We start from the raw sequence: 230,686 nt of genomic DNA, 5'->3' as shown, positions 1-230,686 counted from the left end.
TTCGACCGCTCCCGCGAGCGGCTCTATGTCGGGTTGTCCAGGGCCCGTGACCAATTGGTCGTCTGCGGAGATGCCGACTTCATCCGCGAAGTCGGCGGGCCCGATCTCGCGCGACGCCTGAACCTGGCGGCGAATTAGATGAGTGAGCGCGACCGCGTCCGTTGGGAGGAACGCTACCAAAGCCGCGCGGCACCGCCCGTGGCAGACGTGCGCATCCCTGCCGTGTTCGCTCCGTTCGAGAACATGTTCCCGACCGGCGGACAAGCACTCGACCTGGCGTGCGGGCTGGGCCAGACCAGCGTCTGGCTCGCCCGCCGCGGCATGGAGGTCTGGGGAGTCGACATCTCTACGACCGCCATCAGCCGGGCACGGGATCTGGCTGCGCGCAGGGCTGTCGGCGATCGGTGCCGGTTCGACGTCGTCGATCTCGACTCCGGGCTGCCCGCGGGCCGGCCCGCTGATGTTGTTGTGTGTCAACGGTTCCGGGACCGTCGACTCGACCAGACGATCATCGGACGACTGTCGCCCGGTGGGCTGCTAGCGATCTCGGCGCGAAGCGTAGTCGGCGCCGGCCCGGGGCCCTTCCGGGTGGCGCCAGGGGAGTTGACGACCGCGTTCGATCAGTTGCAGATCATCGCCGCGGGTGAAGGCGACGGCGAAGCGTGGCTGCTGGCCAAGAAACGCTAACCCGATTTCATTCTTTGCCTCGTAGATTTCCGTGCCTGGGTCGGAGCCCCAGCCAAGGACCTTCACGTTGCACCGGGGTAATGGGATCTGAGTGGTACTCTAATCCCATGGAGGCTGTTATCGATTCCGGTGGGCGCGTTGTCCTGCCTAAGCAACTTCGTGATGCATTAGGCCTGGCGCCCGGTACGAAGGTCGATATCTCTGCCTACGGCGGTGGAATACAGATCACTCCCGGCGGGCGAACCGCACGACTTCGGCGGGATGAGGACGGGCGCCTGGTCGCCACAGCCGACACCGTGGTCACCGACGAGATGATCTTCGCGCTCATCGATTCAGGACGGCGTTGACGCCAGCGCCTGTCACAGCGGTCGACACAAGCGTTGCAGTGCCGCTCCTCATGACTTCCCACCCGCAACACGCCATGGTTGCGGAGTGGGCCAAGGGGCGAACTCTTGCGCTTAGCGGTCATGCGCTGGTCGAAACGTACTCTGTGCTAACACGCCTTCCTGGCGACGCTCGTGTCGATCCTAGTGATGCCGCGGCATTGCTTGACGAGAATTTCCCCGCACCCGTACAGCTCGGTGCACGGGCCGCACGAGCCACCCATCGCGAGTTCGCCCGACGCGGGATCGCCGGCGGCGCAACCTATGACGGACTCGTTGCGTTGGCGGCTCGTGAGCACAGCGCAATCCTGGTCACCCGAGATGCGCGTGCCAGGTCGACCTACGAGGCGCTCGGGGTAAGGACCGAAGTGTTGGCAGTCGACATCGCGCCATGACGGCGTCTTAGTCTGGACGTGCCCATCGGGCACTATGGGTGCCGTGCCGCTCTCTGAAACGACGCTGCTCCGTGTGGCCGGGGACCTCGTCTACGGTCGAGGCGAAGACTACGTGCGCTATGTCCGTGGCTTGCGCATCACCGACGTCAAGGCCTACGCGTCGATCCAAGCCAAGAACGCCTACACCGTTGAGCTGGACTGGTCCGGTCCGCTACCCGACGGCGTCTGCACCTGCCCGCACAACGCCGACGGCAACTTTTGCAAGCATCTGGTCGCCGTCGGGCTCGCCGCGATTGACAGCGGGCGCGTCGCCGTCGACGACAAGGCCACCCCTGGGCTGGTGGCGGTTGTCGAGGCCATGAGCGTCGACGAACTGCGCCACCTGGTCCTCACGCTCGCACAACGCGACGACGGGGTGCGGCGCATGCTCGAGATCCGCGGCGCGACGGCCGCGGGCGACGACGCTCACGTGCAGGCCGAGTTGGAAGCGCATGTGCGAAACACGCTGACGTTCCGCGGGATGATCGACTATCGACGCTCCTTCGAGGTCGCGCAAGCGGCCGGTGAAATGCTCGACGAACTCGAAGATCACCTCGACACCGGCGCCGCCGAAGCCGCACGGCCGGCACTGCTGCGCGCGGTCACCCGGCTGCGCAAAATCATGGGGCAGGCCGACGACTCCTCGGGCTCGATCGGTTATGAATGCCAGCGGGCCGCCGACCTTTACGCACGGGCCTGTCGGCTGGGCAACCCCGATCCGGTCAAACTCGCCACCTGGCTGGTGAAATTCCGGGCGGACTCACCGGGATGGCCAAACGTCGTCCTGGCGGACTTCGTCGACGCGTTCGACGACAGTGCCCTGCAGACCTACCGTCGCGCGGTCGCGGCGCTGGACCGCAAGCTCGCAGATCGTAACCAGTGGGGGCGAATTGAGGTCGACGCGATGCTGCTTGAGCTTGCCGATCACGACGGCGACGTCGACCGGGCCGTCCAGTTACTCAATGAGCGGGAACACCCTCAGTACGGGGCCATCGTTGAGCGGTTGCGTGCCGCCGGGCGAACCGCGGATGCGCTGGAATGGATCGACCGCGCTGTTGCCGAGGGACGGATATCCAGCCACGGTGGCGGAAACGCACACTGGTTGAGCCCCGACGACGTCGCCGCGACGTACCAGGCACTGGGGCGCATCGACGACGCCGTCGCCGTTCTTCGTGCCGACTTCGTTAGGCAACCATCTGTCCAGAACTACCGCGTCCTAATGGATTTCGCGGCCGGCCTCGACCGCGCCGAGACCGAACGCGGCTGGGCATTCGAACACGCGCGAGAACTGGCCTCAGACCGCTTCGCCGCCGGCGCGCTTCTGGTTCAGCTCCATCTGAGCGAGGGCGACGTCGACGCCGCCTGGCAGGCCGCCGACCGGTACGGCCCCGGCTGGGCCTGGCGAGAACTGGCCGACCGAGGCGCCGAAGCCCGACCGGTGGCCGCCGCGGATTTGTATCGGCCGGAGCTGGAGAACGATCTGCGGTTCCCCAACTCCAAGCTCTATCCCGATATCGCCGCGAGGCTCGCCACGATGGCGCGGCTTTACGAAAAGGGCGGCTGCAGCGTGGATTTCGCGTCGTTCATCGCACAGATTCGCCAGGACTACGGAAAGCGGCCTTCGCTGATGAAAGCGCTGGACGCCAAGGGGCTCTGAACACTGCGCGGGCCGGAAGTAGCCTCCGCGAAGTCTGCACGAGGGTCGTATCGCGGCCCGGATCACAGCCCTGGCGCAGAATTCGACCGGCCGGCCTACGGGTACGGCCTATTCGTCGAGCCTGACGGCGCCGTCGCGCCACGCCTTCAACACATCCTCCGCCTGCGTATACACGTGTGCGCGCGCCGATTCGCGGTCGTGCCCCGACATGAGCAGGTCGTCGTAGTCGGTGTCGATATGGCGCACCGACGCCGCGACGGCCAGGCGCACCGCATCGGGTTCCAACGAGCGTCCCGCCGCGCTGCGTCCCACCCGACCGCTGCCGCGTGCCGCGGCGTGCAACGCGATCGCCTCGGCGCGCTCGGCCGGACAACCCGGAAACTGCTGGCGGATCGCCTCGGCGAACGCGCCGCGAAACTGTACATCCTCTTCGGCGCGACGGCTTTGATCGCGTTCCCTGCGACGGGCACGCGCGTCCGCGTCGGACAGGCACTCCTGGGCGGCCTGCTCGACGGCAGCCGGCTCCACCAGAACCCCCTGCCGCTCATACCGTTTGCGCCGCCTACTCCACCGCACGACCACCGCTGACAGTCGGCTGGCCTTGCGCGCGCGGCGCGTCAACGCCGCATCACCCGACGGCAGGAACTCCAGGTGGCCCAGATCAGCACAATCCAGGCACCACGCCCCGGCCTTGTTCTTGATAAGTAAGTCGCCGGGCTCGTCGCAGGCATCGCACGTCCACGCGTTGTGCGGCGAGATCACCACGATGTCTTGAGGCCGATGGCGCGGGCGCTCGAAGACGGGGTCAGACCCGTAGGCCGGCTCCCAATGGGTCCGGTAGGCGCGTTCGATGTCGGGGTCGCCGTCATCGGTGAATCGCAGATCTCGGTAGTCGTCCTCAGACGGCCTCAGCTCACGGTCTCGGGCCCACTGCTGCAACGCGGCCACCCCCGCGGCGACCTTGTCCGCATCGACCCCCATGCACCGGCCGAGCACCGGTACCCGCCCGTGCTCCCACTGCTCGACGTTGGACTGCGCGAGCCAACCCAGGCCGACGAGTATGTCGATGGGTCGGACGAATCCCTGCGCGGCCATCGTTGCCTCAGCGATTCGCGCTACCCGGGTTTCCAGCTTCGCCATGATGCCGTCCGCCTATCGCGCCGACCCGCCGCGCCCCTCATCGGTGATGATGCTCTGAAGAAGGTCCACGATCTGCTGTTGCCCAACGGCCATGAGGTCGAACTTGCCGCGTATCTCCACGAAGCCGTTGTCGACGTGGGTGCGGAGGTCGACGAAGTCCCGGCCATGTGCATTGAAGCTTGCCGCGGTGGACCTGCCGAAGTCGCGGATTTCCTCCCGGAACTCGGTGACGTCGCGGTCGGCGGCCCCGGCCAGCACCCGTGCGGCCGTCGCGTCCTGCTCGGTGGCGCGCACCCGCCCGGTCAGGTCCTGCACCTGCTCCTCGAGAGCGCTCACGCGTGATTCGAGGTCCCCGGAGTCCACGAGTCGAGCCTAGCGGCGATTTCCGGTCATCGAAGCACTGCTTTCGTCGCCAGGATCACCCCGCGCTGACCTCCGACCGCGACGTCTGCCGCCGATCCGTGTAGATCTCGGCGAGGAACTGCTCGACGGCGACGCCGAGGGCGGCGTGTGCGGCGCGCGCCGAGCCGAACATGTCGAAAGCGTGCTGGGCCAGCGGAAATTCGGCATACACCACCGGCTGGGTGCTGATATCTTCCAGTTTCGCGACGAATGACCGGGCCTGCTCGACGAGCACCAGCGAGTCGTTGCGGCCGTGCAGCACAAAGAACGGCGGAGCATCAGCGCTCACGTTGTTGACCGGGGAGGCTTGGGTGTAGGCCTCGAAGTTCGTTGCGTGGGGTTGTTTCATGACCACCTTCTCGAGTAACTCCGGCATGGACGTATTCATCGCGTCGTCGAAGCGGGTGAAGTCGTAGACCCCGTAGAACGGGACGGCGGCCTGCACTCGGGTGGTCGACGTCTTCGAAACCCGGCTGGTAGCGCGGATTGTTGGGCGTCAGCGCCGCCAGCGACGACAGATGTCCACCGGCCGAGCCGCCGGTGATCGCGATGAACTCGGGATCGCCGCCGTACTCGGCGATGTGCGTCTTGACCCACGCCAGCGCCCGCTTGACGTCGCCGATGTGGTCGGGCCACGTGTTGCGCGGGCTATGTCGGTAGTTGATCGCCGTGCAGATCCAACCCAGCTCGGAGTTGCTGTTACCTCGGAAGCGCACAATTAAAGGGGCATCGACACTCCGCTCCCACAGGCGTCGCACGACCCGCCGACCCGGGTGGTGGACAACATCGACGGGATGCTCACACGTCCGATATGTCGTGGTTTGCGCCGGACGTCATGCGGACGTTGTGAACATTTCTCTTGGTGGCGCGACTTCTCTTGGTATGCAGTCGCGCCGGCGGTCAGGCCGCCCGGTGTCCTGGGGGTGCTGGTCCGCCGGGCTCGCTGGCTCTTGGGCCTGACCGCGCGGCGCCGGATTTGTCTTCGGCGATGTGGTCGTCGTTGGCTGATTCGGTGTCGGTTTCTGTGCTGCCGGTGTCCTTGCCGTTGAATGGCACTGGGGTGTGCGGCGCGGTATCGCCCGTGTCTGTGTCATCGGCCGGTGCCGTGTCTTGCGGTTTCGTGCCACCGGCTTCGGTGTCGTCGAGCGGCGCTGCGGTATCTGATTTCCCGCCGCCGGTTTCGGTGTCGTTGGCCGGCGCTCCGGTGTCTGGGTCGAGGTTTTCCGTGCAGTCGGCGAGCTCGGCATGCAGCTCCCCGTCGCCAACTACGGCGTCGTCGACCAGAACCGCGGGGCTGGGTTTGACGTTGGTGGATTGGTTTTCGGGTTCGTCGTCGGGCCGCAGGAGGCGTTCGGGTCGGTGGTAGAAGTTGAGTCGGGCTTGGCCGGTGTCCAGGTTGGATGGTGGTAGCCATTCGACTTCGCCGCGGTCGTTCATCCGGGTGGTCCAGCCGCCGTCGGTGTCGACGCTGCGGTTGTGCGGTCCGCAGGCCAGCCCGAGTTCGTCGACGTTGGTGTTGCCGCCGTCGGTCCAATCCGCCACCACATGATGGGCTTGACAACCGTATGCGCCGACCGTGCAGCACGGTTTGGTGCATCCGCCGTCACGCGCGATCAACATGATCCGCTGCGTCGGCGAGGCGGTGCGCTTGGCGCGGTACAGATCCATCGCTGATCCGGTTGCTTTGTCGAACACCGCCAGATAGTGGTTGGCGTGCGCGGCCAGCCGGATCACATCGGCGATCGGCATGACGGTGCCGCCGCCTGTGGTGCCGACCCCGGCGCGAGACTCCAAGTCCTGCAACGTGGTTCGGATGATGACCGACACCGGCAGCCCGTTGAGCCGGCCGAGTTCACCGCTCATCAACGCGATGCGCCCGACGGCGACCAGCGCATCGTGCTGACGTTGGGCCAGGGTGCGGTGGTCGTTGTCGATCTGGGCCTGCGTCGGTGTGCCCGACGTGCACGGTTCGGGATCGTCGGTGTTACACATGCCAGGTGCGGCGTACTTGGCGAAGATCGCCTCCCACACCGCCCACGCCTCCGGGGTCAGCATTGCGCGCAGTTCCACCATTCCGTCGGCGCCCTGTGGGGACTTCCTGACCCCACGCTTGCGGGCCCGGTCGACGTCGGTGGGCTCCGGTCCGTCCTGATCCAGCAGAAACAGCGTCAGGTCAGCGGTGTCGGTGAGTTCTTTGGGCCCGACTTTGACCGCCGTACGCACCAGGTCGACCTCGAACTGGTCGCGGGTGGCCGCATCCACCCATCCCGGTAACTTCGCCACCGATTTGCGGATGACCTCGACGTGTTCGGCGTTGATCAGCCCGTGCGCTTGAGCGGCGGCGGTGGCGGGTAACGCCGGCGGCAGCAACGGACCCGTCACCGACTGGCGCGGCGCCAACAGTTCGGCTTCCGTCAACCGCCGGTTCGCCTCTTTCGTCGAGATCCGATAGCGAACCCGCAGCACTTCTTTCCACGAGCACGCGCCCATCTCTGCCGGCGTCGTCTCGCACCGCAGACGCGCCAGCAAGCGGTGGCTCATCGTCGGCAGCTGACACGACAACGTTTCCACCTCATCGAGAGCGGCTACCAGTTCAGGGCGGGTCAACAGGTCCAGATCGCACGCCGCCACCTCTTCATAGGCGGCGCGCAACCCGGCTATCGCCGCCTGCAGCCCGTTTCCCGCCATAGTTCGAACATACATTCGAGGACCGACAAATCCGGCCCCTCCGCCGCGGATTCAAACCGGAGCCACCGAGGTAGGTGCGCGGGACCGCACCGCACCCAGTGTGTTCGCCCGGCCTGGACCGGATCTTCCACGTTATCGGGGGTGCTCCGAGGTATCTGCTGGCCGACAACGAGAAGACTGTCACGACCGGACACATCGCCGGGGTGCCGGTGCGCAACCGGGCAGCGGTGAGCTTCGGGCGCTATTACGGCATCTCGGTACTGACCTGTGAGCCCGCCGACCCGGCGTCCAAGGGGCGGGGTGGAAAACGCCGTCAAACTCGCCAAAGCCGACATCGTGCCTACCGAGACGAACCTGCTACCGCAATACGACAGCTTCGGCGACGTCGAAGCAGCCTGCGCAGTTCACCGCCGAGATCAACGCTCGGACCCACCGCGCCACCCCGGGCAGCCTGGCCATAGACGACAGTCATTTCCCTGATCACCGCGACAAGGTGCCCGGTGATTACCGCGTGCGGGCCCGCACCGTCAGTGAGCAGACCTTCTTGGCGCTGGGCTCTGGTGCGGGGGTACGGCTCAAAGAAGCTGCCGCCGTCGGCACCGAACGCATCTTGCAGAAGATGGTCCACGGCGTCGAGCCCTCGGCGTTGGCCGGCCGCGCTGATGTGGGCTGGGCGCTCGGGCACGCCGCGGTGCACGGCGGCTTCGCCACCGGCGATCTGGACTCCCAAAGGGCTGAACCACACTCGCCGCGGCGCCGACGAAGACACCTCCCTGGCGCAAGGCATCCGTGGATGGGACCTGTTCGGCCGTACCGTCATCGACGCCGGCACCGGCAAGACGTTCTTCCTCGAAGCGTTGGGACGGAAAGTCATTGAGGCCGGGATGCCGGTCGCGTGGTTCACCCTCGAACAGATCGGGGTGCTGCTGCGCGCGCATCACGCTGATGACTCCCTGGGCAAGGCCGTGGCCAAGATCGTGCGCGCGGAACTCGTCGTCATCGATGACGTCGGGCTGTTGCCGGTCGGCGCCGATGTCGCCGAAGGGCTCTACCGCATCGTCGAAGCAGCCTAGCGGCAGCTCGGTGGCGATCTCGTCGAACCTGCATCCCAGCGGATTCGATGAGCTCATGCCCAAAACACTGGCCACCGCCACCGTCGACCGGCTGCTTGCACCACGCGCACCTCTGCCAAACCAGAATCTGCCCGTGAGGGTGTGTCGGCCACCGGTGAGTTCAGGTCAGGTCAAGGGGTGGACTCGTTTCCCGTGCGGAGCTTGGGCTAGGCGTACGGAGTTCCGACGCGTCGAGCGCACAATGCATCTCCATCGTGTCGAACGCACGCGCGCCCAGCGCTAGAACAGCGTCATCTGCCGCGTGTCGGCGCCGAACTTCTGAGGTATCGGCCGCTGGCGCACCCGCACCGGCCACCAGAACCACCGCCCCAATAGTGCGGCAATCGACGGTGTCATGAACGCCCGCACGATCAACGTGTCGAACATCAGCCCCAACGCGATCGTCGTCCCGACCTGCCCCAGTACCCGCAAATCGCTGAAGATGAACGACGCCATCGTGAACGCGAACACCAGACCCGCCGCCGTCACCACCGAACCGCTGCCCGCCATCGCGCGGATGATCCCGGTGTTGATCCCGGCATGGATCTCTTCCTTGAACCGGGAGACCAGCAGCAGGTTGTAGTCCGATCCCACCGCGAGCAGCAGGATCACCGCCAACGGCAACACCACCCAGTACAACTGGAATCCCAGGATGTGTTCCCACACCAACACCGACATCCCGAACGAGGCACCCAACGACAACGCCACCGTGCCGACAATCACCAACGCCGCCACCAGACTTCGGGTGATGAACATCATGATCAGCAGAATGAGGCTGAGCGCGGCGATCGCTGCGATCAGCAGATCGTAGTGCGCCATCTCGGCGATGTCCTTGTACGTCGACGCCATCCCACCGATGTAGATGCTGGAACCCGCCAACGGCGTGCCCTTGACCGCCTCCTTGGCCGAGTGCCTGATCGCCTCGATGTGCGAAATACCCTCCGCCGTCGCCGGATCCACGTCATGGGTGATGATCATGCGGGCGGCCTTGCCGTCCGGCGACAGGAACAACTTCAGCCCACGCTGGAACTCCGGGTTGTCGAACGCCTCCGGTGGCAGGTAGAACGAATCGTCGGTGTCCGACGCGTCATACGCCGCACCCAACTCGGTCGCGTTCTCCAGCGCCGCCGCGCTCTGATCGTAAAGACCCGACGTGGTGGCGTGGTTGGTCAACGTCAGGTCGCGGTTGGTCTGCTGCGAGGCGATCTGCGGCGGGATCAACGCCAGCAGCTTGGGCTGTAGCTGATCGAGTTTGGCGATGCTGCCCGACACGTCCGCCAACTGGTCGGTCAGATCGTTGATGCCGTCCAGCGCGTCGAACAGCGACCGCAGTGCCCAACAGATCGGGATGTCGTAACAGTGTGGTTCCCAATAGAAATAGTTCCGCAGCGGCCGGAAGAAGTCGTCGAAGTTGGCGATCTTGTCACGCAGATTCTTCGCCGTGGCCACCGTATGCGCGAACGCCTCGCTCTGCTCGTGTGTGATGGCGCTGGACTGCTGCTGCAACGCATACTGCTGGCGCAGGATGTTGATCGAGTCGTTGATGACGCCCACCTGCCGCACCAGATCCGCGGCGCGGTCCTGCTGGAACGGCAGGCTGTTGATCTGCGCCGCGCTCTGCGCGCTGAGCTGGAACGGGATCGACGTGTGGTCCAACGGCGTGCCCAACGGCCGCGTGATCGACTGCACCTGCGCGACACCGTCGGTGTGAAAGACGGCCTTGGCCACCCGTTCCAACAGGATCATGTCGGTGGGATTGCGCAGGTCGTGGTCGGCTTCGACCATCAACAGTTCAGGGTTCAGCCGCGCCTTCGAGAAGTGCCGTTCGGCGGCGGCGTATCCCACGTTCGACGGCGCATCATCGGGCATGTACCGGCTGACGTCGTAGCTCACGTTGTAGCCCGCCAACGCCGCCAGCCCGATGAACGCCAGCACCATCGTGGTGACCATGATCGGTGCCGGCCAGCGGACAATCGCCGTCCCGATCCGCCGCCAGCCCCGTTTGGCGGTATGGCGTTTGGGATCCAGCAGACCGAACCGGCTGCCCACCACCAACACGGCCGGCGCCAGGGTCAACGACGCCGTCAGCGCGACGAGCACCCCGATCGCGGCCGGGATCCCGAGGCTCTGAAAGTACGGCAGCCGGGTGAACGACAGGCAGAACACCGCCCCGGCGATCGTCAACCCGGAGCCGAGGATCACGTGCGACGTGCCGCGGTACATGTCGTAGAAGGCGGCCTCCCGGTCCATGCCTTCGTTGCGCCGCTCGTGATACCGCCCGAGCAGGAAAATGACATAGTCGGTACCCGCGGCGATCACCAACAACGTGAGGATGTTCGTCGAATACGTCGACAGCCCAATGACTCCGGTGTTCGCCAAAAACGACACGATCCCGCGCGCCGCCGACATCTCGACGAGCACTGTGATCAGCGCGATGATCATCGTCACCGGCGAGCGGTAGACGATCAACAGCATCGCCGCGATCACCCCGACGGTCAACATGGTGACCATCGCGGTACTTTCGTTACCCACTTCGAACTGATCGGCGATCTGGGCCGCCCCGCCGGCGACGTAGGCGTGGATACCCGGTGGCGCAGGCGTTTTGGCGATGATGTCGCGTAGCGCGTCGACCGACTCCAACGACAACGCCTCGCCCTGGTTGCCGGCCAGGAACACCTGCACGTAGGCGGCCTTGCCGTCGGGGCTCTGCGATCCGGCCGCGGTCAGCGGGTCGCCCCAGAAGTCCTGCACGTGCTGGACATGTCGGGTGTCCTCGGTGAACCGCTTGACCAGCTCGTCGTAGTAGCGATGCGCGTCGGCGCCCAGCGGCTGGTCTCCTTCGAGCACGACCATCGCCGCACTGTCGGAGTCGAACTCCTGGAACACCTCGCCGATGCGCTCAAAGGCCTGCAGTGACGGGGCATCCGGGGAGCTCAGCGCGACATTCTGTTCTTCGCCGACCTCTTCGAGCTGTGGCACAAGCACGTTCGTCAGGGCAGCGACGGCCAGCCAGAACAACACGATCGGCACACAGAGCCGACGAAGCCACTTGGCGACGTTGTCCGTCTTCGTCGGCGTCTCGGCGAGGTGGGTGCTCATCCGGACTTGTCCAAGCAGAAGGTGAAGGCGTTCAATGCGTTGGCCGTTCTCTCATCCTTGACGACGTCGTCGATCGTGATCCGGCAGCTGATGGAGTCGCTGTCACCTTGCGCGGAGATGTTGACGAAGACGGCCGGTTGCGTGGTGGTCGCGTCGTACGCCCACGGCAGCGTCGCATTGTCGACCCGCTGCGGCTGAGCGTCCACATCGAGGTAGGTGATGGTCGCGGACGCGCCGGGGGCGCCGAACACTTCCAGCACCACGTGCTTGGGGTTGAACGGCACGATTTCGTTGGCGGCCCCGCTGGGCGTGGAGGTGACGTCATGGCTGCCGAAGATGCCGTTCAGCCGGTAGACCGCGAACCCGGATACCGCGACGACGAAGATCGCCACCAGCAGCATCCACCGTCGCATCAACCGGCTTCCAATCGAAAACCGCTGCATCCGTGATCCTTCCGACCCGTGATGACTCGATGACGGACGGTTTGCCAGCCCCTTGGCTCCATATCAACCAGGTTGACAGTACGGTACGGGACCGGACTAGATCAACCCGCGCGAGGGCGGTGATGATTCCCGGGCGTCAGGAGTTGTGACGGGTGAGGCTGGGGATGAGCACGTTGTCGACGAGCTGTTGCACGGTGCGCCGTGATGCCGCTCGACCGGTGAGGACCGAACGGAAGATGAGGTAGCCGGGCAGCACGTCCCACAGATCGTCGGTCACGGCGGACGCGTCGATTTCACCGCGGTCAACGGCGCGGGCGAGCACACGGGCCATGAGGGCTTTTCGCTGGTCCAGGAACTGTTCCTGCAACATCTCGGCGAGCTTGTCGCTTCGCGAGATCTCGACGAGAACCGCCCGGATGGTGCTGGCGTGTGTGCTGACGTGAGCGCGGATGTGTTCGCCGAGGCGCAGCAGGTCGCCGCGTAGCGTCCCGGTATCGGGGTCGACGGTGACCTGTCGGGTGCCCTCGACGAACGCGGCCAACACGAGTTCGGCCTTCGTCGGCCACCGCCGATAGAGTGTGGCCTTGCTGGCGCGCGCCGTGGTCGCCACGACGTCGACGCTCAACCGGTCATAGCCGTGTTCGCGCAGCAGCTCCAGCGTCACCGCCAGCAGTTCGGCTTCGCGCGGCGACCACGGGGAGTCCCCGTCGCCCCCGGAACTGCGAATCACCAGACCAGCGTACGGCCGTTGAAACTCGCGGTGGTGGCGTTGCCGATCCTTGAAGCGAGAACTAGGCCCCCGCGGCCACCAACGACCCCAACTTGATCTCCGGGTTGTCGCGCTGGAAGCCCTCCAGCCGCCACGGCGTGGAGAACAGCACCAGCTTGATCCCGTCGGTGCGGGTGAGGACCTCGGCGGAGACCTGCTTGTTCATGAAGTCCGCGTCCTCGGGCTCGACGACCCGGGCGACCTGATACGGCAGCGACTCCAGCGAGATCGGTGCGCTGAGCTCGGTCGCCATCCGGTGCGACGCCACCTCGAACTGCATCGGGCCGACCGCGGCCAGCACCGGCGCCTGTTCGCCGCGACGGTCCGAGCGCAGCACCTGGACCACGCCTTCCTGTTCCAATTGTTCGATGCCGCGGCGGAACTGCTTGTGCTTGCTCGGGTCGGTGCAGCGGGCCACCGCGAAATGCTCGGGGGAGAAGCTCGGAATCGGCGGATACGCCACGGGGACATCGCGATACAGCGTGTCGCCCGGACGCAGCGCGGCGGCGTTGGCCAACCCGATCACGTCACCGGGCCATGCGGTGTCCAGCGTCGAGCGCTGCTGGCCGAACACCGATTGGGCGTATTTGGTGACGAACGGCTTGCCGGTTCCGGCGTGGGTGAGGACGTCACCGCGCTCGAACGTGCCCGACACCACCCGGGCATACGCGATGCGGTCGCGGTGCGCGGAGTCCATGCCGGCCTGGACCTTGAAAACAAAGGCGCTGAACGCGGATTCGGTACTGCGACGCACCCCGTCGACGTCGAGTGCGCCGGCCGGTGCGGGCGCCAGGCTGACCAGCACATCGAGTAGCTGGTTCACCCCGAAGTTCAACGCCGCCGAGGTGAACAGCACCGGGGACGCTGCGCCGCTGAGGAACTGCTCGCGGTCGTAGTCGGCGCCGTCGGCGGAGAGCAGTTCGGATTCCTCGACGGCGGTATCCCAGTCGTCGCCTGCCGCATCGTGGGCGTCGACGGCCGCGATGTGCTCTTCGGGAGCCGCCGTGGCACCACCGGCGGTGCGGGTGAACCGGATGAAGTGGCCGTCGCGGCGGTCCAGCACCCCCTTGAAGTCCCCGGCGATACCGACAGGCCAGGTCAGGGGAGTGGGACGCAGCCCGATCCGGTCCTGGATCTCGTCCATCAACTCCAGGGCGTGACGGCCGGGCCGGTCCCACTTGTTGATCACCGTGATGATCGGTATCCCTTGATGCCGGCACACCTGAAACAACTTCAACGTCTGCGGCTCAAGACCTTTCGCCGCATCCACCAACATGACCGCGCAGTCGACAGCGGTCAGCACCCGGTAGGTGTCCTCGGAGAAGTCGGCGTGGCCGGGGGTGTCGAGCAGGTTGATGACGCAGTCGCGGTACGGGAACTGCAGCGCCGTCGACGTGATCGAGATGCCCCTGGCCTTCTCCATATCCATCCAGTCCGACACCGTGGCGCGCCGACCCGCCTTGCGGTGCACCGCGCCCGCCTCGGTGATCACCCGCGCATGCAGAGCCAACGCTTCGGTCAGCGTGGACTTACCCGCGTCGGGGTGGCTGATCACCGCAAACGTCCTGCGGCGGGCGGCTTCGGCGGCGATACGACGGGTCACCGCCGTATCGGTGGCCGCCAGGGTATGTTCTGTCATCTCGCCAGCGATGATATTTGCTGTGGGTGCAATTCGAGTAATCGGCCGTTGCGCCGCGGAATAACCGGGTCACCACCTCGGTTGCCACCCGCATGACCGACACACTCACGGGCCAGACGGCCCTCGTCACCGGCGCCACCGCAGGAATCGGCTACGCCATCGCCCTCCAACTCGCCGCAGAAGGCGCCGAGGTCATCGTTCACGGCCGCAACGCAGAACGCGGCGCAAAGACCGTTCAGGACATCGAAAATGCCGGTGGCAAAGCACGTTTCGTCGCCGCAGACGTATCCGACGCCACCGATGTACGCCGGCTCGCCGCCGAGGCCGGTGACGTGGACATCCTGGTCAACAACGCGGGTATCTACCGCTTCGCGGCCACCGTCGACACCACCGATACCGACTTCGACGAGCAGATCAACACCAACCTGCGCGCCCCCTATGTGCTGGTGCAGAACCTGGTGCCGGGCATGGTCGAACGCGGTGCCGGCACCGTCATCAACGTGAGCAGCGTGGCAGCGTCCACGCCCGCCGCGGACGCAGGCATCTACGGCGCGAGCAAGGCGGCGCTGGAGTTGTTGACCAAGCTGTGGGCCGACGAGTTCGGCGCCCAGGGCGTACGGGTCAACGCCGTTTCCCCCGGCCCGACCGAGACCCCAGGTACCGACGAGCTCGGCATCGAGATCATCCGCGGGCTGGGGCGCACAACGGCTTTGGGCCGAACTGCGGTGCCCGAGGAGATCGCGAACGTCGTGACGTTCCTCGCCTCGCCAGCAGCCAGCTACGTCAACGGTGCGATCCTGGCCATCGGCGGAGGTTCACCGGCCGTCCGCCCCGCCGCCTGATCCCGAGATGCGCTGCGCCACCGCACCATAACGTTCGAAGCGTTCGCGATCGGCCAGCGCGTTGTACAGCACGACGCGTGTCGCCACCCCGCCGTACTTCGCGACCAGCGTGTCGGCCAGGTCGTCCCACGTCGACTCCGTCGCGAACGTTGCGATGTGCTCGTCGGTGATCTGTGCCGCCATCCCCTGGATGTCACCGGCCTTCTGCTTCTCCCGGATCCGCGCCGTCGTCCCCTCGAACCCCGCCTCGTCCCAGATGAAGGCGTAGTTCGGCGTGCTTCCGTAGAAGCTCATGCTGGCCCGCACGAGTTCACGTTCTCGGGCGCGTTCCTCGTCCGTGTCGCCGACGATCGTCATCACCGGAACGATCACCGCCACATCCTCCGGTGACCGGCCCGCCTTCTGCGCTCCCGCAGCGATATTCGGCACCACATGGCGCGAGATGTAGCCCGGTTCGCCGAGCGGATGCACATGCACACCGTCGGCCACCTCACCGGCCATCCGCAGCATCCACGGGTTGACCGCCGCCACATCCACTTTGGGGTCAGGAGCGTCGATCGGGCCGGCACTCCACTGCGGCGTGATGAAGTCCAGATCGTAGAACTCGCCGCGATGATCCAGCTTGCCCGTCCGAAACGCCGCAAAGCACGCCTTCACCGCCCGCACGTAGTCGCGCAACCGCGGGCCCGGGCGCTCGAACTCCACGCCGTAGCGCCGGACCACATGGGTGCGGACCTGCGTGCCGAGGCCGAGCCGGAACTTGCCGCCCGTCGCCTCCTGCAGCTCCCACGCCGTCGCCGCCGTCACGAACGGGCTGCGCGGGAACGCCACGGCGACCCCCGTCGACAACTGGAGTGCCGGCGCCGCCTGCGACGCCACCGCGGCGTTGAGATACGCGGTGCGACCGGTCTCGGTGAACAGCAACCCTGAGAACCCCGCCTGCTCGGTGCGCCTGGCCAGCTCGCCGATCTGTCCCAACGGCTGCGGGGTCGTCATCGCATCGACATCCATGGATCGGACGCTACCGCGCTGCTCGCCGAACCCCTCAGCCGTGGAACTACTACGCAACGTAGTTGTACTGCTGCACATCGTCGTCTTCGCCGATCGCGACCCTGGTGCAGAAGCGGCGGCACGGCGGCACAATGGCAAAACATGACCCGCGACCAGATCACCGAACAGATCGTCACCGCCCGCCTGACCAAAGGCCTGACCTGGCAGCAGCTCGCCGACGCCATCGACAAGCCCGTCGTGTGGACCACCGCCGCCCTGCTCGGCCAACATCCGATCCCTCCCGAGCCCGCAGGCAAGCTCATCGAGATGCTTGGGCTCGACGAGTCCATGGTGCCGGTGCTCGGCGCTGTTCCGATGCGCGGCGGGCTGCCCACCGCGGTGCCCACCGACCCCACCATCTACCGCTTCTACGAGGCCCTGCAGGTCTACGGCGGCGCAATCAAGGAGTTGATCCACGAACAGTTCGGCGACGGCATCATGAGCGCGATCACCTTCAGCGTCGACGTCGAAAAGAAGCCGCATCCGGCCGGGGACCGTGTCGTGGTCACGTTTGACGGCAAATTCCTGCCCTACGACTGGACCGCCGCCCCGGGTTCCTGACCCGACCCGAGAAATCGCAAACCTCCCCCTTTTTCATTGCGCATAGGGCTACGTTTGCCTCCAACGACCGTGGATCTCACCCGGGGGTGCGGAAATGACGGACCAGTTCTTGGGACCTCGCCCGACGAAGGCCGAGCTTGCCATTTCGAAGGGCTGGGTCCAGGGCGTCGCCCTCGTCATGGTGTTCGGCTTCCTGATCATGGGTGTGCTGGCGGCGAGGACCTACACCGACTCGATGCCGCTGCCGCAAAAGGTGGTGGGTCCGGACGGCCAGACCCTGTTCACCGAGCAGGAGATCACCGCCGGACAGCAGATCTTCCTGCGCCGGGGCCTGCAGCAGTACGGCTCGGTGATGGGCCACGGCGGCTACCTGGGGCCCGACTACACCGCGGAGTACCTGCGGCTGTCCGCCGACCACGTGGGCGAACAGCTACGCGACCGCGGGGTTCAGGACCCGACGGCCGCCGTCGTGGACATGATGCGCACCAACCGCTACGACGAGGCCACCGGCACACTGCAGTTCACCGCCGAGCAGGTCAGCGCCTTCGGCGCGATTCGCGCGCACTACGCCGACATCTTCGGCACCGACTCCACCAAATACGGTCTGATTCCGCGTGTCATCACCGACCCGCAGGAAATCCAGGACCTGACAGCGTTTTTCGCCTGGACATCCTGGGCTTCGGCCGCTGAACGCGAAGGTCACGACTACTCCTACACCAACAACTGGCCACCCGAACAGCGGGTGAACAACACCCCGACGGCCGACATCCTGGTGTGGTCGGCGATGTCGCTGATCGCGCTGCTGGCCGGGCTCGGCGCGCTGTTCGCGCTCTACGGCCGGTGGAGCCGCAAGATCGGTTGGCACGCAACAGAAGCTCCCTCGCTTGCCTTCCGGCAACCCGGCGAAGTCCAGATCACCCCGTCGCAGAAGGCGACCGCCTGGTTCTTCCTCGTCGTCGCCGTGCTCTTCCTCGGTCAGGCGCTGCTGGGCGGCGCCATCGAGCACTACCGCGCCGACCTGAGCGACTTCTTCGGGTTCGATCTGGCCGCGGTCCTGCCGTTCAACCTGGCGCGCACCTGGCATGTGCAGCTGTCGCTGCTGTGGACGGCGGCGTCGTTCCTGGCCGCCGGAATCTTCTTGGCCCCCATCATCTCCGGGCGCGAACCGCGAAGACAGCACTGGCTGGCGTATGCGTTGCTCGGCGCGCTGTTCATCGTCGTCGCCGGCACCGTGGTGGGCACCGCAATCAGCACCTTCGGTGTGGAATGGGCCAAGGGCTCGATCTTCTTCGACCAGCAGTGGGAGTACCTGGACCTGCCAAGGTTCTGGCAGATCCTGCTCGTCATCGGGCTGTTCGTGTGGATGGCCATCATCTTCCGGGCGATCCGGTCACGGCTGAAGACCGAGAGCAAGTTCAACATGCCGTGGCTGTTCTTCTACGCCGGGCTGGCGATCCCCGCCTTCTATGCGGTCGGTCTGCTTGCCGGCACCGAAACACATCTCACCGTCGCGGAGTTCTGGCGGTTCTGGGTGGTGCACCTGTGGGTCGAGGACTTCCTCGAGCTGTTCACGACGGTGATGGTTGCCTACATCTTCGTGATGCTCGGCGTGGTGCGGCGCAAGATCGCGATCCAGCTGATCTTCCTCGACGTCATCCTCTACTCGATGGGCGGCGTGATCGGCACCATGCACCACCTGTACTTCTCCGGAACTCCGGTGGAGCACATGGCCCTTGGTGCGTTCTTCTCCGCGCTGGAGGTCATCCCGCTGACCTTCCTGACCGTCGAGGCGTGGACGTTCCTGCAGCTGGGCTCGCGGCAGCAGTCGCGCAGCAGCGCACCGTTCCCGCACCGGTGGGCGGTGATGTTCCTGGTCGCCGTCGGCTTCTGGAACTTCGTGGGCGCAGGCATCTTCGGCTTCCTCATCAACCTGCCGATCGTGTCCTACTACCAGATCGGCACCGCGCTGACCGCCAACCATGCGCACGGCGCCATGATGGGTGTCTACGGGATGCTCGCCGTCGGCCTCGCGTTGTTCGCGTTGCGCTACATCATTCCGCCGCAACGATGGCCGGACAAGCTGGCGAAGATCTCGTTCTGGTGCCTGAACATCGGGCTGGCCTGGATGGTGTTCGCCACCCTGCTGCCGCTGGGCGTTCTGCAGCTGTGGCATTCGGTCAACGACGGCTACTACGAGGCTCGCACGCTTGGCTACATCTCCCAGCCCGGCAACGCCGTGCTGGAGTGGTTGCGCATGCCCGGTGACTTCCTGTTCATCATCGGCGGCGTGCTGCCGTTCCTCTGGATCGCCTGGGTCGGGGTACGTCACGGAATCAAGGCGACGACGCACACGCTGCCTCCCGAGACGCTGTTCGTCGAGGAGCACGCCGAGGCCGAGGAGGACCGCACCGGGTTGGCGGCCACCGGCGGTGGCGGCGGCGCGTCGCCCTACGCATCCGATCGGCGCCCGCCTGCGCCCGACGATCGCGAAACCGGCGCCGGCCCATGACCGCGGGCATCGACGTTGCCACCTGGCTGACGATCGGCTATTCCGCGTTGTTGATCGGGATCGGCTACGGCATCGACACATTCGCCCGGCGCGCGGCGGCCAAGGTGGAACAGCACCGCACCGGTCCGTTCGTATATCACGAGGACCACGACGCCTGGCTGTGCCCCGAGGACCAGTGGTTGTGGCCCACGTCGTTCGACCCGGACAACCGGGTCATGCGCTACCGCGGCAGCCCGTCGATCTGCAACGCCTGCCCGGTCAAGGACACCTGCACCACCTCACACGACGGCCGCGAGGTGAGCCGGGCGATCGACAGCTGGCCCGCGTCGGAGGCCGCGCGGTTCCACCGCGGAATCGCCTGCGCCGTCAGCGCCATCGCGGTCATCTGGCCGCTGGCGATGGCCCTGGCCGCAGGCACCGTGCCCGATGCGCTGTTGTTGGTGGGGTGCGCGGTGGTGGCCGGGCTGGTGTCGCTGCCGCTGTGGTCACACCTGCGCCGCACCCCTGCCGTGCCAGAGGGTGTGCTGTTCCAGTCCCTCGACGACAACATCGAAGAACGAAACCGGCTGGCCGAAGCGGAAATCCGTCGCCGCACCTCGTACGCATCGGATCGTCGGGAGGATCCCTGATGGGGGCGTGGGTAGTGGTCGCGGTGTTTGCGGCCGTCGTGGTGCTCGGGTTCGCGGTCGCGTCGCTGCGCATCATCAAGGAGTACGAGCGCGGGGTGGCGTTTCGCCTCGGCCGGCTGCGTGGGCCGCTCGGGCCGGGTGTCGCCGTCGTGCTGCCCGGCGTCGACAAGCTCGTGCGGGTCGACCTGCGCACGGTGACGCTGACCATCCCGCCTCAGGAGGTCATCACCCGCGACAACGTCACCGCCCGCGTCAACGCCGTGGTGCTGTTCCGGGTGACCGACCCGACGAAATCGGTGATGGCCGTGGAGAACTTCGCGGTCGCCACCTCCCAGATCTCGCAGACCACCCTGCGTTCGGTCGTCGGCCGGGCCGACCTGGACACCTTGCTGGCGCACCGCGCCGACCTCAACGAGGACCTGGCGGCGTCGATCGCCAAACAGACCGAGCCATGGGGGATTCGGGTCGAGGTCGTCGAGATCAAGGACGTCGAGATCCCCGAGATGATGCAGCGCGCGATGGCCCGTGAAGCCGAGGCCGAACGGGAGCGGCGCGCGAAGGTGATCAGCGCGCACGGTGAGCTGCAGGCGTCCACCGAGCTGCGTGACGCGGCGATCACGCTCAGCGAGAGCCCCGCGTCGCTGCAACTGCGTTATCTGCAGACCCTGCTCGAGCTGGGCGCTGACCAGAACTCCACGGTCGTGTTCCCCATTCCGATGGACATCGTCCGCCCGTTCCTCGAAGGCGGTTACCGCACGGGTGATTCAGGCGGCTCCGGAGATGCCGTCTCGCACATCAGAAGAGTGAGGTCCGATGACTAGCAACGTGCCCGAACCCATCGACGAATCCGGCCGCCCCGTCGTGCTCGAGCCGACCCCGCCGGGGATGTGGCGGGCGCTTCTGGGGTTGGCTGTCGCGGTGTTGGCCCCGCTGTTCGGTTTCCTCGTCGGCGGCATGTTCGGCGCCGGGACGATCGGCGACACGGTCGACCCGATGTTCCTGTCGCTGTTCACCGGGATCCTGATCGGCGGCATCGGGCTGCTCGTGGCGTTCGCAGGCGGTGCGCGGTGGTGGCGGCACCTGCACGAGCAGGACGGGATTTAACCCCCGGCCACGGGCGCCGGCGACGGGAGTGCCGGCGGCAGCATCGGCGCCGGAGGCACGGGCGGCGGCGGTGGCGGAATCGGTGTGGTGAGGATCCGCACCAAATCCGGTTTCATCGCCTGCAGTTGCGCACCCCAGTACCCCCAGCTGTGGGTGCCGTTGGGCGGGAAGTTGAACACCGCGTTGCGCCCACCGGCGCCCAGGTACTTGTCCCGGAACTCCTTGTTGGTGCTCAGCGTGATGTTCTCCAGGTACTGGGCGCTGAACTGGGTGCCGAAATCCCCTCCGGCGTCGAGGTCGGACGTCGCGCCGTTACCGCAGTAGACCCACAGCGCCGTGCGGTTGGCCACCAGCCGGTTGATGTTGAGCATCGGGTCGTTGCGCTGCCACGCCGGGTTGTTCGGCGGGCCCCACATGTCGACCGCCTCGTAACCGCCGGCGTCTTTCATCGCGAACCCGATCAGCGTCGGCCACAACCCCTTTGACGGGTTGAGATAACCCGACAGCGACCCGGCGAAAATGAACTGCTGCGGGTACCACGCCGCCAACGTCAGCGCCGCCCCGCCCGACATCGACAGCCCGACAACTGCGTTCGCGCGCGGATCCTGACCCCTGTTGGCCGCCAGCCACATCGGCAGCTCCCGGGTCAGAAACGTCTCCCACTTGTACGTGACGGTGCCGTTGGAGCCCTTGGCCGGGGCGTACCAGTCGCTGTAGAAGCTGGACTGGCCGCCGACCGGCATCACCACCGAGATCCCCGACTGGTAGAACCACTCGAACGCGCCGGTGTTGATGTCCCAGCCGTTGAAGTCCTCCTGGGCGCGCAGACCGTCGAGCAGGTACACCGCGTGCGGTCCGCCACCCTGGAACTGCACGAGGATGTCGCGGCCCATCGACGGCGACGGCACGCTCAGCTGCTCCACCGGCAGACCCTCGCGCGAGTACGCCGATGCCTGCGGCGCGACGACGGCACCGGCGGCCGCCAGCGTCACCGCAGCCGCCAGCGCGGCGCACACGCGGCGCGCGACCTGCCTGAACCCGTTCGTCACCGCGCGAAACTAACAGGCCCGCCGCGCCGATCCTACGGGCCGCGCGGGGCAGTAATCACCTTGTTACCTCTTCGCGAATGACCACTTATGTACGTGCAGCGACGGCGTGTCGACATACAGACACGGTCGCTCGCGGCGGATTGGTTAGCGCACCGCGATGAACGGGCTCATCACGTCGTGCACGAACTGCACCACGTTGGTCTGCGGGTTGTCATCGGGAAAGCTCACCGTGGCAAGGACGTTGGCGCCCTCGTTGATGAAGTTGGTGTCGGCCCGGTCCTGATGCGACGACGACGTGACCAGGATGATGCCCGACGTGTCGGCCTCCTTGGCCAGCGGCACCGAGAACCGCGCGTTCTGCACGGTGCTGTTGGCCCTGTCCTCCACGATGATCCGCTGCGGCGGAAAGCCCAGCAGCATGAGCATCTTGCGCATCTGCGCGGCCTCGGTGATGCCGTTGCGCGGGTTGCCGCCGGTGACGATGACCGGCGACTGCGGAAAGAACTGCGCCACGGTCAGACCCATCATCACGCGGCGCCGCAACACCGGGCGCATGGTGCCGTTCGGTTGGAGGCCGTACCCCAGAACGACGATCGCCGGCTTGGAGAAGTCCTTCGCCGCGACCGCCGGCTGAGCCTGCGCCACCGGTGGCGAGAACTCTGCGACGACGACGGAAACGGACAGCGCTACCGCCAGCACAGCGGCACTCCAGCGACGACGCACACGGCCTCCCCGAACAAACGGTGTTACGTCAAGATCATCGCCGGGTGCGGCCGCGGCGTTACGGAACCCGGTGTCGGCGCATCGCCGTCACGCCCGCGGCAGCCACCAGCAGCGCCGCCACCGCCGCCGTCGTCGCCAACACCGAGCTGTCGCGTTGGGCGGCCCCGACAGCGATCGCCACCAGCGCCCACAACACCCCGGCGACGAAACCGGGCGTCCCGCGCAGCATGGTCGCCAACCCGATCGCGAACGCCGTGGCCAGCACCAGCACCACCAGCTGCCACCACACCACCGCCGGTGACACTCCGCTGTCGATCAGCGCCGCGGTGACGTTCGCGAACACCGCGACGGTGCTCCACCCCAGATACAGCCCGAACGTCGCCGTCGCCAACACCGCCAGCCACCGCTGACACGTCAGATCGTGGCGACGACGCACCAACAACCGCATGATGTGGCTCAACGCGGCCACCATCACCACGAACACCACCACGCTGACCCACAGCCAGCCCTGCGCGGCCACCAGCAGCCACAGGCTGAACCCGGCGAACACCACGCTGGCGTCGACCAGCACGCCCGTCTCCCACCACGCTCCGAGGCCGAACCGCAGCACCGCCAGCATCGTCGCCGCGCTCAGCAACGTGATCAAGCTCCACAGGCCGAACGCGTAGCCGGCCGGGGTGATCAGCGCCTCGTTCGTCGCACCCGATGCCAGGAAGTCACCCGCGACCGCGCGCGTGAGAAACGGCGCGGCCAACTGGCTCAGCGCCAACACCGCGGCGATCCACCGCCACGTCGCCACCCGCGGCGAGTTGCGCCTCGGAGTGGCCCTCGTCGCGTTGGTCAACTCGGCAGAATCCCCACCCGGTGCAGCACCCCGCGCACACCGCGCTTGGTCGGCTCCGGTGGTCTGCGCGACGCGTACGGCCACGGGTTGTTGCGCTCCGGTATCGACACCGCCCGTGCCTGTTTGAGCTCCATCCGCAAATGCTGGCGCAGTTCGTGCAGCGCCGGATCCGTCCACCGGTTTTCGGCCTCGTCCGGGTCGGCGGTCAGATCGTAGAGCTCCCACTGGTCGTCGAGCGGCTCGCTGCGGTACGTCTCACCGCCCAGCCCGCTGGCCGAAAGGTGACGCACACCGGGCTCCGTCCACGTGCCCGGATCGTCGAACGTGCGCACCAGCTTCCACAGATGCCCATTGAGATGCCCATTGAGATGCCCGTTGCCACCGGGCACGTCGTCGACGCGCACCACCAGACCCTCGAAGTTCGACCCGACATAGGCGGGCACCCGGATCCGCAGCGGGGCAGGCGGTTTCACCGTCTGTTTGAGCTGACGCGCCAGGCCCGACGCCAGGGTGTCGCCCTCCAGGACGTTGTCGCGGGTCATCAGGTACACCGACCGGGACTCTTCGGCAGGAGCGCCGTCGACCACCGGCATCAGGTTGCGACCCGGCAGCGGATGCACCTCGCTGAACGTCTCGGCCAGCTTCGCCGCGGCCGCGTCCACATCGACCCCCGCCGCCGCGAGCAGCGTCGGCACGATGTCCACGTGCGACGTCGGCGCTGTCACCGTGCGCGGTCCGGTCGCCTGATCGCCGATCCGTGCGACGACGAACGGCACCCGGGTGGCCTCGTCGTAGAGGTTGAACCACTTCTGGTGCAGGCCCCCGTGCGCGCCGAGCAGATCGCCGTGATCCGACGTGCGCACCAACACCGCGTTCCGCGAACCGCCCTGGGTCACCGCCCGGCGCACCCGGTCGATCGGGGTGTCCACCTCGGCGTGCAGCCGGTAGTAAAGATCGCGGTACGTCTGCGCATTCCGGCTGTACACGCGCTCGATCGCGGGCGCGACGCCGTAGCCCGAATAGTAGGACTCCCGGTAAGCGATCTGCGCGGCCGGCTTGGTCGACAGGTCCTCGTCGGCGGTGGGCGCCTTCGGGATCGGCGGCGGATCCAGCGGCGACGGCTGCATCGGGTTGTTGCGCGACCACAGCGGGAACAGCACGATGTCGTGCGGGTTGACGAAGCTGGCCACCAACAGGAACGGCCGCATCGCGTCGGGGTCTCCCGCGCGGCGGCGCGCGTACCGGTCCATCAGCCACGCCACGACCCGGTCAGCGATCAGCGGGTCCCGCCGAATACCCGCGTTGGCCAGCGGGGCGCCGTGCGGTTCCGGGCCGACCCAGCCCGAAAAGCCAAACGGTGCAAGGGGGTCGGCGTCCAGGTACTGCTGCACGGCGGCGTGGTCGATGACGCCGTACTCGTCGTTGGTCGCCAGCGGTTCGCCGGTCTCCTCGTCGTGCAGATCGGCGTGGGAGATGTGCCACTTGCCGTCGTAGTGGGTGTCGTAGCCGGCGGCGCGGAACCAGTTGCCCAGCGTGGGCACCTCGCCTTGGCGCAGCCAGCGCATGCGGGTGTCGTCGGCCACCTTGCCGATGCCGTCGGTCTGGGTGACGCCGTGCAGGTCGGGGTACTGACCGGTGAAGATCGTCGGGCGGCTGGGCACGCAGGCCAGCGAGCCGGTGTAGTGCCGTCCGAAGCTGACACCGTGTTCGTCGAACCATTTGCGGCCCTTGAGCGTTCGGTTGCGCCACGCCAGCACCTCGGGCGCCTCGTACGGCGGGACCGCACGCTCCTCGTCGGTCATGATGATCACGATGTCGGGGCGCAGGTCCATATTGCTCCTTGCGTGCGCGTCAGACACGGGCATTCTCCATTCGTTGCGCCAGCCCGGCCAGCATTGCTTCGGATTGGCGGGCCAGCATCCGGCACATCACGCGCTCGGCCAGCTGTTGGTCGACCCGGGAGCCGATTTCCACGGTACTGGTCAGCGTCACCGTGGTGGACGTGCCGGCCGGCTGCAGGGTCCAGCGGTTGGTGAGCCGGCCCAGCCGCCGGGGCAGACCCTCGATGCGGTAGGCCAGGGTGTGCGGCGGGTCGAACTCGATGATCTGCTCGATGAGCGTGTCTCGGCCGACCTGGAGGCGCCGCGCGGTGCCGACGGGCTGCGGCACGGTCACCAGGATGCAGGAGTGCTCGACGTTGTCCGCCCAGCTGCTGATGGCGCCGAAATCGGCCAGTACATCCCAGATTTCCTCGATGGGCGCGGCGATGGTGCAGGTGCGGTCAATCGTTGCCACGGGTACCAATATCGCATGTGTTCTTCACGATCGTTCCGTCTTTAACGATCAGCGCCAGGTTCTTGCCGGAGTCCCCGAGCACGCTGAGGTCGGCCAGCGGGTCACCGTCGACCAGCAGCAGATCCGCCCACGCGCCGACGGTGACCTCACCCAGGCGCGCCGACTTGTAGGGATCACGCTCGCCGGCCATCCGGAGCAGTTCGGCATTGCCCGACGTCACCATCTTCAGGGCCTCGACGTTGGTGAAGTACTCGCCGAGCCGGACCATCATGTCGCTCTGCCGGGCGTCGTGCTCGGGCTCGAACAGCAGGTCGGTGCCCCAGGCTGTTTTCACGCCATGCTTTTTCGCCCAGTCGTAGACCTGCACCGTGCCGCCGCAGATCTCGCGGTTCTTGGCGGCGCTGTCTTCGTTGATGAAGCCGTGGTCGTGTTCCTCGAACGGCTGCATCGACAGCCACACGCCGCGCTCGGCCAGCAGCGCGACGGTCGCCTCGTCGGCCAGGTGGCCGTGCTCGATGGACTTCACGCCCGCCTCCACCGCACGACGGATGCCCGCGACGTTGTAGACGTGGGTCGCGACGTATGTGCCGTAGTCCTCGGCGGCCATCACCGCCGCCCTCAGCTCGGCCTCGGTGAACTGCAGGGTGTAGAGCGGGTCATACATCGACGCCGCGCCGCCCCCGGCCATCAGCTTGATCTGCGATGCGCCCAGCTTGAGCTGCTCTCGCACCGCGGCCAGCACCCGGTCGGGCCCGTCGGCCACCCGCATGAAGCCGATCTCCTCGGCGCGGGACTCCTTGCCGCCCAACGCCGTCGGCGTCTGATACACCCAGCCGAAGTCACCGTGGCCCGCGGTCTGCGAGATCGCCGCCTGGCTGGGGTAGATGCGCGGGCCCAGCGCGAGGCCGTCGTCGATGACCTTCTTGAGGCCCGCGGTGTCGCCGGCCATGTCGCGCACGGTGGTGAACCCGCGCATCACGATGTCCTTGGCCTTGGCCAGCGACATCGCCGCCAGTTGGGTCTGGGACGCCATCACGAAGTCGATCAGCGTGTTGGCCATCCCGACCAGGTGCACGTGCGCGTCGGACATGCCGGGCATCAGCGTGCGGCCGTTGCCGTCGACGACGACGGTGGCGCCGTCCTCGCTGATCGGTGAGGTCTCGACAGCGGCGATGGTGTGGCCATCGACCAGCACGTGGCCCGACGTGTTGCGATCGGACCGGCCGTCGAAGATCTCGACGTTCTTGATCAGCAGCATGCCTACAAGCTAGCGATTTCGGCGCGCTTATGGACGCTGTCGGGCGTTTAGCGCGCCGAAGTCACGTGGGTGACCAGGGCCTTGGTGACGTCGGCGGTCGAGGCGGTCCCACCGAGGTCGGCGGTGCGGGTCTGCGGATCGGCCAGCGTCGATTCCATCGCGGCCAGCACCTCGGCGGCCGCCTGCAGGTGGCCGAGGTGCTCGAGCATCAGCGCCGCCGACCACACCGCGCCTGCCGGGTTGGCGATTCCCTGGCCCGCGATGTCGGGCGCGGACCCGTGCACCGGTTCGAACATCGACGGGTACTGCTTGGTCGGGTCCAGGTTCGCCGACGGCGCGATGCCGATCGATCCGGCGACTGCCGCCGCGAGGTCAGAGAGGATGTCGCCGAACAGGTTTGACCCGACCACCACGTCGAAGCGCTGCGGCTGCAGCACGAACTTGGCGGCCAGCGCGTCGATGTGCTCGCTGTCGAGGCGCACGTCGGGAAACTGCCGGGCCCGTTCGGCGACCACTTCGTCCCAGAACGGCAGCGTGTGTACGATCCCGTTGGATTTCGTCGCCGACGTGACGTATCCGCGCCGCTTGCGGGCGAGTTCGAACGCGAAGTCCGCGATCCGGCTGACCCCGACGCGGGTGAACACCGACTCCTGTACGGCCATTTCGTCGGGGAACCCGCGGTTCAGGCGGCCGCCGATCTCGCTGTACTCGCCCTCGACGTTCTCCCGGACCACGACGAAGTCCACGTCGCGGGCTTGGCGCAGCGGGCTGTCGACCCCGTCGAACACCTTGATCGGGCGCAGGTTGACGTACTGGCGAAACGCCCGCCGGATCGGGATCAACAGCCCCCACAGCGAGACGTGGTCGGGCACGCCGGGCCAGCCGACCGCCCCGAGCAGGATGGCGTCGAACCCGCTGAGCGTTTCGATGCCGTCGTCGGGCATCATCGCGCCTTCACGCTCGTAGCGTTGGCAGGACCAGTCGAATTCGGTGTAGGAGAGGTCGATTTGGTGTTTGGCGGCGACGGCGTCGAGCACGGCGCGCGCCGATTCGATCACTTCCGAACCGATCCCGTCCCCGGGTATGACGGCGATGGAACTCATCCGCCCAAACCTAGCAGGCTGATCATCATCGGCAGGAAGATGACGATGAGGATCGCGCCGGCGATGTCGAACGTGATGCCGGAGCGGATCATCGTGGTGATCCGCACGACGCCCGAGCCGTAGACGATGGCGTTCTGCGGCGTGGACACCGGCAGCATGAACCCGAACGACGCGGCGAACGTGGCCGCCAGCGCAGGCACGAACGGGTTGACGCCCGCGGCGATCGCCACCGGGATGATGATCGGCACCACCACCGCCGCCGATGCGGTGTTGCTGGTCGTCTCGGAGACGATGATGGCCAGAATCACCGCGAAGATCGTGATCGGTATGACGCTGGACAGGCCGAGCGCGTCGTTGATCGACGTGCCGATGGTCTCAGCCAACCCGGTGTCGGCGATCAGTGAGCCGAAGATGATGCCGGTGCCGAACAAAATGATTGTGCCCCAGTCGATCTTGGCGGCGTCGCTCCAGCGCAGGGTGAACTCGCGGCTCTGCCAGTCGGTCGGCAGCAGGAACAGCAGCGACGCGCCGAACACCGCGACGACACCTTCATCCAGGCGGCCGCTGACGAATTCGTAGACGCTGGAATCGGTTCCGGTGACCACCGCGAAGATGCCGGGCAGGATCCACAACGTCACCGTGATGCCGAACGCGATCAGCGTGTTCTTCTCGGCCCGCGACAGCTTGCCCAGTTTCTCGCGCTCGCCGGCGACGTACTCGGCCACACCGTCGATCCGTTTGATCTCGGGTCGGTTGAGCCGCAACAGGATGAACGCCAACAGCACGAACATCAGCAGGCAGATCGGAATGGCCATGACCATCCACTGCGCGAAGCTGATTCGCTCGCCGGTGGCTTCTTCGATGAGGCCGCGCCCGATCAGGTTGGGCGGGCTGCCGACCGGGGTGAGCAGTCCGCCGACGCTGGCGCCGTAGGCCAGCATCAGCATGATGGCCGCGCCGACCCGCAACCGCCTCGGGTCGAAATCGGGTTCGACGTCGCCGCGTTCCTGCAGCAGCTTGGCGATGACGGCGATGATGCCGATCGCCGTCGGCAGCAGCATTGCGACGGTGGCGGTGTTGGACACGAACGCCGACAGCAGGCAGGTGATCGCGCCGAACGCGATGGTCACCCCGGTGGTCGAGCGCCCAGCGCGCGGCAGCGCGAGAATGCGGTACGCAAACCGCCGCGCCACACCGTGTTTGAGCATCGCCTGCGCCAGGATGAACGCGCCGATGAACGTGAAGATGGTCGACGACCCGAACGGTCCGAGCACGTCGTCGACCGGTGCCACGCCGAGGAACACCGCGACGGCCACGCCCAGCAACCCGCCGATCGGGATCGGCACCGCCTCGCTGATCCACAGCGCGATCACGCCGAGCAGCACCGCCCCGAGCACCTGCTGGTTGGGTGGGATGTCTATCGGCAGCACAAGGAACACCACGGTGAGCAGCGGCGCGAGGAACAGGCCGATGGTCCGGCGGCCCTTCTCGAAGCGCTCCTCTGCCGGGGACAGTTTCTGCTCGCCGAGACTTCGATAGGTGGCGGTGCCCAGCAGGGCCTTGTCGACGTCCGTCGGTGTGACGCGGTTTTGCGTGGTCATGGCGTGCTCCATCCGCCCGCAGGTGTGTGCTGCCTCACACTGAGGATGATTGCGGATTACCTGTGAGATGCGCGGCTAAACGTGCTCGCTTCATGGCGCTACATGACGCCACGTACCCACTTCATGGCGCCGAGTGTGGGGTTGTGTCACGCCAAACCGCGCGAGGACGTGCGGGTAACCCACGTTCGGCCGTTCTTGGAGGTGCCTCACCCCGCCAGCCGTTGCGCCAGGCCCGACGCTCGGACGGCCCGGCGCTCGATCGCCGCCCGCACCGAGGCCTCCGGCCCGATCACCCGCACCCGCGACTTGGCCCGTGTCACCGCCGTGTAGAACAGCTCGCGGGTCAGCAGCCGCGAGTCTTCGGGCGGCAACAGCACCGTGACCTCGTCGGCCTGGCTGCCCTGTGACTTGTGGATCGTCATCGCATGCATGGTGTCGACGTCGGCCAGCCGACTGGTCGCGAACTCGATCCGCGAGGTGCCCGCGATCACCGCGCGCAACACCCCGTCGCGGTGCACCGTGACACCGGTGTCGCCGTTGTAGAGGCCAAGCCCATAGTCGTTGGCCGTCACCAGCACCGGCCGACCGGCATACCAGTCCGACCAGATCGGCTCACCGGTGCGCTCAGCCAGCCACCGCTCGACCTGATGGTTCCAGTACCGCACGCCGTACGGGCCGCGCCGGTGCGCGCACAACAACCGGTGCTCGGTCAACGTCGCCAGCGCGGCGTTGTCGTCGCCGAGTATCGCGGCCTGGCGAAGCGCAACCGCCCACGGCACCATCACTTTTCGCAGATGCTCCGCGGGGTCTGAGGTGTCGGCCCACTCGATATGGTCGTCACCGGCGCGCAGCACGTCGACGGCGGCGTCCGCGTCACCGGTCCGGATCGCCGCCGCCAGCGCCCCGATCGATTCGCCGAACCGGTGTGAGGTCTTCAGTTCTGCGATCCGCGACCCGCCCAGCCCGTCGACCAGGTCGGCCAGCACCGCGCCGGCCTCCACCGACGCCAACTGGTCCGGATCCCCGACCAGGATCAACCGCGCGTCCGGGCGCACCGCCTCCAGCAGCCGCGCCATCATCGTCAATGACACCATCGACGTCTCGTCGACGACGATCACCTCGTGCGGCAACCGATTTGCGCGATTGTGCCGGAACCGGGCCGACGTGTCCGGTCGGCTGCCCAGCAGCCGGTGCAGCGTGGTCGCCTGCAGGCCTGCCAGCGCGGCGCGGTCGACCGCCGACAGCTTGTCGACCTCCATCTGCACGGCTTCCTGCAACCGCGCGGCGGCCTTACCCGTCGGCGCCGCCAACGCGATCCGTAACTTGCTGCCGCCGGCCAGCAGTGCCAACAGCCGCGCCACCGTCGTCGTCTTGCCCGTACCCGGACCGCCGGTCAGCACCGTCAGCCCTTGGGAAAGCGCCACTTCCGCAGCGGCGCGCTGTTCTTCGAACCCGGCCGGAAACAACCGGTCGACGTCGGCGGACGCGCTGGCCGGCTGGGCGGACAGCATCGCGAGGATGTCGTCGCAGACCTGCTGCTCCTCACGCCAGTACCTGTCGAGGTAGAGCAGATCGCCGTCGACGCGCAGCGCCTCTCCGATCAGCGTGCTGGCCCGCACCGCGTCACCGAGGCCCTTCACCTCGACCTGCGCTTCCGCCGACGCCAGGTCCAGGCATACCGATCCGCCCCGCAGCGCGCGCACCAGCAGCGCGATCGCCAACGCCACCTGCTCGTCGGGTTCTTCGGCCAGCGTCGTCAGCCGTTGTGCCACATGCACATCCGCGGACTCGATCAGCTCGGCGTCGGTGAACGTGCTCAGCAGACCGGTCGCGCCGATCGCCCGTCGCCATGTCACGCTCGTCATGCCAGCAGCTCCGACAACTCGACGGTCAACGCCGCGGGTGGACGCCAACTGAACACCCCGGCCGGATGCCCGTCGACCACCGGGGTCTGCGGACCGCACATCCCGCGCAGAAACAGGTACAGCACCCCGCCCAGATGCCGCTCGGGATCGTAGCCGGCCAGCCGCCACCGCAGAAACCGGTGCAGCACAACGCTGTACAGCAGCGCCTGCAGCGGATAGTCCGAATGCAGCATCGCCTCGGCCAGCCGCGGCTGGCCGTAGTCCGCGGCGGTCAACGGCCGCGACGGGTCACCCAGCCAGTTCGTCTTGTAGTCCACCACCAGATACCGGTCGTCGACGCGCAGCACCGCATCCACCGAACCCGACAGGTAGCCGTTCAACGGCTGACCGCCCAGCGCCGCACCGGTCAGCCGGTCGGCGTACGAGGCCAGCGGATCGTCGTCGGGCAGATATCGCCGCAACAGATGACCGACCGCGCGAAGTTGGCCGCCGCCCAACGGGAACTCGAAGTCCATCTCCCGCATCCGGTCGGCCAGCCCGATCTGACGCAGCGTCACCCCCGGCGCCAGCGGACCCAGCGGCGTGTCGTGCAGGGGCACCATCGCCGCCGCCAGCTCGTCGGGCGCTACGTCGACGGGCCACCACAGCGAGTGCTCGACGATGCGCGCCTGCAACTCGGCGGCCAGATCGGGTGCCAGCGGGTCGGCGTCTTCCAGCACGGCGTGCACCAACGTGCCGAACTTCGCCCCGGCGGGCAGATCGGCCATCGGCGACGGCACATCGGTGCCGACCGGCGAAGACATCAAGGGGATCTCGGCCACCTCGTCGTCGAGTTCGACGACTTCGGGCTCGCTGCTGACCGGCGTGGTCTCCGCGGCGCGGATCAACCCCGAGTACGACGTGCGCCGCCAGGATGTGTCGATCGAGCGGTGAAAGTGGCGGGCCTCCAACGTTTCGGGTGTCGTCTCCCGCGGCAGCTGGGGAATCGGGCGCAGCACCGAGTCCTCGATCACCAGGCCGCCCGCGGCTTCCCACTGTTTGAACCGCGCCATCGCGTCGTCGTCGGCCACCTCGGAGGGGACGACGGTGGAGGGCACCTGCGCCTGATCGGGTGTGCGGCCGCGCAGCACCCGCGACAGCCCGCCGTGGGGTTCGTCCCTCGAAGGCGCCCACCACGCCACGACTTGGGATTGAGCACGGGTCAACGCGACGTAGGTCAGCCGGCTGTCGTCGCTGGCGTCCTCGGCGCGGCCCTGCCGGACGACGGCGTGGTAATCAGGGCTGTCGGGCCCGCCGATGTGCAGGCAGCGGGTGTCGCCCTCGTGATACAGCACCAACTCCGGGTCGCGCACGTACCGGTTGAACGCGAACGGCAGGTACACCACCGGGAACTGCAGGCCCTTGGCGACGAACACCGTCATCACCTGCACCGCCGCGGCGTCGTTGTCCAGACGGCGGAAGTGTTCGGTGGCGCCGCTGCGCTCACCGCGCTGCTCGCGCAACCAGTCCCGCAGCGCGGGCAGGCTGAAATGCTCGCGGTGCGCAGCCTCCTGCAACAGCTGGGTGAGGTGTGCCAGGTCGGTCATCCGCCGCTCACCGTCGCGCCACGACAGCACCCGATCCGTCATACCCGCCAGCTGGGCTGCCTCGTAGATCGCGGCGACCCCACGCTCGCGGGCGTGACCGGCCCACTCCCGCAACGTATCCGCGACCGTATCGGTCAGCTCGTCGCCGCCGTGCACCAGATCGTCGGCGGTCTTGCCGAAGAACATCGTCGCCGCGGCCGCGCGCACCATCCCCGGGCGGTGCGGCTGGTCGAACGCCTCCAGCAGGCACAGCCAGTCCTCGGCGGCGTCGGAGCCGAAGATGTCGGAATCACCGGTGTACACCGCGGGGATACCCGCTTGGCACAGCGCGTCGTAGCACGCGCGGGCGTCGACGTGCTTCTCGACGATCACCGCGATGTGCTTCGCCTCGATCGGCGTCCCGTCGAACGTGGCGCCGCTGGTCAGCAGCCCGGCGATGTCGGCGGCCATGTCGAGCGGGATGTGCCTGCGCAGATCGGCGATCAGCGTCGGCCGGGTTCCGCTGCGGCCCATTGTTTCCCGTCGCACCACGCGCAGCCGGAACGGATCGCACGACGGGGCACCGGCCAGCCGCGAACCCTGATGCGCCGCAGAGACTTCGTGTACGACGATGCGCGGGTCGCCGAGTTCGGCGCCCTTGAGCACCACCTGCAGTCGATCGACCAGCGCGCCGTCGCTGCGCCAGTTCGTGCCCAACGTCATCTGCACCCCGGCGCTCGCCGCGGCGTCGAGGTACGTGACGATATCGCCGCCGCGGAACGCGTAGATGGCCTGCTTGGGATCACCGATCAGGATGACCGTCGACCGCCCGGAGAACGCCCGGTCGATCACCTGCCACTGCACCGGGTCGGTGTCTTGAAACTCGTCGACCAACACGATCGGCCAGCGCTGATGCATCCGCAGCTGGGCAGGGGAGTCCTCGGCAGCCAACGCATCGGCCAGCCGGCTCAGCAGATCGTCGTAGCCGAGGATGCGACGGCGCCGCTTGCGGATATCCAGCTCGGCCAGTACGTCTTTGGCGAATTGGACACACACCGCGGCGCGGGAGTCGGGATCGGGATCTGACGGGCGAAGTTCGGTGGCCGGCTTGTTGACGACCTCGCGGGCCAGGCTCAGCGCGTCGGCGTAGGCCAACAGCGGCGCCTCACGCTCGCGGCCGAAGTGGCGCAGGTACAGATCGTCGACGATCTCGGTGGTCAACTCGTCGAGGCTCTCCACCAGCTCGACGCCGGCGTCGGTGTCACCGGCCACGCCCAGCGACCGCAGCACGGTCTGACAGAACTGGTGCGTGGTCGCGATCGTCGCCGCGTCGAAGGCCGCCAACGCATCCCGCAGCCGCTGCCGCCGTTCGGCGTACTCGTCCGCGCCGCAGTCGAGCAGATACTGGACCACCTGGTTGTCCCCGGCGAGCGACGGGTCGTCGAACGCGGCCACCGCGTCGACGATCTGGCGGCGCACCCGATCCCGCAGCTCCTGGGTGGCGGCCCGGCCGAACGTGATCAGCAGCATCTGGTCCAGCGTCGCCACCCCTTCGGCGACATAGCGGGTGACCAGACCGGCCAGCGTGAACGTCTTACCCGTTCCCGCGCTGGCCTCCAGCACGGTGGTCGACCGTTCGGCGGGCAGCGTGCCCAGCAGATCGAAACGCTGCATGCTCATTGCAGCGCCTGCAGCATCGGCAGCCACAACCGGCGCGCATACGTGTCCAGGCCGCGTGACACCAGATCCTTCAACCACGCGTTCTTACCGAACGCGCGCTGGTAGGCCGGCTCGGCGTCCTCGCCGGGGTAGCGGTCCGAGCGCCACCGGTAGCCGGCGTTGCGTTCCGCGTCGCGGTGAGCGTGTACGGCCTCGGCCCACGCGAACGACGTCTTGACGGGCAGCGGCAACGGTGCTCGCCTGCCCTCGTCGTACATCGCCACCAGATCGGCCAGCAGCTCGACCGCCGACGACGCGGGCCTGCCCATCACCTCGACGCGCGGGGTGGTGCCCCGCCTTGGCCTGCCGACCGACACCGCCGCCCAATCGCGCGACGGGGCGTGGGCGAACAACGCCAACAACCGAATCCACGGCTGCAGCAGATGTCGCCCGTCGAGCTTGGAGTACGTCGCCGACACCAGCCGGTCGCCGTAGACGGGCGAGACGGTGCCGGTGAGCCGGCGTCCACCGCCGACGTCGATGTCGACGTCGACCGCGCGGGGTTCGGCGCTTTGGTACGGTCGGGTCGCTTCGGCGATCAGCGCTGACTGCTCACAGATGGCATTGGCTGTGCGCCAACCCAATTGGCCGGGCGGTAGGGTGCCCCGTCGCCATTCGACGTCTTTGGCCTGTCGAGGGTCCATGCCGCGCAGCATGTCCTGCAGCATCCGGTCGCCGACCGTCCACTCCTGCAGCGCGTCGATGTCGACGGGCATGGCGTCCTCGACGCCGTCGACCTCCCACGGCAGCGTGTACTCCAGCGCCCGGAAGAAGCCCTTCACCGGGTCGCGGAAGAAGCCGACCAGGTCGGCCAGCGCGACGTCGCCGGGCGGGACAGCGGGCAGCGGTCCGGAAATGAACGACGGCCGTTCGGCCCGCTCGCCGCCGCGGGTCTGCGCGGCCCGCAGCACCGTGGGGTCGAACGTGAAGGAGCGTTGCGGGATCAGTGCACCGGGGATGACGTTGCGGGTGTCGAACGGCTGCAGCGGATGTTTGACCACGACAGCGTCGCGCACCGGGTTCCGAGCGGTGTGGTCGAGCGTGTCGAGCAGTTCGGCCAGCGGCACCGCGGGCGGGCGTTCCTGCCCGGAGTACTCGTTGGCGCCGGTGTAGGTGATCACCAGCGTCTCGGTGGCCGCGCCGATCGCGTCGAGCAGCAGTTGCCGGTCCTCCGAACGGATGTCGCGCTCACCGGTCATCGGGTCGCGGGCCAGCGCGTCGTCGCCGTCGACGATGCCGCGCCGCGGGAACACCCCGTCGTCCAGGCCGACCAGGCACACCACCCGGTGCGGCACCGAACGCATCGGCACCATGGTGCATACGGTCAGCGTGCCGGTGCGGAAGTTGGCCCGGGTCGGCCGCCCGGCCAGGTGGCGCTGCAGCAGCGCGCGGATGTCGGGTAGCCGCAGCACGGTGTCGGCGCGGGAACCGGCGGTGCTGAGTACGTCGCCGAACTCGCGCTGAAGCTGGCTGATCTGCCAGGCGTCGTCGTCGCCGACGTCGGTGAGCAGTTCGATGCCGTCGGCCAGCGCGCTCAGCCAGTCTTTCAACGGCCGTGCGCCGGTGAGGGATTCGACGACGTGCTGCAGCCGGTGCACGTATTCGGCCAGCTGCCCGGCCAGCTCGACACGGTTGCTGCTCACGTCGTCGAGCGGCAGCGTGGTGGCGATCCAGGTCTGTGAGTCATCGGACATCGCCACCCCGGCCAGCACCCGGTCGATGCCGAAACGCCAGGTGTTCTGGACGAAGTCGACACCGAACGGCTGGCGGTGTTCCTGGTCGAAACCCCAGCGGATGTTCGCCTGGCGCACCCAGCGGGTGATGTCCTCGAGTGCGTCGTCGGTGAACCCGAACCGGGCCCGCACCGGCGCGGCGTGCGCGAGGTTGAGCACCTCGCTGGAGGTGGCGCGCCCCCCGGCGAGCGCCAGCAGCTGTGACGCGACGCCCAGCAGCGGGTTGGTCTGGGTGAGCGCACGGTCGGCGAGTTTGACGCGTAGCCGATGCGCCGGATGCACGCCCTTGATCATGTCGCCGAGGCCGAACCCGGCGACGATCAGCGGCGCATAGGTTTCGATGTCGGGGCACATGACGAGGATGTCGCGCGGTTCCAGCGTCGGATCGTCGGCGAGCAGTCCGAGCAGCACTTCGCGCAGCACGTCGATCTGGCGGGCCGGACCGTGGCAGCTGTGCACCTGCACCGAACGATCAGATGCGTTGTGTACCCGACCGTTCGGGTGCAACGCGTTGGCGGTGATGTCGGCCTGCAGCCAGCCCAGCAGGGTGTCGGGCCGGTCGGGGCCGGGTAGGTACTCGTCGGTGTGGGCGTCGCCGGGCAGGCTGCGCTGCAGCTCGCGCAGGTCCCGGCCGAGGGTGGCCAGCAGCGGGTGGTCGACTTCGCGGTGGCTGGTGTCGAGGCGGCGGGGCAGCTGCCCGTGCACGCCGCGCAGCGACGACCACAGCCGGTCGCTGGGATGCGGCAGCCACAGGTGAAGCTCGTGGTGAGCCGAAAGCGCATGCAGCAGTTCGATCTCGGTGCTGGGCAGCCGGGTGTGTCCGAACAGCGAGATCCGCTGCGGCAGGTCGGTGGGGGACTCCTCAAGCCTGGCAATGGTTTTGGCGTGCCGGACGTGGGGTGGGTCGGCGGCGACGTTGTCGAGCAGGGCCCGCCACAGCGGCGGCTGCCACTGCAGATCAGGGGCGACGTCACCGGCGGCACCGTTTTCCCAGTCGACCAGCAGCTGCGGACGCTGCCGGGCGTAGGAGGCGAACAGCCCGGCCAGCCTGCGCGCCACCGCGTAGCGCCTGCCCTGCCGCAGCTCTTGTTCCTCGCCGGTCTCGAAGTGACCGAGGTGGGTGGCCAGCGGTTTGCACCAGGCCTCGGCGCAGCTGGCGTCGATCACCTCCAGCAGCGGCCACACCATCGCATCCGGCGCCCACGGGTCGTCGGCCCTGTTGTCCAGGCCGAGCAGCTCCGCGATCAACGAACGCGGGTTGCGAAACGCGATCCCCGCACACACGCCGTCGTCGCCGTTTGCGCGGCCCAGCATGTGGGAGAGCCGCTGGCTGAGCCACCGCTCGACACCCTTGGCAGGCACGATGACCAGTTCCTCGGCGAACGGATCGGCCAGCGGTTCTGACAGCAGCGCACCGAGCCCGTCGGCGAGGAGGTCGGTGCGTTCAGCCCGATGGATATGCAGAGCCATTTGACCGCCACCCTAGGACGCCGCCCGCGCGGATAGGCTCGGACAGGTGAAAACCGTCGTCTGCACCAACGCGAACCTGCACGTCGTCGATCAGCCCACCCCGATCCCGGGCAAGGGTCAGCTGCTCATCGACGTGCTGCGGTGCGGCATCTGCGGCTCGGATCTGCACGCGCGCCACCACATGGACGAGCTCGCCGACGTGATGGCCGAAACCGGCTACGACGAGTTCATGCGCTCCGATCAGCAGGTGGTGTTCGGCCACGAGTTCTGCGGCACGGTCGTCGACCACGGTCCACGGACCCGCAAGGCCCCCAAGCCCGGCACGCTCGTCGTCGCAATGCCGCTGTTGCGCCGCGGCGCGGACGTGCACGGCATCGGCCTGACGGCCAAGGCGCCCGGCGCGTACGCCGAACAACTGCTCGTCGAACAGGCCCTCGCGTTCCCGGTGCCCAACGGGCTGCCCGCCGACGTCGCCGCGCTCACCGAACCGATGGCGGTCGGCTGGCACGCCGTGCAGCGCGGCGACGTCGGCAAGGGTCAGGTCGCCATGGTCATCGGCTGCGGGCCGATCGGGCTGGCCGTCATCCTGGCGCTGAAAGCCAAGGGGGTGCGCACGGTGATCGCCAGCGACTTCTCGGCCGGGCGTCGGGCGCTGGCGACCCGGTGCGGCGCCGATATCGTCGTCGATCCCGCACAGGAGTCGCCGTTCTCCGGGGAACACGGATTCCTCGAATCATTCACCGACGCAGGCGATCTTGCGCTGAGCACGATCGAGAAGCTGGACAAGCTGCGGCTGCCGTGGTGGCATGTGTGGCGCGCCGCCGACAAGGTGGGGGCCACCACACCCAAGCATCCGGTCATCTTCGAATGCGTTGGGGTGCCGGGCATCATCGAGAGCGTCATCAGCAGCGCGCCGGTGTTCTCCCGCGTGGTGGTCGTCGGAGTGTGCATGGGCGCCGACCACATTCGCCCGGCGATGGCGATCAACAAGGAGATCGACCTGCGCTTCGTGCTCGGCTACACGCCGCTGGAATTCCGCGACACGCTGTATCTGCTGGCCGACGGCAAGATCGACGCCGCGCCGCTGATCACCGCGACCGTCGGGTTAGCAGGAGTCGAGGCCGCGTTCGACGCGCTGGGCGACCCGGAGGCGCACGCCAAGATCCTGATCGATCCGGCAAGTTCCGCGGACGCGCCGTAGCCGGATCCGACGGCGGCCGCCTCAGCCCTGTGCGACCGAGTTCCGCGAGGAGACGTCGATCTCGGGCTCACCGAAGTGGTAGATCACGCCGTTGTCGAACCCTGAAACGGTGATGGCGTCGGCGCTGTCGAGGCTGACCTGGTTCTCGACGCCGGACACCGTGACCATCGCGCAGTGCCCGGTGATCGTGACGGTGTTGTTGACGCCGCTGACGTTGATCTCGCTGTCGTCGCACTCGACGGTCTTCGTGCCGTCCACGCCTGCGACGCTCAGCTTCCCGCCCGGCGGCGCCGTCACCACCGACTCGTTGCCGGGCAGCATCGGCTCGACCGCGGGAATGTCGATGTCGGGCACCTCGACGGCGGGGCCCGGATCCAGCAGGCCGCCCCCACCGGCCACCCCGGTACCCACCCGGGCCGGTGTCTCGGTGCTCATATTCCACACGATCGCCCCGACAACGCCGAACACCGCAAGCACACCCACCGCGATGATCCCGAAGATCAACCCGACCGGCACCCCGTGGCGCGGGCCCTGCGGGTAGGACACCCCGAACGGCGGCGCGCCATACGGCGACGCGCCGTCGGGGTTCGGGTAGGCCGGCGGCGGCATCTGCGTCGGTTGCGTCGGCTGGGTGGTGCCCAACTCGACCGCCCCGGGCCCCGACCGCATCTGCTCGAGCTGGCGGATGCGCGCCTCGGGGTCGTCGTCCTGCGGGTTCATCTCGCAGATATTGGCACACTCCGGTTTGCCGCGGCGAGATTGCGGTAACTCGGCCCGCTGGATCCGTGCTCGACGGTTGACCTGGCGTGCTCCGCGGCCCAACGGGGTACCCACTCGCTGTGGTGGCACCAGGTTTCATCGCCATCGGCAGCGGCCCTGCCGGGGTGAGCGCGGCGGAGACGTTCCGCGCCAAGCACCCCGACATCCCGGTGCGCATCCTGACCGACGACCCCGCGCTGCCGTATGCCAAGCCCCCGCTGAGCAAGGGCTACCTGTGCGGGCGGGAAGGCAAACACGACCTGCACAGCGCCGCCTGGTTCGCCCGCAACCGCGTCGAGTTGGTCCGCGGTATCACCGTCGCCGCCATCGACGTCGAGCGCCAGCAGGTCGTCACGGTCGGCGGCAGCCGATACCCGTACTGGCACCTCGTCATCGCCTCCGGCGCCACCGCGGTACGACCCGACATCCCCGGGGCCGAGGCGGCGCTGCGCCTGCGCTCGTTCGCCGACGCGGTTGCGTTGAAGATGGCCGCCCGCTACGCCGACTCCGCCGTCGTGATCGGCGCCGGCCTGATCGGCTGTGAGGCCGCCGCCTGCCTGGCCGAGCAGGGCGTGGCGACGACGCTGGTGGCCGCCGAACCCGTACCGCTGCACCGCCGCTTCGGTCTGGAGGCCGGTGAATATGTCGCAAAAATGCTGTCGGACAACGGTGTCCGCTTCGCCGGTGAGACCACCGTGATCGGCATCGACGACACCGGCGTGCTGCTGGGCGGCGGTGAGGCCATCGACGCCGACGTCGTCGTGACGGCCACCGGCGTGCGGCCCGAGGTCACGCTGGCCCGTGCGGCGGGGCTGGTGATCCGCGACGGACGCATCGTCGTCGACGAGCACATGCGCACCTCCGCGCGCAACGTGTACGCCGCCGGTGACGTCGCGCTGGCCCAAAACACCACCGCCGGCAGGCACATCCCCGCCGAGCACTGGCGTGACGCTGCCCAACAGGGCTACGTCGCCGGGCTCACCGCGGCCGGTCTCGACGCGTGCTGGGACAGGGTGCCCGGGTTCTCCTGCACGATCGGCGATTACGTGCTCAAGTACCGTGGCTGGGGCGTCGATTACGACGACAGCAGGCTCGTCGACCACCACAACGGCTTCACCGTCTGGTACGAGGCCGACGGCAACCTCGTCGCTGCGCTCACCCTCAACGCCGACGACGACCTGCGCCGCGCCGAGCAGATGCTCACAGCCAATCGCGGCGTTTGAAGTTGATGTACAAGACGACCACGAGCAGCACGACGATGACGCTGCTCGTCACAAAGCCCCCGACCGTGTCGATGCCGGGATACGTCACGTTCTGGCCGTAGAACCCGGTGATCGCCGTCGGCACCGCGATGATCGCCGCCCACCCGGTGAGCTTCTTCATCACCGTGTTCAGCCGGGCGTCCTGCAGCGAGAGGTGGGTCTCGAACACCGTGGTGATCATGTCGCGCAACGACTCTGTCCACTCCGACACCCGCAGCACGTGGTCATAGAGGTCGGCGTACAGCGGGTCGAGTTCGGGCGCGGTCTTGGCGTCGAGGCGGCGATGCTGGATCGCGTTGACCACCTCACGCATCGGCAGCACCACCCGCCGCAGCTTCACCAGATCCTTGCGCAACTGAAACGTGCGGCGCTGCAGCCCGGCCTGCGGCATGTCGGCGAACAGTTCGTCCTCGATGCCCTCGATGCCGTCGTCGAGTTGCTGAACCGCATCGAAGTGCCCGTCGACCACGACGTCGAGCAGCCCGTGCACCAGCGCCCCCACCCCATACTCCTGGCCGCCGAGCTCGTCGAAACGCTGTGACACCTCGTCGATCTCGAAAAGCGGCGCCAGCCGTACGGTGATCAGCCCGCGCGGCAGCACGAACCCGGAGATGCGATGGGTCTGGATCGTCGACTCGTGGCACGAGACCGCGTAGACGGTGAAGAACGTGTGCGTGTGGTAGGCAACGGCTTTGGTGCGTTCGGCCTCGGCGATCGCGTCCTCGACCGCCCAGGTGTTTAACCCGATCTCCTCGGCCAGCTCCTTGAACGTCTCGTGGTCTGGGTCGTAGATGTCGCACCACACCAGCGCGTCATCCTCGGCCAGATAGTCCGAGATCGATGCGAAGTCGAAGTCGTCCTGCGGCTTGCCGCCGCGCCACACCCGGCCCCGGATCTTTTTCACGTCGGCCTAGCCGAGACTGAATTCGGTTGCTAAACCGTCGATCCCGGCACGGATCGCGGCCAGCGCGGATTCGCGCGCCTTCATCTTGGTGGCCAGGTGCGCGCCCGCGTGGATCCCCGCCGCGGCCCCGGCCGCCACCTCTTGCGCGCGGGCCAGCACCCGATCGGCGTCGACGACCTCGTCGAGCCACCCGCCCGCGAGGGCCTCGTCGCCGGCGAACGTCGCGGCCATCGAGGCGCCGCGCTGAAACACCGCGGGGGTCAACCGCATCCGCATGATCTCCAGCGCAGCGATCGGGATCGTCATGCCGATCGCCACCTCGATCGCCTGGCACTTCGACTTCGGTTGGCCGACCCGGTGATCACCGGACAGCAGCAGAAACGATCCCATCGCGATCGCGGGCCCCGTCGCCGCCATGACGACCGGCTTGGGAAACGTCAGGCACCGCACGGCCAGCTCGAAGCCGCCGGTCAGCATCCCGAGGCCGGCCTTCGCGTCGCCGGACTGAAACACCGAGAGGTCGAAACCGCCGCTGAACACCCGCTCGTTGCCGGCCAGCACGACGGCCTTGGCGGTGTCCTTCTCCGCGCGGTCCAGGGCGTCGTTGATCGCCGCCTGCATCGTCGGGCCGAGCACGTTGACCTTGCCGTCGTCCATGGTGATGGTCGCCACCGATTCGGTGAGGTTATAGCCAACGGCGCTGGTCATCGATTCTCCTTCGGGCGGCGGGGTCTCTCGACACGGATGCTAGCGCCGAACGTGACCGCGGGGTCGTCGCGCACCGGGTTTCGCGACCGTGACCGCTGTCCCGGCGCAAGAAGGCGCAACGGTCAAGACGCGAGCTTGCCGATCCGCAACAGGCGCTCACCGCGGGCCAACCACTCCGGATCCGCCCACGTCACCCGCGCCGGCAGCCGCCGCCAGTACTCCGGATGCGTCCGCAAATAGATGTCCAGGCTGCTGTGCACGGCCGCGTCGTCAGGCAGCCTGCGCATCGCCAGCCGGTGCGGGCCGCCCGCCACCGCGTCGCACTCGGTGGGCGCCGCCAGCACATACCGCAGCGACGGGGACACCCCCAGCCCGGCCCGCAGGGCGCCGTCGAGCATCCAGTCGAACGTGATCGCCGCCAGCGGTGCGCAGGCACCCGGCTCACCGGTGACGTCGCAGTGCGTGCCGCGGAACCAGACCTCCTCGATGCGCTGCGACGCCGACCCGACAAGCCGCTCGCCGGGCAGCCCGTCGATCGCGACGGCGTGACGGCCGAGCCGGACGTTGTGCAGCGGCGCGGGCGTCGTGCGGCGCGTGAAGCCGGGGATCTTCAGGGTGTCCCACACCCCCAGGAACCAGACCGGAACCGCGACCTCATGCCGTTCGGACAGCCCGGCCGCGATGCCCGCCACCCGCTGCCAGTCCTGCGGCGTGCGCTCGGTGCGCGGCGCGGCGTACGCGTCGAGCACGTAATCCATCAGGTCGGGAAGTACCCCGACGGTGCCGAGCAGCCGGGTCAGCGTCTGCGCGCAATATGCCGCGCGCCCGGCGCCGAACATGAAGATGCGGTCCCCGGGTTCCCAATGCTCGACCAAAAAGCGGTATCCCTGCGCGATGGCCGCCCTGGCCTCCCCGGCGGTCGCCGCGCGCCGGTGCAAGCCGTGCGGCGCCGACGAGCCGCTGTGGTGCCAGCAGAGTTGCTCGTCACCCTCGACAAGCAGATGCAGCAAGCGTTGCAGGTTGGTCGCCCCCCGCTGTGCCGGATGGCCACCTAAGCGGTCGAAACACAACACGAGCTTTTTCACGAAGCCCCCCACGGCTCGGATCGGTGCTCTTGGCTCAGTTTGCCCGGCAAAGCGGGCGATGTCCATGCGCGTTTCGCTAGAAGCACGGATTTCTGCGACAGATCTTCGCATTCTGGATAGTCGGTGCTGCGGAATCCGTCGCGGGCACCCCGCATGCGCGGGCGAAATCCTCCGGGGTGAGCCCGTCGGCGGAGTTGATGTCGCAGGGGCCGAACGGCGGCGCGCCCTCGGGCAGCCCGCCGCCGTGGCCCGAGCCGTCGGTGTACTGGTGGGCCACCTTGCCCGGATACGGCGGGTTGTGCCCGTAGCCCGCGACCACCAGCCGGATGCCCGGCGGCTTGTGCGGCCACAGCGTGTTCAGGTCGTCGACGTTGCCGTAGCCGATCACCTTCGCCGTGGTGCCCACGTACGCACCCACCGCCTCGTAAGCGGCGTTGATACCCGCCGAGCGGTCGCCGCGGATCTGGCCGCCCCATGATTCGACGTCGAGCATCACCGCCATCTTCGGATGCGGTGTGCCGACCTGGGCGATGAAGGTGTCGACGGTCTGGCGCCAGTTGGGCCGCCACACGAAATATCCGATGAAAAACGTCAGCCGGCCGCTGTCGACGGCGCGTCGACACCACGCATAGTTGTTGTGCCACTGGTGATCTCGATGCGTGCCGTCGTTGGACCGGATGCACAGCACGCGGTGCGGGTAGCTGTCGTCGACGCCGACCTGCCATTCGGAGACGTCGGCATAGAGGGTGTCGGGCACCGATTACGACAGCGCCAGCTCGACGCCGGAACTGACGGAGTCGGCGTGCAGTTCGACGACGGCAGGCACCGTACCCGCCGGCACGGTGAACGCCAGCGCGACGTCGGCCTTACCGCCCGGCACCAGCTCGGCGACGCCGCCGCCGAGTGCGGAGGTCGCCTCGTCGTCGACGTGGTAGACGGCGCCGTCTGCCTTGAGGGTCTGGTAGCTGCCCAGGAAGGTGGCCGGTTCATCGCCGACGTTGGTGACGGTCAGGTTGACGACGACGTGCTCGCCGACCGCGTCGACCTCGAAGCCGCGCACAGTGAACGTCATGGCGCCGTCGACGCCTGCGTCCACGGGAGCCGACGTCGGCGGGGCGACCCAGCCGCTGGACGCGATTGACCTTGTAGGCGTTTCGGTTTCGGTGCTATCGGAAGCGACGAACGCGGTCGTGTTGATGAACAACCCGTAGATGACGACGAGCGCCAACACCGCCAGAAGGCCCGAACACGCCACCGTGTATCCGATGACGAGCCTTCGGATGCCTGTGTCCGTCGGCGGGGACGTGGTCATCGCAGCGGATCAGCCACCCATCAACATTCGCCACTGGTCGAGGTTGCTCGCCCGGTACACGTAGTTGGTCCGGCGCACCTCCGAGAGCGAAGCGCTGGGCTCCATCGAGTACCAGTGCCCGGGAAACACCGTCGGGTCCCCGGACAGTTTGGCCAGCGCCTGCAGGCTGCGGAACATGTCGTCGACGTTGCCGCCGGGGAAGTCGGTGCGCCCGCAACCCTCGAGGAACAACGTGTCTCCGGCGACCAGGCGCCCGTCGAGCAGGAAGCACTGGCTGCCCGGCGTGTGCCCGGGGGTGTGCAGCAGCTCGATGTCGAGGTCGCCGACCTTGACGACGTCGCCGTGCTGATGCTCGGTGAGCTCGCTGCGCGCGATCCCGGTGACCTTCGAAACCCAGTCCGCCTCAAGGCTGTTGACGTGGACGGGTACGCTGCTGCGCTCCAGCAGCTCGGCGAGGCCCTTGAGCTCGAAGCCCATCATCGAGCCGCCGACGTGGTCGGGGTGGTGGTGGGTGACCAGCACCCCGGACAGGTGCATGCCGTCGGCTTCCAGGGCGTCGACCAGATCGCCGGCGGCGTACGCGGGATCCACGACGACGGTGTCGCCGGTCTGGCGGTCGCCGATCAGGTAGGCGAAGTTGCGCATCTGCTGGGCCATCACGTCGCCGGCCGCGAAGTCGCGACCCGACAACAGCTGACGGAAGTAGAGGCGGTCATCGGTAGCCATGGGGCCAGCGTATCGGCGGCTCACTCGCTGTTGCGCAGGCGGACCATCCGGATGGTGCTGCTCTCGTCGAGTTCGGCGATTTCGCTGCGTGAGCGGAGGAAGTCGCTGAACGAGCGAAAGCCCAGCGACTTCTCCGAAAACGACGGGTCCATGCGCTTCATCTGCGCCTTGACCGCCGAGTTGTGCAGCCAGTCGGCGTCGTCCTTCTCATGGCCGATGCGCAGCGCGCGCTCGAGCAGCGCCGTCGCAGCGACCTGCGGGTCGGGGGCTTCGGGCTCCTGGTCGGCGTCGGCCTTGGTGCGTCGACGCTTGGGCGCCTCGGCGGGCTCCACCGGGGTGACCCCGGGCAGCGCGTCGTAGGAGACGTATTCGTCGCACGCGGCGGTCAGCGAGCGGCTGATGGAGCCGGTGATGCCGATGCCGACCACATAGCGGCCGAGACGTTTGCAGCGCTGGGCGAGCGCGATGTAGTCGGAGTCGCCGGCCACGATCACGACGTGGGTGAGGTCGGGCAGCCGGAACATGTCCTCGACGGCGTCGACGGCCAACCGGATGTCGGCGCCGTTCTTGCCGTACGCGGCAGCCGGAAACAACTGGACGAGGTCGACGGCGCGGCCGACCAGTTGGTCGCGGTAGTCGGCGTTGACGTCGGCCGACCAGTCAGCGTAAGCCCTGGTCAGCACCAGGGTGCCGAAGGACGACGCGAAGTCGATGATGGCGCTGACGTCGACGCGGGCCTGGCCGAGGCGGCCCGGGTTCTTGTGGAAGCCGGCGGCCTTGTCGCGCTGAAACGAGTTCCGCCCGTGGACCTGGTCGTAGCGCGAGATCACGATGTTGTCGAAGTCGAGGTACACCGCCACGCGCGCCACATCGGTATCGGTCACGTGTCCGTCCTATCACCCGGCGGCGGTGTTCGGGTGTGATGCCGCGGGCCCGACCCCGGGGATGGTGCGGGCGGCCCGGGGGGAATGGGCGCGAAGTTGCCAAGCTATGCGCGAATTTTTCGCTCAACTACTACCGGACCCAGTAACTACCGCGAATCTTTCGCTCAGAGCTTGGCACTTGGGGAGGTGTCCCCGGAGAGCGCGGGCCCCGGAGCGGGCGGGCCCCGGAGCGGGCGGGCCCCCGGAATAGTCCGCCTCAACGCGGCCGCACCCAGCGGTTTGGCGCGCCAATCGGGGAGAATGTACCCTCTTTAAGGCCCGCGGTACGGTTGCGGGTCTCGAAGCAGGCAGGCCCCCTTAGCTCAGTCGGCAGAGCGTTTCCATGGTAAGGAAAAGGTCAACGGTTCGATTCCGTTAGGGGGCTCGGTGGACCGCCCCGGGCGGCGGCGCCGGTAAGGCGGTGTAGCTCAGCTGGTTAGAGCGCACGACTCATAATCGTGAGGTCGGGGGATCGAGTCCCCCCACCGCTACAAGAGCACGACAAACGCGTAAAGAAGGACAGAGAAGTGGCCTCCAGTACTGACGTACGGCCCAAGATCACCTTGGCCTGCGAGGTGTGCAAGCACCGCAACTACATCACCAAGAAGAACCGTCGCAACGATCCCGACCGGCTCGAGATCAAGAAGTTCTGCCCGAACTGCGGCAAGCACCAGGCCCACAAAGAGTCGCGGTAGGCGATCGACTTCCGGCCCGGCGCGGCGCGGCAGCTGCAGAAAGCGCCCGGCCTGACTAGGTAGGTTCACCGAAGCGTGTCTCTGTCAGAGCGGATCGTCGGGATGCACTATCGCTATCCCGACCACTATGTCGTGGGCCGCGAGAAGGTGCGTGAGTACGCAACCGCGGTCAAAAACGACGACGCGGCGTTCTTCGACGAAAAGGCCGCTGCCGAGCTGGGGCATATCAACCTGCCCGCGCCGCTGACGTTCACCTCGGTGCTCGGCTACATGGCCCAGGTGGCGTTTTTCGAGCACGCCAACGTCGAAATCAAGGACGCGAAGATCGTCCAGGTCGACCAGGTGCTCAAGTACATGAGGCCGATCTTTGCCGGCGACAAGCTCTACTGCGATGTCTCGGTGGACTCCGTGCGGCAGGCCCACGGCACCGACATCATCGTGCTCAAGACCGTCGTCACCAACGAGAACGGTGACGTGATGCAGGAGACCTACACGACCCTCGCGGGCCGTTCGGGTGAAGAGGGAGAAGAGGGTTTCAGCGATGCCACTGCGTGAGTTCGATTCGGTGAAGGTGGGTGATCAGCTTCCCGAGAAAGTGATCCCGCTGACACGGCAGGACCTGGTGAACTACGCCGGGGTCTCGGGCGACCTGAACCCGATTCACTGGGACGACGAGATCGCCAAGCAGGTGGGCCTGGACACCGCCATCGCGCACGGCATGCTGACCATGGGTCTGGGCGGCGGATACGTCACCTCGTGGGTGGGTGACCCGGCCGCGGTCACCGAGTTCAACGTGCGTTTCACCGCCGTCGTGCCGGTGCCCAACGACGGCGTCGGCGCCGAGATCGTGTTCAATGGCCGCGTGAAATCCGTTGAGCCAGAAACGAAAACCGTCACGATCGCGCTGTCGGCCACCGCAGGCGGGAAGAAGATCTTCGGCCGCGCCATCGCGACCGCGAAGCTGGCGTAGGTATGGCTCTCAAGATCGATATCCGGGGAATGGTCTGGAAGTACCCGGACACGTTCGTGGTGGGCCGCGAGCAGATCCGCCAGTACGCGCACGCGGTCAAGTCCGCCGATCCGGCTAGCATCGACGAACAGGCCGCCGCGGAGCTGGGTCACGACAAGCTGATCGCGCCGCTGACCTTCATGTCGATTTTCGCGGTGATGATCCAGCGGCACTTCTTCCAGAACGTCGACATCGGCATGGAAACCATGCAGATCGTCCAGGTGGATCAGAAGTTCAAGTTCCGTCGGCCGATCCAGGACGGCGACGAGTTGACCGGCGTGATGTATATCGAGACGGTCGACGAACGCTTCGGCGCCGACATCGTGACCACCCGCAACGTGCTCACCGACCCGCAAGGCGAGATCGTGATGGAGTCGTTCACCACGCTGATGGGCCACGAAGGCGACAATTCGATCTCGGTGAAGTGGGATCCGGAGACGGGGCAGGTGGTGCGCACCGCCGTCGCCGAGAACGGCCGCAACGGTCAGGATGCGGATTAGTAACTGACACGGGTGGCGCGCTACACTCGTAACTCGGGGTTTTCCCAGTCCAGCGCGCTGTCCATCGGTTTTCGATCAACCGAACGGGGAGCGCGCGAATTGTGTGAGCCCCGGACTGGATGGTTCTGCCTGCCGTGCCATCCTGAAGGGGCGTAGCTCAACTGGCAGAGCAGCGGTCTCCAAAACCGCAGGTTGCAGGTTCAAGTCCTGTCGCCCCTGCTCAACTGGATACTCGACAAGTGTGGACACTGGATAGTGATCACATGACACAGACGAAAGGCATGCGGTGAGCGATTCCGAGCCGGCACGCCCTGGTTCCACCGGCGCCGGCAGTGATCCTGGCCCCGACGGCGACGGGCGGACCGCCGTGGTGACGCCGCAGCGCCCGACCGGGAAGCGGTCGCGGCGCGGTGCCGCCGCGGAAGATCAGAGCGCCGCCGTCGACCTGGCCACCGGAACCGAGGCCGCGCCGACCAAGAACGGCTCGGGGAAAAAGAAGAAGACCGCCAAGAAGCGCGGCGACGGCCCGTCTCGCAACCCGTTCGTTTTCGTCTGGACCTACCTGCAGCAGGTCGTCGCCGAACTGCGCAAGGTCATCTGGCCGAACCGCAAGCAGATGGTCAGCTACACCACCGTGGTGCTGTTCTTTCTGGCGTTCATGGTCGCGCTGATCTGGGCGGCTGACTTTGGCCTGACCGAGCTCGTCAACCTGGTGTTCGCTTGACGAGCGGAAGAAGTGAGAGGACTGACACGTGACTAGCTTCGAGGGCGACACGCCTTCGGCCGAGGCCGTCGATCTCGTCGACAACGAGACCACGGCAGCCACCACCGACCCGGCGACGGAGGAAGCCGACGTCGCCGGTGACGCCGTGAGCGACGAGGCGGCCACGCCCGCCGACGCGGCCGGTGAGGCCGAGGCCGAGGCTGAGGCGCCCGCGGCTGAGGGCACCGATGCGCCCGCCGAGGAGGAAGAAGAGGACCCGGCGGTCGCGCTGAAGAAGGAGCTGCGCCTCAAGCCCGGCGACTGGTACGTCATCCACAGCTACGCCGGCTACGAGAACAAGGTGAAGGCCAACCTCGAGACCCGCGTGCAGAACCTGGACGTCGGCGACTACATCTTCCAGGTCGAGGTGCCCACCGAAGAGGTCACCGAGATCAAGAACGGCCAGCGCAAGCAGGTCAACCGCAAGGTGTTACCGGGTTACATCCTGGTGCGGATGGAGCTCAACGACGAGTCGTGGGGCGCGGTGCGCAACACGCCCGGTGTGACGGGGTTCGTCGGTGCGACGTCACGGCCGTCGCCGCTGTCGCTGGACGACGTGGTGAAGTTCCTGCTGCCGCCCGCGACGGCGAAGAAGCCCGGCAAGGCCGCGTCGACGTCGGCTGCCGCCGCCGACACCGGCATCGAGCGGACGCCGATCGAGGTGGACTTCGAGGTGGGCGAGTCGGTCACCGTCATGGATGGCCCGTTCGCCACGCTGCCCGCGTCGATCAGCGAGGTCAACGCCGAACAGCAGAAGCTCAAGGTGCTGGTGTCGATCTTCGGCCGCGAGACACCTGTGGAACTGACCTTCAACCAGGTCGCCAAGATTTGATTTGTGTGCGTTTACGCGCGCTGAGCACAACAAAACGTACACAAGTCGCACGGAAAGCGAGAGGAAGAAATGGCCCCGAAGAAGAAAGTCATCGGGCTGATCAAGCTGCAGATTCAGGCCGGGCAGGCCAACCCCGCCCCGCCGGTGGGTCCGGCGCTCGGCCAGCACGGCGTCAACATCATGGAGTTCTGCAAGGCGTACAACGCCGCGACAGAAAACCAGCGCGGCAACGTGGTGCCGGTGGAGATCACCGTCTACGAGGACCGCAGCTTCGACTTCAAGCTGAAGACGCCGCCCGCGGCCAAGCTGCTGTTGAAGGCCGCCGGTGTGCAGAAGGGCTCGGGGGAGCCGCACAAGACCAAGGTCGCGAAGGTGACCTGGGATCAGGTGCGCGAGATCGCCGAAACCAAGAAGGAAGACCTGAACGCCAACGACGTCGAGCAGGGCGCCAAGATCATCGCCGGCACCGCCCGGTCGATGGGCATCACAGTCGAGTAGCTTGCGGATCGACCAGACCGCAGTCGAATAGTTCTTCGACACCGTGGCAGGGCTGGCATCGGCCCGAACGACCACAACTCTGAAAAGCAGGAGAATGCAATGAGCAAGAACAGCAAGGCATATCGCGAAGCCGCCGAGAAGATCGACCGCTCGCAGCTGTACCACCCGCTGGAGGCTGCGAAGCTGGCCAAGGAGACGTCGAGCAAGAAGCAGGACGCGACCGTCGAGGTGGCGATCCGGCTGGGCGTCGACCCGCGTAAGGCCGACCAGATGGTGCGCGGCACCGTCAACCTGCCCCACGGCACCGGTAAGACCGCCCGCGTCATCGTGTTCGCGGTGGGCGACAAGGCCGAGGCCGCCGAGGCGGCGGGCGCCGACGCGGTGGGCAGCGACGACCTGATCGAGCGGATCCAGGGCGGCTGGCTGGACTTCGACGCCGCGATCGCGACGCCGGATCAGATGGCCAAGGTGGGTCGCATCGCCCGGGTGCTGGGTCCGCGCGGGCTGATGCCGAACCCGAAGACCGGCACGGTGACCCCGGATGTCGCCAAGGCCGTGGCCGACATCAAGGGCGGCAAGATCAACTTCCGCGTCGACAAGCAGGCCAACCTGCACTTCGTGATCGGCAAGGCCTCGTTTGACGACAAGGCGCTGGCCGAGAACTACGGCGCCGCGCTCGACGAGATCCTGCGGGCCAAGCCGACGTCGTCGAAGGGCCGCTACCTCAAGAAGATCGTGATGGCGACGACGACGGGCCCGGGCATCCCGGTCGACCCGACCGTGACGCGCAACTTCGCCGAGGCGTAGCCGCCGCGGTTTTGGTGTCCAGGCGGGGTGGCCTGGGCCGGTATTCTGAAACGGATGTCGGGGCAGCTGCGCGCCAATTTGGCGCACTTGGACGCGTCCGCGGTGCAGGCCGACGGCCAGGCCGCGGAGCTGGCCACCGGGCACACCTGCGCGCATGGCCAGATCGAGTCGGCGCAGACCGGCTGGACGGGGCGGTCGGCGATGTCGTTGGCGAAGCGGTTGGTGCAGTGGCAGGCGGCCGACGCGGCGCTGCAGGCCCGGGTGGTCGAACATGGTCAGGCGCTGAAGTGCGCGGCGACCGAGTACGCGACGACGGACCAGCGCAGCGCCGAGCAGGTCGAGCAAGCGAAGGCGGAGGTCGAACGGCTCGCGTCCCGGCAGAACCTGTGAGCCGCCGTGACGGTGCTGACGGTCGCCGACATCGACCGGTGGAACGCCGAGGCGGTGCGCCAGGTGTTTCATGCCGCCCAAGCCAGCGCGCAGGCGTCGTTCAACACCGCTGAGGTGCTGGCGTCGCTGCCGGCGTTCGACAGCTGGGGCGGTGACGCGGCCGACGCGGCCGGGCAATCCAATGCTGAGATCCGACGCGAACTCGAGCTGAACGGCGACGAGAAGTTGGTCGTCGGGCGCGCGGCAGCCAATGCCGCGGACGGCATCGACAAGGTCAAGGCGGATCTGGCGGCGCTGCGCGATGACGCGGAAAGCCTGGGGATGGTGGTCGACCCGGTCGCCAACCGCGTGCTGCCCGGCCCGGGACTGGCGGGCGCGTCGCCGATGGAGGCCGAGCTGAAGATGATGCAGCTGCAGCCGCGGCTGGACGCGATCTTGGTGGAGGCCAACCAGGTCGACGACGAGCTGGCCCGCGCGATCGACATGGCCGACGGTGACGAGCCGATCCCGGATTTTTCGCCCGAGGCGGTGGCCGAGCCGCTGCCGGAGGACCCGCAGGAGTTCCACGAGCGCTGGGAGCAGTTGACCGAAGCCGAAAAAGACTGGCTCTACGAACAGGACCATTTCGTCGGCAATCACCCGGGCATGCCGTTCGTCGACAAGGACAAGTACAACCGGATGAATCTGGGCGAGTTGATGAGCGATACGCAGGCCGAGATCGACCGGCTGGCCCGCGAACATCCAGCGTGGGCGGCCGGTGGCAGGCCGGGCACCCCGAACCCGAATCCGCCGGCGTACCGCGAGTGGAAGCAGCGCTGGGATGCGGCGCACGCGGACATGAATCGCTATCAGGCCGTTCAGGGTGAACTGAGGTCCAACGACGGGGTTCCGCGGCTGCTCGGGTTGATCGACGAGGAGGGCCATGCGGCGGTGTCGATGGGCAATCCCGACACCGCGACGCGCAATGCGACGTTCGTGCCGGGTACCGGGCAGGACCTGACGCGGCTGGAGTTCAGCGCGCAGAAATCCGAGCAGATGTATCTGGCGGCGATGCGCGCGGACCCCAACCTGCAGGCCGGTGATGTTTCGGTCACCACGTGGATGGGATATGACCGGCCGATGAACCTGTTCGAGGCGGCGTCACCGGGGTATGCGCGCGACGGCGGCGACGACCTGGCGGCGTTCCAGGCGGGGATGCGCGCGTCGCACGACGGGGCGCCGTCGATCGATACGGTGATCGGGCACAGCTACGGCTCGACGTTGATGGGCGCGGCCGCGCTGGACGGCAATCACCTGGATGTGAATAACGTTGTGGCGGTGGGCAGTCCGGGGATTCTTGCCGATCATGCCAGTGATCTGAGCCTGGCGTCGGGGGCCAACGTGTTTGCGTCGCGCGCGGAGAACGACATGATCGGCCTCGCCACGTACGCGACGCTGGGTCCGGACCCGATGAACGGTCGGTTCGGCGGCATCCCGTTCGAGGCGGCGCCGGGGGCCGCGGGTCCGTTCGGTACACCCACGGTCGACGCGCACAGCAGTTATTGGAGCGCCGGCAACCCGGCACTGGATAACATGGGCCGCATCATTGCCGGAAGAACTGACGTCACAGCACCGACCTTCACACCATGATGCGCCGAACGCTGGTATCTGTTGCCGCCGCCGCGCTGCTCGTTGTCGTGGGTGCCGGCTGCGAGACATCGTCGTCGGAATCGGGTTCACTCGGGCCGACCACACCGTCGGGTGCCACCGCCATCCCAGGAGGTCCCATGGAGCAGTTACCGGTGCCCGCCGCGCCGAAGATCCCGACCAGCCAGCAGGAGGCGCAGGACACGGTGGTGCGCTATCTGCAGCAGACGCTGGACGCGTTGCCGACGGGCACGAGCCTGGACGGGACGCGCTACATGGTGGGGGATGGCACGGCGTATTGCGAGGACGATCCGGCCGGGCGCGACGCGCCGGTGCATGTCGAGGACTGGCGCGATATGAAGGTGCCGGCGGGGACGGACGTCAAGGCGCTGGTTGCGCAGGTGGGCGAGATCTGGGAGGGCTGGGGCTGGGATGTGCTCGAGCGCGACGGCTTCGACAAGCCGAACCGCTTCGGCTACGCCCCGGACGGCTATGTGCTGCAGGTTCAGGCGCGGCCCGAGCCGACTCAGGCGCCGTCGCTGATCGGGACGTCGCCGTGCTTTCCGGGAAATCTGCGCCAGGACGATGTGCAGCGGCCGGCGGTGTTGAACCAGAGTCGGTAGCGGGGCCGACTAGGTTCCTGTGCGATGCCTGACAGTTTGCTGGGACGTGGTTGTCAAGGGCGGGGAACGGGATGACTCCGGGCCGTAGCGGCGCCTAACCTCGGGCGGAAGCGTTTGATCGCATCATCTTCCGCGGGGGAGGGATCTCTGATGAGAAGTTGGGCTGTGCGCGTAGTGGGCGTCTTAGGTGTCGTGGCGTTTTCGCTGATGATGGTCGGGGCGGGCGTCGCGTCTGCGGACCCGTACATCGGGAAGAAGTACTCCGACGCCGCGGCGCAGATCGCCAAGCGGAAGGGTAAGCCTGTCGTCGCGACGGTTCGCGGTAGTGAGCTTGCGCAGGATGACTGCATCGTGACCAACTGGCACAAGTCGATCTTCCTCGATTCTCGCGGCAAGAACCATCGAAGCAAGGAGTACCGGCTCGATTTGAACTGCACGAATCCGGTTGCGGCTCCGGGGCATCCGGGCAACTCGGCGGTCACACCCGAAGGTGCCAAGGCGAAGAAGGATCAAACGAGGGCGGCCAGCATCACCGAGCATCCCGAGCAGTGTCAGAAGAGCGAGGCGAGCGTGAAGAACTGCGTCAACTTCTGCAAGCGCACTGGGCTGTGTCAGATCGAATCGTGACGAGGAACTTCGCCCTCAATCCTCTCAGGATGGCTGTCCTTTTTGATTCGTTGTTTTTGATTTGGAGATCACGGCTCGGTCGTTCGGTACGGTGGGTGGCGGTCGGGGCCAAACGCGCACACTAGCGTGCGACCTGGGGTATGCAGGGGGAAGAAGTTGAGAACAATTGCTTTTCGCCGTAGTGCAAGCGCTGCGCTAGCGGCGCTGCTGGTGGGGGTAGGCGCTGTGGTAGCCATCGCGCCCGCGCATGCCAGCGACGCCGACGACGAATTCATCGAACTGCTCGACATTGAGGGCGTGCCCTACTCGAACCAAACTGAGGTGATTCGCGCCGGCAAAGAATGGTGCCTCGCGCGTACCAGGCCGAACGCGAAAATGGGCCCCATGAACAACGATTTGTTGAACAAGATGGGGTGGAGCGGAAGCGAGCTGCAAGACTTCGCCCGGGCAGCAACTCGGACTTATTGCTAAAACGTTGCGGGTTCGGCTCGTTGCTGCAGGCGGTCTAATCTCTGCAACTTGTTAAGGTTGCTTGCCATTCGTAGGCAATTCGCCTCGCCGTGCACGTAGAGCCGAAGGCCCGAGTGTGCGACGGCGTGAGCTCGTGTCTCCGTGGTGACGTGTTACGCGGCCTTAGGGTCAAGTGGGACTTTGATAGTCGCCAGCAGTGCGCGGTGGTCGGAGCCAGTGATGTTCACCCTCCGGATCGACGACGCAGCGGCGTTCCGGGTCAACACGTGGTCTATCACGATCACGGGTGGAAACCATTTGTTGGAGGGGAATGTTGGCGCGAAGCCTGCCCCGGTCTGTTCGACGGCATCGCGGTACCCGTTAGTCAACAGATCGCGGAACTGACGCATATCCGGGGTGCTATTGAAGTCTCCAGCCACGATGACCGCTGCGGGTCCAGCAATTTCGGCGAAATGATCCAGGCCGTTCTTGGCGTCGGTAATGCTGTTTCGCCATCTATCGAATGAACCCGCTTCGGCGGTGACTGGGGAGGTGACGTGCACGCTAGCGATAATTGGGTTGAAGCGTACCTGTGGAACACGCACCCGCGCCGCGATGAGCGCGTCGTCGCTCCTCTGCGCTGGCTGCACTGCGGTCAGCGGGAATCGGCTCCAAAGACCGATTCCACCAGCGTTGGGTGCGGGCTTAAGCACCGAATATGGGAACGTGTCTTCGATGCCGGCTTGCGAGAAGCGTCGGGACTCCTCTGGTGTCAACTCCGCCACCGCGATGAGATCCGCCTTGTCCTTGGCGAGTTTAACGAATGACGAAGCGTCCGCACGGCCCTTCCGGAGGTTTGACGAGAGAACGCGGATTTCGGCGTGCGGCCCGACATCAGCCTGCCTTCCGAAGTAGTACCAGGGCACCTGGGTTGCCAGAATCGCCGCCACGACGGCCATGGCGATGATCGACAGGACGAGCCGTCGGCACAGGAACAAGAGCATGACGCCCAACAGTGCCAACCAAGGCACATAGGGTGAACTCACGGCAGCGACGAGTTCGACGACGTTCGAAATGGCACAGGCCCGAAAATGCAACGAGACGATTGAGAACGCGAGAGCTGCGATTGCTAGCACTGTCAGGCGCACACGAAGCCTGCCGGACAAGGAACGGAATGTCCTTTCTGCTCGCAGTCGGGGAAGCCACCAGTCGACCGCACCCAGCTGACTGGGAGCCACCGATCGACCGGACATACGTACTCATGGACGCGCTCATGGACGCGCCCCGCGCGAAGCTCGTCAGGCTATGCGCATCACATCCTTTTGAATCTACCGACGGATCGAATTGCCTCTGAACACACGTCATCTGCGGTTTGGATGGTGCAGTGTATACGGCGAGGTTATAGGTAGTTTGTCGGTTAACTTGACTCAGCTATGCGATATGCGTGGGAAACACCGATTAGCGGTGTGTATTGGGGGAGGTGTCCTCGCTCGTGGGCGGGCTACAGGGGCGGCGAACATGACGTTCGATGCCTGGATCACCCTTGGGGTGGTGATCGCGGCGGTGGCGCTACTGGTGCTGGACCGGTTCAACCCAACTTTGATCATGGGCGGCGCCGTGTTGGTTCTCTTATTGGCCGGTGTACTCGATGAGGGGCAGGTTCTCGATGGGTTCGCGAACGAGTCATTGGCGATAGTTGCGGCGCTCTACGTATTGGCCGGCGCAGCAGACGTTACCGGAGCGTTCGACGGGGTGACATCGCGCTTGTTGGGCAACGGCGCGCGATTGCGACCGTATCGCGAACTCATGCGAGTCTGTGGACCGTCTGCCGCGGTATCGGCGTTCATTGCCAATACACCGTTGGTAGCCATGCTCGCGCCACGCGTCGTCCGCTGGTGTCGGCGCACTGGGCGGTCACCATCGCGCTACCTGATGCCACTGAGTTACGCCATCATTCTGGGTGGGTCTATGACCATGATTGGCACGTCGACCAACCTGTTCGTCAACGACCTCATCGATAAGGCAGGACTCGGCAGACTAAGCGTGTTCTCGATTACCGGGGTCGGCCTACCACTCGCCATCGGCGGGGTGGGCCTCTTGGTGTCCTTGGGGCCCCGCCTCTTGCGGGAGCGTCACACACCGACGGATCGACTGGCGGAGCCGGAACGGGAATTCACGGTGGAGATGACAATTCCCGCGAATAGTCCGCTAGCTGGGGCCACTGTGGGCGAAGCTGGTCTACGGAACCTCGACGGCGTCTTTTTGGTGGAGATTGAGCGGTCAAAGAAGGTACTTGCTGCCATCGGCCCTGACGAGCCACTCGCGGTTGGGGATCGGCTGGTGTTCGTCGGCAACCTGGCTCGGGTTTTGGACCTACACCGCATGGCGGGACTGGTCTCGGCAGAGGCGCGCCACTTCGATGATTTGGCAAAAAATCCACAGCGCCAGTTCGTCGAAGCCGTTATCAGTGCCGGGTCGCCACTGGTGGGATCGAGCTTGAAGGCGTCGAGCTTTCGCCGTCGGTACGCATCGGCGGTCGTTGCGGTTCATCGGTCCGGTGAGCAGTTGAAGGGCAAACTCGGAGACATGCGCCTGCGAGCAGGCGACGTCCTCTTAGTGATGGCCGGACGCGATTTTACCCAACGCTATCGCCAGCATAAAGACTTCGCTGTCGTAGCTCCGCTCAACTGGGACCGACCCCTTCGTAGCGAGCACGCCAAGGTGGTCGAGATCTGCATCGCTGCCCTACTGATTGTGGCCGGAACCGGATTAATGAGTCTGTTGCAGATATCGCTGTTCCTAGCATTCGGACTGATAGTGGCCAGGATTGTGACTCTTGAAGACGCCCGCCGGTCCATCGACGCCAACGTACTTCTACTGATGGCGACGAGTTTCGGTATCGGGCTGGCGGTGCAAAACAGCGGCCTTGCCTCGACGTTGGCGCATCTGGTGATGAGCGCCGCTGGCTCGCTCGGAGCCTATGGGCTGTTGGCCGCTGTTCTCGGAGCCACCATGCTCGTAACGGAGGTAATTTCGAACACTGCGGCGGCGGCACTCATGTTCCCGATCGCGCTCGCGATTGCCGATCAAGCAGGCCTTAACGCTATGCCGTTCGCCGTCGTGATTATTTTTGGGGCGAGCCTGTCATTCTTGACGCCGATCGGTTATCAAACCAATACCATGGTGTGGGCAATGGGTGGCTATCGGTACACAGACTTCGCCCGTTTAGGTGCGCCCCTGACTCTTCTTGTATTACTCGCCACCCCAGCATTGGTCCCAATATTCTTCCCATTTCATTGAGCTATCATTAAGCGTGCTGCGCGACTCTGATGAATTCCCGTTCGACAGTGTCTTGCCGGACTAGTAATGGGGTGGGCAGAAAGATGGCATCCATCAGAGATGGCCGCGACGGAAGAGCTCAAGAATCGGTGGCAGGAGATTAGCGATCTGTGACCCGACGGTCGCATGAAACTCCGCGTTTTCACCGATCGGGTCGGGGATGTCCAGACGTCTGTCGGCGGCAATGTGTGAGCGAAGCCCCGCGAAATCAGCAAGGTGTCGTGCGTTGAACTCCGAAACCATCCGGGCCGCTTCGTTAAGCGTGAAGGTTCTATGGAGTTGGCGGGGGGCGAGCTCTAGGGCGGCGTCGCGGTGTGCTCTCGTCATCGTCAGCAGAAGGTCAGCATCTGAAGCGATTCTTGACGTCAGCTGCCGAGCGGCGAAGTTGGAGGCTGCACCGCCCAGCTGCTCCAGGATGCGTGCCGCATCGTCGTGTATCGGATGCCCGACAACAGCGCGTACCCCAGCACTGGACGCCCTGAAGTTTGGGATGTCTACGCGATTGGCGTACGCAACGGCAAGCCGTTCGGCCAACGGCGACCGACAGATATTTCCAGTGCAGATAAATAGTACGTGCAGGGCTTCTCCTTATCTCAGCGCGTTGTCTCCTCTACGCGGGCATTGAACAATGCAAGGGTCGACATCAACGTTCCTTCGTGCTAAGCGATCGATTGCATCGGCCGTAAAATTGCGTACGCCACGAGTGACCGCAATGTTAACTCGACGGCCGGAGCGGTTGTCCGTCCCGAGGGTCCGATTCCGGTAGGCACGGCCGCTGGTCTTCGTCGAGCAAGCGAATCGGGTCACCGAGCACACACTTACTCTTAATGCGCACATCGCGTGCGTAGGGGTGCCACACTGCGCTGTGACGGCAGCAGAGGTCAGGCTAGCCACAGCATCTGAACGGCATACTTCCATTGGTGCGGCAAACGGCGTCACCGCCACTGGGCAATGTCATCCACGGTGGTTCCGCAGCCCGGTATGGCACAAAACCTTGATATTAACTTTCTGGTAAACCCCGGATGTCTCCCCAGCGGCAGCTAACATCAGTTTTCTCAGGCATCCGCATGGTGGCGGGCGCAGGAACCGATCGACCGCTGGTTCGGTCGTTTTGCTCGAGAATTCGGGCGGCTTGTTAGCTGCTGAATTTTCGGTGACGTCCGCGTCAGTTCGAGGGGGTGGCGGCAAAAGATAGGGAAACCCCTGATACCTAGCGGCGCGTTCAGTTAATATGCTGCTTGTTGGTAGGGGACGACGGTAGGCGCGCGTAACCGCGCTGCGGGGGCACGAGTCGACGTCGGGATAGGGAGTTTTTCAGCGACGACGCCGCTACGGCTCGGCTACCTCGGTACGCGGGACGCTTGTGTATCCCGATTGCGCGGAAGCGGCGAGTGGCCTGAGGGCGGATTTAGGGGGAAGTATGCGGCGACGGGCAGTGTTAACTGGGGGTGCCGGGTTCGTCGGCTCCCACCTTGCGGAACGTCTGTTGGCGTGCGACATCGATGTCGTATGCCTCGACAACTTTGTGACAGGGACAAGCGAAAATGTGGCCCACTTGCAAGGCCACGACGGCTTCCGATTGATGAAAGTCGATGTTAGCGATTTCATTTCGATTCCTGGGCCCGTTGACTATGTGCTCCACTTCGCGTCCCCGGCGTCACCGGCTGACTACGCCGAGTTCCCAGTTGAGACCTTGAAAGCGGGATCGCTCGGGACGCTGCACACACTCGGTCTCGCGAAGGAAAAAGGCGCCAGATACCTGTTGGCGTCAACATCGGAAACGTACGGCGACCCCCTTGTTCACCCGCAGCCCGAGAGCTACTGGGGCAATGTGAATCCGGTCGGGCCCCGCTCCTGCTACGACGAGGCGAAGCGTTTTGCTGAGGCGCTGACAACCTCATACCGCACGAAGCATGGTGTTGATACCGCGATTATGCGGATCTTCAATACCTATGGTCCGCGGATGCGTCCCAATGACGGTCGCGCGATTCCAAACTTCATTAGCCAGGCGCTATCTGAGTTGCCTCTAACTGTCCATGGCGATGGCGGCCAGACGCGATCGGTGTGCCACGTCGATGACCTGGTCGAAGGAGCGTTACGGCTACTGTTCTCCGATCTGGCAGGCCCTGTGAATATCGGTAATCCGCATGAGATGACGATTTTGGAGCTAGCCGAACTCATCCGTGAACTGACCGGATCGAAGGCTCCGTTGGAGTTTGTTGACCGACCGCAGGACGATCCATCGCAGCGCAAACCTGACATCACGCTTGCACGGACAAAGCTGCAATGGGAGCCGAAACGTGACGTGCGCGAGGGTCTGCTGGAGACTATCGAGTGGTTCCGAAATCTTGCCGCGCATCCGGCGCTGGCTGGCTCGTCGTGTTCGCCGCTGAAAGCCCATGTGAGGCAAGACCTTCGAGCCCGCAAGGTCGCAGTGATCGGCACAGGTTACGTTGGCGCTGTCACGTCGACCTGCTTGGCATCTATAGGTCACACTGTTTGCGGTCTTGACACAAACTCAGCCCGTGCTGGCCAACTGAATAATGGCCAAACGCCTTTTCACGAGCCAGGGCTCCCGGAATTACTGATGACAACGTTGTCGACTGGCCGGCTCCGGTTCACCGATAGCCACGCCGAAGCGTTGTCAGGCGCGGAGTTTGTGTTCCTCTGTGTGGGCACCCCACCAGGCTCCGACGGATCGCCGGACTTGACCCAGTTGGAGAGTGCGATCCAATCCTTGGCTCCGTACCTTCGGGCGGATGCGGTCATCGTTAACAAATCGACCGTGCCGGTTGGCTCGGGTAACTGGACTCGTACCATCCTCGAGGACGCACTAGAGGGAAACCGACAGCTGTCCTTCCATGTCGTATCGAACCCTGAATTTCTTCGCGAGGGCTGCGCCATCGACGACTTCCTTTACCCGGATCGTATCGTGTTGGGAGGTGCCGCCCCAGATGTCAGCCGCGTAGCTGATCTGTATCAGCCGGTGCTCGACCAATCATTCGACGGCGGGCGTCGCAGTATCAAACCGTCCTTGATCACAACCGAACTTGCCTCGGCGGAGATGATCAAGTACGCAGCGAACGCGTTTCTGGCCACGAAAATCAGTTTTGCTAACGAGATGGCGCAGCTGTGTGAGCTATTTGGGGCAGACGTCCGCGAAGTTCTTCCCGCTATAGGAGCCGACCACCGTGTTGGTAATGCGTTCCTCAACCCTGGCGTAGGGTGGGGGGGCTCCTGCTTCGGTAAGGATGTCGCAGCCTTGATCTCTACGGGGCAAGAGTATGGATACACCTCTTCGATGCTGCAGTCGACGGTAGAGATCAACAAATTGCAGCGCGCGAGCGCGATACGCAAGCTTCAGCGAGAGTTGCATATTCTCAAGGGCCGCAGAATCGCGCTGCTTGGACTGACATTCAAGCCAGGAACGGACGATCTGCGCGACGCACCAGCCTTAGATATCGCTCGACGGCTATTGACGGTCGGTGCGACGGTCTCAGCCTACGATCCAGTCGTTAAGGCGTTACCTGATGAGTACGCCGGCGTGCGCCTTACACCCGATGTATACGATGCGGCCGACCGGGCCGACGCGGTGGTCGTCGTAACGGAGTGGCCAGAGTTCCGACAGATTGATCCTGCTGGCCTGCGTCGTGTCATGCGCGGTGATCTCGTTCTGGATGGTCGAAACTGTTTGCCCGAAACGGACTTTGTTGGATCAGGGCTACGACTGGTCGGCTTCGGCTGGTAACTGCGTTTATGCACTGGGGGAGAGAATGACTATCGAAGTGACACCTCCGAGGGCGGGTGGGCTGGCGGGGCAGTTCACTGTGCCTGTACCGCAGCGGGTCGAGAAGGACTTCACATCACGTCTTGAGGCGCCTAAATTCGGTCGCCGGCATCGGTATCTTCTGCAAGCTTCCGATTTGGGCACTCTCACGGCCTCCGCCGTGCTCGGTGGTGTTGCGCTCAGTCAGTTGAGCCCTATGCGCGCCGGGGACTTAGGTCTTCGAGAAATCGCTCTCGCCGTGGTCGCAATGGCCATCGCGTTGCATGTACACGGGTTGTACCGGCGGCCGGCTTCTCGGTTGCGCCCCAGTGGATGGTGGCGGCCCATGGTGATCGCACGTTGCGTGCCGACCGCCGCTTTACTCACCCTCGCTGCTGGTGCAGTTTTTCTCGAGAGCGGCCGAATGACGTTGACATCAGCGGTCGCAATGACGTTGCCATCTGTGGCATTGGTTCCACTTGGTCGGCGAGTAGTGGTACGCATGTTCGATCCCACTGTGACTCGGATATTGGTGGTTGGGACCGGCCCGATCAGTGATCGACTGACCTCACGGCTCCGAAGATGTCCCGACACCTTAGTTGTCGGACACGTTGACGATAATGTGGCACGAGGCGCGAATGTTCTCGGAGGACTTGCTGATTTACCGATTGTGTGCGCGACTTACAACATCGATCGAGTCATCATCGCATTTCCAAACACCAGCGATGCCATTGTGTTGGAGGCGCTTAGACAGCTTCAAGGTCAAGTGCCGGTCTCGGAGATACCCCGATACTTTGAGTTGCACAACTGGCGCAGCGAGGCTGAAGAACTTCACGGTCTGACGCTGATGCACTTGCCGATTGTGTCGCTAGCAGCAAGCGAGCGAATCATAAAGCGCTTCATGGATGTAACGCTTGCGTCACTTTCGCTCATGGTTGTATCGCCGATACTGCTCATGGTTGCGATGGCGATCAAGCTGGACAGTCCGGGACCCGTGTTTTTCCGCCAAGAGCGTGGTGGTCAGGCGGGCAAGCCGTTTCGGATCTTTAAGTTTCGTTCGATGACCGCGGATGCATGGCAGCGGCGTGGCACGGTCGCGCAGCAAAACGAAGTGGACGGACCATTGTTCAAGATGGCAGAAGATCCGCGCGTCACCCGCGTCGGGGCTTTCATACGTAAGACGAGCCTCGACGAACTGCCTCAACTTATTAACGTGGTCCGAGGAGAGATGTCTTTAGTGGGACCTCGACCTTTGCCCATGGAAGAAGCAGACCGTATCGACGGTGCCGCGCTTGCGCGCCTCGACGTCAAGCCGGGGATCACGGGACTCTGGCAGGTCTGTGGCCGAAGTGATCTCACGTACGCAGATCTTCAGCACCTCGACTCGGCCTACGTCCGGTCGTGGTCGCTGATGTGGGATCTCCGTATTATCTGGCAGACACCAAGAGTGGTATTTGGACGCAATGGTGCCTACTGAGATCGGCTAATAGACACTTAGACCGCCATGTCCGGCCATAGAAGCAGGTGGAACACGATATTCCGTACCAACTTGGTTTTACCGGGAAATACTTGTCGTTTAGGGCCATCTCGGCATGCTCCTCGTTCAATGACGAGCAGCGCAACGGCCACTCGTGCGCGTTGCCTATACGAACCGCGTTTTATTGCCGATCGATCGTGGGCATAAAGTACACCCAGGATGGGAGAGTTCAGCGGTCCTCCTCGACCCTTTCTAGGCGGGATGTGCTTTGAACGACGAAATGCGGATTTTTTCTTTTTCAGAACGCTGTGAGGCGACCCGTCCGATCACGCGTTGGGTTGCGGAGTCAACTTCTGAGCGCCGATTAATCCAGATAGAAGATGCGTCCCACCTATCAGGATTAGCACCGCGATGACCATTAATGATGAAGCAGTTATGGTCACCGGTAGCGCAGGTTTCATAGGGAGCTCTCTAACAGCATCGCTTAGAGAGATGGGGCGCTCTGTCGTCGGCGTTGATCGTGTTTCGGAGCCTACTGCGGTTGATCAGATGATGTGCTGTGACTTGGCGGCCCTTACAGAGGAAGACCTCCCTATCCGAGAGTGTCCGTCCACAGTCATTCACCTTGCCGCTGTGTGCAGGGAGCCCGGTTATCCCTGGCGGGAGTACTACGCAAACAACGCTGAGGCGACTCGCCGGCTTTGCCAGGCCGCCGACCGGAGGGGAGTGCAGAACATCATCTTTACCAGCACAATGATGACTTTTGCGGCTGGCCCCTGGCGCCGTTCAGAGAGCGATTTCTGCGATCCGGATACAGCGTACGGCTGCAGCAAATTGCAGGCCGAAGAGATACTGCGAGCTTGGCAAACCGCTAAGCCCGGCCGCCGCTTGCGCATTGTTCGTCCTGGCGTAGTCTTCGGGCCGGGGGATCAAGGCAACATGAGGCGATTGATCCATGCTCTACATCGGCGCCGTTTCGCGTTCATTGGCCGCGAGGATACCGTGAAGGGCTGCATCTACATCAGCGATTTGGTAAGGCTGCTGGTCCGGTTGATTGATGACGACGGGCCTCACGACACATATCACGCGGTCTATCCGGAACCGACGACGATCCGCGACATTGTCGATGCCATCAACCATACGTGGGGCTGGAACCGACGACCGCCTACGATTCCTTACCGTGCTGCTATGGCGGCCGCAATGCCGTTTGGACTGATCGATCCGACAGGAAGACGGTTTGGTGCTCATCCGAGGCGCATGCAGAAGTTGCACCTCGATACCAATATCAGCTCTGACCGTCTGGCCGATCTCGGATTTCGGCTGCAGTACTCCCTCTCAGACGCATTTGCTGATTGGCGAAACAAATGCGGCGATGGACTGCCCACTTGACGGCACGCTAATCTCAGCTTCAATGGCGGGACTGGCCACCCGCGACGCAGATTGTGCGATGGTTGACCTGAACCCGCTCGGTGGTTGGCGAAGCGACCGGAGCCGCCTCCGGCAATTATCGAGCCGATTTGCTAGTGACTTGCGAAGCGTCGCGTCGTCGACCGTACTCCAGGTCGTTCGGTAGGCCGGAAAGCATAGGAGAATCCCTGATTCACCGCCGACACTCGGTTAATATATTCTGATCGAGTGAGAACACCGACTGGGCCGCTGTAGCTGCAGCGCGGCCCGCAAACTAGGGCCTAAGGGGTCGGAGTTCTCAGCGACACCGCCGTCGAGAGACGGCTTTTGGGGGTAAGTATGAATTCTGGGCGAGCCGATGCTCGCCGGCGGCTCTGGCAGTCAGGGGCATCGAGAATCATATCCGCCGTTGAACGGATCCTGTTGAAACCACGATCGATGTCGATGGGCGACACCTTGTCAGTCGGCATAGAAGAGTCCCAGATTTTCCAACTCACTGTTCTTGGCGATTTAGATTGCTACATCGCCGCGACAGCGACGAGCATTGCGGGGCACGTCAGCCACAATACGGTTGGTGTGCACCCATTGGGCCACCGTGTCCTATGCTAAGCCATCTATTGCGCTCCGCAGACCTACCCGCATGCGACCTTGATCACCTGGCCGAGCGGCGCTTCTTCAATATAGAAAATGTGCCCCGACGTGTCGTGCAAATCCGAAGAATAGGCTATCGCGGTCTAGCACACCAACCTCAACGCTACGGCGCGCTTTAAAACGGTAGGAAGAACTTTCAAGAGATCGGTAAACGAAGTGAAAATCGTTGTCCACGACTTTGTCGGTCACCCTGGTCAACTCCAGCTCAGTCGCGAGCTGGCCCGGCGGGGCCATACCGTGGAGCATCAATATTGCCAGTCGATTGCGACCGGACGGGGTGCGACGAGTCGCCGTCAGGACGATCCCGTCTCATTTTCAATTAAAGCAATATCTCTAAGGGGCGAGTTCGCTCGGTATTCACCGGTACGCCGAGTCTTCCAAGAATTGAAATATGGGTGGTTGTCGACGCGCGCAGTTCTGACATCACGGCCAGACGTCGCGATATTCGCAAATGTTCCGGTTCTACCTTTATTGATAGTCGTGATTGCTTTGCGAATCCGTCGAATTCGCTACATCTTCTGGTGGCAGGATGTGTACAGCGAGGCCGTGGGAACAGCTGCTCGCCGAAGATTCAAAATGATCGGGGGAACGATTGCTTGGCTGGTAGATCGTGTCGAATATACGATCGCGCGGGGCGCCGCTGCGATCGTGCCTATCACCGATGCATTCGTCGACCGTCTCCGTACCTGGGGTATCGGCTGCGAGAAAGTTCGTGTCATTCCGAATTGGGGTGCCTTAGACGAGGTGCCTAGCAGACCGCGGATAAATGAGTGGTCGACTTTCCATGGGCTGAACGACGTTACCGTGGTGATGTATGCAGGGACTCTTGGGCTTAAGCACGATCCCTCTCTCATCGCCAAACTTGCGCGGAACGCGCCATCCGACTGTCGTTTCGTTGTCGTCTCTGAAGGTAAGGGCAGAGCATGGTTAGAAGAAAACTGTCGCGATATCGACAATCTTATCCTCATGGATTATCAACCCTACGAACAGCTGCCAGACATGCTCGGCAGCGCTGATGTTCTCCTCGTGCTGTTGGAGGCTGATGCGAGTAGGTTTTCGGTCCCGTCGAAGATCCTCAACTATCTCTGTGCCCGGCGGCCAGTCCTCGCGCTTCTACCCTTGGAGAATGCTGCGGCACACATGTTAAGGGACGCCGAGGCGGGAATCGTCGTGGTACCAGAGGAAGCCGCGGGCGCCACCAGTGCGATGTTCCGCCTACTTTCTGATCCCGAACTTCGAGAGCAGATGGCAGCAAGCGGACGCCAATACGCTGAACGCACCTTCGATATCCGCACTATCGGGGACAACTTTGAAAAGGTTATACGCTTTGCGTTCGGCCAGGGTGACTTGCTTGAATGTGATGACGAGCCTGATCTCACCGCTGAAATAACTAGCAAAAGAAATTTAACTGAAAGTATGAGTGGACAGGACAAAAAATGAGCATTAATGGTGAATCGGTACTGGTAGCCGGGGCTGGTGGCTTCATCGGAGGCCATCTGGCAGGGGCGCTGGCCGAGCAGGGCGCAGTAGTGCGCGGAGTGGACATCAAACCGCTCAGCGATTGGTACCAGATTCCGTCGGGTATGGAAGCGCGACGACTCGACCTCTCGAAAATTGAAGATTGCACGCAGGCTGTAGAAGGTATAGAAACTGTCTACATGCTGGCAGCCGACATGGGCGGCATGGGCTTCATTGAAACCCATAAAGCCGACTGCATGCTGTCGGTTCTGACGAGTACTCATATGCTCATGGCGGCCCGGGATGCAGGCGTGAACCGGTATTTCTATTCAAGTTCGGCTTGTGTGTACGCAGCGGACAAACAGGTCGACGCCAATGTGACGGCTTTGAAGGAAAGCGATGCCTACCCCGCCATGGCTGAGGATGGCTATGGATGGGAAAAGTTGTTCACTGAGCGAATGTGTAGGCACTTCCGAGAGGACTTCGGCCTAGAAACGAGGGTGGCCCGTTACCACAATGTGTACGGTCCAATCGGCAGTTTTGAGGGAGGCCGGGAAAAAGCGCCAGCAGCGTTGTGTCGCAAAGTTGCTGAAGCCGTGCTCAATGGACGCCACGAAATAGAAATATGGGGGGATGGCGAGCAGACTCGCAGCTTCATGTATATCGATGACTGCGTTGAGGGTACGATGCGAATTGCAAAGGGTGGCAGTCCAGAACCCGTCAACTTGGGCAGCTCCGAGCTCGTCAGCATTAATCAGTTGGTCGATATAATTGAGAAAATCGCTGGGGTAGCTGTACGACGAAATTATAAACTAGACGCACCGCTTGGGGTTCGTGGCCGCAATAGTGATAATACGATGATTCAACAGATTTATGGCTGGGAGCCATCGACTCGGCTTGTCGACGGTCTAGAGCGTACATACCAGTGGATCTATGATCAATTCGCCGCTCGCCGGGGTAATTGCGCTGCTGGATAGCAATCGTCGACAGGCTGATAACGGACATAGCATTGCGTTTGCTAGCGATGTAGATTGCTCGAGGTGCACTCCACGGCGTTTTCATGACAATCGTTCTGCGCAACAAACGTTGGGGGTTCCGGGCTTCGGGCAGGGGTCGTCCGCTGTCGGGCGATTCCGAATGGAGAAGTGTAGCGATGGCGTACGAAAAGGCTTCACGTGGGCCGACCAGCGTGCTTGCGATTGTGCACCCGACGGAGCGGAGTGGGTTGCACACATTCTGGTCAGCGCGCTGGGCATCGTTACACCGAGTCGGGATCGACGTGAACTTACTCTTGCCGTGCGAGCTGAAAGGATTTGTGCCCAAGGGCATCCCGGATGACCATATCCACTATGCGAACTTAAGTCGTCCGCGTTCGCTTAAGAACATAGGTGCGAATTTCAAGTATCTGGCTAATGCTCGAGCGGATGCGCGATCGCTACTACACGTAGCGCGCGAAATCGATAGTCATCTACTACTTTCACACGGGCCGCATTTCCTGACGGCGGCGATCGCGGCTCGCATGTCGGGGCTTCCGTTAGCGGTCTTCATACACAGTGCCGCAGCGCCTTCCTGGTCCGCTCACGCACTCCGGTTGATCCGTCGTCCCGACGTCGTCGGTTACGAGTTACCGTCGACCAAGAATCGGTTCGCGCCGCTCTTTCGTAGCAGCCCGTCATTTCAGCTTGCCCCAGTGCTCGATCCGGGCTTCGGACCGTATGTCGGTCGAATGGCGCCAGGCTCCAAGATCCGTGTCGGCTTTGTGGCAACGTTCTCACCGCGCAAGCGCGTAGACAAGTTTCTAGCTCTCGTCGACCACCCCGATTCGGTGGCGTTCGACTTTCGCCTGATTGGATCGGTCGCTTCTGACCAAGCCGGTTGGTGGGCAGAACACTTGCAACCTCGGGTCGAATTTCTCTTGAAGAGCGGACGGCTTGAGTGGATTGACGGTTCTATGGGCGTATCGGATGCCATGGGAGATCTAGATTTCCTGATCATTACCTCTGATGATGAGGGAGTTCCAAATGTGGCGATGGAAGCGTTGTCCCAGGGATGCGTTGTCATCAGTCTCGGACTGGAAGGTCTTGGCGTGCTTCGTGATCGGCTACCCACAGAAGCTCGCGACTCGATTCGACAGGTGCGACGCGGGAAGGATGAAACCGACAGAATTATCGAGTGTCTAATAGATGCCGGCGTCGTTCAACGCGCAGCAATCTCACAGGCGACTCGCGCGGCGACATCGCCAGCGAGGGGTGTCGAACCCATTGCGGCAGCACTGGAAAGTTCCGTCGGAATACCAAGGAAATCTTCTAGGTAACTACTGGTTTCGTCCCCCGATCTTTACGGATTGTTCGAAACCAAAGTGGGCTCTATATGGTTGTACTCTGCGAGGTTGCCCATGCGCCTAGTCGAGCAGTGGGCTTTGAGAGCTCCTAATCGTGTGTCGAAATGCGTCGAGGTACTCGTCGGCTACCCGTGTCGGAGTCCGCGCTAATAAGGCGGCACGCGCATCCGCGAGGGTATCAGGAGCGCCAGCATCGTAAGCAGCCGAAATGATGGCGTCGGCTGCAGTTTGTGCGTCAGCGCCAACGTCGACGACATATGGGTAGTCCGCCCCCACGATTTCCAAATGCTGCGATATCCCAGAGACGACCACCGGCACGCCTGTCGTGATCGCTTCGACCAGCACATTGGGCATACCTTCGTAGGTACTGAGGGTAACGAGTAGATCCGCTTCGGCGAGGTGCGGCTGAAGGTCGGGTACGAAGCCGGTGAATTCGATGGTTTCACCCAAGCCGGCGATGCGTGTCCGGCGCTCTAATGACCCCCTTTCGCTCCCCTCTCCGATAATGCGGAATCGCAGATTCGGATCGCGCGCCGACGCGGTTATGAAGGCTTCCAGCGTTACACCGACGTTTTTCTGCGCTTCCAGACGGCCAGCGAAGACAACGAGCCGCGTGCCAGAGAATCGCACATGGCTATTGCGAGATGTTCCTGGAGCGGTCACGACGTTTCCGATTACATACCGATTCCCGTTTGGCTGCAACGCGGCCCAATATGCATCGCCCGCTGATGAATTGCTGATGATGGCGTCTGCTCGACGCCCCACCCAATTTCTGAGCCGAAACCTCCACTCATTGCGATAGAACGAATTCCTCTCCGTCATTATCCACTTAGTATCGCGTGACAGCATGCGGATGAAATAACTCGGAACGTCGCTGGCCTGCAGCCAAGAGATCAAGATTTGCGATTTCGTCTCGCGAAGAAGACGTGCCACCCGCGGGATTACCATTGGATCGAAGTTCGAGCGTAGGCGGATGTTGCGTACTTCGATACCGTCGGTCGAAAGCAGGTGATCGTGCACTCCACTCGCTGTGCGAACTAGCGTCACGTGAACATTTGGCCGCGTCCCCAGCTCGTTTAAAAGCATTATGCATTGTCGTTGAGCACCACCGTCAGCAAAAGATGGTATGAAGAAGCAGACTCGGAGTTCAGTCAATCGGTTCTACTTTCATCGCGTCAAGTACTTTCGGGTGGTATGCCTCTGCGACAACGTGCTTGCCAAGCGCACGGCTGGCGAGAACGACGTGGTAACGGGCTGCGGCGATCGCGGCTGCCTTGTCGATGAAGTGCAGGGCGGCGTCCGTATCCCCGTGATAAACGTGTGTTTGGCCAAGGCGCAGGCCGGCCCTATTGAGGTGTCTGGCTATCGTATTGATCGCATCGATGTCGGACCCACCCTTCTGCTTCCCGGATGCAAGAAAGACGATTCGATGCACGCCTGTTGCTGCCGTCAATTCGGAAAGGTTATCGACCCACCACTGTGTGTCATAGCGAGCGAAGGCGGGAGCCGCGACGACGTACGAATCCGTATCCGGGGATGCAACCACAGGGTGCTCGCTACGCCATTGGCGGAGAAAGGGCAATGCCAAATCTTCAACCAGCGTCGCAGTTCTGCCACAATCTGACACCAAGTCGCGTGTTACCTTGTCCCGCACGGAAATCGAGTTTTGGAGCTGGCATATCCATCGGGCAAGTAGGCGGGACATCCGCGTCTCGAGTGGCCCGATGCCAATGGCTTCCATATCAGATCTGGCACCTGCGGCGCGGGCAAGAACTGCTAGAACGAGAAAGGCGGCAAGGAGTCGGTACTGGCGGCCAGAAGGCGTGTCCGCTAAGAATTGCAGATGCGTACCGCCAGGGATCACTACGCGATCGGCTCGCTGTATCGCGCGCCAATAGCGCATCAACGAGAAGGGCTCTGCGCTCATACCCGACTCTCGCAAAACGTCAGCATTCTGCTGACAAAGAATCTTGAGTTCCCCACGAGGCAACTGTGCAGCTAGACCTCGCAGCATGAGGTCGTCCCCAAAATTTCGGCCCCATAAGTTACCAACGATGACTGTGCGAACAATATCCATGCGTTCAGTCGACTGCTGCATTCCACCCCTGTCCTGACCGCCGCCCGCATGACGGCTCATGCGGCAACGGCCGCGGCTTGGTGTACCCCGAATCCGTAACACAGCCTTGATGACTAACAGCCGACTGCTCGACAGTTGTTTCCTCGGGTAGCACATATGTGCGCACTCGCGAAGCCCTCAAATCAGCCTTTGAACGGTTGCGCATCGGCCAAGACGCGACGTGCCCCAAGGTATCGTCGTCAGGCGGAAGGCCGTTCCGGACAGTTCTGTGGTCGCCGTAGCGGCGCCACGGTATAGAAGTCACCGTTCTCACCACCAGCACCTCGAGTCAAGCGAACCGTCGAGTTGGTAGCCGTACTCTGCGAAGTCGCGTGCGAAATGAGCCTGGATTAGCCGACGGGTGCTACTTTTAAGGCTCTGAGGATCTCCGTTGCGGTCGTTCGATACTTTCTGAGGTTCGGTTGGCAACTCGCCCCGAATGCCGAGGATTTCGTCTAGGCGTGCCCGAATGCTCTCGAGGCCATCTTCCAGCCGGTACACGACCGGGTTCCAGATTGAGAATTCGACCTGTGGTCTTAAATGGTTATCTGAGAAGAACGGATCGCGCGAGTAGCGCAGTAACGCGTACCGGCACCAAAGATCCATGCTCAACCACTGGGTGATAGCACCGTCCCTAAGCTTGGGGCGCCGGCTATTCGGCGATACGGTTGCTCTCATTCTATACATAGTTCGTTGATGGCGGTATTCGCTCAATAACCGTAAAATTGGATGCCGCACGGTCATGAATACGAAATCAAAATTGTGTTCGCGGCTCTCCGCATTGGAGGTCGAGCCCAACACCTGTTTAAGCAATTCACCGTGGAAGTGCTGTGGCGTGCACGGGAGCGTCAATCGCTGCGTGGTATGTAGTGTGACGCTGCCTCCGTACGATCGCAGGAGGTGTTCAACCGACGTTCCCCCCGTTTTGGGCACATGGATATAGAGGATTTGCTTCTTGCCAACGGTGAGTACTGGCATCTCGATCGGCCTCCAAAGTTGCTCCGTAGGGACTCGTCAAGGTTTTAGCTAGCGACGCAAAAGCTTCACCCTGGTCGGAGGCGATAGTGCCGTAAAAAACACGAGGGGGACAAGGACCGCTGAAGAGATTGCCCCGAATACGGCCAACTCGATCAAGCCTTGCGGTTGCACCAAGCTCGTCGCGGTAATAGATGCTCCCAGGATTGCGACAGTCATCGCCGCGCGCCCGACCGGCCAGGATGAGCTGTTAACAGTGTGGTTTGCGAGAACCGGAAAGCCGATGGTGCCGAATACTCGCACTGCGATGATCGTGATAAACATTAATTCGACCGATCCTGTAAGCGCAAAGGCCACACCCGCTCCGGCTATAGCTCCAAGCGTCATAAGCGCCCCCAAAATAACCTTCTTGCCAATTTCTAGGCCGGTGTCTTGAATCTGTGCGTCGGTCCGAATGATCGCGAATTGAACGAACGCAAGCGTCATTAGAACGTTCACCCCGCGACCCATGTACTGCCCGCTGCCTACCCACACATCCACAAAGGCTTCATTGAAAAGAATTACTAAACACCCGATGCCGGTTGCGAGCGCGAGAGTGAGCTCGCGCGCCTCTCGAGCGATCGTGCGCGCATCCTGCCACTCACCGTTGCCGATTGCAGACCCTAGCTTGGGCATAAGAGAACTGGTTGTGAGTTGGCAAACCGATAAGGCAAAGACCACGACGTAACTCGTGAAAGTGTAATTGGCGACGAACGTAACACCCGCAAACGCACTCAGTACGATCAACTCCGTGGCCAGAGACAGACGGATTACGAACGTCCAACCAAGGACCCAACCACTGAACTTCGACAGACGGCCAATGTCGTAACGGCTCGGAGTCGCGAGTCCCCACCATGGAACTCGCTTACGCAGCACAATAAACGTCAGAACTCCATTAATGCTCGTTCCTACCGCAATCGCCGCGGCGACCCCCTGCAACCCCAACCCCAGGACGGCTGCGCAAACCATGCCGGCATTGGTAACGATGAAAACAGCGGTTGTGACGTTCATGGAGCGAAAGCCTTGGTTCGTTCCAACTAGAACCGCGTCGGGAACCGCGGCGAGCGTCACCAAAATTACGTTGAGGCCAAGGATAGCGCCAGCGAAGTAAATCATCCGCATATCGTTTGGGGGCACGCCCTTCACCACGGCGGGTAGGAGAACGACGATGGCAACCAGAACTGCAATTAGAACGGGGGACCAGCAGAGGAGGACGACCAGAGCTGCGCCGATGTCACGCCGCTTATCCGCATCATGTGCACTCTTGGAACGGTGGGCGACAACCCATTTGAGAGACTGCATAGCCCCTCCGTTGGCGGCCGAGCCGACGTCGAGCAACCGCTGGATGGCCTTCCAAGCACCGAAGTTCGTTGCGCCTAGGGCGCCGAGAAGCAATGGGTTGACGATAAGACCGACGACTGCTGTGACACCCGTATTTAGGTAAGACGACAGAGCATTCTTTTTGGCGTTACTTACCATTTCGATGTCTGTCTACTCGTCACGCGATGCTCGCGACGGTTGGAAATCACACAGAATTTTAAACCCGTTCCACTCAGCGGTATCCGGCGGCAATGACTGATTTCATCCATTCGACTTGGGAGCGCAAACCTTCGTCGATTGTCGTGAGCGGTCGCCATCCCGTCGCTTCGCTCAGTGATGAGCTGTCACCACTGGTGCGTCGAACGTCACCCTGAACTTGGGGCAGTCGTCGCACTGTAAGTGGCCTATCTGTGATGGATTCTAGGACGTCCAGAACCTCATTAACAGAGCAGCTGCTGCCGCCGGATACGTTGAAAACGGAACCAAGGTGGGCGTTCTTGTCGGCGACAGCTAGGTTCGCTGCAACGATGTCATCCACAAATGTGAAATCTCGGACCTGCTCCCCATCCCCGTAGACGTGTATATCGCTTCCCTCAAGGGCGGCTCGTATGAAGCGAGTGAAGGCCATGTCAGGGCGTTGCCGGGGGCCATACACGGTGAAGTACCGGAGCGACACCGTTCGCACACCAAAGTTGTGCGCGTACAAAGTTGCAAGGTGCTCGCCGGCCAGTTTGGTGACGCCATATGGGCTTCGCGGCTGGGGCAGAGCTAGCTCCGTAGTCGGATACGACTCGGCGGCTCCGTAAACCGAAGACGAAGAGGCGTAAACAACTAGCGGAGAGCGATGCGAGGCATTCACAGCCTCGAGCAGGCGCTGCGTCGCTCCAATGTTCGACGAAACATAGGTAGCGAATTCGCGACCCCAAGACTGACGGACGCCCGGTTGTCCCGCCTGATGGAATACAACATCGACGTCTAGTAACGATTCCAACGGGATAGTGTTGAGGTCACCTTCGACAAACCGCGCGCCCCTCCGCGTTAGGTTATCGGCTGTGGCTCGCTTTAGCGCTGGTTCGTAGTAGTCAGTGAGGCTGTCGACGATCACCACCTCGTCTCCCCGGGCTAGAAGGGCTCCTGCGAGATGTCCGCCGATGAAACCTGCGCCACCCGTCACCAATGCACGCACAATGAACTCCCCCTCGTTTCTGCTCAGAATAATGGAGCGCGAAGCCGCCCACCCTTGTACCACCGGGTCTCGGGCGATGGCTCGCTAACTCCAGCTCCGGTCCTTGCGTACCGATGACGTCGGCGGTCCAAACGCGGACCACCAGATGAATTCCCCTGCGTAGCCGGAACTAACCTGGATCCGTACTTACTGCACTACGATAATCAGACGACGAGTGCCCAGCGTCGAAAACGGGGAACATTTGCTGGTGGGGGTTGACTTGATCGAACTGGCGGCGGGTTGCTCTCGATCATAGGGGCGCGGCTGTACGGGCATGACGTGGCAGCAAGCTTCGTTTGCCGGGGGCTTGGCTACTGGTCCCGTTAGTGCTTAACGTCCCTAAGCGCCTACTTGATGCTGACCGCCACAAGCGTCACCGTGATCGGTGGTGAGTGATTTACGAGATGGGAAGTACCTTGAGAAGGATAGTAGGCTCGCCGCCAGGCCATAGGTTCAGTCGCTCTCTGCCGCGAACCGATCTATCTATAGAAATCGTGAATAGATGATGGCTGAAAAGAGCGCACTCGCGGGGGTCGGGCGCTCACGGCGTATTAGGATCCCTTGGCTCGAGATCTGGCTAATTCTAGTTTTGATTGTCGCGTATATGGCCGTTCCGAAGGGTGCAAATGCAGCTATCATCTGGAGCTGCCTATTGGTGCAGTATGTGTTGCTCGTAGCGTCAGTTTGGCGGCCTATAACCATTTACCGCGACATACCTACGTATTTTTCCGCTGAGTTCCTGTTTCTCTTTTTCGCATATTTGATTTTCTTCTATCCATACCAGCTTCATGTGCTGGGAATCCTCGACGTCTCCCAAAGCCGCTATTTTCCCGGGAACGCCTTTCCTGAGCAGTCGAACCATGCGATAATCTTATCGCTGGTTGGTACCGTGGCGTTTCGCGCCGGAACAAATTTCGTGCAGTCGGCGTCGCATCAGTCTCGTCCAAAGAAGAGGCGGCTCGATTCATTAACCGTTGAAGACCTCACATTTCCGGTCTTTGCGCTACAGCTTGTATTGATGGTCGCATATGAATTTGTGGGACTTAAAGCTGCCGGCGAAGGTAGGTACTCCGATGCCGCTGTCGGCGGAGCGCTCGCTGACGGAATATACCTATGGATCACGGTCCTAGCGATGGTGACATTTGCTTTAGTGGCTTTCCCCTCCACTAGTATCGAGCCTCGGAGTCCGATTTTCCTGTGGTTGGCGGTGCTCTTGTCAACGGTTTGGGCGGTACGGATTCTACTAGCCGGAGACCGTAATTCCTTTATGCTTATTGCTATTGTGGCGGCGGGAGGAATACTTACTTTCCGCTTCCGTGGAGGCCGTATGGCACTTGCACTCCTGTGCGCCTTCGGACTCACATTGTATACTGCAATTGCGCAGTTGCGATCAGAGCGAGTGGACTCACTCCTTGACTTCGTACTTAGTGGCGGACCATTAAGCACCGCCGCCGGCGATCGTGACACAAGCTTCAATATCACAACGATTACCTTGCGTGCCGCGTTAGCGAACGTACCGGAGAATCTTGACTACGGGTATGGAATCTACAAGCTGATTGGCTTCGCGGGGGTCGTTCCATTTATCCGCGGAGTTTTGATTCCACCAGAAATGTCGTACATACAGTCGTCGGATGTACTGACGGATATCCTCTTAGGTCCATCAGCCTCATGGGGTGTCGGTTCGAATGTAATCGTTGACGTATACCTAGATTTTGGCCTAGTCGGTGTGCCCATTCTGCTGTTCGCACTCGGACTGGCGATGAAATATGTTCAAAATAGTGTAGCCCGGTCTCCCGCTTCGTTATGGCGTGCTGTGTTTTACCTGGTAACAATGGCACTCGTAGCGGAGACTCCGCGATACTCGCTGGCCTTTCCTGTCCGGCCCCTATTATGGGTACTACTCCTTTTTGGGGTGGTCTCATTATTGTCTAGTACCCTAGATTCGCGTAGAAACAGAGCGCAAAGCCGCGTTCGAAGTCCGAGAAAACTTTGAAGGACGTGGAACTCGATCCGTCTCAGGGTTTGCACTTTCACTCCGTCGTAGAGCCGACGGTGTCTATGGCACTTCTTCCTAAGCTTCACGATCGCCGCTGGCGTCTCGATCGGGGCTCGTAGCGGCTGGTTGCCATTCGGGGATTGCGACTCATCTCATCAGGCGGAGTAGTTGCGCAACTCCTGGATTTTGCGTGACTAGTTGCGAGCCGGCCTTTGGGAGACCTCGCAGCAACTATCATGCCGGGATCGCGCCAGACGGTAGCCGTACAGGGGGATCGCGACGTCAGAGTTGATGCATTCACAAACCTATTCAGCGCTTCGGCGGCCGTCTACCTTCGCATGGGTGTCATTCGCCAGGGTGATGGGACCACCGTTTAGCCACGAGGTAGGGACCACCTGTTTGGCTCAACGGGGATGATCTGTGGTTGACGGCGAGCTGTCAACTGAGGGCTTCTGGCGTTGCCGGTAGGACGGCCCCTCGATGATGAGTTCGTGCGCGGTGGAGGTAAGTCGGTCGACGGCGGATTCGGCGAGCATCGCGTCGGTCATGACCGACAACCATTCATCGGGTCCACGATTTGAGGTCACAATGGTCGCGCTGCGTTGATGTCTGGCGACAACCAGTTCGTAGAAGTCGGCGGTGGCTGTAGCGTCGAGCGGTTGCAGTGCGAAGTCATCGATAATCAGCAAGCGCACTTGCGCGAGTCGCCGTATCTCGGCTTCGGTGCTGTTGTCGAGTCGAGAAGCTCTGAGCCGCTTGAACATTGCATCAGCACGCAGCATCAGTGTCGGGACTCGTCGACGCACCGCAATGTGGCCCAGCGCGGTCGCGAGGTGAGTTTTGCCGACGCCGACCGCCCCGAGGACCACCGCACCGTGGGCGGCGTCGAGGAACCGCAGACTGGTCAGGTCGGTCCACAGGGTCCGGTCGTAGCGCACCGCAGCATCTTCGTCCCAGGTGTCTAGACGCATGGTGGGATCGAGGCCGGCGATGCGGGCTCGCCGCGCGGCGGAGCTGGTGTCGCGGCGGGTGGCTTCGTCGGCGAGGACCAGTTCGAGGAACGCGGCGTGGGAGAGGTGCTGTTGGCGGGCCAGGGCGAGTCGGTCGGGCAGGGTGTCGAGTATCGGTGAGAGTTTGAGTTGGCGCATCGCCTTCTTCAAGTCGGGTGAGATCGGATCAGTGACAACCTCTTTGGCAGGCTTGGTCATCACAGCCCCTTCTGATCGTCGGTGGTGCCGCCGTCGATGACCTGCAACCATTCCGGCCGCGGTGTGGGGCGGTAGTCGCGGGGATCGCGGGCGAACCGGGCTGCAGCCAACCCGGAGGCAGCCCGCGGCGGCGGGACGGGGCTGTTCTCGATGGCCTGCTCCAGCATGGCGGTGATCTTGGTCATCGAGACGACATCGAGATCCAGGGCGCGCGCGCAGGCGGTGTCCACCGGGGCGGGGCCGTAGCGTTTGACCAGCCCGAGCAGCCGATACACCTGACGCATCCTGGTCCAGGGCAGATCGTGATCGAGCAGGCGTTCGGCGTAGATGCCGATATTCGGGCCGTGACCGGCTGCGGTGGCGATGAGCCGGTGCAGATCGCGCATCGCGTATCCGGTCTTATCTGCGGGCAGATCAGCGGGGTCAGTAGAGCGGGTCCCGGCGGGTTGACGTGGGTGAGTCTTCACCAGCTGTCCGCGATGGTAGAACTTGGCCAACTCGCCATCGGCCCGCGCCGATAGCGTCTGGCCGCGCAGGTGGTGCGGGATCGAATACAACGCCTTGGCCAGCTGGACGTGATAGTCGCGGGCCACTTTGACCTCGGCATATACCGGCACCACATACCGCAGCGTCGGAGCAGCCAACAGTGCCGGTGCCTCCCGGTCGGCGAACACCACCGCCGGCTGGGCGCAGGTGGTGCCATGGATACGCAGACCCGCTTTCTGGGCGCACCACAGCTGGGCGCGGTGTTGGGCGTCAGCGAGGTCGCTGAACTCTTCGCCGGCGAAGAAGTTGTTGCGCACGTACTGCACCATCCGCTCCACACGCGGTTTGTCTTGTGGGTGGGCCACCCGAGCCGGGTCGGTGGCGAAGCCGCGGGCCTGGGAGTATTCCAGCCACCCCACGGTGAACCTGGGGTTCACTGAATCTGCATGGGCAACAACCGTTCCCATGTTGTCGGGAATGAGGACTTTGAAGACACCGCCGAAGAAATCCCAGGCTGCTTCGCAGCCGTCGATGACCGCGGTCAGGGTTTGGGAAAACGTCAGCCATACGAACATGTGCCGGGAATACACCGCGGTGAAGATCAGCGCATGCACCACCCGACGCCTGCCCGTCGCAGTGTCAAACAGCATGCCCATCCGGGCGAAGTCGATCTGGCATTCCATCCCGGGTTCGCCGTCGACGACCGGCACCGTCCCACCCCGGCGCCGGCCCTGATACTTGGTGTGTTCCTGGCAGTAGCGGTGCAACGTGCGCTGCGGAACGATCACGCCCTGGCGGGCCAGCAGGTCACCGATCTTGACCACCGTCAGGCCCTTGTCGACCCACTGGTTGATCTGACTATGGTTGGTGCACAGCACTTCCCACACCGATCCGTGCCCTTGCGGCCGGTCCGGGCGCACCACGGTGACCACCGCGCCGATCAACGCGTCATCGAGCTGATCGACCCCACCGGCCCGGTCCAAGCCAGCAGCCACCGCGGCCTCGACATAGCGCCGCGCAGTTTTGCGATCCACCCCAGCCTGGCTGGCCACCACCCGCAGTCCGTGGCCAGCCAGCCACGTCCGAAGCACTTCACGAATCTCGACCACAGAAACCTCCCGAAACATCCGCGGACCCCTTCACATGACTTCGATGTGAAGCGATCCGATCCAGCTATCGAGCGGCCCCCGACGCGACACGCCGGTGGTCCCATAACTGGCAATCAGGTGGTCCCATGACCGTGGCTAAACCCAGCTCAAACCGGTCCCATCACCCTGGCGGGCGACAGCATGGGCCGACGCCAAAGGACAGAACTCGTGATCTTGGTTCCTAGCGCCTACCGTCACACACCACAGTAGACAGAAGGGTCAACGAGGTGTGAAATAGCCATCAGATAATTCTGAAAGCATTGGCGCAACCCATAAACAAATCCACATATTGGTCGCAGATCAGCAACCACGACTTTGTCAGCTGCCTATTGCGTGGCTCGACGAACGAAGGGCCGTATGAGCGGTTTCCAACCCGCGCTAATAATATTCCGGTGCATCAATCTAGACGCGATGGTGTGCCGATCGGTTGCGTCCTAACCACCTCAACACTTTGGGCCCTCGTCTATGGTCATCCGACGCGGATGGAGTTCCCATTTCGCCGTAGGTGTAATAGTTGTAGCTATAGGAAGCAGTTCCCCGAGGCGGCGTCATCGTGAAGACAGCTCCGAGCAACGGGGCGCCAACGTCCTGGAGCGTTCCAACTGCATGCGCTACCTGGTCGCGCTTAGTCTCACCGAACCGCACCATCATCAGTACACCGTCCACGTTCGTTGCCAATATCGCGGCATCTGTCACGGCGAGCAAGGGGGGCGAATCGATTACGACGTAGTCGAATTGACTACGGAGTTCATCCAACACCTTCTTAGCTGCTAATGACCCGAGCAGCTCGCTGGGATTTGGTGGCAAGGTCCCTGAGGCGAGAACCGTCAGTCTCGGAAAACTCGTCTTTTGTAGAACCTCATCGAGCGTTGCTTGTCCCGTCAATACGGTGCTGAACCCAACCGAACTGACCAAACCGAGATAAGAAGCTAGTTTGGGACGCCGCAAATCACCTTCGAGAAGGACAACATTGTATTCGGCTTCTGCCAAGGCCAACGCGATGTTGATCGCCGTGGTTGATTTGCCCTCGCTGGGCATAGAGCTTGTGACGGCGATCACGCGTGGGGGATTATCCACGGCTAGAAATTGCAGATTTGTCCGGAGCTTACGAAAAGATTCGGCAATAGCAGAATTATCGTTCTCGAAGGAGATTGCAGCTTCCTTCCGGCGCTCCTTATCGAGAGGAACGCTGCCGACAAGACCAACGCCGGTAACTCCTTCTAGAGTCTCCCGGTCCTTAACAGTGTTGTCGAGCAGATCTCGCAGGAGTGCAAGACCAACTCCTAATAGAATGCCCAGGGCGAGACCAACCAGAAGGTTCCGGGTGACTCGTGGAGACACAGGTTCATTGGGAATCGATGCGCGTTGCTCAACGATAACGCGGGCATCGGGTGCGGTTCCATCCGGTGGCGTTTCCAGTTCGCGCACCATCACGACGAATTCGTCGGATAGTGCATCAGCAATGTCGCGCGCCCTTACCGCGGACTCATCATGTACCGACACATTTATCAAAACTGTATCGGCCTTTGCGCTCGCATCGACATTCTCGCGGAGTTCTCCAGCGGTCATATCCAAGTCGAGTTTGTCGATAGTACGTTGGGCCAGGGTTTCCCCCATGAGCAACTGTGTATATGAGACCACGCGTTCCTGGGAGAATCGGTTACCTTGATAGGTCTCGGCGAGCGTTGAGCCTGATGCGGTCGATACAAAGAGCCTGGTTGAAGCTTCGTAAAGGGGAGTAGTAAGCAAATTGACCGCCACGGCCATCAAAACGGAGATAGCGATCGTAACGCAAATGAGTACCCACCGGGTACGTAGAACTTTTAGGAAGTCTTGAATAGTCAACGACAGCCTCTCAACGATTCCCGTCGGATGGTGTGCATCTCTGTCTCACTCCGAGCATTCGGGCACCGACAGTACGGGAGTCACATCGTCTATCAGCGGTTGAATCGGTACACGAGGAGCGCCTGGAGAAGTCGGTTCACTCAGCAGGAATTTTATTTCCCCGGCCTCGCCACGAGGGATACCGACCTGCATTTCGAACGTGGGATGGCCGCGTTCCATACCTCGTGCAACCGGGACGTTCTGGCCGTTAGCGATGGCACCCGCCAATTGGGCACCCTCCGTCGCGATCAGCGTCACCGAAGTCAACATGGCGCCCCTCGGCGCATTAAGCGGAGCCTGAGCTGCACCAATGATGCCGCTGCTGCTCGCAACGTAGTCCGGCAGCGGACGGTCCGGTGCCGTGTTCGCCAAGCGGACAGTGATGGTCGATTTCCGTGTCTCGCCGTCGCAACCATCGGCGGCGTATTCGATCTGCCGCGTTAGGTAGTAGTCCATCTTGTTGCCGCCGAGGTTGTTGATCACGACCTCCGCATAAGGTGCGGCATCATCGGGGACCACATGTGCCAGCGGCGTCTCTTCGAGCAGCGCTTGCTCGTCTGGCGACGAACTCCACACCGCGATGCGGCGTTCACTGGTCGCCTTACCCAAGGCGTCGAGCAGCTTGCGAGGCGACTCCACTCGGCCAGTGATCTTGTTCACGACCTCGCTCGCAACGTCCTGAAGGTATTGTTTGCGAGCAGTCTGATCGGTCGGAAAGCGTTCATACACAGTAGATTCCGTCAGCTCGACGACATTATCTGCCGTGATCCTCTCCCCATCCGGCATGGTCACGGGCCCAACAGCGCCGAGGATGTAGCTCAGAGCGACGGGGTCGAGTGCGATGACGCCGTCGACATTCATCCCAGACTCCTCGGCCCACATCGACCTCCAGATCTGGGCCGCGTACGGGAAGTGTGAGCTGAGATTGCTGTTGCGGAAATCGGTGAACGCGTTCGCCCATCCCCACTGTTGATCGAACGCGGGGCCCAGATTGATGGATGTGGATGCCGCTCGCAGTTCGGTGTTGGGTGCCAACTTGTCCACCGTCGGCTTGCCGTTGTCGAACCGGAGAATTCCGAATCCGCCGAGTAGGCCACCAGTTCCGCGGGCTTCGGCATTGGTTTGGAAGGCCATGAAGTACGTCCGCGGTCCGTCCGCCCCCATCATCGCCGGCGCAAGCCGGGCGGCAAGATCGGTGTTCTCCAGCAGGCCCGTGACATCCGACGTCTGCGACTGAAGCTGAGTACGGGCATCACGCATGGCCGAGAAGTAAGCGGGCCGCGAAATCGCATTAGCCTGTTCGCCGAGTAGCGATGCAGAGGCCGAGATCTCGCTCAGCCGTGGAGCAGAATCGCGGAGCAACTGGACGTTGACACTGCCGTCATGCAGCAACCGGTCTGGCGACAGCGCTTCTGCCACGTCCGCAGACGGCTGCAGAACATCTGCGGCTAGACCGACCACGACGTCAGATATCTGCTGTCCGGTCTTGAAGGGACTCCCAAGCCACGGGACGGCAGCGGCGATATTCCAGGGAAGGGAGTGCGTTGCGTCCTGGGCATCTCTGGCGTGGGCCGTGGCCTTGTCGACCCAGTGGGTGGTCTCGTCGGCGTTCCCCTTGAGCAGTGCTTCGCGCGCTTCTTGAGCGGCGCTGCGGGCGGCTTCGAGGTTCGACCTCGCCTGGAAGGCTCCATACGCCAACCAGCACCCGAACGCGACGACAACCACGAGCACTATGCCCGCGGCTAACGCGCTCCGCCGCCTCAGAAAACCCAGCCGGTCTTCTTCGAGATCACCTTCATTAACTTGCGCAGAATCGTCGTTTTCACCGTCAGACATGCGTCGAAACGGATTTCGCGGAATTGGCACGCAGAAGTTAACCCCCGTAGTCGGCTGAGGCGGTACGCCTCGATTTCAGGCAACGACGAAGTTACCTCAGACCGACGCGTACCGACAGCCGATTACGAGATAACGACCGATCGAACTTAGCAGCGCCGACCCACGGTGACGCTGAACGAACCGTACGGGCCGATCTTCGCGCTGAGTCCCGCGAAGCACGCCTGGAAGTTCAGCTGCCCCATCCAGCCGAAGAACGGCCGAAGCATGCTGGGAATAAGCGTGAACGGATTAAAGCTGAACCACACCCGCTCGTTGGACGGCGGGTTCGGATTCGACGATCCGAACCACCACAGGGAGTTCTGGAACCAGGTCCGCGGTTCGTCGATCTCGATCGGCTGCGGTTGCAGCGGAGCGAAATCCAGCATCTGAACAACCGGCGCTGCCGGCACCGGCAGCTCGGGAGCCGCCTGCACCGTGGTCGCCGGGATGACCGTGGCGGCTGCTGCGACTGCGCATGCGGCGACACCGGTCTGGAACTTAGTGATAACCCCGTTCATAACTCCCCCATGCCCTTCGTAAGCAGACTGTTTGCTAGGTTGCCAGACACTAACACGAAGTGTCAATAGGAAAGTGCAGAACACCGACGTTTTCTCGCCGAGATCGCCCTCGCTGGCCGACCCGGAACATTCGTCGCCACCCGAAAAGGTTGACGGACCTGCAAATTTGCTTCCGAAAGCAACTTTCTGGCTATCGCTGACCCTGGCCAAAAATCCGTCCGAGCTCGGCCCGGGTGTTGATCCCCAGCTTGCGGTAGATGCGGGCGAGGTTGGCTTCCACGGTCTTCGGGCTGATAAACAACGCCGTGGCGACTTCCCGCGTTGTCATTCCCGACGCCGCCAACTCCGCGACCCGCCGTTCGGACGGCGTCAAGCCCGAACCGCCGCCGGTAAGACCGCTGGCGCGGTCCAATTCGGCGCGGGCGCGATCGGCCCACAGCGGTGTCCCCAACTCCTCGAAGGCCCGCAGCGACTCCGCCACCGTCGCGCGCGCAACGTCCTTCTTTCGTCGGCGACGTTGCAGTTGGCCCAGCAGCAGCAGCGTGCGTGCGCGCTCGAACGGCATCGGCAGCCGTTCATGGTGTGCCAGGGCCTCTTCCGCCTTGTGGACGGCCGCTTCGACGTCGCCTTGTGCCGCCAACGACAAGCTCCGGCACCTCGCGCCGATGGCCAACATCCACGGCCGATCAAGCAACTGCCCGTTGACCTCAAGCGCGTCGATCATCGGTTCTGTTTCGGGGTACCGACCCAGCGCGAGCAGCGCTCTGACCGCGTCGGGAACGTAGGCCACGTTGACGATTTCGGTGCCAGGTACGGACGGGAAGCGGTCGACCAGCGGCCGCAATATCCGCACCGCGTCTTGGAAATTGCCGAGCGAAACCTCGAGGAAGCCCAAGCTGACCGACGCCCAGTCGGCCAGCCCTGGTTCGCCGCACTGCTGTGCTAGATCGATTGCACTACACGCGGTCTCGCGTGTCTCCGCTATTTGACCGGTGTATGCCATGACAAGCGACTGCACGGCCTTCGCGATGACGCACAATTGATCGCCGCCGAGCTGTTGGGCACGCTCCAGCGTCTCCTCGGCCAGCCGCCCCGCTTCTGCGTACCTGCCCCGCCACACGTTGGTCAGCGCGGTTATCACGGCGATGAACGTCAGGTCGGTCTCTGCGCCCCGCTCGACACAGCGTCGGTGTACCGCGGCCAACTGCTCACTGGCCTCATCCAGTTGGCCTGTCCACGCCAGCAATAACGCGTTGTTGGCGCTGGCGCGGAATGCGATCGGCGCCTCGCTATCGGGCCGCTCCAGGGTCAGTGCGCGCCGAAGGCTAGAGACGTCGACACCGCGTCCGCACATGCAGGCGATCGTGGTCCGCAGGGACAGGGCCTGGCTGGTCAGATCGGGATCACCGACGTCGACGGCGTATGTGACGGCGCGTTCGGCATTCTGCAGAGCCGGTGCGAAATCGCCGGCGTTGAGCCGTGCGTGCGACAACAACAGCAGGGTGCGGACACGCACGTCGGGGCTGCACGCAGAAGTGCTGAGCGCCTGCTCGAGAAGGGAGACCGCTTCTTCGAAGCGGCTGTGGTGAATTCGCATGGTGGCCAACAAGTTCAGCGCCATGGCCCGGTCGGTGCCGCGCGGCTTTCGTGCCATCAGCGTGTCAAGTAGGCTTCGCGCCTGCTCCAGATCGCCGGCGTGCAGATGGTTCTCGGCGGCGCGAATTCGGCGCACGGGTGTGTCGCCGCCGAGCCCGATCGCCAGTTCGATCAACTCGGCGGCGGCAGCGGGAGCACCGCGGGCGCGTGCGGCATCAGCAGCTTCGTCGAGCGCCTCCAGCGTCGCGGCGTCCGCACTCGATGCGGCCATTGCCATATGTCTGGCCCTCGCCTCGGGCAGGGTGACCACTTCGGCCAGGCGCCGGTGCATGGCCCGGCGCTCGCTTCGCGTGGCGTCGGCGTACACGGTCCGTGCCAACAACGGATGGGCGAACTGAACGACGTCACTGTCGACCGCGAGAATTCCCTTGGCTTCCGTCTCCTTGAGCACCTGCAAAGTGCGTTGTGGGTCGGTGCCGGTGATCTGGGCAAGTGACTCGACCGTCGGTGTCGCCGAGGACGCGGCGGCGAGCAGCAGAAGCTTGGCCTCACCGTCCAGGTGTCCGATCCGGCGCCGCATCAACTCGGCCAACGTCACCGGAAGGACCGACGCCGAGCTGCCGGACTCGACCGCCCGCGCCAGCTCCAGCGCGTAAAAGGGGTTCCCGCCCGAGATCTCGGCGATCCGCACCAGCGCCGGGCGGGGGAGCGGGCGGCCGATACGCGCGGAGAGCATCGCATGCAACGCGCCCAGGCTCAGCGGGCCCACGCGGTGCCGGACGATGCCGTCGGCAGGGGCTAACTGCAACGAACTTTCGGTGTCGGCGCCATCATGGTCGGTTCGTTCTGTGAGCAACAGCCCGACCGGCCCCGAGAGCTGGCGGGCAGCGGCGGCGAGGACGGTGCGGCTCGAGGGATCGAGCCACTGTATGTCGTCGATGGCGACCAGGACCGGTTCGTCACGTGACGTTTGCTCGATGACCGAAACCAGCGCCGCAGCGATGACGCCTTGGTCTGTTGCCGGTCCGGCACCGCTGGCGCGAAACAGAACGTGATCGACCGCGTTGCGTTGCACCTCCGGAAGCGCGTCGAGAACCGTGCCCTCGACCTCGCTGAGAAGATCGGCGACGGCGGCGTATGTCAGCGTGGTTTCCTGCGGGCCGACCCGGGCCCAGAACACCCGAAAGCCGCTCGCACGGGCGTCATCCACCCCGGCGAGCCACAGCGTCGTCTTGCCGACGCCTGCTTCACCTTCGAGTACGAGGCCTGATGGGTGCGTCGCGGCGGATCGGAGGAAATCCGATACCACCCGATATTCAGCCGGACGTTCGATCACGCCGGAAGCCATTACCACCCCTCGCCCACAGCAAACCGAGCCTATAACGGCTGGTTGCAGCCTGCGCTACGAGGCTGATGCGCAGTGCTCCTGCGTCACTGTGGCAACTTCAGGAACGTTGCTCTCGGATTCGGGTGCCCACCCGCGTGGACAGCCGTTGATGCGGGGCGCCTGCCGCGTTGCAGATCCGCGACACGATCTCTGGCGAGTCACTGCAGAACACGCCGTACAGCACCTCGTCGGCGGGAACGGAGAGCGTGACCAGAAGTCGTGCCGGCGTGCCCTCACTCGTGACGCTCGCGGCGGCGGCGTCGATCCTGGCGACCATGTCGTCGACGGATTCCTCGGTCAGCTCAGGCAGGTACCACTCCGCGAGAAAGCACGCGGTTTCATCTCCCGCCTCCATACTTGTGCACAGTAGCGACCGATTCCCGAGATGGAATCGGGTGTTTCCCTATGAATTGGTCTTGATTGAAATTATTTACGCGAACGAATGAAATGGCTTATTTGGTTGCTAATACGCAAATATTGACGAGGCGCGCGTGATGGCGCAAGCCTCCGATCACCAACGCGCGCAATGACATCCCGTGCAGCATATTGCGTGGGCATGGTCGCGGCGACGTGCGAAAATCGTGTGGATGCCAGGTTGAATGGGTCGACGCGCTGCCGCTGCCGGCAGTGCCCGCCTGCGACCGCGCGATGACGCCGTTCGCGCGTCGTCGCCGATTTAATCGGGCGCCGCACCGCGACCGTGGTTGCGTGTAGCGCGACGGCGAGCACGGCGGTGCGCCGCGGGGAAAAGCGCGTCGACGACGCGTGTGACCCGCGCGCCCGTCGTCGGAATTAATGGCGCGCACTCCCCGGCGCGGTCAGCGGCCGGTCGACCATCGCCACGACACTGCCGCCCACTGGGCGCAGCACAGCCGACAGTCGTCCGCTGTGGTCTCACCGTGTACCTGAGCTCGAAACCGCACGCTCTTGGGCGCCGAACAGCCTCCGGCTAACTTTGCCGGGGCAACTTTTGCGTGTTCTCCTGCCGTGGATCGGTGCGTTGTGTGATATTCGACGCATGCGTAAGGCCGGTCGAGCTATCTTCCTCGTTTTTCTCGGTGCCCTGAGCACGGCAGTCTTCGGTGTCATCACGGCGGTGATGGCGGCGCTGAGCCTGGCCGCCACCACGGTGTTGATCGTGCCCGGCACGGGCACGCCGAACGCCAACGTCGTCGAGAACTACATGCCGAACTTCTACGACCGCTACATCGGCGGCACCGACGCAGAACTGCCTGCGGAGTGCGTCGCGGCCACCGACTGCACGTTGACCGGGATCAATTACCCGGCGTCGTTCTTCCCGCTGTTCTTCTTCTCCGGGTGGTGCGTGCCCGGCCGGTGTGACACGTGGAACGACTCGGTCGGCACCGGTGCCACCAACCTCAACACCACCTTGATCGACCGGCTGGTCAACACCGACGACGACATCATCCTCGCCGGCTACTCCCAGGGCGGGGCCGTCGTCTCCAACGAGCTGCGCAACCTGGCCAGCCTGAGCCCGGAACTCAAACAACGGCTGTCGGTGTTCGTGATCGGCAACGCCTACAACCCCGACGGCGGGCTTTTCACCCGGCTCGGGTTTCTGCCGACGATCCCGTTTCTCGACATCACGTTCGGTCCGTCGATGCCGACCAACCTTGGAATTCCGATCACCAGCGTCGGCTTCGAATACGACCCGGTGATGTATGCGCCGCTGTATTGGCTCAACCCGTTCGCGATGCTCAACGCGCTGGCTGCCTTTGAGCTCGTGCACGGGTATTACCTGTCGCCAACCGGCAGTTCCCCCGACAGTTCGATCGCCTACGGCTACACCGAGGAAGAGTTGGCGCAGATCCTGCAGGGGCCGTGCCCAGGCCCGAACTGCCGCGTCGACGCCGAAGGCAACCGGTACTTCATGATTCCGGCGAAGAGCCTGCCGCTGACGGATCTGGTGATGCAGATCGTGCCCGGCCCGTTGCGGCCGTTCGTGCGACCGGTCGTCGATCTCGTTACGCCGGTGCTGAAGGTGCTGGTGGACCTCGGCTACAACTGGAGCGGTGATCCGGGGCAGACACGGTGGTTGTCGCCGCTGCCGTTCAACCCGTTCCAGAACTGGTTCGCGGTCGGTCAGGACCTTGTCGAGGCGGTCGGTGAAGGTATCCAGAATGCGTTCGGCGGCGGGACGACCACGCTGATCGCGCCGCCCGCCGATACCACCCTGGCGGCGTCCTCGACCCCGAAGGGCGAGTCCGGGAAGTCCGAACCGGCCTGGAAGCAGAAGCTGGCGCTCGTCGTCAACCAACGCGACGACGCGGCCGTCGGCGACGACGTGGCCGACGAGGATGTCGTCAACGAGGACGTCACGAATGGCACCGACGCCACAGACGACGACGGCACCGAAGGCGAGGACGTCGGGCCGATCGACGACGAGACCGAGGGCACCGCGAACGAGGATGCCGGCACCGAGGATCTCGGCCCCATTGACGACGAAACCGCGGGCGTCGAGAACGAGGATGCCGGCACTGAGGGCGAGAACGGCACCGGGACCGTCGGCGCCGACACCGGAGACGACGGCGGCAATGGCGATGCCGGCGCGGGCAACGCAGGTAACGCGGGCAACGCGGGCGCGGGCAACGCGGGCGCGGGCAACGCGGGCGACCCCGGCCAAGCCGCTGCCTGAGCCCGCTGGCGTGGCAGTGCGCCTATGGTGTGCTGTGCCAACCTCTGAGCGAAACTTTCGCTCAAGTACTACATGCCGTCGGAATTGAGCGAAAAATTCGCTCAGAGCTTGGCAGTACAGTCACAGTCCCCGGACGGACGCTGTCCCCGGACGGACGCTTTCCCCGGACGGACGCTGTCCCCGGACGGACGCTGTGCCCGGGCGGACGTTTTCCAGGGACGGACGCTTTCGACGAGCGAGGGGCGCAGCCTGTCGCGCTGTCTTCACGTAACCACCCCGCTCGTCACGCGTAATTTTCGCGCACGTTATGTTTCTTCTGTTGCGGATGATCACTATGGTGAGCCGCGATGCTTTTTTGCAGTCGCGTCACTTTCGACGTGCGATGGCAACGACAGACCGACGCTGTGGCCGATCTAGCCGGCCGACGATGAAGTTAGGTGATGATGCGGGCAATCGGCCGGTTGGGAATCGTGTTCGTAGCGGCGGTCGCGTCGTTGTTCGTCAGCACCGGGACCTCCCACGCGACGCTTGATAACGAGTTGAGCGTGGTTGACGGCCTCGATCGGACGCTGACCATCCAGCAGTGGGACACGTTTCTCAACGGGGTGACCCCGATGGACCGCAACCGGCTGACGCGCGAGTGGTTTCATTCCGGTCGGGCTAAATACACCGTGACAGGGCCGAAAGCCAAGTCGTTCAAGGGCAAAATGGAACTCGGCTATCAGATCGGGTTCCCGTGGGCGCTCGGCGTCGGCATCAGGTTCAGCTACACCACGCCCAACATTCTCCTCGACAACGCGCCGCTGCCCGGCTTTCCCACCGCGATCTTCGGTCCGGGCTTCATCACGACGCCCAACCTGTTTCCCGGGGTGTCGCTGAGCGCCGACCTCGGCAACGGTCCCGGTATCCAGGAGGTCGCGACGTTCTCGGTGAACGTCAGCGGCCCCGAAGGCACCGTGGCGGTATCCAACGCCCATGGCACGGTGACCGGTGCTGCCGGCGGTGTGATGCTGCGCCCGTTCGCCCGGCTCATCTCCTCAGCCGGTGACAGCGTCACCACCTACGGCGAGCACTGGAACATGAACTGACGCCGACGAAACCGTCGTCGTCGCCTATGCGGCGGCGCCCGGCTTCAGGTAGGTGACCAGGCTGACGTCGATGCTCTCGTCGACGAAGTAGAACTGCGCGCCGGTGAGGTACCGCATGTAACGGTGGTAGTTCTCCTCGTCGGTGGCCGCGATCGCTGCGTCCTTGTGCTGCTCGAGCCTGGCGGCCCAGATGCCCAGCGTCTTGATGTAGTGGTTGCGCAGCGACTGCGGCTCGGGCACCACGAAGCCGGCCTTCTCGCCGTGCTCGACCATCATCTGGGTGGTCGGCAGCCGTCCACCCGGGAAGATCTCGGTGATGATGAACTTCACGAACCGGGCCAGGTCGAACGTCAGCTTCTTGCCGCGCTCGGCCAGGTCATAGGGGTGGTAGCCGACGCTGCTCTGGATCGTCATCCGGCCGTCGTCGGGCATGATGTCAAAGCAGGTCTTGAAGTAGTCGTCGTAGCGCTCGAAGCCGAAGTGTTCGAAGGCCTCGATCGACACGATGCGGTCGACGGGGGAATGGAACTGCTCCCAGCCCTCCAGGCGCACGTCATACGTCCGCTCACTGGCGACGTTGCTGAGCAGTTCATTGCAGTAGGCCTGCTGGTTCTTGCTCAGCGTCAGGCCGATGACGTTGACGTCGTACTTCTCCATCGCCCGCTGCAGCGTCAGGCCCCAGCCGCAGCCGACCTCCAGCAGCGTCATCCCCGGCTTGAGGTCCAGCTTGTCGAGATGCTGATCGACGTTGGCGATCTGCGCCTCCGACAGCGTCACGTCCGGCCCGGTGAAGTACGCGCAGCTGTACTTGCGCGTCGGATCCTGGAACACGCCGAAGAAGTCGTCCGACAGGTCGTAGTGCGCCTGGATGTCCTCGAAATGCGGCGTCAAATCCTTGGTGCCGGATGAGTTATCAGACATATTCCCCTGCTTGGCCTTTCTGGTGACGCCGATCACATGGTGTTGTTGACCGTACTCCCCGCACGGCCGCAGAACGGCGGACACGCCTCTCAAGCTGTCGAGCGTAGCCGCTTCTGCCGAGCCGACTCCAATGCGCGGTGCTCAACGGGCCGAAAAGTTGTTCTTGAGCTCGCCGATGATGTCATCCCACAGCGGTTCGGGCAGCTCATGGCCCATCCCGGCGTACAGGACCAGGCGCGCGTCCTTGATCGCCCTGGCCACCACCCGCCCGCCAAACGGGCGCATCAGCTTGTCGGACTTGCCGTGGATGACGACGGTCGGTGCGGTGATCTGCTTGTCGTAGCGCCGCAGGCTGCCGCTACCCAGGATCGCGGAGAACTGACGACCGATGCCGGCGGGATAGTAGGAGCGGTCGTAGCCTTCGATCGCCTCGGCGCGGATCGTGTCGTCGGGGCGCGGATAGCCGGGGCTGCCGATGATCTTGCTGACCCGCACCGCGTTGGCGATGACGGTCTCGCGGCTGGCGTCCTTGGGCCGCTGCAGGATCGCCAGCAGATGCCGCGGGCCCGGCGGCGGAAGCAGCGCCTGGTTGTTGCTGGAGAAGATGACCGCCAGCGTTCTGGTGCGTGTGCTGTGCCGGGCGGCGAAGATCTGGGCGATCATTCCGCCCATCGAGGCGCCGACGACGTGGGCGTTGTCGACCTCGAGATGGTCGAGCACCGCGGCGGCGTCATCGGCCATGTCCTCGAGCGTGTAGGGCGCCGGACTCTTCAGGCCGAGCTGGGAGCGGATCATCCTGACCGGGAGCGGTGTGCTGGCGTGTTGGCCGACCAACTTGCTGGACAGGCCGACGTCGCGGTTGTCGTAGCGGATGACGCGCAGGCCCTGGTTGATCAGCTTTTCGCAGAAGTCCTTGCGCCACAACAGAAGCTGCGCGCCCAGACCCATGATGAGCAGGACCGCCGGGTCGTTCGGGTCGCCCATGTCTTCGAAGTAGATGTCAAGGTCGCCTGATTTGGCGGTGCCGGTGCGGATCTGCATCTAGGTCTGGACCTCGCTGTCGAGTTCTTCGTCGGTTGGATTCTCCTCGCGCAAGCGTTCGTCGGTGTGCTCGCGGCTGACCTCGACCATGAAGTTGGCGAAGTATCCGGTGAGCTGCGGATCGGACATCATCTGCCACTTGGGGGCGAGCAGCTTCATGTAGCGCTCGACGTAGAGGAACTGCTTGCCGATCAGCACCAGTTCGCGGGGCAGCTTGACGTCGTAGGCCTCGGCCAGGGTGGACAGCTGCTTGCCGATCTCGGCGTAGCTCATATCTCCCAGCGTGGACATGGTCAGCGGGGTGGCGAACTTCTCCAGGTCCTTGGCGGCCTGCGCCTCGGGTTTCATGGTGCCGACCGCACCCATCAGCACCACGATCTTGCCCGCCGCGGCGTGGTCCTTCTTCACCAGCAGGGCGTAGACCAGTTCCCTCAAGAGCCAGCGGGTGCGGGGGTCGATGCGGCCCATGATGCCGAAGTCAAAGAACACGATCTTGCCGTCGTCGTCGACGTAGAGGTTGCCCGCGTGCAGGTCGCCGTGGAACAGGCCGTGCCGCAGGCCGCCCTCGAAGACGCTGAACAACAGCGCCTTGACCAGTTCGGTGCCGTCGAAACCCTTCTTGCGGATGTTGGCGACGTCGTCGATGCGGGTGCCGTTGACCCGCTCCATCGTCAGCACCCGCTCGCTGGTCAGATCCCAAAACACCTGGGGCACACGGATGTTCTTGCCCAGCGGCGATGAGTGCATATGTGCCACCCACGCGTCCATCGACTGCGCCTCGAGCCGGAAGTCCAGTTCCTCGGCGAGGTTGTCGGCGAAGTCGGCGACGACGTCCTGTGCGCTCAGGCGCTGACCCAGCTTGGCGAACTCCACCAGCCGCGCGCCGCGCTTGAGGATCTGCAGGTCGGCGGCGACGCGTCGGCGGATGCCGGGACGCTGGATCTTGACGACGACCTCTTCGCCGGTGTGCAGGGTGGCGTAGTGCACCTGCGCGATCGAGGCGCTTGCGAACGGCTGATCGTCGAAGCTCTTGAACAGGTTGGCGGGTTCGTCGCCGAGTTCCTCGCGGAACAGTTTCTGGATCTGCTTGGCGTCGGCGGGCGGCACCCGGTCGAGCAGGCTGCGGAACTCCTTGGAGAGCGGTTCGCCGAACGCGCCGGGGCTCGACGCGATGATCTGGCCGAACTTGACGTACGTCGGCCCCAGATCGGCGAACGTCTGGGGGATCTGCCTGATGACCTTCTGTTGCAGTGAGCCGCGGCCGGCGAGCTTGGTGACGACCCGAGCGCCGGTGCGGGTTACCTGCCAGCCCGTCGCTCCCATGCGCGCAGCCTCGAGCGGCAGCGGAACCCGGTCCAGCTTCGCGACCTCGCGGTTTTTAGTCGTACTCATGGGCCCAGTGTCTCAAAACGTCGTGCATGCCGCGAAACTGCATTTCTGCAGGGGTTTACCCGCGCTTTGTCTGCGAAGCTGCAGTCTCGCGGGGCTAGGCGAAGCTGTGCTCGATCTCCTCGCGGGTGCGCACCGGATCGTCGCCGAGCTGGTAGGTCGGCAGCGTGTGGGGCACGGTGGTGCCTGCCTTGACCCGCTCCTGAGCCTGGCGGAACTCCGGCGGGGTGCCGGCGGCCGTCTGCAGGCCGTTGATGATGCTCCACACCGTGGCCCGCCGCACGGTGCGCTCGATGATGTTGGGGTCCTGGTGGTGGATCATCTGCTTGGCCCACTTCGGCATGGTGTCGCGGATGGCCCAGTCGACCGCGGCCTGCGGCATCGGCAGGTTGGCGCCGGTGGACATCGCGGTGCCGTGGGTGACGGCGAGCTTGGGCAGGTACGACTCGAGGCACTCGGCGGTCTCGGCTTTGGTGCTCGGCAGATCGGTACCGCCCAGCGCGTGGCCGACGCGGACGAACTCGCCGTAGTACTGGTCAAGCCTCTTGCCGCGCAGCGGGTTTGGGTGATAGAGCTCGTGCGCGGTGGCCAGCCCCCAGACCACGGTCGCGTAGTTCCAGCGCAACCAGTCCGGGTCGTCGGCGTCGTAGGGCGCGCCGTCGGGGCGGGTGCCCTTGATGGTGTGGTGCATGGCGCGCACGGTTTGGGCCAGCCGTTCGGCGGTATCGGTGGAGCCGTAGGCGGTGCCGATGAAGAAGGCGACGGAATGGCCGAGGCGCACCAACGCGCCCTTCGGGTCGATCTGGGGAACCGCGATACCCGTTTCCGGATCGCGTTTGACCAGCCGCGAATGGTGCATACCCATCCAGTAGATCGACGGGTCGAGCCGTTCCATGTAGGCCGCGCACTGCAGGCCGAAGATCAGCGCATAGGTGTGCGAGTGCACGTGCCAGACCGCGCTGCCCGGCCCGAACCAGCCCGGGTCGCCGACCGGGGCCGCGAACTCCATGCCCTTGAAGTAGTTGCGGCGGACGGCCTGGTCGAAGCGTGTGTTGAGCATCTGACCGACGATCTGGTGCGGCAGGAACAAGGCTGACCTCTTCTCAGGTTTGGTCACGGCTGTAACCAGAATACAACTTTGGTTACATCCGTGACCAGAGTCGGCTTACGCTGAGGGCATGACCAGTCCCACCCGATGGGCCGGCGTGCCGCTGACCGACCGGCGCGCGGAGCGTCGCGCGCAGTTGGTCGCCGCGGCGTTCGAGCTGTTCGGCGAGGGTGGGGAGGCCGCGGTTTCGGTGCGCTCGGTGTGCCGCGCGTGCGGTTTGAACACCCGCTACTTCTACGAGAGCTTCGCCGATGTCGACGAACTGCTGGGTGCGGTATACGACGAGGTGAGCGCGGCGCTGGCCGACGCGGTGGCGTCGGCGATCGAGGGTGCGGGGGAGTCGCTGCGGGCCAGGACGCGGGCGGGGATCGCGGCCGTGTTGGGTTTCAGCTCGGCGGATCCGCGGCGCGGGCGGGTGTTGTTCACCGATGCACGGTCGAACCCGGTGCTGGCGGCGCGGCGGGCGGCGACGCAGGATCAGTTGCGCGAAGGCGTGTTGACGGAGGGCTGGCGCCTGCACCCGTCGTTTGATCCGGTGGCCGCGCAGGTGGGCGCGGCGATGTACACCGGCGCGATGGCCGAGTTGGCCCAGCAGTGGCTGGCCGGCCGACTGGGTACGGATCTGGACGCGGTGGTCGACTACGCGGTGCGGATGGTGCTGCGGTAGGGCTCCCGGTGCGTCGCCTTCCTCTCTCGGGTCTCGGGCGGAGCACTGTTGTCTCCGAGGGCACTGTTGTCTCCGGGGGCCGTTTTGTCGCCGGGGGAGCACCGTTGTCGCCGGGGTGCACCCTTGGAGTTGCCAACCTCTGAGCGAAAGATTCGCTGATGTTGTGACGGTGGGTAGTAGTTGAGCGAAAGATTCGCTCAGAGCTTGGCATTTCCGCACATGTACCCCGGAGCCGGCGCGCACTTGTCACCCCTCGATGCCACTGTGGCGCCATGAACCGAAGGGTCTTGCGCGGCATCGAACTGCGCTACGCACTGACGCACAATCTCGATGTGCACGGCCGGGCCAGCATCTACGAAATGCTCGAGCTGCTCGGGTGCCAGGGGTTCGCCGTGGTGGGCAACCCCTCGAAGGCCGTATCCGATGCCTTGCGCTGGGAGGTACGTCGCGGCCGGGTTCGTCGGCTGCGGCGCGGCGTCTACGGACCGGGCACCATGCCCCGCTCCACCGAGTACCACATCCACCAGCGCGTGCTGGCCTTGTTCGACGAGGTCGCCCGACTGCGCGGTTTCGACGACGCCGACCACTACGAAGACGCCGACCACTACGAAGATGCGTTCTGGGACTCCCTGCCCGCCTGAGATCGCGGCCGCCAGCGCTTGATGAAGTCGGTCTCCGGCCACTCTTCGTTGGCCGCCATCAGCTCGTACATCGTTGCGCCGTCGATGGATTCGCGGATGATGTCCGCGTGCCCGGCATGCCGGGACAACTCTTCGATCAGGTGCAGCGCCACCCAGCGCACGTCCCAATGGTCGATGTCCTTGGGGAACCACGGCACCTCGTGGGGCACCGGCACCGGTGTGTCGAGCGGAACCGAGCCCAGCACCTGCAGTGTCTGCGCGTTCTGCCGCTTCAGCTGCTCGAGCAGCCCGTCGAGCGTCTCGTCGTCGTGCATCACGTACTGATCGGCATACTCGGCCATGATCTCGTCCATCGGTCGCTCGTCTTTGGGCGGGAACTGGGGAGCGTGCGCCGCGCGGTCCGCCCAGCCCTTCTGCACTCCGGCGGCGTGTTTGATCAACCCGCCGATGGACAGCGTGCTCACCGACGGCGTCGAGCGCGCCTGCTCATCGGTGAGTCCGTAGGCCGCCGCGAAGAATGCATTCTGCTGAAACGCCAGAACTTCCAGCAGTGCCTGGCGCTCATCGGCGCCTGGTGGGGGCAATCCCGGCATCGCTACTTTCCTTTCGTGTGGAGGTAAAGGTCTCGGATACAAGCTATTTCGGCGCCGTGGTGGATCACTTCCCGATTGATGTGCAAAACCAGCGCCGACATCGGATACTCGGCCCACGGACCCTCGGCGGGCCCGATCGGACGGTCCAGCTCGTCGTCGCGCAGCGCCCTGACCCCGGCGATCCATCGGGCGTAGGCGTCGTCGAGCTGACTCAGCGCCGTCGCGGCGTCGGTAGCGTACTGCCACGTGTCATAGCTCGCTTCCGGGCCGCCGAAGTGCGAGTGGTTGCGCATCGCGAGCACTCCGATAATGACGTGGGCCAGCCGCCAGGCGATCGTCGTGAACGGCGCCGGCTCCGGCGGCGGATACGCGTAGTCGATCGATCCGTCCCGACGCACCGTCCAGCAGCCCGGGACCGGCTCCCAGAAGTACTCGTCGTCGGTCAGGCCGGTCAGTCGCGGCCGCAGCTGATGTGTCCAGTGAAAGTCCAACTGGTCGGCCAACAACTCGGGAATGTTCATCCGTCCACCCTGACACTCGTATAGGACAGTTTCAGTCCTAAGAGTGTGACAGGGTCTGACGTATGGCCGAGACGACGAGCCGGGTGCTGCAGCTGCTGGGGTTGCTGCAGTCGCGGCGGGTGTGGACGGGTGAGGAGCTCGCCGAGCGCCTCAACGTGACCACGCGCAGCGTCCGGCGTGACGTCGAACGGCTGCGTGACCTCGGCTATCCCGTGCACGCCAGCAAGGGGCGCGGCGGGGGCTACCGACTCGGCGCGGGCGCGGCACTGCCCCCGCTGCTGCTGGACCCCGACGAGGCCGTCGCGATGGCGGTGTGCCTGCGGCTGGCCGCGGGCGGCACGATCGCCGGCGTCGGAGAATCGGCGCTGCGCGCACTGTCCAAGCTCGACCAGGTGATGCCGGCGCGGCTGCGCTCACAGGTCGCCGCGGTGCACGACGCCACCGTCACGCTGACCTCGCCGTCGTCGGATCCGCCCGTCGAACCCGACGTGCTGATGACTCTGGCCCGCGCCAGCCGCGACCACGAACACGTCAGCGCCGGCTACGTCGACATCCGCGGCAACGCCACCCAGCGCCGGCTCGAGCCCTACCAGCTGGTGACCACCGGGCGGCGTTGGTATCTGCTGGCCTACGACCGTGATCGGCAGGACTGGCGCAGCCTGCGGCTGGACCGGATGTCTGAGGTACGTGCGATGGGTACGACGTTCGTTGCGCGCGATGCGCCGGACGCGGCCACCTATGTGCGCCGGTCGATCAGCAGCTCGCCGTACCGCTACGTCGCCCGGGTGCGCTATCAATCACCGGAAGAGGTTGTGGCTCAACACTTCCCACCGGCATCGGCGTCGATCGAGCCCGACGGGCCCGATGCGTGCATCGTCACCGCGGGCGCCGACGACCCCGAACGGATGGTGCTGTACTTCGCGACGGTCGGCTACGACTTCGAGGTGCTCGAACCGCCCGAGGTGGTGCGTGCGGTCGCCGCCGTCGCGCAGCGCCTGTGCCGCTGACCCTCCTTCGGCTCTTCAGCGTGCGCCGAACGTGGATTACCCGCACACGTTTGGCGCCTGGAACGTGCATCGAGTCCACACTCGGCGCGAACGAGTCACGCGGTGATCTCCAGCCGGTCGACGAGCACCAGAAATGCGGTGGCAAAGGGGTTTTCGGCGGTTTCGGCGCGTAGCCGCTGCCAGTCCAGCTGCTCGCGCACGGCGCGCACGGCCGGCAGCAGGGCCGAGAAGTCGCAGTTGTGCTCGTTGAGCGAGTTGAGCTTTTCCACCAGCACGTACGTCGGCGACAACACCTTCATCTGGATCGCGAGCACGTCGAACTCCTCGGCGCCGGCGATGGTGTCGGCGTCGACGGGCACGCCGTTGAGCCGGTGCAGCACGTCGATGACGAAGTCGTCCTCGACGCACGCCTTGAACAACCAGTCCTCGGGAGTGCGCTCGATGGTGAAGCCGGCCTTCTCCAGCGTCAGCGCGGCGGCCTCGGTGTCGGGTTCGGCCACGACGAAATCCACGTCGTGCACGGGTTCGGGGCCGCCGAACACCCACAGGGCATAGCTGCCGCCCAGGGCGAAAGCGGGCCCGTGGTCGCGCAGCGCTGACGCGGCCCGTCGCAGCGCGTCGCGCAGATCGTCGTTTCGTGCGGGCACGTGTCTCCCTGATCGGGTGATAAGCCTGGAATATCGCCGTGGAGAATGGCTACCCAATTTGGATGGCGATAGTGCAACAACCAAACATGTCGTACCTATACCGGATGATCGGATGCATGACGGCGATGAGGTTGCGGAAGTGGCGGGAAGTCAAGCCGGTAGCCGGTCCAGCAGGCGTGGCGATCACCACTCGGCTGCGGACTAGCTTTAACGACGAGGTCGTGCTGGACTTGGTTGCTGAGCATCTGGGGCAGCTGCGGCGGGCTGACCTGGCTAGAGTCTGTCGTCCGGTGCAATCGGACCCGAGTGTGGTAGAAGCGACTAAGCGGCAGTCGCGACGGGTTCGACTCAACGCGCGAAAGAAGAGGTTGACGGCGCAGTCGAGTGCCCGCTGGGCTAGCGCGATCATCGCTGAAAACAACCACCAATATCGGCTCGCTCGTGACGCCCAACGCCGGCATATCTCCGGACTGAGAGCATCGATCGCCGTCATCGAGAATCGTTTGGAACAACCCACCGGCGACATCCTCACTGAAACCCAACGTTCGATGTGTCGGAAGGCCAAGCTGCCGAGAGGGTATAAGACGCAGGCCGAAAGGTTTGCCAAACAACGCCGGTTGCAGAAGCTTCGGTCCGAACTGGCTCGCGTATGTGCCGACTGGGATCACGGCGCCGTGCACGTCGTCGTAGGTAGTAAGCGACGGGCCAGAATTCGTCACAACTTGTCCGATACGGATCTGAGCGTGGCCGAGTGGCGCGAGGAATGGGACTGTGTCCGCTACCGCATCAAAGCCCTCGGGTCGGTCGGTGAACCGTTCGGCAACCTAACCATCACCGTCAGCCCGGGCGGAGAAGTCAGCCTACGACTGCCGAAACCTCTGGAGTACCTGTCCAACGCCAGGCACGGCAGATATATCCTGTCGGGTGCCACGGTGTTCTCCTACCGCGCCGACGAGTGGCGAGACCGCATCACCGCCGGGAAATCTGTGTGTTACACCATCACTCGCAAGCCGAGCCGAGCCGGCCGCTACCTCACCGCCTCCTGGGAGAGTTCTCCCGCGGCCGCTGAGGTCATTTGTAGGAAGCTCTCAAACGGTGAAGTCCGCGCCGAAGGCCCTGTAGTTGGAGTGGATCTCAATGACGGGCACCTCGCAGTGCGCCGTCTCGACAAGCATGGCAATCCGGTTGGTCGGCCTGAACGCATCGATTTCGACTTGGGCGGACGTTCCACCCGTAGGGATGCCCATATTCGCCACGCGATCAGCCGGCTCGTCCACTACACCCGCCGCCATGGGCTTGAGACAATCGCCGTCGAAGACCTCGACTTCGCCGATGCCCGTACCACAGGCCGGGAAACGATGGGCCGAGGATCGCGCGGCAAACGCTTTCGCAAGACGGTGGCAGGTATCCCGACCGCGGTGTTTCGCAACCGGTTGTCCGCCCACGCCTACCGACACGGGATCGGCTTATACGCGGTCAATCCGGCGTACACGAGTGTGTGGGGAGACCAACACTGGCGCACCCCATATGAAAACGTCACCCGACACGAGGCAGCCGCCACCGTGATCGGCAGACGCGCCCAGGGTTTGACGGCGCGGCGACGGGAAGGTGTGACACGCACGCGACCAGCGGATCGCGTCGTGAGAGCTACCAACCAGGCCACGTCCGACGACCGGCAAGCGAGTACCGGGAACCGCCACCGGCCAGGGATACGGGGACCGAAATCCCGTCCGCCCCGTCGGACAAGAACGCGGACACCTGGGTCGGGCAACCGTTACCCCGGCATCCGGAATCAACACAAGTAACGGTACTTGAGTACCCATGCGCATGGCGACCTTCAACATCCTGCACGGGCGCAGTGTGCACGACGGCGTCGTCGAGCAGGACCGGCTCGTCGAGGCCGTCCGGCAGCTCGACGCCGACATCCTGGCGTTGCAGGAGGTTGACCTCGATCAGCCGCGGTCGGGTAAAGCGGATCTGACCGCGGTCGCCGCGGAGGCGATGGGCGCGCTGAGCCACCGGTTCGTCGCCGCGATCTCGGGCACGCCGGGGGCGACGTGGATGGCCGCGACCGGCGACGAGCAGCCCGGCACCGCCGCCTATGGCATCGCGCTGCTGTCGCGGTTTCCCGCGGAGAACTGGCAGGTGCTGCGGCTGCCGCGGATCCCCACCCGGTTTCCCATGTACCTGCCGGGACCGAACCGGGTGAAGGTGGTCGACGAGGAGCCGCGCGCGGCGATGGTCGGGCGGCTGGACACCCCGCTGGGCCCGTTGACCGTCGCGAACACGCATCTGTCGTTCGTGCCGGGGTGGAACCGGGTGCAGCTGCGCCACCTGGTGCGTGATCTGCGGGGGTTTGCGGGGCCGTCGGTGCTGATGGGGGATCTGAACATGACGCCGGCCCCGGTACGATGCTGGAGCGGGCTACGGCCGCTGGCCCAGGGCACGACGTTTCCCACCGAGGCGCCGACGCGGCAGCTCGACCACATCCTGACCGGCGACTCCGGGTTGCGCGTCGAGCGGTGCTGCGCGCCGGCGTTGCCGGTGTCCGATCACCGCGCGCTGGTGGTCGACGTGTCGCGGGTGTGACGGTTTTCCCGGCGAGCAGACGCAGAATCGTGTGCCCCTCGGCGTGTCGACACGCTTTTGCGTCTGCTCGCCGCACGGGGTGCGGATTAGTGCCGCGGCCCCGCGCGTGAAGACCATACGATGGTGCGGTGGCCAGGATCGACGACCTCGAAGCGCGCGTCACGGCGCTCGAAGCTTCTCGAGCCGACTACCGAGCGGTTCTCGCGGCGGTGAACGCGCTCGGTGAAAATCAGCGGGAACACGCTACTGATCTCGCGGCGGTCAAGACGGACGTGGCTGCAGTCAAGACGGATGTTGCAGTTCTCAAGACAGATATGGTGGCGGTCAAGACGGATATGGCTGCAGTCAAGACGGACGTCGCGGCTCTCAAGACCGACGTCGCCGCTGTCAAGACCGATGTCGCCGCGTTCAAGGCCGAGTCAATCGACTTCCGCACCGAGACGCGGGCCGCCTTCCGCTCGGTCGACGAGCACCTTGCCGAGCTCCGCGATCTGATCATCGACCGCCGCAACGGTCGCTGACGCCCGCGCTTCCCACGGGAAAGCGTTGAGGGCACGTAGGGTTTTGGCGTGCGGGTGATTTCGGCGGCATCGACGGATCTGTTCGTCGGGCCGCCGGACGCGCCGCTGCAACTGGTGCGGGTCGCCTACACCGACGGCGCAGGCACGGTGCGCGTCGACGGCGACGGTCTGAGCGGGCACGCCCCGGTCCCCGCCGGTGACGGCAGCGTCGATATTCCGGTGACAGTGGCCGACCCCGTCGTCGGCCAGCACCGCGACGCCCGCGTCGTCGAGAGCGACAACGTCACCCCGTTCGACTTCACCGTCGCCGAACCCGGCTGGACGATGTACATGATCAGCCACTTCCACTACGACCCGGTGTGGTGGAACACCCAGGCGGCCTACACCAGCGTGTGGACCGAGGATCCGCCTGGCCGCGCCCGCCAGACCAACGGCTTCGACCTGGTGCGCGCACACCTCGAAATGGCCCGCCGCGAACCGGAATACAAGTTCGTGCTCGCCGAAGTCGACTACCTCAAACCATACTGGGACACCCACCCCGAGGACCGCGCCGACCTGCGCCGCTTCCTCACCGAGGGCCGCATCGAAATCATGGGCGGCACCTACAACGAGCCAAACACCAACCTCACCAGCCCAGAGACCACGATCCGGAACTTCGTGGCGGGCATGGGATTTCAACACGGTGTGCTGGGTGCGTCACCGCGGACCGCTTGGCAGCTCGACGCGTTCGGGCACGACCCGCAGTTCCCCGGCATAGCCGCCGACGCCGGTTTGACCTCGAGCTCCTGGGCGCGCGGGCCGCATCACCAGTGGGGGCCGATGGCCGGCGACGGTGATCCCGAGCGGATGCAGTTCTCCAGCGAATTCGAGTGGATCGCCCCGTCCGGGCGCGGCCTGCTGACGCACTACATGCCCGCGCACTACTCGGCGGGATGGTGGATGGACTCCGCCGCCACGCTCGAGGAGGCGTCGACGGCGACCTACGAGCTGTTCGCCTCGCTGAAAAAGGTTGCGCTGACCCGCAACGTGTTGTTGCCGGTGGGCACCGACTACACGCCACCGAACAAGTGGGTCACCGAGATTCACCGCGACTGGAACGCCCGTTACACCTGGCCGAAATTCGTGTGCGCGTTACCGCGCGAGTTCTTCGCCGCCGTGCGCGCCGAGCTGACCCGTTGCGGTATCGACGCGTCGCCGCAAACCCGGGACATGAACCCGATCTACACCGGTTGCCACGTGTCCTACATCGACACCAAACAGGCCAACCGTGCCGCCGAGAACGCGGTGCTGGACGCGGAGAAGTTCGCGGTGTTCGCCGGGCTGCTCGGCGGTGCGACGTATCCGCAGGCCGCGCTGGCGAAGGCGTGGGTGCAGCTGGCCTACGGCGCCCACCATGACGCGATCACCGGCTCGGAGTCCGACCAGGTGTACCTCGACCTGCTGACCGGGTGGCGCGACGCGTGGGAGCTGGGCACCACCGCCCGCGACAACGCGTTGGCCCTGTTGTCCAGCGCGGTCGAGGGGCCCGTCGTGGTGTGGAACACCCTGGCGCACAAGCGGACCGACATCGTCAGCGCGTGGCTCGCCGAGCCGGTGACGGCCGGGGCGCAGGTGGTGGACGCCGACGGCGCAGCGTTGCCGACTCAGGTCGCGGGTTGTCGCGTCAGTTGGCTGGCGCGCGATGTGCCGTCGCTGGGTTGGCAGTCGTATCGGCTGGAACCTGGTGCCGACGCCGACGGCTGGGAGCCGTTGGCCGGCACCACCATCGGCAACGAGCACTACCGGCTCACGGCCGATCCGGCCCGCGGCGGCGGTGTCGCGTCGCTCATCGAGGCGGCATCAGGTCGCGAGCTGATCGCCGGCGGTCGGGTCGGTAACGAACTGGCTGTCTACGACGAGTATTCGGCGCATCCCGAGGCCGGAGAGGGTCCGTGGCATCTGCTGCCGAAGGGGCCGGTGGTCGCGTCCTCGGCCGGCGCCGCCGACGTGCAGGCGTATCGCGGCCCGTTGGGCGAGCGCCTCGTCGTGCACGGCCAGATTTCAGATGTGCTGCGCTACAAGCAGACCCTGACGCTCTGGCACGGCGTGGCGCGGGTGGACTGCCAGACGACCATCGACGAGTTCACCGGCGCCGATCACCTGCTGCGGGTGCGCTGGCCGTGTCCGGTGCCCGGTGCGCTGCCGGTCAGCGAGGTCGGCGATGCGGTGATCGGACGGGGGTTCGGCTTGCTGCACGACGGCGACGCCGCCGTCGACTCGGCGAAACACCCGTGGACACTGGACAACCCGGCATACAGCTGGTTCGGGTTGTCTTCGGCGGCGCGGGTGCGCGTCGGCGACGGTGTGCGTGCGGTGTCGGTCGCCGAGGTGGTGGCGCCGACGGAGGCGGAGTCGGCGGGGCTGGCGCGTGAACTGGTCGTCGCGCTGGTGCGGGCAGGCGTCACCGCGACGTGCAGCAGCGCGGACAAGCCGCGTTACGGTGATCTCAGCGTCGACTCCAACCTGCCCGACGCGCGGATTGCGCTCGGCGGGCCCGACGAGAACGCCTTCACCGCCGCGGTTTTGGCCGAGGCCGATCCGGTGTATACCGAGGAGCTCAACCGGCAGCTGTACGCCGCGGGTTCGGCCAGGGTGTGGGTGCCGCCGACCGCACCGCTGGCCGACACCTGGGTGCCCGGCGCCGACCTGCGTCACGCGCGGGCGCTGCCCGTGCTCGTCGTGGCGGGATCCGCGCTGGACGCGCAGGTCGCGGAGTTGGCGGCGGATCTCCGTGATTTCGAAATCACCGTCGACCAGGCCGTGGCGCCGGAACTCGAGCCGTTCGAAGCGCGCACCGTCGCGGTGCTCAACCGCGGGATGCCCGGATTCGCAGTCGAAGCCGACGGCACCTTGCACATGTCGCTGATGCGGTCGTGCACCGGGTGGCCGTCGGGAACCTGGATCGACCCGCCACGGCGCACCGCGCCCGACGGCTCCAACTTTCAGCTGCAGCACTGGACGCACACCTTCGACTACGCGGTGGTCTCCGGCGACGGTGACTGGCGCGAGGCCGATCTGCCGTCGCGTAGTGCGGAGTTCTCTCATCCGCTGCAGGCGGTCACCGAGAAGGCGTACACGACGAGTGGATTGCCTGCGACGGGTTCGCTGTTGGAGGTCGAGCCCGCAGGCAAGGTTCGGCTCGCTGCGATGAAAGCGGCCGGCAACCCCCTGGAGTCCGGAAGCAGTAAGCGGGTACACCCCTCGGAAAGTGTTGCCCTCCGGCTCGTCGAAACATGCGGTGAGACAGTCGATGTCACGGTGCAGTCCGGGCTGCGGCGGGTGTCGGGCGCGGTGCGTGTCGACCTGCTCGAACAGCCGAAGTCGTCGGAGCCCGACGAGCTGACCCTGCACGGCTACGAGATCGCCACCGTGCAGGCCCAGCTCAACCTGCCGCGGGTACTCGACGCCGAGCACACCGAGCTGGCGCCCGACGCCGAGGCGGCGCAGCCGCTGTACGCCCGGTACTGGCTGCACAACCGCGGACCGGCTGCGCTCGGCGGAATGCCCGTCGTCGCCCACCTGCACCCGCAGGCCGTCGGTGCCGAGCCGAATGCACCTGTTTCGCTACGTCTTACCGCAGCTAGCGACTGCAGCGACGCGGTGCTGCACGGCAAGGTCCGGCTGCGCTGCGCCGCAGGCTGGACCGTCGAGCCCGCCGAGCTGTCGTTCATGCTGCCGTCCGGCGAGTACCTCGACGCCGAGGTGACCGTGACGCCACCGTCTGCCGTCGCAGCGGGGCTGTACCCGGTGCGCGCGGAGTTGGCGCTCACCGGCAGCCATCCCTCGATGCCGTTGTCGTGGCGTCAGGCGGTCGAGGACGTGTGTGTGGTGTCGGTCGCCGCGGCCCCCGACGACAAGGTGCTGCGGTGGGTGAGCGAGCCGGCGCCGGTCGACGTCGCTGCCGGTGAAACGGCCTGGCTCACCGCCACCGTGGGCAGCGACGCGCACGCCGACCTCGCGGTCGAGGCGCATCTGATCAGCCCGTGGGGAACGTGGGAGTGGCTGGGGCCTGCTGCTATTGGGGTCGAGCTGCCGGCGCGCGGCACGGTGGATCTCGACTTCGAAGTCGCGCCGCCGGGATGGCTGGAGCCCGGGGAGTGGTGGGCGCTGATCCGTGTCGGTGGTGCGGGAAGCCTGCTGTATTCGACGGCGGTGAAGGTGGTGGTGCGGTGAACGTGGCGACGGTCGACGGGGTACCTGTCGAGGTCGAGGAGATCGACGCGCGGGAGGCTCAGCTTCGGGCGGCCCTGCTCGCGGCGTCGCTGCCGCGGCCAGGCACCAGCGAGGGGCGACAACTGCGCCGCTGGTTGACCCAGCTGCTGGTGACCGAACGCGTCGTCGCGGCCGAAGCCCGAGTGGCGGGGCTCAGCGCGGACGGGGCGCCGACCGAAGTGGACCTGCTGCCCGACACGGTGACGCGTCTGGAGATCGGCAGCGTCGCGGCGTCGGTGCTCGCCGACCCGTTGGCTCGCGCCGTGTTCGCAAGCGTCACCGCAGACGTCGACGTGACGGCCGAGGACGTCGCGTCGTACCGCGAACGAAACCCCCTGCGGTTCAAGGATGCCGACGCGGTCGCCGACCACCTGCGTGGGGCGGCCCGGCGTCGGGCGTTCCGGCGGTGGCTGGACGCACGCTGCGCGGCCGTCGTCGAACTCGCCCCGGGATACGAGCACCCCGGTGACCCGCGTCAGCCCGACAACACCCACCGGCACTGATGACAACGCTGGCGATCGACATCGGCGGCACGAAGATCGCCGTGGGCCTCGTCGACGACGACGGCACCCTGGTGCACCAGGGCAGGCTGCCGACGCCCGAAGGAGACGCGGAGACGGTCTGGGCGGCCGTCGACGCGCTGATCGACGACGCGCTCACGGCGGCAGGCGGCCGGGTGCGCGGGGCCGGTATCGGATGCGGCGGGCCGATCGACCTGTCGGCTGGCACCGTCAGCCCGATCAACATCGTTGAGTGGCAACGCTTTCCCATTGCCGACCGGGTGGCGGCGGTGGTCGACGCCCCGGTGCGGCTGCACAATGACGGGTTGTGCATGGCGTTGGGGGAGCGGTGGCGCGGCGCGGGCCGGGGCGCGCCGTTCATGCTCGGCATGGTGGTGTCCACCGGTGTCGGCGGTGGGTTGGTGCTCGACGGCGCGCCCTACGGCGGACGCACCGGCAACGCCGGGCACGTCGGCCACGTCGTCGTCGACCCCGGCGGCGCGCCGTGCAGTTGTGGCGGACACGGCTGCGTCGAGACGATCGCGGCGGGCCCGCGGATGGCGCAGTGGGCACGTTCGCAGGGCTGGCAGGCGCCCGTCGACGCCGATGCCAAGGAGCTCGCCGACGCTGCCGAAGCGGGTGACGCGATTGCGCTGCAGGCGTTTCGCCGCGGCGCGACGGCCGTCGCCGCCATGATCGCGTCGGTGGGCGCCGTGTGCGATCTGGACCTTGTCGTCATCGGTGGTGGGGTGGCGAAGTCCGGTGCATTGCTCTTCGACCCGGTGCGCGAGGCGCTCGCCTCCTATGCCGGGTTGGAGTTCCTGCACGGCCTGCGGGTGGTCCCGGCGGAGTTGGGTGGCGAGGCCGGGCTCGTCGGCGCGGCCGCATTGGTGATTTCGGCGCGCTAACGGACGCTGGCGGGCTGTGAGCGCGCCGAAGTGGCAGTGCGCGTTCCATCATCTGGAACGCGTCATGCGTAGATGCGGACGGTCCTGGCCATACTTCACTTGGTTGATTCAGCTGTTTTGCTTCTATTTTGTCGTGCAAGCAGATTCGAAGGACGTCGAATATGGCACTGACCCAGGATGGGATCATGGAAGTCCCGGGATTGTTGAGCCGGTACGTGCGACTGGCCAGTGGTTGCAAGGCGCATTACGTCACCGCTGGCGAGACGGGTCCCTCCGTGCTGCTGTTGCATGGCGGTATTCCCGGGTCCTCAGGCATTGCCGGTTGGCGGTATATGGCCCCATTTCTGGGGGCCAACGGCTTTCGCGTCTACTGCCCCGATTTCCCGGGCTACGGGCTTACCGGGCAGTACGAGGATGCCTATCCACCCGACGAGGCGGGGCATGTCGATTTTCTGCATGACTTTGTCACGACGATGTGTCTGGATAAGTTCCATATCAGCGGCAATTCGATGGGGTGCACGAACTCCGTTAATTACGTGACTGCCCATCCCGAACGGATCCTGAGCTACGCGCTGATCGCCGGAAGCATCGGAGACATCGTTCCCACCGCCGAGTTGATCGGCCGAGATAGCAGGTCTGCTTCAGAACGGCCCAACCTCGCAGCATTCGACGGCAGCGCCGGCTCCATGAGAGCTTTGATGGAAGCCATCATCTTGGATCCGTCGAAAATCACCGACGACCTCGTTTCGATGCGCACCACAATCGCCAATATGCACTCCCCGCACTACTTGGAGAAACGGATGCACGCGGCGATGGGCCAGGTCGCTTTGGACAGCGCTCTTCGGCTCAGCACCAAGGGACGCTTCGACAAGATGACGATTCCCGGAATCTATCTATACGGCACCAAGGACGTGCTCTTCCCGCACACCGTCGCCGGATATGCCCAGGAAGACGCATTGCCAAATGTGCAGTTCTTCTACCCTGAGGAAACCGGCCATCAGGGCCAGACCGATCAGCCGGAGCTGTTCAACAGGGTCTTCTTGGAGTTCTTCCGCGATGGAAAAGTCACCTGGGAAACCGCGCAGGCAGCCGGCATCTCCACCCGCCGTCCCGCGTTACCCGGTCTGGTTTCGCTACCCGACACCGTCACCGCCTGAACGCCCTCGTGCCGCAGTCGCTGGACTGTGCGATCGGTTCCGGCTTCTGGAACGTCAGCGTTGCTTGAGGAGCTCCGATGAGATTTCCTGGGTTGGATTTGGAGAAGCAAGCACGCAGTTACTATCTTGATCCTGTTAGAGGAATTCGCCACGGACGCGACGTCAATGATATCGATATCAACCTGGTCCACCCATAACCAGAACTTGGCTCTCAGCCAGGACCACCGGGTCGACGACGGCCCGTGTCCCACGGCGCTCCGCTCAGCACTTTGAGGCGATGCGCGTGACACGTGGCAGCGAACAAGGCAACGAGGACAATGCTTCCCGCGCGAAGAAAACCTCGGACCAGACCCGCAGGGATCTTCTGATCGCCGCTGGACGGCGATTCGCACGAGCCGGCTATAGCGCCGTGCGACTCAAGGACATCGCCGACGACGTCGGAGTCACCGCGCCTTTGGTGATTCGCTATTTCGGGTCCAAAGAAGCTATCTTCCGCGAAATTATCACCGCCCAAACGGGTCTCGAAATCGAAGCCGCTGACCTCGACGGACCAATCGAGTCCCTCGGCATCCGGTTGGCCCGCACCTTTGTCGCGTACTGGGTAGATCGCGACATCAACTACCCGGCAATCGCGCTAATTCGTTCCCTTGACTTCGAAGACGGTAAAGAGCTGTTCGAGGCCCAATTCACAAAGCGACTCGTCGAGCCGCTTGCCCGTGTCCTGGCCGGTCCAGATCGGAACCTCAAGGCAAGGCTGATTGCGTCACAGGCGATGGGAGTCTTCCTTTTTGGATTGGGAACAATCCTGGAACCGGATGTCAGGACGCTCAGTGACCGCGAGCTAAGCCGCCTCGTGACGCTGCATGGAGCGGCGCTGCAAGCCATCATTGACACCTGACCTCACCCGCCGCCCGTAAGAGCTATCCCAGCAGCGTGCAGGTGAGTCGACCGGCCGAGGACCGAACTGCTCAGCTAAAGGCTCGCCGACGTCAGCCGCGACCCGAGAGCTGCGGACGCCTCATTCAACAGGGAAGCAAAGCGGCGCAATTTCAAGCGAGGCACCGACGATGTGATGGACAAGGCGCCGATCGGGGTGTTGTCGCGACGGTGCATGATTGGAACTGCCACACAGACCAGTCCCGGCCGAAACTCTTCGATCTCGACAGCGACGCCATCGTTGCGTGCCCGTGCCAGATCGCGTCCCAACAGATCCGGGTTGACGATAGTCCGGTGGGTAAACCGTTGCAGTGTCCCCGAAATCACCTGATCCATAGCCTCATCCGGCGAGTGCGCCAACAGTGCTTTGCCCAGGGCGGTGCAGTGAGCCGGCCGGCGTGATCCGACGGCAGTCGGGCACGGCGTGGCGTAATGCTGAAACAACTTCTCGAGATAGAGCACCGAGCCGTTGTGCAACACGGCGAGGTGGACGGTCTCGTGCGTCTGTTGCGCGAGCTCGACCATGAACGGAACCGCGGTCTCCCGGAGCCCACCGGGCCGACACGCTGCCACCAGGTTGCCAATCTCAAAGGCGTGTTCGGACAGGGCGTATCGATCGCCGATCCGCTTGACGTAATTCTGCTTGACCAGAATTGACAGTAGCCGGTGTGCGGTCGACTTGGGCAGATCGGCACCCGCTGCCAGTTCGCTCACGCCTAGCACGGAGCGGGGACCCGCGAACGCGTCCAGCAACGCAAGTGCTCGACTGGACGAGCTGCTCTGCGCTGTCGAAAGACAATCCATCATGATCCTCGTTATCGACTCGAACCCGATGTAAACGGCGGTTCAATTGAAGGTATAGCCGACCCGCGAGGATGTCAATGGCCCGATCAGCAACTACGCAAACATTCGCCGGGCCACGCGTCGGCGCAGCTCAGCGCCGCGATAGCAGGTGTGCGGCGGCTTGCCGGCGAGGTGGCCTCACGGGATGTCGATGAAGACTTGCCCGTTCTCGACCTTCGTCGCGTACGTAGCCAGCGGCTCCGTGGCGGGCGGGTTGAGCGCTTTACCGGTGCGTAGACAGAACCGCGCCATGTGCCACGAGCATTCGACCTCGGCGCCTTCGATGTAACCGTCCTCGGCCAGAGAGGCTTCGGCGTGAGTGCACATCTCGCCGGTCGCGAGAAATTCGCCATCGATGTTGAACACCGCGATAGGAGCGTTCACGTCGACGCTCAACGCTTCCCCCGGGGCGATGTCTTCCGCGGCGCATACCCGAATCCAAGTCATTGCCATGAGGAAATCGCATTGTTCGATCGGATGAAATCACGATGTTCCGGCGAGCGGAACCCCACCAAGGGACTGCAAGCTTAGGCGCGAGTGTGCGACATCTGCGCCCGGCCTTCACCAGCCACACGGGCGCGCAGTTCCGTTCGGTGGAACGCGATGCTTCCGCCCCCGAATGGGAGTCCTTACGCTCTCCCCGCATGCCCTGTTAGACGGGCGATGCGCTGGAACACGAACACGCTCGAGCCGCTCGAGTATCGAAGCGACGCGGCCCGCCAGCAGCCATCGCGCTGGACGGTCGGTCCTGCCGGCGACAGACAGCTTCTGGCATTCACACATGCATTCGCAGTCAGACACCATCACGGAAAGGGCAGACGATGGCCAGATTTCGGGTGGGCGTGATGGACCCAATTGTTGCGGCTCGCCGAACGGCTGGTGGGGCTACGCGGGCGAATTATCTGGCTGCACTCGCTAACGGCGTCGACTCGTTTTGGGTTCCTGACCACTTGAACGCGGTATTCCCACGGTCGTTGTGGAAGCAGAAGTATTGCGGGGCAACGAGGCTAATACCATCGATTGACGCAAGTATGGAGCCGTGGACCATGCTCGGCCACATCGCCGCCCGTAACCGACTCGGTCGGATGCGTCTGGGCGTGGGTGTGACCGACACCGGTCGACGCAACCCGGCCATCACCGCACAGGCTGCCGCGACACTTCACCTACTGACCGGTGGACGGGCGATTCTTGGGATCGGCCCGGGTGAGCGAGAAGGTAGCGAACCCTACGGTGTCGACTGGTCCACGCCGGTCGCACGGTTCGAGGAGGCGATGGCCACCGTTCGCGCACTGTGGGATTCGGGTGGCGAACTCGTCAACCGGGACTCGCCCTACTTCCCGCTGCGCAACGCACTGTTTGATCTCCCGCCCTATCGCGGGAAGTGGCCCGAGATCTGGATCGGAGCCCACGGACCGCGCATGCTGCGCGCGGCAGGACGCTACGGAGACGCGTATTTCCCAGCGTTCCCACACCGTCCAGAAGATTACGCGCAACGCTTGGAAGCCGTCCGGACGGCGGCCTCCGACGCCGGTCGCGACCCGATGTCCATCATCCCGGCCGTGGGTCTGTTCGTCATCACCGGTCGCAGCCGGGACGACGTGGATGAAGCGCTGACGTCCGAAGTTATGAAGGCAAGCGGGCTGAATGCCTCTGACGAGATCTTTGTTCGCCACGGTACCCAGCATCCCTTGGGTGCTGGCTTCTCGGGTTCGCAGGATCTGCTGCCCCATGAGATCGACGAGCAAACGGCGTTGTCCCTCGTGGCTGACATCCCAATGTCGCTGATGCGGGAAATCTACCTCGCCGGAACACCCGACGAGGTCGTCGAGCAAGCAGAGCAGTGGCGCGATTGTGGAGTCCAATACATGGTGCTGTTCAATCTGAGCATCATGCAACCCAGCTTGCGCAAGGGATTAGCATCGCTGATGCCGTTCAATCAGATCGTCCGGCGGCTCAAGAGGAGCTGGTAAGTCTGCGACGAAATGCGCTGGTTCGCAACGGCATATAGGTGACGGAAAGTTTCCACCAGAAAGGTCGAGCCCAGTTCCACCCGGCGGAACACATGGCTCCCGCCGTCACATGCGGGTACCTAAACTTCAGCGGCATGACGTGGTGGACAGGCGAATCGTTGCACGTTGCCGAACGGTTGATCGGGGCCGCGGGAGAACAAAATGATTGATATGGCCAAGCTTATCGATCCCGCGGCCGGGACGGTGGCTGCGGGTATTTTCGCCGATGAACAGATCTATCAGCGGGAGTTGGAACAGGTCTGGCCCCGTGTTTGGGTGTTTCTCGCCCACGACTGCATGCTTCCCAAACCCGGCTCCTATCTTCAGAACTACATCGGCGAGGACCCGATCTTGGTGGTCCGCCAGAAGGACGGCTCTGTCAAGGCGTTCCTGAATCAGTGCCGGCACCGCGGAATGCGGATATGCCGCGCAGATGCAGGGACCGCTAAGGCGTTCATGTGCTCATTTCACGGATGGACCTATGGCACCGATGGTCAGCTGATCAATGTGCCACACGAAGACTCGGCATACGGCCCGGGATTCGACCGGTCACGTTTCGGCGCAGTGATGGTGCCCCGGTTGCGCAACTACAAGGGGTTCTGGTTTGGCTGCTGGGACAAAGACGCCCCCGACCTGGTCGAATATTTGGGTGATGCGGCCTGGTACCTCGATGGCTATGTCGACCGCTGGGAAGGCGGCGTGGAAGCTGTCGCGGTTCACAAATGGGTTCTGTCGGCGAACTGGAAGTTCAATGTGGAACAGCCAACCAGCGACATGCAACACGCCGAAATCACCCACGTGTCCGCGGTCTATGCGATGGCCAACGGTGAAGTCGTGGTGCCAACCGGCCCGGAAGGTGTCCTGGAACTGAAGGGGCGTCAGTACTTCACGCCGTTTGGACATGGCGGCGCGTGGCTGGACACCGACGAGTCCACACCAGGCTTCGAGACTCCAGAACTCATCGCCTGGGAGAAGGCGAACAAGGACGCGATCGTCGAACGTCGCGGCAGCTTCCGGTCCATCCGGCCCGCCGGCCACTCGAACATCTTCCCGAACTTCATGTATCTGGGGAACGGCACCATGCGGGTCACCCATCCCCGGGGACCGGGGGAGATGGAGATTTGGGCCTGGACGTTCGTACCCAAGGCTGCGCCGAGCGAAGTCAAGGAAGCAATGCGCATCGACGTGATGCGCACGTTCTCGCCGGGAGGAATGTTCGAACAGGACGATGCCGAGAACTGGCATGAGATGCAGCACATCCTTCGGGGGTCGAAGGCGCGTGCCCAACGATTCAGCTACCCGATGCGCAACGTCGCCCCGGCTGTCGATCAAGATGGATATCCCGGTGCCACAACCGCACATCCGTTCTCTGACAACGCCGCGCTGAACATGTACGACTTCTACGCCGACCTCATGTCGGGGATGAACTGGGACGACATCAAAGCCAAGCGAGCGGTATCGCCGGACAAGACAAGCTGCGTTCAAGGCAGGCCCGCCGACGAGGTGCGAAATCAGGGCACCGCATGACCTCGACGCACGCGACCATGACGACCGTCGACTACGCCACCAAGGACGCGATCCGCGACTTTCTCTACTATGAAGCCGAACTGCTCGATGACTTGAGATTCGGCGAATGGCTGGGGATCCTCGACGAATCCATCATGTACTGGGCCCCCGTGCGAACGAATCGAACGTTCCGCGACAGGGAGTTCGAGTGGCAAGAGTTCGGGACTTCGGCGTACTTCGAGGAAACCCATGAATTCCTCGAGCAGCGGGTTCGTCGCCTGGAAACGCACATGGCTTGGGCCGAGGAGCCGGCGTCGCGCACGCGGCATCTGATCACTAACGTTCGTGTCGCGGCCGAAGCAAACCCCGGAAGCTACCGGGTGAAGTCCAACTTTCTCGTCTACCGGAGCCGCGGTGAACGTGACCAGGACGTCATCACCGGAGAGCGCCGTGACGTCCTTGTCAAGGCTGACGATTGCCCTGCCGGATTTCGGCTCAAGCATCGCGAAATCCGATTCGACATGTCGACGATCCTGGTCAAGAACCTCAGTAGTTTCTACTGAGCAATCACCGCACTGAAAGTGAAACACGATGAAGCCCACTAAACTTGTGAAGGTCGGGGTTGTTGTCCGAGATCTCGACGCCGCCCTCGACAGCTACGCCAAGGTCTTCGGCATCGACTCGTGGGTCGTCAATGACTACACCGACGACCGGCTGTCGAATATGGTCGCTCATGGCCGTCGCTCTGCTGGTACGTTCCGGTCCGCCGTGGGTGACACCCGGCCACCGGGCGAGGGCTGCACACCCCTCGGGGCGCCGTATCGTCCCGTCACTTTCGAACTGGTGCAGCCTGTCTCAGGTGAATCTGTCTTCAATGAGTTTCTTCGGACCCGAGCCGGGGAGGGAATCTGCTTTCTGACCGTGCAAGCGGATCGGCCCGAGGACAGCGCAACCGACGCGATTGACCAGCACTTCGCCGACCTCCGAATCGCTGACTCCTTCGCATTCACGGTAGATGGGCGAACGAAGCGCCGGTTCTGGGACACCCAGCGACACCTCGGCGGGTTCTTTCTCGAGGTGTTGACCGAGGACCTCGAGATTGACGGTCAGCACCTTCGCCCGGCCGCAGCGTCGTCCGCTGGTGGGCCGACTGTTCCGGTCCAAGGCGTCTCACATTTCGGTGTGGTGGTTCCGGATGTTGTCGCCGTACTTCCGAACTACAGCCGCATCTTCGGAATCGACCAGTGGGCGATGCAGAGTTGGGAGACCGAACCCGGCAGGTTAGACGCACCGCACTACCGTGGCGAGGCCGTGAACCACGCATACTTCACCGGCACCGGCATCGGTGAAGATTTCGGCTTCGAAGTGATTCAGCCGACATCGGGGCCAAGCCACTACGGCCAAGAATTCATGGCTCACCGGGGTCCCGGAATTCATCACATCCTGACCTATATGACCGACTCGGAGCAGGATTGGGCGACCGTCGGGCAATCCTTCGAAAAGGCCGGCGCAGAGGTTTGTATGGGGTCGGAAATGGGCCACGGGGCAGGAGTGTTCGCCTACCACGACACCTTTGAGCAACTACACGGCTTCCTCGTCGAAACGGTGCTGGTGCGCCCCGAACTCGCCGCCGGCGCTCCACCGCCGTTCGACTACGTCGTCAACTTCGCCGAGACCGTTGGAGTGTGAGGCTGACATGCTCAGGGTGCTCCATGAATATCAGGCTGGCGACCATACGCAGTTACTCGAGGAAACGACTCGCATGCGTGGTGAAGTCGGTTGCCGGAGTGCAGAACTCTACCGATCCATCGGCAGCGCAGCGAGCTTCGCGCTCGCTACCGTGTGGGAGGATGAGCCGGCATACTGGCGGTGGTGGGCCGGTGTCGTCGGAGGGTCATATCCCAACCTGTTCTCATTGGTTTCCACGGGCCAGCCCAGTGAGTTCTACCACCAGCAGGGATTCCAGCTGGCTGACTCTGTCTGGGCGCCAGCTGATTTAGACGAAGGAGCTCGCAAGATCTTCTGGCCGGCACGCGGACCGGTGCGGATTATCATCGAAACGGCATTTGAGGCGTCGGAAGCGTTGCGCGGTGGACTGCTCGCCGATGTCGCGGAGACCAGAAGGGAGCCGGGATGTGTGGCATACGACTGGTTGGAAAATGTCGAGCTCCCCGGCCATCTGCTGCTGCTGGAATTATGGTCTGACCAGGTGATCTACGACCGTCATTGGGCGATACGGCTGAGCACTGCGGGTTTCCGTGGCAACCCTCCGCCGATGGTGGCACCGCAGCGCGGTGCCTTGACCGCGGAGTTCTACCGCCACCAGCAATTTCGTCATCAGTACGACCGCTGGATGCCTGATGAGGTGTCGTTGTATGCGACTGCCGTCAGCTGGCCGGCGAGCTAGGCCTGGAGAGCACGTTGCCTATTTCTCGGCCGCGGCGACAACACCGCCGCCCGCAACTCGACATCGACTTGAGCAGCCGTGAGAGTCTGCGTAATCCACAACAAACCTATCGCGCGATCCGGGAGGCTGGTTCGGTCGTCTGGTTGCCCCGTCACCGAGTGTGGGCGATGGGCAGGTTTGCCGATGTCCGCTCGACGCTGAAAGATGACCAGCGCTACAGCTCGAGCAACATCTCGTTGAACCCGATCCTGAATCCGCTTGCGCGGCAAGGCACGTTGGCCAGCGACGGCGAAGCTCATACCCGGCGTCGCAAGGTCTTGATGCATTCACTTGCTGCCAAGGCGTTGGTCGATGCCGAACCGATCATCGACCGGACAGCGGACGCGGTCGTCGAGGATCTTCTCACCAGGCCCTCATTCGACGGTGTGCAGGACTTCGCAGCTCGTCTCCCCGTCAGCGTCGTCGCCGACCTGGTCGGTATTCCGGTGACAAGCGACCAGCTGCTGCGATGGGGCAGGGACATCTTCGACAGCAATGCGGGCATCCGAAATGTGCGGGGATGGAAAACGTCGCTCAGGTCGTTCAGCGTGTTTGTCTATACCGCACGCCTACGAAGGTCGCAGATGCGTTCCAATGGCTGGGCCGCCTCGGTTCTGGACGCTGCCGACCGAGGCGAGATCGGTCCTATTGAAGCCAGAAATCTGATCATGGATTTCGCGATTCCCAGCCTGGACACCACGTTGTTGGCCACCGCCGAGATGCTGTGGAGCCTCGGCCGTCAGCCCGAAGCGTGGCAGGCCCTGCGTCGTCAACCGGAACTGGTGCCTGCCGCGGTGATGGAGTCGGTCCGCCTCGCATCGCCGGTGCGATTCTTCGTCCGCACTGTCACCGAGGACCACGATATCGACGGCGTCGCCCTTCACGCCGGCGACCGCATCGCCACGATTTTCGCCTCGGCCAATATGGATGACACCCAGTTCCCCGAGCCGGAGCGGTTCAGCCTCGAGCGTCGCGGCAGCCACGTCGGGTGGGGGTTCGGGGCCCACGCATGTGTGGGAATGCACTTGTCGAGAATCGAAATGACTGCACTACTGCGCGCGATGCTTCCACGCGTCGAACACATCGAAGTGTCAGGAGCGCACCGGCTCCTGAACAACGGGCTTCAGGGCTACTCGCGATTTCGCGCGGCGTTCAGACCGGTCAGCTGACCTGTCCGATCCCGTCCATAACCGTCAACTGCCCGGCATCCAGCTCAACAGCCATAGCCGCGACGCTGCGCTCCAGCTCTTCGGCTGTCTCGGGACCAACGATCGCGCTGGCGACCGCGGGCCGCGACAACAGCCAGCGGATCGCCAGATGAGCTGGTGCATAGCCCCATTCAGTGGCGAGGAGTTGAAGTTTCGTCGCGGCGTTGCGCTGGTCAGGGGTGTAGTCGAACGGCAAACCCCACCGCTTCAGGCCGCTGTAACGACGGTCCATCACCTCGGTACCAGCCAGCGCCCCACCCGCCAACGGGCTGAAGCACGTTAACGATAGGTTTAAATCTAGTGCCGCAGGAACCACGTCGGCCTCGACCTCACGCTGGAGCAAGTTGTACCACACCTGGTTGAGAACTGGTCGAGCGAGGTGGTCGCGGTCGGCGATCATGACGGCCTTCGTCATTTGCCACCCGGGGTAGGTCGAGAGCGCGACGTAGCCCACCTTGCCTTGGTGGACAAGGTCGTCCATGGCTCGCAATGTCTCATCGAGAGCGGCTTCCTGACACGGATGGTGTAGGTGGTAAATATCGATATGGTCGGTACCGAGTCGACGCAGGCTCTGCTCGGCCTCGCGCATGATGTGGTACCTGCTCAGCCCCGCATCGTTCACGCCGTCACCCACCGGTTCAGAAACCTTGGTGCAGATGACTACGTCATCACGCAGGCCTTTGACCGCGCGGCCGAGCAGCTCCTCTGCATGGCTACGCTGCGCGGCCGCCGGAAGGCCGTCGCGATCGAAGGCCGCCCGATTCCCATAGGTATTTGCGCAGTCGAAGAGGTTGATACCCAGCTCCACCGCGGTCCGGACGACGGTATCACAGGCGTCTTCGGCCGGTGCGAGCCCGAAAAGCGCTGTTCCCAAGGCGATCCTGGACACACGCAGCCCGGTTTGCCCGACCAGCGCATACTGCATCTTCTAACCTTCCCGCTGTGGCTGAGCGTCGAGCGTTGTGCACCGCGTGGCCTGTGGCTACTCCGGAACCTTGCCTGACAGCCTCTTTGGCATCCCGGCGACCTGCGTGGCTGCCGATCTCAGCCGCATCATCCGACCGACGGCTGCGCCGGCATAGAATCGATGATCTGCTGCATCGGATCACTGCCATCGGGCAGCCGGTGGCCCCAGAAGCTGATTTTGTCGTAGTAGCCGATGGTGTGGGTGGTGTCATCGACCTCGCGGCCACCACACGCGTATTCGATAGCCAACCCCGACGGGCTCGAACAGTAGAACGACAGCATGTGGTCATTGGAGTGCCGGCCGAGGCTGAGCTGGAGGGCGCCGGCATCCAGCACTCGGTCTAGCGCTCTGCCCACGCTGTCGATGTCGCTGACCTGAAGCATGATGTGTTGCAGCGCGACCGGCATTCCCATGGATCCGCTGAACGCAAGAGAGTGATGCCGGGAGTTCGGTGAGGTGAAGGTGGTCGTCAGCGGACCGACAGTGATCACATCGCTGACCCGGAAGCCAAGCAGGTTGATGTAGAAGTCGTAAGTATCGTCGGGCTCAGGAACCAGAAGCACCACATGTCCGAGGCCTTGCGTGCCAGTGACGAACTGGACGTTGCGTGGCGAGACAAAGTTCGCCTGCTCTGTTCTCGCGCCGTAAAAGAACTCCAAAGGAACACCATTGGGGTCCTTCGCCTGGAACAACTGTAGAACGCGTCGATGTGCAGCCACCTCGGGCGCGTCCTTGACGACTACACCGGCCGCAGCGAGGCGGGACTTGAGATTTTCGAAATCGTCCCGACTCGCTACCTCGAATCCCAGCGCGCCGATCCCACCGTCGACGCCATGCTCGACAGCGATGCGCCAACTGCGCTCATCCAGACGCAGGTACAACGTCTCGAGTTCTGGGTTGGGCGCGGGTTGGCTACCAACCTGCAAACCCAAGACGGACTCGGCGAACTCACGCCAGGCGGTCAGATCCTTTGCCGTTATGACGACGTACCCCAGGGCAGCGACTTCGCTTTTCACCATCCGCCTCCAGTTGTGGTTGATGGCTAGCACCATAAATCGCAAGCGCGCCCCCGCCTCGCAGCCGGTTCCGATAGGCGGAACGCGGCCGATGACCCGATCTGACGGCAAGCTCAATACTGTGGCGGTGGCACAGCTTGGGCAAACGGGTTCACCACTTGGTGGCCTGCAGCGGCGGACAAGTAATCACCGGTCCAATAGGTCGGCAGCTCGGCGTGTGCCTGCCCCCGCAACGTCGTTGGTTTCCGAAGTGCTTGCCGCGGGCTACGTTTCGCGTCACGGGCGGCACTCTTGACGATTTCGGCGTTTCGGGAACGTGCCCGCGGTCACGTAGACGCACCTGTGACGATGGTCGGTGGGTTCTTCCGGATGTGCGTCCTGGCCGGAAAGGCGCTCTTCCGCAGTCCCTTTCAGTGGCGCGAAACAGTCCAACAGGGTTGGTTCATCATGAGCGTCGCGATCGGACCGACGATCGCGGTTGCGGTGCCGTTGACGGTACTGCTCATCTTCCTTCTCAACATCCTGCTAGCCGAGTTCGGCGCTGCCGATATCTCCGGTGCGGGTGCGGCGCTGGGCGCGGTCACCCAACTAGGCCCGCTGACTACGGTGCTGGTCATCGCCGGAGCCGGCTCGACTGCGATCTGTGCGGACCTGGGCGCCCGCATACTTCGCGAAGAGATCGACGCGATGGAAGTGTTGGGCATCGACCCCATCCACCGGCTGGTAGTGCCACGAGTCATCGCGGCAACGTATGTCGCCACGCTTCTCAACGCCATGGTGATCACCATCGGACTGGTCGGCGGCTTCATTTTCGGGGTGTATCTGCAGAACGTGTCGGGCGGGGCTTACGTCTCCACGCTGACCTTGATTACCGGACTGCCAGAGGTGGTTATTTCTACTGTGAAGGCGGCGGTGTTCGGGCTGATCGCCGGGCTGGTCGGCTGTTACCGGGGCCTGACAGTTCGCGGTGGCTCCAAGGGGCTCGGCACCGCCGTCAACGAAACGGTTGTGCTCTGCGTGATTGCGTTGTTCGCAGTTAACGTGGTGCTCACCAGCATCGGCGTACGGTTCGGGACGGGGCACTGATGTCGGCCTCCGTCGTACTGCGCGCACGATACCCGCGCGCGGTTGCGCACCTGAACCGCTCTGGCGGGGCGGTGGGCCGGTTTCTCGACAACTCCGGGCACATGGCCTGGTTCACCGTGTCCGGCGTCGCGCAGATTGGCTGGGCGCTGCGCCGATACCGCAAGGAAATCGTGCGGCTGATCGCCGAGGTCGGCATGGGAACCGGAGCGTTGGCCGTCGTCGGGGGCACGGCGGCGATCATGGGTGTGGTGACCCTGGCGGGCGGGTCGCTGATCGCGATCCAGGGCTTTGCCTCCCTCGGCAACATCGGTGTGGAGTCTTTCACCGGCTTTTTCGCCGGGTTGGTGAATGTGCGTGCGAGTGCGCCCCTCATCTCTGGCATTGCGCTCGCCGCCACGGTCGGTGCCGGCGTCACCGCCGAGTTGGGTTCCATGCGGATCAGCGAGGAGATCGATGCCCTGGAAGTGATGGGTATCAGGACGATCTCATTTCTGGTGTCCACCCGTGTCATTGCCGGGTTGGTGGTCATCCTGCCGCTGTACGCGATGGCCCTGATCATGGCGTTCGCCGCACCGCAGGTCGTCACCACGCTGTTCTACGGGCAATCGGTGGGAACCTACGAGCACTACTTCTGGACGTTCCTGCGTGCCGAAGATCTCGGCTGGTCGATCGTCGAGACCGTCATCATCGCGGCGATCGTGATGATCACCCATTGCTTCTACGGATACAACGCCAGCGGCGGCCCTGTCGGGGTTGGCGAGGCAGTTGGCAGGTCGATGCGATCATCGCTTGTCTCGGTGCCGGTCGTTGTCCTGTTGGCTGCGTTGGCGCTGTATGGCGTCGACCCGAATTTCAACCTCGCGGTATAGCCGACATGACGTCACCGACGCGAATCAATACCCCCCGGACGCCACGGCATCGGGTGGCGGGCCTCGTATGGCTGCTGGCGGGCGCACTCGTAATCTCCCTGGTGTACCTGCAGTTCCGCGGCGAGTTCACCGCCAAGATCAAACTGACGATGATTGCTTCGCGGGCGGGTCTGTCGATGGGCGCCGGTGGAAAGGTCACCTTCAACGGCGTGCAGATCGGTCGGGTGGCCAGCGTCTCGGAAACGAACTACGCCGGCGAACCAGCGGCGAAGTTCATCTTGGATGTTTCCCCAAAGTACATCGAGATGCTTCCGGCCAATGTCGGAGCGGACATCGTGGCGACCACCGCGTTCGGCAACAAGTATGTGTCGTTCATTCCGCCCGACAACCCGGACGAAAAGCGGATCACGAGCGGTGATGTGATTGATGCGCGTTCTGTGACTACGGAATTCAACACATTATTCGCCACGATGACCTCGATCGCGAAGAAGGTAGATCCGGTCAAGTTGAACCTGACCCTGAGCGCGGCTGCACAAGCGTTGTCCGGGTTGGGCGATGACGTCGGTGAGGCGATCGTCAATGCAAACGCCGTCCTGGATGAAATCAACCCGAAGATGCCCCAGATTCGTTACAACATCCAGCAATTGGCCAGTCTCAGCGACATATACGCCAACGCGTCGCCGGAGTTGTGGGATTCGCTCGAGCATGCGGTGACCACGGCGCGCACGCTCAACGACCAGCAAGACGATCTCGACGCCGCATTGCTCGCGGCAATTGGCATGGGCAACACCGCCGCCGATGTGATGGAGCGTGGCGGACCGAATCTGGTCCGCAGCGTGACCGATCTGGTGCCCACCGCGCAGCTGCTCGACAAATACAGTCCGTCGCTGTTCTGCACCATCCGGAACTTCGCCGGGGTCTCACAGGCGGCGGAAACTGTGGTCGGTGGCAACGGAAGCTCAGTGCAGGTAGTTGTCGAGTTCCTGGGTTCAGAGAACCCGTGGGTGTACCCCGACAACCTGCCGCGGGTGAATGCCAGGGGCGGCCCTGGCGGGCGGCCGGGGTGCTGGCAGCCGATCACCCGCGATCTGTGGCCGGCGCCGACGCTCGTCACCGATACCGGCGCCAGCATCGCGCCGTACAACCACTTCGAGATCGGACAACCGCTGTTGACCGAATACGTGTGGGGACGCCAATTCGGGGAGAACACGATCAACCCATGAACACCACTCGATCCGCAATCAAGCTCGGCGCCTTCTCCGTGGTGCTACTGCTGGTCACGGCCTTCATCGTGGTGGTGTTCGGGCAGGTCCGATTTGGCCGAACCATCACCTACTCAGCGGATTTCAGCAACGCCAGCGGTTTGCGGACCGGTCAGTTCGTCCGTGCCTCCGGAGTGGAAGTGGGCAAAGTCAAGAGCCTGCGGCTGCTCGACGGCGGCAGGGGGGTGCGGGCGGACATCAGCGTCGACGGCGCGCTGCCGGTGTATCAGTCGACGACAGCTCAGATCCGATATGCGGACCTGATCGGAAACCGGTACGTGGAGTTGAAGCGCACCGACGGTGATGGCGCGGACCGGGTGCTGCCACCAGGAGGACTCATCCCGCTGTCGAGTACTCAACCTGCGCTGGACCTCGATGCGCTGATAGGCGGCTTCAAACCGCTTTTCCGGGCCATGGAACCGGAGAAGGTCAACACCATCGCGTCCTCGATCGTCAAGGTGTTCCAGGGTGAAGGCGGCACCATCAACGACATTCTCCGGCAAACCGCGCAATTGACTGCGCGGCTGGCGGACCGGGACCAGGCGATCGGTGAGGTCGTTAAGAACCTCAACATCGTGCTGAACACCGCCGTTCGCCACCAAGACGATTTCGACCACACCGTCGACAAGTTCGAAGAGCTGATTACCGGGCTGGCCGATCGTGCCGACCCGCTGGCTGACGCGACAGCGCGTATCAGCGACGCGGCAGGCACAGTGGCCGACCTCCTGGCCGATAACCGAGCGGCCGTGCAGGACTTCATCGGCGCGTTGCCTCCCGTTCAGCAACGGCTGATCGATGAGCGGGACCAGCTCGGCGACCTGTTGACAAAGTTGCCCCGGGTGACCGAAATGCTGGCCCGGGTCGGGGGTATCTACGGCGACTTCATGAACTTCTACGTGTGCGACATCTCGCTGAAGCTAAACGGTCTGCAACCAGGTGGCCCCGTCCGCACCGTCAAGATCACTCAACAGCCGACGGGGAGGTGCACCCCCCAATGAGAGCCCTCGAACTTGCCAACCGATTCCGGGTCGGGCTGATGGGCATCATCCTGGTGGTTCTGGCCACCGGCGTGGGCCAATCGTTTACCAGCGTGCCGATGTTGTTCGCGATGCCCTGGTACTACGCGGAATTCGCCGACACCGGTGGACTCCGCAATGGCGACGACGTACGTATTTCCGGCATGGACGTCGGCAACGTCGGGGATCTCGCGATTGCAGGTGACCACATCGTGATCAGATTCACGATCGGCACCCACACCATCGGCGACGAGAGCCGGCTGGCGATCAAGACCGACACGATCCTCGGCAAGCGGGTGATCGAGATCGAACCGCGAGGTTCCCGCCCGCTACGCCCCCACGAGGTACTGCCGCTGAGCCAAACTACAACGCCGTATCAGGTGCACGACGCATTCTTCGATGCCACCAAAGTTGCTGCCGGTTGGGATATCGACACGGTCAAGAGATCGCTGGAAACCCTGTCGGACACGATCGATCAGACCCATCCGGAACTGAGCGCCGCCCTCGATGGCGTGGCCGAATTCTCGAAGACCATCGGTAACCGCGACGACGAGATCAAACTGCTGCTTGCACAGGCCAACAAGGTCGCCGACGTACTCGGTGGCCGTGGCGAGCAGATCAACGCATTGCTGGTCAACGCCGAGACGCTGCTGGCCGCCGTCAATGAACGTGGTCGCGCCATCAGGACGCTGCTGGAGAACGTCAGCGTGTTCTCCGAACAGGTGGCGGGTCTGGTGAAAGACAACCCGAACCTTCATCAGGTGCTCGAGCAGTTGCGCACCCTTAGCGGCATACTCAACGAACACCGCACCGACCTGGCCACCTTTTTGATCGCTGGCAAGAACTACTCCACCGCGATGGCCGAGACGACGTCGTCCGGCCCCTACCTCAGGTCGGTGCTTTTCAACCTGCTGCCGTACCAGATCCTGCAGCGTTTTGTCGACGGGGCGTTCAAGAAACGCGGCATCGACCCCCAAAAGTTTTGGGGCGACGCGGGATTGCCCGCGTTCCAATTCCCCGACCCGAATGGCACGCGGTTCTCGAACGCGGCGCCACCGCCGGCGCCGCCAGTGGTGGAGGGCACCGCAGAGCATCCGGGTCCGGCTGTTCCGCCCGGATCACCCTGTTCATACACGCCGCCGCCCGGCGGCCTGCCGAGCCCGGCCAACCCGCTGCCGTGCGCGCTGCTCAACCAAGGTCCGTTCGGTCCGGTCCCCGGCGGTTTTCCCGTGACAGTCGGCGTCGAGGCCTCACCGCCGAATCCCGATGGACTGCCGCCCACACCGGGGATCCTCAGCGCGGCCGAGCCTGGCGGCGTACCCCCGAATGTCCCGGGCACACCGGTTCCCATCGCACCAGGACCTTTGGGCGCACGCGCGGAGCCGCCAGTGCAGCAGCACGGCCCGCCAACCGGGAGCAGCACCCCATGAGCACCGTCGTCGACACCCCCAAGTTGCGGGCGCCCAAGTTGCCCCGGGCCGGGCTGATCATCGTGGTGCTCGTCGTGACGATGGCTGCGGCGGGGGTGTTCCTTGGCCGGGATGCCTACCGCGGGTTCACAACCAATACCGTCGTCGTCTACCTCGCGGAGGCGAATGCCCTCTATCCCGGAGACAGGGTGCAGATCATGGGCATCGACGTCGGTGCGATCGACGCGATCGAGCCCGACGGCGACAAAATGAAGGTCAGTTTTCACTACAGCAACAAACACAAGGTGCCCGCCGACGCCACGGTCGTGGTCGTCAACCCCAGCCTGGTGGCATCGCGGGTGATCCAGCTGGAGCCGCCCTACAGCGGCGGAGCCGTACTTGCCGATGGCGCCGTCATTCCGATCGAGCGGACCCAGGTGCCGGTCGAATGGGACGAACTGCGCAGCCACGTCAGCAACCTTGTCGAAAAACTCGGCCCCACACCGGAACAGCCCAAGGGCCCGTTCGGCGACGTCCTGGAATCGTTCGCCGATGGCCTTGCCGGTAAAGGTAAGCAATTCAATGAGACGCTGACCAACTTGTCGCAGGCGTTGACCGCGCTCAACGAGGGCCGGGGCGACTTCTTCGCGGTCGTTCGCAGCCTTGCCCTTTTTGTCAGCGCGCTACATCGCAACGACCAAACTTTCGTATCGCTCAACCACAACCTGGCACAGTTCACCGATAGCTTCACCAATTCCAACAGCGAGCTGGCCAACGCGCTGCAGCAAACCGACGTATTGCTGACGACAGCGCGCGAGTTCTTCACCGAGAACCGCGACGCTTTAGCCCAGGGCGTCAACAACATTGCCGAGGTGACGACCGAGATCCTGAAACCGGCCGCGCTGGACGGGCTGGAGACGATCGCGCACACACTTCCGCACGCGGCTGCCAACGGCGCCGCCGTCTATGAGCCGTCGCATGGCGCGTTGACCGGCCAGTTTGTGTTCACCAACTTTGCCAATCCGATGCAGCTCCTCTGTAGCGCCATCCAAGCCGGCAGCCGACTGGGGTATCAGGAATCCGCCGAACTGTGCGCGCAGTACCTTGCGCCGATCCTGGACGCAATCAAGCTGAACTACCCGCCGTTCGGTGTGAACCTGATCTCGACCGCAGCGACGCTGCCCAAGTACGTTGACTACTCCGAGGAGCGGTTGCGACCGCCGCCGGGGTACAAGGACACCACCGTGCCCGGCGTCTTCTCGCCAGATACCCCGTTTTCGCACGGCAATCACGAATCCGGGTGGATCGTGGCACCGGGCATGCAAGGTTTGCAGGTGCAGCCGCACACGGCGAGAATGCTGACTCCCGAGTCGTTGGCCGAGCTGATGGGCGGACCCGACATCCCCGCCCCGCCGGCAGGCCGGAACATGGCCGGGCCGCCGAACGCGTACGACCAGAGCAATCCAATGCCGCCACCGTGGTATCCGCAGCCACTTCCGTCGCCGACACCCCCACCGCCGCATGCTTCGGCGCCATTCGCAGCCGAGCAGCCTTCACAGACAGGGGCAGATGAGTGAGACATCGGTGGGTGGCCAGGCGGGGTGTGGCGCTGCTGCTCGCCGCATTGCTGTTGACATCGTGCGGGAACTGGCGCGGGATCGCCAACGTGCCGTTACCCGGCGGGCCCGGCACCCGAGCCGACGCCTACACGATTTACGTACAGGTGCCGGAAACGCTGGCGCTCACGGTCAACAGCCGTGTCCTGGTGGCCGACGTGTTCGTCGGCCGGGTGCGCGCGATCGAGCTGAAGGACTGGATCGCGACACTGACCCTGGATATGAAGAACAACGTTCAACTGCCCGAGAATGCCACCGCCACGATCGGGCAGACCAGTCTTTTAGGTTCTCAGCACGTGGCGCTGGCCGTGCCGCCAAACCCGTCGCCGCAACTGTTGAAGGACGGCGACACCATTCCGCTGAAGAATTCGTCGGCATACCCGACGGTCGAGCGCACCCTGGCCAGTTTCGCCACTGTGCTCAACGGCGGGGGTATACCGAACTTGGAGGTCATTCAAAACGAGGCGTACAACATCCTGTCAGGACGAGCCGACCAGATCCACGATTTCTTCGCAAAACTGGCCACCTTTACCGCAGAACTCAATCGGCAACGGGACGACATCATCCGTGCGATCGATTCGACGAACCAGCTACTGGCCCGTGTCGCAGATCGATCGGACACACTGGATCGTGTACTCACTGAATTCCCGCCGCTGATCGAGCATTTCGCCGACCAGCAGGGCCTGCTCGCCGATGCGGTCGAGGCGGCGGGTCGAGTCAGCACCGTGTCTGACAAGACAGCATCTGACGCGCGCGCAGACCTGGCTCTGGTGCTTCGACTGCTCCTGCGACCCCTTCGGGAACTCGGCCGGGCTGCGCCGTACTTGATTGACACGCTCAAATGGGTCTTTACCCAACCGTTCCCCGTCGATACTGCAGAGAAAGTCCTGCGCGGTGACTACACCAACATCTCGGCGACATTTGATCTGACATTGAGCGCGATCGACAACGCGATGCTGACTGGGACTGGATTCTCCGGCGCGCTGCGCGCACTCGAACAATCCTGGGGCCGGGATCCGAGCACGATGATTCCCGACGTGCGTTACAACCCCAATCCGGCCGATGCCCCGGCGGAAAGGGCTGAGTGACGATGTTGACGCCACTGGTAAAGCGGCAAATAGTCTTCTTCACCGTCCTCTCTGTCATCGCCTTTGTGATCCTTGGCTGGTACTACGCTCGACTGCCGGCGCTGGCAGGAATCGGTCAATACAAGCTGACCGTGCAACTACCCGCGTCGGGCGGTCTGTATCGCACATCCAATGTGACTTACCGCGGTATCACGATCGGCAAGGTTACTGACGTGCAACCGACTTTGGACGGAGCCCGGGCAACGTTGAGTATTGGCGACCGGTACAAGATTCCGATCGATGCATCGGCAAATGTCCATTCGGTGTCTCCGATCGGTGAGCAGTACCTCGACCTCGTCTCGGAAGGTGACCCGGGAGAATACTTCTCGCCTGGACAGACCATCACGAAGGCGACCGTGCCGTCACCGATCGGGCCGACGCTGGACGCCGTTGACCGCGGATTGTCGGCGCTGCCCGCAGACAAGATCGATTCGCTGCTCGAGGAGACAACGCAGGCAATCGGCGGGTTGGGACCTGCCCTGCGGCGGTTGGTCGATTCGACGCAGGCGATCGTCGGGGATTTCCAGACGAACATCTCAGATGTCAACGACATCATTCAATATTCCGCTCCCATTATCGACAGCCAGGTCAACTCCGGTGACTCGATCGAACGTTGGGTCCGCAACCTTGATGTCTTGGCTGCGCAGACCGACCAACAGGACGCGACCGTGAAACGTGTGCTGGCGCAGGCGGCGCCGGCTGCGGATTTGGTCAACGACGTCTTCAGCGATGTCAGCGAGACGCTGCCGATGACGTTGGCCAACTCAGAGGTCGTACTCGATTTGCTCAAGCGCCATCGCGCGGGTCTTGAGCAGGGGTTGACGCTGCTGCCGGTGGCGGCATCAGGCCAACAAAGCGTTCTGGTGCCCTATCCGGGCAAGGTGGCCCTTGCAGGCAACGTGGGATTCAACCAGCCGCCACCATGTATGACGGGGTTTTTGCCTCCCGCACAGTGGCGTTCACCGGCGGACCTCCGGCCAGAGCCGCCGCCCGTCGACGCCATGTATTGCAAGATTCCACAGGATGCATCCACACATGTGCGCGGGGTTCGTAACATTCCGTGTGCTGACGTGCCCGGCAAGCGCGCGGCGACGCCCCGAGAGTGCCGTGATGAGTCGCCGTACGTCCCCTTGGGAACCAACCCGTGGTACGGCGATCCGAACCAGATTCTCAACTGCCCGGCGCCGGCGGCACGTTGCGATCAACCCGTGCTCCCCGGTCAGGTGATCCCGGCGCCGTCCATCAACAACGGCCTCAACCCGCTACCCGCAGATCAGCTGCCACCGCCCACGCCGCCGGTCAGCGATCCACTCTCACCTGCCGGTACGGGCACGGTCCAATGCGTTGGGCAGCAACCGAATCAGTGCACCTATACGCCAACCGTCCCGGCAGCGGCGTACGATCACTCAAACGCCGTTGTCACACTTCCCGACGGTGCCGTCTACTCGGTCAAACACGGGCAGAATCTGGGAAACCACGGCTGGAAGGCGATGTTGGCGCCCGCCGGTTGAGGCCATCGGCGCCACACCCAAGGGCTGAGTCATAAAGCATCGTCGTCGAGTTCCATGACGGTGGTGTCGATGTTTTCGATGACCAGTCGGTCCGCACCCAGGCGTGGCAGAACCGTCGAGGCGAAGAAGGAGGCGCTCGAGACCTTGCCCCGGTGAAATGCCGTGTCAGCACCCGGGGATTCTAAATTCCCTGATGCCCGAGCGATCTCGGCATTCACCAGGAGCCGCCATGCGATGACCAAGTCGCCGAACGCGTGCAGGAACCGCACGGACACCAAGCCGATCTTGTAGACGGCAGTGGGGTTGTCCGCTGCAGCGGTGAGATACTCCAGCAACGTGTTCAACATCGAACGCAGATCGGCCGCGCCGACGCGCAGCCATCGGCGCTCGACCTCGAAACCATCGTTGAGTCGTGCGAACTCCTCGATCCGGCTCAACAGATGGTCGAATGCGACCGCGTCATCACGGACGATCTTGCGAAAGAAAAACTCCAACGCCAGGATGGCGGTGGTTCCCTCATACACTGAGTCGGCTTTGGTATCCCGAATGTATTGCTCGATCGGGTGATCCTGTAGGTAGCCCGAACCGCCCAGTGTTTGCAGGGATTCAGTCAACATCTCGTAGGCCCGGTCGCCGCTGACTGCCTTCACCACGGGTAGTAAGAGGTCATTGACACGTCGGGCGAGTTCGACCGGAACGCCCCGCACCAACTCGGCGCTGCCGTCATATCGATGCGCAGCGGCGTAAAGGTAAAGCGCACGCAGACCTTCTGCGTAGGCCTTCTGGAGCAGCAAACTCCGTCGGACATCGGGGTGTCGAACGATGGCCACGGGAGGGGCGGAGCTGTCAGCCATCGAAGCCAGGTCGGATCCCTGTACGCGTGATCGCGCGTAGCTCAACGCGTTTAGATATCCGCTGGACAAGGTTCCGGTAGCCTTCACAGCAACGTTCATGCGCGAGAACTCGAGCATGCTGAACATCTGCGCGATGCCGTCACGTAGCTCCCCGGCCAGATAGCCGACGGCTGGGAGCGGTGTTCCGCCGAAGGCCACCTCGCAGGTGGGCGAACCGCGTAACCCCATCGTCTGGTCGACCCGGGTGACGAACGCGCCGTTGCGTGGGCCGAGTTCGGTGGTGTCGGCGTCGAAAAGGTATTTCGGCACGACGAACAGGCTGAGCCCCTTGGTACCCGCTGCTGCGCCTACCGGACGGGCGATGACCATATGCAGGATGTTCTCGGCGAGATCTCCGACGTCGCCCACAGAGATGAACCGCTTAACGCCCTCGATGTGCCACGTGCCGTCGGGCTGGGCGACCGCGCGCGTCCGGACCGCACCGACATCGGATCCGGCATCGGGCTCGGTCATGGCCATTGTCGCCGTCCATCCGCGCTCGAAGCCTGTTTTTGCCCAGCGTTTCTGTCGGTCGTCGCCAATCTGGTACAAGAGGTTGAATATCGGCGGACCGAACGTGAACAAGACTGCTGACGGGTTAGCCGCGGTGATCATTTCCTGCAGCGCCCAGGTCACCGCTGTCGGCGCGGGGATACCGCCCAACTCAGGATCGATACCCAGCCGCCACCACTGGGCGTCCCGCACCGCCTTGATGGTCGCTTTCAGTGCTTCGGGCACGCTGACGGCATGCTCTGTCGGGAGGAATTCACCCGGTGCGCGGTCGCTGGCCGTGAACGAATCGGCGATCGGGCCCTCGGCGAGTCTTGCGACCTCGTCTAACATTTTGCGAACCGCGGCGCTGTCGAGATCGCCGTATGCGCCGGCGTCGAGGACGTGGTCTAACCGCAGTACGTCAAACAAGTTGAAGGCGAGATCTCGCGGGTTCGGGATGTAGTGGCCCATCACGAGGCTCCCTGTGGCTCATCGGTGGAAGTAGCGTATGGATCGCGCTAGATCAGGTTGATCGGGACCTTCTCGCTCAAGATGGTGGGCACTCGGTTCGCGATGTCGTCGATGTCCCACGGACCGTCGGTCTTGATGGTTCGGCCGATGTGCCAGTTGACGAGTTCGCTGATCGAGCCGCCTTGCACAAGAAAGACACGGCCGGTGATATCGGTGTGTGGGGCGGCGAGGTAGGCCACCAGTGGGGCGATGTTGTCGGGGGAGTAGATGTCGAATCCGCCAGTGGCTTTTGCCTCTTCAGCCTTCGCGGTCAGCAGGTCGCCGAGTCCGGGCGCGTTGAGCGTCATCCTGGTGCGTGCGGCCGGGGCAATAGCGTTTACCCGCACCCCGTAGTTGGCGAGTTCCTCGGCGGCTACCAGGGTCAGCGCCGAGATCGCGGCCTTGGCGGCGCCGTAACTGGCTTGGCCCGGATTCGACATGACGGTACCCGACACTGAGGTCGTGTTGATCACCGCAGCCGTGGGTTGTCGGCCGGCCTTGGATTCGGACTTCCAGTAGGCCGCAGCGTTCCGCAGCACGGCGAAGTGCCCCTTGAGATGTACGTCGAGCACGATGTCCCATTGATCTTCGTCGAGTGAGGGGATGAGGCCGTCGCGGACGATACCCGCGTTGTTGACGAGGATGTCGAGCCTGCCGAACGCGCCGATCGCATGGTCGACGATCTCCTTCGCCCCAGCCCACGCGGCGACGTCGGAGACGCTGGCGACGGCCTTGCCGCCGGCGGCGACGATTTCGTTGACGACGTCGTGCGCGGGGCCCTTGTCGGGCCCGTTGCCGTCGCCGGCGACGCCGAGGTCGTTGACGACGACACTGGCCCCCTCACGTGCGAGTCGCAGGGCGTGGGATCGGCCGATGCCTCGGCCACCTCCGGTGATGACGGCTACCCGTCCGTCGAGGATACCCATGGTCATCTAACTCCTTGTCTTGCTGGGATTCTGGAGCGGCCCGGCCGCTGAACGGCGTCGACGGTCACAACTGGACGCGCTGGTAGGCGGTGACGACGGCGGCGCCGCCGAGCCCGATGTTGTGCTGCAACGCGGCCGTGGCATGCGCGACCTGGCGTGGGCCGGCCTGGTGCCGCAACTGCCAGGTCAGCTCGGCGCACTGGGCGAGGCCGGTCGCACCCAGAGGATGCCCTTTGGAGATCAGGCCGCCAGAGGGGTTGACGACCCATTTCCCACCGTAGGTGTTGTCACCCGAGTCAATCAGTTCCGGGGCGTCGCCCTCTGCACACATACCCAGAGCCTCGTACAGCAATAGCTCGTTGGCAGAAAAGCAGTCGTGCAATTCGATGACCTGAAAATCCTCCGGTCCCAGTCCTGACTGGTCGTATACCTGGCGTGCTGCCCTGGCGTTCATCTCGTGCCCGACGATGTTGCGCGCGGTTCCGTCGAAGGTATCCACGTTATCGGTGACGATCGCCTGGCCGACGATCTCGATTGCCTGGCTGGCCAATCCATTCCGATCGACAAATGATTCACTGGCGAGTACCGCCGCGGCCGACCCGTCGGACGTCGGCGAGCATTGAAGCTTGGTGAGCGGCTCATAGATCATCGGTGCGGCCATGATGGCGTCGAGGGAGTAAATCTCCTGGAATTGCGCATATGGATTATTCGCTGAATGCCGATGGTTCTTCTCGCCGATCTTCGCGAAGTGCTCCGGCGTGGTGCCGAACCGCTGCATGTGCTCACGGCCGGCGGCGCCGAAGACCGCAGGTGCGACCGGGCCGACAATTTCGTACAGCGCCGACATGGCTGTCATGAACCGCTCAGTCGGCTGCGTCCGGTCGGCGTAGGTCCCGGCGATTGACCCCGGTTGCATCTTTTCAAAGCCCAGGGCCAGTACGCAATCGGCCTGGCCGGCACGAATTACGTTGCCGGCCAGGTACAGTGCCGTTGAGCCAGTCGCGCAATTGTTGTTCACGTTGATTACCGGAATACCGGTCATTCCCAGGTGGTAGACCGCTGCCTGCCCGGAGCACGAGTCGCCGAAGACGTATCCGACATAGGCTTGCTCGATCCGGGAGTAGTCGATGCCGGCATCCGAAAGCGCATTGGTCCCGGCTTCTCGAGCCATGTCGGTGTAGTCCCAGTCGCGTTCGACTCCGTCGTCGCCTACGACCTTGCGCCGGCCGGGCTTCTCGAACTTCGTCATTCCAACGCCCACTACGAATACTTTGTCAGCCATGGATCAGTCTCCTTGAATACCGAATTCGTCTGGTTTGTATTGCCGTAGTCGTACCGTCAGGTGTCGTAGAGGGACTCGATTTGAGCGGCGTACTTGGCAGCAATCGGGTCGCGTTTGAGCTTGAGGGTCGGAGTCACTTCGTCTCCGCCCGGCAACCAGTAGACCGGAAGGATGGTGAACTTCTTGATCTGTTCGATCCGGGACAGTTTGGCGTTGCCCCCGTCGACTGCTTGCTGAATCGTCGCGATAATCCGTGCGTCGGTGGCAAGCACCCGCGGATCAGCGGCCAGGCCAAGCTCGGCTGCATAGGCCGGAGCCGTCTGCGGATCGAGGGTGATGAGGGCGACGTTGTAAGGCCGCTTGTCACCGATCGCCGTGATCGTGCCGATCAGCGGTGACTCGGCTGCGATGGTGTTTTCGATATTGGACGGAGACATGTTCTTGCCGGAGGCGTTGATGATCAATTCCTTCTGCCGCCCGATGATGCGCACGTAGCCGTCGACGTCGATGCGCGCGAGATCACCGGTGTGCAGCCACCCGTCGGGGTCGATGGCCTCGGCTGTCTTGGAAGGATCATTGCGGTAGCCACGCATCAGGAACGGGGCCCGAACCAGCAGCTGACCTTGCTCGTCGAGCCGCAATTCAACTCCGGTCAAAGCTTTACCGGCGGTGTTGAGTCGGGACTTAGGCGCTGGCATCGCGGTGGCTACTCCGCATTCGGACATTCCCCAGGCCTCACTGATCGGAAGTCCTAACCGCTGAAGGAATTCGAACACGTGCTGCGCAATCGGTGCGCCTCCCGACATGCTCCATCGGAGTCGGTCCAGGCCCAGTGCAGACCGAATTTCAGCCGCGGCCTCAGGTCGGCGTTCGGTGAACGCCGCGGCCAGTCGCGGATCCTCACGCATCCGCGCGTCCACGGCCATCTTCAACTTCTCCCAGGTTCGAGGCACCGCGGCGAGCGTGGTGGGACGAAGTTCGACCAGCGCGGCCAGCAGTTGCCGCGGGTCGGCGATATCGGTGACCTGGAAGCCGTAACGCGCGGCCAGATAGTGGTTGAAGGCGCGGTCGACGGCATGCGCCGACGGCAGGAAGGACACGGTGGTGTCGTCACCGTGCATTGGGAACAGGGCCTCGACCGCGGTTGCCTGCGCGAGCATGCTCGCGTGGGTGTGTTCGACCCCCTTCGGCGGACCGGTTGTGCCCGAGGTGTAGATGAGGCAGAGCACATCGGAAGGCTCGACTTCTCGCCATCGGGCGTCGAAGTCGAAGCCGGCTGGGGACTCCAGTCGCTCCAGGTCGCTGTCGTCGACCACCAGCACGTGCTCGACTGAGCTGCCAGCGGTCCGCACCCGATCGGCGAACTGGCGCTCGGTGATGACGATCTTGGCGCCGGAATGATCGACTACATAACGGATCTGCTCGGGCGGGTTGGTGTTGTAGATGGAGAATGTGGCGGCGCCCAGATGTGTAGCCGCGGTTTCGGTGAGGTGAAACTCGGGCCGGTTCGTCAGCATCGCGGCAACGGTGTCGCCGCGTCGCACGCCCAAGGCCGCAAGCCCGCCGGCGATGCGGCGGACCGCATCGGCGTATTGGCCCCACGTATAGGTGACCTCGTCGCCGGGGGTGCGCAACGCCACCAGGTCGGGCTGTTTCGCGACGACCCGTTGAAAGGCCTCTGGCAAGGTGCGGGGTGCGGTCATCACATGCTTACCGAGTAGCCGCCGTTGACCGGATAGGTCTGGGCGGTGATCCACGACGCCGCGTCCGAGGCCAGGAATGTGATGAGGGCCGCGGCGTCCACCGGTTCGCCGAGTCGCCCTAACGGGTAGGGCCTTACAACCTTCTTGCGGACCGCTTCGTTTTCCAGCATGGGTGCTACCGCCGGAGTTCGGGTTGCGCCAAGAGCGATGCAGTTCGCCGTGATGCCGTGTGGCCCAACGGCCTTAGCAACGGCCCGGATGAAGCCCGCCGCACCGGCTTTTGCGCCGGAGTACACGATGAGCCCCGGTTCACCGATGCGGCCGGCATCTGAAATGATGGTGATCACCCGGCCGCGATGACGCTTGACCATGCCGCCCAGCACAGCGTGTGTGGTGTGCATGACGCCGAGGTAGTTGACGGCGATCCAGGGCTGCCATTCAGCCGGTTCCTGATCCCAGAATTCCGGTTGGGGAGCGAGGCCGTCCGTGACCGCGCCGGCATTGCCTGCGTTGTTCACCAGGATGTCGACCGGGCCCAGCTCTCGCTCGACCTCGGCGATCATCGTCGTGACACTGGTGTAGTCGCAGATATCTGCCTGGACCGCGTGTGCGCGACCGCCCGCAGTTGCTATCGACGTGGCAACCGCCGTGGCGCGATCGGCGAAATAGTCGTTGACCGCCACGTCGGCACCCTGCGCCGCAAGGAGATGGGCCGTCGTTGCGCCGATGCCCTGCCCGGCTCCGGTGACCAGGGCTACCCGACCGGATAGGTCCATCAGTTCGGCGACGGTCAGGGTTCCGGTCATGTTGTGCTTCGCTTTCCGGTCGCATCGCGGCCGAAGACTTCTCGGGCCACAATGATCTTCTGTATCTGGGCGGTGCCGTCACCGATCAGGACCGAGGATGCGTCGCGCAGCATGGCTTGCAACGGCATTTCGTCGGAGAAGCCGACATGGCCGTGCAAGACGATGCAGTCCTGGATGGCGCGAACCGCCAACTGGGGTACCCACCACTTGATCATCGCTGCTTCCTTGGTGTGCGGCCGTCCAGCCATCCGAAGGCTCAGCCCCCGATAACACAACCAGCGCGCAGCCTCCAGACGTGTCAGGTGCTCCACAATCGGAAAGGTGACCCCCTGATTTGTCGACAGTGGCTTGCCGAAGGTCATCCGCTCCTTCGTATAGTCGACGGTCAGCTCGATTGCGCGCTCGGCGATCCCGACGCACATCAGGCCCAAGAGCACCCGGGTGAAGTCGAACTCGTTCATCACCAGTTGGAAGCCGCGGCCGTCTTCCCCGAGTAGCCGCTCGCTAGGTACGAAGGTGCCGTCGAGTGAAATAGATCCTCGGCCCAGCGGCCGCGCGCCCGGATCCTGAAAACGCTGCCGGGATACCGTCGCGTCGTTCAGGTCGACAAGAAATGCGGTCGGTCCCTTCTCGGTCTTGGCGAAGACGACGGCATAGTCGGCTTCGGCGACACAGGTGACCGATGTCTTTTCTCCCCGTAGCTGCCAACCGCCGTCGACCGGCTTGGCCGCGGTACGCATCGCCGCCGCATCCGAGCCGCTACCCGGCTCGGTCAGTCCAAGGCAGGTGACGATCTCACCCCTGACATAGCGGGGCAGAAGCTCATGTGCCTGCCTGCAAGACCGCTCGAGCAGTGCGCCGCTGGAAGCCGCCGAGAACACCAGATAGGCGGCCGAAAAGTCCGCGCGAGCAAGCTCTTCCACGGCGATGCCCTGGGCCAGATGATCTGCGCCCTGGCCCCCGTGGGCCTCGCTCACGCCCAGCCCGATCAAACCCGCGGCGGCCAACTGAGCGTACACATCGCGGGGAAACTCGTCCTTCAGTGCCCGTTGTCGATAGCCGTCGGCGATACTCTCGCCGAACGACCGGACGCTGCTGCGGAACATCTCGTACTCGTCGTTGAGAATGCAGGCGAGGCCGCCCGCCGCCGCGATCATCGCGCTCCTCGGTTGAAGTCGGGACGTCGGCCCTCAGCGAAGGCCGCCAACCCTTCGGCAACGTCGGCTGATTTCAGGTGGGCCACAGCCGCTTCCAGTTCCAACGCCATACCTTCATCGATCGACATGTCCTGACCGAGGCGGATTACCCGCTTCATGGCGGCGACCCCGTCGTAGCTGGCCTGGCCGATTCGGTCGGCGATTTTGGTCACAGCGGAGACCAATTCGTCGTCGGGCACGACGTGGTTCACCAGCCCCAGTTCCTGCATGTACCGGGCATCCACGGTGAGCCCGGTGTACATCAGTTCACGGGCCCGGTTAGGCCCGACCACCCGGGGCAAACGGATGGAGCCACCGGCGCCGGGGAACAGCCCGAAATTTGCATGTCCGTCGGAAATAGTGGCGCTTTCCGCGGCTACCACCAGGTCACATGCCAGCACGAGCTCGAGTCCACCTGCGACTGCTGGCCCGTTGACCGCGGCAATGACCGGCACGTGAAACTGCTCGATACGCAAGGTGAGTTGCCCGGCTTTGCGCAGGTTCTCGACTATTCGATTGAGGTCAACGCCGGTGTCGCGCCGCGTATCGTCGAGATCGGCGCCGGCGCAGAAGGCCTTGCCGCTGCCGGTGATCACCACAACGCGCGCGCGGTCCTCCTCGGCGCGGCTGAGGTCGGCGTCGATGCAGCCGAGCATGTCCTCGGTTATGGCATTGAACTTTTCTGGCCGACGAAAGGTGATCCATGCCGTCGTGCCGCGCAGCTGGTAACTGGTCGGCCGCGGTGGTGCGGTCTGGCGGTCCATGACGATGACGGTGGCACTGCGCCGAACGGCCAACAATCTGGCAAACGGCAGATAAGGGTGTGCCTAATGGCCAGCCCTACGCCGAACGGCGGACATATTGGCCACCAACGGCAGATTTGCCTGCTCGCTACGGGGTTCGACACTGGATCACGTTCGTCGGCCGCCACCGGCACGTCGAGGTGTGGAGCCGTTGGAAAGAGCGAGGAGACCACGAATGCAAGAAATCTTCGTCGCCGGAGTTGGTATGACGGCGTTTGGCAGACAACCTGAGTGCACAGTCCGTCACATGGTGGAAGAGGCGGTAGCCGCCGCGCTCGCCGACAGCGGAGCCGATCACGACGCGATCGACGCGGCGTACTTCTCGACTGCGGTCGCCGGCAAGATCACTGGGCAGGCATCGATTCCCGGCCAGGTGGCACTGCGGCACACCGGTCTGCTCGGCATCCCGATCGTCAACGTCGAGAACGCCTGCGCATCCGGGTCAACAGCGTTCGGTCTGGCGCGCATGGCCTTGGCGTCCGGAAGCGCCGACGTGGCCATCGTCGTCGGTGCCGAGAAACTGTCCCATCCGGATCGCGCGACAACCCTCGCGGCGTTCTCTAGCGGCTACGATTTGGAAGAACCACCGGGTGCCGCGCTGGAAGCCACCGGCAAGGGCACTGTGTTCATGGACCTCTACGCGGCGATTGCGCGGGATTACATGCAGCGCAGCGGAGCGACGGAAGCCGACTTCGCCGAGGTATCGGTCAAGGCGCACCGGCATGGCGCACTCAACCCCAAAGCCCAGTACGGGGATCCACTCAGCTTCGAGGATGTGCTCTCCAGCCGCGAGATCGCTCCGCCGTTGCGGCTGCTCATGTGCTCACCGATCAGCGACGGCGCCGCGGCACTGATACTGGCGACCAAACGCGGGTTAGCGCGGATGGATGCTGATCCGGTCCGCGTCCTGGCGGCCGAACTGGTATCGGGCCGTGACCGCGCACCCGGTGAACCGTCCGCTCCGGAGCGGGCTGCGGCACGGGCCTATCGCGACGCCGAGGTGACCCCCGCCGACGTCGACGTGGTCGAATTGCATGACGCCGCTGCCCCGGCCGAACTGATCGTCTCCGAAGAGATCGGCCTTTGTGAGCCGGGTCAGGGTCCGGCGCTGCTGCGGTCAGGTGCAACCACGCTGGGCGGACGGGTACCGATCAATCCCAGTGGCGGTCTGCTGTCGAAGGGACATCCCGTCGGAGCGACCGGTTGCGCGCAGCTCGTGGAACTCACCGACCAGTTGCGTGGGCGGTGTGGTGACCGGCAGGTGTTCGGCGCCCGAATTGCGTTGGCGGAAAACGGTGGCGGTGCGCTGAACAATGATCTCGCGGCCGCGACGGTGACCATTCTCGGCCGATAAACATCGGCACAGTCCGTTCGTCTGACAATGAGAAGCCGAGGCGGCATTGTCGGACCTAATCATCGCGCGGTGGTTGCGTCCATCCGGTGAGACGCATGAATTGTGACGCGGCCTCGGCCCGGTTGGCCACGCGCAGCTTCCTGAGTATTCGACTCACGTGTGTCTTCACCGTGCCTTCAGATATCACCATTCGTTCGGCGATCTCACGATTGGTTTCGCCGTGGGCAATCAGCTCGATGATCTCGAGTTCGCGGCGAGTCAACACCTGGTGGATTCGGGAGTCGGGTGCGGCGAATACCGCGGAGCGAATGGGCTCGGCGGCCGCTGGCGTAAGGCCCGTGGCGGGAGGGGAGATCTGCAGGCCCGCCTCGCGGATCTCGGCGAGTGCGAGCTCAGTCGCGCGGACGAGATCGCGGATCCGTTCGCCCTGCTGATGAAGACGTTCGAGCAGGATCGTGCGCTCCAACGCATAGCCGTAGCCTTCTGCGAACGCCCACAACACATCCCGGTCGGCACCGGTGATGTCCTGTGTGGTGGTCGCGTGCAGAAAGCCGATTACGCGCCCCTGAGGTAAGATCGGCGCTGCCACATAGGAATTGACGCCGGTGACCCGAATCATATCCTGCCGCGTGCGCGGATCGTTCATCGCATCGTGGACGATAATCGGTATCCGACGGCGAAGCATCTCGGTCTCGACGACCAGCTCATCGAGTTCCACCCTTCCGAGCTTGGCGAACTGCCGACGGACCTTCTCCGCGAGGTCGGCATCCGTCGTGGAATAGGCGGCCGCAGGTGTCACGATTCCCTGATCGACCCGAAACAGGATGGCCGAAGCGAACCCGCAGCACTCACATAACAGTCGCGGTGCCTTGACGAGCATTTTGGCGGTTGATCCGACCGCTCGCAGTTGCGCTAACGCTCGCTGCACCTGTAAGGCGCCGTCAGCGCGTTGTTCGTAACGGGACTCAAGCGGATCGTGCTGAGCGTCGGGCCCGACGAGGCTATCCGCGTAACCGGCGGTGAGAAGGTGTCGCAGTTGAGCGACGGCCTCATCTACGAGGGCTTCCAGGACGGTGGATTCGATGTCGGTGTCCCGTTGCTGACCGCCTGCACCGGTGAGCTCACCGAGTTGCCGAAGCAGTTGCAGGAGTCGGTCACGAGAATGCGGCGGCATGCCTGGTGTCAAAGCCGGAGCCGGACGTGGTTCGTGGAAGGATTCGCCATCTTTCAGCATCCTCAGATTCGCCACGGCACGCCACCTCAGCTCACAGATACGCGCCCGCGCAAGACACGGCAGTTGGGCGATCGCAGGCGTCAATCGCGATAATAACGCGTCGTGCCCGCACAGTTTTGCGAATCTTCGACCTGCCGTTGCTGGTTGACCGGCGCTCAGGTGTCGTAGTCGACGGCGATCATGTCGCTCACCGGGTAGGTTTGACAGGTCAGGACGAATCCGGCGGCGATCTCGTCGTCCTCGAGCGCATAGTTTCGCCGCATTCGTCCGTCGCCCGCCGTGATCAACGCCCGGCAGGTGCCACACACCCCGCCCTTGCAGGCAAACGGCACGTCCGATCTGATTCTGCTGGCCGCCTCCAAAACCGTTTCGTCGTGGGCGATCTTCGTCGTCGACGTGCTGCCGCAGAGAGTCAGTGACAGCTCGGCCGCCGGTCCCTGGATGTCGCGATCGTGATGAGCTGCGGGAGTGGGTGCGGCGTCTTCGACGAAGAAGAGTTCGTTGTGAATTCGAGGGCCGCCGATGCTCATTTCGGTGACGACGCGCCGCGCCGTTGTGATCAGGTCGAATGGCCCGCATAGCCACACATCGTCGATTCGATCGAGCGGAACGAGTTCGGCAAGGATCGCGCGGAGGCGGTCAGCGTCGAGACGGCCACTGAACAGTTCGACGTCGCGGGGTTCGCGCGAGAGTACATGTATCACTTCGAATCGGTCCGGATGGATGTTCTTGAGGTCGGCTATCTCTTCGGTGAACATCACCGAGCTGACCCGCCGATTCGCGTAGATGAGGGTCGCTGTCGCGGCGGGATCTCTCAGCACCGTTCCGACGATCGACAGAATCGGTGTAATGCCAGACCCCGCGGCGATCAGCAGGTGACGACCGCCGGCACGCTGGTCTGCCACGAAGCTGCCCCGGGGTGGCTGGACATCGACGCGATCGCCGATCTCGACCTCGTCGATGAGCCAGCCGGAGAACAGTCCGTTTGGAATCCGGCGCACGCCGACTCGAAGCCGGTCACCGGCGGGAGCGCAGATCGAATAGGACCGGCGGTGTTCGACGCCGTCCACCGTTCGGCGCAACGTCACAGATTGGCCTGCGGCAAAGACGAATTCGTCGGCCAGAGGCGGCGGAACGTCGAATGTGATCGCGGCGGCGTCGTCACAGAGCGCTTCTTTTGCGATGACCTCCAACCGGTGAAAGACGCCGTGCGGTGATCGGCGACCCACAGCTGTGCGAGCGACGACCACGCTAGATCTCCTTGATGTGGTCGAACGGCTCCAGGCAGGTCGAACACTGATAGAGCGCTTTGCAGAGGGTAGAGCCGAATTCAGCTAGCAACCGGTTGCATCGGGAACCGCATCGCGGGCAGGTGACAACACGGTCGGGACCTGTCAGGGCCAAGGGCACCGGGCCGACGCGTCGTTGGGGCTGTTGGCCTGGCGCAGAGTAGCCGTTTTGAATCAGCTTTCGCCGCCCCTCGGCAGTGATCCAGTCGCTACTCCAGGCCGGTGAGAAGCTGAGATTCACGGTGACATCGCGGAAGCCGTGACACTGCAGCGCTTTTGCTATGTCACCGCGAATGGTTGCGATGGCCGGGCACCCGGTATATGTCGGCGTGATGGTGACGACGACACAGCCGTCCCCAGACACCTGTACGCCGCGGACCACCCCGAGGTCGGCGAGGGTCACCACCGGCATCTCGGGGTCGCGAACCGACTCGACGAGGTCGCGGGCATCCGACAAACGTTGCGTCACGTCACCACCGGCCTTCCGGATCGGCGCGGGCCACGCTTTGCAACTCGGTGAGTAAACGTCCCAGCGCCTCGGTGTGCACCCCGTCTCGACCTGCGCGACCGGCGAGCGTACCCGTTGAAATACCCTGTGGTGGTGTGAGTTCAGCTGCGCGCATCACGTGTGTGATCGTTTCGTGGAAGTCGGAGGCTATTGTGTGCGCGTCGACGGCAACCCCTTTGTCTGCGAGGGTGAGTTCCTCGGCGGTGGTGGCCCACAGCTCCTCGGTGTAGGGCCACAGGAAGTTCAGCGCGTCCGTTGTGCGACGGCGTGACCCGGGGGACCCCCCGGCCAGGATCACCGTCCAGCGCGCCGCATAATCGCGGTGATAGGCCAGCTCTTGACACCATTTGTGTGACACTGCGGCAAGGAAGGGATCGCGGGACTCCGTGAGCCGCTCGAAAAGGCCGAGCCGCCAAGTGCTGAAGATCAGCATTCGCACGATGGTGTGGGCGAAGTCACCGTTGTCGAGTTCGCATATTCTGACGCATCGAAATTCCTCCTGCGAGCGAAAGAAGGCGAGCCGATCGTCAGGGGGAGCCGGTGATGTGGGTGAAATGTACGGCACGACAGTGGGATCAGCGGCTGAGGCCCGAGTGAACAGCAGGCGGGCTTGGCCCAGCAGATCGAGCGCCATGTTGGCCATGCCCAGTTCTTGCTCGAGTTCAGGTGCCCGGGTGATCCACTCGATGAGCCGTTGCGCCGAGATCAACGCGTCGTCGCCGAGCATGATGCAGTACTGTGCCAGCAAACCGGCGTCGATGTCGTCGGGCACGGATGTGTCGACGCCGGCCAGGGGATCGTCGAAATCTGTGCCGAAGGCCCATTGGGTGTTGCCGTTATCGACGGTCAGGGCGTCATAGACATTGTCATGTTCGATCATGTTGTGTCACATCAAATATGGTCCACACCATCGGGGATGGTGTAGAACGTGGGATGGCGGTACACCTTGTCACCGCTCGGAGCGAAGAAGGCGTCTTTTTCAGAAGGGCTGGAGGCCGTGATCGCTGCGGAGGGTACGACCCAAACACTGACCCCCTCGTTTCGGCGGGTATACACGTCACGTGCATGGCGCAAAGCCAGCTCGCCGTCAGGTGCGTGGATCGACCCGACGTGTACGTGATTCAATCCCCGTTTGCTGCGTACGAACACTTCCCAGAGTGGCCACTCGACGGTCATGAGCGCCGCGCCTTGGTGCCGAACGCGTTTGCCGCCTCGCGCACCCAGGAGCCGTTCTCGTGAGCCGCTCGGCGCACAGCGATCCGTTCGACACTGCAGGGCCCGCTGCCCTTGATGACCGCGGCGAATTCCTCCCAATCGGGTTCGCCGAAGTCGTGGGCCTGGCGGTCCTCGTTCCATGCGAGGTTGGGATCGGGAAGGGTGACCCCCAACGCCTTGGCCTGCGGGACCGTCATATCGACGAATCGCTGGCGAAGTTCGTCGTTGGTGTGTCTTTTGATGCCCCAACGCATTGACTGCTCGGTATTCGGTGACTCTTCGTCGGGCGGACCGAACATCATCAAAGTGGGCCACCACCAACGGTTCACCGCGTCTTGGACCATCTCGCGTTGTGCTTGGGTCCCGTTCATCATGGTGATCAGCAGCTCATAGCCTTGGCGCTGGTGAAACGACTCTTCCTTGCAGACCCGAATCATCGCTCGGGCATACGGTCCAAAGCTGCACCGGCACAGCGGGACTTGGTTACAGATGGCAGCACCGTCGACGAGCCACCCGATCACCCCGACGTCGGCAAAGGTGGTCGCTGGGTAGTGGAAGATCGAAGAAAATTTCTGCTTTCCCTCGAGCAGCTTGGTAGTCAATTCGGCCCGGTCGGCGCCGAGTGTCTCAGCAGCTGAGTACAGGTACAACCCGTGGCCTGCTTCATCCTGCACTTTGGCCAGCAGAATGGACTTGCGGCGCAGCGAAGGTGCACGGGTGAGCCAGTTTCCTTCGGGTTGCATTCCGATGATCTCAGAATGTGCGTGTTGGGCGATCTGGCGGATCAGCGTGTGTCGGTAGGCGTCGGGCATCCAGTCACGTGGCTCGATCCGATGGTCGGCATCAATGATCTGGTCGAAGTACATCGCCTGCGCTGTTTGCGTTTCCGAAGTGGTCATAAACTCAATCGATCGTCGAACGGTCGGGGAGTGCGCTCTGGCTCATTGGCCACGGAACTGGGGTCGATCCTTGGCGAGGAATGCTTCAACGGCCGCGCGGTGATCGTCGGTCGTCCCTAATGTCTCCTGCGCGATGCGCTCGCGCTCCAGCGCGTCGGACAGTCCCGGCAGCCGCAGAAGCTCCTTGATGTGTTTGTACGCCTCGGTGGGACCCTCGGCCACTCGATATGCCAGCTGTTGCACCGCGTCGTTCATCTCTGCGTCGCCGACCACGCGATGAACCAATCCCCAAGCGAGCGCGTCCTGGGCGCTGAACCGATCACCAAGCAGCATCAGTCCAGCCGTGCGGCTGGCGCCCACGGCGTGAAGCAGCGCGCGACTCAGACCGGAGTCACTGGCCAGTCCGACTCCGGTGAAGGCTGTCGCGAAGGTCGCGCCCTCGGCTGCGATGCGGATATCAGCTGCCAGCGCGAGTCCGAGGCCGGCGCCGACGCAGGCGCCGCGTATCGCTGCAATAATCGGTACCGCAACGCTGTTGAGCGCTTCGATCAGGGGGTTGTAGTGCTCTTTGATCGTATTCATCGCGGTTGCGGGGTTGGCGCGTAGTGCGTCGACGTGCTCGCCGAGATCTTGGCCGACGCAGAAGTTTGCGCCGTCGCAGTCAAGCAGGATGGCGCGAAGCGAGGCATCTCCCGCAGCACGCAACACCGCGCTCATCAGCGCTTCCTTGGTGGTGCGGTCGAGTGCGTTCGCGGCGTCTGGTCGTGAAATGGTGATCGTGCCCAACCCGCGGTCGATCGCCAGCTTGACGGTGTCGATGTGTGTGACTGTCATGGTGCTCCTGTGTCGACGGTGTCCCAGGTGAAAAACCCGTGACCACTCTTGCGGCCCAGCTCACCGCGAGAAACTTTTTCTCGCAGCAGCTTTGGCGGCTCGTAGCGTGATCCCAGGGTGCTGTACAGGTGTTCGGCTATGGCCAGACGCACGTCGAGGCCGACGAGATCGGTGGATCGTAGGGGACCCATGGTGTGGCGGTAGCCGAGTTCCATCGCCCGGTCGATATCGGCCGCATCGGCTACCCCTTCCTCGAGCATGCGGATTGCCTCCAATCCCAGGCAGACACCGAGCCGGCTAGTGGCGAAGCCCGGCGAGTCGTTGACCACCACGTCGGACTTGCCGATCGCACGCACCCAGGCTCGCGCCCTGGTCAACGTCGTGTCGGATGTCGACGGCGACCTGACAATCTCGACTAGCGCAGATCGGGGGACTGGATTGAAAAAGTGCAACCCGAGGAACCGGGTCGAGTCACGCAGCGCGGCAACAAGTTCAGTGATGGACAGCGAACTGGTATTGCTCGCGATGACGGCGAACGGCGGTACGGCGTTCTCGATCGCAGTGATGACGTCGGCTTTGAGCGCGCGTTGCTCCGGTACAGCTTCGATGGCGAGGTCGAATTCGCCCGCTAATTGACTCGGTGCAGAAACCGCCGTCACGCGGCCGGCTACGTCGGCCGCCGACACCTGGCCGAGCGACCCGCGCCTTTCGGCGTTATGGAGCCCTGCGGACACCCGCTCGAGCGCGGCACGCTGGTCGTCCGGCTCGACGATGACGACTTGCGAACCTGCCGCCGCGAACGCTTGCGCGATACCGCCGCCCATCCGACCGCCGCCCACCACGGCGATCCGCGCCGGACAGCTCTCGCCGTTCATGTCGCCGTCTCCACGGACGCCGACATCTGCACCTGTTTCAGACAGCACGGCCACCACCGAGCGGGTAACCGCTGATGCCGGCGAGCGCAGCTACAAGGCGCCGCTCGCGGATATCGACCCCGGCCGAGCAATGCTCACCTCCACCGGTCAGCAGCAACATCCTCGGCGCAGCCTCGAATTGTGCGCGGATGGCGTCTGGTTCGGTGATCAACTCCGCGCTTATCGCATTGCGATGGGTGGGCAGGTTCAGCTTCACCACGACGTGGTCGGCATGCTGCTCGACCCGCAATGCCGTTGACGAATCCACCGCGCCGCCTCGCTCCCAGATGTCCATGCCAACCTGGATTATTAACCGAACATTCGGTCAGTTGCAAGAGCTATCGCCGTTCGTGTGCGAAGAACTGCCGTGGATAGGCGAAGATGGAGCCATGACGACGGCACGCGCGGCCAATCGGTCTGGGCGGCCGGGCCGGCCAGGCTACGACCTCGACTCGCTGCTGGCCGTCGCGGTGAAGATCTTCAATGAAAAGGGCTACGACGGCACCAGCATGGAGGTGCTCGCCGACCGCCTTGGCATTACCAAGTCGGCCATCTACTACCACGTTTCCAGCAAGGCGGAACTGCTCGATCTGGCGCTGTCGCGGGCGCTCAATGCGTTGTTCGCCGTCACCACAGAGGAACGGGCGACAACGGGGCCCCACATCGATCGGCTTGAACACCTCGTGCGGCGTAGCGTCGAGATCCTGTCTGCGGAATTGCCATATGTCACCTTGCTCGTTCGGATACGCGGCAACAACGAGGTCGAACGCCGGGCGCTGGCGCGCAGGCGTGAGTTCGATGCCTTCGTCGGCGGGTTGGCCCAGGCGGCCGCGGAGGAGGGTGACCTCAAGCCCGGAATCGATCCGGCGCTGACCGCCAAGCTGCTCTTCGGCATGGTCAACTCGATTGTCGAGTGGTACCGACCCCGCAGCAGGGACTCGATCGACGATCTGGCCGAGGCCGTCGTCAGCCTCGTCTTCACCGGCCTGCGCCCGTCCTGACGGTCCGCCGCGTCGACGGCGGGGAAGTCACCCTTGACATGGCAGAGGGCTCAGGCGACAGTAATTACTGACCGAACGTACGGTAAAGGAGAACATGTGAGCAGGCTGCTGGAAAGCTACGTGTGCGGCGGTTGGCACACGGCCCCGGATTCGGGCAAACCGCTTCTGAGCGCGGTCGACAGCCACGAAGTCGCCCGGATTTCGTCGAATGGTCTCGACTTGAGCGCGGTGACCGACTATGCGCGGGCAGTCGGCGCACCAGCGTTGGCGCAGATGACGTTTCACGACAGAGCGGCAGCTTTGAAGGCCCTCGGGGTGGCGTTGACGGCCGGCAAAGACGAGTTCTATGAGTTGTCCGCGGCCACCGGCGCAACGCGTCGTGACTCCGCGATCGACATCGACGGGGGAGTCGCAACGCTTTTCAGCTATGCCAGCAAGACCCGCCGCGAGCTGCCCAACGACACCCTCTACCTCGACGGAGACGTCGAGCCGCTTGGCAAGAAGGGCACGTTCTGCGGCCAGCACATCTACACGTCCCGGCGTGGTATCGCCTTGCAGATCAACGCATTCAACTTCCCGGTGTGGGGCTTCCTGGAGAAGCTGGCCCCGGCGTTCATCGCGGGTGTGCCGTCGATCGTCAAGCCCGCTACCGTGACCGCCTATCTCACGGAGCTGGTTTTTCGTCGCATCATCGAAGCCGGCGTGCTGCCGGAGGGCTCGGTGCAGCTGCTGTGTGGCAGCGCCCGCGGTGTGCTGGATCACCTGTCGGGACTGGACTCCGTGGCGTTCACAGGTTCGGCCGACACCGCAGCCGAACTTCGGTCGCACCCTCGCGTGGTGGCAGAAGCGCTGCGCTTCAACGCCGAGGCCGATTCGCTCAACGCCTCGATCCTCGGGCCGGACGTTTCGCCAGACGACGTCGAATTCGACCTGTTCGTCGACCAGCTCGTTACTGAGATGACGGTGAAAGCCGGTCAGAAGTGCACAGCTATCCGACGCGCCTTCGTGCCGCAAGGACTCGCCGATGCGGTGACCGAGGCGACCGCTGAGCGGCTTGCCGGTGTTGTCGTCGGGGCGCCGACCACTGCTGGGGTGACCATGGGGCCGCTTGCCGGCCTCGAGCAACGCGACGAAGTGCTGAAATCGCTGCGCGCGCTGACGAAGAACGCGCGGATCGTGTACGGGCAGGCCGAAGCCGTGGATGTGGTGGGAGCCGACGCTTCGCGCGGGGCATTTATGTCGCCGATGCTATTGCGCTGTGACGACCACGGAGCGACAGAGCCCCACGAGGTCGAGGCGTTCGGTCCCGTCAGCACCGTGATGACGTATCGGGACAGCGCGGACGTCGTGGAACTGGTGGCGCGGGGGAAAGGCAGCCTCGTCGCATCTGTCGTCACCGCCGATAGGGCAGTTGCTCGGGAACTGGTGCTGGGTCTGGCGCCCTACCACGGCCGGGTCCTGGTCCTTGACCGAGACGATGCGCGTGAGTCCACCGGGCACGGATCTCCGTTGCCGGTTTTGGTTCACGGGGGTCCGGGACGTGCGGGTGGGGGTGAAGAACTTGGCGGAGTTCGCGCAGTGCTGCACCACATGCAACGCACCGCAGTCCAAGCGACACCGGACGTGCTCACCGCCGTCGGGCGGCGGTGGGTGACCGGTTCGGGCCGGGTGACAGACGATGTGCATCCCTTCCGAAAGAACTTGGCCGAGCTAGCGCTTGGCGACACGATCGTCGGTGGGCCACGGCGCGTCACCGAGGCAGACATCAGCCAGTTCGCCGACTTCACCGGCGACACCTTCTATGCGCACACCGACGCAAAAGCCGCAGCCGCAAACCCGCTGTTCGGGGGGATCGTCGCGCATGGTTACCTTGTGGTTTCGCTGGCTGCGGGACTTTTCGTAGACCCAGCGCCAGGGCCTGTCCTGGCCAACTTCGGTGTCGACAGCCTGCGATTTCTCACGCCTGTCAAGGGCGGCGACGAGCTGACTGTGACGCTGACGGCCAAACAGATCACCCCGCGAGCGAACGCCGACTATGGCGAAGTGCGGTGGGATGCGACGGTGACCAACCAGGCGGACCAGCCCGTGGCCACCTATGACGTCCTCACGCTGGTGGCCAAGCCCGGGGGGACAGAAGAGTGACGTCGCAGATCGTCGTGTGCTATGGAACACCCACTGCGCCACAGGTATTCGACGAGCATTACCGTACTAAGCACATACCGCTGGTCGGCCGGATCCCGGGACTCTCGGGCTTCACGTGGGGCAAGTGTCAGTCGCTCGCGAGCGGCGAGCCGCCCTATTATGCCGTCGCTCATCTGAATTTCGACACCAACGAGGCGTTACAGCAGGCCTTGGTATCGCCCCAGATGCAAGACGCCGCACGCGATGTCCGTGAGTTCGCCGATGGCGCGGTCACGATGTATATCTGCCATACCGAATCGGTGGATCCCGGCGGCGCGCTGCAACCGAGTCGATGACCGTCGTCGATTTCTCACAGTTCCGGTTGTCGCGAAGGCTTGCCGCCGATTGGCGGTCGCCTGCAGCAGCGATAACGAACCGATGTTGACGACCCGCCGATATTCGCTATGGACGCCCCACACGCAACGGCGAGATTCGCACTGCGACCGCCGTTGAATGCGTCCGGGCGCAGCGCAATCTACGACGTGACTGTCACCGATGAAGCGGGAAATGTCGTGGCCGAGTTCCAGGGGACAGCTACGTCAGCGAACATCCATCACCGCTTTGACCGGCCGGGTCATGTGCTTGCGACCCCAGTCGCACAAACTCTGCAGCACCGGCGCCAGCGTCTGCCCGTACTCCGAGATCGAGTAGTGCACACACGGCGGCACCGTCTGGGCGTCGTGGCGGTCGAGGATGCCGTCGTCGACGAGCTCACGAAGGTGGCGGATGAGCATGCGCTCGGTGATGCCCGGGATGCTGCGCCGCAACTGCGCGGTGCGCATCGGCCCGTCCTGCAGTCGCCACAGGATGGTGCCTTTCCAGCGGCCGTCGATCACCGACAACGCAGTGTCGATCGGGCATTCGTTGAGTCCCTTCTTCGACACCGCCATCACGCCTCCGCATGCTGCCAAATTTGTCAGTACCTTGTTTTATGACAGCATAAGCTGCGATGGTCGAGGGCATGGACGCAATCGTGGGATCTCTTGCCCTGGTGATCACCGGCCCGCTGGTCGGTGTCGAGTTCGCGGTCGCGGCGTTCACCAACCCGGTGTTCGCGCGGTTGCCCGACGACGGGTTTGCGCTGGCCCGGAGCGACGGCAGCCGGGTGCTGGGCAAGGTGATGCCGTTCTGGTACATCGCCAGCCTGGTGCTGCTGATCGCGGCCGCCATCGTCACCTGGGAGAACTGGTTCGTCATCGCCGCGGCGGTGGTGATGGTCGCCGTCGTGCTGATGACAGTGACGCTAATGGTGCCTATCAACAACCGGATCGGCACCTGGTCGGCGGCGGGCGATGTGTCGCGCGACGACGCCCTGCGGTGGGACCGGATGCACTGGTCGCGGGTGTTGCTGCTGGTCGTGCTCTACGTGCTGCTGGTCCTCGGTGCGGTGGCTTCGGCGCGCTGACGGACGCTGGCGGGCTGTGAGCGCGCCGAAATCGCAATTTTGGCTGATCGGCGGGGGCAGGCTATTCTGAACCGGTTCCACCGAAGACCGTCGGTCACCGATGAGCTTGCGCGAAGAGCAGGTAGCAAGCTGAATCGGTTGAAGGTCCGGGATTACCCGGCGGCCCACGCAGGAGGACGAGGCTAACGCTGTATTTGTGCGCCCCGACCTGTCTGCGTCGGGGCGTTCGTCATTCTCGGGGCGGTTGAGGCGGGACGTCGAAATACCAACCACGAGGAGGCATGCATGGCCACGGAGGACAAGGCCGCCGCGATTGCCGACATCGTCGAGCGTTTCAACTCGTCGACGGCCACGGTCGTCACCGAGTTCCGCGGGCTTTCGGTCGCCAACCTGGCCGAGCTGCGGCGGTCGCTCGGTGATTCCGCCAGCTATCGGATCGCCAAGAACACGCTGGTCAAGCGTGCCGCGGCGGAGGCTGGCATCGAGGGTCTCGACGAGCTGTTCGTCGGTCCCACCGCGATTGCGTTCGTCAAGGGCGAGGCAGTCGACGCTGCCAAGGCGATCAAGAAGTTCGCCAAGGATCACAAGGCCCTCGTCATCAAGGGCGGCTACATGGACGGCCGCCCGCTCAGCGTCGCCGAGGTCGAGCAGATCGCCGACCTGGAGTCGCGCGAGGTGCTGCTGGCCAAGATGGCCGGGGCGATGAAGGCCAACCTGTCCAAGGCTGCGGGTCTGTTCAACGCTCCGGCGTCGCAGGTCGCTCGACTGGCCGCAGCCCTGCAGGAGAAGAAGGCCGGCGAAGAAGCCGCTTAACCACCCAACTTGGGGAGCCGCAACCGCGCTGACCGCGGCCAGGACTCCACAAATCGCAACAAAATTAGGAAGGACCCATCATGGCCAAGCTGTCCACCGACGAGCTGCTCGACGCGTTCAAGGAACTGACGCTGCTGGAGCTCTCTGAGTTCGTCAAGAAGTTCGAGGAGACCTTCGAGGTCACCGCCGCCGCTCCGGTCGCCGTCGCGGCCGCCGGCCCCGCCGCCGGTGGTGCGCCCGCCGAGGCCGCCGAGGAGCAGTCGGAGTTCGACGTCATCCTCGAGGGTGCCGGCGAGAAGAAGATCGGCGTCATCAAGGTCGTCCGCGAGATCGTCTCCGGCCTGGGCCTCAAGGAGGCCAAGGACCTCGTCGACAGCGCTCCCAAGCCGCTGCTCGAGAAGGTCGACAAGGCGGCCGCCGACGAAGCCAAGGCCAAGCTCGAGGCCGCGGGCGCATCGGTCACCGTCAAGTAGTTTCAGCGTCACGAACCGCCCGGGATCATCACGATCCCGGGCGGTCGGCGTTTTCGCCGGGAACCGCCATCGGTAGCGGTGGCCCGCCGTACGGGGTCGGTATCGTCCACCTCCCGCGGGGGGTGGGATCGGTGGTCGCGTTCAGATCCGCGCCCGGCGGCGGGCCGGCCGTATCGTCGCCGGCCGGCCGCGGCGCGTTGCGGGCACCGCGGATGAGCACCGACGGGTCGGGGTCGTTGCAGTAGGTATACCGCCGCGGCTCGGGGTAATCCGCGGCCGACGGTGGCTGGCGCGGCACCTGGTAATCGCACGCGTAGCGCGGGTACATATCGCCGATTCCCCAGACCGCGCCGTCGTGAAAGACCGTCAGCAGGTTCTCCAGCACCGAACCGCGCACGGCGGGGTCGGGGAACAACGCGTTCAACGCAGGCACCCGCACATACGACAGTTCGGCGACGGTGGCCAGGTTGCCCAGCAGCCGCACCATGGTCTCGGAGTTGTCGGCGAAAAGGTTGTCGATGCCCTCAAGGTTGTCGGGGGCGCGCGCGACCAGGGTGCGAAATCCGCTGTCCATCCGGGCCATCCCGGCGAACAGCGAGCCCAGGCTCTGCCCGGTCGCGGCCAGCCCCGGGTCGACGTCGACCATCGTGTCGAAAACCACCCGGCTGGTGGACAGCAGGCTCACCGTCTCCGGGAGCACCCCGTCCAACGCGGAAATGAGAAACGTTCCACCGTCGAGGATGTCGGCCAGCTTCTCGGGGCCCTTCACGCTGACGCCGAGTTCGCGGCGGATGACCGCCAGCTTCTCCGGATCCACCTGTGCCAGTGCGCCGTTCGCGTTGGCCAGCGCCTGGGCCAACGTCACCGGCACTGACGTGCGGTCCGGGTCGACCACGCTGCCGTCGGTCAGATACGGGCCGCGGTCGGTGGCCGGCCGAAAGTCGAGGTACTGCTCACCGGCCGCGGACAACCCCGACACTCGCACCGTGCTGTCGACCGGGATGTTCGTCCGCGCGTCGATCGAGGCGACTGCGGTCACCCCGCCGTCGGCCAGCACAACCGATTTGACCCGTCCGACCGGCACACCGCGCACGGTGACGTCCTGCTGCGGCAGCAGCCCACCCGATTCGGTCAGCGGAACCCGCACCTCGATGGTGGAGCGGGCCGGGTTGATCCGCAGCGCACCGAACGTCAGGTAGGCGACGCTGACGACGAAGATCACGGCAAGCGACCACCCCGACAGCGCAAACCGGTTGCGGCGCACCGTCTCCAACGTCGACAACCATGCCTCGAGTGCCCGGTCCATCACGGTCCCTGCCCGACGACGCGTTCCTGCAACCGGAACAGGGTGTACTTCAGGCTGCCGACCATGAAGTGCCAGTCCGCCCGTTTGGGACCGTGGAACTGCGGGTCCCCCAGATAGCCGATGTCCGGCCAGTTGCCGAGGGCCAGCTTCGCCAGCGTGCCTCTGCCGGCGATCGCGGTACCCGACGTCGCCTTGACCATGGGCGGCAGCATGCGGCTCATCGCGAGCATGCTGGTGTCCGGGCTGACCACCACATCGTTGGCAGCCCGTGAGAGCGCGTTGATATCGGCCACCATGCTGCGGGTGTCAGTGCCCTGAAGCGACGGGAACCTCGACAGCTGTCGCGACATGGCGCCGGTCGTATCGAGGAGGTCGATCAGCTCGCGGGTGTCGACCGCACCGATGGCCGGTGACGACGCGGCGAGCAGATCGTTGATGCTGTCCTGTCGGCTGTTGACCGTGTCGACCAGCGTCGCGGTGTTGTCGAGCGCGGTCCGGATCTGCTCAGTGCGGCCGCTGAGCGTCTCGGCGAGCTGGTTGGATTGGCGCATAAGGTCGCGGAAGGCGTCGCCGTTGTCGCCTGCGGCACTTCCCACACCGTTGGCCAACTTGGTCAGGTTGCGCACGACGCCACCGTTGACCAGCACGGCCGCCGAGCTCAGCACGGCTTCGACCGTCGCCGCGGACCCAGTGGACCCCAGCCCGAGGTTGTCGCCGTCGGCGAGCAGTGCCTGCCCCGGTGTCGCTGGCGGCTTCACCGCCACGTAGACGTCGCCGAGCGGGGTGGCGGTGCGCAGTTCGGCCGTCGAACCGAAGGGCAGCTGCACCCCATTTCGGATCTGCATGGTGACCACGGCGGTGTAGTCCTCGGACTTCATCGACACGACCTGACCGATGTCGGCACCGCCGAGGCGGACCTTGGCCTTCAACGGCAGGTTGAGCGCGTTGGCGAACGTCGCGGTCAACGTGTAGGACTCCGAGCCCACCGAGGGCGCCGGCAGCGGAATGCTGTCCAGACTCGGCGCGGCGCAACCGCTGAGCACCAGAACGGCACTGACGCCCAGGACAACCCAACGACGCAAGCGCAGGCTCATCGCTGACCCATCCGTGCCATGGAATCGAGCATGTAGGTCAACCCGAAGTCCGGTCCATAGTCCTGCAATGTGCCGGTGCTGCAACCGAGTTGGCGCAGACCCATGAGATTGCAGACCTCTTTGGTCATCTGGCTGTCGAACATCATCTTGTCGACCAGGGCATGGGCGCGTAAAGACCCGTTGTTCACATCGATCGCGTTGTAGACGTTTTCCAGCAACAACGGCAGCAGGTCGAACGTCTCGGCGAGTTCACGGTTGTGGTCGTTGGTCGCCGTCAGCAGGACATCGCCGTTGGTGACGGCCTGGTTGATCGTGTCTCTGTTCTCCTCCAGCAGATCGGCGGCGGCCTCGAGCACCTCGTTGGTGCGTCGGCCGGTGGTGCCCGAACCGAAGTTCTCGGCGGCCAGCACCGCGCTGGTGGCACGCACCAGCGAACCGAACTCGCGGATCGTCGCGTCGTTGTCCGACGCCGCCTTGGCCAACGCGCTCAGGCTGGTGACGATCGTGGTGAGGTCGTCTTTGGTCTGGGCTCCGTCGGAGGTCATCCGCAATGCCTTCGACAGCTGATCGAGCGCGCCCTTGATGTCGTTCCCTTTACCCGCAACGGTTTCGGCACCGACGTTCACCAGATCCGCCAGCGGCCCGCCGCCGTGACCGTCGCCGTTCATGGCCGCCATGAGCCTGTCGATGGTGGCCAGCACGCGGTCGAAGCCGACCGGTGTACGGGTCCGGTCGAGTGGAATCACGTCGTGGTCCTCGAGCACTGGCCCGCCGGTGTAGGCCGGGGACAGCGCGACCCGGCGGTCGGTGAGGATCGAACTCGAGATCGTCGCGGCCATCACATCGGCGGGTACCTGGATGTCCTCGTCGATGCTCAGCACCACCTCGACGTAGGAGCCCTTGGCCGTGACACTTTGCACCGTGCCGACCTGCATGCCGAGCACCTCGACGGCGTTGCCCGGGTACAGGCCGGAGGCCTCGTCGAACTGAGCCGAGACGGTGATGGGGCGCGACGCGATGCCCGATTTGGCCGCGGTGAGGTAGCCGATGGCTGTCACCGCGAGCACCCCTACCACGCATGCGAGGACGAGCTTTTTCATGCGCAGTCCTTGAAGTACTCGACCAGGTTGAACTGGGTGGCGCGGCCGCTGATCGCGCACATCCAGTCGTCGATGAGGATTCCGTTCGCCGGAAAGATATCGAGGGCCGGTGCCGTGCCGCTGGCGTTGGTGAGATTGCGGATCGGAATCGGCAAGGTCTGCAGGGTGTTTCGGAACAGGTCATCGTGCTCGGCGGCCATCGCGCTGAGCTCCAGCAGGTCGTCCACCAGCTTCTGGGCCGCGGGCCGGTCGGCGACCACGGCCTTGCTCAGCAGGTTGACCAGCTGGGTCAGCGACGACATCAGCTGCCGAAAGGACTGTTGCCGGGATATGATCTCCGCCAACAGGTCCCTGCCCTGAAAGACCAGCTGGCCCAGGTTGGCCTGCTGGCGGCGCAGGGTGTCGGTCAGCGTCGCGCTCGCCTGCAGCAGCGTGCCGATCTGGTCGCGGCGTGCCGCAATGATCCCCGACAGGCGCTGCAGGTTCGTCATGGCCTGTGGCAACGCCTCGGGCAGCCCGTCGAGTTGCTCGGAGAGCACGGTCAGCGCGGACGCGAGCCGGCCGGTGTCCACCTGTTCGAACGTCGACGTCGAGTCCGCCAGCAACGACTGCAGGTCGTAGGGCACCTCGGTGTATGTCAGTCGGATCAGCTTGTCCTGCAGCGGTTCTTCGCCGCGGGGTCGCAGCTCGACGTAACGCGATCCCAGCAGCGTGGTCAGCTTGATCGCGGCCCGGGTCTGCGCGCCCAACCTGACGTCGTCACGCACCCGCAGCGCGACGACAACGCGGTCACCGGCCAACGCGACCGACTTGACCTCGCCAACGCTGATGCCCGCGACGCTGACGTTGTCTCCGACGCGCAGCTGTGCGGCTTGGGCGAATTCCGCGTGGTAGCTGGTGTATCCGAAGCCTGCGGTGCGCGCGATCAGCAGGGCGGCGACCACAACGGCGGCCATCACGAGCGCGACCAGCCCGATCCAGAACGGGGGGTAGGACTCCAGCCGCGGGATGCGTGTCGACTTCGGTGTCATGGGGTGGGCCTGCATTTCTGCGAGTTCTTCACAACGTTGCCCGGGGAGGCCAGTTCAACGATCTTGGGCACCAGTTCGGTGAGGCCGGGGAAGAAGCCCATCAGGTTCACGCTGCAGCCGTAGGCGTTTCCGTACGCGCCGTCGCCTGATACCCGCGCCAACCCCTTGAGCACCAGCGGTGTGTTCGAGCCGAGGAAGGCCAACTGGTCGGGCATTCCGGCGAGGTGCTGGACGAATCCGGGTTCGCGGTGCAGCAGTTCGGACATCTGCGGGTAGACCGCATCCCCGATCGCGGCGATCCGGGCGGCGGTGCGATTCAACGATCCGGCCGACGCGGTGAGGTGCTCGCGTCGGCTATTGAGTTCGGACACCATCGCGTGTGCCGTGGTGATCACACCGCCGAGGTTGGCGTCCTGGGCGGCGAGGTCGCCCACAATGGTGTCGAGGTTGTCGATCACGTCACCGAGGATCTCGTCGGGGCCCGCGAAAGTGGCGGTGAGCTCGGCGGTTTGGGCGACGAACTGGGCGACGTCGACCGAATCACCTTGGAACGCGTCGATCATGGCGTTGGTCAACCGGTCCACCTGCGTCGGATCGAGCAACGTGAACAGCGGCTCGAAGCCGTTGAGCAGCGCACCGACGTCGAAGGAGGGTTCGGTGCGCTCCAACGGGATCTGGCTGCCCGCAGGCAGCGGCTGGGCCGGGGCGCTACTGCGGTCGCGGGACAGTCCGAGATACCGCTGGCCGACGATGTTCTGGTACATCACCGACGCGACGGTGTCGGGGTAGATCGACTGCTCGCTGTCGATCTGGAAGGTGACCTGCGCGACGTCCGCGACCAGGGTGACCGCATCGACGCGGCCCACGCGCACGCCGGCGACACGGACGTCGTCGCCGCCGCCCAACCCGGTCACGTCGGTGAACAACGCCGAATAGCTGTCGGTCGGACCGTCCGGGTCGCGGCGCAGGGTGCCGTAGACGAGCACGGTCAGCACCATTGCCACCACCATGAAGGTGGAAAAGCCGATCAACGCGCTGCGGAACTTCATCGGCCACCCGCGTCGCTGGGGGCAGGGCTGACCGTGACGGCCGTGCCGCGGGCAACCGGGCCGAGCAGGACCTGCTGGGCGCTGTTCACGTCCTCGCCGAGGATCGTTGAAAGTTGTTCGCGTTCACCGTCGCTGCCGACGGGTCCGACGTTTCCGCCGTAGGACGCCGGTGCGGTGAACTCTGCGGGCAGCGGCGTGCCGGGCGGTGGGGCTAGGTCGGGCGGTGGCTCGTAGCTCTCGGGCAACAGCACCTGCGGGATGTCGAACTTCTGCGGCGTCTCGGGTGCGGTGTGGCAACTGGGTCCCTCGAGGGGGCCGTAGCGCGGGCAGTCAGCGCGGACATAGGTCCGCAGCGGGGTGAACGACAGGATGAAGTTGCCGCTGAACATCTGGTGTTCGTCGTCCCAGGCATCCGTCATGGCCTTCTCCGAAAGGCGGGTGAGCCGGGTGGCCATGGGCAAGAACTTGTCGTGGTTCATGGCCAGTACGCCGACGACCGGTTCCAGGTGGGTGGTGATTCCGATGAGCTGGTCGGCGTGGTTGTCGAACGCGGTGGCCGCGGTGGCCGAAGTGTTCAGCCCGGCAGACAGCAGGCTCTGCAGCTCCGCTTGCTTTTCGGCGATCGTGCGCATCGGCACCACTGCGTTGTCCATGGAGTCGACGAGCCCCGGGACAGTGGCGGACAACGTTTCAGCCATCTCGCTGAGCGCTGAAACCGTCGACGGCTCATCGGAGTTCGTGGCGATCAACCGGTTCAGCTCGGTGAGGATGCGCTGTATCCGGGCGCCCGAAATCAACAGCGTGTCGCCGCGGTGATCGGTGGCTTCGGCGAGCAGGTTGATCATTCCGACCGGCGGATCGGTGCCGTCGCGCTGGGTCGCGGCCAGGATCTGGCGCACCCGGTCGATGGTGGTCTGGAAGAGCACGGTGGGCAGCTGGGTGTCTTCGGTGATGACGGCGCCGTTGTGCAGCGGGGGCGCGTCGCCGTTGTCGACCAGCTGGACTGAGGAGACGGCGAAGACGTTGCTGGGCACCACACGTGCGGTGACGGTTTCCGGAATACCCTGGGCCGCCTCAGGGGTGAGGTTGATCGTGACGATGTTGGGCCGGCCGTAGAGCGCGGGCTGCACGCTTTTGACCGCACCGACCAGCACGCCGCGGAATTTGACGTCGGCGCGCTCGGGTAAGCCGTCGCCCACGTTGACCAGTTCGGCGGTCACCCGGATATGGCGATCCAGATGGCCCTGCGACTTGGCCAACAGCACACCGGTGATCAACGTCGCAGCGACCAGCACGACGACACCGCCGATCAGCAGTTGGCGGTCAGACCAGCCGCGGCCGTTGGGTTCGATCGAGTTGCCCATGCTCAACCACCGAACCTCGCGCCGGAGGCGGCGCCCCACAGCGCCATGGTGAGCAGCATGTTCACGATGACCACGGTGGTGATGGCTGCGCGCATGGCGTGCCCGGCGGCGACGCCGACGCCCTCAGGGCCGCCGGCGGCGAAGTAGCCGAAGTAGCACTGGATCGTCGAGGCCAGCCAGACGAACACCACCGCCTTGAGCACCGAGTAGATGATGTCGGTACCGCTGAGCATCAGCGAAAAGTAGTGCAGGTAGGCCCCCGTCGAGCCGCCGCCCGACAGGCTCACCACCACCTGGGCGGTCAGGTATCCCAGGCACAGGCACATGACGTACAGCGGCACCACCGCCACCGCCGACGCCAGCATCCGGGTGGAGACCAGGAAGGGGATGGGCCGAATGGCAAGCGCCTCGAGGGCGTCGATTTCCTCGTTGATGCGCATCGCGCCGAGCTGGGCGGTGAACCGACATCCCGACTGCATGGCGAACGCCAGCGCGGCCATCATCGGGATGAGCTCGCGCGTGGAGACCAGCGAGGACACAAAACCGGTTGCCGGCCCCATTCCCAACATGCCGAGCATGTTGTAGGCCTCGATGCCGATCATCGCTCCCGCGCTGATGCCGAGCACCGCCGCGACGCCCGCCGTCCCGCCGCCCGCGACGATCGCACCGTTACCCCAGGTGACATCGGAGAGCAGCCGAAGAAATTCGGCTCGGTAGTGCCGCAACACCATGGGGATCGACGCGAGCGCCTCGATGAAGAACGACAGGATGTGGCCGAGCCGTCGCACCGTCCGCGCGACGGCGCTGCCGGTGGCCACCAGCGGGCGGGTGCCGGGAATCCGATAGGTCGAGGGCGTCATGAGATCGGATCACAGCCCATGCTGCGGCACCATCAGCACGTAAACCTGGCTGATCACCACGTTCAGCAGCATCAGCACCAGAATCGACTCCACTACCGCGGCGTTGACCGAATTCGCCACCCCGGCAGGCCCGCCCTTGGTGCGAAGACCCTTGTCGCAGGCGACCACCGCGACGATCAAGCCGAACAGGACCGCCTTGAACAAGGCGAGCACCAGGTCACCGACGGTCGCGAACGCCGAGAACGTGCTCACGAAACTTCCGGGTGCCCCGTGCTGGAAGTAGACGTTGAACAGGTAGCTGGCGAAAAAGCCCACGAAGCACGTGGTGCCGGTGAGCCCGACGGCGACCAACATCGCCGCGGCAGCACGCGGGACGACCAGGCGCCGGATCACCGACACGCCCATGACCTTCAACGCGTCGACCTCCTCGCGCATGGTGCGCGACCCGAGATCGGCGGTGATCGCCGAGCCGACGGCGGAGGCCATCATGACCGCGGCCACCAGCGAGGCGCCCTGCCGCACAATCGCCAGCCCGCTGGCGGCGCCGGCCAGCGAGGTCGCCCCCACCTGGCCCGCCATCAGCGCGAACTGCACGGACAACGTCACCCCGATCGGGACCGCGACCAGCAATGTCGGCACGACAGCGCTGCCCGCCATGAACGCGCCCTGCCGGACGAACTCCTTCCAGGCAAAGCGGCCGGTGACGATATCGAGTACGAGAAACTGCAGGCAGCGCACCCCGAGGATGACCTGGTTGCCGGTGGTCTCGATGGCGGCGACCGGATGAGCGCGCGCGTAGCCGCGCAATGTTCTGGCCACGAGGGCGCGCGACGTTCCGTCCGGCCGGCCCTGGCGGTCGGACACGCGCTCGCGGGGCGGCTCACATACGGACTGATGCGACAACGATGCGTCTCCCCCTGTCGGCTCCGACCTGCCGCGGCACCGACCGGACCACCTTGTGCGGTGTCCAGCCCGTCAATATGTGATCTGGTTCACTCTCCGGGGCGACTGTGGTCCACCGCACCGCGGATAGTAGTCGAGCTTTGCAATCCGTACCGAGCATTCAAGTGCTCCAGCCTTCGGGCCGGCCCAGCAAGATCAACCGGGTTATGGGATCGGCGGTCCGAACGTCGAATCCACTCGAGCACCCGGCCCGCCGGGCAGGGGATCCGCACCGGCTTGGCAATTTGCCACCCGCCGTGGCGCGCCAGTAAATCGACATCGTCACGCAGGTACAGCAAATGAGTGCGTGATGTTTCCAGGGCGGTGCAATCCCACATCTGCATTGGGTCGCGATCCGGCTGACATGCGAAGAGTCCCGATTTTGGGAGTTGATGACATCGGACCCGGCGCAACCGCAGTGTCCGGAACTGGCGTACGCTACAGTGACTCAAACCACAGGTGGGACACGTGTGGTGCGATAATTTGGCGGAAGGATCTCGCGTGGGCATTGGCATTCAGGTCGAAGGGCTGACCAAGTCCTTCGGGCCCCAGCGAATTTGGGAAGACGTCACGCTGGAAATTCCGCCGGGTGAGGTCAGCGTGCTACTGGGCCCCTCGGGTACCGGTAAATCGGTCTTTCTCAAGTCGCTGATCGGGCTGTTGCGCCCCGAGCGCGGCAAGATCATCGTCGACGGCACCGACGTCATTCAGTGCACCGCCAAGGAGCTCTACGAGATCCGCACCCTGTTCGGCGTGATGTTCCAGGACGGCGCGCTGTTCGGCTCGATGAGCATCTACGACAACACCGCTTTCCCCTTGCGTGAGCACACCAAGAAAAAGGAAAGCGAGATCCGCAACATCGTCATGGAGAAGCTCGAGTTGGTCGGTCTGGCCGGCGACGAGAACAAGTTCCCTGGCGAGATCTCCGGCGGTATGCGCAAGCGTGCCGGGCTGGCCCGCTCGCTGGTGCTCGACCCGCAGATCATCCTCTGCGACGAGCCCGACTCCGGTCTGGACCCCGTCCGTACGGCCTACCTGTCACAGCTGCTGATCGACATCAACGCCCAGATCGACTGCACGATCCTCATCGTCACGCACAACATCAACATCGCCCGCACCGTGCCCGACAACATGGGCATGCTCTTCCGCAAGCACCTGGTGATGTTCGGACCCCGCGAAGTCCTGCTGACCAGCGACGAGCCCGTGGTCAAGCAGTTCCTCAACGGCCGCCGGATCGGTCCGATCGGGATGTCGGAGGAGAAGGACGAGTCGACGATGGCCGAGGAGCAGGCCATGTTCGACGCCGGCCACCACGACGGCGGTGTCGAGGAGATCGAAGGCGTTCCGCCGCAGATCCAGGCCACACCGGGCATGCCCGAGCGCCAGGCCGTGGCACGCCGGCAGGCCCGGGTGCGCGAGATCCTGCACACCCTGCCGCCGGCCGCGCAGGCCGCGATCCGCGACGACCTCGAGGGCACCCACCACCACGTGGGCAGCGAGTTCGCCGACGTCGAGACCTCCCGGCACCGAACTGTCGACGATGACGCCCCGACGGGCGCCATCCCCACCGCCGAACGGTAACCACGCCACGCTCGAGGCGGGCGCGGAATTCGCCGCAGTTGCCTTAGAACGCTTCTTCGCGAAGGTTCATCACGGCGAGGTCGATGCCCTCGCTGATCCGTCGTTCGGCGGCGAGTCGGGGTAGCACGTTCTTGGCGAACGCAATTGCTGCGGAGACCTTTCCGCGATAGAAGGCGCGGTCACCGTCTGCCGGATCACCGTCGAGAGCGATCAACGCAATCTCGGCCTGCCGCAACAGCAGCCAGCCGACCAGCAGGTCTCCGAAGGCCAACAGGAACGGCACCGAGCGTAACCCGACGCGATAAAGTTCCTGTGGTTCATCGGGTGACTTCGCGTAATAGGCCGTCATCGTGGTGACCATGGCCCGCACGTCGGCGAGCGCGTTGGTGAGCATCTGCCGTCCCTGGGCGAGTTCGGGCCGGGCGTGTGGATCGTCGAGGAATTCGTCGATCTGTTTGGTGAGGTGACCGAGGGCCCTGCCCTCGTCGCGGACGATCTTGCGGTAGAACAGATCCTGCGCCTGAATCGCGGTGGTGCCCTCGTACAGGGAGTCGATCTTGGCGTCACGGATGTACTGTTCGATCGGATGATCCTGCAGATACCCTGCGACGCCGAGGATCTGGAGCGACTCAGACAGACACTCGAAAGAACGCTCTGACCCCATTCCCTTCACGACTGGCAGCAACAGATCGTTGATCCGTCGTGCCATGCTGGCGTCTGCGTCGGACACCCCCGGGCCCGCCGCCGCGTCCTGGTGCGCGGCGGTGTAGAGGTACAGCGCGCGCATGCCCTCTGTATAGGCCTTCTGCATGATCAGTGACCGCCGGGTCTCGGCGTCACCGAGACCCGGCGAGTTGGCCTTTGCGTAGTCCAAGGCATTCAAGTAACCCGTCGACAATGTTGCGATTGCCTTGGCGCCCACTGCCATTCGGGCGAATTCTATGACCTTGAACATCTGCGCGATGCCGTTGTGCACGTCGCCGACCAGCCAACCCACCGCCGGCGTGCCGTGCTGGCCAAACGTCAGCTCGCAGGTGGCCGACGCAGTCAGACCCATCTTGTGCTCGACCCCGGTGACGAACACCCCGTTCCTCGCACCGGGCGCCGCGGACTCGAGATCGGGTAGGTACTTAGGCACGAGGAAAAGGCTGAGGCCCTTGGTGCCGGGCACGGCCCCGACCGGACGCGCCAGCACCAGATGGGCGATGTTTTCGAACATGTCGTCACAGTCACCGGAGGTGATGAACCGCTTGACGCCGTCGATATGCCAGGTGCCGTCGGGCTGCGGGATGGCTTTGGTGCGGCCGGAGCCGACGTCTGAGCCGGCATCGGGTTCGGTGAGCACCATCGTCGCGGCCCAATTGCGCTCCATCCCCAGCTTCGCCCAATGACGTTGCTGCTCATTGCCTTCGCCGTAGAGGACCGCCAATAGCGGCGGGCCGTTCAAGTAGAAGAATGCGGTGGGCTGAGCACCCATGAGCAGCTCGTTGACGGCCCACCGCACGGTCGCGGGCGCGCGGATGCCGCCGATGGCCTCCGGCAGCCCCAAGCGCAACCAAGGCCCCCGTTGCCACACCCGTACCGCCTCCTTGAACGACGTCGGAAGCGAGACGGAATGGGTCGCGGGGTCGAACGTCGGAGGGTTCCGGTCACCGTAGGCGAATGCCTCAGCCAGCGGCCCCTCCGCCTCGCGGGCGGCGTCGCGCAGCGCGGCGCGGACGTCGGCGGCCGTCAAATCACCGAACCCGCCGCGGTCCAAGGTGTTCTCGATATCGAGCGCCTCGAAGAGGTTGAACTCCAAGTCCCGCACGTTGCTCTTGTAGTGGCCCACGAACAGCTCCTTTCACGTGCGGCCGCGCCCGGGCGCGGACCCCTGATCTGCGAGGGCTTTGCACGAGGTGCTCTTGTGCCGGTTGGTCGATGGAGCCTCGGATAGTTGGCGGTCGAACAGCAGTCAGTCGCACTCAGTGTGACGTGAACTCGTCGATTGCGTTCTGGTGCCGCGTAGTTCTATGTCCTTCGTCGTACGGTTTTACGCTTTTGGTCATATGGAACCCAACGCGCCACCTCACGTCCGGTCGAGCAGTTCGTCGAGGAAGCCGGCGGCTTCGCGGCCGGCACGGTCGACGTCCCGGGCGGCGATCGCCTCCACCAACCCGCCGTGGTCGATCTCCTGGAAGTGCCGACGTTCCTCGCTCGTGGTGGCGACGCTGGCCATGATCACCTCGGTGATTCCCCGGTACAGCTCGGTCAGCACGGTGTTGTGTGAGCTGCGGACCACCGCGAAATGCAGTTCGGTGTCCGCGCGGACGAACTCTTCGTACTTGTTCTGCTGCTGAAAGGCGTTGCGGCGCTGAAGCAGCGACCACAACTCGGTGAGGTCCTCGTCGGTGCGGGCGGCAGCGGCCAGGCGCGCACCCTCGACCTCGAGGCAGCGCCGCACCTGCAGCACCTCGCGCAGCTGCGAACCGCACAGCCGCCGCAGCGCACCGGACACCTCGGTCGTCGCCCGGACATAGGTGCCGTCGCCCTGCCGGACCTCCAGGATTCCGCTGTGCGCCAGCGCCCGGATTGCCTCACGCAGCGTGTTGCGGCCGACGCCGAGGGCATCCACCAGTTCGGGCTCGGTGGGAATCTTGCTGCCGACCGGCCATTCCCCGGATGCGACAGAGCCGTGAAGCTGCTCGATCACCTGATCGACCAGTCCGGTGCGGCGGGCGGTGACCAACGGCACACGAATCTCCATTCATCCAATCATGGGATGTATGGGATCGTAGCTTGGGTGGCCTGTGAAACCCGACCCGACACCGTCGACGAGTTCGAGAACGATCTCGCGCTGACCGTCGACGACGCGGTAGAGGTGCGGCCCGGGGTGTTGGCGGCCGGCGGGGCGTTGCTCACCGTCGCGGTCGTCCTCACGGCGCTCAACCTGCGCCCGGCCATCACCAGCGTGGGGCCGCTGCTCGGCGAGATGCGCGGTTCCCTCGGCGCGTCGGCCGTCTGGGCCGGGGTACTGACCACCCTGCCCGGGCTGTGTTTCGCCGGCGCCGGGCTGGCCGCACCGTGGCTGGCGCGGCGCCTCGGGCTGGGCCGGGCGATCTCGGTGGGCCTCGTCGTGCTCACGATCGGTCTCATGGCGCGGGTGTTGGACGGTCCGTCGGTGATGATCGGCGGCACCTTGGTGGCCGCGGCGGGTATCGCGCTGATCAACGTGCTGATCCCCGTCGTCATCAAGGGTTCGTTCCCGCTGCACGTCGGGCTGATGACCGGCATCTACACCGCCGCGTTGCAGGGCGGCGGCGCGCTGGGCTCAGCGCTCACCCCACCGCTCGACGACGTCTTCGGCGGCTGGCGGTCGGCGTTGGGTGGCTGGGCGCTGCTGGCCGTGCTGGCGTTGGCGGCGTGGCTGGTGGCCTCGCGCGGCATCGCGCACGTCCCGGCTCAGCACGCGACGACGTCGACCCGGGGCCGTTCGCTGTTGCGCAATCGGCTGGCGTGGACGGTGACTGCGTTCTTCGGCTCCCAGGCGTTCCTGGCCTACATCGTGATGGGTTGGCTGCCTGAGGTTTTCATCGACAACGGGGTCAGCCAGGGCAACGCCGGGCTGCTGCTCGGGCTGATCTCGCTGATCGCGGTCCCGATCAGCGTGTTCGTCTCCCCCTTGGCCGCCCGCAGCGCCAACCAGAGCGGATGGATCGTCGGCCTTGGCGTGGTGGGCATCGCCGGGGTGATCGGCCTGTTGATCGACCCAGGCTTCGCGCCGCTGCTGTGGAGCGTGCTGATCGGTCTGGGCATGAGCGTGTTCTCGTTGGCGCTCACGGTGATAGCGCTGCGGGCCCGCGGCCCCGAAGACACCGCGCAGCTGTCCGGCATGGCGCAGGGATTCGGCTACCTGTTGGCGGGTCTGGGGCCGTTCCTGTTCGGGGTTCTGCACGACGCGACCGGCGGCTGGACGGTGCCGTGGGCCATGGTGCTTGGTGTCTACGTGGTGCAGATGGTGATGGGGGCATTCGCCGGCCGCAACCGCTACGTGTAACTGCGCGGCACCCGAGTTTGCAGGCAATCGGTCAAAAGTCGTCAATAAGGCCGCTTACGCCCAATAGATTCGATCTCCATGGGCGACGCGATCATGAAATGGTTCGGCGCGGGCGTGGTCACCACCGGTCTGGTGGCGGCCATGCTCGCTGGCACGGGCGTGGCGATGGCCGACGACGACTCGAGCGCCAACTCGAGCCCGGCGAGCACCTCGGAGGCGTCGAATTCCCCTGCTGATACCGCAGATTCGGCGGCCGACGCGAAGGACGACGCGTCCGCTGAGCAGGAACCCGCCGTCGACCAAGACGAGCTTTCCGAAGAGGAACCCGCCGTCGACGACGACGAGCCCGCCGTCGACGAGGAGGAACCCGCCGAGCCCGTCGTCGACGACGAGCAGCCCGCCGTCGACGGTGAGCAGCCCGCCGTCGAGACCGAAGAGGACGCCGCCACCGACGTTGCCGAGGACCGCTCCGACAGCGACCGCGAGGTCGACACCACGTCGCGCGCGCACGTGAAGCAGCCCGCGGCCCAGCCCGTCGAACCCGTGGTCGTCGGGACCGAACCCGAGGACACCGCGGCCGTCGAACAAAACGACGATGAGGGTTTCGAACCGGCCGCCACGCCCGCGTCCCAGCAGCGCACCACCGTCGTCGTCGAGGACATCGCCGCGCAACTCAAGGACGTTCCGAAGGTTGAGGCGATCACGTTCGCGGCGGCGGCCCCGGCCGTCGGCGCGGCGGCGTTCAGGAACCCGCTGACCACCGTGCTCGACTTCATCGGCACGGTCGTGTTCGGCATCTACGGCGCGGTGACCCGGCTGTTCGGCGGGCCCGCGGTGCTTCCGCTGGGCAGCACCGTGACCGTGCGCAGCACCACGCTGCGGCTTGATTGCGGTTGTGCGCCGGGGGAGGGCTCCAGCGTTCCGGTGGATTGGTATTTCCCTGAAGGCGCGCTGGAGAACCCGCCGGACCGGATGATCTACCTGCAGCACGGCTTTTTGGCCGCCGGCCCGTGGTACAGCTACACCGCCGCGGCGCTGGCCTCGCAGACCGGCAGCATCGTCGTCGCACCGTCGATCACCTCGAATTTCCTGGCCGCCGACGCCTGCTGGCTCGGTGCCCCGACGATGCACCAGGCCATCGCGGGCCTGTTCGACGAGGACAACACCGCGCTGGCCGAAAGCGCGACGCGGGTCGGGTACTCCGGGCCGATTCCGGACCGGGTGGTGCTGATGGGGCACTCGCTGGGCGGCGGCGCGGTGTCGGGAGCGGCCGGCTACATGGTCGACAACGGCAGCATCGGCCGGTTGGCCGGTGTGGTGCTGCTCGACGGTGTCGGCCTGGACGGCTCGATGACCGACGCCCTGCGCAAGGTGCCGCTGGACATCCCGATCTACCAGATCGCCGCGCCGCGCTATTTCTGGAACCAGTTCGGCGTCGGCAGCGCCGCGCTGATGGAGGCGCGGCCCGACCAGTTCGTCGGCGTGACGCTGGAGGGCGGCTCGCACGTCGACTCGATGCGCGGGGGCAACCCGCTCATCCAGTTCGCCCAGCAGGTGGTGTCGGGGTTCTCCCAGCCCCGCAACGTGGCGGCGGCGCGCCACCTCATGGTGACGTGGGCCAACGACATGTTCGCCGGCAACCAGGCCACCGGGGTCTACGACCTGGGCCCGGGGGAGCGGCTGGAGATGCGCAATCCCGGCGGGCTGGCCGTCCTGGTCGGGCTGCCCAACCCGTTGACGAAACTGTTTCCGTTCGACGTGCTGCAACCGTTGGTGCCGCTGCTCGACGGCATCTTCCGGTTCACCCCGGCGTGCGCGGCCGCGAGCGTCGGGGCGGCCGCGGGGAACTCGTGCTCGGACACGATCGCCGCGTGATCTTCTAAGCACTTCGGTTAATCACTTCCGGCGCCCCGTCGATCCCGGTAACGTTTGCTGAGGCTGACGGGAGACGGCATGGGCGACCGGGGTTCGGCGTGGTAAGTACAGGTATGTGCGCTGCTGAAACCTGCGGCACGTCATTGCGGGCTCTGGGACTTCCGTCGCTGGCGGTCCCACGGGATGTCGGGCAGGCAAACGAGCCCGGTCGGCTTCGGTAGCGAACCCCGGCGAAGGATGCATCGATGAATGACCGGCTGCAGCGCTGGGTGAGCGCAGGTGTCCTCACCGCGGGGTTGTCGTGCGTTGTGCTCGTCGGCGCGGGAATCGCGGTCGCCGAACCGGATTCGGGTACCGGCGCCGGTCAGCCGAGTTCGTCGCAGTCGGAGTCCGAGCCGGACGGTGACGCCGGCGCGAAGGTCGACGACGCCGAAGAAGCGGTCACCGACGACGAGAAGGACGACGCCGAGGACGTCACCGAGGACGTCACCGAGGACCAAGGGGCGGCCCCCGAGAATGAAGTCGTCGACGAAGAGGACGCCACTGAGGAAGAACTCGTCGAGGAAGAGCCCACCGAGGAACAGGCCACCGACGAAGAGGCCGTCGTCGCCGACGAGACGACCGGCGACCAGACCCCGTCAGGCTCCGGTCACGACGCGACCACCGACACAGGCACCGATACCGAGCCGGCGAGCGACCTGGCGGCGGCCGTCAAGGAGGTCGAACCGCCCGAGCCGTCTGAAGACCCGACGCAGCCGACCGAGCCGACGCGGCCGGCCGAACCGACCGTGACCGCCGACCGCGAGCCGGCCGCCAGGACGGCCGTCGTCGACCAAGCCACCGCGACGTTCGCGTCGAAACTGAAACCGGCGATCACGCAGGTCGCGATGTCCGCCCCCGCGGCGCAGCTGGCGGCCCCGCGCGGACCGAACCTGATCAACATCATCGGCACGCTGGCCTGGAACGTCATCGACTTCATGGTGAAGCTGGTCGTGGGCCCGCCCGCCGTGCCGCCGGGCAGCACGGTGACCGCGCGCCGCTCCACGCTGCAGATCGATTGCGGCGACGGCTATACCGCCGACGCCGACTGGTACTACCCGAAGGAAGGCCAGCCCGACAAGTTCATCTACTTCCAGCACGGGTTCATGGCGCACGCGGGTATCTACAACCTCACGCTGGCCGCGCTCGCGGAGCGCAACAACGCGATCGTGGTGGCGCCGACGATCACGTCGAACTACTTCGCATGCGACGGCTGCAGCCTCACCGCCGACCCGATGCACGCCGCGGTGGCCCGCCTGTTCCAGGACGACCGCGACGCGCTGCTGGCCAGCGCCAGGGCCGCCGGCTTTAAGGGGACCCTCCCCGAGAAATTCGTCTTCGCCGGCCAGTCCGCGGGCAGCATGCTGGCCGCGGGCGCCGCCGGCTACTACTACGACTCGGCGCCGGCGGACCGGAAGGACGATCTGGTCGGTGTCCTGCTCTACGACGGCTCGGCGGCCAACGGTGCGCTGGGTCGTGCCCTGGACAAGCTGCCGTCGTCGGTGCCGGTCCTGCAGGTCGCCGCGACCCCGTCGGTGATCAACTACGGCGGTGGCGCGAACAACGTGCTCGCCGAGAAGCGCCCCGGCCAGTTCAACGGGGTACAGCTGATCGGCGGCGCGCATTCGGACGCCTTCCAGAGCGACGCCTACTTCGGCCTGGTCCAGGGGTTCGTCGGGCTGGTGTTCGGCTGGTCGGCGCCGCAGAACGTCGCGGCCGTCCAGGTCCTCTCGCAGGGCTGGCTGACCGACATGTACGCCGGTCGGGTGTATGACCCGGCGACGCGCACGGGTATCTACGGCGAACCCGGCGAACCCGGCCAGACCGTCATCGACATCCCCACCGACGCCGGTCTGGCCCGCGGTTATGTGCTGCCCGGCCCGCCGGCGTCACTGTCGCCGATCGAGTGGTTCTTCGCCAGGATGCTGCATTCGATCAACTCCAACGACTTCGTCAATTGCTCGACCGAACCCACCGCGGCCGGGTCGTGCTCGGGCGCGACCGCGGTGTGATTCGCCGAGATTCGGAAACAAAACTCCACACCAAACACCGCGTTATCTCTTGACGGAAAGGCATCGACGCGCCAGTCTGTTGGACAGCATGTGTGCAAGGGTTAACGACGCCAAGCCAGCGCCTCTGTGACTCCGCACACGGTGGTTGAGGAATGCGCCGTCCTGCGCTATCGTTGGACGTTGCGCTGGCTGCGTCCTGCCCACCTAAACCCGCACCTGACATCGCTGTCCTAGCCTGAGCCTCGCTCAGCGATCTAGTTGCGTGCCGCTTGTTCGGGAGGCTGTGGTCTTGGAATGGCCAGCCGAACCGATGCAGATATCGCGGCCGATCGGAAAACCGGCTCACCGGTATTCCAGATAGTCGCATGAGGTGCTGGAAGGATGCATCTTGGCAGGGTCCCGCCCAAACAAGACAGCTGTAGCTAACCCCAATAACTCCGTCCCAGGAGCACCGAACCGAATTTCTTTTGCAAAGCTCCGTGAACCGCTCGAAGTTCCGGGGCTCCTTGACGTGCAGACCGAGTCTTTCCAATGGCTGATCGGCTCGGACGAGTGGAAAGAAAAGGCCAAGGCCCGTGGCGACGTGAACCCGGTCGGTGGCCTCGAGGAGGTGCTCACCGAGCTCTCCCCGATCGAGGACTTCGCGGGCAACCTGTCGCTGACGTTCACCGATCCGCGCTTTGACGAGGTCAAGGCCTCGGTTGACGAGTGCAAAGACAAGGACATGACGTACGCGGCGCCGCTGTTCGTCACAGCCGAGTTCATGAACGCCGAGAGCGGCGAGATCAAGAGCCAGACGGTCTTCATGGGTGACTTCCCGATGATGACCGAGAAGGGCACCTTCATCATCAACGGCACCGAACGTGTCGTGGTGTCCCAGCTGGTCCGTTCGCCCGGTGTGTACTTCGACGAGACGATCGACAAGTCCACCGAGAAGACGCTGCACAGCGTCAAGGTGATCCCCGGCCGCGGGGCGTGGCTGGAGTTCGACGTCGACAAGCGCGACACCGTCGGTGTGCGCATCGACCGCAAACGTCGCCAGCCCGTCACCGTGCTGCTCAAGGCGCTGGGCTGGACCAACGAGCAGATCACCGAGCGGTTCGGCTTCAGCGAGATCATGATGAGCACGCTGGAGAAGGACAACACCGCAGGCACCGACGAGGCGCTGCTGGACATCTACCGCAAGCTGCGTCCGGGCGAGCCGCCGACCAAGGAGTCCGCGCAGACCCTGCTGGAGAACCTGTTCTTCAAGGAGAAGCGCTACGACCTGGCCCGGGTGGGTCGCTACAAGGTCAACAAGAAGCTGGGCCTGCATCCCGGTGAGCCGATCACCACGACCACGCTCACCGAAGAGGACATCGTCGCCACGATCGAGTACCTGGTGCGGCTGCATCAGAACGATCACGCGATGACGGTGCCCGGAGGCGCCGAGGTGCCCGTGGAGGTCGACGACATCGACCACTTCGGCAACCGTCGCCTGCGCACGGTCGGCGAGCTGATCCAGAACCAAATCCGGGTGGGCCTGTCCCGCATGGAGCGCGTCGTGCGCGAGCGGATGACGACCCAGGACGTCGAGGCGATCACGCCGCAGACCCTGATCAACATCCGTCCCGTCGTGGCCGCGATCAAGGAGTTCTTCGGCACCAGCCAGCTCTCCCAGTTCATGGACCAGAACAACCCGCTGTCGGGGCTCACCCACAAGCGCCGCCTTTCGGCGCTGGGCCCGGGCGGGCTGTCCCGTGAGCGCGCCGGCCTCGAGGTGCGCGACGTGCACCCCAGCCACTACGGCCGGATGTGCCCGATCGAGACCCCGGAAGGCCCCAACATCGGCCTGATCGGGTCGCTGTCGGTGTACGCGCGGGTCAACCCGTTCGGCTTCATCGAGACGCCGTACCGCAAGGTGCGCGACGGCATCGTCACCGACGAGATCGAGTACCTGACCGCCGACGAGGAGGACCGCCACGTCGTGGCGCAGGCCAACTCGCCGATCGACGAGAAGGGCCGCTTCCTCGAGGAGCGCGTGCTGGTCCGTCGTAAGGGCGGCGAGGTCGAGCAGATCTCGTCGACCGGGGTGGACTACATGGACGTCTCGCCGCGCCAGATGGTGTCGGTCGCGACAGCGATGATCCCGTTCCTCGAGCACGACGACGCCAACCGCGCCCTGATGGGTGCCAACATGCAGCGCCAGGCGGTTCCGCTGGTGCGCAGCGAGGCCCCGCTGGTCGGTACCGGCATGGAGTTGCGTGCCGCGATCGACGCCGGCGACGTCGTCGTCGCCGACAAGGCGGGCGTGATCGAGGAGGTCTCCGCCGACTACATCACCGTGATGGCTGACGACGGCACCCGGCACACCTACCGGATGCGCAAGTTCGCCCGCTCCAACCACGGCACCTGCGCCAACCAGCGCCCGATCGTCGACGCCGGCGACCGGGTGGAGGCCGGCCAGGTGATCGCGGACGGGCCGTGCACCGAGAACGGTGAGATGGCGCTGGGCAAGAACCTGCTCGTCGCCGTCATGCCGTGGGAGGGCCACAACTACGAGGACGCGATCATCCTCTCCAACCGCCTGGTCGAAGAGGACGTGCTGACCTCGATCCACATCGAGGAGCACGAGATCGACGCCCGCGACACCAAGCTGGGCGCAGAGGAGATCACCCGGGACATCCCGAACGTCTCCGATGAGGTGCTGGCCGACCTCGACGAGCGCGGCATCGTCCGCATCGGCGCCGAGGTCCGCGACGGCGACATCCTGGTCGGCAAGGTCACCCCGAAGGGTGAGACCGAGCTGACCCCGGAGGAGCGGTTGCTCCGCGCGATCTTCGGTGAGAAGGCGCGCGAGGTCCGCGACACGTCGCTGAAGGTGCCCCACGGTGAGTCCGGCAAGGTGATCGGCATCCGCGTGTTCTCCCGCGAGGACGACGACGAGTTGCCGGCCGGTGTCAACGAGTTGGTCCGCGTCTACGTCGCGCAGAAGCGCAAGATCTCCGACGGTGACAAGCTGGCCGGACGCCACGGCAACAAGGGCGTCATCGGCAAGATCCTGCCCGTTGAGGACATGCCGTTCCTGCCTGACGGCACTCCGGTCGACATCATCCTGAACACCCACGGTGTGCCGCGACGGATGAACATCGGCCAGATCCTGGAGACGCACCTCGGCTGGGCCGCGCACAGCGGCTGGAAGGTCGAGGGCAAGCCGGAGTGGGCCGAGCAACTGCCCGACGACCTGCTGGAAGCCGAGCCGAACACCATCGTGTCCACGCCGGTGTTCGACGGTGCCCAGGGCGAGGAGCTGCTGGGTCTGCTGGCGTCGACGTTGCCCAACCGCGACGGCGAGAAGCTGGTCGACAGTGACGGCAAGGCCAGGCTGTTCGACGGCCGCAGCGGCGAACCGTTCCCGTATCCGGTGACGGTGGGCTACATGTACATCCTCAAGCTGCACCACCTGGTGGACGACAAGATTCACGCGCGCTCCACCGGCCCGTACTCGATGATCACCCAGCAGCCGCTGGGCGGTAAGGCGCAGTTCGGTGGCCAGCGGTTCGGCGAGATGGAATGTTGGGCCATGCAGGCCTACGGCGCGGCGTACACGCTGCAGGAGTTGTTGACCATCAAGTCCGACGACACCGTCGGGCGGGTCAAGGTGTACGAGGCGATCGTCAAGGGCGAGAACATCCCCGAGCCGGGCATTCCGGAGTCGTTCAAGGTGTTGCTCAAGGAACTGCAGTCGCTGTGCCTCAACGTCGAGGTGCTGTCGAGCGACGGCGCTGCGATCGAGATGCGTGACGGCGACGACGAGGACCTGGAGCGCGCTGCGGCGAACCTGGGAATCAACTTGTCCCGCAACGAATCTGCCTCTGTGGAAGATCTGGCGTAGTGGATTTGTCCTCAAATATTTCTAGTCCCGCAAGGGGAAAGGGAGTTACGTGTTAGACGTCAACTTCTTCGATGAACTTCGGATTGGTCTTGCGACCGCGGAGGACATCCGTAATTGGTCCTTCGGCGAGGTCAAGAAGCCCGAGACCATCAACTACCGCACGCTCAAGCCAGAGAAGGACGGCCTGTTCTGCGAGAAGATCTTCGGACCGACTCGCGACTGGGAGTGCTACTGCGGCAAGTACAAGCGTGTCCGCTTCAAGGGCATCATTTGTGAGCGCTGCGGCGTCGAGGTGACCCGCGCCAAGGTGCGTCGTGAGCGGATGGGCCACATCGAGCTGGCCGCACCCGTCACACACATCTGGTACTTCAAGGGTGTGCCGTCGCGGCTGGGCTATCTGCTGGACCTGGCGCCCAAGGATCTCGAGAAGATCATCTACTTCGCGGCCTACGTCATCACCGAGGTCGACAACGAGATGCGCCACAACGAGCTGTCGACGCTGGAAGCCGAGATGGCGGTCGAGCGCAAAGCCGTTGAGGATCAGCGGGATGCCGACCTGGAGGCGCGCGCGCAGAAGCTCGAGGCCGACCTGGCCGAGCTGGAGGCCGAAGGCGCCAAGTCCGATGTGCGCCGCAAGGTGCGCGACGGCGGCGAGCGTGAGATGCGCCAGCTCCGCGACCGCGCCCAGCGTGAGCTGGACCGGCTCGAGGAGATCTGGAACACCTTCACCAAGCTGGCTCCCAAGCAGCTGATCGTGGACGAGGTGCTCTACCGCGAGCTGCAGGACCGCTACGGCGAGTACTTCGTCGGCGCCATGGGCGCGGAGGCCATCAAGCGGCTGATCGAGAACTTCGACATCGAAGCCGAGGCCGATTCGCTGCGCGACACCATCCGTAACGGCAAGGGGCAGAAGAAGCTTCGTGCGCTCAAGCGGCTCAAGGTGGTGGCTGCATTCCAGCAGTCGTCGAACTCACCGATGGGCATGGTGCTCGACGCCGTTCCGGTGATCCCGCCGGAGCTGCGCCCGATGGTTCAGCTCGACGGTGGCCGCTTTGCGACCTCCGACCTGAACGACCTGTACCGGCGCGTGATCAACCGCAACAACCGGCTCAAGAGGTTAATTGACCTCGGAGCTCCTGAAATCATTGTCAACAACGAGAAGCGGATGCTTCAGGAGTCGGTGGACGCGCTGTTCGACAACGGTCGTCGCGGCCGTCCGGTGACCGGACCGGGCAACCGCCCGCTGAAGTCGCTGTCGGATCTGTTGAAGGGCAAGCAGGGTCGGTTCCGTCAGAACCTGCTCGGCAAGCGCGTCGACTACTCCGGCCGTTCGGTCATCGTGGTCGGCCCGCAGCTCAAGCTGCACCAGTGCGGTCTGCCCAAGCTGATGGCACTCGAGCTGTTCAAGCCGTTCGTGATGAAGCGTCTGGTCGACCTGAACCACGCGCAGAACATCAAGAGCGCCAAGCGGATGGTCGAGCGTCAGCGTCCCCAGGTGTGGGACGTCCTCGAAGAGGTCATCGCCGAGCACCCGGTGCTGCTGAACCGTGCACCGACGCTGCACCGCCTCGGTATCCAGGCCTTCGAGCCGCAGCTGGTGGAGGGCAAGGCCATTCAGCTGCACCCGCTGGTGTGTGAGGCGTTCAACGCCGACTTCGACGGTGACCAGATGGCCGTGCACCTTCCGCTGTCCGCGGAGGCGCAGGCCGAGGCGCGCATCCTGATGCTGTCGTCGAACAACATCTTGTCGCCTGCGTCGGGTCGTCCGCTGGCCATGCCGCGTCTGGACATGGTGACCGGGTTGTACTACCTGACCACCCTGATCGACGGCGAGGCAGGCGAATACACGCCGGCCGCCAAGGATCAGCCGGAGTCGGGTGTGTACAGCTCGCCCGCCGAGGCCATCATGGCGATGGACCGCGGTGCGCTTTCGGTGCGCGCCAAGATTCGGGTGCGGCTGACGCAGCTGCGTCCGCCCGCCGATATCGAGGCGGAGCTGTTCGAGAACGGCTGGAAGCCCGGCGATGCCTGGACGGCCGAGACGACGCTGGGCCGGGTGATATTCAACGAGCTTCTGCCGGTTCAGTATCCGTTCGTCAACGAGCAGATGCACAAGAAGGTGCAGGCGCGCATCGTCAACGATCTGGCCGAGCGGTACCCGATGATCGTGGTGGCGCAGACCGTCGACAAGCTCAAGGACGCCGGCTTCTACTGGGCCACCCGTTCGGGTGTCACCGTGTCGATGGCCGACGTGCTGGTGCCGCCGGAGAAGCAGGAAATCCTGGAGCGCTACGAGAAGGAAGCCGACTCGATCGAAAAGCAGTACCAGCGCGGCAAGCTCAACCACGAGGAGCGCAACGGCGAGCTGGTCAAGATCTGGCAGACGGCCACCGAAGAGGTGGGCGAGGCGCTGCGCAGCCACTACCCGTCGGACAACCCGATCATCCTGATCGTCGACTCCGGCGCCACGGGTAACTTCACGCAGACCCGCACGCTGGCCGGCATGAAGGGTCTGGTGACCAACCCGAAGGGTGAGTTCATCCCGCGTCCGATCAAGTCCTCGTTCCGCGAGGGTCTGACGGTGCTGGAGTACTTCATCAACACCCACGGCGCCCGAAAGGGTCTGGCGGACACCGCTCTTCGTACCGCGGACTCGGGTTACCTGACTCGTCGTCTGGTCGACGTCAGCCAGGACGTCATCGTGCGTGAGACCGACTGCGAAACCGAGCGGGGCATCACCGTCACGCTCGCCGAGCCACAGGGAAGTGGCAAGGACGCGGCGTTGGTGCGCGATCAGCACATCGAGACGTCGGCCTACGCACGCACGTTGGCGACCGACGCCGTCGACGCCAAGGGCAACGTGGTCGTCGAGCGCGGTCACGACCTGGGCGACCCGGCGATCGAGGCTCTGCTGGCCGCGGGGATCACCGAGGTGAAGGTCCGCTCCGTGCTGACCTGCGCCACCGGCACCGGCGTGTGCGCCAAGTGCTACGGCCGTTCGATGGCGACGGGCAAGCTCGTCGACATCGGCGAGGCGGTCGGCATCGTCGCCGCGCAGTCCATCGGCGAGCCCGGCACGCAGTTGACCATGCGTACGTTCCACCAGGGCGGCGTCACCGGCGGTAGCGATATCACCGGTGGTCTGCCTCGCGTGCAGGAGCTGTTCGAGGCGCGCATCCCGCGGGACAAGGCGCCGATCGCCGACGTCTCCGGTCGTGTGCAGCTCGAGGAGGGCGAGCGCTTCTACAAGATCACCATCATCCCCGACGATGGTGGCGAAGAAGTGGTGTACGACAAGCTCTCTCGTCGTCAGCGCCTGAAGGTGTTCAAGCACGAGGACGGCACCGAGCGGTTGCTCGCCGACGGCGACCACGTCGAGGTGGGTCAGCAGCTGATGGAAGGCTCCGCCGACCCGCACGAGGTGTTGCGTGTCCAGGGCCCGCGCGAGGTGCAGATCCACCTCGTCAAGGAGGTCCAGGAGGTCTACCGCGCTCAGGGTGTGTCGATCCACGACAAGCACATCGAGGTGATCGTCCGGCAGATGCTGCGGCGCGTCACGATCATCGATTCGGGTGCGACGGAGTTCCTGCCCGGTTCGCTCACCGAGCGGTCCGAGTTCGAGTCCGAGAACCGTCGGGTGGTCGCCGAGGGCGGCGAGCCCGCGGCCGGGCGTCCGGTGCTGATGGGTATCACCAAGGCGTCGCTGGCCACCGATTCGTGGCTGAGCGCGGCGTCGTTCCAGGAGACCACTCGCGTGCTGACCGATGCGGCGATCAACTGCCGCAGCGACAAGCTGATGGGTCTGAAGGAGAACGTGATCATCGGCAAGCTGATCCCGGCCGGTACGGGTATCAACCGCTACCGCAACATCCAGGTGGAGCCCACCGAAGAGGCCCGTGCCGCTGCGTACACGATCCCGTCCTACGAGGATCAGTACTACAGCCCGGACTTCGGCCAGGCCACCGGTGCGGCGGTGCCGTTGGACGACTACGGCTACAGCGACTACCGCTAGTCACTGACGAAGAGGCCCCCGGGTACGCCCCGGGGGCCTTTTCGTTGGCTGGTCTGTGGCGCGAACGTGGGTTACCCGCACGCCTGACGCGGTTTTCGCGTGACACAAGCCCACACTCGGCGCGCCGGGGAGGTCAGCGCGCCTTTCGCAGCCGGCGCAGCCGCCACGGATACTTCTCGTGCGGCCACATCTTTTCGATCTCGGCGTTGAACTCCGCGCCGAGCAGCACCGCGAACGCCGTGATGTAGAGCCACAGGACCACGGCGATCGGCACCGCGAGTTGGCTGTACACCGCGTCGTCGCGCGCACTGACCGCCAGGTAGGCGCGCAGCCCGGCCGATGCCGCCAGCCACAGGACCATCGCCAGCACCGCCCCCGGAATGTCGCGGCGCCACGGCGTCCGCCACGGCACACCAAAGTGATACAGCGTGACCAGCCCGACCAGGATCAACAGCGCCACCCCCGGCCAGAACAGCAGATCCAGCCCGCGCAACGTGCTGTCCGTCAACGGGTCGGGCGTCAGCCACGCCACGAGGTCGGGGCCGAGGACCAGCGGCGGCAGAACCGCCACGGCCCCGAGCAGCCCGCCGACCGTCAGCCCCAGCGCCAGCAGTCGCCGGCGCCACGCGGGACGGGGTTCGACGCCGTAGGCGATCGTGATCGTCTCCAGGTACCGGTTCACCGCCCGCGATCCCGTCCACAAGCTGAGCACGATGCCGATGGAGATCACGCTTCCGCGCGATTGGGCAAGCCCCGCCTCGACCACGCGACGGTACGACTCGAAGGTTCGGTCGGCAAGGAAGGACTCGGGGACATCGAGCACCAGTCGGTGCAGTTCGGCGGTTCCGTCCGGGCCGAGCGCTTCGGCGATGAACCCCAGCGAGCCGAGCACCGCGATCAGCAGCGACGGCAGCGAGATCAGCGAGAACAGCGCGACCTCGGCGGCCAGCCCGGGCACGCGGTCCCGAAACGTGTCGGTGACGGTGCGCGCGATCAGCCGCCCGGCCTGTCGCACCGGTCGGGGTGCGCGGGACAGTGCGAGAAGCGCGCGTCGCTGCACCGTCGAACGGGCGGAGGCGACCATGGCGTACCACGACGACAACGGCGGCCGGTCGCTTCCAGATGCCACGCTTCGAGCCTAGGCGGTGGCCCTTGCGCTGCAGCGCGGGTCAGCCCCACGCTCAACCGGTGAGCGGCAACTCGCGTACCACGTCGAGGCGCAGGAACTCCGGCGCCTTGATCACCTTGCGCAGCATGAACCGGATGAACGCGGGCATATCCGTGGCGTTCTCATCGTGGTAGACGCGAGGCGCCGCGGCTTGGTAACGCCGTCGCCGGGCCTCGAGTTCACAGCCGTCGGCGGCCAGGACGTTGCGCACCCAGTCGGAGTCGGAGCCATACGTCAAGGCGATGACGAACCCGTTCTGCCGCCGGAACGCCCACAGCGGCGTCCGGTAGAGGCGCTGTGACTTGCGGCCGCGGTGAATCACGACCGCCCACCCTGGCGCCCAGGGCGCGATGAACTTGGTGACCCGGTTGAGCACTTTCTTGTTGGCGTGGGCGACCCATCGTGGAGCCGGCATGGCGGAACCTCCTTTTCTCACGGCACCAGGACCGTGGCGCCGACGGTGTTTCGGTCACCGATGGCGTGGTGCGCTTCGGCGGCCTTTTCCAGTGGGAACTCCTGTGCAACAACGACGTTGATCTGCTTGGTGGCCACGTAGCCGAGGAGCTTCTCGACAGCGTTTGCGACCCGGTCTCTGCGGGCCAGCCATCCGTCCAGGGAGTAACCGGTGACCGAGAGGTTCGTGGGCATCAGCGCCATCGTGGGGATGGCGGCGACGGTACCGCTCGCGGCGCCGAAACACACCATTCGACCGAACGGTGCCAGACACTCGAGGCTGCGGGTCGTCACCGCACCGCCGACGGAGTCCAGCACGAGGTCGACACCGCGTCCGCCGGTGGCGTCGAGAACCGAGCGCGACCAGTCGTCGCGGGTGTAGTCGACGGCAGTGGCACCCAATTGCCGGATGTACTCCAGCTTTTCGGGTGTGCTGGCGGTGCCGATGACCGCACCGGCGCCACATAGGTGCGCCAACTGAACGGCGAGGCCGCCGACACCGCCCGCCGCGGCATGTACGAGTACCGATTCATCCGGTTGCAGGTTGCCGGCCTCCAGCAGGGTCTGGTAGGCGGTCAACCCTTGCACCGGCAGGACAGCTGCATCCGTGGATTCGACGCCGTCGGGGATCGGGACGACGTTGGTCGTTGGGGCGACGGCGTATTGCGCATAACCGTCTGCGACCCAGGCCATCACGCGGGTGCCGGGCGCGGGGCCGGACACGCCGTCACCCAGTTCTGCTACCGCACCGGCGATTTGGAGTCCGAGCCCGACGGGCAGCGGCAGATCCTGACCAAATGCGCCCTGGCGTTTCATGATGTCGCCGTACGCCACGCCCGCCGCTTCGACCTTGATCAGCACCTGGCCGTCGCCGGGTCCGGGCACATCGACTTCGTCGAGTCGAAGCACGTCCGGGCCGCCGATGTCGTACATCCGTATTGCCTTCATACGGAGCTCCTCTGCCCGAGGGTCGTTTCGAGATAGGCCGACACGGCGTCCATTTCGTCGGTCAGCACGGCGATGTAGCCGTCGGGTCGGACCAGGGTCAGCCCGACGCCGTTTTCGACCTGGCGTACGTCGACCAGAGTGTGGACGTCGCCGAGCGGTGGTGGTTCAGCGTTGTGCACGAGCAGCGTGTATTTCGACGGGTGTAGCAGTTCGATTTCCGGGAACCGGTCACCGACCGCGAGGCGGTCGTCGTTGCTGCCGCCGCTGCCGTCGCGGTAAGACACGTCGAGTTGGGTCAGGGCACGGCGAAGCACGCGCTGCAGGGCCGGGCGCGGGGTGATGTGTGGTGCGATGTGGCGTCGTGCAGCCGTGGCGATCGGGTTGCGCAGCAGCACCATCCGCGTCGCCCGACGCGTTCCTTTGACCAGCCGGCGGGTGACGGGTGCGCGTTCTTGGGCGTAGGAATCCAGAAGCCGCGGATGTGCCTGGCCGTTGACGACCGCGGCGAGTTTCCAGCCCAGGTTGAACGCGTCTTGTATGCCGGTGTTCATGCCCTGGCCGCCGACCACGGAATGCACATGCGCTGCGTCGCCGGCGAGAAAGACCCGGCCGACCGAGTGCCGGTCCACCTTGCGCTGATGGATCTGAAACCGTCCCGCGTTATGGACCTTTGCGATCCGGGCGCCAGGGGGTGCGCCGCGGATGACGGCCGCTTGCAGCTCGTCGTAGGTGACGTCGCCCGCGGGGGTCTGGCCGGGACGGTAGGCGACGGTGAGCCGATGCAGCCCGTCGGGCATCGGGAAGTAGGCGGCGAAATTCCCGCGGTTGAGGAACGCATGAAATACGTCGTGCGGCAGGGGCCAATCCATGAGCACATCGGCGACGGCGAAGTTCTCTTCGAACGCGGCGCCGACGAACTGCACGCCGAGCTGGTGGCGCACGGTACTGTGCGCACCGTCGCAGCCGATCAGCCACGACGTCCGCGTCGTCTCGGTCGTTCCGTCACCGTGTTTCAGTACGGCCTGCACCGCATCGGCGTCCTGGGTCAGCGCAACGAGCTCGGCACGGCGCTCGACCGCGACACCGAAGCTTTCGAGGCGACCGCGCAGCAGCGATTCGACCCGCGGTTGCTGCAGCATCAGCAGAAACGCATACGGGCTGTCCAACCCGTGCAGATCCAGGTGCAGGAACTGCTTTCCTTCGCTGAAAACCCGGAAGTCGGTGACGCGCGTTCCCTCTGCGACAGCGGGGTCGGCCAGCTCCAGGCGCTCGAACAGCTCAAGCGTTCTGGGTTGCACGCCAAGGGCTCTCGTTTCGGTGGTCGGGGCAGGGGCGGCATCGATGATGCGCACGGTGACGCCACGGCGGGCCAGTTCGGTAGCCATCGTCAATCCCGTGGGGCCAGCACCGACGACGATTACATCGGAATTCATGAGTTCTCCTTCCTCGAGCGACGTGTGGAGCCTTAGCCGCGGTGAGCGCGGTTGCCGCTCCCCAACTCGCCGGGGTGGTTCGGCGAGGTGACGGCCGCGAGCAAGAGTTCGACGTGGTTGGCGACGTCGATGGGCGGCACGGGGGAGTCCTTGCTGGGCGCCACCAGAAGCACGTTGATCAACGCATGTAAAACCAGCGGGCCCAGGAACATTCGTGTCGCCGCCAGGATGTCGACGTCACCGATCAGGCCGGCGTCTTTGCCCGCGCTGAGCAGCGTGCCGGTCAGCTGAAAGGCGCGCTGCGGCACCGACCGGAGAAAAATCTCGCCGACATGGGGCAACCGCGGGGTCTCGGCGATCACGATGCGTACCAGTTCGATGTAGTCGCGCTGGACGAGTTGCTCCCCGAGTTGGCTCGCTAGCGACCGCAGCGCGTTGCGCAGGTCGTCGAGCGTGGTCGGTGCGGGGATGTCGACGTCGGTGTCGAGTTGGCCGACGGCGATGAGGTGCTCCAGCACGTCGGCGAGCACCGCTTCCTTGTTGGGGTAGCGGGAGTACAGCGTTTCCTTGGAGACCCCGGCCTCTTTGGCCAGGGTCGCGGTGCTCACACTCGCGAAGCCGTGCTCGAGGAACAAGGTGTGCGCAGCCGCCCGGATCTGTCGGACCTTGATGTCGTCTTGGGCCATCTCGCCTCCGGATAATCGAACCGAACGGTACGGTTCGACGATAGCGCGGGCGGGCCGGGGTGCGCAAGAGTTTGTCGAGACGCCGAGCGGTCATGCCGAATGTGGGGTTGTGTCACGTCGAGCGCGGGATATGCGTGCGGGTAACCCACGTTCGCCGGGGAAAGACCAGCCCCGCCTAGACTGGCGGCGTGCTCATCGGTTCGCACGTCCACCAAGACGACCCCCTGGCCGCCGCGGAGGCCGACGGCGCCGACGTGGTGCAGTTCTTCCTCGGCAACCCGCAGAGCTGGAAGAAGCCCAAGCCACGCGAGGACGCCGAGGTGCTCAAGGCCTCGGGCATGCCGCTCTACGTCCACGCGCCGTACCTGATCAACGTCGCATCGGCCAACAACCGGGTGCGCATCCCGTCGCGCAAGATCCTGCAGGACACCTGCGACGCGGCCGCCGAGATCAACGCGACGGCCGTCATCGTGCACGGCGGTCACGCCGACGACAAAGACTGGGACGCCGGCTTCGAACGCTGGGTCAAAGCGCTGGACTACCTCGAAACCGACGTGCCCGTCTACCTCGAGAACACCGCAGGCGGTGACCACGCGATGGCCCGCCACTTCGACACCATCGCCCGGCTGTGGGACCACATCGGCGACAAGGGCATCGGCTTCTGCCTGGATACCTGCCACGCCTGGGCCGCGGGGGAGAAGCTGATCGACGCCGTCGACCGGATCAAGGCCATCACCGGGCGCATCGACCTGGTGCACTGCAACGACTCACGCGACGCCGCGGGATCCGGCGCCGACCGCCACGCCAACTTCGGCGCCGGCCAGATCGACCCGCAGTTGCTGGCCGCGGTGGTGCAGGCCGCAGACGCACCCGTCATCTGCGAAACCGCCGATGAGGGCCGCAAGGACGACATCGCCTTCCTGCGCGAACACATCACGACCTGATAACCGAACCCCGGTCGAACCCGCGGTAAAGGTCCGGTGAACTAGATTCAACGGAGTGTCTGCGGTTGACGAGTCGTCAATTGCGTCGCAGCCTGCCATCGAGGCAGACGAGACGCGGGAACGCCGACTCAGGTATGCGCGCCGGATCGCGGTTGCGATATGGGCTGCAGTCGTCATATACCGCACGGTCACCGAGGGTTTTGCGTTCAACCGCGAGCTGGTGCTGCTCTACATCGCCACCGGTCTGCTGGCCGCGAGCATCGGTCAGGTCCGCCGCATGCTCTATGTCATCCGCGACTGGCTGCCGTTCGCGTTGATCCTGATCGCCTACGACCTCAGCAGGGGCGCCGCGGACATGATCGGGCGACCGACGCTGTGGGAGTGGCCGGCCGACGCCGATCGTTGGCTGTTCTTCGGCACCGTACCGACCGTGTGGCTTCAGGAGCAGCTCAAACAGGGACATCCGCCGTGGTGGGAAGTGGTTCTGAGCTGCATCTACATGTCGTTTTTCATCCTGCCGTACGTGGTGGCCGGGGTGCTGTGGCTGCGTGAGCGCGCGGAGTGGAAGGCGTTTGTGCGGCTGTTCGTCGGCTTGAACTTCGTAGGCCTGGCCATCTACGCCCTGGTGCCGGCCGCGCCGCCGTGGGCAGCGGCCCGGTGCACCCCCGCCGATGTCGAAGGAGGGCCCGCCTACGCGCGCTGCATGTTCGGCTCGGCGCGCGGCGTGCCCGATGGCGGTGTGCTCGGCGCGATGCAATCCAGCCAGGACGGGGCGAACCAGTGGATCGAGCGGATTGTCGGCCGCGGCTGGGGCAACCTGAACATGCACACCGCCAGCGCACTGCTCGATGCGGGCCAAGCCAGTGTCAACCTGGTGGCAGCGATTCCGTCCCTGCACGCGGGCATGACCGCGGCCATCGCAGCCTTCCTGTGGCGTCGCGTACACCGGGCGTGGCGTCCACTGCTGGTGGCCTATGTGCTGCTGATGGCCTTCACGCTGGTGTACACCGCCGAGCACTACGTCATCGACATCCTGCTCGGTTGGGTCCTGGCTGCCGCGATCATCGTCCTACTCCACCGTTACGAGGCGTGGCGACGGTCCAGGGCGTTGCGCTCGGCGAAACGTTCGGTCGAGATGGTCCCGTTGTACGACCGACCGGCCGAGCCCGAGCCTGCGGTGGACCCCCAGCCGATCCCGGATCCGGAGCCGCGTCGCCACGACGTCGTCGCCGAACTCGACTCCCGCTGACATGGGAACGGACGTCCTGCTCACCGTCGTCGGTGTCCTCGGCGTCGTCGTCGCGGCGCGGTTCTGACGTTGGAATCCGACCGCGCCCAGGGGTGAGCCCCCCCATGCATTACCTACATTGTTCAGTCGTCGAAAAAGTGTAATAGTGGCGGTATGCCAGACACGCACGTCGTCACGAACCAGGTCCCGCCCCTGGAGAACTACAACCCGGCCACGTCACCGGTGCTCACCGAGGCGCTGATCCGCGAAGGCGGGGAATGGGGCCTCGAGGAGGTCACCGAACTCGGCGCGCTCGCGGGTTCGCAGCAGGCGCAGCGCTGGGGTGAGCTGGCCGACCGCAACCAGCCGATCCTGCACACCCACGACGCCTACGGGCACCGCGTCGACGAGGTCGAGTACGACCCCGCCTACCACGAACTGATGAAGGTCGCGATCGGCCACGGCCTGCACGCCGCACCGTGGGCCGACGACCGGCCCGGGTCACACGTCGTGCGCGCCGCCAAGACCTCGGTGTGGACGCCCGAACCCGGCCACATCTGCCCCATCTCGATGACATATGCGGTCGTCCCCGCGCTGCGCCACAACCCCGAACTGGCCGCGGTCTACGAACCGCTGCTGACCAGCCGCGAGTACGACCCGGAGATGAAGGTGCCCGCCACGAAAGCCGGCATCACCGCGGGGATGTCGATGACCGAGAAGCAGGGCGGCTCCGACGTGCGCGCCGGCACCACCGAGGCGGTGCCCAACGGTTTCGGTAGCTACAGCCTGACCGGCCACAAGTGGTTCACCTCGGCACCGATGGGCGACATCTTCCTGGTGCTCGCGCAAGCGCCCGGCGGGCTGAGCTGCTTCATGCTGCCCCGGGTGCTGCCCGACGGCAGCCGCAACCGGATGTACCTGCAGCGGCTCAAGGACAAGCTCGGCAACCACGCCAACGCCTCCAGCGAGGTCGAGTACGACGGCGCGATCGCGTGGCTGGTCGGCGAGGAGGGCCACGGGGTGAAGACCATCATCGAGATGGTCAACCTCACCCGGCTCGACTGCACGCTGGGCAGCGCGACCAGCATGCGCAACGGCCTGGCGCGCGCGATCCACCACGCGCAGCATCGAAAGGCGTTCGGGGAGTATCTGATCGACCAGCCGCTGATGCGCAACGTGCTGGCGGACCTGGCCGTGGAGGCCGAAGCCGCAACGATTGTCGCGATGCGCATGGCCGGTGCCACCGACGCCGCGGTGCGCGGTGACGAACGCGAGACGCTGCTGCGCCGCATCGGCCTGGCCGCCAGCAAGTACTGGGTGTGCAAACGCGCCACCCCGCACGCCGCTGAAGCGATGGAGTGTCTTGGCGGCAACGGCTACGTCGAGGACTCCGGCATGCCGCGGCTGTACCGCGAAGCCCCGCTGATGGGTATCTGGGAAGGTTCGGGAAATGTCAGCGCGTTGGATACGCTGCGCGCCATGGCAACCCGACCCGAGTGCATCGACGTGCTGTTCGACGAGCTGGCTAAGGCCGCGGGCACCGATGCGCGGCTGGACGCATACGTCGACGGGTTGCGCAGGGACCTGGGCGATCTCGAGACCATCGAGTACCGGGCACGCAAGGTCGCCGAGGACATCAGCCTGGCGCTGCAGGGTTCACTGCTGGTGCGGCACGGGCACCCCGCCGTCGCCGAGGCGTTTCTGGCGACGCGCATGGGCGGTGCCTGGGGTGGCGCGTTCGGAACCCTGCCCACCGGACTGGATCTCGCCCCCATCATCGAGCGCGCGCTGGTAAAGGGATGACGCACGCGATCAGGCCCGTCGACTTCGACAACCTGAAGACGATGACCTACGAGGTGACGGGCCGGGTCGCCCGCATCACGTTCAACAGGCCCGAGAAGGGCAACGCGATCGTCGCCGACACACCTTTGGAACTGTCGGCGCTCGTCGAACGCGCCGACCTGGACCCCGACGTGCACGTCATCCTGGTCTCCGGTCGGGGCGAGGGCTTTTGCGCGGGCTTCGACCTGTCGGCATATGCCGAGGGGTCGTCCTCGGCGGGTGGCGGCAGCCCCTACCGCGACACCGTGCTGTCGGGTAAGACGCAGGCGATCAACCACCTGCCCGATCAGCCGTGGGACCCGATGATCGACTATCAGATGATGAGCCGGTTCGTGCGTGGGTTCTCCAGCCTGATGCACGCCGACAAGCCCACAGTGGTCAAGATCCACGGTTACTGCGTGGCAGGCGGTACGGACATCGCCCTGCACGCCGACCAGGTGATCGCCGCCGCGGACGCGAAGATCGGCTATCCGCCCACCCGGGTGTGGGGGGTGCCCGCGGCCGGGATGTGGGCGCATCGGCTCGGCGATCAGCGGGCGAAACGGCTTCTGCTGACCGGGGATTCGATCACCGGCGCGCAGGCGGCCGAGTGGGGGCTGGCAATCGAGGCGCCGCCGGCCGAGGATCTCGACGAACGCACCGAGCGGCTTGTCGAGCGGATCGCCGCCGTACCGGTCAACCAGCTCATCATGGTCAAGCTGGCGATGAACTCTGCGCTGTACAACCAGGGCACCACCAACAGCGCCATGATCTCGACCGTGTTCGACGGCATCGCGCGGCACACCCCGGAAGGGCACGCGTTCGTCGCGCAGTCGCGCGAACACGGCTTCCGTGCGGCGGTCCGTCAGCGCGACGAGCCGTTCGGCGATCACGGCCGGAAGGCGTCGGACGTATAGCGATGCCGAAGATCTCGCGGATGACGGCCCGCTCCGTCGTGCTGAGCGTACTGCTCGGTGCGCATCCGGCCTGCGCCACCGCGAGCGAACTCGTCCGTCTCACAGCTGATTTCGGCATCAAGGAGTCGACGGTGCGGGTGGCGCTGACCCGGATGGTCGGCGCCGGAGACCTGGTGCGCTCACCGGACGGCTACCGGTTGTCCGACCGGCTGCTGGCCCGCCAGCGCCGGCAGGACGACGCGCTCAACCCGCGTCTGCGCGAGTGGAACGGCGACTGGACGACGCTGGTGATCACCATCGTCGGCACCGACGCGCGCACCCGGGCCGCGCTGCGAACAGCACTGCAACGTAACCGGTTCGCCGAGCTGCGCGAAGGTGTGTGGCTGCGCCCCGACAACCTCGACATGGTTTCCCCGGCCGATGTGCTGGACAGCGTCCGGGTGCTGCGTGCGCGTGACGCCGACCCGGCCGGCCTTGCCGCCCAGCTGTGGGACCTGGCGGGCTGGGCGGTAGCCGGTCGCCAGCTGCTGGACGACATCACCGGCGCCGCAGACGTTCCCGAGCGGTTCGTCGCGGCAGCCGGTATCGTCCGTCACCTGCTGACCGACCCCGTGCTACCTGCCGAGTTACTGCCCGACGACTGGCCCGGCGCGACGCTGCGCGAGGTGTACACGAGCTTCGCCGCGGAGTTGAGTGCGCGGCGCGACAGCTACCAACTGATGGAGGCGACATGACCGGTGGAGTGCGGGTCGAACGTGACGGCGCGGTGACGACCGTCATCATGAACCGGCCCGAGGCGCGCAACGCCGTCAACGGCCCTGCCGCCGCTGAACTGTATGCGGCGTTCGACGCGTTCGACAAGGACGACGCGGCGGCCGTCGCGGTGCTGTGGGGGGACAACGGAACATTCTGCGCGGGAGCCGATCTCAAGGCGTTCGGCACGCCCGACGCCAATCCCGTGCACCGCGCCGGCCCCGGCCCGATGGGGCCGAGCCGAATGGTGCTGTCAAAGCCGGTGATTGCCGCGATCAGCGGCTACGCGGTCGCCGGCGGGCTGGAACTGGCGCTGTGGTGTGACCTGCGGGTGGTTGAGGAGGACGCGATTCTCGGCGTGTTCTGCCGCCGGTGGGGTGTGCCGCTGATCGACGGCGGTACCGTGCGGTTGCCGCGGCTGATCGGCCACAGCCGCGCGATGGACCTGATCCTGACCGGGCGTGGCGTCGACGCCTCCGAGGCGTTGGCGATGGGACTGGCCAACCGGGTGGTGCCCAAAGGTCAGGCGCGCCAGCGAGCCGAGCAACTCGCCGCGGAACTGGCCGAGCTGCCGCAGCAGTGCATGCGCGCGGACCGGCTGTCGGCGCTGAACCAGTGGGGCAGGCCGGAGGCCGAGGCGATGGACTTCGAGTTCGGCAGCATGTCGCGCGTCGCCGCGGAATCCCTGCAGGGCGCCGCGCGCTTCGCCGCCGGCGCCGGACGGCACGGCGCCAACGCCTAGGGGCTCACTAGGGGCGCGAGCGTGCGCAACCTCGCGGTGGAAGGCGGCGTTTCGCCCGCAGACACGCACGCTCGCCGGAAAAGAGTCAGCCCTTGTTGATCCGGTTGTCGCGGCCGGTGTCGTTGACTTTCGGGTCGCCGTCGCGGTAGGTGACGGTGTTGTTCAGACCGACGACGCTGAGTTCCTTGTCGATCCGGTCGAACGTGATCTTGTTGTCGGCCCCGCCGATGTTGACGTTCGCACAGGTGCCCTTGACAGTGAGCGTGTTGTTCGAGCCGCCGATGTTGAGCGATTTGCCATCGGCGCAATCGATGTCGGCGGTGGTGCCGAACGAGCCGTAGTTGATGGTGTTGCCGACTTCGACCTGAGCACCCGAGGTGCCCGCGGTGGCCGTGGGCGTATTGGTGTCGGCACTTTCCGAACCGCAGCCCGCCAGCACGACGGCTGCCGCGGCGACGGCGGCGACGGCGTTGCGACGGCGGCTCACGTGGCGATCCGATCGATGTGGTTGGTCATCCCCAGTTCACGTCCGCGGTCCCACACGATCGGTGCGCCGTTCTTGTACAGCACGGTCTGATCCCAGCCGTACACCGTCACATCGTTGATGATGTTGTCGGCCACGACGAAGTTCGAGCTGCCCTGGACGGTTACCGCCAAGCAGGTTCCCAGCGCGGTGATCCGGTTGTTCGCACCGTTGACGAACAAAGTGGCGTTGTTGCAATCGATGGTGTCGGTGACGCCCAACGCGGTCACGTGGGTGTCGCCGTTCTCCGCGCTCGCCGCAGGCATTCCCACCGTCAGCGCGGGCGCGGCGAGCAGGGCCACCGCCAGGGTCTTGGCCACAACAGTCGACGTCATGGGAGGTAAGAGTACGTGGCGAGCCCTTGGCGCGGCGGCGGTTCGCACGAGTCGCCATCGGCTACCGCGCTGGGTAGCGTGAGATGCAATGCGGTGGCGTGTCGATGAGGTTGCTGTCCTAGCGGTTACGGCGGCTATGACCGTTGCGGGCTGCGCGCATACCGTTAGCGGGACCGCCCAGCGGGCCCAACTCGGCGTGCCCGATCCGGACCGCAGCTACGGCTACCTACATGACCGCTGCGGTCTGCTTGCCGACGAGACCGTGCAGCAGACCCTGGGCGCCGAGTCCGTCGTGCGGCCCTACAGCGGCGCCGTCTGCCAGTACGTGTTGATGCGCGGCGACGCCCGCATCGACGTCACGTTCGCCTGGTTCGAAACCGGCAGCCTGGACCGCGAGCGGGCGTTGGCCGACGATCGCGGCGCCGAGGTGACCGACACCGTCATCGACCGGCACTCGGCGTTTCTGGCCCGGCGCGACGTCACCGGTGCGGCCTGTTCGGCCACCGCCGCCGCAGGCACCGGGGTGCTGAGCTGGTGGGTCCAATTGCGTAATCCCTCCGCCGGGGACCCGTGTGGCGACGCCGAAAAGCTGTTGTCCGCCACCCTGCAGTCGGAGATGTGACGATGCACATCCGCGGCGAAATCCTCGGCACGCTTGCCGCCGCGACGGTGGTGCTCGCCGGCTGTGGCTCGGCCGAGCCGTCGGCTGCGCCGCACACCCCGAGCGGGGCGCAGGGCGGCTTTCACAGCGTCGACTGCAACGGGGTCACCGACGCCGACATCGCCAAGGCCGCCGGCCCGGCCATGTTCACCAAGACCGTCGTCAGCGACACCGGCTGCTTCTGGCGGGAGAACACGATGTTCGAGACGGTGGGCGCCGGGATGGGCATTTCGACGTGGTGGTACCGCGGCAGCGACATGGACACCGAGCGCTCGCTGGAGCAGCAGGCCGGCCGCACCCTCAAGGAACTGTCGGTCGACGGCAACAAGGGCTTCAAGGCCTACGACGGCAATGCGTGCAGCATCTACGTGGCCAAGGGCGGCGACGTCATCACGTGGTCGATCCAGACGATGAACCCCGCAACGTTGCCCGACCTGTGCTCGATCACCGAACAACTCGCCCAACTCAGCCAGGAACGCGTGAACTGACTTACGTGACCAGTCAAAACTAGAGGTGTTAGTTTGGCGCTGCCCCTTTTCCGGGTTCTGCGTCAAACGAGGAGAAGCGCATGGCAGCACAGCCGGAGCCGCCGTCTCCACCGGCCCGCAACGCGGGACGGCGACCCGCGCGACTCAGCCGCGATGCGATCGTCAACGCCGCCCTGACGTTCCTTGACCGTGAGGGTTGGGATGCGTTGACCATCAACGCCCTGGCCAACCAACTCGGCACCAAGGGGCCCTCGCTGTACAACCACGTGCACAGCCTCGACGACCTGCGCCGGACCGTGCGGATGCGGGTGGTCGGCGACATCATCGACATGCTGAACACCGCCGGGCAGGGCCGTACCCGCGACGACGCGGTGATGGTGATGGCCAGCGTCTACCGCAGCTACGCCCATCACCATCCGGGCCGGTACTCGGCGTTCACCCGGATGCCGCTCGGCGGCGACGATCCCGAGTTCACCGAGGCCACCAGGGCCGCGGCCGCGCCCGTGATCGACGTGTTGGGCTCCTACGGCTTGGGCGGCGACGACGCGTTCTATGCGGCGCTGGAGTTCTGGTCGGCGATGCACGGCTTCGTGCTGCTGGAAATGACAGGGGCGATGGCCGGCATCGACACCGATGCGGTGTTCACCGACATGGTGATGCGACTGGCTTCCGGTATGGAGCGCCGCTGAGCTATGGTCTGACCTGCAGGAAGGGCCCGCAGGTCGAGTTTGGTTCGGCACGGGCTGCCCTGGTATTGTGGACGATCGTGCCTGGCAGATAAGGCGCCTGCGGCTGCAGATTCCGTAGGCATGCCTGCACGCTGGGCAAATTCGCGCGTCGCCGTGTCCTGAGAATTTAGGCAATGCCTTCGAATTGTCAGGCGGGCGTGCGCGACACACCCGGTTGCGGGGTACGCGAACGGGGCATAACAGCAGTACAGAGACTTAGACAACAGCAGAGAACAGAGAAAGCCGGTAGATGCCAACCATTCAGCAGCTGGTCCGCAAGGGTCGCCATGACAAGGCCGCCAAGGTCAAGACCGCGGCTCTCAAGGGCAGCCCGCAGCGCCGTGGCGTGTGCACCCGCGTGTACACCACCACCCCGAAGAAGCCGAACTCGGCGCTTCGGAAGGTCGCGCGCGTCAAGCTGACGAGCCAGGTTGAGGTCACCGCTTACATCCCCGGCGAAGGCCACAACCTGCAGGAGCACTCGATGGTGCTGGTGCGCGGCGGTCGTGTGAAGGACCTGCCGGGTGTGCGCTACAAGATCATCCGCGGTTCGCTCGACACCCAGGGTGTGAAGAACCGCAAGCAGGCACGCAGTCGTTACGGCGCCAAGAAGGAGAAGAGCTGATGCCGCGGAAGGGACCCGCGCCCAAGCGTCCGTTGGTGAACGATCCGGTCTACGGGTCGCAGCTGGTCACCCAACTGGTGAACAAAGTTCTCATGCGCGGGAAGAAATCGTTGGCCGAGCGCATTGTTTATGGTGCGCTCGAACAGGCCAGGGATAAGACCGGCACCGATCCGGTCGTCACCCTCAAACGCGCTCTCGACAACGTCAAGCCCGCACTCGAGGTCCGCAGCCGTCGCGTCGGCGGTGCGACCTACCAGGTTCCCGTCGAGGTGCGTCCCGACCGGTCCACCACGCTGGCCCTGCGCTGGCTGGTGAGTTTCTCGCGGCAACGCCGGGAGAAGACCATGGTCGAGCGTCTGGCGAACGAGATCCTCGACGCCAGCAACGGTCTCGGCGCCTCCGTCAAGCGACGTGAGGACACCCACAAGATGGCCGAGGCGAACCGCGCCTTCGCGCACTACCGCTGGTGATCGAACCCGCGGCTCCGCGGCCGGCCGGGTTACTGACAGCAACCAAAGCGAACTAAGCGAAAGAGAAGACTTCTGTGGCACAGAAGGACGTGCTGACCGACCTCAACAAGGTCCGCAATATCGGCATCATGGCGCACATCGATGCCGGTAAGACCACGACGACCGAGCGCATCCTGTACTACACGGGCGTCAACTACAAGATCGGCGAGACGCACGACGGCGCCTCCACCACCGACTGGATGGAGCAGGAGCAGGAGCGTGGCATCACGATCACGTCTGCCGCGGTGACCTGCTTCTGGAATGACCACCAGATCAACATCATCGACACTCCGGGCCACGTCGACTTCACCGTCGAGGTGGAGCGCAGCCTGCGGGTGCTCGACGGTGCGGTCGCGGTGTTCGACGGCAAGGAAGGCGTCGAGCCGCAGTCCGAGCAGGTGTGGCGCCAGGCCGACAAGTACGACGTGCCCCGCATCTGCTTCGTCAACAAGATGGACAAGGTCGGTGCGGACTTCTACTTCACCGTGCAGACCATCAAGGACCGGCTGGGTGCCAAGCCGCTGGTGATCCAGCTGCCCGTCGGTGCCGAGGCCGATTTCGAGGGCATCGTCGACCTGGTCGAGATGAAGGCCAAGGTATGGCGCGGTGAGACCAAGCTCGGTGAGACCTACGAGACCGTCGATATTCCGGCTGACTTGGTCGAGAAGGCCGAGCAGTACCGCAACGAGCTGCTCGAGACCGTCGCCGAGACCGACGAGGAGCTGCTCGAGAAGTATCTGGGCGGCGAGGAACTCACGGTCGCCGAGATCAAGGCCGCCATCCGCAAGCTGACGGTGGCCAGCGAGCTCTACCCGGTGCTGTGCGGCAGCGCGTTCAAGAACAAGGGCGTGCAGCCGATGCTGGACGCGGTCATCGACTATCTGCCGTCGCCGCTGGACGTCGAGTCCGTGCGCGGCCACGTGCCGGGCAAGGAAGACGAAGAGCTCTTCCGCAAGCCGTCGGTGGACGAGCCGTTCTCGGCGCTGGCGTTCAAGATCGCCGCGCACCCGTTCTTCGGCAAGCTGACCTACGTGCGGGTGTACTCCGGCACGGTCGATTCCGGATCCCAGGTGATCAACGCCACCAAGGGCAAGAAGGAGCGGCTGGGCAAGCTGTTCCAGATGCATGCCAACAAGGAGAACCCGGTCGACCGGGCCTCCGCCGGGCACATCTACGCGGTGATCGGCCTGAAGGACACCACCACCGGTGACACCCTGTCCGACGCGAACCAGCAGGTCGTGCTGGAGTCGATGACGTTCCCCGATCCGGTGATCGAGGTGGCCATCGAGCCCAAGACCAAGAGCGACCAGGAGAAGCTGGGCACCGCGATCCAGAAGCTCGCCGAGGAGGATCCGACCTTCAAGGTGCACCTGGATCAGGAGACCGGCCAGACCGTCATCGGCGGCATGGGCGAGTTGCACCTCGACATCCTGGTCGACCGGATGAAGCGCGAATTCAAGGTCGAGGCCAACGTCGGCAAGCCGCAGGTGGCCTACCGCGAGACCATCAAGCGCAAGGTCGAGAACGTGGAGTTCACCCACAAGAAGCAGACGGGTGGCTCGGGCCAGTTCGCGAAGGTCATCATCACCATCGAGCCGTTCGTCGGCGAGGACGGCGCGACCTACGAGTTCGAGAACAAGGTCACCGGTGGCCGCATCCCGCGGGAGTACATCCCGTCGGTGGACGCCGGCGCCCAGGACGCCATGCAGTACGGCGTGCTGGCCGGCTATCCGCTGGTGAACTTGAAGCTCACGCTGCTCGACGGTGCCTACCACGAGGTGGACTCGTCGGAAATGGCGTTCAAAGTTGCAGGTTCACAGGCGCTGAAGAAAGCCGCACAGGCTGCTCAGCCGGTGATCCTCGAGCCGATCATGGCGGTCGAAGTGACCACACCCGAGGACTACATGGGTGAAGTGATCGGTGACCTGAACTCCCGCCGTGGTCAGATTCAGGCCATGGAGGAGCGGAGCGGTGCTCGTGTCGTGAAGGCGCAGGTTCCGCTGTCGGAGATGTTCGGCTACGTCGGCGACCTTCGGTCAAAGACCCAGGGCCGGGCGAACTACTCCATGGTGTTCGACTCGTATGCCGAGGTTCCGGCGAACGTGTCGAAGGAAATCATCGCGAAGGCGACGGGTCAGTGAGCATCGAAGGCCGCCTGCGGCCGAGGCGCGAACTGGGCCGGAGCCGAGCAATGGAATCAGCGAAGGCGACGGGTCAGTAATCTCTGACCCGTCGGTTTGGCGGGACCGCACAACTGCAAAGATCAAACCTGCTTACCAAGCACCAACACAGTCCAGGAGGACACCACAGTGGCGAAGGCGAAGTTCGAGCGGACGAAGCCGCACGTCAACATCGGGACCATCGGTCACGTTGACCACGGCAAAACCACGCTGACCGCAGCTATCACCAAGGTTCTGCACGACAAGTTTCCCGAGTTGAACGAGTCGCGCGCATTCGACCAGATCGACAATGCGCCCGAAGAGCGTCAGCGCGGCATCACGATCAACATCTCCCACGTGGAGTACCAGACCGACAAGCGGCACTACGCCCACGTCGACGCCCCTGGTCACGCCGACTACATCAAGAACATGATCACCGGCGCGGCCCAGATGGACGGGGCGATCCTGGTGGTCGCCGCCACCGACGGTCCGATGCCGCAGACCCGCGAGCACGTGCTGCTGGCCCGCCAGGTCGGCGTGCCCTACATCCTGGTCGCGTTGAACAAGTCCGACGCGGTCGACGACGAGGAGCTCATCGAGCTCGTCGAGATGGAGGTCCGCGAGCTGCTGGCCGGCCAGGACTTCGACGAGGACGCCCCGGTCATCCGGGTATCGGCGCTCAAGGCGCTCGAGGGCGACGAGAAGTGGGTCAAGTCCATCGAGGAGCTGATGGAGGCCGTCGACGAGTCGATCCCGGACCCGGTCCGCGAGACCGACAAGCCGTTCCTGATGCCCGTCGAGGACGTCTTCACGATCACCGGCCGCGGCACCGTGGTCACCGGTCGTGTGGAGCGCGGCGTGGTCAACGTCAACGAGGAAGTCGAGATCGTCGGCATCAAGCCGACCAGCACCAAGACCACGGTCACCGGTGTGGAGATGTTCCGCAAGCTGCTCGACCAGGGCCAGGCCGGTGACAACGTCGGTCTGCTGCTGCGCGGCATCAAGCGTGAGGACGTGGAGCGCGGCCAGGTCGTCATCAAGCCGGGCACCACCACCCCGCACACCGAGTTCGAGGGTCAGGTCTACATCCTGTCCAAGGACGAGGGTGGCCGGCACACGCCGTTCTTCAACAACTACCGTCCGCAGTTCTACTTCCGCACCACCGACGTGACCGGTGTGGTGACGCTGCCGGAGGGCACCGAAATGGTGATGCCCGGTGACAACACCGACATCTCGGTGAAGCTGATCCAGCCGATCGCCATGGACGAGGGCCTGCGGTTCGCGATCCGCGAGGGCGGTCGCACCGTCGGCGCCGGCCGGGTCACCAAGATCATCAAGTGATCTAGTCTCTGCGCGTGCGTCCACGCGCAGGCTGCACGCGAAGACCCCCGAAATCGAAAGGTTTCGGGGGTCTTTGCGTCTGCCGCCGTGGCTCGTCGCGCCCGCCGGTGTCAGAAGCCGTGCCGGATGAGCCAGTGCAGCAAGGTATCCGCCGCCCTCCGCCATCGAGTGTCCAGCATCAGATCGTGGGCGAGATCGGGAATCAGCTGCCAATCGGCGCCGTATGCCCGAGCAGTCGCCGCAGTCTCGCGCGCCGTGAACACGGCATCGTTTTCCGCCGCGAGCACCAGCATCGGTATCGCCCGGGGCCGGATCCGAGGGGCACGGAACATGCATTCGAGCAGCGCGCGGTCGCTCTCCTCCTGCAGACAGGAGGCATACCGCCGGACGAGATGCTCTGCCACGTCGGGCGAAAAGAAGAAGCTGCGCGTCACGTCGGGACGGGACAGGTCCGGCGCGAACTTTCCGCGCAGCACGGTCCGCATCATCAAGCCGGGATGTCGTCGTATCGTCCGCGACAGCGTGCCCCATTGGCCGAACGGCGGTGCCGACGCGGCCAATACCGCTGCGGGGGACTCGTACCGCCGCAGATACTGCATCACCACGAACCCACCGAGGGAGTGTCCGATCAAGACCGGAGCGTCGCCGATCCTGGATACCGCGCATCGAACATCGTCGACGTAATCGGCCAGCGACACCCTGCGCAACGAGGTGCTGACCGGGCTGCGGCCGTGACCCCGCAGGCTCACGGCCACCGCCCGATAGCCGTGTCGGGCGAAGTAGCCGAGAAAGTGTTCCTCCCAGCACCAAGCACCGTGCGAGGTGCCGTGGACGAACACCAGTGGTGTCGGGTGCTCCCGGGTCGCGGCACCCGTGTCGATGATCTCGAGGGGGCAGCTCACGGACGCAGAGACCGGATTCCGTTCTCGGCGAGCAGACGCCCGATGACGGTTCGGTGGATTTCGTTGGGCCCTTCGACGATGCGCCACATCCGCACGTCACGGTAGAAGCGTTCGATCGGCAGGTCGGTGCTGTAGCCCCACCCACCGAACAGCTGCAGGACACGATCGGCGATGCTGCAGATCGTGTCGGACGCCAGCACTTTGGTGATGGAACAGCGCATCCGTTCAGCCGCGACACTGTCGTGCTCCCGGATCGCGGTGCCGTAGGTGAGGTTGCGAACCGCTTCGAGTTCGATCGCACAATCGGCCAGCATCCATTGCACCCCTTGATGCTGGGCGAGGGTGGCGCCGAACGATTCGCGGTTGTTCACCTGTGTTACCGCGAGGTCGATGAGTCGCTCGCACACGCCGATGGCGCGGGCGCCGATCTCGAGGCGGGCCGTACCGAGCAGCTGCTGAGCTAGCGCGAAACCCTGACCAGGCTCACCGATCCGATTCGCATCGGGCACCAGGCAGTGTTGGAAGTCGAGTTCGGCCGGCGTCATCGAACCCATTGTGGAAATGCGGCGTACGACGCTGAAGCCCGGCGTACCGGCGTCGACGATGAACGGTGTGATGCCCCGGGTCCCCGCGCTGACCTCCGTCCGCGCGAAAACCACGACGTAGTCGGCGATGTCACCAAAGCTGACGAACGTCTTGCGGCCGTCCAGCACCCAGTCGTTTCCGTTCTGGACGGCCGTTGTCGTCATGTTGCCCGCCGGATCGGTACCGCCGGTCGGCTCGGTGAGGGCGAATGCGCCCAGCTTCTCACCGCGCACTACCGGGAGCAGATAGCGCTCCTGCTGATCCGGTGTGCCCGCGAACAATATCGACAGCGGCTCTCCCATCCGGCCGATCAGATGCGGGCCGAGATGCGATCGGGACAGCTGTTCTATGACCACGATTCGGTCGAGCGTCTCGCCGCCGGCACCGCCGAAGCGCGTCGGTACACCGAGTGCCCACACACCGAGACGCCGAAGGCCCCCGAACAGTCGATCCACGACCTCAGCGGTAAGCGGGTCGTCCTCGTGCGGAATCAGCTCCCGGTCGACGAAATCGCTGACCGCGTCGCGCAGTTGACGCTGCTCGGCAGACAGCATGGCTATCCGCTGATGCTCTGGAACGGATACCTGCCCAGCTCGACATCCCAGGTGCTTTCGGTATCCCAATTCCGCTTGAGTTCAAACTGAATGATTCGCTGCGTAACGGTCAGCGGCAGCTCGCTGACGAGTTCGATGTACCGCGGGCGCATGTACTCCGGCAGCAATTCGCTGGCGATCCGGGCGACGTCGACCTCGGTGACTGCCCCGTGGGACGGGCGCACCACGAGTTTGACCTCCTCTTCACCCAGCGCTGCAGGAACTCCGACGGCCGCGCACTGGGCGATTGCGCGGTGCCCGCAGAGGATATTCTCGATCTCAGCCGACGCGATGTTGACCCCGCGCCGCCGGATCATGTGGCGCAACCGGTCTACGAAGTAGTAGTTGCCGTCGGCGTCGGCGCGTAGCACGTCGCCGGTATGCACCCAGCCTCCGTCGTTCTTCTTGCGGGTGGCTTCCTCGTCGCGGAAGTACACAATCGCCGGCTGGTCGGTGGGCTGCTTGGGCCGAACGATCAGCTCGCCGGGTTGGCCGACCGGGACGTCGGTGCCGTCGGCGGCGACGAGGCGGACTTCGATGTCCGGGCTTGGCTTACCGAGGGAACCGACCGGCGCGTTGCCGAAGTTTGAGAAGGCGCCCACGGTGTCGCTGCCTGAATAGGACTCGATGATCTGGACGTTGAACCGCTTGCCGAACTCCACCCAGATCTCAGCAGGCATGCCGCCGCCCAAGAACGCCTTCAGATCGTGTGCGCCGTCATCGGGATGCGCCGGCTGGTTGTAGATCATCTGGGGCATGGTGCCGAGGTAGTAGGCAAAAGTGCATTTGTGCTCGCGGATATCCGGCCAGAACTTGCTGGCGCTGAAACGACGGCGCAGCACCAGGGTGGCGCCCAGCCGCAGTCCCAGCGACGCCCACGCCAACCCCATCGCATGGTAGGCGGGCGTGGGGATGTAGAAGGTTTCCGCGCCGTCGCGCAGGCCCAGCGCCGCGCCGACCAAAAGTGCCCTGACGCTCGTCGTCTGGTCGAGGACAACTCCTTTGGGGACACCGGTGGTGCCGGAGGTGAAGCTGATGAACGCCGGGTCAGCGCCCGTGCCGGACCGTTGATCAAGCCATGGTGCCGGATCGCGGTGTCCGCTGAGGCCGGCTTGCATGTCGGTGTCGTTTGTCGAGTGGCATTTCAGCGATTGTTCGCACAGCCTTGCCGCAGAGGCGGGGTCGGCCAGGGTCGTGATGGGTTGGGACAACTCGATGATGTGCTGCAGGGCCTGACCTTCGAGGTTGGTATTGACCAGTGCGCCCACGGCGCCGACCGCCTGGACGGCGAGCTGGACAACGAGGAGCTCCGCGCTGTTGGAGATCATGATCGCCACGGTGTCACCGGCCGCGACGCCGATATCGGACAGCCATGCAGCGACCGCGCCCACCCGCCCGTACAGCTGGTGGTACGTCAACGTGGACTGATCGTCGCGAATCGCGACAGCGGAATCCGGGCGGTGGGCGAACGTCGCGATCAGCTCGGCATAGGTACCGCAGAGCGCATCAGGTGTGGGTGCCGTCATCGGTGTTACGCCTCTTTCCGGAGTATCTGCACGAAACAGGTGCCGCCAGCACCGATCATGTGCGCCAAACCAGTTCGTGGACAGGGATGCTGACGATCACCTGCGGACTCACGCAGTTGGTTGACCAACTCGACGATCTGCGCCAGCCCGGTTGCGCCGCCAGGGTGGCCGCGCCCGATCAGACCGCCGTCGCTACTGACCGCCACGCGACCGCCGATGTCGAATTGACCGGCCATCAACTGGATTCCTGCCTGCCCTCGTGGGCACACCCCGAGATCTTCGAGGTACTGAAGTTCCTCGACGCTGAAGGCGTCGTGGACCGCGATCACGTCGAGATCATCGGCGGTGATGCCGGCAGCCTGGTAGGCGACCTGCGCGACGCGAGCGGTGATGCCCGGGTCGGGCGCGCACGCCGCGGCCGGATGCCATTGATCTGTGGCCGACACCGCGGCGGCAACACGTATCGAAGGGCCGACCGGCGCAGGCGCTGCGGTGAGGACGACCGCCGCGGCGCCGTCACCGGTCGGGCAGAATTCCGCGCGACGCAGCGGATCGGCCAACATCGGCGAGGCTTTGATGTCGGCCATCGACAGAGCAGTGTTGCGCTGCGCCAACGGATTGCGGCTGGCGTTGCGCAAGTTCTTCGCCACCACCGCCAGGGCGGCGTCGGCTGGCTCGTCGTACTCGTGCATGCGCTGGCGTTTGAGCATCGCAAACGTGGTCGGGGGCAGGTTCGCGCCGGTGATCGCCGCCAAGGTGGGTTTGGCGGAATGACTTGCCAATTGACCGAGCGCAGCGGTCAGGCTGCCGCAGCCGACCGCGACCGCGCATGACGCGCGGCCCGACGCGACGGCCGCGAACGCATCGGCGAAGGCCGCTGATCCCGTCGCCGATGCGCTCTCCACCGCAACGGTCGGCACACCAGTCCACGTCATCTCGTGCACGATCGACGAGGCCGCACCCAGGTACCCCCCGACCACCCCTGCGATCACGAGTTCGACATCACGCCAGCTGATCTGGGCGTCGTCGAGCGCCATGTGGATAGCTTTGGCACCCAACTCCTGGAACGGCGCATCGTGGTCCCGTGCGAACGGGGTCATTCCGACGCCCGCGACGTAGGCGCGACGACCTGGTGCCGTCGGTGGCTGATCATTCATGATCACTCCGGGTGAAACCGTATCCGGTATAGGCCTCTTGGCCTGCCGCAATCAGGGTCGGTACCAGCACGACCCGGTCGCCGATGTCGGCTTCACCGTCGAGAACGCCTTGCACGATCAGGGACGGGGCCAGCTCGACCCGGGCGATGTTGGCCGGCGAGGCGACGCCGGGCAGCGGTATCGACATGCCGCACCAGGTCCGGACCACCCCGGTCGTCGGGAGTAAACAGTCGCGGGTCTGTTCGCCACAGCGCGCGCACACCGCGCGGGCGGGGAACAGCAGTGCAGTGCAACCGATGCACTCTGAACCGCGCAGTACCACGGTCTCGCCCTCGATTTGCAGAACAGTGGGATCGAAGGGCGGATTCATTTTCCGCACCACGCCGGCGGACGTCGTTCCAGGAACGCGCGTGTTCCCTCTGCCGCATCCGCCGTTCGCTGGATGCGCGCGATGGCTTTTGCCTCGGCATCGATCAACTCGGAAATCGCTGTCGCCGATGTGTCGACAAGCTCTTTGATGGTCTGGACCGCCAGCGGCGCACTCCCGAGGATCGCCGTGACGCACTCAGTCGTCGCGTCGGCCAGTCCCGTGCGCGGAACGACGCGGTCCACCAGGCCCCAGTTGTAGGCGTCCGTCGCCGATACCGGCTCGCCGGTCATCATCATGCGCAGGGCTCTACCTCTGCCGATCAACTGCGGCAACCGGTATGTAGCACCGCCCGCAGGGATCATGCCCACGCGGGCCTCAGGCAGTGCGATCCGCACATGGTCGGCTGCAATGCGCATGTCACAGGCGATCGCGAGTTCTGCGCCGCCTCCGTGGGCGTCCCCATTGAGCACACACAGCAACGGTTTGCGCACCCGCAGGTTGTGCATGATGGTGTCTGGTAGCGGTATCCCTTGCTTGCGCTTCTCGGCGACTTCCCGCGGCAGCGACTTCAAATCCGCACCGGCGCAGAATATCTCGTCTCCGGTGCCGGTCAACACGCCTACCCGCACATCGGGATCGTCATTGAGCCTGTTGAACGCCGCATGCAGACCCTCAAATGTGCTCCAGTCCAGCGCGTTACCCGCTTGTGGGCGGTTCAGCCGGACGTATAGGGCATGATCGCGTTGGTCGACGACGACTGGACCGTGACTATCCGCCATGCTCATACCGCCATCGAGAAGCCGCCGTTTACCGGATACGTTTGGCCCGTGATCCATTCACTGTCGGCACTGGCGAGAAATGCGATCATGGCAGCGGCGTCTTCGGGTGTTCCGAGACGTGCCGCCGGATAGGCGCGCAGGAGCTTGCGTTCCATGTCTTCGGTGATGAACTGTGCGACGCGGCCGTGCTTGAGGGTCCCGAGCGCCACGCAATTGCACGTGATGCCCCCGCGACCCACTTCACGCGCCACCGCCCGGGTGAAACCTGCCGCTCCCGCTTTCGCGGCGGAGTACACGGCGAGGCCGCTTTCGCCGACCCGGGCGGCGTCGGAGATGACCGTGATGATCCGGCCCCACCGACTTGCCAGCATCCCTGGCAACACCGCTCGGGTGCAGTACATGACGGCGTCGAGATTCAGCCGCAGCCACGGCTCCCACTGGTCCGGTTCGGTTTGTGTGAAAGCTATTGGCTCAGCGCCGATTAGCGGAACTCCAGCATTGTTTACCAGCACGTCGACTGGACCATGGCTTTCGACTATCGAGCAGACGGTGTCCCATGAGGTGACATCTCCCACTGCGGCGACACCTGATCCGCCGAGTTCGGTTACCTCGCTTGCCACCCGTTCGGCGGCATCCGGGTCGATGTCGTTCACCAGGACCGTGTGAACTTGGCGGTCACGGACCAGCCGCAATGCGGCCGCCCGCCCAACCCCCGCGCCTGCACCGGTCACCAACGCAACCCGCGACATCCGACCTCCCATTAAGTAAGTAGCTATATACTTATCTGGACCCGTTGTGGCTGTCAACTACCGGCGGCGTTCGGCACCTGCGGACGCGTTCGGTGGCAAATGCTCAGCTACTCTCGTCCGTCAGAACCCCGGAAGGTCATGGTGCGAGATGTCAAACCCGGTACGACGTCGGATGCCGAAATCTGAGCGGCGCGCATTGATCCTGGATGCCGCAAGGGAGGTATTTCTGAGCAACGGTGTCGGCGCGGCCCGCGTCGCCGACATCGCCGACGCCGCCGGGGTCAATTCGGCGCTGATGTATCAGCACTTCAGTTCCAAGGAAGAGTTGTTCAGTGAGGCCGTGGTCTTCCCGCTCGAACAGTTGCTGGCCCGCATCGTGCAGGAGGCTCGTGAACTGTCCAAGGGTGGCGCGGCTGACGTGCCCGAGCGCACCACGGAGAAGTTCATCAAAGAGGTCTTGAGTTTGATGGTCGAACTGAACCCGCTGTTCGGAATAGTGTTGTTCAGCGATCCCGACGCCGGCAAGGCGTTCTATCGAGATCGTCTGGAGCCCAGCCTGGCTGGGCTGATGAACTGGATAGAACGGGCGCTGCCGGGGTGGCAGCACAACGAGTTCGATCCGCGCCAGATGACACTGGCGGTGTTCGGGATGTGTTGGTTCATCGCCTTGGACAGCAGTATGCGCGGAGAGCAGCTCGACGTCTCCGCGGCGGCCAAGCAGTTGACGACGTTCCTGTTCAACGGAGTTCTTGGCCCGCGCCCCAGCGCCTGAACCGCGGTGACTCCCGCAGAGTCGAAACGGCACGGTGAACGTAACGGCCGTGGCCGTCGAACCGATGTACCACCCGAATGTCCCGGTCGGGACGGGAAGGGTTTGGGGTTTGTTGTTCGGTCGCATCACGAGGCTCGCCGGCGCTTTCGCGCTCGCGAGCGCAGCGTTCACTGGTCTGTCGGTAGGCGTCTCGCACGCCGATCCCGGGTGCCCCGACGTGCACTGGTTCGGCGCCGCAGGCTCCGGTCAGCGCGATGGACATCTGAGCGCGAACGCCGGTATGGGCGACGACGTCTACCAGTCCTATCTGGACCTGCAGCGGTTGGTGCAGCGCGACGGGCGCACGATGACGGCCGAGGCCGTGGAGTACCCCGCGGTGGCGGTGCCCGACGACGGCGGCATCGGCGACTGGCTCGGCTTCATGGACAGTGTCGACGCCGGCGCTGAGGCGCTCGGCGCTCAGTACGCGGCCTTCGCCCAGCGTTGCCCAGCCACCAAGGTGGTGCTCGCGGGCTACTCCCAGGGCGCGATGGTGGTGCACCGCAACCTGCACGCGCTCGGCACGAACCCGAACATGGCGGCGGTGTTGCTCATCGCCGACGGTGACCGCCTGCCCGCCGACCCCACGCTCAACATCGGCTCGGTCACGTCGGTGCCCGGCGCCGGAAAGGGCGTCGCGCAGGACTGGCCCATCCTCGCCGGTGCGCCCGCGCCGCTGCCCGCGGCCGTTGGCAGCCGCACGATCAGCGTGTGCGAACTCGGCGACGCGGTCTGCGACTACGACCCGGATGCCGATGAGGTGTCCAAGGTTTCGACGCTCATCCACACCAGCTACACCACCTCCGCGGGTGGGTACCGCTGGACGCAGCCGCTCTACGCCCTCCTGGGGCCCGCGCCAAGGACACCCGAGGCGCAGCCGGTCACCCCGCTGGGAGCGACCCAGGCCCGGTAGCCGCTCGCCGGGCCGACGACACAACCACCACCCCGGCCGTTTCAGCAACCCCGCCAGCACGACGAGAACAAGGCCGTCGTCTCGACGTCACCGATCGACGATACGGCTCACATCAGCCCGATTGGCGATAATCTTCATCCGAGACAGCGTGCGACGACGGGAGCTCGGCCATGTCCACATTCTGGCGCTACCTCCGCATCCAAGCGTTCGTCCTGTTGTGCGGGATCGTCGGGCCGATCTTCCTGGTCATCTACTTCGTCATGGGTGCCGACCCGATGCTGCAGTGGATGTTCTGGACCGGCCTGCTGATCACCGCCGCTGACGTGTTGATTGCGTTGGGAATCACCGCAGTGGGGGTGCAGTCGACAGCCAAAACCGCCGCGCTCGAGCAGGGCGGGGTGCTGGCGTTGGCGCAGGTCGTCGGCATCCAGGAAACCGGTACACGCATCAACGAACAGCCGCTGGTGAAACTCGATCTGCAGATCTCCGGTCCGGGCATCGCCCCGTTCGCCAGCCAGGATCGGGTAATCGCATCGATCTCCCGGCTACCGATGATCACCAACCGCAAGCTGGTGGCGCTGGTGGATCCGATGACCAGCGAGTATCAAATCGATTGGGAGCGCAGCAGTTTGGTCAGCGGCATGATGCCAGCCAACTTCACCATCGCCGAGGACAACCGGACCTATGACCTCACCGGGCAGGCCGGCCCGCTGATGGAGATTCTGCAGATCCTCAAGGCCCACCACATCGGGCTGAACAACATGATCGATCTGCGGTCCAATCCCGGCGCGCGGCATCAGGTTCAGGAGGTGGTGCGACGCGCGGCGGCTCAGCAAACGCCTGCGCAGCAGCCACCGGCCCCCGTCGCCTCCGGCCCGCTGGCGAACCCGGAACCTTCGACCGCGCAACGCCTTCAGGAGCTGGAGACGTTGCGCGCTACCGGCGCGATCTCCGAGGACGAGTACACCGCCAAGCGACAAAAAATCCTCGCCGATCTGTAGGTTTCCGGCGCAGGTCTCGTCGAACTGATAGCGTCCCGCCGTGCCGTACGACGGCGGTGAAGGCGGGCGGTGATGACGGACTCGCCGCAGGATGAGCGAATTCGTGATCCATCGCTGAGCGATGCACTCATCCCACTGATAGCTCTCGCGCTGCTCATCGGGAGCGCGATCGCGTTGTTCGGCGTCGATGCCCTCGACGGGCCCGTTCAGGTGGCACTCGTATTGTGTTGCGCCGTCGCGGCACTCGTCGCGCTGAAGAACGGACACCAGTGGAGCCAGGTTCAGGAAGCCGGTCAGGGCGCGCTGTCATCGATCACCAGCGCGTTGTTCATCCTGCTGGCCGTCGGTGCCCTGATCGGCACCTGGAATCTGTCCGGGACCATCCCGACCCTCGTTTACTACGGCATTCAGGTGCTCTCCCCGGGCTACTTCTCCGTCGCGACCGCGGTCATCTGCGGCATCGTGGCCTTGTCGATCGGCAGCTCATGGACCACGGCGGGGACTGTGGGTGTCGGGCTGATCGGTATCGCGACGATGATCGGGGTGTCGCCGGCCATCGCGGCAGGCGCGGTGATCTCCGGTGCCTACCTCGGCGACAAGCTTTCTACGGCAGCGACGTTTGCGGTGCTGGGCGTGGTCGGCCCGCCGGTCCGGGACACCGTCAGCGAAGAGGTCGAGCTCACCCGGCTCAACGAGATCTTTTCGATCAACGTGCTCAACCTGCTTCCACTGGCGGCGGCGCTGACCTCGTGGCTGCTGGTGGCGTTGTTGTTCGCAGCCGACGCACTGGATTTCATGTTGGACCTGACCGCCGCCCTGTCCCTGATCCCGTATCTGCTCGCGGCGGCCTATGCGCTGAAGTTGACGGCAACACGCGGGACCTACGGTGAGGGTAAATCGGTGGCGCCCGACATGCTCGTCGCCGGTATCGCGACGGTGTACACGTTGTTCCTGCTCTATGCCGCCGGGATGGACAAGCTGCTGCTGTCCTGCATTCTCTACGCGCCGGCCGCTGCGCTGTACTTCAAGGCACGTCGGGAGCGTGGGCTGCGGGTGTTCCACCCCGCGGAAGCGACATTGTTCGGCGTGATCGTGATCGGCGCGGTGGTGGGGGTGGTGTCCTTGGCTACCGGCACTCTGCAAATCTGAGGAACGAGAGGTACGAAAGGTGACCAATCCGTCTGCCGACTACGGCGTCCACTCTGAGGTCGGCAAGCTGTCGGGTTGGTCGAACTGCACGATGTGCTGGCCGAGACGATGAGCGACGCCGACGCGAAAGCGTGGCTGCTGGACCGCAAGATCGTGGCCAACGAAGTGGGGCTGGGCCTGGTCAACGAGACCCGCGCGTTCCTCGACGCACTGCAGCCTCGGCGGCTGGCCGAGCTGTTGATCGGCGGGATGTCCACTCGCGACCTGCCCAAGGACAGGCAATCGGGGTATCGCGCGCTGGCACGCGAAAGCACCGGCGTGGCGGAGTATTTGATGCCACCGCACACGCGCGACACGACCTGCTGGATCTACGGTGGGCTGACGCTCAACCCGCTGTTCTGGCCGGCGCGACACGACGAGACGCTGTTGATGAAGGCCATCTACCAGTTCCACCCCGACTTCGTCGGTCCGCAGGTGTGGCGGGGTGATCCCGAACAGAGCTGGGGCTCAGCGACATTCGAGGGCGGCGACATCCCGGTTCCCGGGCAGGGCGTGGTGATCATCGGTATGAGCGAACGCACGTCCCGACAGGCCATCACCCAGGTGGCTACCGAACTCTTCGCGCAGGGCGCGGCGACAGAGGTGATCGTCGCGGGCATGCCGAAGCTGCGCGCGGCGATGCACCTGGACACCATCTTCACGTTCGCCGACCGCGACGTGGTGACCATCTATCCCGAGATCGTCGACGCCATGCAGACTTTCATACTGCGTCCCAGCGACGCCGAGCGTGGGGTGGATGTGGCCGAGGCGACCAAACCGTTCCTCGAAGTCGTGGCGTCCTCGCTCGGGCTCGCCGAGTTGCGGGTGGTGGAGACCGGCGGCACGGCCTATGACTCCGAGCGCCAGCAGTGGGACAGCGGCAACAACCTGGTCGCCGTCGAACCCGGTGTGATGTTTGCCTATGACCTGCCCGATCATCCGCGACCCCATCAGCTAGCCGGGGGACTAGAACACGTTTCAGTTCTGCTGTTAGCCTGGTCGGCAGCATGCCGAAAGGAGCAGCGGTGACGGCGACGGACGGGCCCCTGACCGGGCGAGTGGCATTCATCACGGGCGCGGCGCGCGGTCAGGGCAGGGCGCACGCGATCCGGCTGGCCAACGACGGCGCCGACATCATTGCGATCGACATCTGCGGCCCGATCTCGGAGACCATCACCTATTCGCTCGCCACCCCCGAGGAACTCGTCGAGACCGTGCGGGCCGTGGAGGCCACCGGCCGCAAAGTGCTGGCCCGCCACGTCGACGTCCGCGACCTGGCCGCGCTGAAACAGGTGGTCGTCGACGGTGTCGAGCAGTTCGGCCGGCTCGACATCGTGGTGGCCAACGCCGGCGTGCTGAGCTGGGGCCGCATCTGGGAGATGTCCGAGGAGCAGTGGAACACCGTCGTCGACGTGAACCTCAACGGGACCTGGCGCACCCTGCGCGCCGCGGTGCCGGCGATGATCGAGGCAGGCAACGGCGGCTCGATCATCATCGTCAGCTCCTCGGCGGGGCTGAAGGCCACGCCCGGCAACGCTCACTACGCCGCGTCCAAACACGGCCTGACCGCGCTGACGAACTCACTTGCCTTGGAAGCCGGGGAATTCGGGATCCGGGTCAACTCCATCCACCCGTATTCGATCGACACCCCGATGGTCGAGAAGGACGCCATGATGGCGCTGTTCGCCAAGCACCCGAACTTCATCCACAGCTTCGCGCCGATGCCCTATCACCCGGTCAACCACCAGGGTAAGAAGGGGCTGCAGGAATTCATGACGGCCGAGGAGGTGTCGGACGTGGTGGCATGGCTGGCCAGCGACGCGTCCGCGACGATCTCGGGTAGCCAGATCGCCGTCGACCGCGGCACGATGAAGTACTGAGCTTTCCCCGGCGAGCAGACGCGAAATCGCACTGAAAAGGCGCGGTATGTGCGAGTTGGTGTCTGCCCGCACCTCGGAAGCCCAGGGTGGCGCACCGTAGGCCGACGCCATCGTGTACAAACTCCGCATGACCACTGCTAGGGGCATCGTCATCGCCGGTGGCGGGCTGGCGGCTGCCCGCACAGCTGATCAACTGCGTCGTTCGGACTACACCGGTCCGGTGACCATCGTCAGCGACGAGGACCACCTGCCCTACGACCGGCCCCCGCTGTCCAAGGAAGTTCTGCGCGCCGAGACCGACGACGTCACGCTCAAGCCCGCGGAGTTCTACGAAGAGAACGACATCACCGTGCTCCTTTCCAACGGTGCACGCTCGGTCGACACGGCCACCAAGACGCTGACGCTGGCCGACGGCGGCGAGCTGGGCTACGACGAGCTGATCATCGCGACCGGGCTGGTCCCCAAACGGATTTCGTCGTTTCCGGACCTCGCCGGGATCCACGTGCTGCGCAACTTCGACGAGAGCCTCGCGCTGCGCCGGGAGGCGGCATCGGCGCGGCGCGCGGTCGTCGTCGGCGCCGGGTTCATCGGCTGCGAGGTCGCGGCCAGCCTGCGCAAGCTTGGCGTGGCGGTGTCGCTCGTCGAACCGCAGCCCGCGCCGCTGGCGTCGGTACTCGGCCAGCAGATCGGTGAACTGGTGGCCCGGCTGCACCGCGCCGAAGGCGTCGACGTCTACTGCGGCGTCGGAGTCTCCGGGGTGAGCGGCACCGATCGGGTGGAGAAGGTGGTCCTGAGCGACGGCACCGAACTCGACGCCGACATCGTCGTCGTCGGGATCGGCTCACAGCCTGCCACCGACTGGCTGGAGGGCTCCGGCATCGAACTGGACAACGGCGTCGTCTGCGACGCGGTCGGCAAGACCAACGTTGCCAATGTCTGGGCGATCGGAGACGTCGCATCCTGGCGCAACACCGTGGGACATCAAGTGCGCGTTGAACATTGGAGCAACGTTGCTGACCAGGCCCGGGTTTTGGTGCCCGCCCTGCTCGGCCAGGAGGTGCCCGCGGTGAGCGCCGTGCCGTACTTCTGGAGCGACCAGTACGACGTCAAGATCCAGTGCCTCGGCGAACCCGAAGCGACCGATACCGTGCACGTCGTCGCCGATGACGGGCGCAAGTTCCTGGCGTTCTACGAGCGCGACGGCGTGGTGGCCGGCGTGGTCGGCGGCGGCATGCCGGGCAAGGTGATGAAAACCCGCAGCAAGATCGCCGCGGGCGTCCCCATCGCCGAGGTGCTGCCTTCCGCATAGCGATGTCGGCGCGCTCATGGCCGCTGGCGGGGCATAAGCGCGCCGAAATCCCTAGTGCTCGCCGAGGTAGAAGCGGGTGCCCTGATCATCAGTGCACTGCGCCGACTTTCCGTACGGCTGCTGCGACGGCGGGTCGATCACCGTGCCGCCGGCCTCGACCACCCGGGTGACCGCGGCGTCGACGTCCTCGACGGTCCACATCGGCACGGTCACCGACTGGGCGCCGCCACCGGCCGCCCCCGCCATCGGATGGGTGTGCTGAATGCCCCAACCGTCGTCGATCCGGCCGGGTTCAAACGACCAGAACAGTATCCGGCTGTAGAACGCCTTGAACGCCGTCGAGTTCGGCACCTCGTAGGTGATGTACGAAAGCTCGCCTGGCCCAGCACCGTTGAGCTTCGGTCGGGGTGTACCGGGCGCGGGTTCGAGCACCGCAAAGGCGGCTCCGGCCGGGTCGGTCGCGTCCAGCACGGTGCCGAAGTCGTGCTCCTGCACCTTACCGACGCTGCCACCGCCGTCGATGATGGACTGGCGCGCTGCCGCGAGATCGGTGACCGCGTAGCAGCACAGCATCCCGGGCGCACCGGAAACGCTGGCGATGCCGACGGGCTGCTCGGTGTTGGTGACCCGCCGCGTCGCCGGGTCGTACGTCCAGCCCAGCACGTGACCGTAGAACGCCGCCGCCCGGTCGGCGTCCGGCGTGCGCACCGAGACGAAGCCGACGTCGCCGTGCTGGATCGGGGTCAGCGCGCCGGTCACCGGACCGCTGAGCGTCCAGCGGTGTCCGAACGGGTCGACGATGGTGGCGCGCCGCGAGCCGTGGGCCTCGCGCACCTCCTGCTGTACGGTCGCCCCGTGCTCGCGGGCACGCTCGACGGCGGCGTCGGCGTCGGGTACGCCCAACATCAGCATCACCGAGACCGACCTCGGGGCAGGGGATTTCATACCGATCTCCGGATATTCGTCGGCGAGGTAGAACATGCCGCCTGCCAGAGCCAGCTCCGCGTGGCCGATGCGCCCGTCGTCCATCACGATCGGCTCGCCGACCACCGTGGCGCCCAGCGCGTCCACGTACCAGGCGATGGCCTCGCGTGCGTTGGACACCGCCAGGTACGGCAGCGCCGCCGACCGGGGCACGCTGGGTGCCACGGTTGCGGGTTCGGTGAGTTCGGCGATCGCGGTATCGGTGCCACTCATGACAACTCCTTGCGTTCGGTTGGGAAGGGACACTGCGGATTCGAGGCGCGCGCGCAGCCCAGCCGCGAACGCCGGATCGGGTTGGACGGGAAGTTCGTCGCCATGCAGCACGGACAACGGGTCATGGCTGTTGTTCACGGCTTCCCTCCTTCCGGCGCCGGGTAGTGAGATCTGAAGGCGCGGCGGGCCCGCACCAACAGCGCCTCGGTGGCGTGCACGGTTCGGCCGATCAACTCGGCGCACTCGGGCACCGAACAGTCGTCCATGTAGCGCAGCGCCAACACGGTGCGATGCTGTTCGGACAGTTTTGCGAGCACGCTCTCGGCGACGATGCGGTCCAGTTCGACGTCCCAGTCGTCGGGCGCGTCGAGCGGTTCGGGCAGCTCGGCGACGGGAACGGAGAACCGGTCGGGACGGCGGCGGTAGTGGTCGGCCAGTTTGTGGCGCGCCACCCCGAGCAGCCACCGAACACTGATCGGCGGGGGAGTCGCTTTTCTCGCGGCATCCATCGCCGCCAGAAAGGTCTCCGACGTCAGGTCTTCGGCGGTGCCCCGGTCCCCGCAGCGCCGAACGAAGTAGCCGTAAACCACCGGCAGTGCGTCGTCGTACAGCGCCAACAAGGCCCGGGGAGCGTCGTCGCCATCCGATTCGGCGCTCACACCTTTATCGTCGCCAACCGGGCCCGAACTCCGACGCCTTCCGGCGAAACTTTTTTCAGCCGCGGTATTCCGGGGTCCACCGCACCTCGGCGATCCTGGCCGACAGTTCGGCCGGGCTGCGGTGCGGGGCCACGCCGTCGGTGACGGCCTGAACGGCGACGGCCTGCGCGATGCGCCCGGCGATCTCAGGGACGTCGGACCAGGTCGGCAACAACGGTCGGTCCGCGTCGGTCAGCGCCGGTGAGGCGTCGCCCAGCGCGGCCGCGGCGGCGCGCATCATCTCGTCGGTGACCCGGGTGGCCTGCGCGGCGGTGACGGCCAGGCCCATCGCGGGGAAGATGTAGGCGTTGTTGCACTGGGCGATCGCGCGCTCGACGCCCTCGCGGCGCACCGCTGCGAACGGGGAGCCGGTGGCGATCAGCGCGCGCCCCTGGGTCCATTCGTCGAGCTCGGCCGGATGGGCCTCGGCGCGGCTGGTCGGGTTGGACAGCGGGAAGATGATCGGCCGCGCAGCCTTTGCCGCCATCTCGCGCACAATCTGTTCGGTGAAAGCCCCTGCCGCAGTGGACAGCCCGATCAGCACACCAACCTCGACGTGATGCACGACGTCGGCCAGTTGGGCCGGCCCGGACAGCTCCCATCCGGCGACACGGGCGGCCGGCTGGGCGAACCCGAGCTGGCCGGGGGTCAGGTCGGTGCGGTCGTCGGTGAGCAGGCCCTTGATGTCGACGACCCAGATCTGCGCGGCGGCCTGCTGCGGCGTCAGCCCTTCGGAAACCATCTGGCGGTGCACCATCTCCAGCACCCCGATGCCCGCCGAACCGGCGCCCAGCATGACCACCTGCTGCTGTGACAACGGGCGGCCCGCGGCCTTGGCCGCGCCGTGCAGTGCGCCGAGGGTGACCGCCGCGGTGCCCTGGATGTCGTCGTTGAACGTCAGCACCTCGTCGCGGTAACGCTGCAGAATCGGCAGCGCGTGCGCGGTCGCGAAATCCTCCCACTGCAGCAGCACATCGGGCAGTTCGTCCTTGACCGTGCCGACGAATTCGTCGATGAACGCGTAATACTCGTCGCCGTCGATCCGACGGTGACGCCAGCCCAGATACTGCGGATCCTCGAGCAACTCGGCGTTGTCGGTGCCGACGTCCAGCACGATCGGCAGGGTGCGGGCCGGGTCGATGCCGCCGATGAGGGTGTAGAGCGAGAGCTTGCCGACGGGAATACCCATCCCGCCGATGCCTTGGTCGCCGAGTCCGAGGATGCGCTGACCGTCGGTGACGACGATGACGTCGACGTCACGGGATGGCCGGTTGCGCAGTACCTCGCGCAGCCGTTGCCGGTCCGGATAGGACACGAACAACCCGCGTGGCCGCTGGTAGATCTCGCTGAACCGCTGGCAGGCGTCCCCGACGGTGGGGGTGTAGACGATCGGCATCGTGTCGGCGATGTGGTCGCTCAGCACCCGGTAGAACAGGGTTTCGTTGCGATCCTGCAGCGAACGTAGATAGATGTGCTTGTCGATATCCTCACGGCGCCTGCAGAACTCGTGCCAGCAGTGCTCGGCCTGCTGGTCCAGCGTCTTCTCGGCGGTGGGCAGCAGGCCAAGCAGACCGAACTCGCGGCGTTCGTCATGGGTGAACGCGGTGCCTTTGGTCCGCAATGCGTCAAACAGCAGCGCCTGTCCAGTTTTCTTTCCGGGCATCCCCCAAGTTAGCGTCGCCGCCCGCGATCCGCTCAGCGTTTCAGCGTTCCAGTGCCGACAGTCCGTCGCTGACCGTGTCGAACGCCGCCCCGAGCGCCTGCGCCAAGGAAACCGTCTCGTCGGCCAGCCAGTGTTCGTAGGCCGACAGCGCCACCCCCAGCATGGTCCACGCCACCGTCTGCGGTGCCAGATCATTGGGCTTGGCACCCAGTCGCCGCGCCACGAACGCGGCGACCACCGTGCGCCAACCTGCGTACATCGTCATCGAATATGCCTGTAGTTCAGCGGTTTCCAGGATCACCCGCATCCGCTGCCGGTGTCGGGCCGTCTCGGCCTCGTCGAAGGTGTTGAACGCCAAGAGGGCGGTGCGCAGCGCCTCACCGATCGGCACGGCCGGGTCGAGGTCGGCGAGCAGTTCGCGCAGATGGTCCAGATGCGCGTCGAAATCACCCCACGGCAGCGCGTTCTTGGAGGGGTAGTAACGAAACAACGTGCGACGTGCGATGCCGGCCGCCTCGGCGACGTCGTCGACGCTGACCCCGTCGAATCCGCGCGCGGCGAACAGGTCGATGGCCACGTTGCTGACGTGGTCGGTGGTCGTGGAACGCCGACGCCCCACGCGCACCCCGACGGCTCCCGGCGGGCGGCTCGGGTGCGGGGAATCCGGACTCATCAGACCCCCACCTTTCATTACGGCACTCGATGCCATATTATTGCGACCTCGATCACAATTGTCGAGAACCGTGACACGAAAGGTGGCTCCCAATGGAACCGAATCAGCAGGTCGAGGACGTCGAACTGGTGACCGAGACCCTGGTCGAAGAGGTGTCGATCGACGGGATGTGCGGGGTCTACTGACCGTGGCTTCGCCGATGGCGGTGTCTTCCGCGGACACCGCATTCGACCCTGAACGTGGCTGGCGGCTGCACCACCAGGTGGCGGTGCGGCCCGAGCCGTTCGGGGCGCTGTTGTACCACTTCGGCACGCGCAAGCTGTCGTTCCTGAAGAACCGGACCATCGTCGAGGTGGTCAACACGCTCGGCGATCATCCCGATGCCCGATCCGCCTGTCGCGCCGCCGGTGTCGACGATGCGCAACAGGCTCCGTACCTGCAGGCACTCGGTGTGCTTGTCCAATCGAAAATGCTGGTGCCCCAATGACGCCAACCGATTCGGCGCTTGCCCCGGCGCCACAACCCGTTCCCCGTCTGATCGAGCAGTTCGAGCACGGCCTGGACGCACCGATTTGTTTGACCTGGGAGCTCACCTACGCATGTAACCTCGCCTGCACGCACTGCCTGTCCTCGTCCGGTAAGCGTGATCCGCGCGAACTGACCACCCAGCAGTGCAAGGACATCATCGACGAGCTGATGCGTATGCAGGTGTTCTACGTCAACATCGGTGGCGGGGAACCGACTGTGCGCCCGGACTTCTGGGAACTCGTCGACTACGCCACCGAGCACCACGTGGGCGTGAAGTTCTCCACCAACGGCGTGCGCATCACCCCCGAGGTGGCGACCCGGCTGGCCGCCAGCGACTACGTCGACGTGCAGATCTCCCTCGACGGGGCAACCGCGGAGGTCAACGACGCCATCCGCGGCGCGGGCTCGTTTGCGATGGCGACCAGGGCCCTGCAGAACCTGGCTGACGCCGGGTTCAAGGACGCCAAGATCTCCGTCGTCGTCACCCGCCACAACGTCGACCAGCTCGACGAATTCGCCGCTCTGGCAGCGCACTACGGGGCAACGCTGCGGATCACCCGGCTGCGTCCCTCCGGGCGCGGCGCCGACGTGTGGGACGAATTGCACCCGACCGCCGAACAGCAGGTCCAGCTCTACGACTGGCTGGTGGCCAAGGGGGACCGCGTGCTGACCGGGGACTCCTTCTTCCACCTTTCGGGGCTGGGCGAACCCGGTGCGCTGGCCGGTCTCAACCTGTGCGGCGCCGGTCGCGTGGTGTGCCTCATCGACCCGATCGGCGACGTCTACGCCTGCCCGTTCGCCATCCACGACCGGTTCCTCGCAGGAAACGTGTTGCGCGATAGTGGTTTCGGCACCGGATTTCAGAATGTGTGGAAGAACGCACCGCTGTTTCGGGAGCTTCGCGAACCGCAGTCGGCGGGCGCGTGCGGCAGCTGCGACCACTACGACAGCTGCCGCGGCGGCTGCATGGCCGCGAAATTCTTCACCGGTCTGCCGTTGGACGGCCCGGATCCGGAGTGCGTCGAGGGTTACGGCGCGCCGGCACTGGCACGTGACCGTGTCAAGCCGCGGCCCAGCCAAGACCACTCCCGCAGTCAGCCGGTCATGCTCAAGCTGCTGACCAAGCCTCCGGCGCGGCTGTGCAACGAAAGCCCGGTGTAGAGATGGCCCGAGATACCTGGTTCGAAACCGTCGCGATCGCCCAGCAGCGGGCCAAGAAGCGGCTGCCCAAGTCGGTCTACGCCGCGCTGATCGCCGCTAGCGAGAGAGGCCAGACGGTCGCTGAGAACGTCGACGCATTCGCCGAGCTGGGGTTCGCGCCGCACGTGATCGGCGCGCTCGAAAAACGTGATCTCGCGACTACCGTGATGGGACAGGACATTTCGCTGCCAGTCGTGATCTCGCCGACGGGCGTGCAGGCAGTCCATCCCGACGGGGAACTCGCCGTCGCGCGGGCGGCCGCAGCCCGGGGCACCGCGATGGGTCTGTCGTCATTCGCCAGCAAGCCGATCGAAGAGGTCGTCGCGGCCAACCCGAAGACCTTTTTCCAGGTGTACTGGCTGGGTGACCGCGACGCGATCGCGGCCCGGGTGGAACGTGCCCGCGCGGCCGGTGCCGTCGGCCTGATCGTCACGACCGACTGGAGCTTCTCGCACGGGCGCGACTGGGGGAGCCCCAAGATCCCCGAACAGATGGACCTGCGCACCACGGTTCGGATGATGCCTGAAGGCCTGGTGCGGCCGCGCTGGTTCCTGCAGTGGGCAAAGACCATGCGTCCGCCCAACCTGCGGGTACCCAACCAGGCCGGACGCGGGGAACCGGGGCCGCCGTTCTTCGCCGCGTACGGCGAGTGGATGGGTACGCCACCTCCGACCTGGGCCGACATCGCCTGGCTGCGTGAACTGTGGGGCGGGCCGTTCATGCTGAAGGGCGTGATGCGGGTCGACGATGCCAAACAGGCTGTGGACGCCGGGGTTTCGGCGATCTCGGTGTCCAACCACGGAGGCAACAACCTGGACGGGACGCCGGCGTCGATCCGGGCGCTGCCCGCGATCGCCGATGCGGTCGGCGATCAGATCGAGGTGTTGCTCGACGGCGGCGTCCGGCGCGGCAGCGATGTGGTCAAGGCGGTGGCGCTCGGAGCGCGCGCGGTCATGATCGGGCGCGCGTACCTGTGGGGCCTGGCCGCCAACGGACAGGCCGGTGTGGAGAACGTCCTCGACGTCCTCTCCGGGGGCGTCGACTCGGCGCTAAGGGGCCTCGGTCTGGGCTCGGTGCACGATCTGGCCCCTGAACACGTTCTTGTCCCGCCGGGCTTCGCTCGGGCGCTCGGTGTGCCGGGCGACCCGACGGCCTGAGGCCGGCACCGCCCATTCTGGTACAGGCGTGGCGCAGGGGACGGACGTGGTTCGCTCGGTGTCGTCGGCGATAATTTTGGAAAATCAATTGCTACGCATGCACCAACAATTGGCGCACGACAGGTGAATTCGGCCTACCATCGGCGGGTGGCTTCTCTCCGCGAGCTTGGTAACTCGACGTCGAGGCAGCTGCACAGCGTGTCATCAGCATTGATCGTGCCGGTCGGCTCGACCGAACAACACGGACCGCACCTGCCGCTGGACACCGACACCCGCATCGCTACCGCGGTCGCTAACGCCGTCGGGCAGGCTCTGGCCGACCGAGATGAATCGAATTGGATGGTCGCGCCCGCGATCGGGTACGGCGCCAGCGGCGAGCACGAAGGGTTCAGCGGCACCATCTCGATCGGGACCTCCGCGTTGCGCCTCTTGCTGCTGGAGTTCGGCCGGTCGGCCTCGCGGTGGGCATCGCGTGTCGTCTTCGTCAATGGCCACGGTGGAAACGTGGAAGCCCTGGCCGCCGCCACGGCTCTGCTTCGGGACGAAGGCCGGGACGCGGCTTGGTGCTCGTGCAGCGTGGTGAACGCCGACGCGCACGCCGGGCACACCGAAACATCAGTATTGCTACATATTTCACCAAAGGATGTCTGGCTCGACGAACGCGTGCCCGGCAACCGGGCGCCGCTGGTCGAGCTCATGCCCGAGTTGCGGCGCGGCGGCGTGGCCGCGGTGAGCAAGATCGGCGTGCTCGGCGACCCCACCACCGCGACCGCGCAGGAGGGTGCGCACCTCTTCGCCGGCATGGTCGACGGCTGCTTGCACCGGATCACCCGATGGGCGCCGGGCCCGGACGGGATGTTGGGATGACCGGACCACGGCTGCCGGACGGCTTCGCGATCCAGGTGGATCGCCGGGTGAAGGTGCTCGGTGAGGGCTCGGCGCTGCTCGGCGGATCGCCCACTCGGCTGCTGCGCCTGGCGCCTGCCGCGCAGACCATGATCAGCGGCGGCCGTCTCGAAGTGCACGACGCCGTCAGCGCCCAGTTGGCGCGCACCCTGCTCGATGCCACTGTCGCGCACCCGCGGCCCGCCACCGGCCCGTCGCACCGGGACGTGACCATCGTTATTCCCGTACGCAACAACGCATCTGGACTGCACCGTTTGATCGCGTCGCTGCGCGGGCTGCGGGTCATCGTGGTGGACGACGGCTCGACGGTTCCGGTGCAGCAGACCGACTTCGCGGAGATGCACTGCGATGTCCAGGTGCTGCGTCACGAGCGCAGCAAGGGGCCCGCGGCAGCGCGCAACACCGGCATGGCGGCGTCGGAGACCGACTACGTGGCCTTCCTGGACTCCGACGTGGTCCCGCGGCGCGGATGGTTGGAGGCCCTGCTCGGACACTTCTGCGACCCGGCCGTCGCACTGGTGGCCCCGCGGATCGTCGGCCTACGCGAGCCCGCGAACACCGTTGCCCGCTACGAGGCCGTGCGCTCCTCGCTCGACCTCGGGATGCGTGAGGCCCCGGTGGTGCCGTACGGGACGGTGTCGTATGTGCCCAGCGCCGCGATCATCTGCCGCCGTTCGGTGCTCAAGCAGGTCGGCGGGTTCGACGAGACGCTTCGGTCCGGCGAAGACGTCGACCTGTGTTGGCGGATGATCGAGGTGGGTGCCCGACTGCGCTACGAGCCTGTCGCGCTGGTCGCCCACGATCACCGCACCCAAATCCGAGAGTGGTTCTCGCGCAAGTCTTTCTACGGTTCGGCTGCTGCGCCGCTGGCGGTCCGTCACCCCGGCAAGACGGCTCCGCTGGTGATCTCGGGGTGGACGCTGGTGGTGTGGATGCTGCTGGTGATGGGCTCGGGCTTCGGCTACCTGGCGTCGATGGTTGTCGCGACGATCACCGGACGCCGGATCGCCAAGTCCCTGTCCACCGTGGAGACCGAACCCAAGGAAGTCGCGGTGGTGGCCGCCCACGGCTTGTGGTCGGCAGCGCTGCAACTCGCCTCGGCCATCTGTCGGCACTACTGGCCGATCGCGCTCATCACCGCTTTGATGTCGCGGCGGTGTCGGCAGGTGGTGTTGGTGGCGGCGGTCGTCGACGGGGTGGTGGACTGGGTCAGCCGCAACGCCAAGGCCAATGAAGACACCAAACCCATCGGTCTGTTCAGCTACCTGCTGCTCAAACGACTGGACGATATCGCCTACGGGACGGGTCTGTGGGCCGGCGTCGTCCGCGAACGCCATCTCGGTGCGCTCAAGCCCCAGATCAGGACCTGAAGCATCGCCTTGCACAGCGACGTACTGATTGTCGGTGCGGGAAGCGCCGGATCCGTCTTAGCCGAACGTCTTTCAGCTGATCCAGGTTGTCGGGTTACCGTCGTCGAGGCGGGACCCGGTCCCTCCGACCCGCAGGTGCTCATCCAGATCAGCGACGGGCTCCGGCTGCCGATCGGCGCGGCCAGTTCGGTGGTGAGCAGGTATCCCACGACGCTGACGACGTCGCCACGACGCCACGCGCAGATCATGCGCGGTGCGGTGGTCGGAGGATCGGGGGCCGTCAACGGCGGCTACTTCTGCCGGGGGCTGCCGACGGACTTCGACGGCTGGGGGCTACCTGGCTGGACATGGGATGACGTGCTTCCACACTTTCGGGCGATCGAGACCGACCTCGATTTCGATACCCCGATACACGGCTCGAGCGGCCCCATCTCGGTGCGCCGAGTCACCGAGTTCCATGGATGCACAGCGTCGTTCGTCGAGGCGGCCACCGGTGCCGGGTACCGGTGGATACCGGATCTCAACGGGTCGACAGCCGACAGCGCGCTTCCGGGCGGTGTCGGTGCGGTGCCGCTGAACATCGAGCGCGGCACCCGGGTAGGCCCCGGTGGGGCATTTCTGCAGCCTGCGATGGGCCGGGCGAACCTGACCCTGCTGACCAATCACCGGGCGGGGCGCATCCGGATCGACCGGGCCCGCGCAGTCGGGGTGGACTGCGTCGGGCCGAATGGTGCCGTCGAGCTGACCGCGGATCGAATCGCGCTGTGCTCCGGTGCGATCGGCTCGGCGCATTTGCTCATGCTGTCGGGCGTCGGGCCGGAGACCGCGCTGCGCGCCGCGGGGATCCCGGTGCACGCCGCGCTGCCGGTCGGCGTGGCGACCACCGATCACCCGGAGTGGGTGCTGCCCGTCGATTGGTCGGTCAGCCGGGGCGTGCCCCCGCTGGAGGCCGTCCTCACCACCGCCGATGGTCTTGAGATCAGGCCGTACACAGCCGGTTTCGGCGCCATGGTGAGTGGACGTCGAGATGACCCCGCCGACCGGCCGCACATCGGGGTGACGTTGATGCGGCCACGGTCGCGCGGCCGGGTCACCGTGGCATCGTCGGACCCCGCGGTGCCGCCGGTCATCGAACATCGCTACGACAGCGAACCCGACGATGTCGCCCAGCTACAGGAGGGCACCGGGCTGGCCCGCGAATTGGTGCGCACCACAACAGATATCGGCACGGTGTCGTGGTCGACGTCGCAGCACCTGTGCGGAACGGCGCCGATGGGTGCCGACGACGACCCAGCGGCCGTCGTCGACACCCGATGCCGAGTACGCGGCATCGACGGGTTGTGGGTGATCGACGGGTCCGTGCTACCGGCGATCACCAGCCGGGGCCCGCACGCCACGATCGTGATGATCGGTCACCGCGCCGCGGATTTCGTCGCGGGCTGATTTCTGCGCGCCGACGAAGGCGTCCGCTCAGCGCAGCGAGTAGCGGACCGGCAGGCGCTTGAGCCCCCCGACGAACACCGTCGACGTCAGCTGCGGCTCACCGGCCAACTCGATCGAGTCCAGGCGGGGGAGCAGTTCGGTGAACAGGCTGTTGATCTCCATCCGGGCCAGCGCGGCACCGAGACAGAAGTGCACCCCGTAGCCGAACGCGACGTGTTTGTTGGGGTCGCGCCCGACGTCGAACTTGAACGGTTCGTCGAAGACCTCTTCATCCCGGTTACCGGAAACGTATGCCAGATATACCGATTCGCCTTCGGCGATCGGCACACCACGCACCTCGGTGTCGGCTGCGGCGGTGCGCATGAACTCCTTGACCGGGGTGGTCCAGCGGATCATCTCCTCCACCGCGGTGCCCATCAGCTCCGGGTTGGCCTTCAGCCGGGCGAGCTGATCGGGGTTCTCGATCAGCGCCTGTAGCCCACCGGACATGGCATGGCTGGTGGTGTCGTGCCCGGCTGTGGCCACGATCACGTAGTAGGACAGGCAGTCGACGTCGGAGAGCAGTTCCCCGTCGACGCGGCCGTTGGCGATCGCCGAGGCCAGATCGTCGGTGGGGTTCGCCCGGCGTGACTCCGTCAACTTCCTGAAGTAGTCGAAGAAGTCCATCAGCACCTGCATCTGCTCTTCGGGGGTGGTGCCGCGTTTGTACTCGTCCTCGTCGCCGCCGAACAGCTCCTGGGTGAGGCGGAGCATGCGGGGAAAGTCCTCCTCGGGCAGTCCGAGCAGCGACATGATCACGTACAGCGGGTAATGCGCCGCGATATCGTTGACGAAGTCGCATTCCGGGCCGATGTCGCGCATCTTGTCGACGTAGCGCTTGGCGAGCTCGTCCACGCGGACCTTCAGGTCACGCATCGCCTTGGGACGGAACCAGTCTGCGCCGATGGCCCGGACCTTGCGATGGTGCGGATCGTCCATGTGGATCAGCGTGCGCAGTCCCATGCCGGCCTCGAGCTGCGCCTTGGCGAGGTCGTCGGCCTCCGCGGTGGCCAGCAGCGGTCGTGGCTCGGACAGCCACAGCTCGTTGTCGCGCTCGATGTCCATGATGTCGGCGTGCTTGGTGATCGCCCAGAACGGCCGGTACGGCGGGTTGTCGACATAGGCCACCGGGTTGTTGGCCCGCAGGTGGGTGAGCGCCGCGTGTAGCCGTGCGTCGTCGGCGTAGGCCTTCGGATCCGCCAGTACCTTGGCGGCCTCATCGATCGTCGGCGTGCTCATACAGGCTCCTTCATCGCGCCTCAAACATGACTTGACGGGTGTCAAGTTACCAGTATATGTGACGGAGCCCACCCTGGCACCCAGATGGTGTCAGTAGTCTCGGACCACGTGCGCTCGGCAACGGTTCGTCGGTTCCTGGGGATGGTCATGGCGCTGCTGCTGGCCGCCTGCGGCCAGGGTGGGACCGCCGTGGTCGAGGTGCCCGCCGACCCCGCGGTGGTGCAGACAGACGCGGGGTCGGTGCGCGGCGCCGTCGCCGACGACCACCGCTACTTCGCCGGAATTCCCTACGCCGCAGCGCCGGTCGGCCCGTTGCGCTGGCAACCGCCGCAGCCCATGCCCGGCTGGGACGGGCTGCGCGACGCCACCCGACCCGGCCCGCGGTGCATCCAGGACGTCAGCACCGACGTTGACGGCCGTCCCACCAGCGAGGACTGCCTGACGTTGAACGTGTGGACCCCACCGCCGTCGGGTGAACTCCGGCCGGTGATGGTGTGGATTCACGGCGGGGGTTTCACCAACGGCAGCGGCGACATCTACGACGCGCGCGCGCTGGCCGGCCGCGGCGAGATCGTCGTCGTCACCCTCAACTACCGACTGGGCGCGCTGGGCTTCCTTGCTCATCCCGCGCTGGGCGACGGACCCGCCGTCGGCAACTACGGCCTCGCGGACCAGCAGGCGGCGCTGCGGTGGGTGCGCGACAACATCGCCGAATTCGGTGGCGACCCCCAAAAAGTCACGATCGCCGGTGAATCCGCCGGCGGCATGGCGGTGTGCGATCACCTCGTCGCTCCAGGCTCGGCCGGGTTGTTCCGCGCGGCGATCATCCAAAGCGGACCGTGCCAGGCCCAGTACGGCCTGCCGGCCGCGCGTGACGCCAGCCTGCGGTACGCGGCCGACGCTGGCTGTGCGGACGCCGTCACCGCCGCGCAGTGCCTGCGCGCGCTGCCGCCGGACAGACTGGACCACGCCGTGTTCTACGACCGCATCGGCACCGAACAGTTGAGCGGGCCGGTGACAGGAACGCCGACGCTTCCGGTGGACCCGCTCACCGCACTGGCCGAAGGACGCGGGGCGCGCGTGCCGGTGTTGATCGGCACGACGGCCGACGAGTTCAATCTGTTCACCGCGCTGCAGTACGTGCGCGGCCGCCCGATCGACGCCGCCCACTATCTCGAGCTGCTCACCGAAGCGTTCGGTGGGCACGCGGGGATGGTGGCGCAGCGATATGCACCCGAGCGCTTCGGAGGCAGTGTGCCGCTGGCGTATTCGGCCGCGGCGACCGACGGCGTGTTCTCGTGTGTGGCCGACCGGGTGGCCGATGCACTGGCCGATCGTCAGCCCGTGTACGCCTACGAGTTCGACGATCCCCACGCGCCGGCGCCAGAACCGTTGCGGGCGGCGCCTTTTCCAATCGGGGCCGGGCATTCATTGGAGCTGCGTTACCTGTTCGACGTCGGCGGTGCGCCGCCGCTGAGCGCGCAACAGCAGCGGCTGTCCGAGCAGATGATCGACTACTGGAGCGAGTTCGTCACGACCGGCTCACCCGATTCTGATTGGCCGCAGCTGGGCGACGCGGGTGAGCGCCTGGTGTTGCACCCCGGCGGCAACCGCGTCGTGACGACCTTCGAGGAGCGGCACCAGTGCCCGTTCTGGGCGGCCCTGGGCTGAAACCGGTCGTCTGTGGCTGGCTCAGTGCGTCGTCGATGACGGATGGTCGTGCCGGCGGCCATGACCGGCTATCTTACTCGGCGGTAAGTTGGCCGGGTTCTCGGTTCGGACTGGGTAGCCTGGTCTGGACCGCGCCGAGAGCGACGTAATGGCGCGATCTACTCGCACTTTCTCGCCCGTTTGTCCCTTGGGGCGGAGCTGTGGACGAATTTGGCCGAGGCCCGGATCTAGGGCATACTGTTCGGGTTGCCTTGAGCCAGGTTCGCACCTGGCGGGGCATACGACCAGCGTCCCAAGCGGGCGCGTCCGGTCCCAATCTCGATCGCGGCGGATTCCGACGCGGGAGAGTATGCGCGAGGGCGACACACCCGAGCGCGGGGGTCGGTGAACCATAGACAGGAAAACAGCGGCGGCTTGGCCGCGCGACCGGGTTGATCTCGGCGTGCGGCTTGCAGACCAGGCCCATCAGGGGCCCGTTAGTAGTGAGGTAGGAGAAGCGTGGCGGGACAGAAGATCCGCATCAGGCTCAAGGCCTACGACCATGAGGCGATCGACGCCTCGGCGCGCAAGATCGTCGAGACGGTCACCCGCACGGGCGCCAGCGTGGTCGGCCCGGTGCCGCTGCCGACCGAGAAGAATGTGTACTGCGTCATCCGCTCACCGCATAAGTACAAGGACTCGCGGGAGCACTTCGAGATGCGCACACACAAGCGACTGATCGACATCCTCGACCCGACGCCGAAGACGGTCGACGCGCTCATGCGCATCGATCTGCCGGCCAGTGTTGACGTCAACATCCAGTAGGAGATTCCAGAGAAATGGCTAGGAGAGGCATTCTGGGCACCAAGCTGGGCATGACGCAGGTGTTCGACGAGAACAACAGGGTCGTGCCGGTGACGGTCGTCAAGGCCGGCCCCAACGTCGTCACGCGTATCCGCACCGCCGAGCGCGACGGCTACAGCGCCGTGCAGCTGGCCTACGGTGAGATCAACCCGCGCAAGGTGACCAAGCCGCTGAAGGGGCAGTACGACGCCGCGGGCGTCAACCCGCGCCGCCATCTCGCCGAGCTGCGGCTCGACGACGACGCCGCCGGTGAGTACGAGGTCGGCCAGGAGTTGACCGCCGAGATCTTCAGCGACGGCAGCTACGTCGACGTGACGGGCACCAGCAAGGGCAAGGGCTTCGCGGGCACGATGAAGCGCCACGGTTTTTCCGGCCAGGGCGCCAGCCACGGCGCCCAGGCGGTGCACCGCCGTCCCGGTTCCATCGGCGGCTGCGCGACGCCGGGCCGGGTGTTCAAGGGCACCCGGATGGCGGGCCGGATGGGCAATGACCGTGTCACCACGCAGAACCTGTTGGTGCACAAGGTCGATGCCGCAAACGGCGTGCTGTTGATCAAGGGCGCCATCCCCGGCCGCAACGGCGGTCTGGTGATGGTCCGCAGCGCAATCAAGCGAGGCGAGAAGTAGACATGGCTGCCAACACCCTCAAGATTGACGTCCACACCCCGGGCGGCAAGACGGACGGCTCGATCGAGCTGCCCGCCGCGCTGTTCGACGTCGACGCCAACATCGCATTGATGCACCAGGTGGTGACCGCGCAGCAGGCCGCGGCCCGCCAGGGCACGCACTCGACCAAGACCCGCGCCGAGGTCCGCGGCGGTGGCAAGAAGCCGTACCGGCAGAAGGGCACCGGCCGCGCCCGCCAGGGTTCGATCCGGGCACCGCAGTTCACCGGCGGCGGCATCGTGCACGGCCCCAAACCGCGTGACTACAGCCAGCGCACCCCGAAGAAGATGATCGCCGCCGCACTGCGCAGCGCGCTGTCGGACCGGGCCCGCAACGGCCGTATCCACGCGGTCACCGAGTTGGTCGAGGGCCAGACGCCGTCGACCAAGGGCGCCAAGAAGTTCTTGGCCACCCTCACCGACCGCAAGCAGGTGCTCGTCGTGATCGGGCGCACCGATGAGACGGGCGCCAAGAGCGTGCGCAATCTGCCTGGCGTCCACGTGATTTCGCCGGACCAGCTCAACACCTACGACGTGTTGAAGGCCGACGACGTGGTGTTCAGCGTCGAGGCGCTCAACGCGTACATCAGCTCGAACAGCAATGAGGAGGTGTCGGCCTGATGGCGACCGTCACTGACCCCCGCGACATCATCTTGTCCCCGGTCATCTCGGAGAAGTCCTACGGGCTCATCGAGGACAACGTGTACACGTTCATCGTCCACCCGGATTCGAACAAGACCCAGATCAAGATCGCGATCGAGAAGATCTTCAAGGTCAAGGTCGCGTCGGTGAACACCGCCAACCGGCAGGGCAAGCGCAAGCGCACCCGCACCGGCTACGGCAAGCGCAAGAACACCAAGCGCGCCATCGTCACGCTGGCCGCGGGGAGCAAGCCCATCGACCTGTTCGGAGCACCGGCCTAGTCCGGGGATCAGAGAGACCTAGAGAAACATGGCAATTCGCAAGTACAAGCCGACGACCCCGGGTCGTCGCGGTGCCAGCGTCTCCGACTTCGCCGAGATCACTCGCGACCATCCGGAGAAGTCGCTAATCCGCCCGCTGCACGGTAAGGGCGGGCGCAACGCGCACGGCCGGATCACCACGCGGCACAAGGGCGGCGGGCACAAGCGCGCCTACCGGGTGATCGACTTCCGTCGCCACGACAAAGACGGCGTCAACGCCAAGGTCGCGCACATCGAGTACGACCCGAACCGCACGGCCAACATCGCGCTGCTGCACTACTTCGACGGCGAGAAGCGCTACATCATTGCGCCGCAGGGTCTCTCGCAGGGCGACGTCGTCGAGTCGGGTCCCAATGCCGACATCAAGCCCGGTAACTGCCTGCCGCTGCGCAACATCCCCGCGGGCACCATCGTGCACGCGGTGGAGCTGCGCCCCGGCGGCGGCGCCAAGATGGCCCGCTCGGCCGGCGCGAGCATCCAGCTGCTGGGCAAGGAGGGCACCTACGCCTCACTGCGTATGCCGTCCGGTGAGATCCGCCGCGTCGACGTGCGCTGCCGCGCCACCGTCGGCGAGGTCGGCAATGCCGAGCAGGCCAACATCAACTGGGGCAAGGCCGGCCGGATGCGGTGGAAGGGCAAGCGGCCCAGCGTCCGCGGTGTCGTGATGAACCCGGTCGACCATCCGCACGGCGGCGGTGAGGGTAAGACCTCCGGCGGCCGCCACCCGGTCAGCCCGTGGGGTAAGCCCGAGGGCCGTACCCGCAAGCCCAACAAGCCAAGCGACCAGCTCATCGTCCGACGCCGTCGCACCGGCAAGAAGCACCATCGGTAGACGTAGCCAGGAGACAAACGATGCCACGCAGCCTGAAAAAAGGTCCGTTCGTCGACGACCATCTGCTCAAGAAGGTCGACGCGCAGAACGAGAAGAACACCAAGCAGGTCATCAAGACCTGGTCGCGCCGGTCGACGATCATCCCCGACTTCATCGGGCACACCTTCGCGGTGCACGACGGCCGCAAGCACGTGCCGGTGTTCGTCACCGAGTCGATGGTCGGGCACAAGCTCGGCGAATTCGCACCCACCCGCACGTTCAAGGGTCACATCAAAGACGACCGGAAGGCTAAGCGGCGATGAGCGCTTGCGCGAAGAGCAAAGGGCCTAGATGAGTACTACGACGACTGAATATCCGACCGCCGTCGCCAAGGCGCGTTTTGTGCGCGTCTCGCCGACGAAGGCGCGCCGGGTCATCGACCTGGTGCGCGGTAAGCCAGTGGCCGACGCGCTGGACATCCTGCGGTGGGCACCGCAGGCCGCCAGTGAGCCGGTCGCCAAGGTGATCGCCAGCGCAGCCGCCAACGCGCAGAACAACGAAGGCCTGGACCCGTCCACCCTCGTGGTGGCCACCATCCACGCCGACGAAGGTCCGACGGCCAAGCGCATCCGGCCGCGCGCGCAGGGTCGTGCGTTCCGGATCCGCAAGCGCACCAGCCACATCACCGTGATCCTGGAAAGCCGGGCAAGTCGCGACGATGAGCGCGGTGGCGGTCGTTCGGCCAGCGCGTCGCGTGCCCGCCGGGCGCAGGGCAGCAAGGCTGCCGCCGCCAAGAAGGCACCTGCCAAGAAGGCGACCGCCGAGAAGGCGACCGCTGAGAAGGCGCCGGCCAAGAAGGCACCTGCGAAGAAGGCGACCGCCGCCAAGGCGACCGCCGCCAAGGCGACCGCTGAGAAGGCGCCGGCCAAGAAGGCCGCCGCGAAGAAGACTGCTGAAGCGTCCGACGCGAAGGAGGGCTCGGAGTAGTGGGCCAGAAAATCAATCCCCACGGCTTCCGGCTCGGTATCACCACCGACTGGAAGTCCCGGTGGTATGCAGACAAGCAGTACAAGGACTACGTCAAGGAAGACGTTGCGATCCGCCGGCTCCTGGCCACCGGCCTCGAGCGCGCAGGTATCGCCGACGTGGAGATCGAGCGGACCCGCGACCGGGT

206 protein-coding genes, 3 tRNA genes and 6 pseudogenes (2 of these 215 cut by a window edge) are annotated in these 230,686 nt (G+C 65.0%); 115 read left to right on the top strand and 100 right to left on the bottom strand.

Annotated features, from left to right (window positions below):
- From K3U96_RS22200 to K3U96_RS22180, 5 genes are all read left to right on the top strand, one after another.
- Nucleotides 1-138, top strand: partial view of an NERD domain-containing protein gene (locus tag K3U96_RS22200; protein ID WP_220691108.1) — the final stretch only. 1,521 nt of this gene lie to the left of the window's left edge; 138 of the gene's 1,659 nt are visible here — the last part of the coding sequence; its start codon lies off the left edge, out of view; its stop codon occupies nucleotides 136-138.
- A complete protein-coding gene (locus tag K3U96_RS22195) occupies nucleotides 139-687 on the top strand; it encodes a class I SAM-dependent methyltransferase (protein WP_220691107.1) in 549 nt (182 codons plus the stop codon).
- Nucleotides 688-794: 107 nt separating this feature from the next.
- Entirely contained in the window at nucleotides 795-1,034 is a 240-nt protein-coding gene (locus K3U96_RS22190) for an AbrB/MazE/SpoVT family DNA-binding domain-containing protein (protein ID WP_220691106.1), read from the top strand.
- On the top strand, nucleotides 1,031-1,465 hold the full coding sequence (locus tag K3U96_RS22185) for a type II toxin-antitoxin system VapC family toxin (protein ID WP_220691105.1): 435 nt from the start codon (nucleotides 1,031-1,033) through the stop codon (nucleotides 1,463-1,465). Before K3U96_RS22190 ends, K3U96_RS22185 begins: the two co-directional genes overlap by 4 nt.
- A 43-nt stretch (nucleotides 1,466-1,508) precedes the next feature.
- Nucleotides 1,509-3,161: an SWIM zinc finger family protein gene (locus K3U96_RS22180; RefSeq protein WP_220691104.1), complete on the top strand. Its 1,653-nt coding sequence runs from the start codon at nucleotides 1,509-1,511 to the stop codon at nucleotides 3,159-3,161.
- Nucleotides 3,162-3,269: 108 nt separating this feature from the next.
- Here the strand turns inward: K3U96_RS22180 and K3U96_RS22175 are convergent, their stop codons facing one another.
- The 4 genes and pseudogenes from K3U96_RS22175 to K3U96_RS22160 form a co-directional block, all read right to left on the bottom strand.
- Nucleotides 3,270-4,301 (bottom strand): DUF2293 domain-containing protein, encoded by a 1,032-nt coding sequence (locus K3U96_RS22175; RefSeq protein WP_220691103.1) that lies wholly within the window; start codon nucleotides 4,299-4,301, stop codon nucleotides 3,270-3,272.
- 12 nt (nucleotides 4,302-4,313) lie between these two features.
- Entirely contained in the window at nucleotides 4,314-4,664 is a 351-nt protein-coding gene (locus K3U96_RS22170; RefSeq protein WP_220691102.1) for a hypothetical protein, read from the bottom strand.
- Between the two features lie 55 nt (nucleotides 4,665-4,719).
- Nucleotides 4,720-5,395, bottom strand: a pseudogene (locus tag K3U96_RS22165) (alpha/beta hydrolase fold domain-containing protein); the annotation flags it as partial.
- Between the two features lie 565 nt (nucleotides 5,396-5,960).
- Nucleotides 5,961-7,406: pseudogene (locus K3U96_RS22160) on the bottom strand (HNH endonuclease signature motif containing protein); the annotation flags it as partial.
- Between the two features lie 55 nt (nucleotides 7,407-7,461).
- On the opposite strand from K3U96_RS22160, the pseudogene K3U96_RS27115 reads away from it, so the two are divergent.
- Together K3U96_RS27115 and K3U96_RS26970 are read left to right on the top strand one after the other, a co-directional pair.
- Nucleotides 7,462-8,043 (top strand): annotated as a pseudogene (locus tag K3U96_RS27115) (IS21 family transposase); the annotation flags it as partial.
- Nucleotides 8,044-8,215: 172 nt separating this feature from the next.
- A pseudogene (locus K3U96_RS26970) lies at nucleotides 8,216-8,601 on the top strand (ATP-binding protein); the annotation flags it as partial.
- A gap of 142 nt (nucleotides 8,602-8,743) precedes the next feature.
- On the opposite strand, the gene K3U96_RS22150 reads toward K3U96_RS26970, so the two are convergent.
- The 4 genes from K3U96_RS22150 to K3U96_RS22135 all read right to left on the bottom strand — a co-directional run bounded on the left by K3U96_RS22150 (nucleotide 8,744) and on the right by K3U96_RS22135 (nucleotide 14,453).
- Nucleotides 8,744-11,602 carry an MMPL/RND family transporter gene (locus tag K3U96_RS22150; RefSeq protein ID WP_220691101.1) on the bottom strand — a complete coding sequence of 953 codons (2,859 nt, stop codon included), beginning with the start codon at nucleotides 11,600-11,602 and terminating at the stop codon, nucleotides 8,744-8,746.
- Nucleotides 11,599-12,045 carry an MmpS family transport accessory protein gene (locus K3U96_RS22145; protein ID WP_220691100.1) on the bottom strand — a complete coding sequence of 149 codons (447 nt, stop codon included), beginning with the start codon at nucleotides 12,043-12,045 and terminating at the stop codon, nucleotides 11,599-11,601. Before K3U96_RS22145 ends, K3U96_RS22150 begins: the two co-directional genes overlap by 4 nt.
- Nucleotides 12,046-12,181: 136 nt before the next feature.
- A complete protein-coding gene (locus K3U96_RS22140; RefSeq protein ID WP_069406947.1) occupies nucleotides 12,182-12,775 on the bottom strand; it encodes a TetR/AcrR family transcriptional regulator in 594 nt (197 codons plus the stop codon).
- 61 nt (nucleotides 12,776-12,836) lie between these two features.
- Complete coding sequence (locus K3U96_RS22135; RefSeq protein ID WP_220691099.1) at nucleotides 12,837-14,453, bottom strand: peptide chain release factor 3; 1,617 nt, start codon at nucleotides 14,451-14,453, stop codon at nucleotides 12,837-12,839.
- A gap of 92 nt (nucleotides 14,454-14,545) precedes the next feature.
- Between K3U96_RS22135 and K3U96_RS22130 the strand changes: the two genes are divergently transcribed.
- Nucleotides 14,546-15,295, top strand: coding sequence for an SDR family NAD(P)-dependent oxidoreductase (locus K3U96_RS22130; protein WP_220691098.1), 750 nt, complete (start codon nucleotides 14,546-14,548; stop codon nucleotides 15,293-15,295).
- Here K3U96_RS22130 and K3U96_RS22125 read toward each other — a convergent pair.
- Nucleotides 15,269-16,306, bottom strand: coding sequence for a TIGR03617 family F420-dependent LLM class oxidoreductase (locus tag K3U96_RS22125; RefSeq protein ID WP_220691097.1), 1,038 nt, complete (start codon nucleotides 16,304-16,306; stop codon nucleotides 15,269-15,271). The genes K3U96_RS22130 and K3U96_RS22125 overlap by 27 nt on opposite strands.
- A 141-nt stretch (nucleotides 16,307-16,447) precedes the next feature.
- On the opposite strand from K3U96_RS22125, the gene cynS reads away from it, so the two are divergent.
- The 5 genes from cynS (at nucleotide 16,448) to K3U96_RS22100 (ending at nucleotide 21,148) form a co-directional block, all read left to right on the top strand.
- Nucleotides 16,448-16,906: a cyanase gene (gene cynS, locus K3U96_RS22120; protein ID WP_220691096.1), complete on the top strand. Its 459-nt coding sequence runs from the start codon at nucleotides 16,448-16,450 to the stop codon at nucleotides 16,904-16,906.
- 94 nt (nucleotides 16,907-17,000) lie between these two features.
- Entirely contained in the window at nucleotides 17,001-19,415 is a 2,415-nt protein-coding gene (locus K3U96_RS22115) for a nitric-oxide reductase large subunit (protein ID WP_220691095.1), read from the top strand.
- Entirely contained in the window at nucleotides 19,412-20,044 is a 633-nt protein-coding gene (locus K3U96_RS22110) for a hypothetical protein (RefSeq protein ID WP_069406953.1), read from the top strand. The genes K3U96_RS22115 and K3U96_RS22110 overlap by 4 nt, the downstream gene beginning before the upstream one ends.
- The gene (locus K3U96_RS22105; protein ID WP_069406954.1) at nucleotides 20,044-20,865 is read left to right on the top strand and encodes a slipin family protein; all 822 of its coding nucleotides are present in this window, start codon (nucleotides 20,044-20,046) and stop codon (nucleotides 20,863-20,865) included. The genes K3U96_RS22110 and K3U96_RS22105 overlap by 1 nt, the downstream gene beginning before the upstream one ends.
- Nucleotides 20,858-21,148, top strand: coding sequence for a hypothetical protein (locus tag K3U96_RS22100; protein ID WP_220691094.1), 291 nt, complete (start codon nucleotides 20,858-20,860; stop codon nucleotides 21,146-21,148). Before K3U96_RS22105 ends, K3U96_RS22100 begins: the two co-directional genes overlap by 8 nt.
- Here the strand turns inward: K3U96_RS22100 and K3U96_RS22095 are convergent.
- The 11 genes from K3U96_RS22095 to recC form a co-directional block, all read right to left on the bottom strand.
- Nucleotides 21,145-22,164 carry an esterase family protein gene (locus K3U96_RS22095; protein WP_372514935.1) on the bottom strand — a complete coding sequence of 340 codons (1,020 nt, stop codon included), beginning with the start codon at nucleotides 22,162-22,164 and terminating at the stop codon, nucleotides 21,145-21,147. The genes K3U96_RS22100 and K3U96_RS22095 overlap by 4 nt on opposite strands.
- Before the next feature lie 177 nt (nucleotides 22,165-22,341).
- The gene (locus K3U96_RS22090) at nucleotides 22,342-22,920 is read right to left on the bottom strand and encodes a YdcF family protein (protein WP_069406956.1); all 579 of its coding nucleotides are present in this window, start codon (nucleotides 22,918-22,920) and stop codon (nucleotides 22,342-22,344) included.
- Between the two features lie 58 nt (nucleotides 22,921-22,978).
- Nucleotides 22,979-23,764 (bottom strand): TspO-related membrane protein, encoded by a 786-nt coding sequence (locus tag K3U96_RS27065; RefSeq protein WP_268928457.1) that lies wholly within the window; start codon nucleotides 23,762-23,764, stop codon nucleotides 22,979-22,981.
- Entirely contained in the window at nucleotides 23,761-25,596 is a 1,836-nt protein-coding gene (locus K3U96_RS22080; protein WP_220693642.1) for a sulfatase-like hydrolase/transferase, read from the bottom strand. The genes K3U96_RS27065 and K3U96_RS22080 overlap by 4 nt, the downstream gene beginning before the upstream one ends.
- Before the next feature lie 19 nt (nucleotides 25,597-25,615).
- Complete coding sequence (locus K3U96_RS22075) at nucleotides 25,616-26,059, bottom strand: SRPBCC family protein (protein ID WP_084223006.1); 444 nt, start codon at nucleotides 26,057-26,059, stop codon at nucleotides 25,616-25,618.
- Nucleotides 26,046-27,317: a metal-dependent hydrolase family protein gene (locus K3U96_RS22070; protein ID WP_220691093.1), complete on the bottom strand. Its 1,272-nt coding sequence runs from the start codon at nucleotides 27,315-27,317 to the stop codon at nucleotides 26,046-26,048. The genes K3U96_RS22075 and K3U96_RS22070 overlap by 14 nt, the downstream gene beginning before the upstream one ends.
- A gap of 47 nt (nucleotides 27,318-27,364) precedes the next feature.
- Nucleotides 27,365-28,420 carry a tartrate dehydrogenase gene (locus K3U96_RS22065; RefSeq protein ID WP_069404654.1) on the bottom strand — a complete coding sequence of 352 codons (1,056 nt, stop codon included), beginning with the start codon at nucleotides 28,418-28,420 and terminating at the stop codon, nucleotides 27,365-27,367.
- Nucleotides 28,417-30,021 (bottom strand): SLC13 family permease, encoded by a 1,605-nt coding sequence (locus K3U96_RS22060; RefSeq protein WP_220691092.1) that lies wholly within the window; start codon nucleotides 30,019-30,021, stop codon nucleotides 28,417-28,419. Before K3U96_RS22060 ends, K3U96_RS22065 begins: the two co-directional genes overlap by 4 nt.
- Before the next feature lie 206 nt (nucleotides 30,022-30,227).
- Nucleotides 30,228-31,886, bottom strand: a complete 1,659-nt coding sequence (gene recD, locus K3U96_RS22055; RefSeq protein WP_220691091.1) for an exodeoxyribonuclease V subunit alpha — start codon at nucleotides 31,884-31,886, stop codon at nucleotides 30,228-30,230.
- A complete protein-coding gene (recB, locus tag K3U96_RS22050) occupies nucleotides 31,883-35,125 on the bottom strand; it encodes an exodeoxyribonuclease V subunit beta (RefSeq protein WP_220693641.1) in 3,243 nt (1,080 codons plus the stop codon). The genes recD and recB overlap by 4 nt, the downstream gene beginning before the upstream one ends.
- A 2-nt stretch (nucleotides 35,126-35,127) precedes the next feature.
- On the bottom strand, nucleotides 35,128-38,373 hold the full coding sequence (gene recC / locus K3U96_RS22045) for an exodeoxyribonuclease V subunit gamma (RefSeq protein WP_220691090.1): 3,246 nt from the start codon (nucleotides 38,371-38,373) through the stop codon (nucleotides 35,128-35,130).
- 46 nt (nucleotides 38,374-38,419) lie between these two features.
- On the opposite strand from recC, the gene K3U96_RS22040 reads away from it, so the two are divergent.
- Nucleotides 38,420-39,574 (top strand): zinc-binding dehydrogenase, encoded by a 1,155-nt coding sequence (locus K3U96_RS22040; RefSeq protein WP_220691089.1) that lies wholly within the window; start codon nucleotides 38,420-38,422, stop codon nucleotides 39,572-39,574.
- Between the two features lie 21 nt (nucleotides 39,575-39,595).
- Here K3U96_RS22040 and K3U96_RS22035 read toward each other — a convergent pair whose 3' ends face one another.
- Nucleotides 39,596-40,294 carry a DUF3060 domain-containing protein gene (locus tag K3U96_RS22035; RefSeq protein WP_220691088.1) on the bottom strand — a complete coding sequence of 233 codons (699 nt, stop codon included), beginning with the start codon at nucleotides 40,292-40,294 and terminating at the stop codon, nucleotides 39,596-39,598.
- Between the two features lie 119 nt (nucleotides 40,295-40,413).
- Here K3U96_RS22035 and K3U96_RS22030 point away from each other — a divergent pair, with 119 nt between their 5' ends.
- On the top strand, nucleotides 40,414-41,556 hold the full coding sequence (locus K3U96_RS22030; RefSeq protein WP_220691087.1) for an NAD(P)/FAD-dependent oxidoreductase: 1,143 nt from the start codon (nucleotides 40,414-40,416) through the stop codon (nucleotides 41,554-41,556).
- Here K3U96_RS22030 and K3U96_RS22025 read toward each other — a convergent pair.
- The 7 genes from K3U96_RS22025 to K3U96_RS21995 all read right to left on the bottom strand — a co-directional run bounded on the left by K3U96_RS22025 (nucleotide 41,534) and on the right by K3U96_RS21995 (nucleotide 47,214).
- The gene (locus tag K3U96_RS22025) at nucleotides 41,534-42,499 is read right to left on the bottom strand and encodes a magnesium transporter CorA family protein (protein ID WP_220691086.1); all 966 of its coding nucleotides are present in this window, start codon (nucleotides 42,497-42,499) and stop codon (nucleotides 41,534-41,536) included. The genes K3U96_RS22030 and K3U96_RS22025 overlap by 23 nt on opposite strands.
- Before the next feature lie 6 nt (nucleotides 42,500-42,505).
- On the bottom strand, nucleotides 42,506-43,207 hold the full coding sequence (locus K3U96_RS22020; protein ID WP_220691085.1) for a crotonase/enoyl-CoA hydratase family protein: 702 nt from the start codon (nucleotides 43,205-43,207) through the stop codon (nucleotides 42,506-42,508).
- Between the two features lie 122 nt (nucleotides 43,208-43,329).
- A complete protein-coding gene (locus K3U96_RS22015) occupies nucleotides 43,330-44,280 on the bottom strand; it encodes a phospholipase effector Tle1 domain-containing protein (protein ID WP_230982552.1) in 951 nt (316 codons plus the stop codon).
- Between the two features lie 88 nt (nucleotides 44,281-44,368).
- Nucleotides 44,369-45,049 carry a glycoside hydrolase family 25 domain-containing protein gene (locus K3U96_RS22010; RefSeq protein ID WP_069406317.1) on the bottom strand — a complete coding sequence of 227 codons (681 nt, stop codon included), beginning with the start codon at nucleotides 45,047-45,049 and terminating at the stop codon, nucleotides 44,369-44,371.
- 3 nt (nucleotides 45,050-45,052) lie between these two features.
- Nucleotides 45,053-45,604, bottom strand: a complete 552-nt coding sequence (locus tag K3U96_RS22005) for a DUF4352 domain-containing protein (RefSeq protein ID WP_084223392.1) — start codon at nucleotides 45,602-45,604, stop codon at nucleotides 45,053-45,055.
- Nucleotides 45,605-45,613: 9 nt separating this feature from the next.
- Nucleotides 45,614-46,330, bottom strand: a complete 717-nt coding sequence (locus tag K3U96_RS22000) for an MBL fold metallo-hydrolase (protein WP_220691083.1) — start codon at nucleotides 46,328-46,330, stop codon at nucleotides 45,614-45,616.
- A 20-nt stretch (nucleotides 46,331-46,350) separates the two neighbouring features.
- Nucleotides 46,351-47,214, bottom strand: coding sequence for an NYN domain-containing protein (locus tag K3U96_RS21995; RefSeq protein WP_069406319.1), 864 nt, complete (start codon nucleotides 47,212-47,214; stop codon nucleotides 46,351-46,353).
- Between the two features lie 351 nt (nucleotides 47,215-47,565).
- On the opposite strand from K3U96_RS21995, the gene K3U96_RS21990 reads away from it, so the two are divergent.
- From K3U96_RS21990 to K3U96_RS21915, 16 genes are all read left to right on the top strand, one after another.
- Nucleotides 47,566-47,638, top strand: a tRNA-Thr gene (locus K3U96_RS21990).
- Between the two features lie 32 nt (nucleotides 47,639-47,670).
- A tRNA-Met gene (locus tag K3U96_RS21985) sits at nucleotides 47,671-47,744 on the top strand.
- A gap of 36 nt (nucleotides 47,745-47,780) precedes the next feature.
- Entirely contained in the window at nucleotides 47,781-47,948 is a 168-nt protein-coding gene (gene rpmG, locus K3U96_RS21980; protein WP_003929651.1) for a 50S ribosomal protein L33, read from the top strand.
- A gap of 75 nt (nucleotides 47,949-48,023) precedes the next feature.
- On the top strand, nucleotides 48,024-48,503 hold the full coding sequence (gene hadA / locus K3U96_RS21975) for a (3R)-hydroxyacyl-ACP dehydratase subunit HadA (RefSeq protein WP_220691082.1): 480 nt from the start codon (nucleotides 48,024-48,026) through the stop codon (nucleotides 48,501-48,503).
- Nucleotides 48,490-48,918 (top strand): (3R)-hydroxyacyl-ACP dehydratase subunit HadB, encoded by a 429-nt coding sequence (hadB, locus tag K3U96_RS21970; protein WP_069406321.1) that lies wholly within the window; start codon nucleotides 48,490-48,492, stop codon nucleotides 48,916-48,918. Before hadA ends, hadB begins: the two co-directional genes overlap by 14 nt.
- 2 nt (nucleotides 48,919-48,920) lie before the next feature.
- Nucleotides 48,921-49,457, top strand: a complete 537-nt coding sequence (hadC, locus tag K3U96_RS21965; protein ID WP_069406322.1) for a (3R)-hydroxyacyl-ACP dehydratase subunit HadC — start codon at nucleotides 48,921-48,923, stop codon at nucleotides 49,455-49,457.
- Nucleotides 49,458-49,603: 146 nt separating this feature from the next.
- Nucleotides 49,604-49,676 (top strand) — tRNA-Trp (locus K3U96_RS21960).
- 67 nt (nucleotides 49,677-49,743) lie between these two features.
- On the top strand, nucleotides 49,744-50,181 hold the full coding sequence (gene secE, locus K3U96_RS21955) for a preprotein translocase subunit SecE (RefSeq protein ID WP_069406323.1): 438 nt from the start codon (nucleotides 49,744-49,746) through the stop codon (nucleotides 50,179-50,181).
- 28 nt (nucleotides 50,182-50,209) lie between these two features.
- Nucleotides 50,210-51,052 carry a transcription termination/antitermination protein NusG gene (nusG, locus tag K3U96_RS21950; protein ID WP_069406324.1) on the top strand — a complete coding sequence of 281 codons (843 nt, stop codon included), beginning with the start codon at nucleotides 50,210-50,212 and terminating at the stop codon, nucleotides 51,050-51,052.
- 69 nt (nucleotides 51,053-51,121) lie between these two features.
- Nucleotides 51,122-51,550 (top strand): 50S ribosomal protein L11, encoded by a 429-nt coding sequence (rplK, locus tag K3U96_RS21945; RefSeq protein ID WP_069406325.1) that lies wholly within the window; start codon nucleotides 51,122-51,124, stop codon nucleotides 51,548-51,550.
- 99 nt (nucleotides 51,551-51,649) lie between these two features.
- Complete coding sequence (gene rplA / locus K3U96_RS21940) at nucleotides 51,650-52,357, top strand: 50S ribosomal protein L1 (RefSeq protein WP_069406326.1); 708 nt, start codon at nucleotides 51,650-51,652, stop codon at nucleotides 52,355-52,357.
- Nucleotides 52,358-52,411: 54 nt separating this feature from the next.
- A complete protein-coding gene (locus K3U96_RS21935) occupies nucleotides 52,412-52,747 on the top strand; it encodes a WXG100 family type VII secretion target (protein ID WP_220691081.1) in 336 nt (111 codons plus the stop codon).
- 6 nt (nucleotides 52,748-52,753) lie between these two features.
- Nucleotides 52,754-54,376 carry an alpha/beta hydrolase gene (locus tag K3U96_RS21930; RefSeq protein WP_230982243.1) on the top strand — a complete coding sequence of 541 codons (1,623 nt, stop codon included), beginning with the start codon at nucleotides 52,754-52,756 and terminating at the stop codon, nucleotides 54,374-54,376.
- A complete protein-coding gene (locus tag K3U96_RS21925; RefSeq protein WP_230982242.1) occupies nucleotides 54,373-54,996 on the top strand; it encodes a hypothetical protein in 624 nt (207 codons plus the stop codon). Before K3U96_RS21930 ends, K3U96_RS21925 begins: the two co-directional genes overlap by 4 nt.
- A gap of 150 nt (nucleotides 54,997-55,146) precedes the next feature.
- Entirely contained in the window at nucleotides 55,147-55,623 is a 477-nt protein-coding gene (locus K3U96_RS21920; protein ID WP_230982241.1) for a hypothetical protein, read from the top strand.
- Between the two features lie 225 nt (nucleotides 55,624-55,848).
- On the top strand, nucleotides 55,849-56,094 hold the full coding sequence (locus tag K3U96_RS21915; RefSeq protein WP_220691080.1) for a DUF732 domain-containing protein: 246 nt from the start codon (nucleotides 55,849-55,851) through the stop codon (nucleotides 56,092-56,094).
- A 152-nt stretch (nucleotides 56,095-56,246) separates the two neighbouring features.
- Here K3U96_RS21915 and K3U96_RS21910 read toward each other — a convergent pair whose 3' ends face one another.
- Nucleotides 56,247-57,221 carry an endonuclease/exonuclease/phosphatase family protein gene (locus K3U96_RS21910; protein ID WP_230982240.1) on the bottom strand — a complete coding sequence of 325 codons (975 nt, stop codon included), beginning with the start codon at nucleotides 57,219-57,221 and terminating at the stop codon, nucleotides 56,247-56,249.
- A gap of 370 nt (nucleotides 57,222-57,591) precedes the next feature.
- Between K3U96_RS21910 and K3U96_RS21905 the strand changes: the two genes are divergently transcribed.
- Nucleotides 57,592-59,373 carry an SLC13 family permease gene (locus tag K3U96_RS21905; protein ID WP_220691078.1) on the top strand — a complete coding sequence of 594 codons (1,782 nt, stop codon included), beginning with the start codon at nucleotides 57,592-57,594 and terminating at the stop codon, nucleotides 59,371-59,373.
- 93 nt (nucleotides 59,374-59,466) lie between these two features.
- On the opposite strand, the gene K3U96_RS21900 is transcribed toward K3U96_RS21905, so the two are convergent.
- Nucleotides 59,467-59,991, bottom strand: a complete 525-nt coding sequence (locus K3U96_RS21900) for an arsenate reductase/protein-tyrosine-phosphatase family protein (RefSeq protein WP_220693637.1) — start codon at nucleotides 59,989-59,991, stop codon at nucleotides 59,467-59,469.
- A 907-nt stretch (nucleotides 59,992-60,898) separates the two neighbouring features.
- Here K3U96_RS21900 and K3U96_RS21895 point away from each other — a divergent pair.
- The 6 genes from K3U96_RS21895 to K3U96_RS21870 all read left to right on the top strand — a co-directional run bounded on the left by K3U96_RS21895 (nucleotide 60,899) and on the right by K3U96_RS21870 (nucleotide 70,485).
- Complete coding sequence (locus tag K3U96_RS21895; protein ID WP_230982238.1) at nucleotides 60,899-63,160, top strand: UDP-glucuronate decarboxylase; 2,262 nt, start codon at nucleotides 60,899-60,901, stop codon at nucleotides 63,158-63,160.
- Between the two features lie 79 nt (nucleotides 63,161-63,239).
- Entirely contained in the window at nucleotides 63,240-64,655 is a 1,416-nt protein-coding gene (locus K3U96_RS21890; protein WP_230982549.1) for a sugar transferase, read from the top strand.
- A gap of 411 nt (nucleotides 64,656-65,066) precedes the next feature.
- Complete coding sequence (locus tag K3U96_RS21885) at nucleotides 65,067-66,044, top strand: NAD-dependent epimerase/dehydratase family protein (RefSeq protein ID WP_220691076.1); 978 nt, start codon at nucleotides 65,067-65,069, stop codon at nucleotides 66,042-66,044.
- An 825-nt stretch (nucleotides 66,045-66,869) separates the two neighbouring features.
- Nucleotides 66,870-68,153 (top strand): glycosyltransferase family 4 protein, encoded by a 1,284-nt coding sequence (locus K3U96_RS21880; protein ID WP_220691075.1) that lies wholly within the window; start codon nucleotides 66,870-66,872, stop codon nucleotides 68,151-68,153.
- Nucleotides 68,150-69,148: an NAD-dependent epimerase/dehydratase family protein gene (locus tag K3U96_RS21875; protein WP_220691074.1), complete on the top strand. Its 999-nt coding sequence runs from the start codon at nucleotides 68,150-68,152 to the stop codon at nucleotides 69,146-69,148. The genes K3U96_RS21880 and K3U96_RS21875 overlap by 4 nt, the downstream gene beginning before the upstream one ends.
- A gap of 302 nt (nucleotides 69,149-69,450) precedes the next feature.
- Nucleotides 69,451-70,485, top strand: a complete 1,035-nt coding sequence (locus K3U96_RS21870; protein WP_220691073.1) for a glycosyltransferase family protein — start codon at nucleotides 69,451-69,453, stop codon at nucleotides 70,483-70,485.
- 87 nt (nucleotides 70,486-70,572) lie between these two features.
- On the opposite strand, the gene K3U96_RS21865 is transcribed toward K3U96_RS21870, so the two are convergent.
- The 5 genes from K3U96_RS21865 to K3U96_RS21845 all read right to left on the bottom strand — a co-directional run bounded on the left by K3U96_RS21865 (nucleotide 70,573) and on the right by K3U96_RS21845 (nucleotide 76,148).
- Nucleotides 70,573-71,667 carry a glycosyltransferase gene (locus tag K3U96_RS21865; protein WP_338156833.1) on the bottom strand — a complete coding sequence of 365 codons (1,095 nt, stop codon included), beginning with the start codon at nucleotides 71,665-71,667 and terminating at the stop codon, nucleotides 70,573-70,575.
- The gene (locus tag K3U96_RS21860) at nucleotides 71,660-72,649 is read right to left on the bottom strand and encodes a polysaccharide pyruvyl transferase family protein (protein ID WP_220691071.1); all 990 of its coding nucleotides are present in this window, start codon (nucleotides 72,647-72,649) and stop codon (nucleotides 71,660-71,662) included. The genes K3U96_RS21865 and K3U96_RS21860 overlap by 8 nt, the downstream gene beginning before the upstream one ends.
- Before the next feature lie 249 nt (nucleotides 72,650-72,898).
- Nucleotides 72,899-73,606: a sulfotransferase family 2 domain-containing protein gene (locus tag K3U96_RS27175; protein WP_220691070.1), complete on the bottom strand. Its 708-nt coding sequence runs from the start codon at nucleotides 73,604-73,606 to the stop codon at nucleotides 72,899-72,901.
- 48 nt (nucleotides 73,607-73,654) lie between these two features.
- Nucleotides 73,655-75,121 carry an MATE family efflux transporter gene (locus K3U96_RS21850; protein WP_220691069.1) on the bottom strand — a complete coding sequence of 489 codons (1,467 nt, stop codon included), beginning with the start codon at nucleotides 75,119-75,121 and terminating at the stop codon, nucleotides 73,655-73,657.
- A gap of 73 nt (nucleotides 75,122-75,194) precedes the next feature.
- Nucleotides 75,195-76,148 (bottom strand): NAD-dependent epimerase/dehydratase family protein, encoded by a 954-nt coding sequence (locus K3U96_RS21845; protein WP_220691068.1) that lies wholly within the window; start codon nucleotides 76,146-76,148, stop codon nucleotides 75,195-75,197.
- A gap of 643 nt (nucleotides 76,149-76,791) precedes the next feature.
- Between K3U96_RS21845 and wzy the strand changes: the two genes are divergently transcribed.
- Complete coding sequence (wzy, locus tag K3U96_RS21840; protein WP_220691067.1) at nucleotides 76,792-78,180, top strand: O-antigen polysaccharide polymerase Wzy; 1,389 nt, start codon at nucleotides 76,792-76,794, stop codon at nucleotides 78,178-78,180.
- A gap of 407 nt (nucleotides 78,181-78,587) precedes the next feature.
- Here wzy and K3U96_RS21835 read toward each other — a convergent pair whose 3' ends face one another.
- From K3U96_RS21835 to K3U96_RS21805, 7 genes are all read right to left on the bottom strand, one after another.
- Entirely contained in the window at nucleotides 78,588-79,391 is an 804-nt protein-coding gene (locus K3U96_RS21835; protein WP_220691066.1) for an ATP-binding protein, read from the bottom strand.
- The gene (gene istA / locus K3U96_RS21830) at nucleotides 79,391-81,004 is read right to left on the bottom strand and encodes an IS21 family transposase (RefSeq protein ID WP_220691065.1); all 1,614 of its coding nucleotides are present in this window, start codon (nucleotides 81,002-81,004) and stop codon (nucleotides 79,391-79,393) included. The genes K3U96_RS21835 and istA overlap by 1 nt, the downstream gene beginning before the upstream one ends.
- Before the next feature lie 423 nt (nucleotides 81,005-81,427).
- Nucleotides 81,428-82,870 carry a tyrosine-protein kinase domain-containing protein gene (locus K3U96_RS21825; RefSeq protein WP_220691064.1) on the bottom strand — a complete coding sequence of 481 codons (1,443 nt, stop codon included), beginning with the start codon at nucleotides 82,868-82,870 and terminating at the stop codon, nucleotides 81,428-81,430.
- 45 nt (nucleotides 82,871-82,915) lie between these two features.
- Nucleotides 82,916-84,745 carry a DUF4012 domain-containing protein gene (locus tag K3U96_RS21820; RefSeq protein ID WP_220691063.1) on the bottom strand — a complete coding sequence of 610 codons (1,830 nt, stop codon included), beginning with the start codon at nucleotides 84,743-84,745 and terminating at the stop codon, nucleotides 82,916-82,918.
- A gap of 146 nt (nucleotides 84,746-84,891) precedes the next feature.
- Nucleotides 84,892-85,302 carry a hypothetical protein gene (locus tag K3U96_RS21815; RefSeq protein WP_220691062.1) on the bottom strand — a complete coding sequence of 137 codons (411 nt, stop codon included), beginning with the start codon at nucleotides 85,300-85,302 and terminating at the stop codon, nucleotides 84,892-84,894.
- 190 nt (nucleotides 85,303-85,492) lie between these two features.
- The gene (locus K3U96_RS21810; protein ID WP_220691061.1) at nucleotides 85,493-88,246 is read right to left on the bottom strand and encodes an AAA family ATPase; all 2,754 of its coding nucleotides are present in this window, start codon (nucleotides 88,244-88,246) and stop codon (nucleotides 85,493-85,495) included.
- A gap of 97 nt (nucleotides 88,247-88,343) precedes the next feature.
- A complete protein-coding gene (locus K3U96_RS21805) occupies nucleotides 88,344-88,640 on the bottom strand; it encodes a hypothetical protein (protein ID WP_069405331.1) in 297 nt (98 codons plus the stop codon).
- Between the two features lie 663 nt (nucleotides 88,641-89,303).
- Between K3U96_RS21805 and K3U96_RS21800 the strand changes: the two genes are divergently transcribed.
- Entirely contained in the window at nucleotides 89,304-90,941 is a 1,638-nt protein-coding gene (locus K3U96_RS21800; RefSeq protein WP_220691060.1) for a PE-PPE domain-containing protein, read from the top strand.
- A gap of 443 nt (nucleotides 90,942-91,384) precedes the next feature.
- Nucleotides 91,385-92,029, top strand: a complete 645-nt coding sequence (gene mspA / locus K3U96_RS21795; RefSeq protein ID WP_069405343.1) for a porin MspA — start codon at nucleotides 91,385-91,387, stop codon at nucleotides 92,027-92,029.
- Between the two features lie 24 nt (nucleotides 92,030-92,053).
- On the opposite strand, the gene K3U96_RS21790 is transcribed toward mspA, so the two are convergent.
- The 4 genes from K3U96_RS21790 to K3U96_RS21775 all read right to left on the bottom strand — a co-directional run bounded on the left by K3U96_RS21790 (nucleotide 92,054) and on the right by K3U96_RS21775 (nucleotide 96,470).
- Nucleotides 92,054-92,950, bottom strand: coding sequence for a cyclopropane mycolic acid synthase family methyltransferase (locus K3U96_RS21790; protein ID WP_220691059.1), 897 nt, complete (start codon nucleotides 92,948-92,950; stop codon nucleotides 92,054-92,056).
- A gap of 141 nt (nucleotides 92,951-93,091) precedes the next feature.
- A complete protein-coding gene (locus K3U96_RS21785) occupies nucleotides 93,092-93,991 on the bottom strand; it encodes an alpha/beta fold hydrolase (RefSeq protein ID WP_220691058.1) in 900 nt (299 codons plus the stop codon).
- Nucleotides 93,992-95,383, bottom strand: coding sequence for an ABC1 kinase family protein (locus K3U96_RS21780; protein WP_220691057.1), 1,392 nt, complete (start codon nucleotides 95,381-95,383; stop codon nucleotides 93,992-93,994).
- 94 nt (nucleotides 95,384-95,477) lie between these two features.
- Complete coding sequence (locus tag K3U96_RS21775) at nucleotides 95,478-96,470, bottom strand: oxygenase MpaB family protein (protein WP_220693635.1); 993 nt, start codon at nucleotides 96,468-96,470, stop codon at nucleotides 95,478-95,480.
- A gap of 88 nt (nucleotides 96,471-96,558) precedes the next feature.
- On the opposite strand from K3U96_RS21775, the gene K3U96_RS21770 reads away from it, so the two are divergent.
- Together K3U96_RS21770 and K3U96_RS21765 are read left to right on the top strand one after the other, a co-directional pair.
- Complete coding sequence (locus tag K3U96_RS21770; RefSeq protein WP_220691056.1) at nucleotides 96,559-97,155, top strand: TetR/AcrR family transcriptional regulator; 597 nt, start codon at nucleotides 96,559-96,561, stop codon at nucleotides 97,153-97,155.
- A 272-nt stretch (nucleotides 97,156-97,427) separates the two neighbouring features.
- On the top strand, nucleotides 97,428-97,796 hold the full coding sequence (locus K3U96_RS21765) for a hypothetical protein (RefSeq protein WP_230982237.1): 369 nt from the start codon (nucleotides 97,428-97,430) through the stop codon (nucleotides 97,794-97,796).
- On the opposite strand, the gene K3U96_RS21760 is transcribed toward K3U96_RS21765, so the two are convergent.
- Together K3U96_RS21760 and K3U96_RS21755 are read right to left on the bottom strand one after the other, a co-directional pair.
- Nucleotides 97,760-98,389, bottom strand: coding sequence for a DinB family protein (locus K3U96_RS21760; protein ID WP_069405338.1), 630 nt, complete (start codon nucleotides 98,387-98,389; stop codon nucleotides 97,760-97,762). The two genes, K3U96_RS21765 and K3U96_RS21760, sit on opposite strands and share 37 nt — an antisense overlap.
- A 2-nt stretch (nucleotides 98,390-98,391) precedes the next feature.
- Nucleotides 98,392-98,910: a DinB family protein gene (locus K3U96_RS21755; protein WP_220691055.1), complete on the bottom strand. Its 519-nt coding sequence runs from the start codon at nucleotides 98,908-98,910 to the stop codon at nucleotides 98,392-98,394.
- 62 nt (nucleotides 98,911-98,972) lie between these two features.
- Between K3U96_RS21755 and K3U96_RS21750 the strand changes: the two genes are divergently transcribed.
- Entirely contained in the window at nucleotides 98,973-99,917 is a 945-nt protein-coding gene (locus tag K3U96_RS21750; RefSeq protein ID WP_220691054.1) for a helix-turn-helix transcriptional regulator, read from the top strand.
- A 95-nt stretch (nucleotides 99,918-100,012) separates the two neighbouring features.
- On the opposite strand, the gene K3U96_RS21745 is transcribed toward K3U96_RS21750, so the two are convergent.
- Nucleotides 100,013-100,585, bottom strand: a complete 573-nt coding sequence (locus K3U96_RS21745; RefSeq protein ID WP_479494933.1) for a nucleotidyltransferase — start codon at nucleotides 100,583-100,585, stop codon at nucleotides 100,013-100,015.
- Nucleotides 100,586-100,626: 41 nt separating this feature from the next.
- Here K3U96_RS21745 and K3U96_RS21740 point away from each other — a divergent pair, with 41 nt between their 5' ends.
- The 8 genes from K3U96_RS21740 to K3U96_RS21705 all read left to right on the top strand — a co-directional run bounded on the left by K3U96_RS21740 (nucleotide 100,627) and on the right by K3U96_RS21705 (nucleotide 111,388).
- Nucleotides 100,627-102,369, top strand: coding sequence for a hypothetical protein (locus K3U96_RS21740; RefSeq protein ID WP_220691052.1), 1,743 nt, complete (start codon nucleotides 100,627-100,629; stop codon nucleotides 102,367-102,369).
- A gap of 16 nt (nucleotides 102,370-102,385) precedes the next feature.
- On the top strand, nucleotides 102,386-103,153 hold the full coding sequence (locus tag K3U96_RS21735; protein WP_220691051.1) for an endonuclease/exonuclease/phosphatase family protein: 768 nt from the start codon (nucleotides 102,386-102,388) through the stop codon (nucleotides 103,151-103,153).
- A 128-nt stretch (nucleotides 103,154-103,281) separates the two neighbouring features.
- A complete protein-coding gene (locus K3U96_RS21730) occupies nucleotides 103,282-103,674 on the top strand; it encodes a hypothetical protein (RefSeq protein ID WP_220691050.1) in 393 nt (130 codons plus the stop codon).
- A gap of 48 nt (nucleotides 103,675-103,722) precedes the next feature.
- Nucleotides 103,723-107,886, top strand: a complete 4,164-nt coding sequence (locus tag K3U96_RS21725) for a glycoside hydrolase family 38 N-terminal domain-containing protein (RefSeq protein ID WP_220691049.1) — start codon at nucleotides 103,723-103,725, stop codon at nucleotides 107,884-107,886.
- 2 nt (nucleotides 107,887-107,888) lie between these two features.
- Nucleotides 107,889-108,428, top strand: a complete 540-nt coding sequence (locus K3U96_RS21720; protein WP_372515018.1) for a DUF7158 domain-containing protein — start codon at nucleotides 107,889-107,891, stop codon at nucleotides 108,426-108,428.
- Nucleotides 108,428-109,333: an ROK family protein gene (locus K3U96_RS21715; protein WP_220691047.1), complete on the top strand. Its 906-nt coding sequence runs from the start codon at nucleotides 108,428-108,430 to the stop codon at nucleotides 109,331-109,333. Before K3U96_RS21720 ends, K3U96_RS21715 begins: the two co-directional genes overlap by 1 nt.
- A 161-nt stretch (nucleotides 109,334-109,494) precedes the next feature.
- A complete protein-coding gene (locus K3U96_RS21710; protein ID WP_069403267.1) occupies nucleotides 109,495-110,490 on the top strand; it encodes an alpha/beta fold hydrolase in 996 nt (331 codons plus the stop codon).
- Between the two features lie 277 nt (nucleotides 110,491-110,767).
- Nucleotides 110,768-111,388: a TetR/AcrR family transcriptional regulator gene (locus tag K3U96_RS21705; protein WP_220691046.1), complete on the top strand. Its 621-nt coding sequence runs from the start codon at nucleotides 110,768-110,770 to the stop codon at nucleotides 111,386-111,388.
- Between the two features lie 74 nt (nucleotides 111,389-111,462).
- On the opposite strand, the gene K3U96_RS21700 is transcribed toward K3U96_RS21705, so the two are convergent.
- Together K3U96_RS21700 and K3U96_RS21695 are read right to left on the bottom strand one after the other, a co-directional pair.
- Entirely contained in the window at nucleotides 111,463-112,230 is a 768-nt protein-coding gene (locus tag K3U96_RS21700) for an IclR family transcriptional regulator (RefSeq protein ID WP_268928455.1), read from the bottom strand.
- Between the two features lie 177 nt (nucleotides 112,231-112,407).
- Nucleotides 112,408-112,722, bottom strand: coding sequence for a bifunctional 3-phenylpropionate/cinnamic acid dioxygenase ferredoxin subunit (locus K3U96_RS21695; RefSeq protein WP_205870924.1), 315 nt, complete (start codon nucleotides 112,720-112,722; stop codon nucleotides 112,408-112,410).
- 368 nt (nucleotides 112,723-113,090) lie between these two features.
- On the opposite strand from K3U96_RS21695, the gene K3U96_RS21690 reads away from it, so the two are divergent.
- The 6 genes from K3U96_RS21690 (at nucleotide 113,091) to K3U96_RS21665 (ending at nucleotide 119,399) form a co-directional block, all read left to right on the top strand.
- The gene (locus K3U96_RS21690; RefSeq protein ID WP_220691044.1) at nucleotides 113,091-114,239 is read left to right on the top strand and encodes an LLM class flavin-dependent oxidoreductase; all 1,149 of its coding nucleotides are present in this window, start codon (nucleotides 113,091-113,093) and stop codon (nucleotides 114,237-114,239) included.
- 210 nt (nucleotides 114,240-114,449) lie between these two features.
- Entirely contained in the window at nucleotides 114,450-115,805 is a 1,356-nt protein-coding gene (locus tag K3U96_RS21685) for an aromatic ring-hydroxylating oxygenase subunit alpha (protein ID WP_230982235.1), read from the top strand.
- Nucleotides 115,802-116,347, top strand: coding sequence for a 3-phenylpropionate/cinnamic acid dioxygenase subunit beta (locus K3U96_RS21680; protein ID WP_220691042.1), 546 nt, complete (start codon nucleotides 115,802-115,804; stop codon nucleotides 116,345-116,347). The genes K3U96_RS21685 and K3U96_RS21680 overlap by 4 nt, the downstream gene beginning before the upstream one ends.
- A 28-nt stretch (nucleotides 116,348-116,375) precedes the next feature.
- Entirely contained in the window at nucleotides 116,376-117,473 is a 1,098-nt protein-coding gene (locus K3U96_RS21675) for a VOC family protein (RefSeq protein ID WP_220691041.1), read from the top strand.
- A 7-nt stretch (nucleotides 117,474-117,480) separates the two neighbouring features.
- The gene (locus tag K3U96_RS21670; protein WP_220691040.1) at nucleotides 117,481-118,191 is read left to right on the top strand and encodes an antibiotic biosynthesis monooxygenase; all 711 of its coding nucleotides are present in this window, start codon (nucleotides 117,481-117,483) and stop codon (nucleotides 118,189-118,191) included.
- 167 nt (nucleotides 118,192-118,358) lie between these two features.
- Entirely contained in the window at nucleotides 118,359-119,399 is a 1,041-nt protein-coding gene (locus tag K3U96_RS21665) for a cytochrome P450 (protein WP_230982234.1), read from the top strand.
- Here the strand turns inward: K3U96_RS21665 and K3U96_RS21660 are convergent.
- A complete protein-coding gene (locus K3U96_RS21660; protein ID WP_220691039.1) occupies nucleotides 119,392-120,363 on the bottom strand; it encodes an aldo/keto reductase in 972 nt (323 codons plus the stop codon). The two genes, K3U96_RS21665 and K3U96_RS21660, sit on opposite strands and share 8 nt — an antisense overlap.
- A gap of 128 nt (nucleotides 120,364-120,491) precedes the next feature.
- Nucleotides 120,492-121,532: a VOC family protein gene (locus K3U96_RS21655; RefSeq protein ID WP_220691038.1), complete on the bottom strand. Its 1,041-nt coding sequence runs from the start codon at nucleotides 121,530-121,532 to the stop codon at nucleotides 120,492-120,494.
- 237 nt (nucleotides 121,533-121,769) lie between these two features.
- On the opposite strand from K3U96_RS21655, the gene K3U96_RS21650 reads away from it, so the two are divergent.
- Genes K3U96_RS21650 through K3U96_RS21615 form a run of 8 tightly spaced genes read left to right on the top strand, consistent with a single transcriptional unit; the run spans nucleotide 121,770 to nucleotide 131,317 of the window.
- Nucleotides 121,770-122,507, top strand: a complete 738-nt coding sequence (locus tag K3U96_RS21650; RefSeq protein ID WP_084222883.1) for an MlaE family ABC transporter permease — start codon at nucleotides 121,770-121,772, stop codon at nucleotides 122,505-122,507.
- The gene (locus K3U96_RS21645; protein ID WP_064928191.1) at nucleotides 122,507-123,376 is read left to right on the top strand and encodes an MlaE family ABC transporter permease; all 870 of its coding nucleotides are present in this window, start codon (nucleotides 122,507-122,509) and stop codon (nucleotides 123,374-123,376) included. The genes K3U96_RS21650 and K3U96_RS21645 overlap by 1 nt, the downstream gene beginning before the upstream one ends.
- Nucleotides 123,377-123,381: 5 nt before the next feature.
- Nucleotides 123,382-124,599, top strand: coding sequence for an MCE family protein (locus K3U96_RS21640; protein ID WP_220691037.1), 1,218 nt, complete (start codon nucleotides 123,382-123,384; stop codon nucleotides 124,597-124,599).
- On the top strand, nucleotides 124,596-125,636 hold the full coding sequence (locus K3U96_RS21635) for an MCE family protein (protein WP_220691036.1): 1,041 nt from the start codon (nucleotides 124,596-124,598) through the stop codon (nucleotides 125,634-125,636). The genes K3U96_RS21640 and K3U96_RS21635 overlap by 4 nt, the downstream gene beginning before the upstream one ends.
- The gene (locus tag K3U96_RS21630; RefSeq protein WP_220693633.1) at nucleotides 125,633-127,084 is read left to right on the top strand and encodes an MCE family protein; all 1,452 of its coding nucleotides are present in this window, start codon (nucleotides 125,633-125,635) and stop codon (nucleotides 127,082-127,084) included. Before K3U96_RS21635 ends, K3U96_RS21630 begins: the two co-directional genes overlap by 4 nt.
- Nucleotides 127,081-128,640 (top strand): virulence factor Mce family protein, encoded by a 1,560-nt coding sequence (locus tag K3U96_RS21625; protein ID WP_220691035.1) that lies wholly within the window; start codon nucleotides 127,081-127,083, stop codon nucleotides 128,638-128,640. The genes K3U96_RS21630 and K3U96_RS21625 overlap by 4 nt, the downstream gene beginning before the upstream one ends.
- A complete protein-coding gene (locus tag K3U96_RS21620) occupies nucleotides 128,637-129,767 on the top strand; it encodes an MCE family protein (RefSeq protein WP_220691034.1) in 1,131 nt (376 codons plus the stop codon). The genes K3U96_RS21625 and K3U96_RS21620 overlap by 4 nt, the downstream gene beginning before the upstream one ends.
- Before the next feature lie 2 nt (nucleotides 129,768-129,769).
- Entirely contained in the window at nucleotides 129,770-131,317 is a 1,548-nt protein-coding gene (locus K3U96_RS21615) for an MCE family protein (protein WP_220693632.1), read from the top strand.
- Nucleotides 131,318-131,346: 29 nt separating this feature from the next.
- Here the strand turns inward: K3U96_RS21615 and K3U96_RS21610 are convergent, their stop codons facing one another.
- The 7 genes from K3U96_RS21610 to K3U96_RS21580 all read right to left on the bottom strand — a co-directional run bounded on the left by K3U96_RS21610 (nucleotide 131,347) and on the right by K3U96_RS21580 (nucleotide 139,889).
- Nucleotides 131,347-133,173, bottom strand: coding sequence for an acyl-CoA dehydrogenase (locus tag K3U96_RS21610; RefSeq protein WP_220691033.1), 1,827 nt, complete (start codon nucleotides 133,171-133,173; stop codon nucleotides 131,347-131,349).
- Between the two features lie 47 nt (nucleotides 133,174-133,220).
- The gene (locus K3U96_RS21605) at nucleotides 133,221-134,138 is read right to left on the bottom strand and encodes an SDR family oxidoreductase (RefSeq protein ID WP_220693631.1); all 918 of its coding nucleotides are present in this window, start codon (nucleotides 134,136-134,138) and stop codon (nucleotides 133,221-133,223) included.
- Nucleotides 134,139-134,202: 64 nt separating this feature from the next.
- The gene (locus tag K3U96_RS21600) at nucleotides 134,203-135,420 is read right to left on the bottom strand and encodes a lipid-transfer protein (RefSeq protein ID WP_220691032.1); all 1,218 of its coding nucleotides are present in this window, start codon (nucleotides 135,418-135,420) and stop codon (nucleotides 134,203-134,205) included.
- 56 nt (nucleotides 135,421-135,476) lie between these two features.
- The gene (locus K3U96_RS21595; protein ID WP_220691031.1) at nucleotides 135,477-137,123 is read right to left on the bottom strand and encodes an AMP-dependent synthetase/ligase; all 1,647 of its coding nucleotides are present in this window, start codon (nucleotides 137,121-137,123) and stop codon (nucleotides 135,477-135,479) included.
- On the bottom strand, nucleotides 137,123-137,899 hold the full coding sequence (locus K3U96_RS21590; protein ID WP_205870925.1) for an SDR family NAD(P)-dependent oxidoreductase: 777 nt from the start codon (nucleotides 137,897-137,899) through the stop codon (nucleotides 137,123-137,125). Before K3U96_RS21590 ends, K3U96_RS21595 begins: the two co-directional genes overlap by 1 nt.
- Before the next feature lie 26 nt (nucleotides 137,900-137,925).
- Entirely contained in the window at nucleotides 137,926-139,086 is a 1,161-nt protein-coding gene (locus K3U96_RS21585) for an acyl-CoA dehydrogenase family protein (RefSeq protein ID WP_220691030.1), read from the bottom strand.
- Entirely contained in the window at nucleotides 139,083-139,889 is an 807-nt protein-coding gene (locus K3U96_RS21580) for an enoyl-CoA hydratase/isomerase family protein (RefSeq protein ID WP_069403286.1), read from the bottom strand. The genes K3U96_RS21585 and K3U96_RS21580 overlap by 4 nt, the downstream gene beginning before the upstream one ends.
- Nucleotides 139,890-140,103: 214 nt before the next feature.
- Between K3U96_RS21580 and K3U96_RS21575 the strand changes: the two genes are divergently transcribed.
- Nucleotides 140,104-141,282 (top strand): thiolase family protein, encoded by a 1,179-nt coding sequence (locus tag K3U96_RS21575; RefSeq protein WP_069403287.1) that lies wholly within the window; start codon nucleotides 140,104-140,106, stop codon nucleotides 141,280-141,282.
- Nucleotides 141,283-141,337: 55 nt separating this feature from the next.
- Here the strand turns inward: K3U96_RS21575 and K3U96_RS21570 are convergent, their stop codons facing one another.
- From K3U96_RS21570 to K3U96_RS21530, 9 genes are all read right to left on the bottom strand, one after another.
- Nucleotides 141,338-142,531: a LuxR C-terminal-related transcriptional regulator gene (locus K3U96_RS21570; RefSeq protein WP_220691029.1), complete on the bottom strand. Its 1,194-nt coding sequence runs from the start codon at nucleotides 142,529-142,531 to the stop codon at nucleotides 141,338-141,340.
- Nucleotides 142,532-142,671: 140 nt separating this feature from the next.
- Entirely contained in the window at nucleotides 142,672-143,766 is a 1,095-nt protein-coding gene (gene paaE, locus K3U96_RS21565) for a 1,2-phenylacetyl-CoA epoxidase subunit PaaE (RefSeq protein WP_220691028.1), read from the bottom strand.
- Nucleotide 143,767: 1 nt separating this feature from the next.
- Nucleotides 143,768-144,274, bottom strand: a complete 507-nt coding sequence (gene paaD, locus K3U96_RS21560; protein ID WP_220691027.1) for a 1,2-phenylacetyl-CoA epoxidase subunit PaaD — start codon at nucleotides 144,272-144,274, stop codon at nucleotides 143,768-143,770.
- Nucleotide 144,275: 1 nt separating this feature from the next.
- The gene (paaC, locus tag K3U96_RS21555; RefSeq protein ID WP_220691026.1) at nucleotides 144,276-145,193 is read right to left on the bottom strand and encodes a 1,2-phenylacetyl-CoA epoxidase subunit PaaC; all 918 of its coding nucleotides are present in this window, start codon (nucleotides 145,191-145,193) and stop codon (nucleotides 144,276-144,278) included.
- Nucleotides 145,194-145,204: 11 nt separating this feature from the next.
- Entirely contained in the window at nucleotides 145,205-145,489 is a 285-nt protein-coding gene (gene paaB / locus K3U96_RS21550; protein WP_082933189.1) for a 1,2-phenylacetyl-CoA epoxidase subunit PaaB, read from the bottom strand.
- Nucleotides 145,486-146,427 (bottom strand): 1,2-phenylacetyl-CoA epoxidase subunit PaaA, encoded by a 942-nt coding sequence (gene paaA / locus K3U96_RS21545; protein ID WP_220691025.1) that lies wholly within the window; start codon nucleotides 146,425-146,427, stop codon nucleotides 145,486-145,488. The genes paaB and paaA overlap by 4 nt, the downstream gene beginning before the upstream one ends.
- Nucleotides 146,428-146,469: 42 nt before the next feature.
- Nucleotides 146,470-147,261, bottom strand: a complete 792-nt coding sequence (locus K3U96_RS21540) for an enoyl-CoA hydratase/isomerase family protein (RefSeq protein WP_220691024.1) — start codon at nucleotides 147,259-147,261, stop codon at nucleotides 146,470-146,472.
- The gene (locus K3U96_RS21535) at nucleotides 147,258-148,136 is read right to left on the bottom strand and encodes a 3-hydroxyacyl-CoA dehydrogenase family protein (protein WP_220693630.1); all 879 of its coding nucleotides are present in this window, start codon (nucleotides 148,134-148,136) and stop codon (nucleotides 147,258-147,260) included. The genes K3U96_RS21540 and K3U96_RS21535 overlap by 4 nt, the downstream gene beginning before the upstream one ends.
- A 37-nt stretch (nucleotides 148,137-148,173) precedes the next feature.
- Nucleotides 148,174-148,470, bottom strand: coding sequence for a Clp protease/crotonase-like domain-containing protein (locus tag K3U96_RS21530; RefSeq protein ID WP_220691023.1), 297 nt, complete (start codon nucleotides 148,468-148,470; stop codon nucleotides 148,174-148,176).
- A 94-nt stretch (nucleotides 148,471-148,564) separates the two neighbouring features.
- Here K3U96_RS21530 and K3U96_RS21525 point away from each other — a divergent pair, with 94 nt between their 5' ends.
- From K3U96_RS21525 to K3U96_RS21515, 3 genes are all read left to right on the top strand, one after another.
- Nucleotides 148,565-149,176 (top strand): TetR/AcrR family transcriptional regulator, encoded by a 612-nt coding sequence (locus K3U96_RS21525; protein ID WP_220691022.1) that lies wholly within the window; start codon nucleotides 148,565-148,567, stop codon nucleotides 149,174-149,176.
- Between the two features lie 96 nt (nucleotides 149,177-149,272).
- The gene (gene paaZ / locus K3U96_RS21520) at nucleotides 149,273-151,318 is read left to right on the top strand and encodes a phenylacetic acid degradation bifunctional protein PaaZ (RefSeq protein ID WP_220691021.1); all 2,046 of its coding nucleotides are present in this window, start codon (nucleotides 149,273-149,275) and stop codon (nucleotides 151,316-151,318) included.
- Nucleotides 151,315-151,653: an EthD family reductase gene (locus K3U96_RS21515; protein WP_220691020.1), complete on the top strand. Its 339-nt coding sequence runs from the start codon at nucleotides 151,315-151,317 to the stop codon at nucleotides 151,651-151,653. The genes paaZ and K3U96_RS21515 overlap by 4 nt, the downstream gene beginning before the upstream one ends.
- Before the next feature lie 243 nt (nucleotides 151,654-151,896).
- On the opposite strand, the gene K3U96_RS21510 is transcribed toward K3U96_RS21515, so the two are convergent.
- Entirely contained in the window at nucleotides 151,897-152,247 is a 351-nt protein-coding gene (locus tag K3U96_RS21510) for a winged helix-turn-helix transcriptional regulator (protein WP_069403297.1), read from the bottom strand.
- A gap of 71 nt (nucleotides 152,248-152,318) precedes the next feature.
- On the opposite strand from K3U96_RS21510, the gene K3U96_RS21505 reads away from it, so the two are divergent.
- The 3 genes from K3U96_RS21505 to rplL all read left to right on the top strand — a co-directional run bounded on the left by K3U96_RS21505 (nucleotide 152,319) and on the right by rplL (nucleotide 154,048).
- Nucleotides 152,319-152,762, top strand: coding sequence for an anthrone oxygenase family protein (locus K3U96_RS21505; protein ID WP_220691019.1), 444 nt, complete (start codon nucleotides 152,319-152,321; stop codon nucleotides 152,760-152,762).
- A 285-nt stretch (nucleotides 152,763-153,047) separates the two neighbouring features.
- Nucleotides 153,048-153,575, top strand: coding sequence for a 50S ribosomal protein L10 (rplJ, locus tag K3U96_RS21500; protein WP_069403298.1), 528 nt, complete (start codon nucleotides 153,048-153,050; stop codon nucleotides 153,573-153,575).
- Nucleotides 153,576-153,655: 80 nt separating this feature from the next.
- Nucleotides 153,656-154,048, top strand: coding sequence for a 50S ribosomal protein L7/L12 (rplL, locus tag K3U96_RS21495; protein ID WP_069403299.1), 393 nt, complete (start codon nucleotides 153,656-153,658; stop codon nucleotides 154,046-154,048).
- Between the two features lie 28 nt (nucleotides 154,049-154,076).
- On the opposite strand, the gene K3U96_RS21490 is transcribed toward rplL, so the two are convergent.
- Genes K3U96_RS21490 through K3U96_RS21455 form a run of 8 tightly spaced genes read right to left on the bottom strand, consistent with a single transcriptional unit; the run spans nucleotide 154,077 to nucleotide 162,671 of the window.
- A complete protein-coding gene (locus K3U96_RS21490) occupies nucleotides 154,077-155,354 on the bottom strand; it encodes an MlaD family protein (RefSeq protein WP_220691018.1) in 1,278 nt (425 codons plus the stop codon).
- The gene (locus K3U96_RS21485; RefSeq protein WP_220691017.1) at nucleotides 155,354-156,448 is read right to left on the bottom strand and encodes an MlaD family protein; all 1,095 of its coding nucleotides are present in this window, start codon (nucleotides 156,446-156,448) and stop codon (nucleotides 155,354-155,356) included. The genes K3U96_RS21490 and K3U96_RS21485 overlap by 1 nt, the downstream gene beginning before the upstream one ends.
- Nucleotides 156,445-157,548 carry an MCE family protein gene (locus K3U96_RS21480; protein ID WP_220691016.1) on the bottom strand — a complete coding sequence of 368 codons (1,104 nt, stop codon included), beginning with the start codon at nucleotides 157,546-157,548 and terminating at the stop codon, nucleotides 156,445-156,447. The genes K3U96_RS21485 and K3U96_RS21480 overlap by 4 nt, the downstream gene beginning before the upstream one ends.
- Entirely contained in the window at nucleotides 157,545-158,594 is a 1,050-nt protein-coding gene (locus tag K3U96_RS21475) for an MCE family protein (protein ID WP_372515013.1), read from the bottom strand. Before K3U96_RS21475 ends, K3U96_RS21480 begins: the two co-directional genes overlap by 4 nt.
- The gene (locus tag K3U96_RS21470) at nucleotides 158,576-159,628 is read right to left on the bottom strand and encodes an MCE family protein (RefSeq protein WP_220691015.1); all 1,053 of its coding nucleotides are present in this window, start codon (nucleotides 159,626-159,628) and stop codon (nucleotides 158,576-158,578) included. The genes K3U96_RS21475 and K3U96_RS21470 overlap by 19 nt, the downstream gene beginning before the upstream one ends.
- Nucleotides 159,625-160,992, bottom strand: coding sequence for an MlaD family protein (locus K3U96_RS21465; RefSeq protein WP_220691014.1), 1,368 nt, complete (start codon nucleotides 160,990-160,992; stop codon nucleotides 159,625-159,627). The genes K3U96_RS21470 and K3U96_RS21465 overlap by 4 nt, the downstream gene beginning before the upstream one ends.
- Before the next feature lie 2 nt (nucleotides 160,993-160,994).
- Entirely contained in the window at nucleotides 160,995-161,852 is an 858-nt protein-coding gene (locus K3U96_RS21460; protein WP_069403305.1) for an MlaE family ABC transporter permease, read from the bottom strand.
- A 9-nt stretch (nucleotides 161,853-161,861) separates the two neighbouring features.
- The gene (locus K3U96_RS21455) at nucleotides 161,862-162,671 is read right to left on the bottom strand and encodes an MlaE family ABC transporter permease (protein WP_069403328.1); all 810 of its coding nucleotides are present in this window, start codon (nucleotides 162,669-162,671) and stop codon (nucleotides 161,862-161,864) included.
- Between the two features lie 624 nt (nucleotides 162,672-163,295).
- On the opposite strand from K3U96_RS21455, the gene K3U96_RS21450 reads away from it, so the two are divergent.
- Complete coding sequence (locus K3U96_RS21450) at nucleotides 163,296-164,375, top strand: ABC transporter ATP-binding protein (RefSeq protein ID WP_069403306.1); 1,080 nt, start codon at nucleotides 163,296-163,298, stop codon at nucleotides 164,373-164,375.
- A gap of 43 nt (nucleotides 164,376-164,418) precedes the next feature.
- Here K3U96_RS21450 and K3U96_RS21445 read toward each other — a convergent pair whose 3' ends face one another.
- Together K3U96_RS21445 and K3U96_RS21440 are read right to left on the bottom strand one after the other, a co-directional pair.
- Nucleotides 164,419-166,206 (bottom strand): acyl-CoA dehydrogenase, encoded by a 1,788-nt coding sequence (locus K3U96_RS21445; protein ID WP_220691013.1) that lies wholly within the window; start codon nucleotides 166,204-166,206, stop codon nucleotides 164,419-164,421.
- Between the two features lie 237 nt (nucleotides 166,207-166,443).
- Nucleotides 166,444-167,109, bottom strand: a complete 666-nt coding sequence (locus K3U96_RS21440) for a FadR/GntR family transcriptional regulator (RefSeq protein WP_220693627.1) — start codon at nucleotides 167,107-167,109, stop codon at nucleotides 166,444-166,446.
- Nucleotides 167,110-167,211: 102 nt separating this feature from the next.
- Between K3U96_RS21440 and K3U96_RS21435 the strand changes: the two genes are divergently transcribed.
- The 5 genes from K3U96_RS21435 (at nucleotide 167,212) to K3U96_RS21415 (ending at nucleotide 180,223) form a co-directional block, all read left to right on the top strand.
- Entirely contained in the window at nucleotides 167,212-168,411 is a 1,200-nt protein-coding gene (locus K3U96_RS21435; RefSeq protein ID WP_230982546.1) for a CynX/NimT family MFS transporter, read from the top strand.
- Nucleotides 168,412-168,489: 78 nt separating this feature from the next.
- Nucleotides 168,490-170,286 carry an alpha/beta hydrolase gene (locus K3U96_RS21430; protein ID WP_220691011.1) on the top strand — a complete coding sequence of 599 codons (1,797 nt, stop codon included), beginning with the start codon at nucleotides 168,490-168,492 and terminating at the stop codon, nucleotides 170,284-170,286.
- A 245-nt stretch (nucleotides 170,287-170,531) separates the two neighbouring features.
- The gene (locus tag K3U96_RS21425; RefSeq protein WP_220691010.1) at nucleotides 170,532-172,337 is read left to right on the top strand and encodes an alpha/beta fold hydrolase; all 1,806 of its coding nucleotides are present in this window, start codon (nucleotides 170,532-170,534) and stop codon (nucleotides 172,335-172,337) included.
- Between the two features lie 370 nt (nucleotides 172,338-172,707).
- Complete coding sequence (gene rpoB / locus K3U96_RS21420; RefSeq protein WP_110917214.1) at nucleotides 172,708-176,211, top strand: DNA-directed RNA polymerase subunit beta; 3,504 nt, start codon at nucleotides 172,708-172,710, stop codon at nucleotides 176,209-176,211.
- A gap of 49 nt (nucleotides 176,212-176,260) precedes the next feature.
- On the top strand, nucleotides 176,261-180,223 hold the full coding sequence (locus tag K3U96_RS21415) for a DNA-directed RNA polymerase subunit beta' (protein ID WP_069403311.1): 3,963 nt from the start codon (nucleotides 176,261-176,263) through the stop codon (nucleotides 180,221-180,223).
- 133 nt (nucleotides 180,224-180,356) lie between these two features.
- On the opposite strand, the gene K3U96_RS21410 is transcribed toward K3U96_RS21415, so the two are convergent.
- Genes K3U96_RS21410 through K3U96_RS21390 form a run of 5 tightly spaced genes read right to left on the bottom strand, consistent with a single transcriptional unit; the run spans nucleotide 180,357 to nucleotide 184,911 of the window.
- Nucleotides 180,357-181,352, bottom strand: coding sequence for a YihY/virulence factor BrkB family protein (locus K3U96_RS21410; RefSeq protein WP_230982231.1), 996 nt, complete (start codon nucleotides 181,350-181,352; stop codon nucleotides 180,357-180,359).
- A 52-nt stretch (nucleotides 181,353-181,404) separates the two neighbouring features.
- Nucleotides 181,405-181,806 carry a nitroreductase family deazaflavin-dependent oxidoreductase gene (locus K3U96_RS21405; RefSeq protein WP_069403313.1) on the bottom strand — a complete coding sequence of 134 codons (402 nt, stop codon included), beginning with the start codon at nucleotides 181,804-181,806 and terminating at the stop codon, nucleotides 181,405-181,407.
- Between the two features lie 17 nt (nucleotides 181,807-181,823).
- The gene (locus tag K3U96_RS21400) at nucleotides 181,824-182,792 is read right to left on the bottom strand and encodes a quinone oxidoreductase family protein (RefSeq protein WP_220691009.1); all 969 of its coding nucleotides are present in this window, start codon (nucleotides 182,790-182,792) and stop codon (nucleotides 181,824-181,826) included.
- Complete coding sequence (locus tag K3U96_RS21395; protein ID WP_220691008.1) at nucleotides 182,789-184,225, bottom strand: FAD-dependent oxidoreductase; 1,437 nt, start codon at nucleotides 184,223-184,225, stop codon at nucleotides 182,789-182,791. Before K3U96_RS21395 ends, K3U96_RS21400 begins: the two co-directional genes overlap by 4 nt.
- Before the next feature lie 32 nt (nucleotides 184,226-184,257).
- Nucleotides 184,258-184,911, bottom strand: coding sequence for a TetR/AcrR family transcriptional regulator (locus K3U96_RS21390; protein ID WP_220691007.1), 654 nt, complete (start codon nucleotides 184,909-184,911; stop codon nucleotides 184,258-184,260).
- 188 nt (nucleotides 184,912-185,099) lie between these two features.
- Between K3U96_RS21390 and K3U96_RS21385 the strand changes: the two genes are divergently transcribed.
- The 6 genes from K3U96_RS21385 to K3U96_RS21360 all read left to right on the top strand — a co-directional run bounded on the left by K3U96_RS21385 (nucleotide 185,100) and on the right by K3U96_RS21360 (nucleotide 191,316).
- The gene (locus K3U96_RS21385) at nucleotides 185,100-185,855 is read left to right on the top strand and encodes a deoxyribonuclease IV (protein WP_069403317.1); all 756 of its coding nucleotides are present in this window, start codon (nucleotides 185,100-185,102) and stop codon (nucleotides 185,853-185,855) included.
- A 55-nt stretch (nucleotides 185,856-185,910) separates the two neighbouring features.
- The gene (locus tag K3U96_RS21380) at nucleotides 185,911-187,104 is read left to right on the top strand and encodes a phosphatase PAP2 family protein (protein ID WP_084222882.1); all 1,194 of its coding nucleotides are present in this window, start codon (nucleotides 185,911-185,913) and stop codon (nucleotides 187,102-187,104) included.
- Nucleotides 187,105-187,257: 153 nt separating this feature from the next.
- Nucleotides 187,258-188,886, top strand: coding sequence for an acyl-CoA dehydrogenase family protein (locus K3U96_RS21375; RefSeq protein ID WP_220691006.1), 1,629 nt, complete (start codon nucleotides 187,258-187,260; stop codon nucleotides 188,884-188,886).
- On the top strand, nucleotides 188,883-189,821 hold the full coding sequence (locus tag K3U96_RS21370) for a crotonase/enoyl-CoA hydratase family protein (RefSeq protein ID WP_220691005.1): 939 nt from the start codon (nucleotides 188,883-188,885) through the stop codon (nucleotides 189,819-189,821). Before K3U96_RS21375 ends, K3U96_RS21370 begins: the two co-directional genes overlap by 4 nt.
- Nucleotides 189,822-189,841: 20 nt before the next feature.
- Entirely contained in the window at nucleotides 189,842-190,555 is a 714-nt protein-coding gene (locus K3U96_RS21365) for a PaaX family transcriptional regulator C-terminal domain-containing protein (RefSeq protein ID WP_230982230.1), read from the top strand.
- On the top strand, nucleotides 190,552-191,316 hold the full coding sequence (locus tag K3U96_RS21360) for a crotonase/enoyl-CoA hydratase family protein (protein ID WP_220691004.1): 765 nt from the start codon (nucleotides 190,552-190,554) through the stop codon (nucleotides 191,314-191,316). The genes K3U96_RS21365 and K3U96_RS21360 overlap by 4 nt, the downstream gene beginning before the upstream one ends.
- 85 nt (nucleotides 191,317-191,401) lie before the next feature.
- Here the strand turns inward: K3U96_RS21360 and K3U96_RS21355 are convergent, their stop codons facing one another.
- Both K3U96_RS21355 and K3U96_RS21350 read right to left on the bottom strand, forming a co-directional pair.
- On the bottom strand, nucleotides 191,402-191,803 hold the full coding sequence (locus K3U96_RS21355) for a DUF3060 domain-containing protein (protein ID WP_220691003.1): 402 nt from the start codon (nucleotides 191,801-191,803) through the stop codon (nucleotides 191,402-191,404).
- The gene (locus tag K3U96_RS21350; RefSeq protein WP_069407791.1) at nucleotides 191,800-192,174 is read right to left on the bottom strand and encodes a DUF3060 domain-containing protein; all 375 of its coding nucleotides are present in this window, start codon (nucleotides 192,172-192,174) and stop codon (nucleotides 191,800-191,802) included. Before K3U96_RS21350 ends, K3U96_RS21355 begins: the two co-directional genes overlap by 4 nt.
- A gap of 88 nt (nucleotides 192,175-192,262) precedes the next feature.
- Here K3U96_RS21350 and K3U96_RS21345 point away from each other — a divergent pair, with 88 nt between their 5' ends.
- The 7 genes from K3U96_RS21345 to tuf all read left to right on the top strand — a co-directional run bounded on the left by K3U96_RS21345 (nucleotide 192,263) and on the right by tuf (nucleotide 198,685).
- Complete coding sequence (locus K3U96_RS21345; protein WP_220691002.1) at nucleotides 192,263-192,796, top strand: DUF3558 domain-containing protein; 534 nt, start codon at nucleotides 192,263-192,265, stop codon at nucleotides 192,794-192,796.
- 2 nt (nucleotides 192,797-192,798) lie between these two features.
- The gene (locus K3U96_RS21340; RefSeq protein ID WP_220693625.1) at nucleotides 192,799-193,323 is read left to right on the top strand and encodes a DUF3558 domain-containing protein; all 525 of its coding nucleotides are present in this window, start codon (nucleotides 192,799-192,801) and stop codon (nucleotides 193,321-193,323) included.
- Nucleotides 193,324-193,403: 80 nt separating this feature from the next.
- A complete protein-coding gene (locus K3U96_RS21335; RefSeq protein ID WP_220691001.1) occupies nucleotides 193,404-194,012 on the top strand; it encodes a TetR/AcrR family transcriptional regulator in 609 nt (202 codons plus the stop codon).
- A 289-nt stretch (nucleotides 194,013-194,301) separates the two neighbouring features.
- Nucleotides 194,302-194,676 (top strand): 30S ribosomal protein S12, encoded by a 375-nt coding sequence (gene rpsL, locus K3U96_RS21330; protein WP_003886828.1) that lies wholly within the window; start codon nucleotides 194,302-194,304, stop codon nucleotides 194,674-194,676.
- On the top strand, nucleotides 194,676-195,146 hold the full coding sequence (gene rpsG, locus K3U96_RS21325; protein WP_069407795.1) for a 30S ribosomal protein S7: 471 nt from the start codon (nucleotides 194,676-194,678) through the stop codon (nucleotides 195,144-195,146). The genes rpsL and rpsG overlap by 1 nt, the downstream gene beginning before the upstream one ends.
- Before the next feature lie 74 nt (nucleotides 195,147-195,220).
- Nucleotides 195,221-197,326 carry an elongation factor G gene (gene fusA, locus K3U96_RS21320; protein WP_084223737.1) on the top strand — a complete coding sequence of 702 codons (2,106 nt, stop codon included), beginning with the start codon at nucleotides 195,221-195,223 and terminating at the stop codon, nucleotides 197,324-197,326.
- 168 nt (nucleotides 197,327-197,494) lie between these two features.
- Entirely contained in the window at nucleotides 197,495-198,685 is a 1,191-nt protein-coding gene (gene tuf / locus K3U96_RS21315) for an elongation factor Tu (RefSeq protein ID WP_069407796.1), read from the top strand.
- Between the two features lie 110 nt (nucleotides 198,686-198,795).
- Here tuf and K3U96_RS21310 read toward each other — a convergent pair whose 3' ends face one another.
- Genes K3U96_RS21310 through K3U96_RS21280 form a run of 7 tightly spaced genes read right to left on the bottom strand, consistent with a single transcriptional unit; the run spans nucleotide 198,796 to nucleotide 205,346 of the window.
- Nucleotides 198,796-199,587, bottom strand: a complete 792-nt coding sequence (locus K3U96_RS21310) for an alpha/beta hydrolase (RefSeq protein ID WP_220691000.1) — start codon at nucleotides 199,585-199,587, stop codon at nucleotides 198,796-198,798.
- On the bottom strand, nucleotides 199,584-200,726 hold the full coding sequence (locus K3U96_RS21305) for an acyl-CoA dehydrogenase family protein (RefSeq protein WP_220690998.1): 1,143 nt from the start codon (nucleotides 200,724-200,726) through the stop codon (nucleotides 199,584-199,586). The genes K3U96_RS21310 and K3U96_RS21305 overlap by 4 nt, the downstream gene beginning before the upstream one ends.
- Before the next feature lie 2 nt (nucleotides 200,727-200,728).
- Nucleotides 200,729-202,291, bottom strand: coding sequence for an AMP-binding protein (locus K3U96_RS21300; protein ID WP_220690997.1), 1,563 nt, complete (start codon nucleotides 202,289-202,291; stop codon nucleotides 200,729-200,731).
- Nucleotides 202,292-202,296: 5 nt separating this feature from the next.
- Complete coding sequence (locus tag K3U96_RS21295) at nucleotides 202,297-203,448, bottom strand: thiolase family protein (RefSeq protein WP_220690996.1); 1,152 nt, start codon at nucleotides 203,446-203,448, stop codon at nucleotides 202,297-202,299.
- The gene (locus K3U96_RS21290; RefSeq protein WP_220690995.1) at nucleotides 203,441-203,818 is read right to left on the bottom strand and encodes a PhlB family protein; all 378 of its coding nucleotides are present in this window, start codon (nucleotides 203,816-203,818) and stop codon (nucleotides 203,441-203,443) included. The genes K3U96_RS21295 and K3U96_RS21290 overlap by 8 nt, the downstream gene beginning before the upstream one ends.
- Nucleotides 203,815-204,603, bottom strand: coding sequence for an enoyl-CoA hydratase/isomerase family protein (locus tag K3U96_RS21285; protein WP_220690994.1), 789 nt, complete (start codon nucleotides 204,601-204,603; stop codon nucleotides 203,815-203,817). Before K3U96_RS21285 ends, K3U96_RS21290 begins: the two co-directional genes overlap by 4 nt.
- Nucleotides 204,600-205,346 carry an SDR family NAD(P)-dependent oxidoreductase gene (locus K3U96_RS21280; protein WP_230982229.1) on the bottom strand — a complete coding sequence of 249 codons (747 nt, stop codon included), beginning with the start codon at nucleotides 205,344-205,346 and terminating at the stop codon, nucleotides 204,600-204,602. The genes K3U96_RS21285 and K3U96_RS21280 overlap by 4 nt, the downstream gene beginning before the upstream one ends.
- A 172-nt stretch (nucleotides 205,347-205,518) precedes the next feature.
- Between K3U96_RS21280 and K3U96_RS21275 the strand changes: the two genes are divergently transcribed.
- From K3U96_RS21275 to K3U96_RS21240, 7 genes and pseudogenes are all read left to right on the top strand, one after another.
- Nucleotides 205,519-206,118 carry a TetR/AcrR family transcriptional regulator gene (locus K3U96_RS21275; RefSeq protein ID WP_220690993.1) on the top strand — a complete coding sequence of 200 codons (600 nt, stop codon included), beginning with the start codon at nucleotides 205,519-205,521 and terminating at the stop codon, nucleotides 206,116-206,118.
- 112 nt (nucleotides 206,119-206,230) lie between these two features.
- Nucleotides 206,231-207,070, top strand: a complete 840-nt coding sequence (locus K3U96_RS21270; RefSeq protein WP_372515017.1) for a cutinase family protein — start codon at nucleotides 206,231-206,233, stop codon at nucleotides 207,068-207,070.
- 170 nt (nucleotides 207,071-207,240) lie between these two features.
- Nucleotides 207,241-208,071, top strand: coding sequence for an SHOCT domain-containing protein (locus K3U96_RS21265; RefSeq protein WP_220690992.1), 831 nt, complete (start codon nucleotides 207,241-207,243; stop codon nucleotides 208,069-208,071).
- 72 nt (nucleotides 208,072-208,143) lie between these two features.
- Nucleotides 208,144-209,220 (top strand): amino acid permease, encoded by a 1,077-nt coding sequence (locus tag K3U96_RS26960; RefSeq protein WP_230982228.1) that lies wholly within the window; start codon nucleotides 208,144-208,146, stop codon nucleotides 209,218-209,220.
- Nucleotides 209,221-209,289: 69 nt separating this feature from the next.
- A pseudogene (locus K3U96_RS21250) lies at nucleotides 209,290-210,246 on the top strand (arginine deiminase family protein); the annotation flags it as partial.
- Nucleotides 210,247-210,284: 38 nt separating this feature from the next.
- Nucleotides 210,285-211,139 (top strand): mycofactocin-coupled SDR family oxidoreductase, encoded by an 855-nt coding sequence (locus tag K3U96_RS21245; RefSeq protein ID WP_220690991.1) that lies wholly within the window; start codon nucleotides 210,285-210,287, stop codon nucleotides 211,137-211,139.
- Nucleotides 211,140-211,266: 127 nt separating this feature from the next.
- Nucleotides 211,267-212,448, top strand: a complete 1,182-nt coding sequence (locus K3U96_RS21240) for an NAD(P)/FAD-dependent oxidoreductase (protein WP_220690990.1) — start codon at nucleotides 211,267-211,269, stop codon at nucleotides 212,446-212,448.
- 51 nt (nucleotides 212,449-212,499) lie between these two features.
- Here the strand turns inward: K3U96_RS21240 and K3U96_RS21235 are convergent, their stop codons facing one another.
- Genes K3U96_RS21235 through mftR form a run of 4 tightly spaced genes read right to left on the bottom strand, consistent with a single transcriptional unit; the run spans nucleotide 212,500 to nucleotide 216,679 of the window.
- Nucleotides 212,500-213,783 (bottom strand): VOC family protein, encoded by a 1,284-nt coding sequence (locus tag K3U96_RS21235; RefSeq protein WP_220690989.1) that lies wholly within the window; start codon nucleotides 213,781-213,783, stop codon nucleotides 212,500-212,502.
- A complete protein-coding gene (locus tag K3U96_RS21230) occupies nucleotides 213,780-214,304 on the bottom strand; it encodes an RNA polymerase sigma factor (protein ID WP_220690988.1) in 525 nt (174 codons plus the stop codon). Before K3U96_RS21230 ends, K3U96_RS21235 begins: the two co-directional genes overlap by 4 nt.
- Before the next feature lie 55 nt (nucleotides 214,305-214,359).
- Nucleotides 214,360-216,006, bottom strand: coding sequence for an NAD-dependent malic enzyme (locus tag K3U96_RS21225; RefSeq protein WP_220690987.1), 1,647 nt, complete (start codon nucleotides 216,004-216,006; stop codon nucleotides 214,360-214,362).
- Between the two features lie 40 nt (nucleotides 216,007-216,046).
- On the bottom strand, nucleotides 216,047-216,679 hold the full coding sequence (mftR, locus tag K3U96_RS21220; protein ID WP_069408116.1) for a mycofactocin system transcriptional regulator MftR: 633 nt from the start codon (nucleotides 216,677-216,679) through the stop codon (nucleotides 216,047-216,049).
- A gap of 92 nt (nucleotides 216,680-216,771) precedes the next feature.
- Between mftR and mftA the strand changes: the two genes are divergently transcribed.
- The 7 genes from mftA (at nucleotide 216,772) to mftG (ending at nucleotide 223,283) form a co-directional block, all read left to right on the top strand.
- A complete protein-coding gene (mftA, locus tag K3U96_RS27170; RefSeq protein ID WP_069408115.1) occupies nucleotides 216,772-216,864 on the top strand; it encodes a mycofactocin precursor MftA in 93 nt (30 codons plus the stop codon).
- 14 nt (nucleotides 216,865-216,878) lie between these two features.
- Nucleotides 216,879-217,166, top strand: a complete 288-nt coding sequence (mftB, locus tag K3U96_RS21210; protein ID WP_069408119.1) for a mycofactocin biosynthesis chaperone MftB — start codon at nucleotides 216,879-216,881, stop codon at nucleotides 217,164-217,166.
- Nucleotides 217,163-218,368 (top strand): mycofactocin radical SAM maturase, encoded by a 1,206-nt coding sequence (gene mftC / locus K3U96_RS21205; RefSeq protein ID WP_220690986.1) that lies wholly within the window; start codon nucleotides 217,163-217,165, stop codon nucleotides 218,366-218,368. The genes mftB and mftC overlap by 4 nt, the downstream gene beginning before the upstream one ends.
- Nucleotides 218,369-218,370: 2 nt before the next feature.
- Entirely contained in the window at nucleotides 218,371-219,564 is a 1,194-nt protein-coding gene (gene mftD / locus K3U96_RS21200; RefSeq protein ID WP_069408169.1) for a pre-mycofactocin synthase MftD, read from the top strand.
- Between the two features lie 123 nt (nucleotides 219,565-219,687).
- The gene (gene mftE / locus K3U96_RS21195) at nucleotides 219,688-220,431 is read left to right on the top strand and encodes a mycofactocin biosynthesis peptidyl-dipeptidase MftE (protein ID WP_220690985.1); all 744 of its coding nucleotides are present in this window, start codon (nucleotides 219,688-219,690) and stop codon (nucleotides 220,429-220,431) included.
- Nucleotides 220,428-221,840, top strand: coding sequence for a mycofactocin biosynthesis glycosyltransferase MftF (mftF, locus tag K3U96_RS21190; RefSeq protein WP_220690984.1), 1,413 nt, complete (start codon nucleotides 220,428-220,430; stop codon nucleotides 221,838-221,840). Before mftE ends, mftF begins: the two co-directional genes overlap by 4 nt.
- Nucleotides 221,841-221,849: 9 nt before the next feature.
- Entirely contained in the window at nucleotides 221,850-223,283 is a 1,434-nt protein-coding gene (gene mftG, locus K3U96_RS21185) for a mycofactocin dehydrogenase MftG (protein WP_220690983.1), read from the top strand.
- Between the two features lie 27 nt (nucleotides 223,284-223,310).
- Here the strand turns inward: mftG and K3U96_RS21180 are convergent, their stop codons facing one another.
- Nucleotides 223,311-224,561, bottom strand: coding sequence for a cytochrome P450 (locus tag K3U96_RS21180; RefSeq protein WP_069406101.1), 1,251 nt, complete (start codon nucleotides 224,559-224,561; stop codon nucleotides 223,311-223,313).
- Nucleotides 224,562-224,645: 84 nt separating this feature from the next.
- On the opposite strand from K3U96_RS21180, the gene K3U96_RS21175 reads away from it, so the two are divergent.
- Complete coding sequence (locus tag K3U96_RS21175) at nucleotides 224,646-226,232, top strand: carboxylesterase/lipase family protein (protein ID WP_220690981.1); 1,587 nt, start codon at nucleotides 224,646-224,648, stop codon at nucleotides 226,230-226,232.
- Between the two features lie 230 nt (nucleotides 226,233-226,462).
- Here the strand turns inward: K3U96_RS21175 and K3U96_RS27225 are convergent.
- A pseudogene (locus tag K3U96_RS27225) lies at nucleotides 226,463-226,698 on the bottom strand (hypothetical protein); the annotation flags it as partial.
- 32 nt (nucleotides 226,699-226,730) lie between these two features.
- Between K3U96_RS27225 and rpsJ the strand changes: the two are divergent.
- The 8 genes in view from rpsJ to rpsC are tightly spaced (at most 28 nt apart) and all read left to right on the top strand, a layout consistent with a single transcriptional unit that may run on beyond the window.
- Nucleotides 226,731-227,036 (top strand): 30S ribosomal protein S10, encoded by a 306-nt coding sequence (gene rpsJ / locus K3U96_RS21170; protein ID WP_003883485.1) that lies wholly within the window; start codon nucleotides 226,731-226,733, stop codon nucleotides 227,034-227,036.
- Nucleotides 227,037-227,050: 14 nt separating this feature from the next.
- Complete coding sequence (gene rplC, locus K3U96_RS21165; RefSeq protein WP_069406103.1) at nucleotides 227,051-227,701, top strand: 50S ribosomal protein L3; 651 nt, start codon at nucleotides 227,051-227,053, stop codon at nucleotides 227,699-227,701.
- Nucleotides 227,702-227,703: 2 nt separating this feature from the next.
- Nucleotides 227,704-228,360 (top strand): 50S ribosomal protein L4, encoded by a 657-nt coding sequence (gene rplD / locus K3U96_RS21160; RefSeq protein WP_069406104.1) that lies wholly within the window; start codon nucleotides 227,704-227,706, stop codon nucleotides 228,358-228,360.
- Nucleotides 228,360-228,662: a 50S ribosomal protein L23 gene (gene rplW, locus K3U96_RS21155; protein ID WP_069406105.1), complete on the top strand. Its 303-nt coding sequence runs from the start codon at nucleotides 228,360-228,362 to the stop codon at nucleotides 228,660-228,662. Before rplD ends, rplW begins: the two co-directional genes overlap by 1 nt.
- Before the next feature lie 28 nt (nucleotides 228,663-228,690).
- Nucleotides 228,691-229,533, top strand: coding sequence for a 50S ribosomal protein L2 (gene rplB, locus K3U96_RS21150; RefSeq protein ID WP_069406106.1), 843 nt, complete (start codon nucleotides 228,691-228,693; stop codon nucleotides 229,531-229,533).
- A 20-nt stretch (nucleotides 229,534-229,553) separates the two neighbouring features.
- The gene (rpsS, locus tag K3U96_RS21145; protein ID WP_069406107.1) at nucleotides 229,554-229,835 is read left to right on the top strand and encodes a 30S ribosomal protein S19; all 282 of its coding nucleotides are present in this window, start codon (nucleotides 229,554-229,556) and stop codon (nucleotides 229,833-229,835) included.
- Between the two features lie 28 nt (nucleotides 229,836-229,863).
- Complete coding sequence (rplV, locus tag K3U96_RS21140; protein ID WP_220690980.1) at nucleotides 229,864-230,499, top strand: 50S ribosomal protein L22; 636 nt, start codon at nucleotides 229,864-229,866, stop codon at nucleotides 230,497-230,499.
- Nucleotides 230,499-230,686: the start of a 30S ribosomal protein S3 gene (rpsC, locus tag K3U96_RS21135; protein ID WP_220690979.1), read on the top strand. The gene runs 679 nt beyond the window's last position; only the first 188 of its 867 coding nucleotides appear in the window; its start codon is at nucleotides 230,499-230,501; its stop codon lies off the right edge, out of view. The genes rplV and rpsC overlap by 1 nt, the downstream gene beginning before the upstream one ends.

This window comes from Mycolicibacterium holsaticum DSM 44478 = JCM 12374, assembly GCF_019645835.1.
Taxonomy (GTDB): domain Bacteria; phylum Actinomycetota; class Actinomycetes; order Mycobacteriales; family Mycobacteriaceae; genus Mycobacterium; species Mycobacterium holsaticum.
Note: the sequence above shows the minus strand (reverse complement) of the source record. Positions and strands in the feature narration are given on the sequence as shown.

Coding starts and splice junctions, on each gene's coding strand:
- K3U96_RS21240 (WP_220690990.1), top strand. CDS start 211,267: ATGACCACTGCTAGGGGCATCGTCATCGCCGGTGGCGGGCTGGCGGCT.
- K3U96_RS21790 (WP_220691059.1), bottom strand. CDS start 92,950: ATGTCTGATAACTCATCCGGCACCAAGGATTTGACGCCGCATTTCGAG.
- K3U96_RS21460 (WP_069403305.1), bottom strand. CDS start 161,852: ATGACGCCCTCGACCTATCGGATTCCCGGCACCCGCCCGCTGGTGGCC.
- rplV (WP_220690980.1), top strand. CDS start 229,864: ATGAGTACTACGACGACTGAATATCCGACCGCCGTCGCCAAGGCGCGT.
- K3U96_RS21470 (WP_220691015.1), bottom strand. CDS start 159,628: ATGAAGTTCCGCAGCGCGTTGATCGGCTTTTCCACCTTCATGGTGGTG.
- K3U96_RS21640 (WP_220691037.1), top strand. CDS start 123,382: ATGACGTCACCGACGCGAATCAATACCCCCCGGACGCCACGGCATCGG.
- K3U96_RS21390 (WP_220691007.1), bottom strand. CDS start 184,911: ATGGCCCAAGACGACATCAAGGTCCGACAGATCCGGGCGGCTGCGCAC.
- K3U96_RS22105 (WP_069406954.1), top strand. CDS start 20,044: ATGGGGGCGTGGGTAGTGGTCGCGGTGTTTGCGGCCGTCGTGGTGCTC.
- K3U96_RS21740 (WP_220691052.1), top strand. CDS start 100,627: ATGGCGATAGTGCAACAACCAAACATGTCGTACCTATACCGGATGATC.
- K3U96_RS21700 (WP_268928455.1), bottom strand. CDS start 112,230: ATGGATTGTCTTTCGACAGCGCAGAGCAGCTCGTCCAGTCGAGCACTT.
- mftA (WP_069408115.1), top strand. CDS start 216,772: ATGGAACCGAATCAGCAGGTCGAGGACGTCGAACTGGTGACCGAGACC.
- K3U96_RS26960 (WP_230982228.1), top strand. CDS start 208,144: ATGACGGACTCGCCGCAGGATGAGCGAATTCGTGATCCATCGCTGAGC.
- mftF (WP_220690984.1), top strand. CDS start 220,428: ATGACCGGACCACGGCTGCCGGACGGCTTCGCGATCCAGGTGGATCGC.
- K3U96_RS22125 (WP_220691097.1), bottom strand. CDS start 16,306: ATGGATGTCGATGCGATGACGACCCCGCAGCCGTTGGGACAGATCGGC.
- K3U96_RS21375 (WP_220691006.1), top strand. CDS start 187,258: ATGCCAGACACGCACGTCGTCACGAACCAGGTCCCGCCCCTGGAGAAC.
- K3U96_RS21675 (WP_220691041.1), top strand. CDS start 116,376: ATGAAGCCCACTAAACTTGTGAAGGTCGGGGTTGTTGTCCGAGATCTC.
- K3U96_RS21820 (WP_220691063.1), bottom strand. CDS start 84,745: ATGTCTGACGGTGAAAACGACGATTCTGCGCAAGTTAATGAAGGTGAT.
- K3U96_RS21340 (WP_220693625.1), top strand. CDS start 192,799: ATGCACATCCGCGGCGAAATCCTCGGCACGCTTGCCGCCGCGACGGTG.
- K3U96_RS21505 (WP_220691019.1), top strand. CDS start 152,319: ATGGACGCAATCGTGGGATCTCTTGCCCTGGTGATCACCGGCCCGCTG.
- rplC (WP_069406103.1), top strand. CDS start 227,051: ATGGCTAGGAGAGGCATTCTGGGCACCAAGCTGGGCATGACGCAGGTG.
- K3U96_RS21370 (WP_220691005.1), top strand. CDS start 188,883: ATGACGCACGCGATCAGGCCCGTCGACTTCGACAACCTGAAGACGATG.
- K3U96_RS22150 (WP_220691101.1), bottom strand. CDS start 11,602: ATGAGCACCCACCTCGCCGAGACGCCGACGAAGACGGACAACGTCGCC.
- rplD (WP_069406104.1), top strand. CDS start 227,704: ATGGCTGCCAACACCCTCAAGATTGACGTCCACACCCCGGGCGGCAAG.
- K3U96_RS21650 (WP_084222883.1), top strand. CDS start 121,770: ATGGTCGGTGGGTTCTTCCGGATGTGCGTCCTGGCCGGAAAGGCGCTC.
- K3U96_RS21580 (WP_069403286.1), bottom strand. CDS start 139,889: ATGGACCGCCAGACCGCACCACCGCGGCCGACCAGTTACCAGCTGCGC.
- K3U96_RS21465 (WP_220691014.1), bottom strand. CDS start 160,992: ATGGGCAACTCGATCGAACCCAACGGCCGCGGCTGGTCTGACCGCCAA.
- K3U96_RS21715 (WP_220691047.1), top strand. CDS start 108,428: ATGACAACGCTGGCGATCGACATCGGCGGCACGAAGATCGCCGTGGGC.
- K3U96_RS21265 (WP_220690992.1), top strand. CDS start 207,241: ATGTCCACATTCTGGCGCTACCTCCGCATCCAAGCGTTCGTCCTGTTG.
- K3U96_RS21475 (WP_372515013.1), bottom strand. CDS start 158,594: ATGCAGGCCCACCCCATGACACCGAAGTCGACACGCATCCCGCGGCTG.
- K3U96_RS21175 (WP_220690981.1), top strand. CDS start 224,646: ATGGTGTCAGTAGTCTCGGACCACGTGCGCTCGGCAACGGTTCGTCGG.
- K3U96_RS21690 (WP_220691044.1), top strand. CDS start 113,091: ATGGCCAGATTTCGGGTGGGCGTGATGGACCCAATTGTTGCGGCTCGC.
- K3U96_RS21850 (WP_220691069.1), bottom strand. CDS start 75,121: ATGGTAAGTAACGCCAAAAAGAATGCTCTGTCGTCTTACCTAAATACG.
- K3U96_RS21275 (WP_220690993.1), top strand. CDS start 205,519: ATGCCGAAATCTGAGCGGCGCGCATTGATCCTGGATGCCGCAAGGGAG.
- K3U96_RS21365 (WP_230982230.1), top strand. CDS start 189,842: ATGACGGCCCGCTCCGTCGTGCTGAGCGTACTGCTCGGTGCGCATCCG.
- K3U96_RS21290 (WP_220690995.1), bottom strand. CDS start 203,818: ATGAATCCGCCCTTCGATCCCACTGTTCTGCAAATCGAGGGCGAGACC.
- K3U96_RS22190 (WP_220691106.1), top strand. CDS start 795: ATGGAGGCTGTTATCGATTCCGGTGGGCGCGTTGTCCTGCCTAAGCAA.
- K3U96_RS21540 (WP_220691024.1), bottom strand. CDS start 147,261: ATGACAGTCACACACATCGACACCGTCAAGCTGGCGATCGACCGCGGG.
- K3U96_RS21305 (WP_220690998.1), bottom strand. CDS start 200,726: ATGCTGTCTGCCGAGCAGCGTCAACTGCGCGACGCGGTCAGCGATTTC.
- K3U96_RS22000 (WP_220691083.1), bottom strand. CDS start 46,330: ATGGCTACCGATGACCGCCTCTACTTCCGTCAGCTGTTGTCGGGTCGC.
- K3U96_RS22130 (WP_220691098.1), top strand. CDS start 14,546: ATGACCGACACACTCACGGGCCAGACGGCCCTCGTCACCGGCGCCACC.
- K3U96_RS21835 (WP_220691066.1), bottom strand. CDS start 79,391: ATGACCAAGCCTGCCAAAGAGGTTGTCACTGATCCGATCTCACCCGAC.
- K3U96_RS22135 (WP_220691099.1), bottom strand. CDS start 14,453: ATGACAGAACATACCCTGGCGGCCACCGATACGGCGGTGACCCGTCGT.
- K3U96_RS21905 (WP_220691078.1), top strand. CDS start 57,592: ATGACGTTCGATGCCTGGATCACCCTTGGGGTGGTGATCGCGGCGGTG.
- K3U96_RS21670 (WP_220691040.1), top strand. CDS start 117,481: ATGCTCAGGGTGCTCCATGAATATCAGGCTGGCGACCATACGCAGTTA.
- K3U96_RS21510 (WP_069403297.1), bottom strand. CDS start 152,247: ATGGCGGTGTCGAAGAAGGGACTCAACGAATGCCCGATCGACACTGCG.
- K3U96_RS21755 (WP_220691055.1), bottom strand. CDS start 98,910: ATGAACATTCCCGAGTTGTTGGCCGACCAGTTGGACTTTCACTGGACA.
- K3U96_RS21585 (WP_220691030.1), bottom strand. CDS start 139,086: ATGATCGCGGCGGCGGGCGGCCTCGCCTGCATTCTCAACGACGAGTAC.
- K3U96_RS22035 (WP_220691088.1), bottom strand. CDS start 40,294: ATGAACCCGCAGGACGACGACCCCGAGGCGCGCATCCGCCAGCTCGAG.
- K3U96_RS21430 (WP_220691011.1), top strand. CDS start 168,490: ATGGGCGACGCGATCATGAAATGGTTCGGCGCGGGCGTGGTCACCACC.
- rplB (WP_069406106.1), top strand. CDS start 228,691: ATGGCAATTCGCAAGTACAAGCCGACGACCCCGGGTCGTCGCGGTGCC.
- K3U96_RS22080 (WP_220693642.1), bottom strand. CDS start 25,596: ATGGACCTGCGCCCCGACATCGTGATCATCATGACCGACGAGGAGCGT.
- K3U96_RS21925 (WP_230982242.1), top strand. CDS start 54,373: ATGATGCGCCGAACGCTGGTATCTGTTGCCGCCGCCGCGCTGCTCGTT.
- K3U96_RS21530 (WP_220691023.1), bottom strand. CDS start 148,470: ATGGACATCTGGGAGCGAGGCGGCGCGGTGGATTCGTCAACGGCATTG.
- K3U96_RS21815 (WP_220691062.1), bottom strand. CDS start 85,302: ATGAACGGGGTTATCACTAAGTTCCAGACCGGTGTCGCCGCATGCGCA.
- K3U96_RS21680 (WP_220691042.1), top strand. CDS start 115,802: ATGACCTCGACGCACGCGACCATGACGACCGTCGACTACGCCACCAAG.
- recD (WP_220691091.1), bottom strand. CDS start 31,886: ATGACGAGCGTGACATGGCGACGGGCGATCGGCGCGACCGGTCTGCTG.
- K3U96_RS22145 (WP_220691100.1), bottom strand. CDS start 12,045: ATGCAGCGGTTTTCGATTGGAAGCCGGTTGATGCGACGGTGGATGCTG.
- K3U96_RS21920 (WP_230982241.1), top strand. CDS start 55,147: ATGAGAAGTTGGGCTGTGCGCGTAGTGGGCGTCTTAGGTGTCGTGGCG.
- paaB (WP_082933189.1), bottom strand. CDS start 145,489: ATGACCGTCGAGTGGCCACTCTGGGAAGTGTTCGTACGCAGCAAACGG.
- K3U96_RS21280 (WP_230982229.1), bottom strand. CDS start 205,346: ATGTCGCGGGTTGCGTTGGTGACCGGTGCAGGCGCGGGGGTTGGGCGG.
- K3U96_RS21300 (WP_220690997.1), bottom strand. CDS start 202,291: ATGACGGCACCCACACCTGATGCGCTCTGCGGTACCTATGCCGAGCTG.
- K3U96_RS22115 (WP_220691095.1), top strand. CDS start 17,001: ATGACGGACCAGTTCTTGGGACCTCGCCCGACGAAGGCCGAGCTTGCC.
- paaC (WP_220691026.1), bottom strand. CDS start 145,193: ATGATCGAACATGACAATGTCTATGACGCCCTGACCGTCGATAACGGC.
- K3U96_RS21935 (WP_220691081.1), top strand. CDS start 52,412: ATGTCGGGGCAGCTGCGCGCCAATTTGGCGCACTTGGACGCGTCCGCG.
- K3U96_RS21610 (WP_220691033.1), bottom strand. CDS start 133,173: ATGGGCCACTACATCCCGAACCCGCGAGATCTCGCCTTCAACTTGTTT.
- K3U96_RS21590 (WP_205870925.1), bottom strand. CDS start 137,899: ATGGACCTATCCGGTCGGGTAGCCCTGGTCACCGGAGCCGGGCAGGGC.
- mftR (WP_069408116.1), bottom strand. CDS start 216,679: ATGAGTCCGGATTCCCCGCACCCGAGCCGCCCGCCGGGAGCCGTCGGG.
- K3U96_RS21805 (WP_069405331.1), bottom strand. CDS start 88,640: ATGGAGGCGGGAGATGAAACCGCGTGCTTTCTCGCGGAGTGGTACCTG.
- K3U96_RS21645 (WP_064928191.1), top strand. CDS start 122,507: ATGTCGGCCTCCGTCGTACTGCGCGCACGATACCCGCGCGCGGTTGCG.
- K3U96_RS21295 (WP_220690996.1), bottom strand. CDS start 203,448: ATGAATGATCAGCCACCGACGGCACCAGGTCGTCGCGCCTACGTCGCG.
- K3U96_RS22060 (WP_220691092.1), bottom strand. CDS start 30,021: ATGACCACGCAAAACCGCGTCACACCGACGGACGTCGACAAGGCCCTG.
- K3U96_RS21785 (WP_220691058.1), bottom strand. CDS start 93,991: ATGCAGATCCGCACCGGCACCGCCAAATCAGGCGACCTTGACATCTAC.
- mftB (WP_069408119.1), top strand. CDS start 216,879: ATGGCGGTGTCTTCCGCGGACACCGCATTCGACCCTGAACGTGGCTGG.
- rplK (WP_069406325.1), top strand. CDS start 51,122: ATGGCCCCGAAGAAGAAAGTCATCGGGCTGATCAAGCTGCAGATTCAG.
- recC (WP_220691090.1), bottom strand. CDS start 38,373: ATGGCTCTGCATATCCATCGGGCTGAACGCACCGACCTCCTCGCCGAC.
- K3U96_RS21635 (WP_220691036.1), top strand. CDS start 124,596: ATGAACACCACTCGATCCGCAATCAAGCTCGGCGCCTTCTCCGTGGTG.
- K3U96_RS21425 (WP_220691010.1), top strand. CDS start 170,532: ATGAATGACCGGCTGCAGCGCTGGGTGAGCGCAGGTGTCCTCACCGCG.
- K3U96_RS22110 (WP_069406953.1), top strand. CDS start 19,412: ATGACCGCGGGCATCGACGTTGCCACCTGGCTGACGATCGGCTATTCC.
- K3U96_RS21660 (WP_220691039.1), bottom strand. CDS start 120,363: ATGCAGTATGCGCTGGTCGGGCAAACCGGGCTGCGTGTGTCCAGGATC.
- K3U96_RS21735 (WP_220691051.1), top strand. CDS start 102,386: ATGCGCATGGCGACCTTCAACATCCTGCACGGGCGCAGTGTGCACGAC.
- K3U96_RS21595 (WP_220691031.1), bottom strand. CDS start 137,123: ATGACCGCACCCCGCACCTTGCCAGAGGCCTTTCAACGGGTCGTCGCG.
- K3U96_RS21800 (WP_220691060.1), top strand. CDS start 89,304: ATGCGTAAGGCCGGTCGAGCTATCTTCCTCGTTTTTCTCGGTGCCCTG.
- K3U96_RS21685 (WP_230982235.1), top strand. CDS start 114,450: ATGGCCAAGCTTATCGATCCCGCGGCCGGGACGGTGGCTGCGGGTATT.
- rpsG (WP_069407795.1), top strand. CDS start 194,676: ATGCCGCGGAAGGGACCCGCGCCCAAGCGTCCGTTGGTGAACGATCCG.
- K3U96_RS21630 (WP_220693633.1), top strand. CDS start 125,633: ATGAGAGCCCTCGAACTTGCCAACCGATTCCGGGTCGGGCTGATGGGC.
- K3U96_RS22100 (WP_220691094.1), top strand. CDS start 20,858: ATGACTAGCAACGTGCCCGAACCCATCGACGAATCCGGCCGCCCCGTC.
- K3U96_RS21405 (WP_069403313.1), bottom strand. CDS start 181,806: ATGCCGGCTCCACGATGGGTCGCCCACGCCAACAAGAAAGTGCTCAAC.
- K3U96_RS21605 (WP_220693631.1), bottom strand. CDS start 134,138: ATGGGTATCCTCGACGGACGGGTAGCCGTCATCACCGGAGGTGGCCGA.
- K3U96_RS21860 (WP_220691071.1), bottom strand. CDS start 72,649: ATGAGCCGTCATGCGGGCGGCGGTCAGGACAGGGGTGGAATGCAGCAG.
- K3U96_RS22195 (WP_220691107.1), top strand. CDS start 139: ATGAGTGAGCGCGACCGCGTCCGTTGGGAGGAACGCTACCAAAGCCGC.
- K3U96_RS21625 (WP_220691035.1), top strand. CDS start 127,081: ATGAGCACCGTCGTCGACACCCCCAAGTTGCGGGCGCCCAAGTTGCCC.
- K3U96_RS22020 (WP_220691085.1), bottom strand. CDS start 43,207: ATGACCAGCGCCGTTGGCTATAACCTCACCGAATCGGTGGCGACCATC.
- rpsL (WP_003886828.1), top strand. CDS start 194,302: ATGCCAACCATTCAGCAGCTGGTCCGCAAGGGTCGCCATGACAAGGCC.
- K3U96_RS21695 (WP_205870924.1), bottom strand. CDS start 112,722: ATGGCAATGACTTGGATTCGGGTATGCGCCGCGGAAGACATCGCCCCG.
- K3U96_RS22065 (WP_069404654.1), bottom strand. CDS start 28,420: ATGAGTTCCATCGCCGTCATACCCGGGGACGGGATCGGTTCGGAAGTG.
- K3U96_RS21705 (WP_220691046.1), top strand. CDS start 110,768: ATGCGCGTGACACGTGGCAGCGAACAAGGCAACGAGGACAATGCTTCC.
- K3U96_RS21490 (WP_220691018.1), bottom strand. CDS start 155,354: ATGGACCGGGCACTCGAGGCATGGTTGTCGACGTTGGAGACGGTGCGC.
- rplA (WP_069406326.1), top strand. CDS start 51,650: ATGAGCAAGAACAGCAAGGCATATCGCGAAGCCGCCGAGAAGATCGAC.
- K3U96_RS27175 (WP_220691070.1), bottom strand. CDS start 73,606: ATGCCAGTACTCACCGTTGGCAAGAAGCAAATCCTCTATATCCATGTG.
- rpsS (WP_069406107.1), top strand. CDS start 229,554: ATGCCACGCAGCCTGAAAAAAGGTCCGTTCGTCGACGACCATCTGCTC.
- K3U96_RS21345 (WP_220691002.1), top strand. CDS start 192,263: ATGCGGTGGCGTGTCGATGAGGTTGCTGTCCTAGCGGTTACGGCGGCT.
- mftD (WP_069408169.1), top strand. CDS start 218,371: ATGGCCCGAGATACCTGGTTCGAAACCGTCGCGATCGCCCAGCAGCGG.
- K3U96_RS21395 (WP_220691008.1), bottom strand. CDS start 184,225: ATGAATTCCGATGTAATCGTCGTCGGTGCTGGCCCCACGGGATTGACG.
- K3U96_RS21810 (WP_220691061.1), bottom strand. CDS start 88,246: ATGGCTTCCGGCGTGATCGAACGTCCGGCTGAATATCGGGTGGTATCG.
- hadB (WP_069406321.1), top strand. CDS start 48,490: ATGCCACTGCGTGAGTTCGATTCGGTGAAGGTGGGTGATCAGCTTCCC.
- K3U96_RS21710 (WP_069403267.1), top strand. CDS start 109,495: ATGGCACTGACCCAGGATGGGATCATGGAAGTCCCGGGATTGTTGAGC.
- mftC (WP_220690986.1), top strand. CDS start 217,163: ATGACGCCAACCGATTCGGCGCTTGCCCCGGCGCCACAACCCGTTCCC.
- K3U96_RS22175 (WP_220691103.1), bottom strand. CDS start 4,301: ATGGCGAAGCTGGAAACCCGGGTAGCGCGAATCGCTGAGGCAACGATG.
- K3U96_RS21765 (WP_230982237.1), top strand. CDS start 97,428: ATGAACCGAAGGGTCTTGCGCGGCATCGAACTGCGCTACGCACTGACG.
- mspA (WP_069405343.1), top strand. CDS start 91,385: ATGCGGGCAATCGGCCGGTTGGGAATCGTGTTCGTAGCGGCGGTCGCG.
- rplL (WP_069403299.1), top strand. CDS start 153,656: ATGGCCAAGCTGTCCACCGACGAGCTGCTCGACGCGTTCAAGGAACTG.
- K3U96_RS21285 (WP_220690994.1), bottom strand. CDS start 204,603: ATGAGCATGGCGGATAGTCACGGTCCAGTCGTCGTCGACCAACGCGAT.
- K3U96_RS21335 (WP_220691001.1), top strand. CDS start 193,404: ATGGCAGCACAGCCGGAGCCGCCGTCTCCACCGGCCCGCAACGCGGGA.
- rplJ (WP_069403298.1), top strand. CDS start 153,048: ATGGCCACGGAGGACAAGGCCGCCGCGATTGCCGACATCGTCGAGCGT.
- K3U96_RS21575 (WP_069403287.1), top strand. CDS start 140,104: ATGCAAGAAATCTTCGTCGCCGGAGTTGGTATGACGGCGTTTGGCAGA.
- K3U96_RS22070 (WP_220691093.1), bottom strand. CDS start 27,317: ATGCTGCTGATCAAGAACGTCGAGATCTTCGACGGCCGGTCCGATCGC.
- K3U96_RS21180 (WP_069406101.1), bottom strand. CDS start 224,561: ATGAGCACGCCGACGATCGATGAGGCCGCCAAGGTACTGGCGGATCCG.
- K3U96_RS21360 (WP_220691004.1), top strand. CDS start 190,552: ATGACCGGTGGAGTGCGGGTCGAACGTGACGGCGCGGTGACGACCGTC.
- K3U96_RS21400 (WP_220691009.1), bottom strand. CDS start 182,792: ATGAAGGCAATACGGATGTACGACATCGGCGGCCCGGACGTGCTTCGA.
- K3U96_RS21480 (WP_220691016.1), bottom strand. CDS start 157,548: ATGAAAAAGCTCGTCCTCGCATGCGTGGTAGGGGTGCTCGCGGTGACA.
- cynS (WP_220691096.1), top strand. CDS start 16,448: ATGACCCGCGACCAGATCACCGAACAGATCGTCACCGCCCGCCTGACC.
- wzy (WP_220691067.1), top strand. CDS start 76,792: ATGGCCGTTCCGAAGGGTGCAAATGCAGCTATCATCTGGAGCTGCCTA.
- K3U96_RS21780 (WP_220691057.1), bottom strand. CDS start 95,383: ATGAGTACGACTAAAAACCGCGAGGTCGCGAAGCTGGACCGGGTTCCG.
- hadC (WP_069406322.1), top strand. CDS start 48,921: ATGGCTCTCAAGATCGATATCCGGGGAATGGTCTGGAAGTACCCGGAC.
- paaA (WP_220691025.1), bottom strand. CDS start 146,427: ATGACCACTTCGGAAACGCAAACAGCGCAGGCGATGTACTTCGACCAG.
- K3U96_RS21750 (WP_220691054.1), top strand. CDS start 98,973: ATGGCCGAGACGACGAGCCGGGTGCTGCAGCTGCTGGGGTTGCTGCAG.
- K3U96_RS21885 (WP_220691076.1), top strand. CDS start 65,067: ATGACCATTAATGATGAAGCAGTTATGGTCACCGGTAGCGCAGGTTTC.
- K3U96_RS21665 (WP_230982234.1), top strand. CDS start 118,359: ATGGGCAGGTTTGCCGATGTCCGCTCGACGCTGAAAGATGACCAGCGC.
- K3U96_RS21485 (WP_220691017.1), bottom strand. CDS start 156,448: ATGAGCCTGCGCTTGCGTCGTTGGGTTGTCCTGGGCGTCAGTGCCGTT.
- K3U96_RS21770 (WP_220691056.1), top strand. CDS start 96,559: ATGACCAGTCCCACCCGATGGGCCGGCGTGCCGCTGACCGACCGGCGC.
- K3U96_RS21600 (WP_220691032.1), bottom strand. CDS start 135,420: ATGGCTGACAAAGTATTCGTAGTGGGCGTTGGAATGACGAAGTTCGAG.
- K3U96_RS21535 (WP_220693630.1), bottom strand. CDS start 148,136: ATGAACGGCGAGAGCTGTCCGGCGCGGATCGCCGTGGTGGGCGGCGGT.
- K3U96_RS21875 (WP_220691074.1), top strand. CDS start 68,150: ATGAGCATTAATGGTGAATCGGTACTGGTAGCCGGGGCTGGTGGCTTC.
- recB (WP_220693641.1), bottom strand. CDS start 35,125: ATGCAGCGTTTCGATCTGCTGGGCACGCTGCCCGCCGAACGGTCGACC.
- K3U96_RS21615 (WP_220693632.1), top strand. CDS start 129,770: ATGTTGACGCCACTGGTAAAGCGGCAAATAGTCTTCTTCACCGTCCTC.
- K3U96_RS22005 (WP_084223392.1), bottom strand. CDS start 45,604: ATGACCACGTCCCCGCCGACGGACACAGGCATCCGAAGGCTCGTCATC.
- istA (WP_220691065.1), bottom strand. CDS start 81,004: ATGTTTCGGGAGGTTTCTGTGGTCGAGATTCGTGAAGTGCTTCGGACG.
- rplW (WP_069406105.1), top strand. CDS start 228,360: ATGGCGACCGTCACTGACCCCCGCGACATCATCTTGTCCCCGGTCATC.
- K3U96_RS21760 (WP_069405338.1), bottom strand. CDS start 98,389: ATGCCGGGATTGCCCCCACCAGGCGCCGATGAGCGCCAGGCACTGCTG.
- K3U96_RS21525 (WP_220691022.1), top strand. CDS start 148,565: ATGACGACGGCACGCGCGGCCAATCGGTCTGGGCGGCCGGGCCGGCCA.
- K3U96_RS21225 (WP_220690987.1), bottom strand. CDS start 216,006: ATGCCCGGAAAGAAAACTGGACAGGCGCTGCTGTTTGACGCATTGCGG.
- K3U96_RS21350 (WP_069407791.1), bottom strand. CDS start 192,174: ATGACGTCGACTGTTGTGGCCAAGACCCTGGCGGTGGCCCTGCTCGCC.